Raw genomic sequence first — 225,972 nt, 5'->3', positions numbered from 1 at the left:
GGAGAAACCCTGATAGCGGATATAACGTCCCAGCGTAGCGGAAGTGCCGCCGGTACCGGCACTCATGATCAGCGTATGGGGAACCGGATAGGGCTCATGCTGCATCTGGCGAAAAATGCTTTCGGCAATGTTGTTGTTACCGCGCCAGTCGGTTGCCCGCTCGGCATAGGTAAACTGATCCATAAAGTGGCCGTTCAGCTCGCGCGCCAGCCGTTCAGATTCGACATAAAGCTGGCAGGGATCGTCAACGAAATGGCACTGCCCGCCATAAAAGGTGATCTGCTCAATTTTCCGTTTCGCCGTGCTGGCAGGCATTACCGCGATAAACGGCAGGCCGAGCAGCCGTGCGAAGTACGCCTCAGAAACGGCAGTGCTGCCTGACGAGGCTTCAATTATTGGCGTATCCTGTTTAATCCAGCCGTTCGCCAGGCCATACAGAAACAGTGATCGCGCCAGTCGGTGTTTGAGGCTGCCACTTGGATGGGTGCTCTCATCTTTCAGGTAAAACCAGATGCCGGGATAATCCGCCAGATCGAAACGGATCAGGTGGGTTTCAGCCGATCGTTGAAAATCGGCGTTAATTTCGTTGATAGCGTGGCGAATCCAGCAGCTGTGCATCTTACGCGTCCGGCAGAGAGAGTTGCGGCTATTTTAAGGCACGAGCAGGAAAAAGAGATTGCAATATTGACGCTAAAATAGCGCTAATGGAGAAAATCATTCTCTCGGAGTGGCGAATGTTAGATAAAACTGACCTGAAACTGCTGGCGTTGTTGCAACGCGATTGTACGCTGTCGCTGCAGGCATTAGCCGAGGCGGTCAACCTCACCACCACGCCCTGCTGGAAGCGCCTGAAAAAGCTCGAAGATGATGGCATTATTCGCGCTCGGGTGGCGTTGCTGGATGGCGAAAAAATCGGATTGTCACTGACGGCGTTTATGTTTGTGAAAACCCAGCAGCACAGTCGCGACTGGTATCAGGCGTTTGTCTCGGTGGTCAACAGCATGCCGGAAGTGATGGCCTTTTACCGGATGGCCGGCGAGTATGACTATCTGCTGCGCATCCAGGTGGCCGACATGAAAAGTTATGATGCTTTTTACAAGCGGTTAGTCAACGGCGTCCCAGGCCTGATTGATGTAACCTCCAGCTTCGCCATGGAAGAGATTAAATACACCACGGCCTTACCTGTCGCCCCATAAAGGCATGAGATTGAGAACAGCGTTGTGCGATTATTCAGTCAATTAAGTTGGTACTTTCTGCGTGAGTGGCGGCGCTATCTGGGCGCGGTCACCTTACTGATCATTATTGCCATTCTGCAACTGTTGCCGCCGCATGTGGTCGGGGTAATCGTCGATGGCGTGACGCAAAACAGCATGAGCATGAGCCGCATCATGCTGTGGATCGGCGTGATGCTGGCTACCGCGCTGGTAGTTTATCTGCTGCGCTACGTCTGGCGGGTATTGCTGTTTGGTGCCTCTTACCAGCTGGCGGTCGAGTTGCGCGAAGATTTTTATCGCCAGCTGAGCCGTCAGCAACCCGCATTTTACCTGCGCCACCGTACCGGTGACCTGATTGCGCGCGCCACTAATGATGTCGATCGGGTGGTGTTTGCCGCCGGGGAAGGGGTACTGACGCTGGTCGATTCGCTGGTGATGGGCTGCGTTGTGCTGCTGGTGATGAGCACCCAAATCAGCTGGCAGCTGACGCTGCTTTCGCTGGTGCCGATGCCGATCATGGCAATCGTCATTCATCGCTACGGTAATCAGCTGCACCATCGCTTTAAGGTGGCGCAGGCCGCCTTCTCCAGCCTCAACGATCAGACGCAGGAGAGCCTGACCAGCATCCGGATGATCAAGTCTTTTGGTCTGGAACAGCATCAGTCGCAGCAGTTCTCTGACATCGCCCGCGATACCGGTGAAAAGAACCTGCGGGTGGCGCGGGTGGATGCCCGTTTTGATCCCACCATCTATATCGCCATCGGTTTTTCAAATCTGCTGGCGATCGGTGGCGGCAGCTGGCTGGTCTGGCACGATCAGATGACGCTGGGTCAGCTCACCAGTTTTGTGATGTATCTGGGCCTGATGATCTGGCCGATGCTGGCGCTGGCGTGGATGTTTAACATCGTCGAGCGCGGCAGCGCCGCCTGGAGCCGTATCCGCGCGCTGCTGGCGGAAGCGCCAGCGGTCGAAGATGGCGATAAAACCCTGCCACCGGAACCAGGCAACCTGCAGGTAGCGATCCGTGAATTTCACTATCCGGCCAGTGCCGGTCCGGTGCTGAGTCAGGTCAGTTTCGAACTGAAACCTGGCGAAATGCTGGGGCTGTGCGGCCCGACCGGCAGCGGCAAGAGTACGCTGCTCAGCCTGATCCAGCGCCATTTTGATATCCAGCAGGGCGATATCCGCTATCACCAGATTCCGCTGCCACAGCTGCGGCTGGACAGCTGGCGCAGCCGGCTGGCGGTGGTCAGTCAGACCCCGTTTCTGTTTTCTGACAGCGTCGCCAACAACATCGCGCTGGGAAAACCGGGTGCGACCCAGCAGGAAATTGAGCGGGCCGCCACGCTGGCCTGCGTTCACGAGGATATTCTGCGGCTGCCGCAGGGCTATGAAACCGAAGTCGGGGAGCGTGGCGTGATGCTGTCGGGCGGGCAGAAGCAGCGTATCTCGATTGCGCGCGCGCTGCTGCTGAACGCGGAAATCCTGGTGCTTGATGATGCGCTGTCGGCGGTAGATGGCCGTACCGAGCATGAAATACTGCACAATCTGCGCCAGTGGGGACGAGGCCGGACCCTGATCATCAGCGCCCACCGTTTATCGGCGCTGACTGAAGCCAGTGAAATTCTGGTGCTACAGCACGGCACCATCGCGCAGCGTGGCGATCATGAAGCGCTGGCGGATCGCCCGGGCTGGTATCGCGACATGTACCGTTATCAGCAGCTGGAAGCCGCGCTGGATGACGATGAGAATGAGAAAGGAGTGCCGCATGGCTAAGTCTGCCCGCTTGTGGCCCACCCTGAAGCGCCTGTTAAGTTACGGCAAGCCGTGGCGGAAATCCCTGTCGCTGGCGGTGGGCATGTTATGGATTGCCGCCGCCGCCGAAGTGACCGGGCCGGTGCTGGTCAGTTACTTCATCGACAATCTGGTGGCGAAACATCAGATGCCGTGGGGGCTGGTTACCGGGCTGGTAGTGAGTTTTATCCTGCTGCAACTGCTGGCGGCCGCCCTGCATTACTGGCAGGCACTGCTGTTTAACCGCGCCGCCATTGGGGTGGTGCAGCGCTTGCGCAGTGACGTGATGAATGCCGCGCTGTGCCAGCCGCTCAGCGCCTTCGACACCCAGCCGGTCGGACAGATTATTTCGCGCGTCACCAATGACACCGAAGTAATCCGTGATCTCTATGTCACGGTGGTGGCGACGGTACTGCGCAGCGCGGCACTGGTAGGCGCCATGATGGTGGCGATGTTCAGCCTCGACTGGCGTATGGCGCTGGTAGCGATGATGATTTTCCCGCTGGTGCTGGTCGTGATGCTGATTTACCAGCGTTACAGCACGCCGATTGCCCGCCGGGTCCGCAGCTATCTGGCCGACATTAATAACGGCTTCAACGAAGTGATCAGCGGCATGAGCGTGATCCAGCAGTTTCGTCAGCAGGCGCGTTTTGGCGAGCGGATGGGCGAGGCGAGTCGTTCGCACTATCTGGCGCGGATGGAAACGCTGCGGCTTGACGGTTTCCTGCTGCGCCCGTTGTTAAGCCTGTTTTCAGCCATGGTGTTGTGCGGATTGCTGATGCTGTTCAGTTTCTCCGTGCCCGGCGTGTTTGAAGTCGGCGTACTGTATGCCTTTATTACCTATCTGGGACGGCTGAATGAGCCGCTGATTGAGCTCACCACCCAGCAATCGATGTTGCAGCAGGCGGTGGTCTCGGGCGAGCGGATCTTCGAGCTGATGGATGCGGCGCAGCAGCAGTATGGGCCCGACGCGCGGCCGCTGGCCACCGGTCGTCTGACCCTGAGAAACCTCAGCTTTGCCTATCGCGAAGATCGTGACGTGCTCAGCGAAATCAATCTTGAGGTGCCGTCACGCAGCTTTGTGGCGCTGGTCGGGCATACCGGCAGCGGCAAAAGTACCCTGGCAAATCTGTTAATGGGTTACTACCCGATTACCCGCGGTGAGATACGCATTGACGATCGTCCGATTGGCGAACTCAGCCATGCAGTACTGCGGCGGGGTATCGCGATGGTTCAGCAGGATCCGGTGGTGCTGGCGGATACGCTGCTGGCTAACGTCCGGCTTGGTCGCGAGATCAGCGAAGAGGCGGTCTGGACGGTGCTGGAGCAGGTGCAGCTGGCCCCTCTGGCGCGTGCATTGCCTGACGGCATTCACACCCGGCTGGGCGAGCAGGGCAACAATCTGTCTGTGGGTCAAAAGCAGCTGCTGGCGCTGGCGCGAGTCCTTGTCGATCTGCCGCAGGTGATGATCCTCGACGAGGCGACAGCCAATATCGACTCGGGCACCGAGCAGGCGATTCAGCAAACGCTGCGAACCCTTCGCCAGCACAGTACGCTGGTGGTGATCGCCCACCGGCTCTCAACAATTACCGAAGCGGATAACATCCTGGTGCTGCATCGTGGCAGGGTGGTCGAGCAGGGGAATCACGCGCAATTACTGGCGCTGCAAGGCCGTTACTGGCAGATGTATCAGCTGCAGCAGGTAGGTGATGATCTGGCGACGGGCATCCCCTTAACAACCGCAGGGTAAGTTGCACCTTTTTTGCGCGGTTTTATCAGAATAATCTGTATAAATGCACGCCTTTGATGCCTGATGCACCAAAGGAGTGCATTCGCTTTTCTGGCAGTGCGCCATTCTCTGCGCTGCTGACTGACCCCCGACAAAACACGCCTTGCCCCGTCTCGCCTCGGTGATTGATTCCACGGTTTTTTTATTTATGGCACAGGCTTTGCTTAGATCCCTGCGTGTCCGTGAGACTCACTCATTTAATCGCTGGAGGGGATCCAATGAAGCTGGTTACCGTCGTAATTAAGCCATTCAAGCTGGAGGATGTGCGTGAAGCGTTATCCTCTATCGGCATTCAGGGGCTGACCGTCTCCGAAGTAAAAGGTTTTGGTCGTCAGAAAGGCCACGCGGAGCTGTACCGTGGCGCAGAATACAGCGTGAACTTCCTGCCTAAAGTCAAAATTGACATCGCCATCGCTGACGATCAGTTAGACGAAGTGGTGGATGTCATCAGTAAAGCGGCTTACACCGGCAAAATTGGCGACGGTAAAATTTTCGTGGCTGAACTGCAGCGCGTCATTCGTATTCGTACCGGCGAGACCGACGAAGCCGCTCTGTAATTAAGACTCAGTACTGTGATGGGATGGAAAAAAATGAATAAAGTTTTCGCTAAGTTGGGCCTCACCAGCATGGCACTGTTACCATCGCTCGCGATGGCTGCACCTGCCGTTGCGGACAAGGCTGATAACGCATTTATGATGATTTGCACCGCGCTGGTGCTGTTTATGTCGATTCCAGGTATTGCGCTGTTTTACGGCGGATTGATTCGCGGCAAGAACGTCCTCTCCATGCTGACACAGGTTGCGGTCACCTTTTCTCTGGTCTGCGTATTGTGGATGGTTTACGGCTATTCACTGGCCTTTAGCGAAGGTAACGCCTTCTTTGGTGGCTTCGGCTGGGCGATGCTGAAAAACATCCAGCTGACCGCAGTAATGGGCAGCTTCTACCAGTATATCCACGTTGCCTTCCAGGCATCGTTTGCCTGTATCACCGTCGGCCTGATTGTCGGTGCCATTGCTGAACGTATCCGTTTCTCTGCCGTGCTGATTTTTGTTGGTGTCTGGCTGACCCTGGCCTATCTGCCTATCGCACATATGGTGTGGGCGGGCGGCTTCCTGGCTCAGGATGGCGCGCTGGACTTCGCTGGCGGCACCGTGGTGCACATCAATGCCGCAGTTGCCGGACTGGTTGGTGCTTATCTGGTTGGCAAACGTGCTGGCTTCGGCAAAGAAGCGTTCAAACCGCATAACCTGCCAATGGTCTTCACCGGTACCGCCATCCTCTATGTGGGCTGGTTCGGCTTCAACGCCGGTTCTGCCTCGGCGGCTAACGAAATTGCGGCGCTGGCCTTCCTGAATACCGTTGTCGCTACTGCGGGCGCGGTGCTGTCATGGACCTTTGGTGAGTGGGCCGTACGCGGTAAACCTTCACTGCTGGGCGCCTGTTCTGGCTTCATTGCCGGGCTGGTGGCTATTACTCCAGCCTGTGGTTACGTGGGTGTCGGCGGGGCGTTGATTATTGGTCTGGTTGGTGGACTGGCCGGACTGTGGGGCGTCACCACCCTGAAGAAATGGCTGCGGGTGGACGATCCCTGCGATGTGTTCGGCGTGCACGGCGTCTGCGGCATCGTGGGCTGTATCCTGACCGGCGTCTTCGCTTCTTCTTCACTGGGCGGTGTGGGCTACGCTGAGGGCGTGACCATGGGCCATCAGGTGTGGGTGCAGCTGTTCAGCGTCGGCCTGACCATCGTCTGGTCTGGAGTAGTAGCCTTCATCGGCTTCAAGCTGGCGGACATGATTGTCGGACTGCGCGTGCCGGAAGAGCATGAGCGTGAAGGTCTGGACGTCAACAGCCACGGCGAGAATGCTTATAACCAATAAGTTTTCCTCGACAGTTTGAAATCAGGGGCGAGAAATCGCCCCTTTTTTTATTCGCTGCGCTGCCGCATCACCCCTTCCTGCACCGTCGACGCCACCAGCACGCCTTGCTGATTATAGAACTCGCCACGGACAAAACCGCGCGCGCCAGAAGCGGAGGTGCTGACCACGCTATACAGCAGCCATTCGCTGAAGTCGAACGGGCGGTGGAACCACATCGAGTGATCGATGGTGGCGACCTGCATATCCGCCTCGAGAAAGCCTTTACCGTGCGGCTGCAGCGCCACCGGCAGGAAGTTAAGATCGGAAGCATAGCCCAGCAGATATTGATGGATGCGCAGATCGTCCGGCAGCGTGCCGTTGGCGCGGATCCATACCTGACGCTCAGGTTTATCGACGTGACCCTTGAGCGGATTGTGGAGCTGCACCGGGCGAATCTCCAGCGGCCGTTCAGCGATAAACTTCTCACGCAGTTTTTCCGGCAGCAGATGCGCCATTTTCTGCGCCATCACCTGCTCAGACAGCAGGTTGTCAGGGCCGGCAACCTCCGGCATGGCATTCTGGTGTTCAAAGCCGCTCTCCGGTGCCTGGAACGAGGCGGTCATATAAAAAATTGGCTGACCGTTCTGAATGGCGCTGACCCGGCGGGCGCTGAAGCTTTTGCCGTCACGCAGGGTTTCGACATCATAAATAATCGCTTTCTGACTGTCGCCGGGGCGCAGGAAGTAACTGTGAAACGAGTGGATAATGCGATCTTCCGGCACCGTCTGCTTGGCCGCATAGAGCGCCTGTCCCACCACCTGACCGCCAAACACCTGGCGCAGCCCAAGATCTTCACTCTGGCCGCGGTATAACCCTTCTTCCAGTTTTTCCAGATTTAATAAATTCAGCAGATTTTGCAGTGCCTGGCTCATGGCGCATTCCTCAATATAGTGACCGGCTCAGTGTGAAAGATCCGACCAGTTTACGTCAATCAGACTTTCCTCTTTGCTGCGGCCAGGCAAAATCCCGATTTTGTGCCAGTATTAAGCACATACGGCGAGTGAAGCGCTGTACGCAGGATTCGCTGCCGAAATCATTTTGATCAAAAGGAGACGACATCAATGAAACTCTGGCATGTGTTCAGTGGGGTAGTTATGGCGGTTGCTGTTGCAGGATGCGCCGACAAAGGTAAACCGGTGCCAACGCCGACGTTAGGATCGGCAGTGGCAGGACAGCAGGCGGCGATTGCGCAGCCTAACGTCAGCGGTTCGGTCTATATTCGTCAGCGTATTGCGCTGCCGCCGGATGCGGTATTAACCGTTACGCTGTCTGACGCTTCCGTGGCGGATGCGCCGTCGAAGGTGCTGTCACAGCGCGTAGTGCGTACTGAAGGCAAACAGGCGCCGTTCCAGTTCGTGCTGCCGTTTAACCCAGCCGACATTCAGCCGAATGCGCGTATTCTGCTGAGCGCCGCCATCTCGATTGATGGCAAACTGGCCTTTATTACTGAAGGCGTGAAGCCGGTGATCAACCAGGGCGGCACCAAAGCTGAACTGCTGCTGGTACCGGTACCGTCTATGGCGATGCCAACCCAGCCGGGTGCAGCCACCAGCGTCCCATCGACCTCACCGACTCAGGTGACGCCGTCGGCTGCGGTTCCTGCGCCTACCAGCCTGTAATACCTTGTGGGGCGACGCTGTCGCCCCGTTTCGCTGCGTTTAGTAGCGCCAGCGGTAAGCCTCAAGATCGATGTGACCGTCATCACTCACCTCTACGCCTTCTGCCTCCAGCGCATCACGCTGACGAAACAGTCCGTCCCCCTGCAAAGAGATCGCCCCATGACGGTTAACCACCCGATGCCAGGGCAGGGTGCTGCCTTGCGGTAACCGACTCAGCACGCCGCCAACCTGACGTGCGGCGCGGGGAGAACCGGCCAGCTGAGCGACGTCGCTATAGGTGGCTACGCGACCCGCCGGAATGGCAGCAACAATCTGCCAGATGCGTTGCTGAAAACTGTCAGGTTGATCCATCTGCTTATCCCGTCAGGAAAAAAGGCTTCAACTTTAGCACGCGCCGCGCCAGCCGGATGCGGCAAACCACCGGTTGTTCAAGAAACCAACGGTCGTCCCGACTGCGCTTGCAATTGCCAGGGCCTTCCCCGATAATGCCTGCGCTCTCGTAATGAGGGCTTGTCAATGGGGGCCCTGTTGGTTCTCCCGCAATGCTAGCTTGTGAACTCGGTCAGGTCCGGAAGGAAGCAGCCGCAGCAGGTGACGCGTGTGCCGGGATGTAGCTGGCAGGGCCCCCACCCATTTCCCCCGCGTAAAAAATCCCCACTCAGATTGCAGACAGGCGAAACTCGCCTGAGGCCGATCCATTGCCGGCAGGCGAGATGATAAAGCTAAGGATGAGACAGTCGAACGAAAGGGCTGCGCGAATTAACGCACAAATTTCCACACCGAACCTGGGACTTTATCGTAGAGCTTGTTCATCGTCAGTTCAGCCAGGCGATGATCGGCTGCAGAGTAAAATACCGCTAACTCATCTTCAGGTAATTCATACTTATTTTTTTCAATGACCCTTTCAAGGGTATCGATTGAGCGACAGCGGCGCAGTCGCATCAAATAATCCGTTTTAGTCAGGTTTTTGTTCATAAATAAACCGTTCTCACGTCAGTACTTATAATGAATGGCTCGGTTGCTGGAGAAAAGCGCACTCTTCAGTGAACAGGTTAAATAAGCGTTTTGCTGAACGTTGCCATCGTTGCAGATCCTGAGTGTTGACACCGTAGTTGCTGAACAACATAAAGGTATCATCAAGATATTCATCGATTTGCGAAATCAGCGCTTCATCTTCAACGTGCTTAATTTTGTAATTCATGGTGAAAGAGGCGATATGCTCGATCAAATCATTGAGCTGTAAATTGCTTTCAGAAGTGGGATCATTAACCCAGCCGTGATGGCTATCCGTTAATGTTGCCATGCTCTCGTCAAACAGACTCTCACACAGGTATTTAAGCTGGGCAATATCATGCCGTTTCGGTGAGTATTCGTCCATCTTTTTCCCCTCCATAGCTAGCACAGTTGCCGCAGGGCGGCGATATAGGGTAAAGCGGCCAGGAAGCGATTTATCAGGCAGTTATTAAACGGGATTCGTCAAATATAGTGTAAAACCATTAGTTCTGCTCACCTCCATTACTAAATATTACAATTCATCGCTGGGGGAGGGCCGCTGATTGGCGATCACATCAAACTCAAGCGCACCGGGCTCAATATGAAAGCTGACCCGGTCGGAATGGCTAACAGTTTCATTTAGATCCTGGCAGGGACTAAATACATTCCAGTCAAAATCATAAAGTAACTTAAAACTATTCGGACCCTGCTTTTCAACAGAAATAATTTTCAGACTGCCTGGAACTAACCGGGCATTTTGAGAATACCACTGTAAATCGCCTACCAGCGCGGGTGATATTTTGAGAATATTCCGCTGAATAATCGCTGCTATTTTTTCGCAGTCGGTTTCGTCCTGCGCAATATCACATTCAATACGTGACAGCATAACTGATCCACTAATAACAGTTGATAAACCTATCATTGGTTTTCTGCAACCGCTTTGCAAGCCAGCCGCGAATGAAATTGTCTATTTCTGTCATTTGCCGACCCCTGACGCCGCAAAATTTGCCTTGCTGGCGGGATTTGCCTCATCCGTTGCCCGGATGACCGTTATTTTTTGATACACATTGCCCTCTGTTCACCGCAGCAGCATTCGATAGAATAAGTGTTATGTTATAACATTATAGGTATGGCGATGCAGCAGAGTGGGCTTTTGATGTCTCTGGCAGGACGGCTGACGGTGGCGATGATCCTCATTGCGTTACTGGCGGCAGCAATGTGGTGGGGTGTCAGCGAATGATTGCGTTTAACGCGCTACAGGTGGGTTACCAGGGCAAGGAGGTGACGCCCGCAATAACCGGCCGGCTTGCGCCCGGCAGTATGACCGCTCTGGTGGGCGCAAACGGCAGCGGCAAATCAACGCTGCTGAAAACCATCGCTGGCTTATTACCGCCGGTGAAAGGCGAGTGCCGCTTGCAGGTGAGCCGCCGTGATACCGGCTGGCTGCCCCAGCGCAGCGAACTGGAAACCCGTTTTCCTCTGACGGTGTATGAACTGGTATCGATCGGCTGCTGGCCGCGCTGCGGCTGGTTTGGCGGCATCAACCGGGCGCTGCGTCAGGAGATCTGGCAGGCGCTGGACGCGGTGCAGATGCGTGATTATGCCGATGCGCAACCGGTCACCTTATCTGGCGGCCAGCTGCAGCGGGTGTTGTTTGCCCGACTGATGTTGCAGCGCAGCCGGTTGTGGTTGCTGGACGAACCCTTTAACGGCATTGACAGCCAGACCGTCAGCTTACTGATGTCGATACTTGAGCGGCAGCAGCAGGCGGGGACCACCTTGCTGGTGGTACTGCACGATCGCCCGCTGGTCGCGCGCTACTTCAGCGACCTGCTGTCACTGGATGACGGCACCTTCACGCATCGTCCCGTCAGCCCTTTCCCGTTACAGGAGGTCGCGCCGTGACGCTGATTCAGCCTTTTCTTGAATTTGGTTTCATGCGGCGTGCGCTGGTGGCCTGTATCGCGCTGGCAATCAGCGCCACCCCGCTGGGCGTGTTTCTCTCGCTACGTCGCATGAGTCTGATTGGTGATGCGCTATCGCATGCCGTGTTACCCGGGGCCGCCATCGGTTACCTGATCTCCGGGCTGTCGCTGGTGGCGATGGGCATGGGCGGATTAATTGCCGGGCTGGCGGTGGCGCTGCTCTCCGGCGCGGTCAGTCGCTATACGCCGCTAAAAGAGGATGCCAGCTTCGCCGGTTTTTATCTTGGTTCGCTGGCGCTTGGCGTCACGCTGGTCTCACTGCGCGGTTCAAGCGTGGATCTGCTGCACGTATTGTTCGGATCGCTGCTGGCGGTTGATAACGGCGCGCTGCTGCTGGTCGGAGGCATCGCCGCCTTCACTCTGATCCTGCTGGCGATACTCTACCGGCCGCTGGTAATTGATGCTTTTGACAGTGACTTCCTGCGGGCGCAGGGCAGGTGGAGTGCGCCGCTGGTACATGGCCTGTTTCTGATGTTGGTGGTGCTCAATCTGGTGGCGGGTTTCCAGGTGCTCGGCACCCTGATGTCGGTCGGCTTAATGATGCTGCCCGCCGCCAGCGCACGCTTCTGGAGTCGCCATCTCGCCGCCATGCTGGCGATTGCCATCCTGATGGCCGTGATCTCAGCTCTGGCTGGCCTGATATTCTCCTGGCACTTTTCACTGCCGGCCGGACCCGCCGTGGTGCTGAGTGCCGCGATGCTGTTTTTTGTTTCAATTCTGACAGGGCCGTGCGGTGGTATTTTGCGCCGCCATTAAACTTAAAGGGGTATTGATGAAGAAATTACCGGTTAGTCTGGCGCTGGCTGCGCTATTTGTCGCGCCATTAGCGATGGCAAAAACGGTGGATGTGGTCGCCAGTTTTACCGTGCTGGCGGACATCGTTAAACAGGTCGGCGGTGACCATGTGCGGGTTAAAAGCCTGGTCGGGCCGGATGGCGATCCGCATACCTTTGAACCGACGCCGCAGGACAGCCAGGCGCTGGCAAAAGCCGATCTGGTGTTTGTCAGCGGTTTAGGCCTGGAAGGGTGGATGGATCGGCTGGTCAGCGCGTCGGGTTATCGCGGCCAGCCGGTGGTGGCGTCAACCGGGATTACCACCCGTAGCATGGAAGAGGAGGGCAAAACCATCACTGACCCGCATGCCTGGAACAGTATGCAGAACGGCGTAATTTACGCCACTAACGTAATGAATGCGCTGGTAAAGGCGGACCCAGATGATGCTGCACAGATCCGTCAGCGCGGTGAAAACTATATTCAGCAGTTGCAGGCGCTGGACCGCTGGGCAAAAACGGCTTTCGACCAGGTGCCCGCCGAACGACGCAAGGTGCTGACCAGTCACGATGCGTTTGGCTATTTTGGCCAGCGATATGGCATTACGTTCCTCGCACCGGTCGGTTTCTCCACCGAAGCGGAGGCCAGCGCCAGTGAGGTGGGAAGCCTGATCACCCAACTGAAGCAGCAGCATATCCAGCGTTACTTCATTGAGAATCAGACCGATCCGCGGCTGGTGAAGCAGATTGCCAGCGCGACCGGCGCACAGCCCGGCGGGGAGCTTTACCCTGAAGCGCTGTCGCCGGCGGCGGGTCCGGCGCCCACCTATGAAGCGGCATTCAGACATAACGTCAACGCGATGCTGAAAAGCATGCAATAAACATAAAAAAGGCCGGGCATGCCCGGCCAGTCATCACGACACAAACTAGCGTTTTTTCTTTCTTCCCTGTACCGCTTTGAAGCGCGGATTGGTTTTGCAAATCACGTAAATACGGCCTTTGCGACGCACCACTTTGCAATCCCGGTGGCGCTTTTTTGCTGAACGCAGCGAGCTTAATACCTGCATCGTCCTCTCCCTCACTTATGACCCAGGAAGCGACCAAAACGCTGGTTAAAGCGTGCGGTACTGCCCTCTTTGGCGAAATCTTTCTGTTTACCGGTATAAAACACGTGCGAGGCTGACGAGACATCAAGCGTCACGTAAGGCAGGGTTTCGCCTTCGAATTCCACGGTACGGTCGGTGCGGATAGTCGAACCGATTTTGAACCAGACGTCAGCCGAAGTGTCGTGAAACACCACGTGGCGATACTCAGGATGAATAGCGGTTTTCATAATAATGCCTCTTTTGTAATGTTATAATATAACAATATTATGCGCCGACTCTGTTGAGATTGCAACCACCGGGAAGAGCGGAGCTAAAAGTGAGGGCAGGGGAGCGCAGCGCTGGCAGTCATACTCCGGGCAGAGTCAGCGCAATCCGTCAGTGAGGAAACGGCGGCAGAGAGCAGAAAAGCTAGCGCAACCCGTCAGTAAAGAACAGCAGCATCATCGCGCCCGCCAGCGAGCAGCGACAGCCGCCATAAAAAAAGGCCGCTTGCGCGGCCTCTTATACTGTCAGTCAGATCTTAGTGAGTCTGGTTGTGTTCAACCGGATGACCTTTTTCGATCTCCGCTTTGTTCTTACCGAAGCGGCGACGCACCACCACGAAGAACACCGGAACGAAGAAGATAGCCAGCGCGGTTGCGGTAACCATACCGCCCATTACGCCGGTACCAACGGCGTTCTGCGCACCAGAACCGGCACCGGTACTGATCGCCAGCGGCAGTACCCCGAGAATGAACGCCAGTGACGTCATCAGGATAGGACGCAAACGCATACGACAGGCTTCCAGCGTCGCTTCAACCAGCCCTTTGCCCTCTTTTTCCATCAAATCTTTAGCAAATTCGACGATCAGAATGGCGTTCTTCGCCGAGAGGCCAATGGTTGTCAGTAACCCCACCACGAAGTAGACGTCGTTACTTAAACCACGCAGCGTGGTGAAGATCAGCGCACCGACTACCCCGAGCGGTACCACCAGCATCACGGAGAACGGAATCGACCAGCTCTCATACAACGCGGCGAGACAGAGGAAGACCACAATCAGCGAGATTGCGTACAGCGCCGGCGCCTGGTTGCCTGACAGACGTTCCTGATAAGACATCCCGGTCCAGTCATAACCGATACCGGCAGGCAGTTTCGACGCCAGCTCTTCCATCAGATCCATTGCCGCACCGGAGCTCTTACCAGGCGCAGCCTGTCCGAGGATCTCCATCGCCGGCAGACCGTTGTAACGCTCAAGACGCGGTGAACCGTACTGCCATTTCGCGGACGAGAAGGCCGAGAAGGGCACCATGGTTCCGCTGCCGTTGCGGACATACCATTTACCAATGTCGTCCGGCAGCATACGCGAGTCTGCCTGACCCATAACGTACACCTTCTTCACACGACCGCGGTCGATGAAGTCGTTGACGTAAGAGCCGCCCCACGAGGCCGCCAGCGTGGTATTGATATCGCTTAACGATACTCCCAGCGCCTGTGCTTTCTCCTGATCGACAATCAGCTTGTACTGCGGCGTATCTTCCAATCCGTTCGGACGGACGCCTACCAGAGTATCCGGATGCTGAGCAATCATGCCGAACAGCTGATTACGTGCCTGGGTTAACTTTTCGTGACCCAGGTTAGCCTGATCGATCAGTTCAAAGTCGAAGCCGGTGGCATTACCCAGTTCGATAATCGCTGGCAGGTTAAATGGAATCACCATCGCATCTTTGATCGCGCCCAGCGCCTGCATGGCACGGCCCGCAATCGCCGGTACCTTCAGGTCGCTACTGCTACGTTCATCCCACGGCTTCAGGCTGACGAAGGCGATACCGGTGTTCTGTCCACGACCGGCAAAGCCAAAGCCGTTAACGGTAAACACCGACTTAACCGAGTCCTTCTCTTTGGTCAGGAAGTAGTCGGTAACCTGGTCCAGCACTTTCTGAGTACGTTCCTGGGTCGCGCCAGCAGGCAACTGCGCCTGTGCCAGCAGCAGGCCCTGGTCCTCTTCAGGTAAGAATGAAGAAGGTAAACGCAGGAACAGAAATGCCATGCCGACCACAATGACCAGATAGATCACCAGATAACGGCCAGTGCTGCGAATGATGTGGCCAACGCTGTCGACGTAATGGTTGGTGCTCTTGTCGAACAGACGGTTAAACCAGCCGAAGAAACCGGTGGTTTTACCGTGATCGCCTTTTTTCACCGGCTTCAGCAGGGTGGCACAGAGTGCTGGCGTCAGGATCAACGCCACCAGTACTGACAGCGCCATAGCCGAAACGATAGTGATGGAGAACTGACGGTAGATAACCCCGGTCGATCCGCCAAAGAAGGCCATCGGGATAAATACCGCCGACAGCACCAGGGCGATACCGACCAGCGCACCCTGAATCTGCTCCATCGAACGTCGGGTCGCTTCTTTTGGCGGTAATCCCTCTTCCGCCATCACACGCTCAACGTTCTCGACCACCACGATGGCGTCATCCACCAACAGACCGATGGCCAGCACCATCCCGAACATCGTCAGGGTGTTGATCGAATAACCAAAGGCGCTGATAACCGCAAAGGTCCCTAACAGTACCACCGGCACGGCAATCGTTGGGATCAGCGTGGCGCGGAAGTTCTGCAGGAACAGATACATCACCAGGAACACCAGCACGATCGCTTCTAACAGCGTTTTCACCACTTCGAAGATAGAGATCTTAACGAATGGCGTGGTGTCGTACGGATAAACCACTTTCAGGCCAGCCGGGAAGGAGGACTGCAGTTTTCCCAGCTCCGCTTTCACCGCATTTGCGGTATCCAGCGCATTGGCGCCGGTAGCCAGTTTAATACCGATACCGGAGGCCGGTTTGCCGTTATAACGGGCGATGATCTCGTAGTTTTCAGCACCGAGTTCAATTTTCGCCACGTCACGCAGACGCACCTGCGAGCCATCCTCATTCACTTTGAGCAGGATTTTGCCGAACTCATCGGTTGAGGTCAGACGGGTCTGCGCAATGATTGAGGCGTTCAGCTGCTGGCCCGGCACCGGCGGCGTACCGCCTAACTGACCGGCAGCAACCTGGGCGTTCTGGGTATTCAGCGCGCTGATGACGTCAACCGGCGTCAGGTTGTAGTTATTCAGCTTGTGCGGATCCATCCAGATACGCATCGCATACTGCGCACCAAACACCTGAGTATCACCGACGCCAGGCGTACGGCTCAGCGGGTCTTTGATGTTAGATGAAACAAAGTCAGAAATATCATTCTGAGTCATGTTGTCATCGTCACTGATGAAGCCGGCGACCATCAGGAAGCTGCTGGAGGATTTTTTAACCTGAATCCCCTGCTGTTGCACTTCCTGCGGCAGCAGCGGCATCGCCAGTTGCAGTTTGTTCTGCACCTGAACCTGCGCGATATCCGCATCGGTACCTGACTCAAACGAAATGGTCAGCGTCAGCGTACCGGATGAGTCACTGCTCGAGGACATATACATCAGTCCATCGATACCGTTCATGTTTTGTTCGATGACCTGGGTCACCGAATCCTGCAGTGTTTTCGCATCCGCACCTGGGTAGGTGGCCTGAATCTCAATCGCCGGCGGCGCAACATTGGGATATTGCTCGATCGGAAGTTTGAGAATCGATAGCGCACCAGCCAACATGATGATGATGGCGAGCACCCACGCAAAGATGGGGCGATCGATAAAGAACTTAGCCATGAATCAACGGCTCCTGTTATGACGATGACTTATCAGATGGCGACTTTGAATCGGGTGCAGCTTTAGCATCGTCTGAGACTTCTTGTGGGGTGACCTGCGCGCCAGGTTTAGCACGTTGCAGACCAGTACTGATCACACGTTCACCCGCTTTCACGCCGTCGGTCACTAACCACTTATCGCCAATCGCTTGTGCGGCCGTAACGGTACGCGCTTCCACTTTATTGTCTGCACCGACCACCATCACGGTCGCCTGACCGGTTGGGGTACGGGTTACCGCCTGTTGCGGAACCAGCAGCGCATTAGGGTTGGTGCCTTCATCCAGACGCGCACGCACGAACATGCCCGGTAACAGCGCATGGTTCGGGTTCGGGAAGATAGCGCGCAGGGTGATAGAGCCGGTGGTTTCATCGACGGTGACGTCAGAGAATTCCAGCGTACCTGGCTGAGAGTAAGTGCTGCCGTTTTGCATCAGCAGCGTCACATTGGCTTTACCGTCGTTCTGCTTCAGCTGACCGGATTCCAGTTCGGAACGTAAGCGCATGAAATCTTCGCTCGACTGGGTAACGTCAACGTACATCGGGTCAAGTTGCTGCACGGTGGCCAGCGCGGTGGTTTGCGCGCTCTGCACCAGGGCACCTTCGGTGACCGATGATTTGCCGATGCGACCACTGATCGGCGAGGTGACTTTGGTATAAGCCAGATTGATACGAGCGGTTTCGACGTTAGCCTTAGCCACCTGAACCGCAGCATCGTTCTGCGCGGCCGTAGCGACGGCGGTGTCATAGTCCTGCTGACTGATATATTTGGTGCCAAGCAGCGGCTTGTAACGTTTAACGGTCAGCTGAGCGATGCGGGCATTAGCTTCTGCCTGCACCAGATCGCCTTTCGCACTGTCATAAGCGGCCTGATAGGTAGCAGGATCGATCTGATAAAGCGACTGACCCGCTTTGACATCGCTGCCTTCAATAAAATTACGCTTCAGAATGATACCGGAAACCTGAGGACGCACTTCGGCCACGCGATATGCAGAGGTACGGCCAGGCAATTCGGTGGAAATTTTCAGTGGCTCGGTTTTTAACGTGACTACGCCCACTTCTGGCGCCTGTTGTTGGGCGGCTTGTTCGGATTTATTGTTATCACATCCTGTTAACAAAAAGCTGCCTGATAGCATCAGGACGGCCGCCAGAGGCGATAATCCTCTGATTTTATTCATAAATAAACCTCTAGTGTCCGATATCAATTGATCAATGGATCACAATCCGAAGAACCCATTGCTGCGTCAAATCGCGGGTCATGCTATGGTACATACATTCACAAATGTATGTAAACTTACCCGTTTGTAAAAAAAGTCCCTTATGGCACGAAAAACCAAAGCGCAAGCACTTGAAACGCGGCACCAAATTCTTGATGCCGCCATTGTCCTGTTCTCGCAACAGGGCGTTTCTGCCACTTCACTGGCGGATATTGCTTCGGCGGCCAGCGTCACGCGGGGGGCCATCTACTGGCATTTCAAAAATAAAGCCGATGTTCTGCATGAAATCTGGCTTCGTTGTGATGCCGGGCTGGATGACGTGGAACTTGAGTATCAAACAAAATACCCGGGCGATCCACTTTCTGTTTTACGCGCCATGTTGGTCTATATCTTTGACGCGACAGCAAACGATCCACAACGCCGCGCTCTGATGGAGATCATTTTCCATAAATGCGAATTTGTTGGCGAAATGGCGTCGCTGAAGAATATCCAGCAAAGCTTACTGCTCGAATGCTACGACAAAATTGAAGATATTCTGCGTCAGTGTATCGAAGCGGAACAGCTTCCCGGCAGCCTTAATACCCGTCAGGCCGCGCTGATTATGCGCGGTTACGTTAACGGCATGATGGAAAGTTGGTTATTTACGCCCGAAAGCTTTGATTTAGCCGGTGACGCGCCGGCGCTGGTCGACGCTTTTATCGATATGCTGCGTCTCAGCCCGACCCTGACCGCTCGCGCCTAAACCGGCGGCTGACGATCGCGTTTATTTTCGAAATCGCGCTGCACCATCGCCAGCGCGGATAATACCGTCTCCACCGGCAGCTGGTGCTCTTCCAGCAACTGAATTAAATCGACCGCCAGTTTAACGTCATCCGGGGCATTCTCCAGCGACATCTCTCCTCCTATATACGCAATTTTGCTGCCACCAGCAGCATTAATAGTGAACCGGCAATCGCCATAGCTAAAGCGCCCATATGCAGCGTCGCCAGGCTACCCAATTCAAAATAGCTGGCAATATAGCCGCCAATCAGTGCGCCAATCATCGACAGCGTCAGGGTCGCGAACAGGCCGCCGGGTCGGCCCGGCATCACAATGCGCTTAAGCAACCCTAACAGCAATCCGCTGAGTAGCCAGATGAATAAACCCATTATTCTCCTCCGTACCGAACCCTATCGAGTATAGAAGCGCTTTTTTACCGCTGCGCTTTATTCCTCTTGCTGGTCGCCGCGCAGCGATAATGCCCACTCTACCGAACGAATCGCCTGCCGGCAGCGTGCCAGACGGCCTTCTAACGTCTCAAGATCGTGTTTCAGCTGGTGCTGAACCGCCAGGGTTTCCGCCAGCGCCAGCCGCTGTTCGCGCTGATCGATCATCGCCAGCAGGCGCCGCTCATATTCACGATACTCCTGATACTTCGAGACACGTGGGTTGCTCAGCGGCTTTTCCCGGCGAGTGCGCAGCTGCTGCGTGCTGGCTTCCCGTTGCAGCGCGGCAATTTGATCGACCAGCCGCTCAGCCAGCCAGGCGCTGCGGTCCGGATCGCCGGCGCTGTCGCACAGCCGGGTAAAGTTCTGTTCCACCTCCGCCAGATAATCGGCGAGGCGGGTGCCTTTGCTGCGAAACAGCTGGCTGTCGAAGCGGGGAAGCCGGCACTGTCCGTCGGGATGGGTCGCAATATCCTGACGCAGCGTAATAAGGAGATGTTGCAGACGCTGTTGTGCGGTGATCAGGTTCATGGCGTCAGGCTCAGTTGTGCTAACGTAAGGGGATCAGGAAAGAGTTGGGCGGCATTCATGCAACGCATTGTGTTATTAACCCTCGGCTGGCTGGCAGTTGTGCTGGGAACCCTGGGCATTGTATTACCATTATTACCCACCACGCCATTTATGCTATTGGCCGCCTGGTGCTTTGCCCGCTCCTCGCCGCGCTTTCATCACTGGCTGCTGTGGCGCTCGCCGTTTGGCCGTTACCTGCGCCACTGGCAGCAGCATCGTGCTATGCCGCCTGGGGCGAAAGGGCGGGCTATCTGCCTGATTGTGGTGACCTTTGCGATTTCCATCGTGCTGGTCTCGCTCTGGTGGGTGCGGATTATGCTGCTGCTGATGCTGGCGGCACTGTTGCTGTTTATGTGGCGGATACCGGTGGTGGCAGAAACAGCGGACGCGCCGCCGCCGCCGCGATAAAGTTGCAATTATCCGGTCATTTGCTTAGATTTGGGCGTCTTCGTGCGTGGCTTCCCTTTGTGAATTGACTTCCGCTGAGCCTTTTACCAGGTATTGGCGCTATTGAAGCTGCGCGAAACAGAATTTTTTACCAGGCGTATCATTATGACCGACACTGCGCAGCAGCTTGAATTCATTAAAAACAGCATTAAAAGCATCCCTGATTATCCCAAGCCGGGCATCCTGTTCCGTGATGTCACCAGCCTGCTGGAAGATCCTAAAGCCTATGCCGCCGCTATCGCGCTGCTGGTGGAGCGCTACCGTGACAAAGGCATCACCAAAGTGGTGGGCACTGAAGCACGTGGTTTCCTGTTCGGCGCGCCGGTGGCGTTAGGCCTGGGCGTAGGTTTTGTTCCGGTGCGTAAGCCAGGCAAGCTGCCGCGTGAAACGTACAGCGAATCTTACGAGCTGGAGTACGGCACCGATCGGCTGGAACTGCATAAAGATGCGATTCAGCCTGGTGACGTGGTGCTGGTGGTGGACGATCTGCTGGCAACCGGCGGCACCATTGAAGCGACCGTTAAGCTGATTCGTCGCGCAGGCGGCGAAGTCCGGGATGCCGCGTTCATTATCAACCTGTTCGATCTGACCGGTGAAACGCGCCTGAAAGCCCTTGGCGTTGAGAGCTACAGCCTGGTCAATTTCCCCGGCCATTAAGCCATTTTTCGGCCTTGCCAGGCGGCAGGGTCGTCACGCCTTCTCGTTCAAGATAACGAGTGCCAGGCAAAAGCGTAGCTGTTAGACTACTGCAATCCTGTACAGGGGTTGCAGAGCGTCTGCGCTCACCTTTTCCATCCAACTTCGTCGAATCCACATGAGCTATCAGGTACTTGCGCGAAAATGGCGTCCCCAGGCTTTTGCTGATGTTGTCGGTCAGGAACACGTTCTGACGGCGCTGGCGAATGGATTGTCTCTGGGACGTATCCACCATGCTTATCTCTTCTCCGGCACACGCGGCGTAGGGAAAACCACCATTGCGCGTCTGCTGGCCAAGGGCCTTAACTGCGAAACCGGTATCACCGCCACGCCATGTGGTCAGTGTGATAATTGCCGGGAGATTGAGCAGGGCCGTTTTGTCGATCTGATTGAGATCGATGCCGCGTCGCGTACAAAAGTCGAAGACACCCGCGATCTGCTCGATAACGTGCAGTACGCACCGGCGCGCGGCCGCTTCAAAGTCTATCTGATTGATGAAGTGCACATGCTGTCGCGTCACAGCTTCAATGCGCTGTTGAAGACGCTGGAAGAACCACCATCACACGTTAAATTCCTGCTGGCGACCACCGATCCGCAGAAGCTGCCGGTGACCATCCTGTCTCGCTGCCTGCAGTTTCATCTCAAAGCGCTGGATGTCGATCAGATCCGACAGCAGCTTGAGCATGTTCTGCAGCAGGAGCACATCGACAGCGAAACGCGGGCGCTGCAATTGCTGGCGCGCGCGGCTGACGGCAGCATGCGTGATGCGCTGAGTCTGACCGACCAGGCGATTGCGATGGGGCAGGGCGCAGTGACCAGCACCACGGTCAGCGCCATGCTCGGCACGCTGGATGACGAACAGCCGCTCGGCCTGCTGGAAGCGCTGGTTGACGGCGATGGTCAGCAGGTGATGTCGCTGCTGAGTCAGGCCGCATCGCGCGGTGTGGAGTGGGAAGCGCTGCTGGTTGAAATGCTGCGCTTACTGCACCAGATTGCCATGGTGCAGCTGTTGCCAGCCTCGCTGAATGACGACGACGAAAGTAACGCGCTCAGGCTGCGTGAACTGGCACGCGTGGTGCCGCCAGCCGATCTGCAGCTCTACTATCAGACCTTGCTGATGGGCCGTAAAGATCTGCCGATTGCGCCAGATCGCCGGATGGGCGTTGAAATGACGCTGCTGCGGGCGCTGGCCTTCCACCCTAAAGCCGCAGTGGCTGAACCGATTGCCCGACCGACGTTAACGCAACAGTCGGCCCCGGTCGCGCCGGTGGAACACGCGCCGTCGCCGCAGGGAATGGCACCCTCGGCTCCGCCAGCTGGCCGGCCAGTAACCGCGCCGTCGTCTTACGCGCAGGCTCAGCCGCCAGCGCCAGCCCGGCCAGCCGCCTCCGCGCCGTCGCCGGTTACCTCGTCGTCCAGCCAGCAGCAGATTGCTGCGCAGCCGCAGATGGCCGCGCCCGATCCTGCGCCGCAGGCCGCGACGCCACCGCCTGCTGCTGCCGCGGATAATGCCCTTTCCAGTTCCACCAGTCAGCTCCTGCAGGCGCGCACCCAGTTGTTGCGTCAGGGAGCGAACAAGCCAAAAAAGAGTGAGCCGGCGGCGCCAGGTGCGCGGCCGGCCAACTCCGCGCTGGAGCGGCTGGCCTCGGTTACCGAGCGCAGCCAGCAGCGTATCCGCGAGCGTGAGCCTGCTGCGCCGGTAAAAGAAGAGGCGTATCGCTGGAAGGCGCAAACCCAGCCGGTGGTGGTGGCGGAACCGGTTGCCACGCCAAAGGCCTTGCGTTCTGCGCTGGAGCATGAGAAAACCCCTGAGCTGGCGGCGCGTCTGGCGGAAGAAGCGCAGCAGCGCGATCCGTGGGCGGCTGAAATTGCTTCGCTGCCGCTGCCTAAACTGGTGCAGCAGCTGGCGCTGAATGCCTGGAAAGAGACCACCGAAACCGGTGTCTGTCTGCATCTGCGTTCCAGCCAGCGCCACCTTAATTCGGCATCTGCTCAGCAGGTGTTAAGCGCCGCCCTGAGTGAGGCTGCCGGGCAGGCAGTTGAACTCTCGGTGGTTGAAGACGATAATTCATCGGTGTTGACACCACTTGAGTGGCGTCAGGCCATTTACGAAGAGAAACTGGCGCAGGCGCGTCAGTCGATCACTTGCGATACCCACATTCAGACGTTACAGCGGTTTTTCGATGCCGATCTGGATGAAGAGAGTATCCGACCTGTTTGAACACGCTGCCGCTATCTCAACGATAGCGTTGTGGCCTCAGCTGAGAGAGAAAAATATGTTTGGTAAAGGCGGATTGGGCAACCTGATGAAACAGGCCCAGCAGATGCAGGACAAAATGGCCAAGGTTCAGGAAGAGATCGCCGCGCTGGAAGTGACCGGTGAATCAGGCGCAGGCCTGGTGAAGGTCACCATCAACGGTGCTCACAACTGCCGCCGCGTCGAAGTCGATCCCAGCCTGCTGGAAGATGACAAAGATATGCTGGAAGATCTGATCGCTGCGGCGTTCAACGATGCTGCACGCCGCATTGATGAAACCCAGAAAGAGAAGATGGCGTCTGTCTCCTCCGGTATGCAGCTGCCACCAGGCTTCAAGATGCCGTTCTGATGCAAACCAGCCCACTGCTTGAATCATTGATGGAGTCGCTGCGCTGTCTGCCCGGCGTTGGGCCGAAATCGGCGCAGCGCATGGCTTTTCAGCTGCTGCAACGCGATCGCAGCGGCGGGATGCGCCTGGCGCAGGCACTGACCCGGGCGATGTCGGAAATCGGCCACTGTGCCGATTGCCGTACCTTTACCGAGCAGGAGATCTGCACCATTTGCGCCAATCCACGGCGTCAGCAGAATGGTCTGATCTGCGTGGTAGAGAGCCCGGCGGATATCCACGCCATTGAGCAAACGGGCCAGTTTGCCGGTCGTTACTTCGTGCTGATGGGGCACCTGTCACCGCTTGACGGCATTGGCCCGGCCGATATCGGTCTGGATCGCCTTGAGCAGCGACTGGAAAGCGAAACCATTCAGGAAGTCATTCTCGCCACCAACCCGACGGTGGAAGGGGAAGCGACCGCTAACTATATCGCCGAGCTGTGCGGTCAGTATGGCGTAGACGCCAGCCGCATCGCGCACGGAGTGCCGGTTGGCGGTGAGCTGGAAATGGTCGATGGCACCACGCTCTCCCATTCGCTGGCGGGCCGCCACAAGATTAAATTTTAACCACTTGCCGGTGTTGTGACAGACACCGGCTTGAAAACCTCGCCGTCATCCCCACATCAACCTCAACGTTTGTTCAACCTGTTTTGTTGAGGTAGCAATGACCATGAAAGGACAAGAGACCCGTGGCTTTCAGTCGGAAGTAAAACAACTTCTGCACCTGATGATCCATTCTCTCTATTCAAACAAAGAGATTTTCCTGCGTGAGCTGATTTCCAACGCCTCGGATGCGGCAGACAAACTGCGTTTCCGTGCGCTGTCGGATGCCAGCCTGTATGAAGGCGACGGTGAACTGCGCGTCCGTCTCTCTGTTGACAAGGACAACCGCACCCTGACCCTGAGCGACAACGGTATCGGTATGCGTCGTGACGAGGTGATTGAGAACCTCGGTACCATCGCAAAATCGGGTACTAAAGCGTTTCTTGAATCGCTGGGCTCCGATCAGGCGAAAGACAGCCAGCTGATTGGACAGTTCGGGGTGGGCTTCTACTCTGCCTTCATCGTGGCGGATAAGGTCACCGTGCGGACCCGTGCGGCCGGTGCCTCGGCTGACGAAGGCGTATTCTGGGAATCGGCGGGCGAGGGTGAATATACCCTCGCGGACATTGAGAAAGCCGATCGCGGTACCGAAATCACCCTGCATCTGCGCGAAGGCGAAGATGAATTCCTCGACGCGTGGCGCGTTCGCAACATCATCAGCAAATATTCCGATCACATTGCGCTGCCGGTTGAAATCGAAAGCAAAGATGAAGAGAGCGACAGCACCCACTGGGAAAAAATTAACAAAGCCCAGGCGCTGTGGACCCGCAACAAGTCAGAGATCAGCGACGAAGAGTACAACGAGTTTTACAAGCACATTGCCCATGACTTCAGCGATCCGGTCGCCTGGAGCCATAACCGGGTGGAAGGTAAGCAGGAATACACCAGCCTGCTCTACATTCCGGCGCGCGCACCGTTTGATATGTGGAACCGCGAGCACAAGCATGGCCTGAAACTTTACGTACAGCGCGTCTTCATCATGGACGACGCCGAACAGTTTATGCCGAACTACCTGCGCTTCGTCCGCGGTCTGATTGACTCGAATGACCTGCCGCTTAACGTCTCCCGTGAGATCCTGCAGGATAGCCGGGTCACCCAGAGCCTGCGCGGCGCGCTGACCAAACGCACCCTGCAGATGCTGGAAAAACTGGCGAAAGACGACAGCGAAAAATACCAGACATTCTGGAAAGAGTTCGGTCTGGTGCTGAAAGAGGGCCCGGCTGAAGATCACGCTAACCAGGAAGCGATTGCGAAACTGCTGCGTTTTGCCACCACCCAGAGCGAAGGCGCGGCGCAAACCGTTTCGCTGGAAGATTACGTCAGCCGGATGGTGGAAGGTCAGGAGAAGATTTACTACATCACCGCAGATAGCTATGCCGCTGCGAAGAGCAGCCCGCACCTCGAGCTGTTCCGTAAGAAAGGTATTGAAGTGCTGCTGCTCTCCGATCGCATCGATGAGTGGATGATGAGCTACCTGACTGAGTTCGACGGTAAAACTTTCCAGTCGGTGAGCAAAGCGGATGATTCGCTGAGCAAACTGGCGGATGAAGAGACCGAAGAGCAGAAAGAGGCGGAAAAAGCGCTGGAGCCGTTTGTTGAGCGGGTGAAAACCCTGCTGGGCGAGCGGGTGAAAGAGGTGCGTCTGACTCATCGTCTGACCGACACGCCAGCGATCGTCACCACCGATGCCAACGAAATGACTACCCAGATGGCGAAGCTGTTTGCTGCGGCCGGTCAGGAAGTGCCGGAAGTGAAGTACATCTTCGAGATCAACCCGGATCATTCGCTGGTGAAACGCGTGGCGGACACCCAGGATGAAGCGCGCTTCGGCGAGTGGATCGAACTGTTACTGGATCAGGCGCTGCTGGCAGAACGCGGCACGCTCGACGATCCAAACCAGTTTATCCGTCGCATGAATCAGCTGCTGACGGCATAACCAAAAAAGCCGGTGACCCTCACCGGCTTTTTTTATGGCTGCGCGGCCTCACGCAGCCAGTCCCGAAACAGACTAATTTCCGGCTCAGGAGAGCGGCTCTGTCGGGTCAACATCCAGGTCGCACGTTCAACGCGAACAAACCCCAACGGCGCGATCAGCGTGCCATCCTCCAGCTCCTGCCGCACCAGCAAATGGGGCGCCATTAACACGCCCAGTCCACTGCGCGCTGCCTGGATACCCAGAGTCAGGCTATCGAAATGCTGACCCCCGCTAAAGTTGCCGCTGATACCGGCTTTTTCCGCCCATTCTGACCAGGCGTGCAGCCGCGTATCGGCATGCAGCAGCGGCAGGGCGCGCAAATCGTTGCCGCTCTGTAACTGACGGGCAAACTGCGGTGCGCACAGCGGACCGATCTCATCTTCACTGATCAGCATGGCGTCAATGTCGCTTTCAGGGCGCGCGCTGTGGCTCAGAATCAGCACATCGACATGTTCACTGCGCAGCTGCGCCAGATCCGCCAGCGGCTGGAAGCGGATCTCAATCCCGGGGTAGCGCTGGTAAAAGCTGGCGATGCGTGGGATCAGCCACTGTGACAAAAAACTCGGGGCGCAGGAGACGCTGATATACTGGCGCAGGCCGGTGCGGATGGTTTCACAGCTGCTGCGCAGTTCACTGAACGCCTGCTGACAGCTCTGCAGCAGGCGTTCACCGTGTGAGGTTAACTTTACGCGGCCGTTGCTGCGAACAAACAGCGGTTTGCCCATCCAGCTTTCCAGCTGACGTATCTGATGGCTGATCGCACTGTGCGTGACGTGCAGACGGTCCGCCGCCACGCTAAAGCTGCTGTGTAATGCCGCCTGGTGAAAATAGTGCAGCGCCCTCAGCGGTGGCAGTCCGGTCATCCTCATCCCCTGTTTAAAAATCTAACAAGGATTGTTCATTTATATCATTTTAAAGTCCAGCCGCATTGACCTACTCTACAGGGCAGATTCTGGCGGGTTGACTCAGCATATTATCTATGTGTCCTCCTGATATTCCGCCGCATTTCACCTTCTCTTATGCTGCACTACAACGAAAACGAGACGCTCATGGCATATGCTCCATCTTCCTCTGCCACGCCGTCAGAGACGCGCGACCGTTTGCGGCTGGCACTCTCACGTTTTTACAAGCTGGAGCAGTTCGATCTCTTCTTCGCCCCTTCGCTGCATATAGCGCGGGTGCTACTGTCACAGCTGTTTTTGCGCCAGGAGCAGGCGCGCAATCAGACACGCTACGCCTCACACTATCCGGTGACTGAACTCAACATTTTGCCGGCGATCCCGCTGATGGCCGGTAACATCATGCTGGTGCCACACGTCGATTTGCCCAACGCGCGGGTTCGCCCGCTGCGCGATTGCCAGAATCAGGGCGTTACTGAGGCGAGCGAAAGCTTTGCCAGCGTGCTGCACCCTAATCTGATCGATGATGCGCATCTGTTTGTCACCCGGCTGGATCGTCACGCTGAGATTTGTGGCGATCTGGTGCTGGTGGCGCTGCGCACCTGTGATTTCAGTACGCTGGTGCGCAGCGAACTGCGCCTGTTTGAACAGGGGCTGAGTCTGACGGCCGTCGACGCGGCGCTGCGCCGTTTTGACGATCCGCAGTGGCGGCCGTATAACGCCGCGACCGTGGATGCGCTGTCGCTTCCCGGCCCGATGTCACTGCATTCCAGCCATCAGCCCGGCTTGCCTTTTGCCAGTTTTAATCTGCCGCCGGCGATCATCACCACCCTGTGTGACGCGGAGGATGTGGTGAAATGGCCACAGCAGGCGCGGCTGCAGCTTAATGCCAACGTGCGCGGCAGCGGCAAAAAGAGCATCAATATGACCCACCAGCTGGGCAAGCGATTGCAGACCTTATTGGGGTGCGGCGGTAAATCTGAAAAAGGCGCGGGCCGCTCGACAGGCGCTGCTATCGGGCCGGAAAGGCAGTAGAGTAGACGGGTGCGATCCGCGCCCTTCCTTGTGATGAGCGGGTCATAATGGTATGTTCTTCGCCTTCTCAGATAGATCAATGCGATTCGCAAGGGGATTTACGCAATGCGTATTATTCTGCTCGGAGCTCCGGGCGCAGGTAAGGGGACTCAGGCCCAATTCATCATGGAGAAATATGGCATTCCGCAAATCTCCACCGGCGACATGTTGCGTGCAGCGGTAAAAGCAGGCAGCGAGCTGGGCAACCAGGCGAAAGCCATTATGGATGCCGGCAAACTGGTAACCGATGAGCTGGTGATTGCGCTGGTTAAAGAGCGTATCACTCAGGAAGACTGCAAAAACGGTTTCCTGCTGGACGGTTTCCCACGCACCATTCCTCAGGCGGATGCGATGAAAGAAGCCGGGATCACCGTTGATCACGTGCTGGAGTTCGCCGTACCGGATGAACTGATCGTTGAGCGTATCGTCGGTCGTCGTGTTCATACGCCATCTGGCCGGGTTTACCATGTCACCTTCAATCCACCGAAAGTGGAAGGTAAAGATGACGTTACCGGTGAAGAGCTGACCACCCGTAAAGACGATCAGGAAGAGACCGTGCGTAAGCGCCTGGTGGAATACCATCAGATGACCGCACCGCTCATTGCCTATTACAGCAAAGAAGCGGAAGCCGGTCACACCGCCTATCACAAAATTGACGGCACCCGTAAAGTGACCGAAGTGAGTGCCGAGCTGGCGAAGATCCTCGGCTAAGCACCAGGGGGCCGGTATTACTGGCCCCTTTTGCAGTAATTGCTTTTACCTCCCACTAATTCCGCTACAATTTCCTCGTTTTCACGCATCCCCGTCGTCATCAAGGAATCACAATGAGGCAAGATAAGCCCGGCGTGTTACTGGTTAATTTAGGTACGCCAGACGCCCCAACCACACCTGCTGTTAAACGCTATCTGAAACAGTTTTTAAGCGATCCTCGCGTGGTCGATACGCCGCGCTGGCTCTGGTGGCCGATCCTCAATGGCGTGGTGCTGCCGTTTCGCTCGCCGCGCGTGTCGAAACTCTACGCCTCGGTCTGGATGGAAGGCGGCTCGCCGCTGCTGGTTTACAGCCAGCGTCAGCGTGATGCGCTGGCGGCACGTGTCGATATGCCGGTTGAGCTTGGCATGAGCTACGGAAATCCCAGCATGAAAAGTGCGGTAGATAAGCTGATGGCGCAGGGCGTAACGCGCCTGATCGTGCTGCCGCTCTATCCGCAGTTCTCCTGCTCGACGGTGGCGGCGGTGTGGGATGGTTTAACCGCAGTATTTAAAGATTACCGTTCGTTGCCTGAGGTGCAGTTCATTCGCGATTACGCCGAACATCCGGCCTATATCGCCGCGCTGAAAGCGTCAGTAGAGCGATCTTTCGCGCAGCATGGTCAGCCCGATCTGCTGGTGATGTCGTTCCACGGCATCCCGCAGCGTTTCGCGAATGAAGGCGATGACTATCCTCAGCGCTGTGCCGATACCACTGCGGCACTGACCAAAGCGCTGGGTCTGCGTGACGACCAGTTTATGCTGACCTTCCAGTCGCGTTTCGGCCGCGAACCCTGGCTGATGCCTTACACCGACGAAACCATGAAAAGCCTGCCGGCCAAAGGCATCAGGCATGTGCAGGTCATGAGCCCCGGCTTCTCTTCAGACTGTCTGGAGACGCTGGAGGAGATCAGCGGTGAAAACTGTGAAATCTTCATGCACGCCGGTGGCGAGAAGTTTGAGTACATTCCGGCGCTCAACGCCGACGAAGCCCACATCGAAATGATGGTGCAGCTGGTCAACGCACGCCGTTAAAGCGAAGGCAGAGAGTGTGATATCATTCTCTGCCTGTTTTTCCAGACGGCATTCCCGATGAAATTTCCCGGCAAACGCAAATCCAAACATTACTTCCCGGTCAGCGCACGCGATCCCCTGTTACAGCCTGCTCAACACGATGTTGACGCGGGAAGCTGGGTAGTCGGCATCGATCAGACGCTGGTCGATATCGAAGCGAAAGTCGACGAGGCTTTCCTGACCCGTTATGGCCTGAGTGCCGGTCATTCACTGGTGATCGACGATGCCGTCGCGGAAGCGCTCTACAACGAACTGATGCGCGATGCGCTGATCACTCACCAGTTTGCCGGTGGCACCATTGGCAACACGCTGCATAACTTCTCGGTGCTGGCCGATGACCGTTCAGTGCTGCTGGGCGTGATGTGCAACAACATCCAGATCGGCGGCTACGCCTATCGCTATCTGTGCAATACCTCCAGCCGGATGGATCTCAACTATCTGCAGGGGGTTGATGGTGCGATTGGCCGCTGCTTTACGCTGATTGGTGAGAATGGCGAGCGGACGTTTGCCATCAGCCCGGGCCAGATGAACCAGCTCAAGCCCGATAACGTGCCGGAGTCGGTGATTGCCGGCGCTTCAGCGCTGGTGCTGACCTCCTACCTGGTGCGCTGCGCTGAGGGTGAACCGATGCCGCAGGCCACCTTGCGGGCGATCGAGTACGCCAAACGTCACAATGTACCGGTGGTGCTGACGCTCGGCACCAAACACGTGATCGGCGATAACCCCCAGTTCTGGCGCGACTTCCTGCGCGAGCACGTCACTATCGTGGCAATGAATGAAGAGGAAGCACTGGCGCTGACCGGCGAAGCCGATCCGCTGCTGGCCTCGGATATGGCGCTGGAGTGGGTGGATCTGGTGTTGTGCACTGCCGGGCCGACCGGGCTCTACATGGCGGGTTATACCGAAGAAGAGTTCAAACGTAAAACCAACCATCCGCTGCTGCCGGGTGCCATCGCTGAGTTTAACCAGTATGAGTTCAGCCGGGTAATGCGCCAGCAGGATTGTCAGCAGCCGCTGCGGATTTTCTCGCACATTGCGCCCTACATGGGCGGACCGGAGAAGATCATGAACACCAACGGTGCCGGAGATGGCGCGCTGGCGGCGTTACTGCATGATATTACCGCCAACAACTACCATCGCCTCAACGTGCCCAATTCCAGCAAGCACGCCCGCCCTTATCTGACCTATTCATCGCTGGCGCAGGTGTGTAAATATGCCAACCGCGTAAGCTATCAGGTTCTGAATCAGCATTCGCCGCGCTTAACCCGCGGGTTACCGGAGCGGGAAGACAGTCTGGAAGAGTCTTACTGGGATCGTTAAGCTGCCAGCCACAGGGCGTCAGATAGCTGACAAACTCAAATAAGGCTGAATCTGGCAGCAATGGATTAGCTCAACGCACAGGGTACAAGGTCAGAAGAGGAAAGCGTTCCGTCGCCCGGATAAAACGCCGGGCGCGTTTTTAGACAACGCAATGCGTTGGCCCGGCTCTGGGCGCACTTCAGGGATGAGGTGCATAATCGCGCGGGCCGGGCGAGTCAGGGATGGGCTTTTGCGTCTTACCGATCTGGCCGTGTTCCCTGTGCCGGCTCGCTCTCACAACTATCCGGCCCTGGCTGAATCAACGCACCACGTCGCAGGCATGTAAATCTGTTCCCTGCTTCATCTCATCCTGCAGAATCTGCAGCATGCTGCTGGCAATTTCACGCTCGCCCATCACCACCCGGGTCGCGCCGCGCTCCATGATGTATTCCACCTCATCGTCGTAATGCGCCCGGGCGATGATCTCAATATTCTGGTGCTTCTCGCGCGCGGCGGTCACGACTTCACCCGCTTCATAGCCATTCGGGATGGTCAGCAACAGCCAGCGGGCGCAATCCAGCCGTGCCAGCTCCATGGTTTCAGCCCGGGCTGCATTGCCCAGCACCGCTTTAATGCCTCGCTCACGCAGCGCTTCGACGCGTGGACGGGAATTCTCAACCACCACCAGCGGCACGTTGGCCTCAATCAGCTTCTGGCCGATCAGGCTGCCGACCCGGCCATAGCCGACGATGACCGCGTGATTGCAGAACTCCACCGGGATCTGCTTCTCTTCCTCGATCGCCTCTTCCAGCGTCTGCTCTTCCATGGTTTCGGTTTTCGCCAGGAAACGCTCCAGCAGGGTAAACAGGATCGGGTTGATCATGATCGACAGGATAGCCGCTGCCAGCACCAGATTGCGGCCTTCATCGCTCAGCAGGCCGAGCGAGATGCCGAGTCCGGCCAGAATAAAGGCGAACTCGCCAATTTGCGCCAGGCTGACCGAGATAGTCAATGCGGTACGGCGGGAGTGGCCCAGCAGCGTCACCAGCAGCCAGGCGGCAACGGATTTGCCCACCACGATAATCACCAGCGCACCCAGCACCGCCAGCGGCTGCGTCACCAGAATCGACGGATCAAACAGCATGCCGACCGAGACGAAGAACAGCACGGCGAAAGCATCGCGCAACGGCAGGGTATCGCGGGCGGCGCGGTGGCTCAGTTCAGATTCGTTCAGCACCATGCCGGCAAAGAAGGCGCCGAGCGCGAATGAGACATCGAAGAATTCAACCGCGCCAAACGCAATCCCCAGCGCCAGCGCTAACACCGCCAGCGTAAACAGTTCGCGTGAGCCGGTGGCGGCGCTGCGGGCGAGGATCCACGGAACGGCACGCCGTCCGACCACCATCATCAGCACCATAAAGGCGGCCACTTTACCGATGGTCCACAGCAGGTCCCACGCCAGCAGTCCGGCGCTGGCGTTACCCTGTTCCATCATGCCAGCAATCGCCGGCAGCAATACCAGCGTCAGCACCATCACCAGGTCTTCAACAATCAGCCAGCCAATGGCGATCTGGCCGCGCTGGCTATCAATTAACTGACGCTCTTCTAACGCCCGCAGTAACACCACGGTACTGGCGGTGGAGAGACAGAGGCCAAACACCAGGCCGGTCATCCACGACCATCCCAGCGTCCATGACAGACCCATTCCCAGTAATGTCGCAACCGCTATCTGTGCGACCGCACCGGGAATGGCGATCGACTTTACCGACATCAGGTCTTTTAACGAGAAGTGCAGGCCAACGCCAAACATCAGCAGAATCACCCCCAGCTCCGCCAGTTCCGGCGCGAGGTTAGTATCGGCGACAAAACCTGGCGTAAAGGGACCGGCCAGCACGCCAGCCAGCAGGTAGCCGACCAGCGGTGAAATGCGCAGGCGGTTCGCCAGCATCCCAAGGAGAAATGCCAGAACCAGTGCTCCGACAATGGTGGTGATCAACGGTGTGGTGTGATGCATGCCTGTCTCCTTGTATGCAAATGTATCCGCTTGTAACAAAGAAGTTTAATGCAAAATGGACGCTTTCGCTGAGCAATTTGCGGGAAGAGCAGAAAAAATCGATTAAATGAGAGAAAAACGTAGCCGAAAGGCCATTTTGGTTGCTTATCGTTAATATCGGCCGTGCTGGCGCATTATTAAAGGCCGGATAAATAAAGATTACTTCGGATAAATGCCCTAAGCGTGACGCGAATCAATGGCTAATGACCCTATTAGTCAGCTAAACCGTCGCCCGGCACAGTTTTGACAGGCCGTCAGCCGTCAGGTCGGCGCAATCCACTTTCATCTGGCATTCACTATGCTGCCCGCCGGGGCGTAATTCATCATCACTGACGCCTGCCGCGTGCTTTAGCCTTGAGTTCATCAGAAGAATGTGCGAAACAGTGGGGCAGCCCGGTGAGCGAACCCGCAGAGATAAACGGGCCAGACAGAAATAAGGAGATTAACGGTGTTGTTATCACGATGGGCAGGATCGAGCGTTGCGCTAGTACTGGCGCTGATGCCGCTGTTTTCTCAGGCTGCAGAGCCTGACCGCACGTACCGCTTTACCCTGCTGCACACCAATGATGAACATGGTCACTTCTGGTTCAATCCGCAGGGTGAATATGGTCTGGCAGCACAAAAAACGCTGATGGATACGCTGCGCTATGAGGTGCAGGCCAAAGGCGGCGGCGCATTAATCCTCTCGGCGGGCGACGTCAACACCGGGGTGCCGGAATCGGATGAACTGGATGCTGAACCCGATTTTCGCGCCATGAACCTGATTGGTTACGATGCAATGGCGCTCGGCAATCATGAATTCGACAAGCCGATTGCGGTGCTGCGCAAGCAGGAGAAGTGGGCACGATTCCCGCTGCTGGCGGCTAATGTCTATCAGAAGAGCAGCGGCGAACGAATGTTTAAACCGTGGGCGGTGTTCAATCGTCTCGGCCTGAAAATTGCGGTACTGGGGCTGATTACGCCCGATACTGCCCGGCTGGCCAACCCGGCTGGCTTAACCGATGTCGAATTCCGCGATCCGATCGCCGAAACCATCAAAGCGGTGGCAGAGTTACGCGCCAGTGAGAAACCGGACGTGATTGTCGCGCTGACGCATCTGGGCCACTACGACGACGGCAAGCACGGCAGTAACGGCATCGGTGATGTCACGCTGGCACGCAGCCTGCCGGCCGGCACCCTCGACCTGATCGTCGGCGGTCACTCGCACGATGCAGTCTGCATGGAAAAAGAGAACGTCAGCGTGAAAAATTATCAGCCTGGCCAGCCGTGTCAGCCCGATAAACAGAACGGCATCTGGATCATGCAGGCGGATAAATGGGGCAAATATGTCGGGCGCGGCGATTTCACCTACCGTAATGGTCAGGTCACGCTGGAGGCGTACCAGCTGGTGCCGGTTAACCTTAAGCATCTGGTGAAGAATGCCGACGGCAGTGAAACCTGGCTCACCTGGCAGCAGGAGATCCCGAAAAACAGTGCGATGATGAAGCTGCTGATGCCGTTTCAGAAACGGGCTGAAGCAAAGCTGACCGTCAATGTCGGCAGCGCAGAGGGGGATTTCAGGGGCGAAAAAGAGCAGGTGCGCTTTGAGCAGACCAATCTCGGCCAGCTGATTTTACGGGCACAGATGGCGCATACCCAGGCTGACTTTGCGGTGATGAGCGGCGGCGGTATCCGCGCGTCCCTGAAAACCGGCAAACTGAGCTGGCGCGATCTGCTGCAGGTTCAGCCGTTCGGCAATCATGTGGTGTCGGTAAGCCTGACCGGTGCCGAGATCAAAAAATATCTGGCGGTGGTGGCCAATATCCAGCCTGACTCAGGCGGCTACGCCCAGTTTGCCGGGATCAGCCTGACGGCCGACGGCAAAGAGGTCAGCGATATCCGCATCAACGGTAAGCCGCTCGAGGAGACGCAGCACTATCGCATGGCGACCAACAGTTTTAATGCCGCGGGCGGCGATGGCTATCCACGGCTGGATAATCATGCTGGCTACGTTAACAGCGGCGTGCCAGATGCGCAGGTGCTGCGCGACTGGATCAAGGCGCATTCGCCGATCAAGGCCAGCGACTACCAGCCGCAGGGACAGGTAGTGCATCTCACCGACGAGCAGATCAGGCAGCGTGATGAGGCGGCGGAGAAAGCGCGTAAACGCAACTACCCTAAAATGATTCTGGCGTGGATCTGGCCGTGGGGGAACGAAACAGCCCGGGCGCATTGAACGCATCGGGAGGCGCATGCGCCTCCCGATTGTTTTTATGCCTGACAGGATTTGCGGCTGATCCAGCGCTCGCGCAGTTTGTCCCACACCCAGTTATAGGCCATGGTGTAGGGCAGGAAGAACAGGAAGAAGGCGACTTCCACCAGAAACGCCTGCCACAGCGAAATAGCCAGCATCCAGGCCGCAATCGGCAGGCCAATCAGGATAAATCCCCCTTCAAAACCCAGTGCGTGCATCACGCGCACGCCAGCACTGCGTTTCTGCCCTGGCGGGTGCAGCCGATCAAATCCGCTGTTGTAGATCATGTTCCACAGCATCGCGACGGTAGACAACATAATCGCCAGCGATCCCATCTGAAACAGTGGCTTATTCATCGCCCATGCGGCCAGCGGTGATACGGTCAGAATCGCCAGCGTTTCAAAACAGACGGCATGTAAAATACGTTCTTTTAGTGAGCGGGTACGCATGACTTAACTCTCCTCGGGTTATGCCAGGCATTCTCTCACCGCAGAATGCTAAAATGAAATGAACACCTATCGAAAAAAGCGATGGATAAGATGCGTTACTCCCCGGAATCCCTTGAGGCCTTTGTCCAGACCGTGACCAGCGGCTCGTTTTCTGCTGCCGCGCGGGCGCTGGGAAAAAGTCAGTCCACCATCAGTGCGGCGGTGGCGAATTTAGAAGACGACCTCGGCCTGGTGTTGTTTGATCGTGGCGGACGCCAGCCGGTATTAACCGAGCAGGGACGACGCGCACTGCCGCAGGTGCAGCAAATTCTCGCCGCCAGTGAGCGGCTGGATGCGCTGGCAATACGTTTATCGCAGGGCGTAGAGCCGCGGTTAAGTTTTGCCGTCTCTGATTTCTGGCAAACCGATCATCACGAGCATCTGCTAAAGCAGTTTGACGCACGCTTTCCGGAGATCGAGCTGGAGTGCATGATGGCGGAAGATGGCGATGTGCTGGATCTGTTGCAGGCCGGGCGGGTCCATCTCGGGGTGGTGCGGGCGCAGCCCGCGCTGCCAGCCGATATTGCGGTGGCACGCCTGCAGGTGGAGGCTCAGATGGCGGTTTATCTGCACCATCAGCATCCGCTGGCGATGCTTAAAACCCTCAGTGAGAGTCAGCTTGAAGAGGTGCGCCATCTGCGACTGAATACCTGGGTCGAGCAGCGCGAACCGACCTCAATGGGGCGCATCTGGTCAGCGCCCACCTATTTATTGCTGCTGGAGATGGCAGAGCAGGGCTTTGGCTGGACCATCCTGCCACGCTGGCTGGTAAAGCAGTTTGGCCATGGCGTGTTGCAGGAGCTGCCGCTGCCGGGCTGGCCGCAGCATATTGCGGTTGAGGTGATCTGGTCGCGCCGTAACCCACCGGGTCCGGCGGGACGCTGGATGATCGATCAGCTATGCGCCCAGCCGCGGGTTTAATCGTGGCGGGCGATATCCGCCAGAGGGGCGTCCAGCAGGCGGGCAAGTTCCTGCGGTGCCAGTTCAATATCCAGCCCGCGCTTGCCGCCGGAAATAAAGATAGTGGCAAAGTCGGCAGCAGAAATATCGATCACCGTCGGCAGCCGTTTCTTCTGCCCCAGCGGACTGATGCCGCCGACCAGGTAGCCGGTCACCCGCTGCGCCTGTAGCGGATCGGCCATATCGACTTTTTTAGCCCCCAGCGCTTTGGCGACTTTTTTCAAATCGAGCTGGGTTGATACCGGCGTGACCGCCACCGCCAGCAGTTTTGCCTCGCCATTCAGCGCCACCAGCAGCGTTTTATAGACCTGACGCGCGTCCAGATTCAGTTTACGCACTGCCTCATCACCAAAATGGGTTTCGCTGCTGTCGTGTTCATAGGGGTGCAGAGTGAAGCTGACTTTTTGTTTTTCCAGTAGTTTTACTGCAGGTGTCATACCGGTCCCTTCCTAAGAAAAATCTTATTGCGCCCGATCGTTGAATAAAGGTGGCGAAATTTTGTGCTTTGCGCGAGAATTGGCCGCGCGCCAGCAATCTGATTGCTGAGCGATAACCAAAATCATAAACAAATTCCTCTTTGACGGGCCGGTAGCATTATCGGCTCTCTTTTTTTTCAGCGCGTCTTCAGCATCCAGGGCAAATTATCCTCACCGTAGAGATGCAGCGCACCGACCGCCACCACGTAGTCTCCCGCCGCTAAGGCCTGCAGTTTATCCCGCCACTGCGCATTACGCTGACCGATCAACGTATCGTTGAGCGCCTGACTAAACGTGGCCGGCAGAGCAATCTGCGGCTGGCGGGGCGGCGTATCCAGCCACCAGCTGACCATCATTTGCAGCAGCCGCGCATTGGTATGCCAGTGGGTCAGCGTATCCTGCAGCAGCGCCATGCCGTCATCCGGCAGCGTATTCAGCAGCGCAATCTGCGCTTCAGCGCCCTCCAGCTCAATCACCGGCTTGTTCCAGCGCTTTGCCGCCTGCAACAGCTGATAATCAATGCCGTAGTCGGGCCGCAATCCCAGCCGTTGCGCCTGCTGCGCCTGCAACATCAGCGCAATCTGCCAGGCGGGCAGGGTATCAAATGAACCGATCGACAGGTTCATTTCGTGACACAGCGCGGTGAGCGTCTGCAAAGCCTCATCATCAAGCCGGGTCGCCAGCGGGGGACGATCCGCGCTGCCATCAAACGGCGAGCTGCCCTGGGTAATATCCGCTTCGACGATCAGCGCATCGGCCTTCTGCAGCTGACGCAGCAGCCGCGCCGGCAGCGGCTGCATATCCCGCGTTCCCATATGAATACTGCCCACCAGATGCAGATGACATTCGCCGAGCCGGACATCGATGGCAGGCCAGCGGTAGCTGGCGGGAAAAAGTTGGCTGATGAAGCCGCGCAGTGAGCGCCAAACGTTGCCTGTCATTCCCGGTCCTTCGCTATTTAAAACCCCATGCTAGCGGCTTCAGTCGCCGAAAAACAGCGCCGAAACGGCTATTGCTGGCGCGGCGGCTGATAGCGCAGCAGGCGATTGGCGTTGGCAACCACCGTAATCGAGGAGAGCGCCATCGCAGCGCCTGCCACAATCGGGCTGAGCAGGGTGCCGGTCAGCGGGTAGAGCACGCCAGCCGCTACCGGAATACCAATACTGTTATAAATAAAGGCCCCGAACAGGTTCTGGCGGATATTGCGCAGCGTGGCTGACGAGATAGCTAACGCATCGGCGACGCTGTTGAGATCGGCGCGCATTAACGTAATGCCGGCGGTTTCTACCGCCACGTCGCTGCCGCCGCCCATGGCAATCCCTACCTCAGCCTGGGCCAGTGCGGGCGCATCGTTAATGCCGTCACCGACCATGGCGACGCGCCGGCCCTGCTGCTGTAACTGCGCAATCGCCGCTGCCTTGCCTTCTGGCAGCACGCCGGCGATCACCTCATCAATTCCCACCTCAGCCGCAATCGCCTGCGCAGTATTCTGGTGGTCACCGGTGAGCATAATCAGGCGATAACCCGACTGATGCAGCCGTTTCAGGGCGGTGGCGCTTTCCGGCCGCAGCGCATCGCGCAGGGCGATCAGGCCAATCAGCTGGCCCTGTTCAGCCAGTAACACCGGCGTCGCACCCTGTTGCGTCAGACGTTCGATATCCGCCATCGCGGGCTGATAATCGACCCCATTCTCCTGCAGCAGGGCGGCATTACCCAGCAGTAACGCTCTGCCATCCAGTATGCCGCTGACCCCTTTGCCGCGTATTGTACGAAATTGTGCCAGTGACGGCGCACGGGTGAGGTCAGCCGCGGCAACAATCGCTTTAGCCAGCGGATGGCCGGAGGAGTATTCCAGCGCGGCGGCGGTCTGCAGTACCGACTCGCGGCTGGCATCACCCCAGACCCGAACCTCGCTGACCTGCGGCGTACCGGCCGTCAGGGTGCCGGTTTTATCGAACACCAGCGTGTCGATTTGACTGGCACGCTGCAACGCATCGGCATCCCGTACCAGCACGCCGAGTTCGGCGGCCCGACCCACGCCAGCGATAATCGACATCGGCGTCGCCAGTCCTAATGCGCAGGGACAGGCAATAATCAGCACGGTGGTGGCGATCACCAGCATATAGGCGATTTGCGGTTGTGGCCCGAACAGGTACCAGATGCCGCCGCTGATCAGCGCAATCGCCACCACCACCGGGACGAACACCGCAGAGATGCGATCGGCTAAGCGGCCGACGTCAGGTTTGCTGCTCTGGGCCTGGCGTACCAGCCGGATAATGCGCGACAGCGTAGTGTGACTGCCGGTTGCGCGGGCTTCAAACTGCACTGAACCATCCTGCACCAGCGTACCGGCAAACACCGCCTCACCCGGGCCTTTACTTTGCGGCACCGCTTCACCGGTCAGCATCGCCTCATCAAACCAGGCCTCACCAGCGGTAATCTCCCCATCAACCGGCACCCGATCGCCGGTCACCAGACGCAGCATCATGCCGGGCTGCACCGCGCTAAGGGGAATTAAGCTATCGCCCTGTTCATCGGCCAGTCGCGCCTGCGCCGGAGTCAGATCGAGCAGGCGTTCCAGCGCTTTTGACGATCGCTGACGCGCCCGCTGCTCCAGCGCATGCCCGAGGTTGATCAACCCGAGGATCATCACGCTGGCTTCAAAATAGAGATGCCGCGCCTGCGACGGGAAAAAGTCGGGCCACAGCACCACGCCGAACGAGTAGATCCAGGCCGCGGCGGTACCCAGCGCCACCAGCGTATCCATGGTGGCGCTGCCGTTGCGGGCACTGCGCCAGGCGCTGCGATAAAAATGTCCGCCGGTGATCACCATCACCAGCAGTGTCATCACCCCCAGCGTCAGCCAGAGGCTGTGGTTGCTGGCGGTCAGCATCATGTTGTCGCCCAGCATGCCCCAGATCATCAGCGGCACGCCAAAGGCTAAGGCCACTGCGGCCTGCCAGCTAAAACGGCGCATTGCGCTGCGGGCGCTCTGCTGCTGTTTTTCACGCCGTTCCTGCTCATCATCGACTACCTGCGCGCCATAACCGGCGGCATCCACCGCCGCGATCAGCTGCTGCGGATCGGCTTCGCCCAGCACCAGCGCGCTGCGTTCGCCCAGGTTAACCCGGGCCTGGCTAACGCCAGCCACCTGCTGCAACGCTTTTTCTACCCGACTTACGCAGCTGGCACAGGTCATGCCTTCAATCAGCAACATGTGAGCAGGAACGGTTTTTTCTGCCGGACGGGAAAGCGATTCCGTTGTCAGCGCCTCCGGCGGCGGCTCCGATGCTGTCAACGGCTCAGGCTTTGGGGAGCTGTCAGCCGTTTTCAGCGTGGCGTGATAACCGGCCTGTTCGACGGTCGCGATCAGGTCTGCCGCATCGGCCGCACCGGAAACCCGTGCTTCCTGCTGCGTGACCTCAGCCTGCTCAACATCGTCCCGCTGTTCCAGCGCTTCTTTTACCCGTTTAACGCAATGGCCGCAGGACAGACCGTCCAGGGCCAGAGAAATGGTATGTGACATGATGAACTCCTTGTGTGATCAGATTTGACCGGGTGGTCAGTTTCGATTCATGATTAAGCATAAACCTTCCATCAAGGGGAAGGTCAAGGGGAGCAAAATGAACATCAGCGATGTGGCGAAAAAGACCGGACTCACCAGCAAGGCGATTCGTTTTTATGAAGAGAAGGGGGTGGTGACGCCTCCGCTGCGCAGTGAAAATGGCTATCGCAGCTACAGCGTGCGTCATCTGGATGAACTCAATCTGTTACGCCAGGCGCGTCAGGTCGGCTTTACGCTGGATGAGTGTCGTGAACTGGTGGCGCTGTTTAATAATCCGGCGCGCCACAGTGCCGACGTTAAGGCGCGGACCCTGCAGAAAGCCGATGAGATTGCGGCGCATATTGAGGAGCTGCACGCGATGCGCGCACGTTTGCTGGCGCTGGCCGAGGCCTGTCCGGGCGACGACAGCGCAGAATGCCCAATCATCAACAATCTGGCCGGATGCTGTTCTCAGCCGGGCGGTAAGCGTGGCTGAATGCGCAGGGTAATGCCTTCAACCGCCACCACTTCGACCGGCGTTCCCGCCGGCAGATCCTGTTCAGCCTGAACTCGCCAGCTGCTGTCGCCAATCCGCACGTGCCCGGTGCGGTTCTGCAGCGCGCTATCGAGGGTTAACTGCAGGCCAATCATCTGGCTGCCGCGCTGATTGAGCGAGTTCGGAACCTGGCGTGCTTCACGGTAGCGCATCCAGCGATACCAGAAAAAGACGCAGACCAGCGTCAGGACGGCAAACATTGTGCCCTGAGCGGTCCAGCTGAACGGGATAAACCATTCGATAATGCCTACCATCACCGCGGCCAGGCCGCTCCACAGCAGATAACCGCTGGTGCCCAGCATTTCCGCCGCCAGCAGCAGGCCGCCGAGCGTCAGCCAGAACCAGTGCGGATGGGCAATGATATCGACCAGCATCAGCGTTTCGACTCGGTGCGGGATTCTTTCAGCAGTTCACCGATGCCGGCAATCGAGCCGAGTAAGCTGCTTGCCTCCAGCGGCATCATCACCACTTTGCTGTTATTGGCTTCGCCAATTTTTTGCAGTGCGTCGGTATATTTCTGCGCCACGAAGTAGTTGATCGCCTGGATATCACCGGCGGCAATCGCTTCAGACACCATTTTGGTGGCGTTGGCTTCCGCTTCCGCCTGACGTTCCCGCGCTTCGGCCTGCAAAAAGGCCGAGGTCCGTTCCCCTTCGGCTTTAAGGATCTGTGACTGTTTATCCCCTTCGGCGCGCAGGATCGCTGCCTGTCGTACTCCTTCCGCCGTCAGAATATCGGCGCGTTTGGTACGCTCCGCTTTCATCTGCGCATTCATCGCGCCGATCAGCTCCTGCGGCGGACGCACATCGCGGATCTCAATACGGGTGATTTTAACGCCCCACGGATTGGTGGCTTCGTCGACGATATGCAGCAGCCGGGTATTAATGCTGTCGCGCTGCGATAACATTTCGTCCAGCTCCATGCTGCCAAGCACGGTGCGCATATTGGTCATGGTGAGGTTCAGAATAGCCTGCTCAAGATTGCTGACTTCATACGCGGCGCGTGCCGGGTCAACGACCTGAATAAAGCAGACCGCATCAATGGTAACGTTGGCGTTATCTTTGGAGATGATCTCTTGCGAGGGAATATCCAGTACCTGTTCCATCATGTTGATCTTACGACCGACACGATCCATGAACGGCACCACCAGGCTCAAGCCGGGTTGCAGCGTGCGGGTATAACGTCCAAATCGTTCAACCGTCCATTGAAAACCCTGTGGCACAATCTTGACGGTCGCCCAGACAGCCACCAGCGCCAGCACGATCAGGGCAGGAATTACAGTTATCATACAACCTCCGCGTTGTCAGATGAACGGGCCGAGTCGCTTCGGCCCGTGGTCCCGCCGTTAGTAGAGCAGCGAGTAAAGCTGGCGGCGATAGCGCGCGGCGAGGGCATCGCCGGTGCCCAGCGCAGCCAGAATCTCCTGCAGCATTTTACGTGCCTGGCCATCGGCGGCGTTAAGATCGGTTTTGAGGAAGCTGAACAGCAGTTCCAGCGCCTCTTCATTACGGCCGACCTGATGCAGCTGTAACGACAGTTTAGCAGCCAGCCCGGCGTTCGACGGATCGGCCTCCAGCTGGGATTGCAGCTGCTGGATCTCCGGGGTATCGGCCGCCTGTTTCAGCAGATCGATCTGCGCCATCAGGCTCTGATAACGGGTATCCTGATCCTGTAACGGCACCGCTTTCAGCACTGCTTCCGCTTCATCGCTGCGGCTCAGGGTGATCAGCACTTCAGCCAGCAGGAAACCAATCTCGCTCGATTGATTGCTCAGCTGCCAGGCCTCCTTTAACAGCGGCAGCGCATCCAGCGGTTTGCCTTCTTCCATCAGCGCCATCGCCTGCTGTGCTTTCAGCTCTTCTTCACGCGGCAGAACTTTTTCCAGCAGAGCGCGGATCGCCTCTTCCGGTTGCGGTCCCTGGAAGCCATCGACTGGCTGCCCGTTCTGGAACAGATAAACCGTTGGAATAGAACGCAGACCAAACTGCGATGCCACCATTTGCTCTCTATCGCAATCCAGACGGGCGAGAATAAACTGGCCGGCATATTCCTGCGCCAGCCGCTCCAGCACCGGCGTCAGCTCCTGACAATGCTGGCTGCGCTCAGACCAGAAGTAAAACAGCACCGGCAGCTGCATCGACTGCTCAAGCGTCTGCTGCAGGTTAGATTCGTTGATGTCGATTATCGAAGCATGTGGTGACATTGATAAGTCTCTTTGCAAAAAGTGTTTAAAGAATATGGGGCCAACTGGCCGCGCTTCAAGTTCTAATCAGGCCGCAAGCTCAATGGCTGCGCAAAATGCGATCCAGCATCCAGCCTGGCAGCAGGCGTTTCAGCAGGCTCATGGCATGTGCGACCAGCGTCACCGGATAGCGTAAACGCGGATGTTTGCTCTCGAGTGCATGACGAAGTTTAGGCAGAATGGCCTCCGGTGGCAGCGTAAAGCGTGCGGCAATGCCCGGATTACGCACCGGCTTATCCTGCTCGCCCTGCGTCACATTATCGGTGAAACGGGTGTGAATCGGCCCCGGTTCGATCAGGCTGACGCGGATGTTACTGGTGCGCAGTTCCAGCCGCAGCGCGTCGCTCCAGGCTTCCAGCGCGTATTTACTGGCGGCGTAAGCGCCCCGGCCAGGGGTAGAGATCAGCCCGAGCACTGAACTGGTATTAATAATCCGGCCGTCGCCACTGGCCGCCAGCGCGGGGATCAGCCGCAGCGTCAGCTGATGAACGCCGAAAAAGTTACTGGAAAACTGCTGCTCCAGCTGCTGACGGGAAAGGGTTCGTAACGGTCCGTAGAGACCAAAACCGGCATTGTTAAACAGGCCTGCCAGACAGTTATCGCTGAGCGCAATGACCTTATCGGCCGCATTATCGACGCTCTGCGGATCGTCGAGATCCAGCTGAAGTCCGATAAAACCCAGCGTCTCCATGCGCGCCACATCATCCGCTTTGCGACAGGCGGCGATCACCCGATAGCCGCGCGCCTGAAGATCGTGCGCCGCGACCAGGCCAATACCGCTGGAACAACCTGTAATCAGGATGGTTTTTTGCATTTCTTTACCCTTTTTTGCGCGCCTGTTCGCGCTACGGCTGCTTAACTAAGGGAGCCAGCTCTTTTGCCATCAATCCGGCGATAAAGGGTTGGGCATCAGGATTGGGATGAATGCCGTCCTGCTGCATCCACTCCGGTTTCAGGTAAACCTGCTCCATGAAAAAGGGCACCAGCGGGATGCTGTACTGTTGCGCTAAGTCGGGATAGATGCCGCTGAACGCTTCGGTGTAGCGGCGTCCGTAATTGGCCGGCAGCCGAATCTGCATCAGCAGCGGCTTCGCATTAGCGGCTTTAACATCATCGATCACTTTACGCAGATTTTGTGCAATGTCGGCCGGCGGGAAACCGCGCAGGCCGTCGTTACCGCCCAATTCGATTAACACCCATTGCGGCTGATGCTGCTTTAATAGCGCGGGCAAACGCGCCAGGCCTTGTGCGGCAGTATCGCCGCTGATGCTGGCGTTGATCACTCTGGGCTGCTGTTGCCACTGTTTATCCAGCAGGCTCGGCCAGGCCGCGGTGGCGGACATGCGGTATCCCGCGCTGAGGCTGTCACCCAGCACCATCAGGGTATCAGCGGCGGCAAGACGCGACACCAGCAAAAGAATCAATAACAGGAAGGGATAATGCCAGCGGAAAACATTGTTGAAGTTCATCATCTTACTAAGTCCGTCGGTCAGGGAGAGCATCAGTTAACCATCCTTACCGGAGTTGAGTTAGTTGTCAAACCAGCCGAGACTCTGGCGCTGATCGGCGAATCGGGCTCCGGAAAGTCAACCCTGCTGGGGATTCTGGCCGGGCTGGATGATGGCAGCAGCGGTGAAGTCTATCTGCTGGGCCAGCCGTTACACCAGATGAATGAGGAGCAGCGTGCGGCGTTACGCGCCCGCCAGGTAGGGTTTGTGTTTCAGTCGTTTATGCTGGTGCCGACCCTGAATGCGCTGGAGAACGTGCAGCTGCCGTCACTGCTGCGCGGCGACAGCGATCGCCAGAGCCGTGAACAGGCGCGGGAGCTACTGACCCTGCTGGGACTGGGTGAACGCCTGCATCATCTGCCGGCGCAGCTTTCCGGTGGCGAACAGCAGCGCGTGGCGCTGGCACGCGCCTTCAGTGGCCGCCCGGGCCTGCTGTTTGCCGATGAGCCGACCGGTAATCTTGACCGCAAAACCGGCGATCGGATTGCTGACCTGCTGTTTTCACTGAACCGCGATTTTGCCACCACCCTGATTCTGGTCACCCACGATGAGCAGCTGGCCGCGCGCTGCGATCGTCGCCTGCGGCTGCGTGACGGTAAATTGCGGGAGGAGCAATGATCTGGCGCTGGTTCTGGCGCGAGTGGCGATCGCCCTCGCTGTTAATTGTCTGGCTGGCGTTGACGCTGGCGGTGGCCTGCGTGCTGGCGCTGGGTTCGATCAGCGATCGGATGGAGAAAGGTCTCAGTCAGCAGAGCCGTGATTTTATGGCGGGCGATCGAACGCTGCGCAGCAGTGATGCCGTCCCGGCGGCGTGGCTGGACAAGGCACAGGCAAACGGGCTGACGGTCAGCCGCCAGCTGACGTTCATGACCATGACTTTTGCCGATCAGTCGCCACAGCTGGCGTCGGTAAAGGCAGTAGATGACCGCTATCCGATGTTTGGCACCCTGCAAACCCAACCGGCGGGCCTGAAGCCGCAGGCGGGCACTGCGCTGGCGGCACCGCGGCTGATGGCGCTGCTCAACCTGAAGGTCGGCGATCTGCTTGAGGTCGGTGATACCCGGCTGCGGATTACTGGCGAAGTGATTCAGGAGCCGGATGGCGGTTTTAATCCGTTTGAGATGGCGCCTCGACTGCTGATCAACCTGGCCGATGCTGCCAGCACCGGTGCGATTCAGCCTGGTAGCCGCATCAGCTGGCGCTATAAGTTTTCCGGTAATCCGGAGCAGCTGGCGCGCTATGACCGCTGGATAGAACCGCAGCTCAAGGCTGACCAGCGCTGGATCAGCATTGAAAACTCAGAGGATGCGCTGGGGCGTTCGATGCAGCGCGCGCAGCAGTTCCTGCTGTTATCTGCGCTGCTGACGCTGATGCTGGCGATTGCTGCGGTGGCCGTTGCCATGAGCCACTACTGCCGCAGCCGTTACGATCTGGTGGCGGTGTTGAAGACGCTGGGAGCGACCCACGGCGCGTTGCAGAAGTTAATCATCGGTCAGTGGCTGGCGGTGCTGCTGCTGGCGGCGATGGCCGGTAGCCTGGTCGGGCAGGGGGTGGAAGCGGCGCTGATGGTGATGCTGAAGCCGGTGCTGCCAGCCAGCCTGCCGGCTGCCAGTTTCTGGCCGTGGATCTGGGCGGTCGGATCGCTGTTTATTATCTCGCTGCTGGTGGGACTGCGACCTTATCGTCTGCTGCTGGCGACCCAGCCGTTGCGCGTGCTGCGGCGTGATGCGGTGGCTAACCTGTGGCCGCTGAAATTCTATATTCCGCTGATGGCAGCGGTGGTGGTGGCGCTGTTAGCGCTGCTGGTGGGCGGCAGTAAAATGCTGTGGGCGCTGCTGGCAGGCGTGGTGGTGCTGGCCGGATTACTGGCGCTGCTGGGCTGGGGCACGCTGCTGCTGCTGCGTCGGCTGGTGGTGCGCAATCTGGCATTACGGCTGGCGATCAACCGTCTGCTGCGCCAGCCGGGCATCACGCTGAGTCAGCTCTCTGCTTTTTCGCTGTCGTTTATGCTGCTGGCCCTGCTGCTGGTGATGCGCGGCGATCTGCTCGATCGCTGGCAGCAGCAGTTACCGGCCGACAGCCCGAACTTCTTCCTGCTGAATATGACTGCCGATCAGGTGCCGCAGGTGCGCAACTTCCTGCAGTCTCATCAGATTAAGCCGGAAACCTTCTACCCGATTGCGCGGGTACGGCTCAGCGAACTCAACGGCAAACCGGCCGATCCGACGCTGGATAACGCCCTGAACCGTGAACTTAACCTGACCGCGCTGGCGGAGCGGCCGGACCACAATCCGCTGGTCGCCGGAAGCTGGCCGCCCAAAGCGGGCGAAGTCTCGATGGAGGCGGAGCTGGCTACCCGCTTAGGGGTGAAGCTCGGTGACACCCTGACCTTTGATGGCGATACGCAAAAGTTCAGCGCCAGAATCACCAGCCTGCGTAAAGTGGACTGGGAGAGCCTGAAGCCGAACTTTTTCTTCATCTTCCCGCCGGGCGCGCTGGATAGTCAGCCGCAGACCTGGCTCACCAGCTTCCGAATGGAGGCCGATCCGGCGCTGCTGGCGGCGCTGAACCGCAGTTTTCCGACGCTGAGTCTGCTAGATATCGGCAGTATTATGCGGCAGATCGGCCAGGTGCTGACGCAGGTCAGCCAGGCGCTGGAGGTGATGGTGATACTGGTCACCGCCTGCGGTGTGCTGCTGTTGCTGGCGCAGATTCAGGTGGGGATGCGTCAGCGTCGTCAGGAGCTGGTGGTTTACCGGACGCTGGGTGCCAGTAAACGGCTGCTGCGCACCACCTTATGGTGCGAGTTTGCGCTGCTCGGCGTGGTTTCGGGGGTGGCCGCCGCGATGGGCGCGGAAGCCGCACTGTGGGGATTGCAGCGTAAAATCTTTGATTTCCCGTGGCAGCCTGACTGGACCTTGTGGCTGGCGCTGCCGTTATCCGGCGCGCTGTTATTGTCGCTGTGCGGTGGCTGGCTCGGGGTGCGGTTACTGAAGGGCAAAGCGCTGTTCAGGAAGTTTGATGCGGCATAAGGGGAGGACTGGGTGCAGGGCGCTATTAAGCCTGCATCCGGTCGTCATCCAGAACGTACTAGCGCTCACAGCGCGCGACGATAAGGTGTTAGCTCAGGGAGCATACGCCCTTCGCAAAGACGCAAAAATGCCATCCCTGGCAGGCTCAGCGCGGGCGATTACGCTCCTCATCCCTGAGGTGGCCCGTAGCCGGGCCAACGCTTTGCGTGGTTCAAAAACGCTCCCGGCGTTTTTGTCACTGGCCCGCTATGCTGTGCTACCGACGTATCCTCCCCTCGCGTTGCGCTTCTCAGCCGCCTGACAATGCCATCAGCAGGCTTTGGTGCGGAGGATTACAGTTTTTCAATCGCCCAGGCGATGCCACTGGCGTACTCTGCCGGTAGCAGAGGGACCAGCGCGTTGAGGGCAGCCCTGAGTCGATCTGTATCGCTGTCGGTCAGATTGAGGTGCCCGACCTTACGGCCCGGGCGCACCTCTTTGTCATACCAGTGCAGGTGCACCAGCGGCTGCTGCAACCAGTCAGGGTTGACGGCAGTGCCAATCAGATTGACCATCGCCGACGGCGCAAACACCACCGGTTGCGGCAGGGGCAGCGCCAGAATCGCCCGCAGATGCAGCTCGAACTGGCTGATGGAGGCACCATTCTGCGTCCAGTGGCCGCTGTTATGCACCCGCGGGGCCAGTTCGTTAATCAGCAATCCGTCCGGCGTGACAAAACACTCCATCGCCATCACGCCGACGTAGTTCAGTTGCTGCATGATGGCACTCAGCATCGCTTCCGCCTGCTGCTGTTGCGCCTGATCCGCCTGGGGCAACGCCACGCTGGTGCGCAGAATGCCGTCCTGATGCAGATTGTGCGTCAGCGGATAGAACACCGTGCTGCCATCATGGCCGCGCGCGCCGACCAGCGACACTTCGCCGGAGAAATTAATGCCCTGTTCGACGATGCATTCGCCATAGCACTCTTCCGGCAGTGCATCGGTTTCGCCAGCACGCAAACGCCACTGACCACGACCGTCATAACCCCCGGTGCGGCGCTTCACAATCGCCAGTTCGCCGAGTGAGGCAAACACCGACGGCCATTCGGCTTTGTCGGCCAGCAACTGCCACGGCGCAGTGGCGAGATGGAGCTGATCCAGCAGCTGTTTCTGGGTCAGGCGATCGGCCAGCCGCGGAAATATATCGCGGTTCACAAACGCCGGATGACTCGCCAGTTCGCGGGTCAGCGCGGTTTCCGGCCAGCGCTCAATTTCGGCGGTGATCACGCTGTCGGCCATTGGCAGGGCAGCCGGATCGGCATCCAGACCTACCGGATAAACCGCGATCCCCAGCGGTTCACCCGCCTGGCGCAGCATACGGCCTAACTGACCGTTACCAAGGACGCAAACCGGCTTCATGCCTCCTCCCGTGGATCAGGATGATTCAGCACTTCATCGGTCTGGCTCTGACGCCAGTTCGCCAGTCGTGAACGCAGCGCGTCGTCATGAATCGCCAGAATCTGCGCAGCCAGCAGCCCGGCATTGGCGGCACCGGCTTTACCAATCGCCAGCGTACCGACCGGAATTCCGCGCGGCATCTGCACAATCGAATAGAGGCTATCGACGCCGCTCAGCGCCGCGCTCTGAACCGGCACGCCCAGTACCGGCAGCAGGGTTTTAGCCGCCAGCATACCTGGCAGATGTGCTGCGCCACCCGCGCCAGCAATGATGACCTGAAAACCCCGCTCAGCGGCGGTTTCGGCAAAGCTGAACAGTTTATCCGGCGTACGGTGTGCAGAAACCACTTCAACATGGAAGGGCACGTCGAGGCTGGTAAGAATTTCAGCAGTGAACTGCATGGTGGACCAGTCACTTTTGGAACCCATAACAATCGCGATGCGGGCCGGGGCGGCGTTGGATGACATGCGGTCAACTCCTGTGAATGAACAAACAGACCTGGCCGGGCGGACAGGTTTTGAAGGGCACAGAGAATAGCATGAGAAGAGAGCAAGGAAAACGGTTGCGTCGGGCTAAACACGCGGATTTACCCGACGATTAAAAGTCAAAATCGATCAGCTGAATCCCGCTGGCGTCGAGCTGAATCATCGATCCCCGACGGTGCCAGGCCCCCAGCACCGCCCGTTGCGCGGTTTCACCCTGCAGCGTCAGCTGATGAATGGCCGGACGGTGAGTATGACCGTGGATCAGCAAACGTACCTGCTGGCGCAGCAGGGTAGCGATCACCGCGTCGTGGTTCACATCCATGATGGTCTGGGACTTATGCTGATTGGCTTGTTTGCTGTCGGCGCGCATCCGGGCGGCGATGCGTTTGCGCAGCCGCAGCGGTAACGCCAGAAACAGTCGCTGGATCCACCGGTTATGGACTTTGGCACGAAAGCGCAGATAGCCGACGTCGTCGGTGCAGAGCGTATCGCCGTGCATGATCAGCAGACGGTGGCCGTAGAGCGTCAGCACCTGTTCTTCAGGCAGCAGCGTCATGCCGCTGGCGCGGGCGAAGCGCTGGCCAATCAGGAAATCGCGGTTGCCGTGAATAAAGTAGACCGGAACGGAGAGGGCGCGCAGGGCGCTGGCAACCTGCTGATGCAGTGGATTGGGATCGTCGTCACCAATCCAGGCTTCAAACAGATCGCCAAGAATATAGAGCGCGTCGCAGTGTGGCGCTTCGCGCTGTAAAAAATGCAGAAAACCGGCGGTGATCGCCGGTTCTTCCTGACACAGATGGAGATCTGCGATAAACAGGGTGCGCGACATTACTCGCTGACAGTGACTTTCTGGATGATAACGTCATCTTTTGGCACATCCTGGTGCATGCCACTGCGGCCAGTTGAAACACCTTTGATCTTCTCGACCACGTCCATGCCTTCAACCACTTCAGCGAACACACAGTAACCCCAGCCTTGTACGCTTTCGTCACGGAAGTTCAGGAAGTCGTTGTCAGCCACGTTGATGAAAAACTGTGCGGTCGCAGAGTGCGGTGCAGAGGTACGTGCCATTGCCAGCGTACCTTTGGTGTTTTTCAGGCCATTGTTGGCTTCGTTCTGGATTTCATCTTTGGTGGCTTTCTGCTTCATGCCCGGCTCAAAGCCGCCGCCCTGAATCATAAAGCCGTTGATCACCCGGTGGAAAATAGTGTTGTCGTAGAAACCTTCACGGCAGTAATCCAGGAAGTTCTTTACGGTTGCCGGCGCTTTATCATCGAAGGTTTTGATTACGATATCGCCATGGTTCGTCTGGAAAGTTACCATTTTTGTCGTCCTGTAAAGGTTGTCGTCAGTTGCTGAGGCCGCTTCATCGGTCGGCGTGCCCCTTTTTGTCGACCGTTCTTATATCATAATTTCTGATGACGCGTCAGCAGCGCGGCGCAGTTGGCTTGCTTTGCGTCGCGCGAGCGATAAAAATACGGCACAATGTCTGGATACTTAAAAGTGTCAACCACACGCCAATACGGAACCGTTCAATGCTTAAGATTTATAACACCCTGAGTCGACAGAAAGAGGAATTCAAACCCATTCATGCCGGTAAAATCGGGATGTATGTTTGCGGCATCACGGTGTATGACCTCTGTCACATTGGTCATGGGCGGACGTTCGTGGCGTTTGACGTGGTGGCACGCTACCTGCGTTACCTCGGCTACCAGCTGGACTACGTGCGTAACATCACCGACATCGACGATAAAATTATCAAGCGTGCCAATGAAAACGGCGAGAGCATCGAAACCCTGACCAACCGGATGATTGGTGAGATGCACAACGATTTCGCTGCGCTGGGCATTCTGCCGCCCGATCAGGAGCCGCGCGCCACGCGCCACATCGCCGAGATCATCGAGCTGGTGGAAACCCTGATCGCCCGCGGTCACGCTTATGTGGCGGACAATGGCGACGTGATGTTTGATGTGCTTAGCGATGCCGATTACGGCGCGCTGTCACGTCAGGATCTGGAGCAGCTGCAGGCGGGCGCGCGGGTTGAAGTGGCTGACGTGAAGCGTAATCCGATGGATTTCGTGCTGTGGAAGATGTCCAAAGCGGACGAACCCGCCTGGTCATCACCGTGGGGCAATGGTCGTCCCGGCTGGCACATCGAGTGTTCGGCGATGAACTGCCGGCAGTTGGGCACCCATTTTGATATTCACGGTGGCGGCTCAGACCTGATGTTCCCGCACCATGAAAACGAGATCGCCCAGTCGACCTGTGCGCATGACGGTCCGTACGTTAACTACTGGATGCACTCCGGCATGGTGATGGTCGACCGCGAGAAGATGTCGAAATCGCTTGGCAACTTCTTCACGGTGCGTGACGTGCTGCAACATTATGATGCTGAAACGGTGCGTTACTTCCTGATGTCCGGTCACTATCGCAGCCAGCTGAACTACGGCGAAGATAACCTGAATCAGGCGCGTGCGGCGCTGGAGCGTCTGTATACCGCGCTGCGTCACACTGACAGCAGCGTGCCAGCCCGCGGCGGCGAAGCGTTTGAAGCCCGTTTCCGCACCGCAATGGATGATGATTTCAATACCCCGGAAGCCTATTCGGTGCTGTTCGATATGGCGCGCGAAGTCAATCGACTGAAAAGCGAAGACCGTGATTCAGCGAACGGCCTGGCATCGAAGCTGCGTGAGATCGCCAACGTGCTGGGCATCCTGCAACAGGACCCGGAGCAGTTCCTGCAAAGCGGCGCTCAGGTGAATGATGAAGAAGTCGCTGAGATTGAACACTGGGTGAAAGCACGTGCTGATGCGCGTGCCGCCAAAGACTGGGCGCAGGCGGATATCGCCCGCGACAAGCTGAATGCGCTCGGCGTGATCGTTGAAGATGGGCCGCAGGGGTCCAGCTGGCGCCGCAAATAAACCGGAGAGGGCGAGCAATCGCCCTTTTTTATTATGGCGATTGAACAGATTCAGATACGTGGCTTTCGATCAATTCGTGATCTGACGTTGCCGCTGCAGCAGCTCAACGTGGTAAGCGGCCCTAACGGCTGCGGCAAATCCAACCTGTATAAAGCGGTCCGGCTGCTGCATGAGGCAGCCAGCGGTCGTCTGGCGCTGGCGCTGGCCGAAGAAGGCGGCATCCAGAAAGCGATGTGGGCGGGTGGCTTACGGCGTGGCGATCGCCGTCATGATCCGAAGCGACTGATGCTGGCGGTGGTGATGGAGGATATCGATTATCAACTGGAGATCGGTTTTCCCGAACCGCTGGTCACCAGCCTGTTTAATCTCGATCCGCTGGTCAAGCAGGAGCGGCTGTGGCTGAGCGGACAACAGCGCCGTCCTTCTTCATGCATCCTGCAGCGTGAAAATCAGACCGCCTTTCTGCACAACGTTGAGGGCGAACTTGTCGCCTATCCGGCGGTGCTGCATCCGGAAGAGTCGCTGTTTGGTCAGCTCGGCGAACCCCATCGTTATCCTGAACTTTCCCAGTTGCGTGAACGGCTGCGCCAGTGGCGCTTCTACCATGAGTTCGCCGTCTGGCCGGGCTCGCCGATTCGTGCACCGCAGATTGGGGTCCGCGCCCCGGTGCTGGCACATGACGGCAGTAATCTGGCGGCGGCGTGGGCGACGATCGTTGAACGCGGCCAGACGGAACTACTGTATGAGGTGATGGCGCAGGCTTTTCCCGACAGTCAGTTTGAGGTAGAGGTGCAGAATGGCCGCTTTCAGATGCTGATGTCGCGACGTGGCATTCTGCGCCCGCTGGAAAGCGCTGAGTTTTCTGATGGTACGCTGCGGTTTCTCTGTCTGGTGGTGGCGCTGCTCAGTCCACGTCCACCGGCTTTTATGGCGCTGAATGAACCGGAGAACAGCCTGCATGAAGATCTGCTGCCGGCGCTGGCACGCTTAATCGCAGAAGCCAGCCAGTTCAGCCAGCTCTGGATCACCAGCCATTCACCCCGGCTTGCAGCACTGATCGCGCAGCATACGGCGGTGAATCATATTGCGCTTGAACAGCGGGAAGGAGAGACGCGGGTGGTGGGGGAGGTAACGGAGTAACAGCGTCCCCGCAGGGACGCCGGAGGTTTACGCGACCACAGTAATGCGGAAGCCTGAAAACTCCACGGTCTGACCGGCAACGATTTTGCAGCGTTTACGCGTTTCCACCGCGCCATCGACCTTCACTTCACCCTCGGCAATCACGACTTTAGCCTGTGCGCCACTCTGAACCCAGCCTTCCAGTTTCAGCAGATCGCACAGATCGACGTGCGGGAATTTTCCCAGCGAAAAAGTTGCCATTTATTCTACCTCTCCATCGTGAAACTCTTCACACGCCTGCAGCGTGTTTTGAATCAGGGTTGCGACCGTCATCGGTCCGACACCGCCTGGTACCGGCGTGATATAGGCCGCGCGCTGTGATGCGGAATCAAAATCGACGTCGCCAACCACTTTGCCGCTTTCCAGCCGGTTAATGCCCACATCAATCACGATAGCGCCGGGTTTAATCCAGTCGCCCGGAATAAAGCCCGGTTTACCGACCGCCACCACCAGCAGATCGGCATGCTCAACGTGATGGCGCAGATCTTTGGTGAAACGGTGGGTGACGGTGGTGGTGCAGCCCGCCAGCAGCAGTTCCATACTCATTGGACGACCGACGATATTGGACGCGCCAACCACCACCGCATTCAGGCCATAGGTATCGATATTGTAGCGCTCCAGCAGCGTCACGATGCCGCGCGGGGTGCAGGGGCGCAGTTTTGGCGCACGCTGGCACAGGCGACCGACATTATACGGGTGGAAGCCATCGACATCTTTATCCGGCGTGATGCGCTCCAGCACTTTGACGTTGTCGATGCCGGCTGGCAGCGGTAACTGCACCAGAATGCCATCAATGTCGTTGTCCTGATTGAGCTGGTCGATCAGCTCCAGCAGCTCAGCTTCGCGAGTGGTCGCGGGCAGATCGTAGGAGCGGGAGAGAAAACCGACCTCTTCACAGGCGCGGCGTTTGCTGGCCACATAAATCTGCGATGCCGGGTTTTCACCTACCAGAACCACGGCCAGACCTGGCGCACGTTTGCCGGCTGCCAGACGCTGCTTTACTTTTTCCGCAACCTCAAGACGCACCTGCTGCGCAATCGTTTTACCGTCAATAATTTTTGCTGCCATCAGAGAGGAAATCCACTGTGTTGTGTTGAATCGGGGGAAGGGGGCTATTTTGTCAGAAGCGTGGCGCGCTGTCAGTTACAGTTTCAGACGCGTACGCGCTTTCCGGCTTTTTCGTCGCGACGAGTGCCGGTCTGCATGCGTATGATATCTGCAGGACAATCAGGGGACGATGTAATGATTTGGATAATGCTTGCTACTCTGGCGGTGGTGTTTGTCGCTGGATTTCAGCTGCTCACCGCTGGCTCACGTCACGCCGCTCAGCGGCTCAGCAAACGGCTGCAGCTGCCACCGGTACAGGTGGAATCAATGATCTCTATGATGGGGAAAGAGGCGGCGAAAGAGTTTACCGACTATCTCAGCAACGATAATGAAACGCATCTGCATAATGGCGCAGCGGTACTGCTGATCTGGCAGGTGTTGATTGTTGACGGCAGCGAGGAGAACAGTCAGCGCTGGCATGCGATTCTCAGTCGTGCTGGTTTTCCACCGCTTATTAGCCGCCAGCAGCTGCTGCTCGCGCTAGGCTTTCTGCGCCAGCTGGAGCCGGACATCCCGGCGCTACATGCACTTCGTGAGCAATACAATGCGCGTTTCACACCACAAGGGATTGAGCTGGAAGGAGAATTTACCGACAACAGTAAACTCGTGTCGCTCAGCGAATGGCGCAGGCGTCACTGACGCCAATTGGTCATTACCGCAGCACTTCGCTGCGGAGGAACGGCAAAAACGTTGACGTACCCGCTTCCCGACGTATAATCCACGCCATCTCCATGCGCCCTTAGCTCAGCTGGATAGAGCACCGGCCTTCTAAGCCGTAGGTCACAGGTTCGAATCCTGTAGGGCGTGCCAATACCTTTCAATGACTTACGCCAGCTTCAATCCTACCTGATTATCTCCTTGTGTCGTATTTGTGTCGCTCTCACCCAAAAGTGAGTCAATTTTGCGCGCATGCTAGGTTAGGTGCAAGGTGAGCATACCGGCGCACCATTTCGATACTTTCCCATCCACCCATTTCCTGCAGCGCGGAAAGCGGCACGCCAGACTGGATTAACCAGCTCGCCCAGGTGTGCCGCAAGTCGTGAAACCGGAAGTCTTCAATACCGGCTCGTTTGAGTGCTGCGCGCCACGCAGTGTTTGAATCGACCCGCATCTTCCTGACGCTTGCTGGAGTCGTTCCGTCATTCCGCTTCACCGATTCGGTGTGAACAAATACCCAGTTGTTGTGCCGGCCAATCTGTCGTCTCAGGACTGATTTGGCCATTTTTTTCTTTTGCTCACGTATTTCGATTTGTTCCGGTGTAACAGGAGAGGCGTTTGGCGTTTTACGCAGCTGTTTTACCCATTTCGTCATCGTAAAAAGGCCAACGTGCATGGCCTTAGCTGCCTGAGCGGCTATGTAATTTTGAACGACAACCAACTGGGCTGATACACGTCTGAATTCAGGACTAAAATTTCTTATTTTCATTGGTGCACCTGTGTTGTTCTGAGATGAGCATATCACCTCTGTTCAGGTGGCTAAATTCAGTAAACCACTTCACACACCCGGTTTACTGTAGCAACAGATATTCAGGTTTACGTCTGCGATCCTCAATCCTGCTGGCAACGCGGCTCCAATGAAAATATGAACAGATTGCTCAGGCAGTATTTTTCAAAAGAAACTGACTTATCGGTTCATAGCCAGCAAAGACTAAACAGTATTGTCAGGCAGCTCAACGAGAGGCCATGAAAACGCCAGGCAATGAATCACCCGCAGCGCGTTTCAACCAATGTGTTGCATCCATCGGTTGAACTCACAGCCAGAATCGGACGCTTTCTTGTTCAATAAATATTCAGCAGATTAGGCTTTTCTGAATAAGAATGTTTATTTGTTATTCACGGTTTCAATTTTACGCTATCAACCGCAGAACGTGCGACCACGACCTTACCTGTGATGCCGCCATTTTCAATAAGTTGATGCGCCTCACGCAGGTGAAATGCATTAAGCGGATGAATCATGTGGTTTACAGTTGAACGCAGCACGCCAGCATTAACCAGGGTGGCCACTTCGTCGAGAATATGATGTTGTTCAATCATGTCCGGCGTACCAAACAGTGGACGGGTAAACACCATTTCCCAGTGCAGAGAGACACTTTTGGCCTTAAATGGCACGGCATCCAGCGAATTATGGTCAGTAATAACGCCGATTTTCCCCTGTGGCGCAATTAATTCAGCAAGCTCCTTCCAGTGCTCAGTTGTATTCGACAATGCAGCAATATGGGTGACTGGCGGCACAGATAATGCGCTGATTTGAGCCTGCAAAGGTTGGCAATGATCAATGACGTGATGCGCGCCATGCGCCAGGCACCATGCCCGACTTTGAGCACGAGAAGCGGTGGCAATGACGGTCAGGCCCGTCAGCTGACTCGCGAGCTGGGTTAACATTGAGCCGACCCCACCTGCAGCACCGATAACCAGCAGGCTGCCTGGGACAGGCTGCTTATCTCGTCGCACGCTTAGCCGATCAAAAAGAAGTTGCCATGCGGTAAGAGAGGTTAATGGCAGTGCAGCCGCTTCAGCAAAGGTCAGGCTCTCTGGCATATGACCAACGATGCGTTCGTCAACAAGATGAAACTGGGCATTGCTGCCGTTCCGGTCGAAAGAGCCGGCGTAGTAAACCGCATCGCCAGGCCGGAATAGCGTAACGTTTTCACCTACCGCCTCAACAATACCGGCGGCATCCCACCCCAGGCTATCAACGCTATCAGGCGCAGCAACCTGCCCTCCTCGAATCTTCGTATCCAGTGGGTTGACGGAAACGGCGTTAACGTCGACACGTAAATCGTGCGGTCCAGGAATCGGACGTTCAACCTCCACATCAATAAGGCAGTCAGGATCGGCCAACGTTGAGCCTTTGCTGTATTTTATGGCGGTCATGTTTAAAGGATTTGTTGTCATCATGATCTCCAGTTAATGGCAAAATGACGACGGCTCAAATATATGAGGTGGCTGCGATTGAACGTGTTGAAATGCAGGCAAGATGCCTTGAAAAACGATGACACAGAAATATACATCGTGGTTTAACCTTTCCGGGAGAACAAGGTCAACATCCTACCTTTGCAGGTAAGCGGGAATAAGTAGGATACGGTTCCTTTCACTGCGGAACTTTCAGTCATTAATAAAGGGTTAAAATGGACAGCCTGAGTGGTTTAACGGTGTTCGTACAGGTTGCGGAGACACGTAGTTTTGTGGCGGCGGGTCGGTTGCTGGGTATATCTGCTTCTGCTGTGGGCAAAAGCATGACAAGACTGGAAAAAAAACTGGGTGTACGCCTTTTCCATCGCAGCACGCGTAGCATTACACTAAGTGCAGAAGGGGCGCTCTTTCTGGAACGAAGCCGACGCATACTGTCCGAAATCGAGGCTGCAGAAGTGGAGCTTTCTCAGGAAGCAGGCACTCCGCAAGGTCGCTTACGTATCAGTTTGCCAATGATGAGTGCACTGATGCTGCAAGTGCTGGTCGAATTTATGCGCGAATATCCCAGGGTTGAACTGGATTTAGATTTCACCGACAGGCTGGTCGATGTGATAGAGGAAGGCTTCGATATTGTGATCAGGGCAGGTGAGCCGACGGATTCACGTCTGGCGGCCAGAAAAGTTGGTACGTATAGTTCGGTGCTGGTGGCTTCTCCTCAATATCTGGCTCAGCGCGGTATCCCGAAGCATCCTGCTGACTTATCGGTGCACTCTTGTATACATTATCGTTTTCCCCACAGTGGCAAGTTGGAACCGTGGGAGTTATGCGGTGCAAAGGATAAAGCCGAACTCTCTATTCCAGCCTCTATGATCTGCAATAACATCGAGACACGGCTGCATTTTAGCTTGCAAGGGCTGGGAATAGCCTATCTGCCAGAATTCGCGGTCAGACAAGCCCTGTCAGAAGGGCGGCTTTGCACAATTCTGGACAGTTATTCAAAACGAACGGGTGTGTTTTATGTTCTCTGGCCTGCCAGTAAGTATCCTTCACCAAAAGTACGGGCCCTGGTAAACTTTCTCTGCGAGCATTTTCTGAAGGACACCACCTGAACATTTCGTCCATAATCTACAGTGCCCATGCGTTATCAGGGCGACCTCTGTACCTTTTGCCCGTTAAAAGCGGCCTTGTCTCAAATCGCAGCTTCTAAAAACTCAATAAATGCCCGAACTTTCGCATTAAGTGCCGAACGTTCGGTGACGCAGGCATAGATATTCATTGGCAGGGACTCAACGCTGCTCTCGCCATTGTGCCCTGACCAGTACAACGGTCTTAACTGACCACTGTCTATCAACGGCTGAGCAACGAAGCTCGCCAGACGAGCAATGCCGCCCCCGTTGACTGCTATTTTTGCAATAATATCAATATCATCACTGATGAAGCTGGGGTCAGGTTTTGCATTGACAGGTTGTCCGTTGACCATAAACGTCCATGGCAGAAACCGTCTGTCGGTTGGATAGCGGAAAACCAGGCAGGCGTGCTGGCTAAGTTCTGCGAGTGTCTGAGGCGTGCCAGCACGGTCAAGGTAAGCGGGAGCTGCGCAGAATATAAACGGCAATGACGCGATTTTCCTGGCGATCAGTTGATCATTCAGCTGCGCCTCAATGCGGATACTGACGTCGACGCCTTCCAGCCGATGGTCGACGTTGCGATCGGTAGCGATCAGTTCGATATCTATGTCGGGGAAGGACGCTTTGAAAGCGGGCATAAGTGGCGCCAGAACGTACCGACCAAACGCGGCTGTAGTAGCGATACAAAGTGGTCCCTGCGGTTTGGTTTCATTGGCCGCAGCCTGCGAGGCGAGCTCTATATCATGTGGAATGTGGCGTACTTTCTCGAAATAACGCTTACCGTTTTCAGTTAAGGTCATGCTACGGGTGGTGCGCGATAGCAGTCGCACGCCCAAATGCGCCTCAAGACGAGAAAGACTCTGGCTGACTGCTGCCGGGCTCATACCTTTAGCGCGTGCCGCCGCTGCAATACTGCCGTTCTCCACCACGCGGATAAACGTGCTGATCAGCCCTAAAACGTCCATCTTATCCTCAATGCTTCATTCGTCACTTTTGCTTAATAATGATTAAAGCATAACCACGCTACAACCGTCCTGATAAGCTTGTTAGGTTAGCAGCAGTTCCGTTCATCTTTATTAATCAGGATATCCCGATGACTGATGCTATCGCTAAAAATACCCGACGAAATCGCCTGCCAAAGCGCGCTGCACCGTACATATTTGCTTTTTATATGGCGACCATCATGGCATTCCTGATGAGTCTGGTCATCACGTTAGCCGAATTCGGAATGGGACCCCATTACCTGACAAATGTGATGAATGCTTACCAGGTCGCCATGCCAGCGGCTTTCTTTTGCATACTGGTTGTCCGTCCTGTCGTTATCCGTCTTGTTGGATTGACCGTTCACGGTCACTGAGACCTGAAGAACGGCCATGCGTTTTTCGTGCATTTAAAAACAACATTGCTGGCTTCTGTCAGCCGCGTTAAGAGGGCAATCCTGAATCATCCGAGATGAGATCCTCAGCAAAGCCGGCAGGGCAGGGCTGGACGGCTTTCAGCCACGCGAGGTGTTTATGGGGCAGGGAAACTGCCCGATATGATCACCCGTAAAGCGCCTGATTATCCCGCTGGGTCAGTGTTAAACGTAACGAAGGGTAACCAGGTTTTAGTTTTATCCATTCTGGCAAGGCGTCTGGTTTTAACTGGCTATGCTGGTAAGTAACTGGAACACGCCAGTCATTACATGGAGAAAAAAATATGAAGAAGTTAACGTTTGGCATCATGGCCGCTGGCCTGCTTTTCAGCATGAGCATGCAGGCTGAGGCGAAGGGATGCCTTAAAGGCGCTGCTGTTGGAGGTGTCGCTGGCCATGTTGCGAATCACGGCGTTGCAGGTGCCGCTGCCGGCTGCGCTGTAGGCCATCACATGGCTAAGAAAAAACAAAAAGAAGCAGATAATCAGCAACAAAGTCAGAAATAACATCCTTTAACCACTATCACCGGGCTGTTTGAATTAAACCTGTTTCAGTCACGACTGATTTCAGCCCATTTTCAGTCGCTGGCTGGCCAGGGTTGAAAACCACCGGATGGTGTCAATCAATGATGAAGAGATAACCGTTATCCGTGGCCGCAAAAGTGACGCATAAAGTGAGGAGAGGTGAGCAAGGGGAAGTGACAGCCTGCCCATGCTGCCCTGCGCTGGCAGATTGATAGAACCAACAATGCCAGTCCAGCGACATGCTGGTTCGCGTAATAAGAGAAATGAACTGTGGCTCTCTTCGTTTAAAAGAGAGCCACAGGTTAGCCTATCAATATCGCTCTGATGTCATTAACGTTGGTTAATGTCGGTCCGGTTATCAGCAGATCGTTAATCGCATGAAAATAGCTGTAGCTGTCATGCGCGTTCAGATAGCTAAGCGCATCAAGCCCACAGGTTTTGCCGCGCAACAGCGTATCAGGAAAAATCATCGCACCCGCCGCATCCTCGGTGCCATCAATACCGTCACTGTCTCCCGCGATGGCCCAGATTCCGCTTTCTCCCCGCAGTGCGCAGGCCAGCCCAAGTAAAAATTCGGTATTACGCCCGCCTTTACCTGCCTTTCCCTCGCTTACCGTCACCGTTGTTTCACCCCCTGACAGCAACACTGCTGGCCCCTTCAGCGGGTAGCCGTGCTGCTTCACTGATTTTGCGATGCCCGCCATGACGGTGGCGACCTCCCGGCTCTCACCTTCGATGGCGTCACCGAGTATCAGTGGCGTAATACCGTGACGACGTGCCGCACTGGCCGCGGCCTGTAAAGCCATCGCGGGTGTGGCAATCATCCTGACCTCACCGACCGGCAGCATGCCTGACAACGCCGGCGGCTGGTTCAGCAGATGGCGAACCGCGGCGGAAACTGGAATAGCGTAGCGTTCGAGCACCTTCAGCGCATCTTCTGGTGTGCTGCTGTCAGCCACCGTCGGACCGGATGCCACATCCGCCGGATTATCACCCGGAACATCGCTGATAATCAGCGAAACCACCTGAGCAGGCTGCGCCAGTGCCGCCAGCCTGCCACCTTTTACTGCCGACAGATGACGCCTGACCAGATTCATCTCTCTGATGCGGGCACCGCTGTGCAGCAGTGCCCGGGTAACTGACTGTTTATCGGCCAGCGTGATACCCGGCGCGGGTAAGGCCATCACGGCGGAGCCACCGCCAGATATCAGCGCCAGCACCAGATCGTCGGGTGTCAGGCCGCGCAGCGTTTCCAGAATCAGCATCGCCGCCGTTTCACTCATCGCATCTGAAACCGGATGTGAAGCCTCCAGAATGCGGATACGCCCGGCAGGCACGGCGTGACCGTAGCGCGTTACCACCACGCCACTGACATCCACGTCTGGCCAGGCGGCATCCACCGCCGCTGCCATCGCGGCCGACGCCTTGCCCGCCCCGACCACTACGCAGCGGCCGGCGGGCTTCTGCGGCAGCGCAGCCGGCACGACAGGCCCGGGACGGGCACTGTCAACCGCCTGCGTAAAGATTTCCTCCAGGATCGCTGCGGCCCGATCGTTTCTCATTGTCAGGCACTCTCGGCAACGGTTGAATGGGATTCGATGAACTGCACCACGGCACGCGTGACATCGGCCGTTGTTGCCGTGCCGCCCACATCGGGCGTCAGGATGCCGTGGGTGCAGACGTGTTCGATGCCTTCCATGATCAGCGCGGCGGCCTGATGCTCGCCCAGATGCTCCAGCATCTGCACCGCCGTCCAGAAGGTAGCGATCGGGTTAGCGATGCCTTTACCGGTGATATCAAAGGCCGAGCCGTGAATCGGCTCGAACATGGAAGGAAAGCGCCGCTCAGGATCGATATTTGCGGTAGGCGCTACCCCCAGGCTGCCCGCCAGCGCGCCCGCCAGGTCAGATAAAATATCGGCGTGCAGGTTGGTAGCGACGATGGTATCCAGGCTTTTCGGATGCAGCGTCATGCGGTGTGTCATGGCATCAACCAGCATTTTGTCCCACTGCACATCCGGAAACTCCTGCGCCACCTCAGCGGCAATTTCATCCCACATCACCATGCCATGACGCTGCGCATTGGATTTCGTTACTACCGTCAGCAGCTTACGCGGGCGGGATTGCGCCAGTTTAAAGGCATAACGCATGATGCGCGTGACACCGACGCGGGTGAAAATTGCCACTTCGGTGCCGACTTCTTCCGGCAGACCTTTATGGGTGCGGCCACCGTTACCCGAATATTCGCCTTCGGAGTTTTCGCGCACGATCACCCAGTCGAGATCGCCCGGCCCGCGGTTGCGCAGCGGCGACGTGACGCCGGGCAGAATTTTGGTCGGCCGCACATTGGCGTACTGATCGAATCCCTGGCAAATTGGCAGGCGCAGTCCCCAGAGGGTGATGTGATCAGGCACATCCGGTGCGCCCACCGCGCCGAAATAGATCGCATCGAATTTTTTCAGCGTCTGCAAGCCATCTTCCGGCATCATCACACCGTAGCGTTTGTAGTAGTCAGAACCCCAGTCGAAAGTCTGAATATCAAATTTCAGCTGCGGATCGCGCTGTGACAGCGCCCTGAGGACGTCAATGCCGGCTGAGATGACCTCAGGACCGATACCGTCAGCAGGAATAGCGGCAATAGAATAGTTACGCATGGTGTTTCTCCGTGTCGATTAATGAGTGTGAGGTTGATGAAGTTCTGTGGTCTGTGGCTTTTTCGCTTTTCCGGCCAGAATCAGTACCGTCAGGGCTGAAACCATCAGCAGTCCGGCCACGAAATAGAGGCCCCAGGTATAGCTGCCGGTTTGCTGGCGGATGATGCCAATCATCATCGGGCCGACAAATCCGCCGAGGTTGCCAATCGAGTTGATGGCAGCGATGCCCGCCGCCGCCGCCGGTCCGCTCAGAAACAGGGTAGGCATGCTCCAGAGCGGCGGCTTGGATGCGCTGATCCCGACCGTAACCAGCGTCAGGGCGATAATTACTGAGAAAAGGGTAGTGACGCTGCCGGCGTAAATCAGTCCGGCTGCCGCCAGCAGACAGGCAGCGATAACGTGCCAGCTGCGCTCACGGGTCCGGTCGGAGTGGCGGGCCCAGAGGATCATGCCGAGAACGCCAAGCACCGCCGGGAAGGCATTAAGAAAACCGATCTCTAACGATGAGGCACCGAAGCTGTGAATAATCTGCGGTGCCCAGATACCCAGGGTATAAAGACCGGCTGAGGTGCCAAAGTAGACCAGCGCCAGTGCCAGCACCCGCTTATCTGCCAGACCGCGCCATGCGCTGCTGTGGCTCTGGCCCACCGCCCGCGCCTGCTCTTCAGCCTGCATGGTATTTTGCAGCCAGGTCCGCTCTTCTTCGGTCAGCCATTTGGCTTTGGCCGGTCGGTCAGTGAGCCAGAACAGCACCACGATGCCCAACAGTAAGGCCGGGACTGCCTCCAGCACGAACATCCATTGCCAGCCGGCGAAGCCCATCAGCCCATGCATTTCCAGCAACGCCGCGGAGATAGGAGAGCCAAGCGCGGTGGAGAGCGGCGCTGCGGCCATGAAAATGGCGGTGACCTGCGCACGTTTTACCGCCGGGAACCAGTAGCTGAGATAAAGAATGATGCCAGGAAAGAAACCGGCCTCGGCCACGCCGAGCAGAAAGCGCAGGATATAGAAGCTGGTGGTGCCCTGCACAAACGCCATACAACCCGAGACCAGTCCCCAGGTGATCATGACGCGGGCGATCCAGATACGGGCACCCACTTTATGCAGAATCAGGTTAGACGGGACTTCAAACAGAAAGTAGCCGAGAAAAAAAATCCCGGCACCGAGCCCGAAGACCATCGGCGAAAAACCCAGGTCCTGATTCATGGTCAGGGCGGCAAAGCCAATGTTAACCCGGTCGAGAAATGCGATGAAATACAGCAGCATGATAAAAGGAATAATCCGCAGCGTTACTTTGCGCATCACCTTTTTTTCGAGGTCATTGTGCATAACAGGATGCTCCACAGTCAGGTAGGGTTGTTATCGTTTTGTTGTGAACTCAGTATGCTGTTTTAACTGGCGTTATCATCGGCAAGGGTTTATATAAATAATTTGCATAATCTGAATGCGGGCAATAAATGGATATAAATCAGCTGAGATGCTTCGTGGTGGTAGGTGATGAGCTTCACTTTGGCAGGGCTGCCCGCAAGCTTGAAATGATGCCTGCGTCACTGAGCCGTTTTATCCGGTTACTGGAAGAGGATCTGGGTATTCGCCTGCTGAATCGTTCGACCCGAAACGTCTCCCTGACCCGGGAAGGCGCGGAGTTTCTGATTGACGCTAAATCCGTTGTTGCAGATTTTGATGCGTTACGGCTTAAGTTTCGTAAAAATATGATATCGCAGAAAAAAACGCTGCGGATCGGTGCCATTGACAGTGCGGCGAGGGGATTACTGCCGAAACTGCTCAACCTGTTCGTTAGCGCTTTTCCTGATGCGGATATCCATATCAGCGAAGATAAATCGCACAGTCTGATCCCACGACTGACCTCCGGCTGGCTGGATCTGGTCTTTGTCCGGCCGCCAGAACAGACCGACGTCACCCTGACCACCCGCTTTATTGCCCATGAAACCTGTGTGCTGGCGGTGCCGGCACATCACCGGCTGGTGGATTACGACCGGGTGAGCATAGAGGATTTTTGCAATGACCCCGTCATCGTGCCGGAAAGACGCACCCGTCCTCACAGCCATGACCTGACGATGAACCTGTTCAGAGCGGCCGGCAGGTACCCGGTGATTGCGCAATATGCCGAGGAAAAACAGACTATCCTGAGCTTTGTTGCCGCCGGACTGGGCGTGGCGCTGGTTCCTTCCTCTTACCGCAACATGAACGCGGATGGCGTAAAGTATCTGCCGCTGGCTCCGGTCGATGATATGGAAATTGAAGGGCTGCCGCTGTGTGTGATGTGGCACCAGGGAAACAGGGATAGGTACGTTAATGCCATGCTGACTATCCTGGCGGACAATCGTGAGATTTTGACAAAAGACCTGTAGCGCCAGGCTTCAGCCCGCAGTTCGCCGACGCGAGCCGGGCACTAAAGTGGATAATTTATGACTGAGAAAACCTACTATCACAGCGATTCACTTGAGATGAATTCCCAGGTCATCAGCTGTACGCCCGGGCCGGATGGCCGTTTCCGCGTCATTCTTGCGGCAACCCTGTTCCATCCGCAGGGCGGGGGACAGCCTTCTGATCAGGGAACCCTTAACGGTGTGGCGGTGCTTCAGGCCGTGCAGGAAGGTGATGAAGTGATACATCTTACCGATGCGCCGGTTGCCGCCGGGCCGGTTCATCTCGCCGTCGCGCCTGAGCTTCGCGCTATCCACACCCGCTATCATTCCGCCGGGCATATCATCGGCGTGGCGGCCGAAAAGTATGGCTGGCATGGTATCAAAGGGAATCACCGCCCGGGCGAGGGCCGGGTTGTATTTGAAGCGATTGGGCTGACCACTACGGTAACGGCGGAAAACCTGGCGGCGGAGGTAGCAGAGATAGTGGCGCGCGATCTTCAGCGGATCCTGTCGGCCGAAGAGGGGCGCCGTAGCGTCACCTGGGGCGATCTGACGCCCTACGCCTGTGGTGGCACGCACGTGAACAAAACCACCGAAATCGGTAAGGTTCGCATCGTTAAGGTTAAAGAGAAGAAAGGTCAGTTATCGGTACAGTACGAACTCGATGACTGATCTGCTCCTGCTGCTGACACATCCTTAGCCATCCGCTAATCAGGGGATTATCCGCAGCATCTCCCGGCACCGCACAGAGCATCCTGAACATTGTGGGGAGGGTCACCGATCTGGCCGGAGCGATGGACAGCCTTTCCCTGGCCTCTTCCGGGCAGGTCCTGCCAAAAGGGAGTTGCCTGCACCCTGCCACAACTCAATCACTGAGCGGGCCTCATCCCGCAGCCGCTGTCATGGTTTTGTCATAACTCGCTCACCCTGATGTCAGAGTGGGTTTCATATCCTGTAGGCGAACCTTCCCAAACAGGAGCACGAAGATGAAACTGAACAGCATTACTCTGGCCGTGGGCATGTTGCTGGCTATCGCTGGCGCTGAGGCGCAGGCACAGTCGCAGCCGGTAAAAAATATTGTGCTGGTACACGGCGCTTTTGTTGGTGGCGCGGGCTGGCGTCCGGTCTATGACCGGCTGACCCAGGATGGATATCACGTGACGCTGGTGCAACAGCCGCTGACCAGCTTTGCAGAGGATGTGACGGCGACGCGACGGATTATCGATCAGCAGAATGGCCCGGTGATTCTGGTCGGTCACAGCTACGGCGGGGCGATCATCAGTGAAGCCGGTAACGACAGCAAAGTGGCGGGTCTGGTCTACATTGCCGCCCATGCGCCGGATAACGGTGAAACCGAGGCCAGCAACGGTAAAAAATATCCCAACAGCGCACATCCGTTTGCCCGCTCGGCCGATGGCTATCTGACCATTGCACCACAGTATTATCACAGCGATTTCGCTGCCGACCTGCCTGCTGTGCAGGCCGATTTTGAAGCGCATGCGCAGATGCCAACCAACGCTGCGGTGTTCACCGCTAAGATTGCCGATCCGGCGTGGAAAACCCACCCCAGCTGGTACATGGTGGCGAAAGCTGACAAAATTATCAGTCCCGATCTGGAGCGCATGTATGCCAGACGCGCGCACAGCCATACGGTAGAAATTGCCGGTGCCAGCCATTCGGTGTATCAGTCACATCCTGATGATGTCGTAAAATTGATCGAGCAAGCCGCGCAACAGGCGCAGCCCTGAAAATAACCAGCAGGAAGAGGCGCATGAAAATTCTGGTGATTGAAGACGAGGCCAAAGCTCGTGATTACATGCGCAAGGGATTGACCGAAGCCGGTTTTATCGTCGACGTGGCGGAAAATGGCGTTGATGGTCTGTTCTATGCCCGCGAGCATCATTACGATCTGATTTTACTCGACGTGATGATGCCCGGCCTTGATGGCTGGCAGGTGATGGCGGCGATGGATAAGCAGATCCACACGCCGGTCATCTTCCTGACGGCTAAAGGCACGCTGGAAGATCGCATCAAAGGGCTGGAGCTGGGCGCGGATGATTACCTGGTCAAACCTTTTTCCTTTGCCGAACTGCTGGCGCGCGTCCGTACTCAACTGCGGCGCGGCAGCCAGCAGAAGCTGCCGGATATTCTCACGCTGGCCGATTTACAGCTCGACGTTTTTAAACGGCGCGTCGAGCGTGGCGGGCAGCGTATCGATCTCACCAACAAAGAGTTCAACCTGCTGCATCTGTTCCTGATGCATCCTGGCGAAGTGCTGACCCGCACCGTGATCGCTTCCCGCGTCTGGGACATGAATTTTGATAGCGACACCAACGTGGTCGATGTGGCGGTTAAACGTCTGCGGCAGAAAATTGATGGCCCGTTTGCCTATCCGCTGATCCACACGGTACACGGTGTGGGTTATCGCTGCGAAGCAGAAGCGTGAAGCGACGCTCCCTGGCGCTGCGTCTGTCGCTGATGCTCAGCGTCACGGTGATCGCTATTTTTTCACTCTGCGGATTTGCGCTTTATCACTCACTGGCCCAGCAGATTGGCGTGCGGGACGATGCCGCACTGCTGACGCGCATCGATCAAATCCGTACGCTGCTGCGCGATGAAGATGCGATTACGCTGATTCAGCAGAAACCGCGACTGTTCGCCAATATGCTTGGCAATACCGAGTCGTTGCTGGTGCTGCGTTTTCCCGGTCAGCCACCGCTGATCGTGGTGAATCCCGGCCAGCGTCCTCTGCCGGCAATTACGCCGGTTGCCGCTGACCAGCCGCTGACGCTGTCGTCGGTGCATCATCTGGTCAGCGCCAACGGCACGCCGTTTATCTCGGCGGCGGCACTGACGCCGACCCGGGATGGCAGCGGGCAGATTGAGATCCTCACCGGCCGCCTGATGCGTGACCGGACACAAACCCTGAGCCATTATCGTCACCAGATCCTGCTGGCGACTGCGTTGGCGGCGTTGCTGGTGGCGGCGATCAGCGTCTGGCTGGTGCGGCGCGGTTTGTCACCGCTGCGCAGCCTGACGGCGGAAGCGGAAGCGATCGATGTGCGTCACTTGTCCCGCCGGATGCCGCAACAGTCGCAGGCTGAATTACAGCCGCTGGTGGCCGCCTTTAATCAGATGCTGAGCCGCCTCGACGTCGGTTATCAACAGTTGAGCCAGGTTTCTGCTGATATGGCACATGAACTGCGGACGCCGATCGGCACGCTGTTAGGCCAGACCGAAGTCGCGCTGAGCCAGACGCGCAGTCAGAGCGATTATCAGGCGTTGCTCGGCTCCAATTATGAAGAGCTGGAACGGCTGGCAAAGATGATCGACAACATGCTGTTTCTTGCCAAAGCCGAAGATGCCAGTCAGGCACTGAATGAACAACCTCTCGATCTGGCGCAGCTTGGCGGCAAACTGCAGAGCTATTTTGACGATATGGCAGAGGAAAAGGCGATGCGGCTGGAGATGCAACTGCAGGGCGAACTGCGGGCCGATCCGCAGTTAGTGCAACGCGCGCTGGCCAACCTGATGGCCAACGCGCTGCGCTACGGCGATGCGGGCACGCCGGTGAGCGTCTGCAGCAAGGTCCAGCCGACGGCTATCGAACTGGTGGTGGAAAATCACGGCCCGACGCTGAGCGCCGAACAGCAGGCGCGCGTTTTTGATCGTTTCTGGCGTGCTGAGGCGTCACGGCATCAGGGCAGCAGCGGGTTAGGGTTGTCTATTGTGCGCAGCATTATGCGCTTACACCACGGGAGCTGTGAGGTGAGCAGCGCGCACGGCATCACCCGGTTTACGCTACGCTTTCCGCGACGCGATTAACCGGGAGATTGCGGCCCTGCTGGCCCGGAAAATGTATCGATGCTGGATCAGCACAATGCAGCCCGTCAGGCGACATAACCCGCCGGTTAAACCCCCAAAGTGCGCGCATTAACCGGCTGTGCTCACCGGTTTGCTGCCCCATATTCCCTGACAAAGATCATAGATGCGTCAGCCAGGCTACCGTAGTCTGTGCTGAACGTCGCGACAGCGATAAGCCTTTATGACAACCGCCTGTTTACCGCGCAACTGCCTTCATGCAACACGTGGGACCAGCAATGAGAGCCATTAACGTCATGGATCGATCATGCTGATTACTGCCACAGCCCTCCGTTGTTACTGCGTAATCGGTCATGCCATCGCCTCAGGATGGATCAGGGAAGAGGGTTACCCTCAGCGCGCCCGCGCCCGCGTCAGCAACAGCCAGACCGGGAAAACGGCGTAAAGCGCAACCAGCCGGCGCGCTGAAGCTGCGCCACAGCATGCGGGATCGCAGAGCAACACATCACCGACTAGCCGGGAGGCATTGAATTGTAATGACCATGCAGAACGTAGAGACCCTGACCCCCTCGCGTCCGCGCTGGACGATTAAAGATACCGTCTGGATGATGGGCGTTTATGGCGCTACGGTGGGAGCAGGTACGCTATTTTTACCGGTTGAAATCGGCACGCTCGGCCCGATTGTCTTCATCATGATGTTACTGCTGGGATTGCCGCTGTCAGTGATCCCTCATGTGCTGATCTGCCGGGTTTTCATGCGGGACAACCAGACGGCGGATAAGTCCCTGCCGCTGTTTGGTGCTTACTTTGGTGCCAAAGGCAAACAGGCCATCAAGATGTTTTTCTGCACCGCGCACTTCCCGATTACGCTGGTATACGGAATCTCGCTGGTGAGCACCATCAACGACTATTACAGCAATCATCTGCATCTCGGCACGCTGAATCGCGGCGCGCTGGTGTTTGTGGTTCTGGGCCTGCTTTTCCTGATGCTGAGCAAAGGGCGTGAAAAGGTGGTAAATACCCTGAGTGTGTTAGCTATTCCGTTCGCCTTAACCATTCTGCTGATTGCCATTATCCAGATCCCGGCATGGGACATATCCAACTTTCTCCGGCAGCTGAGCGCCACCCGCCATGCGCCTGCCGGTGAGACGCTCAAAAATCTGTGGTTAACGCTGCCGCTGATTACCTTCGCTTTCTGCTCTACGCCGATGATTAGCCCGCTGGCGTCGTGGTATCGCCAGGCGGGCAACGGTGGTGAGAAGCAATCGGTGTTTGTGGTGCGGGCGGCCTACGGCCTGATTTTTGTTTCGATTGTCTTTTTCGTACTCAGCTGCGTTTTGAGCTATCCGCATGAAACCTTTGTCAGAGCCAAAGCGGATAATCTGAATATCATGTCAATTATGCAGGGCAAAGGCGGCTTTAGTTTGCTGGCGTTGATTGCGCCCTTCATCGCGCTAATCGGCATGACCAAATCTTTTCTCGGCATTTCGCTGCCGGTGGCAGAGACGTTAACCACCCTGACCGCCGACGCAATCAGGGCGACCGACGCGGCCGGTCAGCGTAAGGCCAGACGGATCGCTTTCGCGCTATTGTTCGGCTTGTCGTATGCGATTGTGTACCTTAATCCCAACGTTATCGGCCTGATTGAAACCGTATGCGGGCCGCTAATCGCTATTTTCCTGTTCGTGATACCGGCTTATCTGATTTATACCCGTGAAGCACTGCGTCCGTTGCGTGGCGCGAAGGCTATCATCGTCATTATGGGCGGGCTGCTGACCGTTTCCGCGCTGCTCTATTCAGCCATTTAACCGCGAATAAATAAGCCTGCGCCGGTGCGACCCGCGCCGTGATTATGTCGCACTCACTGGCGGTTCGGGCTGATGATTAACCCTGGCCGGATTGGCTGTTGCCCGGCCAGTTCCGACCCGATGACTGGCACGCCCTGAAACTGCGGGCGTGCCGGGCGAGCTGTTTCTCCGTCACCAGACCGTGACTTTTTAATCCATCACCATCCAGCGCAATATTTCCTGACGACCTCGCAGCTTCACGCCCACCGAAATGACTATTGCCATATTCCGGCAAAATATTCCTGTTTTAAGCATTTGTGATCGCTGCATATATTCACTGAGAATGAGTTCACACCATCACGAGGATGATAACACCCTTAAAGCGCGTGATTTATCTGGCTTTCTGAGGTTAACAAAACATCGCCACCTCAATACTTTTTTCCTCCGGGAAAGTTTTTAAATATCAGGAGAAAGATGCCAGTGAAATTTATAACCGGAATGACCTTTATTGCCCTTGCGCTGAGTGCGCACAGCGCGGTCGCTGCCGAACAATCGGTGCCGACTGACAGCTCAGTGCATGTGAAAGCCGATCCGGCGTTGAAAAGTCTGATACCGGCCGATATTGCGCAGCGAGGCTTTATTGTGGCCGGAACCAATCCCAACACGCCGCCAACCACCTTCTATAAAGACGATAATAAAACGCTGGCTGGCCGTGAAATCGACATCATGAATGCCGTCGGTGAACGTCTGGGGATTGCAGTACAGTGGCGCGACACCGGCGGCTTCGACAATATCATTCCGGGCCTGAAAACTGGCCGTTACGACGTGGCGCTGTCAAATATCAACGCCACGCCAACCCGCCTGAAACAGATCGATTTTGTCGGCTATTACAATGCCAGCCGGCTCGGCATCATTTCAAAGAAAGACGCGGCGATCGCCCCGTTCACCTCACTCAGCGACGTGTGTGGCAAAGAGGTGGGGGCCGGTTCGGGCACTACTCAGGTGACCCGGCTGGAGGAGGCCAGCAAAGCCTGTGAGGCGGCGGGCAAACAGCCGATCAAGGTTTCTGTCTTCCCGGATCGTCCGGCCGGCGTGCAGGCGGTGGTCAGCGGTCGGGTGCCAATGTTCCTCGGGCCGTATGAAGGGCTGCTGTGGCAGGTGAAGGTGATTAAACCGCTGACCATGAGCGGTGAGATCAGCGTTAATGATGCGCCGGTCTCGGTGGCTTTCCCGAAAGACTCTGCGCTGGAACCGGCAGTTCAGGCGGCGCTGAATTCACTGATCAAAGATGGCAGCTACCAGAAAATCCTCGATAACTGGGGAATTGGCTTTGGTGCGGTGACCGAAGCCAGACGTAATCAGGACATTTTCAAATGAGTGCGCCTGATGACCACACCGACGATCTGAGAATTGTCGGTAAACGCTACTATGGACGCTGGCTGAGTGCGCTGGTCGTGCTGTTGTGCGTGGTGGCGATGGCGAACTCGATGATTAACAATCCACGCTTTGAGTGGGACGTGATTGCGGCGAACTTTACCGCGCCCTCCATTCTGCAGGGTGTGTTAATGACGCTGCAACTGACGGCGATCTCGGTGGTGCTGGGGTTTGCTTTCGGCACGGTGCTGGCGCTGATGCGCCTCTCCGCCAACCCGGTGCTGGTCGCGGTAAGCTGGGCCTATACCTGGTTTTTCCGCGGCGTGCCGATGCTGGTGCAGCTGTTTCTCTGGTACAACATCGCGGCCCTTTATCCCAAAATCGCGCTGTCGATCCCCGGTTATGGCGAGATCTGGAGCGCCCAGTCCAATGCGCTGGTCAGCCCGTTCAGCGCCGCGGTGATCGCGCTGGTGATGCATCAGTCTGCTTATGCCGCAGAGATTGTGCGTGCCGGCATCCAGAGCGTGGGTAATGGGCAGGTTGAAGCCGCACGCGCCCTCGGTTATCGCCCGGCGCAGATTTTCCGCTATACCGTGTTACCGCAGGCAATGCGTGCCATTCTGCCGCCCGCCGGTAATGAAATTATCGGCCAGTTAAAAACCACCGCGGTGGTATCGGTGATCTCACTGCAGGACGTGCTGTTCTCGGCGCAGATTATTTATCAGCGCACCTATGAAGTGATCCCGCTGCTGCTGGTCGCGACGCTGTGGTATCTGCTGATGACCTCGGTGTTGTCGGTGGGACAATATTACGTCGAACGTTATTTTGGCCGCGGCGTCACCCGCCGTGAAACGCGCCGTTTATGGCCGTCACTGGCGCGCTTTTCTGGCTTGAAAACCGCAAGGAGCACCAGCAATGGCTGAAGCGATCGCACTGCGCAAGGTCACCAAGCGCTTCTCCGGCGTGACCATTCTCGATGAAGTTAACCTCGATATTCCCGCCGGCTCGGTGACCGTTATCCTCGGTCCGTCCGGTTCGGGTAAATCGACTCTGCTGCGCTGTATCAACCACCTCGAAAAGCTCGATGGCGGCACCATCCGCATTGGCGGAGAGAGGGTGGGATATCAGCAAAAGGGCCAGGCGCTGCATGAACTCAGCAGCCGGGCGATTGCCCGCCAGCGCGCTGAAATCGGCATGGTGTTCCAGCAGTTCAATCTGTTCCCGCACCGCACCGTCTTGCAAAACATCATTGATGCACCGATGCGGGTGAAAAAACAGAATCGCCAGCAGGCGACCAGCAAAGCGCTGGCGTTGCTGAAACAGGTGGGTCTGGACGGACGCGAGCAGGAGTGGCCGCAAAATCTTTCCGGCGGTCAGCAGCAGCGTGTGGCGATTGCCCGTGCGCTGGCGATGGACCCCGGCGTGCTGCTGTTTGATGAGCCGACGTCCGCGCTCGATCCTGAGCTGGTCGGCGAAGTGCTCCAGGTGATAAAGCAGCTGGCGCACTCCGGGATCACCATGGTGGTGGTGACCCACGAAATTGGCTTTGCTCGCGAAGTGGCGGACAACATTGTGTTTATGGAAAGCGGCAAAATTATCGCCGCGGGTCCGACACAACAGGTGCTCGACGATCCGGCCAACGGACGGGTCAGAAACTTTATTGCAACGGTGCTGTAAGCAGCGTTTTTTGTTGCCCGTAAGCCAGGAAACGTGATGACGCAGAAACCGGTAATGCACAGCGCGCATTGGGGGGCTTTTCATGCCCGGCGCGAAGGCGATCGCCTGATTATCGATCCGTTCGAGGGCGATCCTCATCCCAGTCCTTTATTGCAAAACTTCCAGCAGGCACTCAATCATCCGGCGCGGGTTGCCCGCCCGATGGTGCGGCGTGGCTGGCTGGAGAATGGGCCGGGTCCCGACTCGCGTCGCGGGGTCGATGACTATATCGCCATCGACTGGGACGACGCCCTGCAACGGGTGGCGCAGGAGCTCTCGCGGGTCGGGCAGACCTGGGGGCCGGCCGGAATTTTTGGCGGCTCATATGGCTGGTCCAGCGCCGGTCGCTTCCATCATGCACAAAGTCAGGTGCACCGCTTTCTTAACACCACGCTCGGCGGTTATGTCCGGTCAGTCAACAGTTACAGTTCCGGCGCGGCCTCGGTGCTGCTGCCGCACATCGTCGGTGAGATGAACGAAATTGCCCGCCGTGGCGTGAGCTGGGAAGAGATCGCCAGCCACAGCGATATCGTGCTGGCCTTTGGCGGACTGGCGCTGAAAAATTCTCAGGTCGCCAGTGGCGGTTTGAGTGAGCATACCGAACGTGATTTTATGCAGCAGGCGGCGCGGCGCGGAACCCGCTTTATCTCGGTCAGTCCGCTGAAAAGCGATCTGCCGGACGACGCGCGGGGCGAGTGGCTGGCACTGCGACCCGGCACCGATGCGGCGTTTATGCTCGGTCTGCTGGCAGTGCTGATCGAAGAGGCGTTAACCGATGAGGCGTTTCTGGCCCGTTATTGCGTCGGCTGGCCAGAGATGGTGGCTTATCTGCGCGGTGAAGAGGATGGCGTAGTGCGCGATGCGCACTGGGCGGCCAGCATCTGTGGCGTCAGCCACGACGTTATCAGACAGTTCGCCCGTCAGCTGCACGGCAAACGGGTGCTGGTGACGGTGGCGCATGCGTTACAGCGCGCCGAGCACGGCGAACAACCGGTGTGGCTCGGCCTGGTGCTGGCGGCGGCACTCGGCCAACCCGGCCTGCCCGGCGGCGGCTACACCTATGCGCTTGGCGCGTTGGGCCATTATGGCAAACATCATAATCTGGTCAGCTTTCCGGCCTTACCGCAGGGTAAAAATGGCATCGATCGCTTTATTCCGGTGGCGCGGATTGCCGATATGCTGCTGAATCCGGGCACCCGATTTGATTACAACGGCCGTCAGCTGCGCTATCCCCATATCCGTCTGGCTTACTGGGCGGGCGGCAATCCTTTTCATCATCATCAGGATCTGGCGCGCCTGCGTCAGGCTTTTTGTCAGCTCGATACTTTTATCGTGCATGAGAGCGCCTGGACCGCCACCGCTCGCCATGCCGATATTGTGTTGCCCGCCACCATGACGCTGGAGCGGGAAGATATCGGCGGTGCGCCAACCGATCGGCATTTAATCGCGATGCAGCCGGTGGCTGCGCCTTATGCTGAAGCGCGCGATGACTACACGATTTTCAGTGAACTGGCGCGGCGGCTCGGCAGGGAAGAGGCGTTTACCGAAGGGCGTGATGCGCGTGGCTGGCTGCAACATCATTACCATCAGCTACAGCAAAAACTGGCGGCACATCAGGTATCGATTCCGGATTTCGACACGTTCTGGCAGCAGGGCGTGCTGACGTTGCCGCAGTTAAAGGATGGTGGCCGGATGATCAACGCGTTTCGTGCCGATCCTGATGCCGCACCGCTGCCGACACCAAGCGGAAAAATTGAGATCTTCTCCGCCACCATCGCCAGCTTTAACTATCAAAACTGTCCGGGTCATCCGGTGTGGCGTGAGCCGCAGCAAAAGCCGACGGCTGATCATCCCTTCTGGTTGATTGCCAACCAGCCAGCGACGCGCCTGCATAGCCAGCTCGATTTTGGCGACTTTAGCCTGAGCGGTAAGCGCGACGGACGGGAAGTGTGCAGCCTCAATCCGCAGGATGCGGCCCGGCTGGCTATCGCCGAGAGCGATCTGATTGAGCTGTACAACGATCGCGGCCACGTGCTTGCCAGTGCCCGCGTCACCGACAGCATCATGGCTGGCGTGCTGCAGTTGCCTACCGGTGCCTGGTACGATCCGGTCGATCCTGCCGCCGCCCGCCCGTTATGCCGTCACGGTAATCCGAACGTGTTGACGCTGGACATCGGCACCTCCTCCCTGACCCAGGGCTGCAGCGGACAGATTACGGTGGTGCAGGTGCGGAAATTCAGGGGCGAACGGCCGCCGGTGCGGGCTTTTATTCCGCCACACTAAGCCGCTATGGCCGCAGACTTTGCAGCAGTGCGTCTGTCACTGCCTGCAAATCGGCGGTTGAGCGCAGCGCGCTGTGCGCCAGCAGTTCCGGTGAGCTGTCACCCAGTGCCAGTCGCAGTTTACGCCCGACATCAACGTCCTCCGCCAGCGATTCCTGCCGCGTGCGCTGCTGATGCCGTGTGCTGCCATCCGCCAGCGACAGCGTCACGCGGTGAAAGCGCTGTGCCGGATTGAGGGCATCCGGCGGCGCAGAAGGATCCGGCATACGGCGAACGCGGGCGGCCAGCGGCATAATCTCCGGATTAACATCGCCTTCGGCAAAATCTGACAACCGCAGATCGCCGTAAATCAACATCGCGGCAATCACATATTCGAGGCTAAAGCGCGCTTCGATACCGTTGACTGGTACCGTGACCGGGGCGGCAATGTCACCGCCGGGCGGAAAGGCGACGGTGATAGCCACGATCTGGCGCAGCAGTGCATCAAGCGGCTGGCCGCTGGACAGCCACTGCTGGCGTAGCAGACCCGCCGCTTCCGCCGCGCTGTGGGTACCGGCGCAGGTCGGGAACGGCTTAAACTCCAGCCCGGGGGCGCTGATACGCCAGGGCTGACCCCAGTTCTGCGTCAACTTTTCCGGCTGCGCCTGGCCATCACTGCTGGCGGCCAGAAAGGACTCAATCACATTTTCTGGTCGGCCCGTCATGCCAGCCAGCGTCAGCTGGGCCGAGGTCACCGCACGTTCCGCCGCCAGGCCGGCATGCAGCGGTTTTACCGCCGAGCCAAACTGAGCGCGTAAACCGCTGGCCTGGGTAGCCGCGATCCCCAGCAGGCTGGCGGTGGCGGCAGCGGACAGGCCGAGGAAACGAGCCAGCGCCGCGGCGGCGGCAAGGGTGCCCAGCGTCGCGGTGTTGTGATAGCCCAGCGCATAGTGCTGCTGGCTGGCCGCCAGTCCCAGCCGGCCGGCCGTTTCCACCCCCACCACATAGGCATCACAGAACTGTTCCACGCTGGCGGCGGGCTGGCCTGACAGCCAGGCAAACAGCGCCGGCAGGATCACCACGCTGGGGTGACCGCGGAAATCGGCATGGAAATCATCATAATCGAGCGCATGACCGGCGTAGCCGAGCAGCAATGCCTGCGAACGGATGCCGCCATCACCGTAGACGGTACGCAGCGCCGGTAAGCCGCTATCAGGCACCTGACCCTGTAACACCGGCCAGCTCACCGCCAGAAAATCGGCTATCCCTTGTCGCGCGTGGTCGCGTGCCCGCGCATCCGGTTGACTGTGGACGATGCGCTCAGCCAGCGCGGCGGTCCCGCTCATCAGGACGGCTCCAGTGTGAGAGCTGTCCGCGCCAGATCGGCCAGATAGCGTGCGGTGGGCAGCAGCACGGCATCATTAATACGAAATGCCGGATGATGCAGCGCATAGGGTTCTCCGGTACCGATCATCATAAAAGCGCCGGGCAGCTGTTGCTGGTAAAAGGCAAAGTCTTCGCCAATCGGGCTGGCTTCCACCACCCGGGCTTCAAATCCGCTGGCGCTGGCCTGTTGCAGAGCAACCTCTGTCCAGTAGGCATCATTCACCACGGACGGCGGTCCGGCCTGCCAGTTAAAGCTGATTTGCGCATCAAACGCCGCGCCGATGCCCGCCACCAGGGTTCGGAAGCGCTGCTCAAGCCGTTCGCGGGTAGGCTGCGAAAACGATCGCACCGTCCCCTCCAGCCAGGCGCCTTCCGGAATGACGTTCCAGGTGCTGCCACTGTGAATCTGCGTAATCGAGACCACCGCGTTATCGGCGGACGGGGCGTTACGGCTGATCAGCGTCTGGGCAGCGGCGACAATCTGCGCCGCAATAACAATCGGATCGTTACCCTGATGGGGTTTGGCCGCATGACTGCCGATGCCGGTAATGCTGATATCAAAGCGATCTACTGCGGCGGTAAGCGGACCCGCTTTACTGCCGATCACTCCCGCCGGCAGCGAGGGATCGTTATGGAGTCCAAAAATCACCCGCGCATCGGCGAGGGCACCGGTAGCGATCACCGCTGGCGCGCCCTGGCCCGTCTCTTCCGCCGGCTGGAACAAAATGCGTACCCGGCCGGACAGGCTGGCTTCCTGCTGCTTTAACAGGATTGCCGCGCCGAGCGCCGCGGTGCAGTGGAAATCATGGCCGCAGGCGTGCATGACTCCAGCACGTTCCGATCGAAAGCTGACGCCGGACTGCTCCTCAATCGGCAACGCATCAATATCAGATCGCAGCACCACCAGCGGTCCCGATGACGATCCTATCTCCGCCACCAGGCCGGTTTTCAGCGGTAGATCGAGGATGCGGATCTGATGCTGCTCCAGCTGCTGCCGCAAGCGGGCGGTGGTTTCAAATTCCTGGTTCGACAGTTCCGGAAAACGATGCAGTTCATGGCGCAACGCGATCAACCGTTCGCCCAGCGCCGCCTGATCTAAGGTGCTCATGCGATGTTCCCTTGTGGTGGTACCTGACGGCTCAGCCAGGCATGGTGTGCCGCTTCATCCAGCACTTTCTTCATATAGAGGGTGATGTGGCCTTTACCGAGGTCAGTGGTATGCATCGGCTGGAAGCCACGCTTGAGGTAGAGCTGTTGCAGCCACGGATGGCTGAGGGCGGTACCGAGAGAGACGGCCGGTGCGCGCAGCTGACCAATCAGGATCTCCTGCTCCAGCCGATGGAGAATCTGCCGGCCGAAATGCTGGCCAGCATAATCCGGATGCGCGCCAAACCAGCCGATGTGCGGCAGGCCAAACGGACCGGGCAGCGGCCCCCAGGGATAACGCAGGGTCACTGAGGAGACCATTACACCGTCGGCATACAGCGCATAAACTCCGTGACTTTGCAGATGGCGCAGCGCCTTATCCCGATCGGCCGTGGCGGCATCGAAATGGATGCCGAGTGCTTTTACCGGCGCATAAGCGGCGTGCATCAGCGCCAGATAGAGAGTGATTTCATCTGCTCTCACCTGACGAAAGTCGAGTTGCATAATATTTCCCGGAATAGCCACCCGGCGGGCGGATAATTAAGTCAGCGTTTAAGGTTAATGAGATTAACAGTTAAAACCCGGTGGCTATATCTGAAAAATAACTATCCTAATGCCTATTTGTGAAATTGAATTGGCCGGTTTTTGATTGCTTAAATTGGTGGTTGCCGTAGTATGAAAAAAACAAATGCCGCTATAACAAAACGCCATTAACTCCATGTAATAAATTAACTTTATCGGTTATAGCCTCCCTTATAAACCGGCGTTACCTGTAACCGGCCTTACCTATAAACAGGATAGAAACGTGTTAGCGATTAAATCTCCGCGCGCCTACGCGCATGAGGCTGGCCTGCGCGCCCGTGCCGGTGAATTTATTAAACCTTACGCCACGCATATTCGTATATTTACCTCGCCGCACGCCTGGCATGCGGTTAATCCGGAATTAAGCCAGAGTCTTGAGGCTAGCGGAATTAGCTGGCAGCTGGAGTATTTACCCGGTGAATGTACTGAACAGGCGATCGCCCACTTAAAACACAATACCGAACAGCAGGGGGCTGAGCTGCTGCTGGCGATTGGCGGTGGACGGGTACTGGATGCCGCTAAAGCCGCAGCCAGCCAGCTCCCGGCCGTCACGCTGGTTAACTTCGCCACCCTGGCCGCCACCTGCGCCGCCTGGTCGCCGCTTGCCATCATCTACAGCGATCGGGGAGAGCATCTACGCAGTCAGCCGCTGGGAAAAATGCCCGAGCTGGTGCTGGTAGACAGCGAAGTGATCGCGCGCAGCGACGTGCGTTACCTGAAAGCGGGCATTGTTGATGCGCTGGCAAAATATTACGAATTCCAGCCGTATCAGCGTCACAACCCGGACGACCTGGCGCTGGATCTTAAAGTGATGACCGCACGGCGGGCGCTGGAGACCTTTCAGCAGTGGGGTGACGCGGCGGTGGCAGCCAACCAGCAGCAGCAGGTCACGCCGGCACTGGTCAGGGTGATTGATGCCAGTATCGTGCTGGCCGGACTGGCGAACAGCGTGCGTGACGTGCTGCCTACGCCGGGCGTTGCCCATGCCATTCATAATCAACTGACCCACCAGCCGGAGCTGCACCACTGGCTGCACGGCGAGAAAGTCGGGTACAGCCTGCTGGTGCAGTCGCTGATTGAACATCACGGTGAGCCTGATGCCGGGCTGCTGGCACTGTTACGTCAATATGCGATGCCGCTAACGCTGCCGGCCCTGAGTGGCGATCGCGCTGCACGTCTGCACACTCTCGCGCAGCAGATTAAGTTTCCCCAAGCCAGTGCAGAACGCCTGCCGTTTACCCTGACCGCGGCGACGCTGGAGCAGGCACTGCTGGCGACTGACCACCTTGTTTAAGCCGGGCTGCGGCCCGACTTTTCACCTTTACCGACCAGGAATCTTTTATGCAACAGCCAACATCATCACGTCGCCTGCGACTCGGTCTTTTCGTTCAGCCGGTGGGACAACACGTCAGCGGCTGGCGTCTGACCCAGCAGCTCGGCGATCCCACGGACATCGACTGGCTGATCACCCTCGCCAAAAAAGCGGAAGCGGGTAAGTTCGACCTGTTTTTTGTCGGCGATGCGCTGGCAACCAGCATGTACCGACTGCCGTCGACCATGGCCCGACTGGAACCGCTGACGATGCTCTCCGCGCTGGCGGTCAATACCCGTCGCATTGGCCTGGCGGCGACCGCCTCTACCACCTTTAGCGATCCCTTTACCCTGGCGCGCAGCTTCTCATCGCTGGATCACATCAGCCGGGGGCGCGCAGCCTGGAACGTCGTGACCTCGTTTTCAGACGATGTTGCCCGTAACTTCAGCCGCAGCGATATGCCCGACCACGCCGCACGCTATGCCCGGGCGCGCGAGTTCCTCGAGGTCACCAACAAGTTATGGCAAGGCTGGGAAGAGGGTGCGGTTCAGCCCAACAAGCAGACCGGTGAATATTTTGTCGATGACAAAATCAAGCCGATCAACCATCAGGGCGAGCATTTCCAGGTACAGGGCCCGCTTAACATCACCCGTTCTCCGCAGGGGCGTCCGGTGATTATTGAGGCCGGTTCCTCTGCCGATGGTCAGAAGCTGGCGGCTGAGACCGCAGAGGTGATCTTCACCGCCGCCGCCAGCCTTGAGGAAGCGCAAACCTTCTACCGCAGCCAGAAAGAGCAGGTGGTTGCTGCCGGACGTAATCCGGATCATGTGGTGATCATGCCTGGCGTGATGCCGATTATCGGCCGCACGCGCGAAGAGGCGCAGGCGCTGTGGAAGGAGCTGAATACGCTGGTGGATATTGATAATGGGCTGCGTCAGCTTTCGCTGCGATTCAGCATGGATCTCAGCCAGTATCCGCTGGATGGCCCGGTGCCGGAGGTGCCGCCGGGTGAAGGGAATCAGAGTCGCGTTAAGCTGATGACCGAAATGGCAAAACGTGAAAACCTGACGCTGCGTGAGCTGGCAGCCATTGCGGCGGGTTCACGTGGGCACCGGGTGATTGTCGGTACCGCGCAGGATATTGCTGATGATTTCCAGCTGTGGCTGGAACAGGGCGGCGCGGATGGCTTTAACATCATGCCCGCCATCATGCCGGAACAGCTCGACCTGTTTGTCGAACGGGTGATCCCGGAACTGCGCCGCCGGGGGCTGTTCCGTGACGATTACCCGTTTGCCACGCTACGCGAGAACCTGGGTTTGCCCGTGGTGTAACGGCAAGGATCGATCGGTTACGCTGGCGAGGCGCTATCCACTCCGCCGGATCATCGGGAAAACAGTTAAACCCGGCGGCTCAGGTCGCCGGTCTATTGCGGAACCGGCCTTAACCTGCCGACAGCAATCCACCTGCCAGCAGCCTGAACGCCTCAATTGCTTTGGGCAGCGTTTGTCTGGGGTTATCGCTGGCTGCCACCCAGAGCGCAGCATTAAATGCGCTGCCGTTGAGCAGGCGTGCCGCAGCTTCCACATCGACCGGCCTGAGCGTGCCGCTCGCCGCCATTTGCGCTAAGGCGCTGCGGGTGGCTTCCAGGCAGGCATTCTGGCTGGGCCAGCGGGTGGGATCGCCAAGAAAGGCCGGCCCATCAAGCAATACGATACGCTGCACTTCCGGGTCGAGCGCCATTTCAATGTACGCGGCCCCCTCCAGCATCAGCTTTTCCCATGCGGTATCAGCGGCGGCGGCAACGTCTCTGGCACGCAGCGCTATCTCGCTGTCCACCTGCGCCACTACCGCAGCCAGTAAGCCTTTTTTATCGCCAAAATTGTGGTACAGCGCCCCCCGGGTAAGCCCGACGCTGGCCGTCAGGTCATCCATCGATGCCTCGGCGAATCCCCGCTCGGCAAAGGCCTTGCGGGCAGCAAAGATCAGTTTACTGCGATTCTCTTTCATTGTTTCAGCACGACGACCTGCAGCCATATTTCCTCCCTCGTTGATACGCTGCGTATATTAATTGACATACGAGGCGTATGCATGATTTATTCATATACGGTTCGTATCTGAATCGGGGCGTGGTTTTCCATGCGCCGTCACGTCAATCCACAATAAGGCGATTTTATGATGCAGCGTGAAGTGATTTTCCCGGCAGGGCGTCATGCGCTATACGAAAAGCATGGCTATTCTGCGGCGATTAAATCCGGTGATTTGCTGTTTGTTTCCGGACAGGTTGGCAGTCGCGCCGACGGTTCGGTTGAACCTGAACTGGCTGAGCAGGTCCGACTGGCGTTTCGTAACCTGCAAGCCACGCTGGCTGCAGCGGGCTGTACGCTGGATGATCTGATAGACGTCACCACATTTCATACCGATCCGGAAAACCAGTTCGCCACGGTGCTGGCGATTAAAAATGAAATATGGCGGCAGGCGCCTTACCCGAACTGGACGGCGGTCGGCGTCAACTGGCTGGCGGGCTTTGATTTTGAAATCAAAGTGATTGCGCGGGTACCTGAAGCGGCGGATAACCACTGAGTCAGCCGGCCGAACTGTTGTAAAAAGAGGCCGCTTCAGCGGGAGAGATAAAGCCGGCTACGACAAAGCCGGCAGTCTGATCGGTGCGATATCGGGGCTTATGACGCGCCGCGACGATCACCCTTACCGGCCTCTGCAGGCGGTAAAGGGCGCCGCTTAGTTCAGGATTGCCTGTTCCACGCTACAGCGCACCCGCAGGCCGGAGAGGGCGAGATCGCTCAGCGCACGGGTCGGTGCTGCGCAGCCCGCGGCGATAATGTGGACTTTCATTGGCTGGCTTTGGGGAGAAAGCGCCGTATGCGTGACACAGTGCTGCGTCATCATGCCGGTGAGATAGATATCGGTAATACCGTGCTCGCTGAGTAACGGTTCGAGATTCGTGTTAAAAAAGCTGTCCGCTTCAGCCTTAACCACCACCGGCGCATTGCCCAGCGCCGCAGCAATATCCGGATGAAACGCTGCGCCTTCGCTCTCCGGGCGGAAAAAAGGTGCCTCAGCGGTGGCGATATGCTGAACGCCGACAATCAGCCATCCTTTTTGCTGCGCGTCGTTAATCGCTTTAACGGCCGCCTTACACGCCTCATCTGCTGCTTCAAGCGGAAAGGCCCCGCCGGGGAAGTAGTCATTCTGAATATCAATCACGATCAGGGCATTTTTCATGGTGGATCCTTTATTAACAGGGAAGGAAGAGCGTGGTGTTATCGTCAGTCAGCCATATCACGATCATCTGCGTTATGAATATCCTTATCGGCGACCCGATCACATTACCTGCTCATTGATCGGGCAGGCGTAACGCGTTACTCGGTGGCCTCAGCCAGCCTGCGGGCTGCTGGTCGCTTACCCCTGCGGCCGGCTGAATGGCGCGTTCATCCATTGTCATATTATGACGTAGTTGCAGCCGTCAGCCGTTTCTGATGCCAGGCCAGCCACAGCAGCGGCAGCGCAAGCAGCAGCACCCACGGCAGTAACAGCAGGTTCATGGTTTTCCAGCCGTACAGACTGAGCAGCGATCCGGCACTCAGTGAACAAATAAGAGAGAAGATAAACACGCTCATGTCGTTGACCGCCTGCGCCACCCCTTTTTCACTGGTGGTATAGGTCGTCGCAAGCAGGGTGGTTCCGCCGATGTAGAGAAAGTTCCAGCCGGTGCCGACCAGGATTAACGCACCGGCAAATCCTCCCCAGCTGACCCCGGTACAGGCCAGCCCAATGTAACCCAGCATAAGCAGGACGCCGGTCAGCATGATGCTAATCACACCAAAGCGCGCAATCAGTTTGCCGGTAAAGAAGGAGGGCAGAAACATACCCAGCACGTGCAGCTGGATCACTTCAGCGCTCTGGCTAAGGTCAAACGCATGATGATGCATTGCAATTGGCGTCGCCGTCATCGCAAGTACCATAATGCCGAATCCGGAGGCGGCGGAGAAAAGTGCCACCAGATACGCGGGCTGGGACAGCACGGTTTTCCACGGCCGGGCTGCGACCGGATCCGGCACGGCGCTCTGCGGCGGCGGCATCTGCAGACCGGAAAGCACCACCACGCCGAGTAACGCCATAATCCCCATAAAAAGAAACGAGCCGAGGTAAGGGATCGCGAACAGGGCGCTGCCACTGCGCGCCAGCAGCGGCCCCAGCAGGGCGGCGACGACGCCACCGGCCAGCACCAGCGAAATCGCTTTCGCCCGTAACGCGGGTAGCGCCGCTTCGCTTGCCGCAAAGCGGTAAAACTGTGCGAAAGCCTGATAAACGCCGAGGAAAAACATGCCCAGACACAGCAGCAGAAAAGAGTGCAGTGCCATTGCTGTCATTGAAACGGCGGCGGCAACAATTCCGCTCAGCGCACCGCTGATAAAGCCGGTTTTTCTGCCGACTTTGCTCATCCACAATGACGCCGGAAACATGACAAGAGCGGTGCCGAGGCTGGCCATCGACAACGGCAAGGTGATCAGGGCGGGCGAAGGGGCCAGCAGGTCACCGGCCAGACCGCCAATCGTCATTGTCAGGATAGAAATGGTCTGAAATATCGCCTGGGAGCCAGCCAGTATCAGCACCGGGCGATGGATATTTTTCATTGTGATTAACGCTCCGCAACAGAAGATCAGGCAGGCTGACAGCCGGTCCGTGGGCAGAAAGCCGCATCCCGACGGATGAACCGAGCCGACCTGTCTGGTATAGCGAAGAGTGTAAAGCGTACCGTGCAGTGGCGTGAGTTGCCCGCCAGCCATTAAACGATGACATCAGGCCAACCTCATGCCTCGCGTTTTACCGTTGAGTTGAAGCAGGCGGCGGAGCAACAGGGGAAACTGACTTTTCAGGCTGAGGCGAGGCGGGGAGCTGTATTGCAACAGCGACAGCAGTGGCAACAACAGCAGCAGCGGCAACGGCAACCGCGGCAAAAGTGGCAACAACGACACCCGCGGCAAAAGTGGCAACAACGACACCCGCGGCAAAAGTGGCAACAACAACAGCAGCAGCAGTGGCAATGGCTGTGCCAGCGCGCCGTCATGGCAAGGTGCGCTGGCAGATACCGTAGTGAGAAAATTGCCGGCACTCAGCCGTCGTTATTGCTATTTCAGGCCCAGCTTGCGGGCCAGACGATGAAGGTTACCGGGATCAAGCTCCAGCTGGCGCGCCACTCTGGCCCAGACTTTGCCATTACTTTCATAGACATGGCGGATGTAGTCATACTGGAATTTACGGGTGGCATCGTTGAGACTCATCATTGGCATGCTGTTAACCGATTCGGTCAATCGTGACTCAGGCGGCGCCTGATTCTCGAAGCTGAAATGCTGGGGAAACAGGATCACTTCGCCGGTTGGCGATTCAGCCTGGGCGATAACCGCCGCCCGATAGATTGCATGCTCCAGTTCGCGAACGTTGCCTGGCCAGTCCGCCGCTTCAAGCAGGCTGCTGGCCGCCGGACTCAAGGCCACGCTCATCAGCCCGAACTTCATCCGGCATTGCTCGCAGAAGTAACCGGCCAGCAGCACGATATCGTCACGGCGCTCATTCAGCGACGGGACAAACAGCGGGAAAACGCTTAAGCGGTGGAACAGGTCCGCCCGGAATCGCCCCTCGGTGACCGCTTTACGCATATCCATGTTGGTCGCAGCGATAATCCGCACATCAACGGTCAGCGCTTTGTCCTCGCCGACCCGCTGCAGGTCGCCGTACTGAAGCACGCGTAGCAGCTTGGCCTGCAGCGAAAGCGACAGTTCGCCAATTTCATCCAGAAATAAGGTTCCTTTATCCGCCAGCTCAAACTTACCCGGACGATCGTGAATCGCGCCGGTAAAGGCCCCTTTTACGTGACCAAAAAGCTCACTTTCCGCTACGGTTTCCGGAAGCGCTGCGCAATTGAGATAGATCAGCGGCCGGGCCGCACGATGAGAATGGCGATGGATCGCCTGCGCGATGAGTTCCTTGCCGGTCCCGGTTTCGCCCATGATCAGCACGCTGAGGTCAGAGGGCGCAACCACGCCGATCTCTTTTTTCAGATGCAGCAGCGCGGCAGATTCACCGATGATCTGCATCTCCTGATCCTCTTCAGGCCGGAAGGGCAGCGGGGTAAAAGAGGAGGCCGGCTTTTCTAACTGTTCCATCAGCAGAGCATTATTTAACGCACCGGCGGTCAGGCTTGCCAGCACGCGCAGCTCTTCATCGCTAAAATTATCAAACTGGGTAGCGTTAATGCCGTCGAGGGTCAGCGCCCCGATCAGCCGCTGTCCCGAAAAGAGCGGCATCCCGACGCAGGCATGCACATGTAATTCACCCTGTTCGGGGATCAGGCCGTCATAGGGATCGGGCAGCGTGCTGTCGGCCGGGAAACGCACCACATCACCGGCGCGCGCAATCGCCTCAAGCCGGGGATGGGCGTCAAGTTTAAACCGGCGTCCCATCACATCAGGTGCCAGGCCAGCGGTGGCCAGCGGTCTGAACTGCTGTTTTTCATAGCGTAACAGCGCGGTAGCGTCGCAGTGCAGCGCGGCGTGGATACTCTTAATCATCTGGCTAAAGCGATCGCGGCCGCTTACGCCTTTTTGAATATCCACTGCCAGCCCAGCCAGCGTCTCAACAGATAAAGCCATATAGTCACCTGCACACGGGTTGTCTTAATAACAATGTATTACGTTGTTATAAACACAATATCACGTTGACCTGATGAGGAATATCAAGCACTTAAAAAATGGCACAAAGTTTGCTCTATCTCATACAGAGACTTTTTAAGGAGCAGAACCATGTCCGACCTGAAAACGACGCACGTGCTTACCACAGAACAGCTCGAAACCGCCGCCAATTCATTGCGCTGGGCGGCGTTCGGCGGTCCGCGTGGACCGGTGTTTACTTACCGACAGAGTGCCCCGGACCGGCTGCATTTCGAAACGGTGTATAACGGACGCAAAGCCTGGGTCGATTTAGATATTCCCTACACCCCGGTCTCCCTTATCGTCGCAGGCGCACTGCTGCTCCAACAGCTTAATACTTATATGGGGTAATGCCATGAACCATAGAGAAGAGGTGAACAGGGCGGTCGAGGCCGCCTTAGCGAACAATGTCATTCGCGAGATGAATACGCTGCTGTGTGCGCTGAGCGAAGATCCCGAACTGAGCCGGGAAGAGCGCTATAGCCAGCAACAGCGCCTGCGGATGGCGGTGTTTAAACACAGTACCGAAAAACAGGAACTCGCTGAACAACGCCGTAACTGGCTTACTCGCGGCGGAATCATTGGCTAACCGGAGATTGACGATGACCCAGAGCATCCCACAACATTTTGTTCATACCCGCTCCACGCCTTTCTGGAACCGGGAAAGTGTGCCAAAAGCACTGTTAACCCATCACAACACCCGCGCAGGCGTCTATGGCCGGCTATCGGTGATGCGCGGCGCGGTAAAATATTTTGGGTTTGCCAGTGAAAATGAGACAACCCACGAAATGGAAGTCACCATCAACGCCGGGCAGTTTGGTATCAGCCCGCCGCAATACTGGCATCGGATTGAGCTTTTAACTGACGACACTTACTTCAATATCGATTTTTTTGCCGATCCGGATGTCGCCTTAACCGGCAACGGATTTGAGCGTGAGGTACATATCCCGCCCAGGACAAAAAATTAATTTTCTTCAAACCCGCTGCGGCGGGTTTTTTATTGCCCGTAGCCTTGTCATTAAAACAATGCATTGTGAACAAAACAATTTACACCCATGTCTTTAAAACAATGTTTATAATTTAATTTTATATAAAACAATGAGTTAAAAGTTGGCACGGCAGATGCAAAGAGATACGGGACTATCACTTACACTGCGAGAATTTCTGATGAATATCCATGTTAAAAATAACATTTCCTGGGTGGGTAAACGTGACTGGGAAGTCGAGCATTTTCACGGTAAAGAGTACAAAATGCAGCGTGGCACCAGCTATAACAGCTACCTGATTCGTGAAGAAAAGACGGTGCTGATCGATACGGTCGATCTCAGATTCCGCTCCGATTTTGTCAAAAACCTGGCTGAAGAGATCGATCTGAAAAAAATCGACGCCATCGTCATTAACCACGCTGAAGAAGATCACTGTGGCGCGCTGGCCGAGTTACTGGCGCTGATCCCCGGCACCCCGATTTACTGTACGGCAAACGGCGTCGACTCCATCAACGGGCATCATCACCATCCAGAATGGAATTTCAACATTGTTAAAACCGGTGACTCACTGGATATCGGCAACGGTAAAAAGCTGATCTTCATTGAAACTCCGATGCTGCACTGGCCAGACAGCATGATGACCTACATGACGGAAGATGCGGTGTTATTCAGTAACGATGCCTTTGGTCAGCATTACTGCGATGAACATCTGTTCAACGATGAAGTTGATCAGAACGAATTATTCGACCAGTGCCAGCGTTACTTCTCTAACATCCTGACCCCGTTTGCTCGCCTGGTCACCGCGAAAATCACCGAGATTCTCAGCTTCGGCCTGCCGGTTAGCATGATCGCAACCTCGCACGGCGTGGTGTGGCGCGACAACCCGGTACAGATCGTTGAGCTGTATCTGAAATGGGCGGCCGATTATCAGGAAGATCGCATCACGTTGTTCTACGACGCGATGTCGAATAATACCCGCATGATGGCCGATGCGATTGCCGAAGGCATCCGCGAGACCGATCCGCGGGTGGCAGTGAAGGTTTATAACGTCTCCACCCACGACAAAAATGAAATCATCACCTCCTGCTTCCGCTCAAAAGGCATTCTGGTCGGTTCTTCCACCATGAATAACGTGATGATGCCGAAAATCGCCGGCATGCTGGAAGAGATGACTGGCCTGAAATTCCGCAATAAACGCGCCTCAGCGTTCGGTTCTTATGGCTGGACCGGCGGTGCCGTGGACCGGGTCGCCACCCGACTGCAGGATGCCGGTTTCGATATGACCATCGCGCTTAAAGCGAAGTGGCGTCCCGATCTCTCCGCGCTGGAAGCGTGTCGCGAACACGGCCGCAAAATCGCCCGTGAATGGGCGCTCTCTCCGCTGCCTGACTCAGCGCCAAAGCCCGCTGAGGAAGCAGTGCCTGCCGCGATTGCAGCCGCCGCAGCGGAAAAGCGTGATGGCGTGGCGATGGCAGAAACGGGCGAAGGCGCCGAACAGAAAATGATCTGTACCGTCTGCCAGTGGGTGTACGACCCGGCAGACGGTGAACCAAATCAGGGCGTTGAACCTGGCACCGCATGGCAAGAGGTACCTGACGATTTCTTATGTCCGGGATGCGCACTGGGTAAATCTGTGTTTGATCCTTTCGAGGGCTAAGCGAATGTCTGAAGATATTGTGATTATCGGCTCCGGGTTCGCCGCCCGGCAGCTGGTTAAGCACCTTCGTCAGCAGGATAAAACGGTACCGATTCGGGTTCTCGCGGCCGACAGCTGCGATGAGTACAACAAGCCTGAGCTGAGCCATGTGATCAGCCTGCGCTGCGCGGCCGATGACTTAACCCGTCAGACGGCAGCGGAGTGGGCCGAAAGCCAGAACATCATGCTGCATCCTTGCACTGTGGTTAGCGACATCGACACGCTGGCGCGCAGGGTGAACAGCAGCGCAGGCGATTTTGCTTACGGAAAGCTGGTGCTGGCCACCGGTGCCCGGCCTGTGATTCCGGCGATGCCGGGCAGTGAACTGATCTACACGCTCAACAGTCAGCAGGAATATCGCCAGTGCGCCACCGGGCTGATGAATGCGGCACGGGTGCTGATCATCGGAGCCGGACTGATCGGTACCGAACTGGCGATGGATCTTAATCGTGCCGGTAAACAGGTAACGATTATTGATCGCAGTGCAGGTCTGCTCGCCGCGCTGTTGCCGCCGGAAATCAGCGGTCGTCTGCAACACCGATTAATCAACAGCGGCGTGCAGATGATGTTCCAGACTGAAGTGACTGAACTTGCCCGCCAGGCAGATTCTGTTGCAGCTACCTTCAGCGACGGAGAGAAAAAGTGTTTTGACGCGGTGGTGTGCGCCATCGGCTTACGTCCCGATTCGGGGCTGGCAAAAAGAGCGGGTATCGAGGTGCGTCATGGCATTGTCGTTGATCGCACGCTCGCCACCTCGGTTCCCGATATTTATGCGCTGGGCGACTGCGCAGAGATAGAGGGAAAACTGATGCCTTACCTGCAGCCGGCGACGCTGGCGGCGATCACCCTGGCCAAAAATCTGACCGGACAGGCCGCTAACCTGACGCTGCCTCCGATGCTGATCAAGGTCAAAACACCGGATATGCCGCTTCAGCTGGCGGGCGATCCGGCTAATCCGGCCTACAACTGGCAGATGGCGTTCTCTTCAGACGGCGTGATCGCGAAAGGTTATGACCCGGACGGGGTGATGCGCGCTTTTGTGGTCAGTGAAGATCACATGAAGGTGGCGTTCAGCCTGCTGAAGGCGTTAAACACCCCAGCAGCCACTTAACCGCATCGGTAACGCCGGCACGATACACCAGACCGCTGCACGCTTCCCACGGTGCAGCGGATGTCAGACGCGATCCTGCCGGCTTCTGACCGCTATTTAACTTGCCAATAGGTCCTGTTATGAACACTTCTGAAGACGCAGTAGTTAGTCATATTACGCTGCACAATCCTCCCTCCTGTACCTGTGCCCGGATTATCTGGCTTTCGATGAACTGCGATGCCTTTGCGATGAATATCGGTACCGCTAACGGTGACGCACACATTGATGCCAGACTCGGTTCAGTTTATCGCAGCACCCGCTTTCACCCGGAAGCGCTTAAAGAAACGGTTAACGATTTATTCTGGGAAATCTGGGCGGTATGGGAGCCTGAAGAAGGGATTAAAGTGATGGAGCGCGGGTAAGCCGGTTTTACGGCCGGTCAGGAGGCCGCTGACGGACAGCCGGTATTAATGCCGTTCAGGCAAGAGTCTCGACCAACATCACGCCGCGCCGTGTCCGGCAGAGCAGGTGAGTGTTCTGCCGGAGCGGGCAAGGCGTCTGCCGTTCATCACGGGCGACGGCCGGGTGTCGCCCGTTCATCTGCGGGCAGCGTTCATCCTCTCTTTTCTCAACCGTCCGCATCACCGCTGCACAACCTGGCCGGCTCCCCGGTTTATCACTTCCCCGCCTGATCATATCCACGATCGACTGCACCCTATTTACTGCATTTTTATATTCCGCTTCGCACTCTTTACGCCTTTTTTATCTGCCATCCGGTTAACTGTCTGCTCAGTAACCTTCACGATTCAGTCACGCTGAAGACCGGCTGAGATCGGAGAAGGCGAGGGGGGATACCGTTTTTACGGTCGCCCTGTCAGCATTCAAATGCAGCGCCCGGATCAGCGGGCAATCGATACTCTCTCGCTTTGCCGGCGCGGCTGAACAGATGAAGGGGGCGATTATTGTTAATCCGTATGATTCTGATGAGATTGCGGCGGCTATTCATACCGCGCTGCGCCTGCCTTTATCCGTCAGGCAGGCGTATCACCAGCAGCTGATAAAGGAACTGCATATTCATGACAGCCACTGGTGGTCAGCGCGCTTCCTGAGCCAGCTGAGCGGGGCACCAGGTGATACCGGAGCGATGCCGGCAGCGGGTCTGATAGATTCCGCCGGGTTTGGTAACCGGCCGCGCTACTGACAGCCCGGCATGGGTGTCTGGCGGACAGAACGGGCGTGACAGGACCCGCTAGCCGTTAAACCTGACGGTACATTCAGCGGCATTCAGAATGCTGGACGCAATGAAGATATCCTGCTTTCCGCTTTGGTTGGTACAGGTATATTTTTCCGCAGGAATGACTGCTCTGAATGATGGTTTGTTGCGGTGCAGGTTTGATAAAAAATTAAACAGCATGGCTGTTTATTACTGAACACTTTCCATTAGCAAAAAATGGTTGAGTAAACTGTGTTTTATCCTGGCTAAATACCGTGAATCATGCTGGGTTTTCTAGAGGGTGGGATTATTTATCAAACTGGAACGTGAGCGACAATAAGCAGCAAGTTAACGGATAAAACAGAGCCGTGGCGTGCGCCACGGCCAGAAAATTATGCAGTCTGCCACTCGCTTTCAACATCTGCCTTCGCTTTAGAGAGAATGACTTTATTATCATCCACCTCTTTTACCCAGCTAAAGGGAATAATATGGTGTTGCCCGCCCGCTTCAGGATCGCTTTTTGCCAGCTTGATTTTATCGTCACCTTCAAAATGATCAACAACCCCTACGTGTTCACCATTAACATCAACGACCTGAGCGTGGTCTAAAATTTGTGATTTATCTACCATGGAAATTTCCTCCTTATTCATTTGTGAGGTCATTGCCTCAGACCGATTAATCCTGGTTGCTGAAGCTGAATTACGCCAGCATATTAACAAAATGAAATATTTTACGGGCTGCCGGAGAAAATAACGGCTTCGTCAGTTAGCTGAATAAATCAGTTAATTATGGTCCTGATCGGCGTAGCGCCAGAATATCGGTCGCTGCCCTTGCTGACTGCCGTGCCTCCCGGACTCACAGTTCGCTGAAAAGCAGGCCCGGTCAGCGTTCAGACGGATTTTGCGACCATGCCGATGGCCGCCAGCAACATAATGCTACCCGCCGAGCGGAACAATATGCGCTGGGCGCGGGGGCGGGTTAAAAAGTGCCGAATCCGCAGCGCAGCCAGAATAAAAATCGCGCCCACCAGCAGCAGGACCAGAATAGTCAACGGCACCCGCATCATCGCCGAGCTGTGCAGTGAAACCCTATCCACGGAGATCACCAGCGGCAAAATATCCAGATAAAAGGCAATGGTTTTGGGATTACCCAGCGTAATAGTCAGGCCTGAAAGCCATGCCGAAATCAGCGCTTTTCGACTCGCCCGCTGGCCAATATTGATGGCATGCGGAACATAATGCCAGAACTGCCAGGCGAGAATGCAAAGATAGAGCGCCGCCGCCCGGTTAAGTTGAGTGAAAATAACCTGTGGGCAGTGAACGACTTATTTAATCCGTTGTGGGGCGCGGCCTCGTTTACCGTAGTTATGACTTATGACGGTATGGTTTTTATTAAAGTCTGGATGTCTTGTTATCCAAAAATAGCGTTAATAAACCGATTATATTGCCGGGCGCGCCGCCTGTTTCCCGGCCTGAATAGCTGTGTATCGGCACGGGTTTAAATTATTGCCAGAAGGCGTTTCGCTATTAAATACGCTGCCTGTCGTCGCCGCATCTCCAGTAAGCGCGCTATGCTGGTCAAATCAGGCCGCACCCGACGGCAACAAGTGCAACGTCTACAGGAGAAGGTATGTCAGCGATCAATTCAATTTCCACCGACGGCGGCATCTGGATCAATCCGCCGCCGGTACATCATCTTGAGCAGGGTGAATTACGCTTTGAGACGGCGTTTAACAGCGATTTCTGGCAGCGCACCTGGTACGGTTTTGCCCGGCACAGCGGACACGCTTATGGATTCTGGATCGATGAGGACTTTACGGTACAGGTGCAGGTCAGGGCGGATTTCAGCCAGCTGTACGATCAGGCCGGGCTGTTTATTCAGGATGATGAGAGGCACTGGGTTAAGGCGGGCATTGAATTTAATGATGACCAGCCGGCGTTAGGCTGCGTGGTTACGCGCGAGAGATCAGACTGGTCAACCGGCCTGTTTCCCGGCGATCCGCGCAGCTTCTGGCTGCGGGCTACGCTGGTTAATGAGGCGCTGCGCATTCAGTACTCAACCGACGGCGAGCAGTGGCCGCTGTTACGCCTCTGTCCGTGGCCCGGCCGTGGGCGGCGCTTTGTCGGGGTGATGGGCTGCTCACCCGAACGTGCCGGGCTGGCGATTCGCATCGCACACTTCACGCTCAGCCCGCCACTCGGCAAAGAGCTGCACGATTTGTCCTGAACATCTGCCATAAACGGCGCCTGGCCGTGAAAGGTGATCGATTGGCTGAGATCACCTGCCACCGCTGAGTATTGCCGTCCGACGGCGCGCGCCGGGCCTGTTCCGGCACCGATCGCAGCGTCTGCTGAGGCACCGGCGCTGGCAGGGATCGACGGTAACAGCGACCTTGCCGCACCGTCTGCCTGAAACTCAACTCACCGGCGTCGGACGGTGTGCAGGAGTCTGCTTCTTAGCACTTTTTCAGACGGTGACGGCACGGTTGCGCGCCACGATCGCCGCATGCGTCAGCTCTCCGGCTGACATGAACTCGTTGATCAGCGCATCGCGGTTGTGCGGTGCGCGGTCGCGGTCGGCCGCCTGTAGCGCGCTAATCAGCGCGGGCTGGGACAGTTCAGTGCAGTAGGCGGGCGTACCCGGCTGCTGACGCCATGAGTCGCTCAGCGAACCCGCGTCAACCGCATCAAAACCGGTCACGTCGACCAGCGTCATTGCCACGGCTTTCGCCTGCGCATCGTCACCGGCAACCGGTATCGCCAGGCGATCGGGCTGACCCGCCGGCTGGCCTTTTTCGGCCAGCGTCGCCGCCAGTACCGCATTCCACGCTTTAATCACCGGACGGTGCAGCTGTTCGCTGGCCCACTGGCTTTCTGTCTGCCCCTGCTGCAGTGCCGCAATATCGCCGTCGCGGAACGGATAGTAGTTGCTGGTATCAATGATGATGGCGTCCGCAGGTGCAGCGTTTAACAGGCTGGCCAGCGCCGGGTGCTTATCGAAAGGTATCGCCAGGATGATCACTTCGGCGTCCTGAACGGCGTCTTCGCGGGTTACCGCCGTGGCACCCACTTCTCTGGCCAGCGTCTGAATCGAGTCAGGACCACGTGAGTTTGCCAGTCGGATGGTGTGACCGGCGGCGGCCAGTTTGCGTGCCAGGGTTGCGCCGATATTGCCTGCGCCAATGATGCTGATATTCATCTGTTACCTCTTTGTCGATGGGCGTTATTGTTGCGCCGGATGGGCGAAGTCGAGCAGGGTGTCGCGTAGCGCGGCCAGCTCCTGATCCGACAGGTTGCAGGCGGATTTAATGCTGTCGGTAATCGTCCACAAGGTTTGCTGCAGGGCGGCACCCTGCGCGGTCAGGGTGATCAACACCCGTCGTTCATCATTACGGTCGCGGGTGCGGACAATCCGTCCGGCCGCTTCCAGCCGCTTGAGAACCGGCGTAATGGTGCCGGTATCCATGCCCAGCCGGTTCCCCAGATCGCCGACGCTGCGTGGCGTCTCGCTGAACAGCTCCAGCATTACCAGATATTGCGGGAAGGTCAGGCCCAGCGGATCCAGAAAAGGTTTGTGCATCCGGTTCATCCGGCTGGCGGCGCCATACAGGGCGAACGACAGTTGTTTGCCGATGTCGGCACGTGACTCGCAACTCATGATTTACCTTGTGTTTGATTATCTAGTGCAACAGATAAAAGTGTAGGACAAGCGACGCCGCGATTAAAGCGCTGTCAGCAGGTAATTTGTGCGGTTTCGCCTTTGCGGGAACGGGCAGGGATTTTCGCCCCCGGCTGGCGGGCTCCGGGGGCGATGTCGGGGCTGTCAGGCGGCCATGCGGCGGCACGCTTCAGCACAGTGATGACAGGCCTTAGCGCACTGCTGGCAGTGGTCGTGCTGGTGCTGACCGCACTCGTCGCCGCACTGCTGACACAGGTCGGCGCACAGCTGGCAAAGCGGGCGGGCTGATTCGCTCTGCAGCGCCATAAACTGCGCTGCCAGCCGACAGAGACTGGCACACTGCATGTCCAGCCGGATACAGTTGCGCATCATCTCAAGGTTCTCTTCCTGCAGGCAGGATGCCGCACAGTGATCGCAGGCTGCGGCACACAGATAACAGGCCTCAATGCACTTTTTAAATTCGTCGTTCATGTTGCCTCCTTATGTGGGTTTGCCTGTTTAAGCCTGGAAAAGAACGCTGATTATGCAAACAGCGAATAAGTTAATCATCTTTTCCGCACTTCGCTTATTCCAGCGCGCGGGCAGCATTCTGAGCCGGTGTGCGCTGACCGGCATTGCATATCTGCCCGTTATAGTCTTAATTATTAAGCCTCAATCAGCGGTGCCTTATTGCCCGTGGAAGACGACCGACGCCTTAACAGGGAACGCTATGCATCGCACCATCGGCCCGATACGACACCTGATCAGTCCGCTACTGACGGTGGGCCTCGCTCTCGGATGGGCAGACCAGGCCGCTGCTGATACCGTCTGGCTGAACAATGGCGACCGGCTGACCGGCACGGTGCGCTACCTGAGCGATGGCAAACTGGCGATAGAAACTGCCTATGCCGGAACGGTCACCCTCGACTGGAACGTGGTCAGTACCCTGGCGAGCGAAAATCCGGTCAATGTCGAAAACAAGAAAACCGGCGAGCGCTATCAGGTCCGGCTCTCCGCCTCCGATCCCGGCTATATCTGGGTGGAGCGCAATGAGCGTGAAGAGAAGATCTCGGTAAAGCGTATCGACGAGTTTATGAAAGCCAAAGTCCGCACCGATCAGCTGTCGTGGACCGGCAACATCGACGCCGGCATGAAGGTCAAAAAAGCCTCGACCAAAACCGACGATTACAATTTCTCCCTCAATACCAAACTGGCGCAGGGCAAATGGCGTCACGATATCGGCGCGACCTATAACCGCGAGCAGGAGAATGAAGACGTCAATACCGACAACTACAGCCTGCGTTATGCTTTTGATTACCTGTTCCGGGAGCAATTTTTCTGGCAAACCCGCGCTACCTACAAACGCGACTGGGTCGAAGATCTGTCGCGTCAGGCGCTGATAGGCACCGGACCGGGCTACCAGCTGTGGGATACCGAACTCAGTTCCTTCTCGGTATCGATACTGGGCGGGGCGTTTGGTTATGGCTACAGCGACGGGCGGGAAGAGAAACACTTTGGTGCCTCGGTACGCTGGAGCTATCAGCGTTATCTGTTGGGCAAATCGGTCACGCTCTACAGCAACGGTGACGTTGGCCATTCGCTGGATGACGATGGCGTCTTTACCCTGGATGCCGAAGTCGGCCTGCGTTACACCCTGACCTCGTGGTCAACCCTGCATCTCGGCTATCACCGCAACCTGGTGAACGGCACGCCGGATACCCTCAACGAAGGGACTTTCTCAACCGGCCTGGGCGTGAAGTGGTAAGGCATCGGGCAGGGGAGATTGCAGCAAAGTTTTACCGTTTTTCTTACGATCCCGGCACGGCTTTGACTAAGCTGCTGATACCGACAAAGGGAGAGTGCAGAAGATGATCGTAAGCAGCAGGGTCTATCGTCCGGGATGTGCGGGCGAAGAGGTGGATGTCGAGAAAATCAGTGAGGTGATTAAGCAGCCGGATGCGTTTATCTGGCTTGGCCTGTGGCAGCCCGATCCGGCGTTCATGGAGAAAATCAAAGAGGAGTTCGGGCTGCACGAACTGGCAGTCGAGGATGCTCTCTATGCCCATCAGCGGCCCAAGATTGAGCATTACGGCGAATCGCTGTTTATTGTGGTTAAGACGGTGCGGGCAAAAGATGACAGCTGCGAACTCGGCGAAACCCATTTCTTTGTCGGGAAAAATTTCCTGATCAGCATCCGTCACGGCGCGTCAGAAAGCTATTCACCGGTGCGTGAGCGGGCAGCAGAAAACCCGGCGCTGCTTAAGCTCGGACCGGGTTATCCGCTCTATTGCCTGCTCGACTTTATTGTCGATCGCTATGCGGAACTCTCGACCTCACTGAATGAACGGGTCGGCCAGATGGAGAACGATCTGTTCAAAAGCGAATTTGATCGTCAGTCGGTGCAGGCGGTCTACACTCTGCGCCGTCATCTGCTGACGCTGCGCAATGCCGCGCTGCCGCTGGAGGAGATCTGTAATCAGCTGATTCACCTGCATGAAGATCTGATCCCGCGCCCGCTGCGGGCCTATATCCGTGACGTGCAGGATCACGCCCGTCATGTGGTGACCGACGCCGAGGATATGCGCGAGATGCTGACCAGCGCCATGCAGGTCAATCTGGCGCTGGTGACGGTACAGCAGAATGAGGTGGTGAAAAAGCTGGCGGGCTGGGGGGCGATACTGGTGATCCCGACCGTGATATTCAGCATGTACGGCATGAACTTCGAACATATGCCCGAGCTTAAGTCGCTGTATGGCTATCCGCTGGCGGTCGGCATAACCCTGCTGGCCTGCGGCGGACTGTGGGCGAAATTACGCCGTTCAGGCTGGCTGTAACGTTGCGGACAATTACCCGGTAGTTTATTTACGCGCTGCGCTTATCCTTATTTAAGCGCAGCGACAACCACGGCGAATAATAACTATTTTTTCAGTAAGGCCAGATTATTCTGCAGTGGAAATAAGCCTGGCCTGGTCCTGTTTCTATATCCGGCGCACGGCTTAACTGGCCGCTTTTTTATTTGTTCGCTACGCTGATAATACAATCGTATAACACCGCCGCCCTGGCGAAATAGAGTTTGCACTGCTGATTTGCAGCGCTGATATGCGGCGACGCATTTACATCCGGAGAAATTCAGATGACAGAACGGATTAACCCTCCGCGCTTATTAACGTCTGACGCTCATCCACCGCGTCCTGTGCGGGGCGCTAAGGGTAAGCCCGATCGTGACTGACGCCGACTGGGTTTTAATCATAGCCCGGACGCAGTTCGCGCTAACCATGGGCATGCACATTACCCTCGCGGCGCTGACGCTGGGGCTGGCCCCTTTTCTGGTGTGGTTTGAAGCGCGCTGGCTGTGGGGCAAACAGCAGGCCGCCCGCGATGCGCTGCACTTCTGGCTGACAATCTTTTCCCTGACGGTGGCAATCGGCGCGGTCTCTGGCGTGGTGATGGAGTTTCAGTTCGGCACTCACTGGGCGCGCTTTTCACATCAGGTCGGCGGCGTTATCGGGCCGTTGATGTTTTATGAGGTGCTGATCGCCTTTTTTCTCGAATCGGCGCTGACCGGCGTAATGCTGTTTGGCTTCAATAAAATTCGTCCGGCGGTGCATTTCGCGGTGACTTGTCTGGTGGCGGCCGGGGCGTTTCTTAGCGCCTTCTGGATTCTGGCCGCTAATTCGTGGATGCATACGCCGGTCGGTTTCAGCCGTGATGAGAACGGCGTGTTTCTGGCCGAAAGCTGGCGATCGATCTTACTATCCCCCTCCTTTCCGTGGCGCTTCAGCCATATGGTGATGGCATCACTGATTGCCGTGGCGGTGCTGGTGATGGGCGTGGCGGCCTGGCGGCTGCGCCATTTTAAAGCTGAGGCTGCTTCACGCCTGATGCTCAACAGTGCGCTGACCTTTCTGCTGTTTGCCGTGCCGCTGCAGATCGTTCTGGGCGATCTGCACGGTGAAAATACCCGCGACTATCAGCCAGCCAAACTGGCAGCCATCGAAGGCGGCTGGCATCCGCCGGCACCCGGCGAGGGCGAACCGCTGCGGCTGTTTGCGCTGCCGGATCAGCAGGCGCAGCGCAACCATCTGGAGATCAGCCTGCCCAATCTCGGCTCGCTCTATCTGCGGCACAATCTTACCGGCCACATCAAAAGTCTCAGCGAATTTCCCGCCGATGCGATCCCGCCGGTGCTGCCGGTCTTTTTCGCCTTTCGCCTGATGGTGGGCTTAGGCGGGGTGATCCTGCTGACCACGCTAGTGGCCAATGTGCAGCGCTGGCGCGGGCGATTACCGGTCTCAGCGCGCTTGCTGCGCTGGCTGACCTGGCTCTCGCCAGCCGGCTTTGTCGCGCTGCTGTCAGGCTGGGTCGTAACCGAAGTCGGGCGTCAGCCGTGGACGGTCTATGGCATGGTGCGCACCGCACAGAGCGTGTCGCCGCTGGCGCTCAGCACCACGCTCGGTATTTTCCTCGCGGTACTGCTGATCTACGGGCTGGTGTTCGCCCTCGGCTTACACTATCTGCTGCGCCGGATTAAGGGTGAACTGCCGTCGGGAAAACCGGTGGTTATTCAGCTGAAAACGCCCAATTAGGAGTCCGCCATGGCCGATCTTTCTGCGCTGATCATCTGTCTTTCGCTGCTGCTCTATCTGCTGCTGGATGGCACCGACCTCGGCGTGGGGATGCTGTTTTTCTGGTTTCACGACGACCAGCAGCGTGAACTGATGACCCACAGCATTTTGCCGGTGTGGGATGCCAATGAAACCTGGCTGGTGCTGGCCGCGGGCGGCTTGCTGGCGCTGTTTCCGCCGGTCTACAGCCTGCTGCTCAGCGAGCTGAGCGCGCCGCTGTTCGCCATGTTACTGGCGCTGGTGGTGCGGGCGATGGCGCTGGAGTATCGCGCCCAGAGCAGCACCCGCTTACGTCACTGGCTGGACCGCATTATGGCCAGCAGTTCGGCGCTGGCGACCTTTATTCAGGGCTGGTGCGCCGGAATGATCATCAGCGCCCAGCCGCACACCGGCCTGCCCGATGGACTGAGCATGGTTCCGCTGATCAGCGGCGTGGGCTTAATGGCGATCAATTCGCTGCTGGCCTGCTGCTGGATCGGCTGGCGGATTGGCGACAAGGTGCAGCCGCTGGCCGAAGCACAGAGCTGGCTGTGGTGGCTGCTGGCGCTGCTGGTGTTTCTGATCGAACTCTATCTTAACGCCGACCTCTGGCAGCAAAGCTGGCAGCGCCCGCTGGGGAAAGTGGCCGGTGCGGCGATCGTCATCCTGTGGATCGCCTTGCCGCTGGCGCTGTGGCGCGCCCGGCCGCTGGTGCAGCTTCTGGTGACGCTGATGCTGATCGGCGCAGTGTTTATCGGCCTGCTGTGTGGTCTTTATCCGTGGTTAGTGCCGCACCAATTTACCCTCAGTGAGAGCGCGTCATCACCGGTCACCCAGGGGTTTGTGCTGGTGGGCGCGGCCATCGCCATGCCGCTGACGCTGCTTTATCACAGCTGGTCGTTCTGGATTGAACGACGCGGTAAATAAACCGACGCCCGCTATGCTTTAGGCAGGATGCAGTTTGGCGGGTGGTACTGACAGGAGGCGAGGCAACGGTGAAAAAAGAGCAAATCAGCAGTCGGGATTACCCGATAAAAGAAGATGTCCGCTGGATACGCCGTGAATGGCTGATTCAGCGCGTCGGCGAGTATCTCCTGATCCTTCTGGTGATTCTCGGCGCGTGCGGGCTGTTTTCAAAAGGGGTGCTGAGTAACGGCAGCGCCGTGTCGCCGGATGGCGCGATTCGGGTGGAGTATGAACGTTTTGGCCGGGTCCAGAGCAATATGGACATGACGATCCGCATCAAATCACCGACGGCGGAGCGGTTCAGCGTCACCCTCGGCCACGGGGCGCTGGATAATCTGCAAATTCAGACGCTGCAGCCGCAGCCGCTGGAGGCGATTACCCTCGGCAGCGATCTGCGGCTGACCTTCTCGTCGCGCGATACCGGCCCGGATCACGCCATCTGGCTCGGCCTGCAGCCACGCAGTCCAGGCCGCATTGCCGTCAGCGTCAGCAGCGGCGAGCATCCGCCGGCCCGTTTCACCCAATGGATTTATCCCTGACAGGAGCGCTTTATGGAAACGGTATTACGTGCGGCGGGTATCTATCTGGTGCTGATGGTGGTGATCAAAATCGCCGGCAGACGCACGCTGTTGCAGATGACCTCGTTTGATTTAATCCTGCTGCTGATCATCAGTGAAGCGACCCAGCAGGCGCTGCTGGGCGACGACTTTTCGGTTACCGGTGCCGCCCTGACCATCATTACGCTGGTGACCATCGATATCGTGCTGGGAAAACTGAAAAACCGTTTCCCGGTGGTCGAGCAGGCGATTGATGGCGGTCCGGTGATCCTGGTTGAGAATGGCAATTTACTGACTGAACGGATGAAAATGACCGGCATCAGCCCTGATGATGTGCTGGAAGCGGCGCGATCGAGTCAGGGACTGGAACGGTTTGACCAGATTAAATATGCGGTGCTGGAGGTAAACGGCCACATTTCAATTATTCCGCTGCCGCAAAAATAATTGGCAGCGCGCTGTCAGGCCCTGCAGGCGTTGCGGTCCGGCGTCTGCAGGGGCTTTTTCCTGTCCGGTCAGCGCGTTAGCGTATACCTGCCCGGCGAGCGTCACGCTTCGCTTATTCTGCCGTTCCCCTTGTGATTTTGCGGATTTAGTTCAGACTCAGCTCTCCACTCACGTTTTTATAACCAGAGCTGGCCTGACTCCCAATCAGCGTTATGCTTTCACGGTCAGGTTCAAAGTGAATAAATTTAACAGTTTTACCTTCTATCCGGTCACCGGCTGGCACATCGGGCCGCTTACCGGTCATCAGGCGCTGGTGCTGCAGTTTGGTTACCACGATCCCAAAGCCCCGTTCACCAAACGCCAGCAGGAGTCTCTCTATTTCGGCATGACCCTGGAGATGGCGAAAAAGCTGGTGGTTAATCTGTCAGAACACATTGATTATGCTGAGCAACACGCAACAGAGTCCTGATTCGGACGGTGGCTGCAGGCGATTAAGTGTGACTCCCTATTTCCCCGCTCCAGCGGATGGCGCATAAACCCGCAGTGCCTGCGCAATCAGGCGAAAATGCGCTGGCGTCTGCCCGATAATCTCGCCGTCCGCATTGATGTAATGAGGACGACGCGTCTCAATGATCAATTCAGTGGTGCTGAACGCCCGCACGTTACGCCAGCGCCCGTGGGTGCCGCGTCGCAGCGCAGGCAGCAGGGCGATCAGCTGCCAGCTTCGCTGCAACTCCAGACTGTAAACATCCAGCAGGCCGTCATCCGGAGTCGCGCGCTGTTCCACCGTCATACCACCACCATAAAACCGACCATTGCCGACCGAAACCTGCACGGTTTTGACTGGCGTCCGCTCACCCTGATGGATCAGCGTGGCGCTGAACGGGCGACTCTGGCGTAACAGCCGCAGGGCGGCCAGCGCATAGCCGCCGATACCCCAGCGTTTTTTCGATTCCGCCGTCAGATTCCGTGCCAGTTCCGCTGAAAAGCCGATGCTGCAGACGTTGAGGAACAGGTGCTGATTCACTTCGCCGAGATCGACCGGGCGCAGGTTACCGTCAGCAATAACCTTCACCGCCTGCTCCAGACTGGCACCGATGCCCAGGGTGCGGGCAAAATCGTTGGCGGTACCGAGCGGTAAAATACCGAGCGGCAGACCGGTCTGCATCAGACCGGGCGCGGCAGCATTGAGCGTACCGTCGCCGCCTCCGACGATGACCGCATCAACGCGATCGGCGTAAGCGTTAATCAGCTCAGGGTAGCTGCGCGCATCCTCGTCGGGCGGCTGCAGCAGGGCGATGCCGCTATCGGTAAGCAGCGTTCTCGCCCGGCTGGCGTCGGTCCGCCCTTTACGCGAGCGCTGATTGATCAGTAGTAGGGCGGTATTAAGCGGTGCAGGCATACCTGTGGTCTCTCCTGGTGGTGACGGAGCGGCAAGTACAGCACTGGCACCACCGGCTCACAACCGGCCTTGCGCTACTTTACGCAGCGCGACAGGCATACCGACAGATAATAAAGATCGTCTACACTGCTAATGTTCAGGTCCACACGCAGGAGGAACAATGACGGAACACGAATTCAGAACGTTGTTAGCCGAACAGGGTTTTGATGAACCGGTACTGGTCGAGCGCGCAGCCGCCACCCAGCTCGATAATCATGTCCATCCCTTTGAGGCGCTGGCCCTGATTCTCAGTGGCGACATCACCATCAGCACCGAGCAGAGTGACATCACCTATCACCCCGGAGAGACGTTCCATCTTCAATCCAACGAACTGCACCGTGAGGCGTTTGGCCCGCAGGGCGTGCGTTATCTGGCGGGGCGCAAATACGATTAAGGCCCGATCTGAGACTTTATGACCTCTTCTGACGATCTTTTTACCCGTCTGGCACAGTCGCCGTTTCGCCAGCGTTTCCGGCTGGGACGGGCAGAATATGACTACGCCAGCAGCAAAGGCGAAGCGGTACTGCGCCAGCATGCGGCGGAGTTTATTGCCCAGCGGCTGGCCCCGGCCCGGCCGGCCAATGACGGTAAACAGACGCCGATGCGCGGGCATCCGGTGTTTATCGCCCAGCATGCGACCGCCATCTGTTGCCGCGGCTGCCTGAGTAAATGGCACCACATTGCGCCGGACCAGCCGCTGAACGCCGGGCAGCAGGCGTATCTGGTGGCGGTGTTGTTGCAGTGGATTGACCAGCAGATGCAGCGACCGGCACCGCCTGCCCGGCCGCAAAAAGCGAAGGCAAAACCGGATGACGATCCGCAGCTGGCGTTATGGTGAGGGCGTGAATATCGGGCGGATAGCGATTTTTCTGGCGCAAACTGGCCCTTTTTCATTCCTGGTTTATTCTTAAATCTTTCCTGGCCGTGCTATGCCAGGATTAAAACCTGACACGGCAACTATTCAATACAGAGGGAATTATGAAGAAAACAATTATTGCACTGTCTGCTATTTTACTGGCTTCGCCAGTCTTTGCCGCGACCACCACAGACAACACCGTTGCAGAAGCGCATAAAGGCGCGGATACCGCGAAAGAAAAACTGCATCAGACGCAGCATCAGGGCGAAGAGTTAAAGCTCAAGTCTCAGCATGCGGCTGAAGGCAAAAGCGATGCCACCAGCAGCAAAGTGACTGAAGGCGCGCAGAAAGGCTGGAATAAGACCAAAGAAGGCACCGAGAAAGGCTGGGATAAAACCAAGCAGGGTGCTGAAGATCTGAAAAACAAAGCGACTAACTAAGCCGCCTGTTGCCAGATTAAACAGTCTGTCAGATTAAAAAAGAAACCCACCGTCAGGTGGGTTTTTTTATTTACTTTTTGCTGGCGCTGGCCGTTTTTTCCGCCTCGGCGGCGGCTAATGCCGAGACTTTGATTTCGGCTTCAGCTGCCGCATCCGCAGCCGCAGCGGCGGCTTCAGCCGCGGCTTCGGCTGCGGTGTCTGACTGTTTCTTGCCTTCCTCGATCACCTCTTCATCAATCTCTTCGATGTTTTCGCGGTTATCGCGGCCTGACAGCAGATTCCAGCAGGCGATAAACAGCGCGGCAATCACCGGACCGATCACAAAGCCATTAATGCCGTAGATTTCCATACCGCCCAGCGTGGCGATCAGGATCAGGTAGTCAGGCATTTTGGTATCTTTGCCGACCAGCAACGGACGCAGAATATTATCCACCAGGCCCACAATCACCACAAAGAAGCCCACCAGGAACAGACCTTTCCACAGCGCGCCGGTGGCAAAGAAGAATACCGCTGCCGGCACCCAGATGATGGCGGAACCGACCGCCGGTATCAGTGACAGGAACGCCATCAGCGCACCCCACAGCAGGCTGCCGTCAATGCCGGTAAACCAGAACGCCAGACCGCCGAGTATCCCCTGAACCACCCCGACCACCACGGTGCCTTTCACCGTGGCACGCGCGACCGCAGCAAATTTCACCAGCAGGTGATGCTTAACGTAGGTCGACAGCGGCAACGCTTCCAGGATCAGATGCACCAGGTAAGAGCCATCTTTCAGCAGGAAAAACAGCAGATAGAGCATCACGCCAAAGCCCACGGTAAAGCTAAAGGTGCCTTTACCGATGATGAAGGCGCTGCCTGCTACGTACTGGCCTCCCTTCAGGGCGAATGAGGAGAGTTTCTCCTGAATCTGCGTGGCGTTATCCAGATTATTTTCGGCGAGGAAATGTTTCGCCCAGCGCGGCAAATGCTGCAACAGGTCAGCAAACACCACCGGGAACTGCGCCGAGTTTGTCTGGAGCTTGTGGTAAACCGCGTTAGTTTCGACCACCAGCGAGGAGGCGATTATCGCCAGCGGCGTGAAGACGATCAGGCAGATACAGAGCAGGGTCAGCAACGCCGCCAGACCATTGCGCTCGCCCATTCGGGTCCGCAGGTAGGTTTTTAGCGGATGGAAAATCACCGCCAGAATCGCCGCCCATAAAATCGGCGAAAAATAGGGTGACAGCACCTCAAAAAAGGCGAGGGTAGCAATCGCCAGAATCAGAATGAAAAAACCGATGTTCAATCCTTTAAAACGCATGGAAAAACCTCATGGTAAACGTCCCCTGATAACCCTGATTGCCGCATATGCTGCGCGTAGCCTCGTTCAGACGAGCGCTATCGGGCAGCTTTCGCGTCAGGCTTTTACTCTGTTAAGGGTGCCAGCTACAGCACAATTCTGGCTAACAAATTGAAAGATAAGGCGCAAATAATTAACCCGCCGATGCCGCCCGCAGCCTGACCTGGGCTGCAGGCAGGGCCTGGCTTTATTGCGGCGCGCTAAATCCTACCTTAGCGTAGCGGTTTCGCCCATTATTGGTAGCAAACAGATTCACGATCGCTGGCTGCGCTGCCGATATATCCCTGAGCGCAATGAAACGATGGCGGTGAATAATGAACAGAATAGTGATGTCAGGCGTGCTGGTGATGCTGTTAAGCGGCTGCGCCACCAAACAGTATCCGCAGGCGTCCGCGGTAACGCCTGAAGAGACGGCGGTGCTGGATTGCAGACTGCTGGATCAGGAGATCGTCAAAGCCCACAGCGTGCAGAGTGAGATTGATCAAACCGGCCGCTTCGATGCGCTGACCGTGATGGGCTTCATCGGGGATTTTGGTATCGGTAACGGCATTGCGAAGCTCAACGCCAGCCATAAGGCGGATTCGCGACTGCAGCAGTTGCAGTCGCTGAAAGTGGCGAAGTGCAGCCAGCGCGTGGCCTGAGCCGCTGGCTGCCTGACCGGGGTTAACCGCGCGTGCGCTGGCTGAGATGCTGCATCCTGACATTTTCAGCCGCGCGTTTACCGGCGAGAAAGGCGTGGTCAGAGTTGTAATACTCCCACTCGCTGTATCGGCCGGATAAGTGAATATCCTGCGTCAGCAGCCACTGCCGGATCAGCGCCACGTTACGGCTGCGTGCATGGTCATACACTACATAGGCGTAGGGCATATCAACCTGCGACGCGCACAGCAGCCGATCGTCATCGCGAATCATCCCGACCCGGATGCAGTCCTGACGGCAGCGCTCAATCAGCGCCTCGCCCTCCAGCGGCAGCGGGTTAGCGGCATTGTAGGTGATCTCGCAGGTTAAGCCGAAACCGCCGGGCGGATTACAGTGCGGACTGGCATTGCCCTGCACGAAGATGCGATGAAACAGGGTATCGCCGGGATAGTAAATCCAGTGTTTATCCGTCAGCCCGGCGCGACCGATCCCCAGATTGACGCAGCGGACTGAGACAAACTGCAGCTGCACCGCCGCCTGCTGCACCGTGTCCGGTACCTCATCACCCATCAGTTTAATCAGCTCCGGCAGCGGCATAGTGCTGATCAGCTGTTGATAGCGATAGTGGCGTCCGTCGGCCAGCAGCGCGACGTGCGCCTGCGGATGAAGCCGGATTAAGCGCGCCCCGGTCTCGAGCTGGCACTTCAGATGTGGCAGAAAACCGGACATCAATGCCTGGAAGCCGCCCCGCAGCGGATAGCCAAAGCGGGCATTCGGACCAACCGGTTTCGCCAGCGGCTGTAGCGCGCCATCAATAATCTGCGCCAGATCCGGTAACGGCACCCGTCCGCCCAGCCACGAGGTTTCCATATCGGTCAGCGGCACTTTCCACAGCTTCTGGTTGTAGGGCAGGGCGAAGTGTCGTGCGATGCCTTTGCCCCAGGTGCGCAGGATAAAGTGATGGAAATCTTCCTGATCCTGCACCTCGCCAACGCCGTTGCCCTCATCAGGCAGCGCACCGTCGGCGCAGCAGTCACGCCGCTGACGTGCCCGTTCCAGCGGTACGGCTACGGGCGCGCTTTCGCCATAACGTGCTTCAATCGCCCCCAGCACGCACTCCTTCACCACCTCAACCGGCAGACCATGCAGCGCAGACTGGAATGGATAGCGGGTAAAGACGCCGTCGGTATAGACCCAGGCTTCACGCGCCTGCCAGTGCAGGTTGTCGCCCAGCAGCATCTGATACAGCTGCAGGACGTAAGGGTCCTGCGAAAACATAATGTGGCCGGCGTAATCGAAGGTGAATCCCTGATCCTCAACCGACCGGCACCAGCCGCCAGGTGTGGCATTTTTTTCCAGCAGCACCGCGCCTTTACCGTAGTGATAACCGGCGCTCAGGCCGGTCGGCCCGGCACCGATAATCAGGCACTCCACCGCGGCACTCTCCAGCATCGCCGGGGTTAACGCGCTGACGTTAGCCTGCTGCGGTTCGGTCAGCGGCGGGCTGGCCGTGGTCAGTGTCTGTTTGCGGGTCAGCGCCTGCTGGATCAGCGCGTGTACCTGTTCCACCGTGCTGTCCCACGAGGTGGCAGCGACTTTTGCCTGCATGTTTCCCGCCAGCGCCAGCCGGTCGGCCGCGCTGAGGGCGATTGCCCGTTCACAGGCGGCGATAAACTGCTGATGATCACCGGCGACGGCGACCTCATCGGCATAGTGGCGGGCGACGTCGGTAATGGCGGTACTGACAATCGGCAGTTGCGCCGCCATATACTCCAGCACTTTGGTCGGCGAAATGTAGCGGGTCGAGGCGTTGAGCGCGAACGGCATCAGGCAGACATCCCAGCCCGCGAGGAACTGCGGCAGCGCCTGATAAGGCTGCTGGCCGAGCCAGTGAATATTGACACGCTGCGGCAGGCTGGCCGGATCTATTTTCACCACCGGGCCGACCATAATAATCTGCCAGTCGGGATGACTGTCAGCCAGCGCGGCGATCAGCGGCAGATCGATGCGCTCATCCAGCACGCCATAGTAGCCAAGACGCCGGGCGGGAATCGAATCCTGCAACGGATGGCGGTTGCTGCGATCGCGCGCCTGCTCAAAATGGACGGCATCCACGCTGCTCGGGAAGCAGTACACCTGCGGATGTTTATCACGTTTGGCTTCATACAGGCTGGAGCCGCCGGTAAACACCAGATCGGCGCGGGTCATCAGCGCTGACTCGCGCTGCTGAAGCTGGCGCGGAGCATTGTGAAAGGCAGAAAGCTCATCCATGCAGTCGTAAATTACCAGCGCCGGATTAAACGGCGTCAGCAACGGCAGCGCCATCGGCGTATAAAACCACACCAGCGGTTGTTGATCTTCGTCCATCAGCGGAGCCAGCAGCAGTTGCAGCGGGGCGATCTGGCTGTCGTGAAACCCGGCAGCCTGAATATCGGTATGCGGCTGGATCACCGTAATATTGGCGGCCGGCTGACTCTGATGCAGTCCTGGCGGCCCGGCCTGCCAGACCGGCTCTTCGACAAACAGCACCCGATAGTGCTGCGCCAGGCGCGTCAGCAACTGCTGCGGACGCTGAAAAACAAAGCCCCAACGTAAATGGCTGAAAACAATGAGTACTGGTGGGTTGTTCATAGCGGACTCCTGACAATGCCGTTGTGATAGTTGGATGTGTTGCAAGGATTGCTGCGCCTGGCGCAAAGCGTCAGCGTAAGGGTGCTGTAACTGGCGGGCGTAAGGATCGGGTCCCAGCCAATCGAGATCCCACAGGCCGCTGCGGGTCCAGAAGGTGGGTTGCTCCCATAAAGGCCGATCAAGGATGGGATAGAGGCAGATGCCGAGCAGGTCGACGCCCGCCAGCAGCGCCTGTGCGACCTGGGCGCCAATCTGGCCGATCCAGGCACCGCGTCCGCTGCCGACGTGGCTGGTTTCCGCCAGCAGCAGCGGGCGCTGATAGCGCTGATACACCTGCCGGAGCAGCTGATGTAACGGCGCTCGACGGGGATCGCCAAGGTGCCAATAGAGGCGCTGATTCGATCCCTGCTCCCACTGATTATCGTGGTAGTAATTCACGCCGATCAGGTCGAGATAACGTTCTGCACCTCCGAGTTCGGGATGCAGCCTGCCGCTCAGCATGTCCCACGCCTGATACTGGGTTTCACGCATCAGCGCGGCGGTCTGAACGCTGTCGGGATCGGCCGGATCGGGCACGATATGGATCAGCGGATCGCAATGCAGCAGACGCGCCCGCGGATCGGCCTGCCAGATCGCATCGCAGGCCGCCAGCGTGGCCCGCACCAGCTGCTGTTTAGCGGCATCGGCGCAATCCGGTTGTGGGCAACTGGCGCAGGCAAATACGCCAACCGAGATACCCCAGCTGAGAAAAGAGATTTCATTCATCGGCGAATAGACCGGCGCGCTGTGATACCAGGGAGCCAGAAAGCGCGCCAGCGCGCCGCAAAAGGCGGCGAAACGGCTGACAAAGTCGTGGTCAAACAGGCTCAGGTCGTCGGGCCAGCCGTAATGGCAGAAGGTCCAGCTTAGCTGGATGCCCTGTTGTTGGGCCGCCTGCATCCGGGCGGCGACGGTTGAAAAGTCATAGCGGCCATCCCGTTCGCACAGTCGCCAGCCGACGCTTTCGCGCACGGTTCGGATAGCGAACGGTGCCAGCGCGGCATAATCCTCTGCCGCACGCGCCTGATGCTGGTTCAGGTCGTTCATCGACAGCGCGACGCCCGCAGGATTGATGTGATCGGCACCTTCATAGCCGGCCTGCCAGAAACTGGTAAAGGGGGTCATGGCATCTCCCGTAAAACAGCAACACTTATCCCGCTGACAAGCCGTAGCAGAACGGGTCAGGTGAGGGGGGCAGTATGTAAAACAGACTGGCCGGTGTGGCCACTCTGCACTGGCGGGCGCTCCTTGCCAGAATCAGCCGACGCAGCGTTGCAGGCAGCAGGGCCTGACGCATTGACGACGAGTGAGGGATAGCGGGTAACAACACGCAGCGCTATCGGCGGGAAAACTGCTGGCTTCTCGTCGTGTTACTGAGGGTTATGGAAGCCTTACTGGAAAGTATAGGTAAGGCGAGGTTCTTCGCAATGTATTGATGTAAAAAGAAAAAGCACAGCGGCAGAATATAGCCATTATAAATCAGGAAAATTTAAGCTTTGAAATTTAGCGTAAGACGATAAGCGAAACGTCACCGGTAACGGGCGATTTTAAGCTTTGTGAACCTTTTCCATGAGATGCAAAGCGGGCAGACTCAGCGGCCGGGGAAGGTGCTGCTTCGCTTGCCTTTTCATCTTCCACCAGCAAGATTAATTTATCACTGGCCTCGATCGGCAGGCGGTTAACCGACCGGCCACGGCATCGCGGCTCCTTTTGACTGACAGGATGTTTCACAGCTTATGTTCTCATTCGACTGGCACCGTTTCTTACTCAACGATCAACCCGCCACTTTTCTGTTTGAGGTGGTAGCGCGGGTGCTGATCGCTTATCTGGTGGTGTTCACCTTTTTGAAAGTCTCGGGTCGCCGCGGAGTGCGTCAGCTGTCGCTGTTCGAACTGGTGGTCATTCTGACGCTCGGGTCCGCCTCAGGTGATGTCACCTTCTATGACGATGTGCCGGTGTTGCCGGTGATCATGGTGTTTGTGGTGTTGCTGACGCTCTACCGGCTGACCACCATGCTGACTGCGCGCAGCCCGCGCTTTTCACGTCTGATTCAGGGCGATGTGATTACGCTGATCAAACAGGGGCTGTACGTGCTGGAGAGTCTCGATCATCTGAACATTTCGGAAGATGAGTTCTACATGGAGTTGCGACAGAGTGGGGTAGAGCATCTGGGGCAGATCCGGCTGGCGCTGGTGGAAGTAGATGGTCAGCTGAGCATCTACTTTTACAACGACGATGAGATGCGTGCCGGTTTAAGCGTATTACCGCCCGAACACCGCCAGGATTTCGATACCGTGCCGCACAGCGGACTCTATGCCTGTACCCACTGCGGCCAGACGCAGCAGATCGCCGGTCAGCAGCAAGCGGTCTGCCCGCGTTGCCAGCGCCAGCGCTGGTCGGTTGCGCTGCAAACCCGCCGCCTGCACTGACGGCGGGTGTCAGGTCAGATCAGGGCTGCGGGTGAACTGGAGTGATAACCCGTTGTGCGATCTGACCGGGATTGCATACGCCGGACAATTTTCTGAAATTTCGGGCATAGCAGGTGATCGCTGGCAGGACAGTGCGCGACGTGTCTCAAACCATCACGGACCTTTTTCAACTGACGAATCGTGTTATCGATCTCGTCGGCTTTAGCGATGAGCAAGAGTCGATCCAGCGAGAGTTTACCCTGTGCATCAAACAGACTGGCAATCTCATCCAGAGTAAAACCGGCGCTGCGGCCCAGTGTGATCAGCGCCAGTTTTTCAAGCACGCTGGCGCAGTATTGCCGACGTAATCCTTTGCGGCCAATCGATTTGATCAGCCCCTTCTTTTCATAAAAACGCAGCGCTGAAGGCGCAAGCCCGCTGCGATCGGCGACATCAGCAATATCGAGTTCTTTTATCATTGACTTAAACCTCACTTCACGTTGCATCCTTTGAATCAGCATACCATCTGACGATTATCACAGGAGAATTCACGTGACTGAGATACTGCTTACCGGGCTGCTGGCGACCCTGATTATGGATGGCTGGAGCCTGGCCCGACGCTACCTGTTCGCGGTACCTTCCCTTAATTACGCCCTCGTTGGCCGCTGGATACTGTGGATGAGTAAAGGACGATACTTTCACCACACCATTCACGATACGCCTGCAGTCAAAGGCGAAACCTTTACAGGATGGGCCGTCCACTACCTCACAGGAATGGCCTTTGCCTTTATTCCACTGTTATGGCGAGGCCAGCAGTGGCCAGAACATCCCGATCTATTAAGCGCAGTGATAAGCGGTCTTCTTAGCCTGATGGCTCCCTTTTTCATCATGCAACCCGCCCTCGGGTGGGGGATTGCCGCATCGAAGACGCCCGTGCCTGGCAAAGCCAGGCTGAATAGCGCTGTGACTCATCTGGTTTATGGGCTGGGACTTTATTTAGCCGCTGTCGGGCTACAGCCACTGATCTGAACCGCAGCGAAACAGGTGCTGAGGGTACGTTTTTGCTGGATCTACTGTGGTTGAACGGCGGTTAAACCGGTCGCGAGGTGTTTCCGGTTACCACATAACTTTGCCTGCCACTGACAGAAAATCAAACAGATTCGGGCAGCATAGCGACCTCCATCCCTCTGCAGGAGTCACCGATGCGCATCAGGCTGGCCAGTGCGTTACTGTTTTTGCTGTTATCGTTTGGCGCGTTTTCACAGCAGCTGATGAGCGAGAGTCATCCTCACTCACACAGCGCACGGTTACTGGAGCAGGGGAGCCTGGCGGATACCGCCGATACCCCGGATGAACATCTGCAGGAGCGGCCGGAGCGGCGGGTCAGCCTGCAATGCAAGCCGTGGCGGATGTAGCGTCCGGCGCAACCGGCGGAGAAAGCAGCCGGTGCGCCGAGGCGTACAGATTACAGTGTGGCCTGGGTGGCCGTCATGCCGGGCACCAGAATCACTTTGCGGCACTCTTCCTGTCGCTTCTCAAAAATCTCATAACCCCGGGCGGCGTCTTCCAGCGGCAGATGATGGGTAACAATCTCTTCCGGCTTAAGGTGACCCTGTTCGATCAGTTTAAGCAGGTCCGGCAGGTAGGCGTGAACGTGGGTCTGGCCCATCTTAAAGGTCAGTCCTTTATCAAACGCATCGCCGAACAGGAAGCCGTGAATAAAGCCAGCGTAGACACCCGGCACGCTGACGATCCCGCCACGACGCACCGCCGCAATACACTGACGCAGTGCCTTTCCGCTGCTGCCTTCCAGCTTGAGATTGCTGAGCACGGTTTCCGTCAGGCTGCCTTTGGCCTCAAACCCGACCGCATCAATCACCGCATCAACGCCACGGTGGCCTTCGCTGTGCTCGATGATCCAGCCGGCCGGGTCGTTGATCTGATCGAAGTTGATCGGAATCACCCCGTAGCGATCGCGGGCAAAGTTCAGGCGATAGTCGTTATGGTCGATCATGTAGATCTGTTCGGCACCTTCCAGGCGGGCACAGGCGGCGCTGAGTAATCCCACCGGACCGGCACCAAAAATCGCCACGCTGGAGCCCGGTTTAACTTCGGCATTTTTAACCGCCTGCCACGCGGTAGGCAGGATATCGGAGAGGAACAGCACTTTCTCATCCGACAACAGTGTCGGCACTTTGAACGGGCCGGTATTGGCTTTCGGCACCCGGACATATTCCGCCTGTCCGCCCGGCACGCCGCCATACAGTTTGCTGAAACCAAACAGCGCTGCGGGCGGGGTGATGTTTTTACGATTGAGAATGGCGCCCCGACCGCTGTTGGTGGTTTCGCAGGCAGCGTACTGATGCAGATGGCAGAAGAAACAGTCGCCACAGGCGATAACAAACGGGATCACCACCCGATCGCCTTTGGCGACGGCCGTGACGGCGCTGCCTGTTTCCACCACTTCACCCATAAACTCATGACCGAAAATATCGCCATGGCCGGTACCGGGGATCTTGCCGCGATAGAGGTGCAGGTCGGAGCCACAAATGGCGGTGGCGGTGACGCGCAAAATGATGTCATCGGCGGCTTCAAGTCCCGGATCGGGCACGTTATCAACGCTGACTTTATGCGGACCGTGATAGGTTAATGCTTTCATCTGTTGCACTCCTGCGGATTAGTGGACTGTGGCCATGTGCTGGCACGCGGCGACAAAGCGGAGAGATTCAGGAAACCTGAAACCTGAAACCTGAAACCTGAAACCGAAACCTGCCTGAAGTGTAGCCAGCCTGCAGGCAGTAAGCAGAGCGGCAGGCTCAGATGAAACGGACCAGCCTGGTTGATAAGGTGACAGATTGCGCCGCGAGATGGCCGATCAGTCCGGAATGATACGCTGCCAGCCGGGCAGGGCGGCAAATGCCCGTCGGTAAGCGGTGTCGATTTGGGCCGGCACCTGTTCAATGTAGCGACGCGCATGTTCACGCGTGTCACCCTCCAGCCGCTGCAGGTATGCCACTGCCTCATCAAGGGCAGGAATACGGCCTTCAACGCCCGCCATGCAGGCGGGTAATGCGGTCCAGATCAGGCCTTCAATGCCTCTGGCACGCGCCCAGTCCGCCAGCGGTCCCGCCGACGTGTCGGTGACCGTCAGAATGCCCAGCCCATCCTCCCGGCTGTCCGGAATGCCTTCCCGCTCACGCAGCGCGCGACAGGCGGTCTCCAGTGAGGCGGTATTCAGCCAGGCCCACAACACCGGTACCGGTGTGGCATTGAGGCAGATGGCCGTTGCCAGTTCACCGCCTTCACTGATGCGGACAAATTCAATCGGCACCCGCGGGCCATCACAATGCCAGGGGCTGGCCACCGGCAACGCACCCGATTTCCAAATCAGCGATCCCCATCCAAGGCAGGCAATTTTCATTCTGTTCTCCTGTGTCGTGTGTCAGCCGATGCCTCAAGCATAGCCAAAGCGTAGCCCGGCAGGCTCACTCATCGCGCCGCCCGGCGACGTCAGTGCGGTAAAAGCGGCGTAAAAGTGGCATTATCGGGCAGTGACGTGGCGCACAACCTGACGGTTTTTTCAGCGATTTATGCGCATTAATCAGCATAACTTGAACTTTTATCGTCAGGTAGTGTAAAAAGAGGCGCACGCAATCGATTACCTGTGCGTCAGCGGGTCAGGAAGCCATCCTGGCAAACAAGCTGACGCAGTGATGTCTGGCCCGGAGCGGACGCGGCAAGCTGGCGCTTTCTGCTCTGGCAGTTAGATGACTGGCGGCTTTTAAACGGGAAGGGCAGATGAAAACCACGCAAACAGGCACGCTGGGCGCGCTTGAAAGTGACGTCGATACGGCATGGCGTAAAACCGATACCCTATGGATGCTGGGCTTATACGGCACCGCGATTGGTGCCGGCGTACTGTTTCTGCCGATTAATGCCGGCGTGGGTGGACTGATCCCGCTGATCATTATGGCGATACTGGCTTTTCCGCTGACCTTCTTTGCGCACCGCGCCCTGACGCGCTTTGTGCTCTCCGGAAAAAATCCGGCGGGCGACATCACCGACGTGGTCGAAGAGCATTTTGGCACCGGCGCCGGTAAGCTGATTACGCTGCTCTACTTCTTTGCCATCTACCCGATTCTGCTGATGTACAGCGTTGCCATTACCAACACGGTTGAGAGCCTGATGGTCAATCAGCTGGGACTGGTGCCGCCACCGCGCATCCTGCTGTCGCTGTTGCTGATTGTCGGCCTGATGATGATTGTGCGTTTTGGTGAGCAGATGATCGTCAAAGCGATGAGCGTGCTGGTTTATCCTTTTGTGGCGGTATTGATGCTGATGGCCTGCTATCTGATCCCGCACTGGCACGGCGCCGCGCTGACCACGCTGAACAGCGCTGCGCCTGGCGGCAACGGTTTATGGATGACGCTGTGGCTGGCGATCCCGGTGATGGTCTTCTCCTTCAATCACTCGCCGATCATCTCGTCGTTTGCCGTGGCGAAGCGTGAAGAGTATGGCGAGGCGGCAGAGAAAAAGTGTTCCCGTATTCTGGCCTGTGCCCATCTGCTGATGGTGGTGACGGTGATGTTTTTTGTCTTCAGCTGCGTGCTGAGCCTGTCGCCCGCCGACCTGCACGCGGCCAAGGCGCAGAACATCACCATTCTTTCCTATCTGGCTAACCACTTTCAGGTGCCGGTCATCGCCTGGCTTGGCCCGATAATTGCGATTGTGGCGATCACCAAATCGTTCCTCGGGCACTATCTTGGCGCGCGTGAAGGCTTTAACGGCATGGTAAATAAGGCGCTGCGCAGCCGCGGCAAACAGATCGCGCCCGCCCGGCTGAACCGCCTGACCTCACTGTTTATGTTGCTGACTACCTGGCTGGTGGCGACCCTCGATCCCAATATTCTCGAGATGATTGAGACGCTCGGTGGCCCGGTGATTGCGATGATCCTGTTCCTGATGCCGATGTACGCGATTCAGAAAGTCCCGGCGATGCGTCAGTACAGTGGCAAAATCAGTAACCTGTTTGTGGTGCTGACCGGCCTGATCGCCATCTCTGCCATCTTCTACTCACTGGCGCACTGAGCGGTTTAACCGGGTAGCCGCGGCGCAATCCGGTTGAGGTGGGCCAGCAGTTCGCCCGCCTGCTGTTCAGCGTACACCGCAATGTTGTGCTGGCGTAACAGGGCGGCGGCGACACCCGCACCGGGTTGACGCTGGCCGCTGAAGCTGCCGTCGTATATGGCCTGACTGCCACAGGTCGGGCTGCCATCGCTGAGCAGGGCAAAGCGGCATCCTTGCTGCTGCGCGGTCTCGAGTGCCAGCCACGCGGCGAGCAGATAAGTCTGCGTCATATCCCGTCCGTCTGATTCCACTACCCTGGCCCGTCCCGCCAGCACATCGGCACCGCTGCCGCCGACAGTCTCAGCCGGCAGGCGCGGAGTGGGTAAACCGGCAGCAAGCTCAGGGCAGTGCAGCACCAGCCGCTGCTCGCGCTGCCACTGCGTCAGCGCGGCCAGCACCTGCTTTTTGTCACTGCCGTTGTAGCGCACCCGAAAGCCCATCAGGCAGGCGCTAATCAATATCTTCTCACCGCGCTTCTGCATGCTCAGCGGCCTCCGGGCTGACGTATCTATTCAGCAATGGTTTACTTTTGTTACTTATTAGCATGTTAGAGTTAACGCGAATAATTATTATTCCTTAACCGGGTGCTGAAAAATGAAAACCAGGCTGCTTGCTGCCACCACAATTTTGTTGTCAACCGCCTGCGCGGCCACTACGTATCCGGTCACGGTGACCGATCTTGATGGGCAAACCATTACGCTGCAAAAAGAGCCGCAGCATGTGATTTTGCAGGATGGACGCGACATTCTGGCGCTGGCCTTGCTGGACCGACAAAATCCGTTCCAGCGGGTGGTGGCGTGGAATAACCTGCCCAAAAAGCAGGATACCCAGACCTGGGATCTGCTGAAGCAGCGCTGGCCGCAGGCTTCTTCCATCGTTGACATGGGCTTTAACGATCAGGGGCAGGTTGATCTGGAGAGCGTGCTGGCGAAACAGCCCGATCTGATGATTGCTCAGCTGCGTGCTAAACCGGCGCTGACCCAATCGGGCGTGCTGGCAACGTTAAAAAATCTGCATATTCCGGTGCTGTTCCTCGACGATGAGCTGCAGCCGAAGCAGAACACGGTGCCGGGCATCACCCTGCTCGGTAAAGTGCTGAACCGCGAAGCCGAGGCCAAAGCCTATACCGATTTTTATCAGCAGCGCTGGCAGCGGATTCAGCAGGGCGTGGCGCAGGTGCAGCACAAGCCGACGGTGTTTATCGAGCCGATAGCCGGTAACAGCGATAACTGTTGCTTCACTCACGGTCATAACGGCTGGGGTGCACTGGTGGAAGCGGTGGGCGGCAAAAATATCGGCTCAGCGCTGCTGCCAGGCAGTTCCGGTTTCGTCTCACTGGAAAAAATCATCGCCATGAAGCCGGATGTCTACATCATGACCGGCTCAAAACGGCCCAACAGCAACGTACTGCCGTTTGGTTACGCGGCCAGCCAGCCAGAGATTAATACCACCTTCAGCCGGTTGCTGTCCCGTACCGGGCTGGCGCAGATCGCCCCGGTGAAACAACAGCGGGTTTACGGTGTGTATCATCATTTTTATAACCATCCGTATAACATTATTGGCATGGAGATCCTGGCGAAAGATCTCTATCCGCAGACCTTCAGCGATCTCGATCCGACCGCGGATTATCATCATATCGTGAGCCACTTTACCCGCTTACCCGACGCGCCGATCGTGCTGAGTACTCCCTGACGCTGCACGCTGCAGGGCACCGGTGAGTGCCCTGCTTATCAGTGGGCCTGAACCGGTCAGCATTGCGATCTATTTCCACCATCCTCTCTGCCAGACGTTTGTCCTTATTCCAGACTTTTTCGCCTGCCGAAAGATTAATTTAAAAAGTAGCGAGGAATGTAAATAATATTCTGCAAAACAGGATTTATCATCACGATAAAAATAGCCAGACAATGCTATGTTTGACGGGCAGCACTGGTGATGTGGTGTTGCGTGCTCTGGTTTTTGCTTGATTTTATTAAGGGTTTCACCTCATCTGCTGGTGTGGCGTGTTAATTACCGATCGCTTTCGATCGGTTTTTTTTATATATGGCGTTAGCCAGCTGGCCTGATTCCCGCTTCAGTTTGATCGCGCGCGTTAAATAACGATCCAATTTGTCACAGGGCGATGAATTAAGAATATTCTCAAGGAAGCCCGAGCCGCGCCGGATATCCGCTGTTTGCCAGTTAATACAGCGTTAGCCAGCTCAGAGCCAGAATATGGAGAGAAATCGGGCCAGTGTTAAGAAAGCGCTAAGCAAGCGTAATAGTATGTAAGTTACCGGTTTTTAAGACTTTTACTGATGCTGACCCGCCAGATTATTGCCACTATGATGCTCAACGGTGCCTGAATAACCGTTATCTTCGGAGGCAGTACCATGAAAAAAACAACCTTAACCGTTATCGCTTCACTTTTTGCATGCAGCACGCTTTTTTCTTACACCGCACTGGCGGATGGTCCGGGCGACGGGCACGGTCAGCGATGGCAGCAAGGCGATCAATCGCACGCTGACAATCGCGGCCACGACCGCGACAAGGGACACGACCGCGATAAAGGACACGACAACCGCGGCAATAATGGCCGGCATAACGATGGCCCGCGTGCCGATCGCGATCATTTCGCCTGGAACGGCCACGATTTCCGTCGCGGCCATCCGATTCCGGCAGAATATCGTGGCGATCGTTACCGCATCAACGACTGGCATGACCGGGGTTTACGTGAACCGCCGCGTGGCGAACACTGGGCCTACATCGACGGCAACTATGTGCTGATCGCTGCTGCCACGGGCGTGATTACCTCGCTGATTCTGAGCAGCGCGCTGAACTAATTACGTAACGAAAAGCGCGTAGCAAAAGTCACGCAACGACACCCGTCCATCGAACATGCTGCACCCCACTTCGCCCAGGGAAGGGCGTCCAGCGGTTGGCCCTGGCCTTCCGTTACACTTTCCGTTTTGCCGCGTCAGCGGCTATTCTGACAGTCCACTCACAGAACCCCGGCATGTAAGGAGTCATGATGACGACGGTTAAGATGGTTGCGGTAGATATGGATGGCACCTTTCTGGATGACCAGAAGCAGTACAATCGATCCCGCTTTCTCGACTGCTATCAGCAGCTCACCGCCCGTGAGATTAAATTTGTCGTTGCCAGCGGCAACCAGTACTACCAGCTCAAATCCTTCTTCCCGCAGATCGCCAGCGACATCGCCTTTGTGGCGGAGAACGGCGCGTGGATTATCGATCGGGATGAAGAGCTGTTTTGCGGCGCTTTTGACCGTCACGATGTCGGGGCGGTGATCGACACGCTGCAAAACGGTCACTATCCCGGCCTGCGTTATCTGTTGTGTGGGCGTAACAGCGCTTATTACTTTGAGGGCATGGAAGAGACGTGGCTGGTTAAGATGCGGCACTACTGTCACCGGCTCAGGCCGATTCGCAGCCTGGAGGAGACCCAGGATGACCGGCTGTTTAAGTTCGCGCTTAATCTGTCGGATGACTACATCGAACCGCTGATGGCCGATATCGAACGGCTGCATCAGGGCAAAGTCGCAGCGACCTCCAGCGGACATGGTTCTGTTGATCTGATTGTGCCGGGCAACCATAAAGCTCATGGCCTGGACTTACTGGCACAGCGTTGGGGCATCGGCCACCACCAGGTGCTGGCGTTTGGCGATGGCGGTAACGATCTGGAGATGCTGAAACAGTCAGGCTTCAGCTTTGCCATGGGCAATGCGCCGGAGCGGGTAAAGCAGGCTGCCCGCTATCTGGCCCCGACCAATAATCAGCAGGGGGTACTGCAGGTGATTGAGCAGATGCTGGCAGGCGAGGGACCGTTCGCCGCTCCGGCGGATTAAGGTCGCGACCCGGCGCGGTCGGATATGCCCGGCGCGGCCGGGCAAGGCCAGCGACGTCGCGTGGATCAGTGGGTCAGGGTCCACGCCTGTGTAAGCATGGCGTGCATCTGTTCGCGACTGTAGTTCACCAGCGAATTTTTGCTATTAGCACGTGCCAGTATCCACTCCACCTCGTCGGCGGTCAGGCCGGGCCCACCGCGCCAGAACGGGGTAATCGCCTGCTGCTGCAGCCACTGCTTGAGGAAGCTGGCCGGCGAATCGGTCGGTTCGCTGAAAAGCTGCGGATGCAGCTCATCCATCAACGCACGCTGCTGCGGATGCGTGCTGTCAGCCAGCTGGTCGAGGAACGGAAACAGCAGGCGTCCGCACACTTCGCCATGGTGAAACGGTTTTATTGCTCCCAGCTCGCCGGCAATACCGTGGATCACTCCCAGTCCGGCGCTGCTGAGACTGACGCCGCCCAGCCATGACGCCATCATCATCGCTTCACGCGCCCGGTCGCCGTCGGCATCCTGTCGGTTGAGGTTGGGCCAGGCCTGAACAAACTGGCGTAAGCCGGTCAGCGCCAGCTGGCGGGTAAACAGATTGCCCTTGCTGGAGAGCCAGGCTTCAAACAGATGGGTAAAGGCATCAATGCCACAGGTCGCCAGTACCGGGTCGGGCGCCCCCTTCAGCAGGTCCGGGTCGAGAATTGCCACCTGCGGCACAAACACCACATGGCGCAGCGAGGCTTTCACCTGGATATCGTGCTGGTCGGTGACCACCGCATTTTGCGTTACTTCACTGCCGGTACCGGCGGTGGTCGGGATGGCGATCAGCGGCAGCGTCACCGGCTGGACCGGCGTGTCGCCGACTTTTTCCAGATAACGCGCGGTCGGCAGCGGATGTTGCATCATGGCACTGAAAGCTTTGGCCGCATCCAGTACGCTGCCGCCGCCAATTGCCACCACCCGGTCCACATGGCCGCGCCAGCGCGCGACCCAGCCGTCAATGTCAGCAGGCGAAGCTTCATGGCTGACAATCTCATAGCCAATAATCTGACGGTTAAGCTCCGCTTTCAGGCGGTCATAGGCCGCGCTCTGTAAAAACGATTGTCCACAAAACAGCAGGGTAGGCTGAGACTGCGCAGCCAGCAGCGGCACCAGCTTATCAAGACTGCCGCGTCCGAACAGGGTTCGTTGATTACTGTACAGCTCACTCAGATTCTCACTCACCAGCGCATCCTTTTACATTTTCGCTAAAATCAGAGTGTAACGAAAAGCGCGCCGCCAGCGCTGGCAAACTTTCTGATAACGCCGCGGCAAAAAGTTGATCACCTTCGCAAAACAGAAATTCACTGGCGGCGGGGTGGTGCTTTCCTGCGGATGTTACCCTTAACATGTTATCGGTAACAGCGGTTGTCGGAATGTTAAAAACTCTTACAAGCGCACTGTTTTGTAGCCCTCAGGGGATGATGATAACAAACCGGCACTGAACGCCGTTCAGTGCGCAAGGTGGAGAAAACCTATGCCATTACTCTATGTGGCGATCGGCGTCGCGTTACTGCTGCTGCTGATGATTCGCTTTAAGCTTAATGGATTTATCGCGCTCATTCTGGTGGCGCTGGCGGTCGGTGTGATGCAGGGCATGCCGGTCAATAAAGTGATTACCTCGATTAAAACCGGTGTGGGCGGCACGCTCGGCAGCCTGGCGCTGATCATGGGCTTTGGTGCCATGCTCGGTAAGATGCTGGCCGATTGCGGGGGCGCGCAGCGGATTGCCACCACCTTAATCGAAAAGTTTGGCACAAAGCATATTCAGTGGGCGCTGGTGCTGACCGGCTTTATCGTCGGCTTTGCGCTGTTCTATGAAGTGGGCTTTGTACTGATGCTGCCGCTGGTGTTCAGCGTGGCCGCATCGGCGCGCGTCCCGCTGCTCTATGTCGGGGTGCCGATGGCCGCCGCGCTCTCAGTGACGCACGGCTTTTTACCGCCGCATCCGGGTCCGACCGCCATTGCCACGCTGTTCAATGCGGATATGGGAAAAACGCTGCTGTTCGGTACGCTGCTCGGCATTCCTACCGTAATTCTGGCCGGTCCGGTCTATGCCCGCTTCCTGAAAGGCATTGATAAACCGATCCCGCAGGGGCTTTACAACCCGAAAACCTTTACCGAAGCAGAGATGCCGGGCTTTGGCGTCAGCGTCTGGACCTCACTGGTTCCGGTGGTGCTGATGGCGTTGCGTGCGGTGGCCGAGATGCTGTTGCCGAAAGGCCATGTGCTGCTGCCTTACGCCGAGTTCTTCGGCGATCCGGTGATGGCTACGCTGATTGCGGTACTGATTGCGATCTTTACTTTCGGTCTGAACCGGGGCCGCAGCATGGATCAGGTGATGGAGACCCTGAGCGATTCGATCAAAATCATCGCCATGATGCTGTTAATTATCGGTGGTGGCGGTGCCTTTAAGCAGGTGCTGGTCGACAGCGGCGTGGATAAATATATCGCTAACATGATGCACTCTACCCAGCTCTCGCCGATCTTTATGGCGTGGTCGATTGCGGCAGTACTGCGCATTGCGCTGGGGTCGGCAACGGTTGCGGCGATCACCGCCGGTGGTATTGTTGCGCCGCTGATTGTCACCAGCGGTGCCAGCCCGGAACTGATGGTGATTGCGGTTGGTTCAGGCAGCGTGATTTTCTCTCACGTCAACGATCCTGGCTTCTGGCTGTTTAAGGAGTATTTCAACCTGACGATCGGTGAAACCATTCGGTCGTGGTCAGCGCTGGAAACCATCATTTCCGTCTGCGGCCTGATTGGCTGCTTACTGCTGTCGATGGTGATTTAACCCGCAGCCGCTGGCAGACAATCTGCCAGCGGCGTGCTGTTCCCGCCTGCGTTACACCGCCAGCGCGCGGAAAGCCGCCAGTTCCTCCGCCGACATCCCCGCCTCTGTTGCTGCCTGACAGATCTGCTGCCAGCTGGTGCTATCCAGCGGAATGCCCTCACGATCGCGGGCAATACGATTGGCCTCTTCCCATTCACCCGGTACCTGAATCGGCGCATCACCACTGGGTGGCGACGCTTTAACCCAGTCAAGAAAAGCTTCCGCCTCATCCTGCATCGCGGGCGCATCAAACGCCGCCGGATTGAGGATAACGGTGGTCATGCAGTTAAAAATGGCGTCATTGCCGCTCTGCAAGGTGGCCTGATGCGTGGTGCGTCCACCCGACAACGCTCCGCCGAGAATTTCACACAGCGTCGCCAGCGCATAGCCCTTGTGCAGACCAAAGGGCAGCAGCGAACCATGCGGTGACTGGTGCATCACGCCCGGGTCGGTCGTCGGCTGACCCTGCGCATCGATCAGGTAACCCGGTGCGACTTCGACACCCTTGTTCCATGCCACCCGGGTTTTGCCATAGGCAATGCCGCTGGTGGCGAAATCGAGCAGCAGCGGCCGGGCATGCGGGCGCGGGAAAATGGCGCAGAATGGATTGGTGCCAAAGCGCCGATCGCTGCCGCCGAATGGCGCGACCATCGGGTCGCCCATCACGTTAACGAAATGGAAGGAGACGAAACCCGCCGCCGCGCATTGCTCGGCCCAGTGACCGATACGGCCGATGTGGTGCGAATGGTGCAGACCGACTGCGGCGATGCCCAGTTTCTCCGCCCGTTCGATACCGAGCTTCATCGCTTCCCAGGCGGCGACCTGACCAAAGCCCTGATGGGCATTCAGCGTCAGCACCGCACCGTTGTCTTTATCCAGCGTGGGACGCTGATTGAGTTGCAGATGTCCCTGTTTCAGTGACGCCATGTAGCTGGGGATCATGCCGACGCCGTGCGAATCGTGTCCGGCCAGGTTGGCGGCCACCAGATGATCGGCCACCAGACGCGCCTCTTCCTGCTGACTACCGGCAGCAAGCCAGATCGCTTCGGTGAACTGATGCAGGCGTGTGGCATTAATGTGAAGTAGGGTGCTCACGTTGTACTCCTTTTCAGTGGGATAGGTCATCCTGCGGCGAAAAAGGGACAACGGCAAGTCAGTTTTTAAGCCGGAAAAGGGCCGCAGTGTGCGGCCCGGAATTTCGCTCAGAATGCGGCAGAACAGCTTAATGTGGCTGTTCAAAACCGGCTTTAATCATTTGTTCCCGCAGCGCACGCGCAATCTCGCGGTTGCCGCCAGTGACCGGATAAATCACGTTGTTCACCACATCATCAAGGTAATGCTCCTCAAACTCCTGCATCGTGAGTTGAGTGCCGCCTTCATCATTGATGGCGAAAGAGCCTTTGATGTGATCGCCGCTGTTTTTTGCCTTTAGGCTGTAGCGGCCCATGCTGGTATTAATGGTGGTCATAAGATCTCCTTGCTAAGCATATTCAGGTGATAACCAAAGAGGCCTGCCTTGCCGGTTAAATTTTAGCCAGGATTTATCTGCAAATCGAAAAACAGCCGCCGCAAAAATTTCGCGTTGCGATCCGCTCCGCAGAATTTCGATTAAAGCAGCGATAAGCCGCCGTCAGAATGAAGGCCGGGCAAGGGAAGCGGCAAAGGTCATTTTTTTGGCTATACTGTTTACGGGAAAGGTTTTTTATTGGTGAGGGAGAAGGAAATGAAAATTATTCTGTGGATTATTGCCATCATTTTTATCGTGGGTCTGCTCACCCTGACAGGGGTCTTCAAACTGATTTTCTGATCGCGCTTTTCGGTTTCAGCTTCAGCGGGCACCTTACTCAGGTGCCCGAGGCATTTTTATGCTGATCAATCAGGCAATGGGCGATCGGGTCCATCGGCGTTTCAGGCAGCAGATCTTTCGCCTCCAGTCGCTTCTTACAGTGTGCACAACAGGCACCGTGGAAAGTGAAAGCTTCACCATCGCGTTCAGTAAAAATAAACCGGGCACTTCCGCATTGGTTACAACGAATTTTCATTACCATCCTGATGCTGTTCTCCCTGTTAGTCACAAAGGTGGATTTAGCCGCTGATCAATCCGACAGGTAAACATTCCTTATTTATTCCCTGCCAATATTATCCTGCCGGGTGCAGAAAAAAATAGTGTCTTATGACCGCTATTGTTTGTTGCCAAATGCGTATTGAATAGCAGAAAGGCATTTCTTTGATTTGAATCAATGTTTTTAATCTTTAGCCTGGAATATGAGCAGGCAGGCGGTCTGTGGGGTCTCCTGCGGCACCACAGCCTGATCTGGAACAGGTAAAAAGCAGATTTAACTGACAGTGACGCCAGCGCTTAAGTCGCATCTCTGGCAGGTGATTGCTGCCGCAGGCGGGCCGGAAGAGGAAAATGGGCTGAAAAGCGGATAAAAATGACAAAAACGGCCTGACCGGCAGCGATGTCATCGGCTGAAATGGCGGCGACAATGCGATGTTTATCGCCGGATGGTCTGCTTATCAGCAAAATGGATTTTAATGCTTAACCTGAGCTAAGCCTGAACTCAACCTGGATCACTGAGCGGAAAATCATCCAGTTTCCAGCAGGTTACCGCCGGCTTGATGACTATTCCCCTGCAACAAAAAGGGTTTTTTTGGCAAGGTAAAAAGTAGGAAAGTGTGATGGGTAAGCAGAAAGTCGAAATTTATCACTTTTTCATCAAATCGCACTGGACAAATCCCTCCGCAATTGCTGTACTAGATGGCGACACAGTTTAGTGTCCATTTTTCATGTAAAGGTAATATAGATGTCTAAGATCAAAGGTAACGTTAAGTGGTTTAATGAATCTAAAGGATTCGGTTTCATTACTCCTGAAGATGGCAGCAAAGATGTATTCGTACATTTCTCTGCAATCCAGAGCAACGGCTTCAAAACTCTGGCTGAAGGTCAGCGCGTTGAGTTTGAAATCACCGACGGCGCGAAAGGCCCATCTGCTGCTAACGTTATCAGTCTGTAAGTTAACAGTCAGAATTCTAAAAACCCGCCTTATGGCGGGTTTTTTTATGGCTGCCATCCGCGACACCTCCGCATCAAAAGCCCCTGCAGCGGCGTGCTGGCCGCACAAACTGCGCGGCGCTTCACAATAAATCCTCGTAACATAATCCTAACAACCTTACTTGCAGCTTTTTATTGTCCAACGCTATATAACAAGGTGACGGCAGCGGGCGACTGAGGAAACAGGATGAATATACGTCAGGCGGATTTAAAAGACAGTTTTGCGCTCAGTGCACTGCTGAGTGAGTTAGGTTATGGCGGCACCGAAAATTTCATTGAGCAGCGTCTGGCGCAGTTGAGCAGCGATCCCAGTGAAGCATTGCTGGTGGCCGAGTTCGGCAATCAGGTGCTCGGCTTTTTATCGATGCACTTTATCCCGCAACTGGCGCTGGCCGGGGATTTTGCCCGCATCAGCTACTTCTGCATTGCGGAAGGTGAGCGCAGCAAAGGGGTCGGCCAGCAGCTGCTACAGCACGCCGAATCACTGGCAACTCAGCGCGGATGCGATCGGATGGAAGTGCATTGTCATCAATCCCGCCTCAAGGCGAATCAGTTTTATGCCCGTGAGGGTTATGTTGAATCGCCGCGCTACCACGTTAAAGATCTGCCCGCGCGCTAGCTTCACGGCCGGACGCGATGACCAGCGCTTCAGCGATCATCTCACGCTGTTCATCTTTCAGGCTGGCAATACTGACCCGGATAAACTGCGTCGCTCCCAGCCGGCAACGCTCACCGGGTAGCACGGCGATACCGCGCGCGGCCAGCGTAATCATGGCGAATTGCTCTGAGGCCACCGGAATATAGAGACTCAGTCCATCCTGTGGCGGCAGCATCAGTCCACGCTGCGCCAGCGCCTGCCGCAGTTGCTCGCGACGCTGATGATAAACCTGTCGTGACGTGGCTATCTGCTGCTGGGTCACCTCATCCTCCAGCAACCATGCTACCGCATCCTGCAAAATACGGCTGGTCCAGCTGACGCCAAAGTTTCGCCATGCCTGAATACGCTTTACCATCTCCGCCGTGGCGGATAATACCGCCAGCCGCAAATCGGGTCCGTAGGCTTTGGAAAAGGAGCGGACGTGCAGGGTACGCTCGGGAAACTGCGTCCCCAGACTCCAGCTCTCCGCGGCCGAAAGATCACCAATGCCATCATCTTCCACGATCAGCGTGCTGCTGTTCGCCAGCACCTGTGCCAGCGCCTGACGCCGCGCCACACTGATTGTCCGTCCGGTGGCGGAATGGGTGCGCGGCTGATAAATCAGCATCACCGGCGCGCGTGTCAGCAGGGTGCTTAATACCTCTGGCAACGGCCCCTCATCATCACAGGCCAGCGGCAAAATCTCAGCGCCGACATTATCCAGCATATCAAGCAGGCGGGTGGCGGTGGGATCTTCAATGATCACCCGATCGCCAGGGGAAACCAGCGTCTGCACCAGCAAATTCATCGCATCGAAGCCGCCGTCGGTTGCCAGGAAGGCTTCCGCCGGATAAGGCCAGCGCGGCGTTATCGCCTGAAGCAGCGGCGCTGAAATGGCTTCACGGGTGTAGCTGTTCAGCTGTGGCGATCGCAACGCCGCCTGCAGTGCGTTTTGCAGCTCAGGTAACAAAGCAGGATCGGGGGAGGCCATCGCCAGATCGGCGCGAATGTGTTCGCCATAATTGCCGATCTTTTCAAAGCGGATCGGTCGCGGCATGACGCTATTGCCGCTGACCCAGACACCGCTGCGTCCTTTACCCGCCAGCACTTTATGCTTCCTTAGCTGCGACCAGGCAGCAGAAACGGTTGCCGGGCTGATCCCCAGCCGCTCCGCGATCTCCCGTACCGCCGGCATCTGCATCCCGACAGCAATCTGCCCGTCACGAATCAGGCCTGATGCTGCCTGAGCAATCCCTTTTACTGATGGAGTAGTTATCTGGTTACAAAACCAGTTCAGATCGACCATTTGCGTCATAAGAAAATACTTTGTTCAGTAACAAATTAATGATTGTTCAGGTCAGTATTCCGGATCTAGTATCAAATTCAAGCACTATTTGATGCATTAACCCGCCCGTCCTCGCGGCACGGCGTAAACGGAGAGATCATGGCAAGGCTGAGTATCAGACTGGCAGTGCGCGACTGGGACTACTTTACTCCCCTGGCGCTGGGCGATATCACACCGGACGACTTCGATCTGCAGATCGATCGGGTCGGAACGCTGGTTAATGACCTTGCCAGCAGCCCCGATTATGACGCCGGCGAAGTGTCATTCAGCCGTTACGCCCAGGCGCGGGCCAGAGACGATGCGTCACTGCTGGGCTTACCGCACTTCCTGATGCGCGGTTTTCGTCAGCGCTGCATCATTACCACGGCGGAGAGTCCCATCACGACGCCTGCAGAGCTGAAGGGCAAAAGAATCGGTGTTACCGGCTGGCAGGATTCGGGCAATACCTGGACGCGTACGGTGCTGCGCGAAGCGGGAGTCGGGATTGATGACGTCCGCTGGTTTGCCGGGCGGCTGACAGCCGATCATCCGATTGTCGACCGGCTGGCGGGGTTTGGCCGACCGGGCCGGATTGAGCCTGCGCCAGGCGAGCGCCCCCTGATTGAGCTGCTGAAAGCGGGTGAGCTGGATGCGGTGTTTACCCCGTTTATGCCGGAAGGCTTTTTTCTGCCGGCGTCCGGTCTGCGTCAGCTCCAGCCTGACTTCTATCAGGCTGAGCGGGCCTACTTCAACCGCGTCGGCTATGTGCCCGGCATTCATATTCTGGCGATAAAACCGGCGCTGGCGGCGCAGCATCCGTGGCTGCCTGCCGCACTCAGTGAGGTGATCGATCGCTCCTATGCTTTGTGGATGCAGAAAAGGGAGAAATATGCCGACACCACGCCGTGGCTGCTGGACGATTTGCGACGGACCGCGCAGGAATTACCGGCCAGCTGGAATGAGAATGGTTTTGCCGCTAATAGAAAGATGATTGCGGATTTTGGCCGTGAACTGTTCCAGCAGGGATTAACCCACAGATTACTGACGCCGGAAGCGATATTTCCGCTGGCAGGAGGAGAGAAATGATGAAAGTTGCGATGGGACAATTTGCCGTCAGCCGTGAATGGCAGGAGAACGCCACCCTCTGCCTGACGTTAATGCAGCGGGCCGCTGCGGGCGGTGCCGATCTGCTGGTGCTGCCGGAAGGGGTACTGGCGCGTGATATTACCGATCCCGATTTAGTGTTAAAGGCGGCGCAACCGCTGGACGGCCCGTTTGTCAGCCAGCTGCTGGCGGCCAGCCAGCATAACGCCCTCACCACCATGATGAGCGTGCATGTTCCCGCCGCAGAGCAAAAAGCCCTCAACGTGTTGATCGCTATTCGCAACGGCAAAATCATTGCGGCCTATGAAAAACTGCATCTTTACGATGCCTTCGCCATGCAGGAGTCGCAGCGGGTGAATCCGGGCCATGTCATTCCGCCGCTGGTCGAGGTGGCGGGGTTAAAAGTCGGTCTGATGACCTGTTATGACGTGCGCTTCCCGGAGCTGGCGCGCCGGCTGGTGCTGGATGGCGCAGACCTGCTGGTGCTGCCTGCCGCGTGGGTAAAAGGACCGCTGAAAGAGATGCACTGGGAGCTGCTGAACCGCGCCCGGGCGCTGGAAAATACCTGCTACGTGGTGGCTGTCGGGGAATGTGGTCCGCGCAATATCGGCAACAGTCTGGTGGTCGATCCGCTGGGCGTGGTGATCGCTAATGCGGCAGAATCGCCGACGCTGATGTTTGCCGATATTGATCCTGACCGCATCGCCTACGCCCGCCGCGTGCTGCCGGTGCTGGAGAATCGTCGTTTCGCCCGTCCCGAGCTGAACTGACACCCCTGACCCTGGAGGACGAACCATGATTAACCGCGTAACCGCCTTAACGCTGGCGCTGAGTCTGACCGCCAGCCTGGCGCAGGCTGCTGACACCCTGCCGACCCAGACGGTCGATCAGGCTTTACATGACCGCCTGCCGGATCAGATCAAAAAAGCGGGCCGGATGATTTCGGTCAACAATGGATCTTTCCCGCCGTATGAGATCGTCAATGGCCCGCATTCGATGGAGGGTGCCTCGGCGGATCTCACTACTGCACTGTCGCAGCTGCTGGGCGTGAAGATCGATCACGCCACGGTGAGTGGCCTGTCCGGCGTGCTGACCGGCATTAACGCTGGCCGCTATCAGCTGGCGATTGGCCCGATTGGCGACTATCCGGATCGTCAGCAGAAGGTGGACTTCATCGATTTTGTGCAGGAATTCGTGGTGTTTGGCGTCCAGAAGGGCAACCCGGCGCAGATCAACCAGCTTGATGATACCTGTGGCAAACGGATCGCGGTGATGGCAGCAGGCTCTGCGGAACAGGTAATCCGTCAACAATCGGCGCGCTGTACCGCCGCCGGCAAACCGGCAGTCACGGTGCAGGCCTTTACCGATCAGCCTTCGTCAATCCTCGCGGTGCGCTCGAAACGCTCGGATGCTTTTTTCTCCTCCCAGGCGCCGCTGACCTGGTTTGTCAATCAGGCCAAAGGCCAGCTCGAGCTGGCGGGCAAAGGACATAAGAACGGCTTCGGTGACATTTTCCAGGGCACCGTGGTGCCGAAAGGATCGCCGTTAGGCGGCGTGGTTCTTGATGCTTACAAGGTGCTCTATCAGAACGGGACCTATGCCGCCATCATGAAAAAATGGCAGCTGGAGGACAACATGACCGCTGCGCCAGGGCTGAACCTGGCAAAACAGGAGGCTAAATGAGCCTGAGCCGCCACGATTCGCCGATCAGGGAACAGCAGCGTGATGAGGCACAGTTGCGCGACGTGGCTTTCGCCCGCAGCGCGCCGGCCTATGGACGCTGGGTCAGCTGGATTGTGGTGCTGGTGGTTGGCTCTAACCTGCTGTGGCTGGTGATGACCAACCCCAATTTTGAATGGCAGGTGGTGCTGAAGTGGTTCACCGAAGGCTCGGTGCTGAAAGGGCTACAGGTTACGCTGGGGCTGACGCTGGTTTCGATGGTGCTGGGTACGCTGCTGGGGCTGCTGTTAGGCGTCTGGCGGCTGTCGGACAACCGACTGTTGCGCGGCATTGCCGGGCTCTATATCTGGTTCTTTCGCGGAACGCCGCTGCTGGTGCAGCTGATTTTCTGGTACAACCTCTCGACCCTGTTTCCTGCGTTATCCCTGACGTTACCGTGGACCGACATCACGCTGGCGCGCTGGAATACCAACGATCTGATCACCCCACTGACCGCCGCTATCGCCGGGCTGGCGCTTAACGAAGCGGCCTATATGGCTGAAATTATCCGCGCCGGACTGCTGTCAGTGGATAATGGTCAGATTGAAACCACCCAGGCGTTTGGTATGAGCCGGGCGCGGGCCCTGCGGCGGATCATTATTCCGCAGGCGATGCGTTCGATTATCCCGCCCACCGGTAATCAGCTGATCAGCATGATCAAGGCGACGTCGCTGGTGAGCGTGATTGCTATGGGCGATCTGCTCTATTCGGTGCAGGCGATCTACAACCGCACTTTTGAAATTATTCCAATGCTGATGGTCGCGGTAATCTGGTATCTGCTGATTACCTCGATCCTCAACCTGGGTCAGTCCGCCATTGAGCGCTATTACGCGCGTGGCACCCGACGGGTGACCAGCGTGGCGAAGCGCCCAGGCGCGCTGGCGGCCACCGCACAGCAACAGAAGGAGGAGCAATGAGCCAGGCTGAGCCGTTAGTCTGCGCCCGTAACGTGCAGAAGCGTTATGGCGACAATCAGGTGTTGAAAGGGATCGATCTTGATGTCTGGCCCGGTGAGGTGGTGGTGATCCTCGGACCTTCAGGCTCGGGTAAATCGACCTTTCTGCGCTGCATCAACCATCTCGAAGAGATGAATGGCGGATCGATACGGGTCGGCGATCAGCAGATCGGCTACGTGCTGAAACGCAATCTGCTGCATCGCCTGTCCTCACGTCAGATCGCCCGTCAGCGCCAGAAGATTGGCATGGTGTTTCAGCAGTTCAACCTTTATCCCCACATGACGGTACTGCAAAATATTATTGAGGCACCTATCGGCGTGCATAAATTTCCGCGTCAGCAGGCGCTGGCGCATGCCCGGTCACTGCTGGCAACGGTGGGATTGAGCGATAAGGCGGATGCCTGGCCGCGTCATCTGTCGGGCGGCCAGCAACAGCGCGTGGCGATTGCGCGCGCCTTAGCCATTAAGCCGCAGTTAATGTTGTTTGATGAGCCTACTTCGGCGCTGGACCCTGAACTGGTGGGTGAAGTGCTGGCGACCATGCGAACCCTGGCCGATCAGGGACTGACGATGATTGTGGTAACCCATGAGATCAGCTTCGCCCGTGAGGCGGCCGACCGGGTGGTGTTTATGGATGGCGGCGTAGTGGTGGAGCAGGGGACGCCGGAACAGGTGATTGCTAATCCGCAGCATCCGCGTACTCAGGCTTTCCTCAGCCGTTTTATCTGATAAGATCGCCGCTCCGATCTTACTCTGTTACAGATTGCAGTTGTGGCAGCACGCAAACTGCGCGTAAATAACAGTCACCGTTATTCGCTGAAGTTGAAAGGTTAAATATGGAAGGTATCAGTATTGCCAAACTGCTGATCATCGGTGCGCTTATCGTACTGCTTTTTGGCACCAACAAGTTACGCTCTCTGGGTGGCGATCTGGGCTCCGCAATCAAGGGCTTCAAGAAAGCCATGAAAGATGAAGACACCAGCGCAGCCCGAACTCCGGCTGAAGAAGTCCCGGCTGAACGCGTCGTCCATAAAGATTAATCAGTTATTTACTGAAAATAATTGTTACTTGTTATGTCAGACCGACATTAAAAAAACCAGGCTGTTTCCAGTCTGGTTTTTTTGTTTTCAGGCGAGCGCCTGACGTTACGCCACAGGCAGCCGGCTTATTTAACTTCGAGCCCTTTGGCCTGCATGTCCGCATGATAAGAAGAGCGGACAAACGGACCGCACGCCGCGTGGGTAAAGCCCATCGCCATGGCTTCTTCTTTCATCTCATCAAATTCCGCCGGACTGACGTAGCGCTGAACCGGCAGGTGGTGACGGCTGGGCTGCAGATACTGGCCGAGGGTCAGCATCGTGACGCCGTGACGACGCAGATCGCGCATCACTTCGACGATTTCCGCATTGGTTTCACCCAGACCTACCATCAGGCCAGATTTGGTCGGAATGTGCGGGTGCGCTTCTTTGAAACGCTCCAGCAGCTTCAGTGACCACTCGTAGTTAGCACCCGGACGAACCTGACGATAAACGCGTGGCACGTTCTCCAGGTTATGGTTAAACACATCCGGCGGGGTAGCGGTCAGAATATCCAGGGCGCGATCCATCCGGCCGCGGAAGTCAGGCACCAGAGTTTCGATTTTGATGGTCGGGTTCTTTTCACGAATCGCACTGATGCAGTCGGCAAAGTGCTGAGCACCGCCATCACGCAGATCGTCACGGTCAACCGAGGTGATCACCACATAACGCAGGCCCATGTCAGCGATGGTTTGCGCCAGCTTGCCGGGCTCATTCGCATCGGGTGCATTAGGGCGGCCATGCGCGACATCGCAGAAGGGGCAACGGCGGGTACAGATAGCGCCGAGGATCATAAAGGTGGCGGTACCGTGGTTGAAGCATTCGGCCAGGTTTGGACAGGAGGCCTCTTCACAGACCGAGTGAAGTCCATTTTTTCGCATCGCGGCTTTAATGCCCTGAATACGACTGGAGTCAGCAGGCAGCTTGATTTTCATCCATTCCGGCTTACGCAACATCTCTTGCCGTTCAACGGCCACGGTTTTCACCGGGATCAGCGCCATTTTGTCTGCGTCACGATATTTGACGCCGCGTTCCATCTGAATTGGTTTACTCATAAATCAGCAGGTTCCGGTCGGATTGCGATTTGAAAGCGTTCTCACTCAACCCGAGAAGGGTGCTTTCAACTTTATTTGAAAAAAGTGCAAAAATTATATCATCTCATCGCCCGGGAAGCAGCCACCGTTAGCGTGGATAAGTTACATATTTGTAAATTCGCATTCAGCGTTAAGGCTGAATCGGCAAATCTTCGTCTGACCATTCAACATTTTCATAACCTGTCAGGCGGGCAAACGCCGTCACCAGCGGGGCCTGCACCTGATCCAGCCGTACGTCCGGTTGAAAATGCTGCAACTGGGTCATGCTCATACCGGCATAGCCACAGGGATTAATGCGCGAAAAGGGCGCCAGGTCCATGGCGACATTCAGCGCCAGGCCGTGAAACGAGCAGCCTTTGCGGATGCGCAGCCCGAGTGAGCAGATTTTTTGCTCGCCGACATAAACGCCTGGCGCGTCGGGACGCGCGCGGGCGCTGACTCCAAAACCGGCCAGCGTGGTAATCACCGTCTCTTCCAGCGCCGTCACCAACTGGCGTACGCCAATCTTGCGTCGCTTGATATCAATCAGCACGTACATAACCTGCTGGCCCGGTCCATGATAGGTGACCTGGCCGCCGCGGTCGCTCTGCACCACCGGGATATCGCCGGGCATCAGCAGATGTTCCGCTTTTCCCGCCTGGCCCTGGGTAAAAACCGGAGGATGCTCCACCAGCCAGATCTCATCCCGGCTCAGGCTGTCGCGCTGATCGGTGTAGTGATGCATGGCGTCGGAGACGGATTGCCAGTCGCGTAATCCTGACCGGCGGACGAGAAGGGTATCAACTGACAAAACGATGGCCCGCTTTAACAAAGTAAGCTGAAAATAACGTCGGCAAACCGTCAGGAAAGGGCGCTTCGCCGACCCGGCAAATCAGAGCACCATGCGTACGATTTCGATTTTACCCAGCTCTTCATACAGGCGTTCAACCTGCTCTATATGGGTCGCGGTAATGGTGATATTTACGGAGTGATAGTTGCCCTTGCTGCTCGGCTTAACTTCAGGACTGTAGTCGCCGGGCGCATGGCGTTGCACCACTTCAACCACTTGATCAACCAGCTCCGGTTGCGCCAGACCCATTACCTTGTAGGTAAACGGGGTAGGAAATTCGAGCAGTTCATTCAGTTTGGTTTTCATATTAACTCCGGTGCATAAAAAACAGACTCCCGCCTGAGCGGGAGCATCATAATAACCTGTAATGGGGGCGATGGGGTGACTTTTCAATCACCCGCCACGCTTAGCCGAACCAGTGATGGAACATCAGTTTGATGTAATCAACGATGCGGCTGAAGAATCCGCCTTCCTGGATCTCATTCAACACCACCAGCGGACGCTGTTCGATGGTTTTGCCATCCAGCTGGAAGTTGATGCTGCCGACCACCTGATTTTTCTTCAGCGGCGCATGCAGTTCGGTGTTGTTCAGCACATAGCTGGCTTTCAGATCCTTCATCCGGCCACGTGGAATGGTCAGGTACGCATCTTTTTCAACCCCAAGCTGAACGCGATCGTTGTCACCAAACCATACCGGCTCAGAGGCAAACTCTTTGCCCGCTTTCAGCGGTGCCACGGTTTCAAAGAAACGGAAGCCCCAGGTCAGCAGTTTTTTGCTTTCGGTCTCGCGGCCTTTGTAGGTGTGACCTCCCATTACCGCGGAGATCAGACGCATCTGGCCTTCGGTAGCCGAAGCCACCAGGTTGTAACCTGCTGCATTGGTATGGCCGGTTTTAATGCCATCCACGTTCAGGTTGGTATCCCACAGCAGACCGTTACGGTTCATCTGACGGATATTGTTGAAGGTGAACTCTTTCTCTTTATAAACGGCGTACTCTTCCGGTACGTCGCGGATCAGCGCCTGGCCAATCAGCGCCATATCGCGCGCCGAGCTGTACTGACCTTCAGCATCCAGGCCGTGTACCGTCTGGAAATGGGTGTTCTGCAGGCCAATCGCTTTAACGTAGTTGTTCATCAGGTTGACGAACGCATCCTGGCTGCCGGCGACATAGTCCGCCATGGCGACACAGGCGTCGTTACCCGATTGCAGCACAATCCCACGCGTCAGCTGCGAAACCGGAACCCGATCGCCTGGCTTGAGGAACATCAGCGATGAACCTTTAAACACCGGGTTGCCGGTAGCCCAGGCATCGGGACCGACGGTGACCAGATCGTCCTGATGGATTTTGCCGGCTTTAACCGCCTGACCAATCACGTAGCTGGTCATCATTTTGGTCAGACTGGCGGGATCGCGGCGTGCATCAGCATTTTTCTCTGCCAGCACTTTGCCCGAGTTGTAGTCGATAAGGACATACGCTTCGGCATCAATGTCCGGTACGCCCGGAATCATGGTCTTGAGATTGACGTCATCAGCAATAGCGGCATGGCTGAGAGAGAAGGCGATCAGTGATCCCACTGTCAGGCGTTTCAGCAAACGAGATGATTTCAGCGTGTTCATGTGTAGGACTACAACATCCGTGGTTTTGAGGTTAAAAAAGTCACTCATCATACCCAATGGCTGGCTTTCCGGCATCGGGCATGATGATTGGGTTGTTAGCAGACGTAACGGTAACCGTTCAATCAGCGACGCGTATTGGTAATAAATGAGGCGTTCTGGCCGTCACTGCTCAGGCGCTGTTGCAGCGCAGCCGCTTCGGCACGGGTCGGATAACCGCCGAGCTGGACACGATACACATTGCCCGCCGTTTCTACCGTGCCGGGCACGCCATAACGCTGGCTCAGGCTTTTCATCAACTGCTGCGCGCGCGCCGGATCGTTCAGCGCGCCGACCTGCACCACATAGCCGGCAGCAGTCTGCGTCGGGCTGGCCGCAGCGGGTGCGGCGCTGGCTGGCGCTGCCGTTACGGCTGGCGCGCTGGCTGGCGGTTGATTGCTTTCCAGTACGCCGCTGGCTAACGGCTGGGGTGCGCCGAGAAAACCACTGCTCTGGACCGGCGCGCCCATGTTGTCACTGCTCTGCAAAGTGCTGTTGCTGATCGCCTCAACATTTTGTTGTGGTACCGGCTGAGAAGCGGCTGCGCTGCCGCCGCTCATCACCGAGCCGCCGCTGAGATCCGGGCGAGCCGGCAGCGAATAACTCTGTTTCGCCACTACTGTCCCGATGGTGCCGGGACCTGAGAGCGTACCATCCGGCGCGACCTTAATGTAATCGACGCGAACCCGTGAATTGTTGGAAATGTTCAGGCGATCGCCGGCGGCGCGCGACAGGTCGATGATGCGGCCAGGCGTATACGGGCCACGATCGTTAACCCGTACCACAATCTGGCGGCCATTGGCGATATTGGTCACGCGCACATAGCTCGGCAGCGGCAGAGTAGGGTGCGCGGCGGTCAGGGCGTCAGGATCGTAAGCTTCGCCGGTGGCGGTGCGGTTGCCCTGCGCTTCTTCGCCGTACCAGGTGGCGAGGCCGACTTCGCTGTAGTTCGACGGATCTTTAATGATGCGATAATTTTTGCCGTTGACGCTGTAATCCTGGCTGGTGCCGGGATTAATCGGCTCATAGCGTGGCTCAACGCCGGGTATTTCTACCACCGGACCATTATAGGCCGGTTGCGGCGGCGCGGTATTTTGGGGTTCGGGCGTGGTACAGGCCGCCAGAACCAGTGATGCCAGTGCAACGCCAAGCCATTCCTTACGCATCTGCTGCCTCTTAAACACTTTTAGATAACATTTTTCGGTGAGTATGGATCGACATCACAATGCCAAATCCCGCCATGAGCACGATAAGCGCGGAGCCGCCATAACTGACCAGCGGCAACGGCACGCCAACTACCGGTAAGATACCACTAACCATGCCAATGTTAACGAAAACATAAACGAATAAAATCAGCATTAAACCGCCCGCCATTACCCGGCCAAACGTGGTCTGGGCGCGGGCTGCCACAATCAATCCCCGCATGATCAGCAGCAGATAAAGCGCCAGCAGCACCAGTACCCCAACCAGTCCTAACTCCTCCGCCAGTACCGCGAAGATAAAGTCAGTGTGGCGTTCCGGCAAAAACTCCAGCTGTGACTGGGTGCCCTGCAGCCAGCCTTTGCCGCGTAGTCCGCCAGATCCGATGGCAATTTTTGACTGAATGATGTGGTAACCGGCACCCAGTGGATCGCTTTCCGGATCGAGCAGCATCATCACGCGGTCACGCTGATAGTCGTGCATCAGGAAGAACCACAGAATCGGGATAAACGCCGCCACCAGCAGCACCGCAACGCCAATCAGCTTCCAGCTCATACCGGACAGGAACAGCACAAACAGTCCGGAGGCGGCAATCAGAATCGAGGTACCGAGATCGGGCTGAGCCGCCACCAGCAGGGTGGGCACAAAAATCAGGATCAGTGCGATGCCGGTATTTTTCAGCGTCGGCGGACAGACATCGCGGTTGATAAAGCGTGCCACCATCAGCGGCACGGCAATTTTTGCGATCTCCGACGGCTGAAAGCGGACGATACCGAGGTCAAGCCAGCGCTGAGCACCTTTACTGATCTGCCCAAACGCATCTACCGCAATCAGCAGAATGACGCAGATGATATAGAGATAGGGCGCCCAGCCTTCGTAGACGCGCGGCGGCACCTGCGCCAGCACAATCATGATCACCAGGCCCATGGCGATCTGGCCGATTTTACGCTCCATCATGCCCGGGTCCTGGCCACTGGCGCTCCAGATCACCACGGCGCTGTAAATCAGCAGGCCGAGAATCACCAGCATAAACAGCGGATCGATATGGATGCGCATCCAGATCGATCGTTTCTGCGGACTATCGTTCATCGACATGTTTATTCACCTTCGTAGCCGGGCGGCACAGGGGCTGCGTCCGGCAGAACTGTATTGTTATCACCTAACATGATGTGATCCAGAATCTGGCGCATGACGGTACCGACAGCCGGTCCGGCGCCACCGTTTTCCAGGATAATGGTCACCGCGACCCGAGGTTTGTCATAAGGGGCAAACGCGGTCATCAGCTTATGGTCGCGTAATCGTTCGGCAATTTTATGCGCGTTATAGGTTTCATTCTCTTTCAGGCCAAACACCTGAGCCGTCCCTGATTTGGCGGCGATTTTATAAGGCGCGTCAGCAAAGCTCTTGTGCGCGGTTCCGTTAGGGCGATTTGCCACGCCATACATTCCGTCTTTGGCAATTTCCCAGTAGCCGGAATGGATGTCGCCAATCGGTGCCGCAGGCGGCTGGCGATAGGGCACCAGAGTGCGCCCTTCGCGGGTGGCGCGCAGCATATGCGGTACCCGGATGACGCCATCGTTAATCAGGATCATCATCGCTTTGTTCATCTGCAGCGGCGTCGCGGTCCAGTAACCCTGGCCGATGCCCACCGGGATGGTGTCGCCCTGATACCACGGCTTTTTAAAGCGTCTGAGCTTCCAGTCACGGGTCGGCATGTTGCCCGCGCTCTCCTGTGGCAGATCGATGCCGGTGCGGCTGCCGTAACCAAACTTGTTCATCCACTCCGACAATCGGTCAATGCCCATGTCATAGGCGACCTGGTAGAAGAAGGTATCGGCGGACTCTTCCAGCGCTTTGGTGACGTTCAGGCGGCCGTGGCCCCATTTTTTCCAGTCGCGAAAGCGCTTCTCAGAGCCGGGCAGCTGCCACCAGCCTGGATCGAACAGGCTGGTATTGCGGTTGATCACGCCGGCACTCAGGGCTGAGACCGCGACGTACGGTTTGACCGTTGAGGCCGGTGGATAAGCGGCCTGGATGGCGCGATTATACAGCGGACGGTTTTCATCGTTGAGCAGGCCGCGATAATCCTTACTGGAGATACCGTCGACAAACAGATTCGGGTCGTAGCTCGGCGTTGAAACCATCGCCAGAATTTCGCCGGTACGCGGATCGCTGACCACCACCGCGGCGCGACTGCCGGTCAGCAGCGTTTCGATATACTGTTGCAGCTTAAGATCGATGGTCAGATAGATATCACGGCCAGCCTGCGGTGACTCTTCATGCAGCTGACGGATCACCCGGCCGCGGTTGTTCACTTCAACCTCTTCAAAGCCGGTTTTGCCATGCAGCAGATCTTCGTAATAGGCTTCAATGCCGAGCTTACCAATATCGTGGGTCGCGGCGTAGTTAGGCCATTTTCCCTCTTTATCGAGGCGGGCAACGTCACGATCGTTAATTTTGGACACGTAACCGACCACGTGCGTCAGGGTCTGACCAAACGGATAGTAACGGCGCTGATACCCTTTGACTTCTACGCCGGGGAAGCGGTACTGATTCACCGCAAAGCGCGCGACCTGCACCTCATTCAGGCCGGTTTTTACCGGAATAGAGGTAAAGCGGCGCGAGCGTTTACGCTCTTTTTGAAAGTTTTCGAGGTCGTCGTCGGTCAGTTCGAGAATCGGACGCAGGTTATCCAGCGTCTGTTGCAGATTATCGACTTTTTCCGGCACCAGTTCGGCCTGATAGATGGTGCGGTTGAGGGCCAGCGGCGTGCCGGTGCGGTCATAGATGATGCCCCGGCTGGGCGCGACCGGAACCAGCTTAATGCGGTTTTCGTTTGAGCGGGTGCTGTAATCGTCGAAGCGTAAAATTTGCAGGTGGTAAAGGTTAACCACCAGCACCGAGGAGAGCAGTAAGATACCGACGAAAGCGATAAACGCCCGACGGACAAAAAGTTTTTGTTCGGCGCTGTAATCGCGAAAGGCGTTGCTTTGTAATTTCATCCGCTACTTGTCATGTCTGATGTGGGCTGATCGGTCATTCACGATGATAAGGATGATTTGTCGTTATGCTCCATGCACGATACAGGCTTTCGGCCACCAGCACGCGCACCAGCGGATGGGGCAACGTCAATGCTGACAGTGACCAGCTCTGTTCTGCCGCCGCTTTACAGGCTGGCGCCAGCCCTTCAGGACCGCCAATCAACAGGCTGACATCGCGACCATCCAGCTTCCAGCGCTCAAGCTGCTGCGCCAGCTGTGGGGTTTCCCACGGATGGCCGGGAATATCCAGCGTGACGATGCGATTGCCTTTGCCGACCGCCGCTAACATCGCCTCACCCTCTTTTTCAAGGATGCGTTTGATATCAGCATTTTTGCCGCGTTTACCCGCGGTCACTTCGGTCAGCTCCAACGGCATATCTTTCGGGAAGCGGCGCAGATATTCCATGAAACCGGTCTGCACCCAGTCAGGCATTTTGGTGCCGACGGCAACAAGTTGCAGTTTCACCGGTTAGCCCCAGAGTTTTTCCAGCTCGTACAGCTGGCGACTCTCTTCCTGCATCACATGCACGATGACATCACCGAGATCGACAACCACCCAATCTGCTGCGCTCTTGCCTTCAATGCCTAACGGCATCAGGCCGGCCGCACGGGACTCCTGCTCAACGTGCTCGGCGATCGAGGTGACGTGACGCGTGGAGGTGCCGGTGCAGATGATCATGAAATCGGTGATGCTGGATTTGCCCTGAACGTCGATGGTGACAATGTCCTGGCCTTTGAGATCATCAATCTTATCAATAACGAACTCTTGGAGTGCTTTACCTTGCAAAAGGTTCCCCTCTAAAACTGGTGGTGACGAGCCGGCTGTAAGCCCGGATTATGCAGCCAAAAAATTAAGCGGCGCAGTATAGCATGCCCGGATCAGTCGCGATATAAGCCTGCGCGGTCGATATAATCGATAACCGCAGCGGGCAGCAGGGCGTCGCAGGACTGGTTGTGATGGCGACGGCGACGGATCTCGGTAGCGGAGATGTCATACAGCGGCGTTTCTGCCAGCCAGATATGGCCAGCAGGCTGAAGATGAAGCTGTTTTACGTCATGCGCAAGATGCTGATCGAGCCAGCGCTGCATTTCGGGCGACGACATCCGGGTCGGATAGCCCGGCCGCTGACACACCAGCAGGTGGCAGAGTGACAGCAGATCCTGCCAGCGATGCCACTTTGGCAGGTTCAGCAGCGAATCCTGACCGATGATGAAGCCCAGCGGTTGCTGAGCGCCGCGTTCGGCACGCAGATTTTCCAGCGTGGTCACGGTCCAGGAAGGCGTGTCGCGTTCCAGTTCACGGGTATCAATGTCAAACAGCGGCAATCCGGCGATGGCGCAGCGCAGCATCGCAACCCGCTGGGTCGCGCTGGCTTCCGGCTGAGGACGGTGCGGCGGCACATTGTTCGGCAGCAGGGTGACTTTTTGCAGCCCGGTCTGCTGCGCCAGCGCTTCAACCGGACGCAGATGCCCGAAATGGATCGGATCGAAAGTGCCGCCAAACAGCGCGTGTAACTCAGACATGAGCGAAACTCGCGGGAAACGCGCGGCTGCTGAGCAGCAGCGTCAGGGTTTGCAACTGCGGCCATACCGGCTGGCCATAATCCTGCTTCAGGGTGATCTCAATCTGGCTCAGCAGATGGATTGCCCGCTGCAAACGCGCCGCATCCAGCCGTTGTAACGCATCGGTAAACAGGGCGCGACGGTTCTGCCAGATGCGCTGTTGATCCATCAGATTACGCAGCGGCTGTTGCGCCTGGTGACGTTGCAGATGCAGCAGCGTCAGCAGATCGCGTTGCAGGGTACGCAGCAGGATCACCACTTCGCTCTCTTCCCGCTCCAGCTGATGCAGGATATGCAGAGCGCGGCGGCTTTTGCCCGCCAGCACCGCGTCGACCCAGTGGAAAGGGGTGAAGTGCGCCGCATCGCTGACCGCTTCTTCAACCCGCGGCAGCGTCAGTTTGCCGTCGGGCCACTGCAGCGACAGTCGCTCCAGCGCCTGCGCCAGCGCCAGCAGGTTGCCCTCATAGCAGTAGCACAATAGCTGCACCGCCGCGTCATCAACCGCCAGCTTCAGCGCTTTGGCGCGGTTCGCTACCCAGCGCGGCAGCTGCGCCTGCTCTGGAGTCTGACAGGGCACTAATACGGCGGAGGCCGAAAGCGCTTTAAACCAGGCGCTGTTTTCCTGCGCTTTGGTCAGCTTCGGCATCCGGCAAATCAGCAGAATATCCGCATGCAGCAGTTGCGACAGCTTAACCAGCTGCTCAGCCATCGCGGCATTCGGACCATTGTCGGGGAAGTGCAGGGTGAGCGTCTGACGCTGGGCAAACAGGCTCAGTGACTGACAGCTGACAAACAGGCTTTCCCAGTCGGTCTGGGCATCGAGGGTGACGCTGAAGTGTTCTTCGAATCCCTGAGTTGTCGCTGCCGCGCGGATCGCGTCTGCGCTCTCCTGCAGCAGCAGGGGTTCGTTACCGGCCAACAAATAACAGGCGCGCAGCCCCTCACGGAGCTGCGCGCTGAGTTGCTCAGGATAAATCCTGATCATTGCAGACTGGTGGCAGAGGAAGAAGGGACTTCCTCTGAGTCCTGACCCGGCACCGGAATCGCTGACTGGCGCAGGGTATCTTTATTGTTGAGCTGTGCCGCATGGACCGTCAGCAGTTTACGCACCAGCTGCTCGGCAGCACGCTGACGCATCTCCTGCACAATCATGTCCTGCTCAGCATCTTTCGCCAGCGCCGCATTCGGGTTATCGAAGAACGAACGATAAACCGTGGTGCTGATCGGATAGATGCCTTTGCCCGGCAGCAGCACCTGGGCGGTCAGGGTCATTACCAGCTGGTACTCAGCGGTTCCGCCATTGATAAAGACCGATGCGGTATCGCGGCCCTGCGCTTCGCTACCCAGACGCAGCGTCGGGATATCGGTGCGGTTCTGCTTGCTGTCCTCAACAATACGCACATTGTTGATACGCAGCTGCTGCCGCACGGTACGCGCCAGTGGACCGTAAGGATCGCCGGTTGAAACAATCAGGGTTTTCAGTTCACTCGGCACCTGAGTGGTGCCGCGCGGATGAAAACCACAGCCAGCGGTGATCACCACCGCCAGCATGACAAACAGCCTGATAATCGGATGTCGCACAGTTCCTCCTGAACTTAACCTACGACCAGGTTAAGCAGTTTGCCCGGTACATAAATGACTTTACGAATCGTCACGCCGTCCAGGTACTTCGCCACCAGATGCTCCTGGGCGGCGCGTGCCTGAACCTGTTCCTGCGTGGCATCGGCCGGTACGGTAATTTTACCGCGTACTTTACCGTTTACCTGCACCACCACCAGCAGTGAATCTTCCACCATTGCGGCTTCATCAGCAACCGGCCAGCTGGCTTCATCAATCGTCCCTTCGCCGCCCAGCGTCTGCCACAAAACATAGCTGGCATGCGGAGTGAACGGATAGAGCAGACGGACAATCGCCAGCAGCGCTTCCTGCATCAGTGCGCGATCCTGCTCGCTCTCCTGCGGCGCACGTGCCAGCTTGTTCATCAGTTCCATAATTGCGGCGATGGCGGTGTTGAAGGTCTGACGACGGCCAATGTCATCCGCCACTTTGGCGATGGTTTTGTGCAGATCGCGACGCAGTGACTTCTGCTCATCATTAAGGCTGGCGACATCAAGCGCTACGGTTGTGCCTTTCTGGGTGTGGTCGAAGACCAGCTTCCAGACGCGTTTCAGGAAGCGGTTAGCGCCTTCCACGCCCGATTCCTGCCACTCCAGCGTCATATCGGCCGGGGAAGCAAACATCATGAACAGACGCACGGTATCCGCGCCGTAACGCTCGACCATCAGCTGAGGATCGATGCCGTTGTTCTTCGACTTCGACATTTTGCTCATGCCAGCGTAGATCACTTCGCGGCCCTGGGTGTCAACCGCCTTGACGATGCGGCCTTTCTCATCGCGTTCCACGTTCACGTCGACCGGCGATACCCAGTTACGCTCACCGTTAGCACCGAGGTAATAGAAGGCGTCTGCCAGTACCATCCCCTGACACAGCAGGCGCTTAGCCGGTTCATTGGAGTTAACCAGACCGGCATCACGCAGCAGCTTGTGGAAGAAGCGGAAATACATCAGGTGCATGATGGCGTGTTCAATACCGCCCACATACTGATCGACCGGCAGCCAGTAGTTCGCCGCCGCCGGATCCAGCATGCCTTCCTTGTAGCTGGCGCAGGTGTAGCGCGCGTAGTACCAGGAAGACTCCATAAAGGTGTCGAAGGTGTCGGTTTCACGCAGCGCTGGCTGACCGTTGACGGTAGTTTTTGCCCACTCCGGGTCGGCTTTAATCGGGCTGGTAATGCCGTCCATCACCACATCTTCCGGCAGGATCACCGGCAGCTGATCTTCTGGTGTTGGCATAACCGTGCCATCTTCCAGCGTGACCATCGGGATTGGCGCACCCCAGTAACGCTGACGTGAAACACCCCAGTCGCGCAGGCGGTAGTTCACTTTACGCACACCCACGCCTTTGGCGGCCAGCGCGTCAGCAATCGCATTGAAGCCTGCGGCGTGATCCAGACCGTTAAACTCACCTGAGTTAAACAGCGCGCCTTTCTCGGTCATCGCCGCGGCGCTGACGTCTGGCTCGCTGCCGTCAAGGTTCAGCACCACCGGCTTAATCGGCAGATCGTATTTGGTGGCAAATTCCCAGTCACGCTGATCGTGTGCCGGAACCGCCATCACCGCACCGGTGCCATATTCCATCAGCACGAAGTTAGCGACCCACACCGGGATTGGCTCGCCGGTCAGCGGATGGATAGCGGACAGGCCGGTGGCCATGCCTTTTTTCTCCATGGTCGCCATTTCCGCTTCGGCCACTTTGGTGTTGCGGCATTCAGCGATAAAGTCAGCCAGCGCCGGATTATTCACCGACGCCTGAGTGGCCAGCGGATGACCAGCAGCGACCGCGACATAGGTCGCGCCGATAAAGGTGTCCGGACGGGTGGTGTAGACGGTAACTTTCTCTTCGCTGTCCGCGACGTCAAAAGTGATCTCAACCCCTTCAGAGCGGCCAATCCAGTTACGCTGCATGGTCTTGACCTGCTCAGGCCACTCTTCCAGCGTATCGAGATCGTTCAGTAACTCTTCCGCGTAATCGGTGATTTTAATGAACCACTGCGGGATCTCTTTGCGTTCAACTTTGGTATCGCAGCGCCAGCAGCAGCCGTCAATCACCTGCTCGTTAGCCAGTACTGTCTGATCGTTCGGGCACCAGTTAACCGCTGAGGTTTTCTTATACACCAGACCTTTTTCATACAGTTTGGTGAAGAACCACTGTTCCCAGCGATAATATTCCGGCTGACAGGTCGCCAGTTCACGGCTCCAGTCATAACCAAAACCCAGCAGCTTAAGCTGGTTTTTCATGTAGGCGATGTTGTCGTAGGTCCAGGGCGCCGGTGCGGTATTGTTTTTGACCGCCGCGCCTTCCGCAGGCAGACCGAAAGCATCCCAGCCAATCGGCTGTAGCACGTTTTTGCCGAGCATACGCTGATAACGCGCGATTACGTCGCCGATGGTGTAGTTACGAACGTGGCCCATATGCAGGCGGCCAGAAGGATAGGGCAACATGGAGAGGCAATAGTATTTTTCTTTACCTTCCTGCTCAGTCACTTTAAACGTTTCGTTTTCATCCCAGTGCTGCTGCACGCGGGATTCAATCTCTTCCGGGCGGTATTGCTCTTGCATGGCTGCCTGTGGTCCTTAATGAATAACACTTTGCTGACGTTAAGATCCGCATAGCATACCCATAAGGCCGCGCATCAACAACATTTCCCACTTTCGCTGGCGCGATTTGTGTCGAAAGCGTCAAAGCCTTCACCCTTTTGTAATTCAACTGACAGACGACACGGCAAACACCACAAAGCGACTAAACTTAATCCAGCGATGACCTACATAAAGGAGAACAAAATGAATAAAGTGGCTCAGGAATATCGCGAGTCGTTAGCGGTGCTGACCGAGCGTCTGCGTCAGGGCGATCGGAATATTGATAGCCTGATTAGCGAGCGACGCAGCCAGCTGCTGGCACGTCCGGATCTGACGCCTGTTGAGGTCGATCAGGCGCTCAGCTCGGTGCGCCGCGATTTAGAAGAGTTTGCACGCAGCTATACCGATGTTGAAGAGCCGCTGGCCGATTCGCTGTTTATGCGCATCATTCGTGAAAGCGTCTGGAAAGAGCTGGCGGATATCACCGATAAAAGCCAGCTTGAGTGGCGTGAGGTGTTTCAGGATCTGCATCACCATGGCGTCTATCAGAGCGGCGAAGTGGTGGGGCTGGGTAATCTGGTGTGTGAGAAATGTCAGTTCACCCGGGCGATCTACACGCCGGAAACGCTGTCACGCTGCCCGGAGTGTGGTCACGATCAGTTCCAGCGTCAGCCTTTCGAACCCTGAAAATCTGGCGGGCACCGGGCCTGATGCTGGGCAGTTAAGCGATGGGTGATAACGCAGTCTGGTGCCGCTCAGGGGCTGGCGGTCCTCGCGCCGCTGCGCGGTTCCTTCACTTCATTCCTCTGCCTGACGGACCGCCGGGGATGGCACATCCTGTGGTGCCCCGCCTTTCGCCCGCGTCCTGCCGGCTCTCCTGCAGACTCATTCTGCTCAGCACTGCGGATTGCCTGTCCCTGATCGACCCCTGCCTGCTCTGAAACTTCAGTGTGTATGGTTAAAAAGGGCACAATAGTGGAGGCCTGAGCGCCTCTGCTGCTGAAAGGGCTATCCGCAGCGCTGAGGCGTGACGTTGGGCCAGAACTCCACGCCGGGAAGCGTGGAGAGTTCGGGGCCGGCCAGGGAGGGCCGATCCGCGAACGGTTCGTCGGCATGACGTCAAAGCCGAAGGCACTGCGTCAGCGGCGGGAGGACGGCCCGGCAGCAGCAGAGGTGCTCAGGCCCGCACCCCGGCCCGCTCGCGCAGAAAAAACGGCTGCCACGTTTGACCGTGGCAGCCTTTGCAAATTTATCCTTAACTGACCAGCATCAGGGCAACCGGGCCCGCCTTTCTCTGGTGCAAAAGATCCCGTTCAGAAAATCAGTGCAGAATTTTTGCGAGGAAGTCTTTGGCGCGGTCAGACTGCGGGTTATTAAAGAAGTCATCTTTGTTGGTGTCTTCGATAATTTTGCCTTCATCCATGAAGATCACGCGATTGGCGACTTTACGGGCGAAGCCCATTTCATGCGTCACCACCATCATCGTCATCCCTTCATGCGCCAGTTCAACCATCACATCCAGCACTTCGTTAATCATCTCGGGATCAAGAGCGGAGGTCGGTTCATCAAACAGCATCGCAATCGGGTCCATGCAGAGCGCGCGGGCAATCGCCACACGCTGCTGCTGGCCGCCCGACAGCTGACCGGGAAACTTATCGGCATGCGCCGATAACCCCACCCGATTGAGCAGCTTCAGCCCTTTATCCCGCGCCGCGGCTTTATCGCGCTTCAGCACTTTCACCTGCGCCAGCACCAGATTATTGATAATGCTGAGGTGCGGGAACAGTTCGAAGTGCTGGAACACCATGCCGACCTTGCTGCGTAGCTGGGCGAGATTGGTTTTTTTGTTGTTCACTTCGGTGCCGTTCACCGTGATAACCCCTTGCTGAATCGGCTCCAGGCCGTTCACTGTTTTAATCAGGGTCGATTTACCGGAGCCGGACGGTCCGCATACCACCACCACTTCACCTTTTTTAACCTCGGTAGAGCAGTCGGTCAGCACCTGAAAGTGACCATACCACTTAGAAACGTTTTTCAGGCTAATCATTTAAACCGTCCTTTTTCTTTTTAGATAACTGACCAGCAGTGACGCGCTCAGGCTGATAACGAAGTAGACCAGACCGGCAAACAGAACCATTTCAACCTGGGTACCGTCGCGTTCACCAATGGTGGACGCTGTCCGGAAGAAGTCCGCCAGGCTTAAGACATAGACCAGCGAGGTATCCTGAAACAGTACGATCCCCTGAGTCAGCAGCAGTGGCACCATGGCACGAAACGCCTGCGGCAGGATGATCAGTTTCATCGACTGCCACTGGGTCATGCCCAGCGCCAGAGCCGCGTTACCCTGACCGCGCGAAATACTGATGATGCCGGCGCGAATAATTTCGGAGTAATAGGCCGCTTCAAACAGTGAGAAGGCCACCATGGCGGAGATCAGGCGGATATCAGTTTTCGGCGATAATCCCAGCACCTGCTGCAGAAAACTCGGCACCACCAGATAGAACCACAGCAGCACCATCACCAGCGGCACCGAGCGGAACAGGTTAACGTACAGTCTGGCGAACCAGCTGACTGGCTTGAGGGTCGACAGGCGCATCACCGCCAGCAGCGTGCCCCAGATAATCCCGAATACCACTGCGGTAATGGTGATCTTGAAGGTGATCACCAGGCCGTTAAGCAGATAGGGCAGGCTGGGAGTAATTGAACTCCAGTCAAACTCGTACATTACTTGCCTCCCCCGTTGCCAGGCAGACGCACTTTGCGTTCCACCAGGCTCATTAACAACATGATCACCAGGTTAATCGCGATGTAGGCCAGCGTAATGGCGGTGAACGATTCATAGGCGTGTGCGGAGTAGTCCAGCAGTTTGCCCGCCTGCGCCGCCATATCGACCAGCCCGATGGTCGAAGCGATGGCGGAGTTCTTGACCAGGTTGAGCATCTCTGAGGTCATTGGCGGCACAATCACCCGATAGGCGTTTGGCAGCAGCACATAGCGGTAGGTCTGTGGCAGGGTTAAACCCATCGCCAGACCGGCATTCTTCTGACCGCGCGGCAGTGACTGAATGGCGGCACGCACCTGCTCGCAGACGCGGGCGGCGGTAAACAGACCAAGGCAGATCATTGATGAGATGAAGAACTGAATGTTGGGGTCCAGCTCAGATTTAAACCACATGCCCAGCTTTTCGCCTACCAGTTCCGGGGCCACCAGATACCAGAAGAAGAACTGCACAATCAGTGGAATGTTGCGAAACAGTTCGACATAGCAGGTGCCAATGGTCGCCAGCAGGCGATTAGGCACGGTACGCAGAATGCCAAAAAGTGAACCTACGCAGAAGGCAATAATCCAGGCGCAACAGGAGACGGCAATTGTCACCTGAAAACCGGACCACAGCCAGCCGAGATAGGTCGTGTTACCGAACGGGGCCTGTTCGAGAAATATGCCCCAGTTCCAATCGATACCCATAACGAGCTCCGGTAAAAAAGGGTAGCTAAGCTACCCTGAAGATTGATGAACGGCGTTTTCTCTCCTGGACCAGGGGAACGACCCGGTTCAGTCTGTCTGTCCGCGCCGCGGTTTCAGCAATCGAGAGGGCAGCCAGGCCGCCCTTGTTATACCCGTCGTCATTCAGGCTGCATTTTTGTTGGCCACGTTTACTCACCCGAGTCACTTACCTGAGTAAGCTTATCGGGATTCATTCTCTTGCCGCCTCAATGCAAGCTGAAATCCATTGGGTATTTTCTTGTTAGTTCAGTGCTTTATCATTCGGCGTTTTGAACAGCGCTTTCATGTCATCCGACAGTTCAAAGTTCATGTTCAGGTTCTTCGGTGGGATTGGCTGTTTGAACCAGGTGTCGAACCATTTTTCAGCCTGGCCTGAGGTCTGGGCTTTGGCGATGGTTTCATCCACTAAGGTTTTGAACTGCGGATCGTCTTTACGCAGCATACAACCGTAAGCCTCTTTGGACTGCGGCGTACCTAAGATTTCCCAGTTGTCGGGTTTTTTCGCTTTGGCGCGTTCACCGGCCAGCAGAGCATCATCCATCATAAAGGCCACGGCACGGCCGGTTTCCAGCGTACGGAACGAGTCGCCATGATCCTTCGCGCTGATAATGCGCATTTCCATTTTCTGCTCGTCGTTCAGTTTGTGTAACAGCACTTCAGAAGTGGTCCCGGAGGTCACCACCACGGTTTTGCCTTTCAGGTCGGTGAAATCTTTGATAGGACCGCCTTTTTTCACCAGCAGACGGGTACCAATGACGAAGATGGTGTCAGAGAAGGCTGCCTGTTTCTGGCGCTCAAGGTTGTTGGTGGTAGATCCACACTCAAAATCGTAGGTGCCGTTTTGCAGCAGCGGGATACGGTTTTGCGAGGTAATCGGGATCATTTTGATCTGCAGATCAGGCTTGTTCAGCTTCGCTTTAATGGCGTCCACAATGGCAGCGGAATAGGCTTGTGAGTAGCCGACGACTTTTTGCTGGTTGTCATAATAAGAAAAGGGAACTGATGATTCGCGGTGCCCGACCACAATGACGCCGTTGTCATTGATCTTCTTCAGGGTGCCGCTGAGATCTTCCGCCTGGGCCGCTCCCGCTGCTGCGCTGATCAGCAGAAGAGATAATGCCACTTTGCGTAGTTGCATGTTCCAACTCCTTCGTATGGAAAATGCACAGGATATAACCTGTGCTGATTATGATGTTGTGTGTATTTCCTGCTGCTTTTCTGGCTATCCCGTAGCGCAGCTGCGCGCAGAATAGTCACTAACATAGCGGATTGTTAACGCGATGAAACAAAAAAGTTTCTTTTTTGCGAGGTGATCCGCACCAAAAAAAGGCAATTTTTCCTGCCTGCGCGTTAACGGTGCAAGCGAAGCGATTATTTTGGTGCAACCGGCCTGCTATCAGCGTATGCAGTGCGCCTGTTTGCGAAAAACACTGAAATAATTAGCAATCATCGTGCCAGAAACGGGTTCCGGCGCGCTGACGCAGCAGAGTCTGCGGCGAGGGAAGGGGAAAATAGCAGGCAAAAGCGATAAAAAAAGGCGAAGCAGCCGCTTCGCCTTTTAGCAGGGTGAATCAGCGTCGGCGACGCAGCACCGCCGCCAGGGCGGCCAGCGCCGTCAGAATCCACACCGGCCAGACGCCAGCGTGCGCATAAGGAGTTTCACCGGTGGTCGGTACCACTTTGTCGGTTAACACTGCGCGGCTGAACTGCGGCAGCATCTTTTCAACCTCGCCGCTGGCATTCACCACTGCTGTCACGCCGTTGTTGGTGCTGCGTAACAGCGGACGGCCCAGCTCCAGCGCCCGCATCCGGGCCATCTGGAAATGCTGCCATGGGCCGATCGAGTGACCAAACCAGGCATCGTTAGAGACCGTCAGCAGGAAATTGGTGTCGGGATGGAAGTTGGCGCGCACCTGTTCACCCAGCACAATCTCATAGCAGATGGCGCTGGTCAGGTTGTAACCGGCCACCCTGAGCTGCGGCTGAAGGTAAGCGCCACGACTGAAAGCAGACATTGGCAGATCGAAGAACGGTGCCAGTGGACGTAGCAGATCGGCCAGCGGTACAAACTCCCCAAACGGCACCAGGTGATTTTTCTGGTAGCGATTGCCGCTGAAGTAGTTATAAGGCGCGTTGCCGCCTAACACGATCACCGTGTTGTAATCGTGATAGCGGTTCTGCTCGAGGCGCGAGTCTACGATGCCGGTCACCAGAGCACTGCCGCGCGCGCGTAGCTCATCATCCAGCGAGCGCAGGAACGGCTGCTGATTACTTTCCAGATCGGTAATTGCTGATTCCGGCCAGATGATAATCGGGGTTTTGCCGATCAACGGCTGGCTGAGTCCGCTGTAAATGCGCAGCGTGTTCAGCAACTGTTGCGGGTCCCACTTCATCGACTGCGGAATATCGCCCTGTACCAGGGCCACATCGACTGCACGGGCCGGTAACGGCTGAACCCACTGGACGTAGCGCAGCGGCCAGGGTAAGGCCAGCAGCAGCAGGGCCGCGACCAGGCTTTTTACATTGCGCTGTTGCAGGGCATACACCAGCAGACCGGCGACCACCATCAGCAGAAAGGTAATGGTTTCCACGCCGCCCAGCGGCGCTACGCCTTTCAGCGGGCCATTGATCTGGCTGTAACCAAACTGCAGCCACGGAAAGCCGGTGAGGATCCAGCCGCGCAGAAACTCGGTGATCTGCCATAACGCCGGGGCCGCCAGCGCCAGACGCCATAACGTCGTGCGCGGCCACAGGCGATTGAGCAGCCCGGCAAACAGCGCCGGATAGATCGCCAGATAGGCCGCCAGCAGCACCACCAAAAAGACGTTCACCGGACCAGGCATCCCACCAAAGGTCGCAATGCTGACGTAGACCCAGTTGATGCCGCTGCCGAACAGGCCAAACCCCCAGACGAAGCCAATCGCACTGGCCTGAGGGCTGGTGCGATTAAGGGTCAGAAGCTGTAAGCCGCACAGCGACAGCAGTGCGGCGGGCCAGAAATCGTAAGGAGAGAAGGCGAGGGTGCCAGACGCACCCGTTAATAAAGCCAGCAGCAGGCGAACCCGCTGACGCGGGTAAAGTGAGGCTAAAGCCATAAACTTATTCGTCATCCAGTTGAGGTTGTGGCGAATTATCCGGAATAGTGACATGAACCTGGATGATACGGCGGCTGTCGGCCATCGCAACTTTGAACTGATAACCTTCGATGTCGATGCTCTCACCGCGCGCGGGCAGATGGCCGAAGCCCTGCATCACCAGGCCACCAATGGTGTCGACTTCGTCATCGCTGAACTGCGTGCCGAACACCTCATTGAAATCTTCAATCGCGGTTAACGCCCGCACCGTAAAGGTGTGGCGGTTAAGCTGACGGATATCACGATCCTCTTCGTCGTCATACTCATCCTCAATCTCACCGACGATCAGCTCCAGAATGTCTTCGATGGTGACCAGGCCGGAGACGCCGCCGAACTCATCGATCACAATCGCCATGTGGTAACGCTGAGAACGGAACTCTTTCAGCATCCGGTCTACGCGTTTGCTTTCAGGCACCACTACCGCCGGGCGCAGCACTTTCTCAATGCTGAACGGTTCAGATTCGCTGCTCATAAACGGCAGTAAATCTTTCGCCATCAGGATCCCTTCAACGTGATCTTTGTCTTCGCTGATCACCGGGAAGCGCGAATGCGCCGACTCGATAATCACGTCCAGACACTCTTCGAGGTTCTGATTGCGTTTCAGGGTAATCATTTGCGAGCGCGGGATCATAATGTCACGCACGCGCTGCTCCGCAATATCCAGCACCCCTTCGAGCATGTCACGGGTATCCTGGTCAATCAGGTCTTTATGATTTGAGTCGCGGATCAGCTCCAGTAGCTCATCACGGTTTTTCGGTTCACCGTGAAAAAGTTGGTTGATCAACAGGGAAAAGAATCCCTTTTTACTACTGGGTGCATCGCTGTTTTGAGAATGGTCGTCGCTCATGGCGGTTTTTAAAGATCTCTCTGGTGAGGAATTAACGCTGCCAGCGCAGCGCTGGCAGCAGGATAGCCGGAACCCGGAGGTCAGGCGTCTTCTTTCTCCGAAATGTACGGATCAGGATAACCAAGAGCAAGCATTATCTCGGTCTCCAGTGACTCCATCTCTTCGGCTTCGTCGTCTTCAATATGGTCGTAGCCCAGCAGATGAAGCGTGCCGTGTACCACCATGTGTGCCCAGTGGGCCTCAGTGCTTTTGTGCTGCTCAGCCGCCTCCTGCTCGACCACCTGACGACAAATAATCAGGTCACCGAGCAGCGGTAGTTCGATGCCAGGCGGCGCTTCAAACGGGAAAGAGAGCACGTTGGTCGGTTTATCTTTACCGCGATAAGTCAGATTAAGCTCATGACTTTCCGCTTCATCAACCAGACGCACCGTTACTTCGCTTTCCGGCTGGAAAGGGGTGACCGCCGCTGAAAGCCAGCGGTGAAACTGGCTTTCAGTGGGCAGATCGGCGCTGTTTTCACAGGCGATCTGCAGGTCAAGAATCACCTCGCTCATTTGCTCTCCTGCGTTACGCTCTGGGCGGCCAGCGCCTCGCGTTTACGCTCTTCAGCCTGCTGGTCGCGACGTTTCTGATCGGCCGCTTCCCAGGCTTCATAGGCGGTGACGATACGGGCTACAACCGGGTGGCGCACCACATCTTCACTGTGGAAGAAGTTGAAGCTGATCTCTTCCACTTCCGACAGCACTTCAATCGCATGACGCAGGCCCGATTTAACGTGGCGCGGCAGGTCGATCTGAGTGACGTCACCGGTAATGACCGCTTTAGAGTTGAAACCGATACGCGTCAGGAACATCTTCATCTGTTCGATGGTGGTGTTCTGGCTCTCATCGAGAATGATAAACGCGTCATTCAGCGTACGGCCACGCATATAGGCAAGCGGAGCCACTTCAATCACGTTGCGCTCCATCAGCTTCTCAACCCGCTCAAAGCCGAGCATCTCGAACAGTGCGTCATACAGCGGACGCAGATAAGGGTCCACCTTCTGACTCAGATCGCCGGGCAGAAAGCCGAGCTTCTCGCCCGCTTCAACTGCCGGGCGGGTCAGCAGGATTCGGCGTATCTCCTGACGTTCCAGCGCATCGACCGCCGCCGCGACGGCCAGGTAGGTTTTACCGGTCCCGGCCGGGCCAACACCAAAGGTGATGTCATGGTCGAGCACGTTCGCGATGTACTGTGCCTGGTTTGGCGTGCGTGGCTTGATGACGCCGCGCTTGGTCTTGATATTGACCGCTTTGCCATATTCCGGCACGCTTTCGGCGGTCTGCTCCAGTACCCGGCTCTCTTTGATCGCCAGATGGATCTGGTCCGGCTCAATATCCGGAATGTCGCCGCGTACCGGTGCGGTATCCACATAGAGTGTTTTCAGAATGTCAGCCGCCGCATTCACGCAGAGTGCGCGCCCCACCAGCTTAAAGACGTTGTCCCGACGGTTGATCTCAATGCCCAGACGACGTTCAAGCTGTTTCACATTATCGTCAAATGGACCGCACAGGCTCATCAGACGACGGTTATCGGCCGGTTCAAGGGCGATTTCACGAGTTTCGATATTCAAACGAATCCTTTGGGTCACTCAGGGCCAGTTATGAGGTGTGTCTGACGCACCGTTGGGCTTAACCGGATGCACCATAACGAAATTATTTATGCCGTAACGCCTGGGCGCAAGCTTAAGAAAAGATATTTGGGCGGCACTTTCAGAAACCAAGTGCAACAAAGTGAAATTGGCGGCAATGCTGCGCGCATTACCGCAATTATGGCAGGCATCAAGGCTGGAACAGACCTACGCCGATCTCGTTCTCTTTACGGGTACGGGCGATAACGGAAGCCGGGCTTTCTGCCATACGCAGTCCCATCTCTTCTTCGGTACGCACCAGTTTGCCGCGCAGCGAGTTGGTGTAGACGTCGACGATTTCGACATCAACGAACTTACCGATCATCTCAGGCGATCCCTCAAAGTTTACTACCCGGTTATTTTCGGTGCGGCCAGAAACTTCCATGACGTTCTTACGGGAGATCCCTTCCACCAGGATACGCTGCACCGTGCCGAGCATCCGCCGGCTGATAGCCATCGCCTGCTGATTGATGCGATCCTGCAGGATCCACAGACGCTGCTTTTTCTCTTCTTCGCTGACGTCATCCGGCAGGTCAGCCGCCGGGGTGCCCGGACGTGCAGAGTAGATAAAGCTAAAGCTGATGTCGAAATTGACATCGGCAATCAGCTTCATGGTCTGTTCGAAATCCTGCTGAGTTTCACCCGGGAAGCCGATGATGAAGTCAGAACTGATCTCAATATCCGGGCGCGCCGCGCGCAGCTTACGGATAATCGCCTTATACTCCAGCGCCGTGTGCGCCCGTTTCATTAGCGTCAGGATGCGGTCGGCACCGCTCTGGACCGGCAGGTGCAGGAAGCTCACCAGCTCCGGCGTATCGCGGTAAACCTCGATAATGTCATCGGTGAACTCAATCGGGTGGCTGGTGGTGAAGCGAATACGATCGATGCCGTCGATGGCCGCCACCAGGCGCAGCAGTTCAGCGAAGGTGCAGATGCCGCCATCAAAAGTGGCACCGCGATAGGCGTTAACGTTCTGGCCGAGCAGGTTAACTTCACGCACGCCCTGGGCCGCCAGTTGGGCGATCTCCAGCAGAATGTCGTCGCTCGGACGGCTGACTTCTTCACCGCGGGTATAAGGCACCACGCAGAAGGTACAGTACTTGTTGCAGCCTTCCATGATGGAGACGAAGGCGGTCGGACCTTCTGCACGCGGCTCGGGCAGACGGTCAAATTTCTCGATTTCCGGGAAGCTGATATCTACCACCGGGCTTTTGCTGCCGCGCACGGTGTTAATCATTTCCGGCAGACGGTGCAGAGTCTGCGGGCCAAAGACGATATCGACGCAGGGCGCACGCTGGCGAATGTGATCCCCTTCCTGCGACGCCACGCAACCGCCGACGCCGATGATCAAATCCGGGTTACGCTCTTTTAACTTTTTCCAGCGCCCCAACTGGTGGAAAACCTTCTCCTGCGCTTTCTCGCGAATAGAACAGGTGTTGAGCAGCAGAATATCCGCCTCTTCAGCGACCTCGGTCAGCGTGTAGCCGTGCGTACTGTTCAGCAGGTCAGACATCTTAGATGAATCATACTCATTCATCTGACATCCCCAGGTTTTGATATGCAGTTTTTTTGTCATCGAACTAGCCATTGATTCAGTGCAGTGGAGTGCAGGGCGCGTATTGTAATGCTTTGATGCTGTTGTGACCAGCCTAAGGGCTTTTCTGATCGTGCCAGAATTTTCCGGTACACTTTGCTTCAATCAGACCCGTGTTGCGCAGGCTGGCGGGAAAAGAAGAAGGATATAAGCAATGCAGGATAACCAGTTTGATGTGGTGATCGTTGGCGGCGGCATGGTGGGAGCCGCGCTGGCGTGTGGGCTGACGCAGCAGCAGTTCCGCGTGGCGGTGATTGAGCGCGCTGAGCCGGCCCCGTTTGCGGCAGAGAGCGATCCCGATCTGCGGATCTCGGCCATCGGCTCATCGTCGGTAGCGTTACTGAAGCAGCTTAACGTCTGGTCGCGGGTTGAGGCGATGCGATGCGCCCCGTATCGCAAGCTGGAGACCTGGGAGTGGCAAACCGCGCAGGTCAGCTTCGATGCCGCCTCGCTCGGCCTGCCGGAACTGGGTTTTATGGTGGAAAACAGCGTGCTGCAACGGGCGCTGTGGGAAGAGATGCAGGCGCTTGGTGTTACGCTCTGCTGTCCGGCCACGCTGGAGAATTTGCAGCAGGAGAATGGCGGCTGGCGCGTCGACCTGAGCGGCGGCGAGACGTTGCATGCCCGGCTGGTGGTGGGCGCAGATGGCGCTAACTCACAGGTGCGGCAGATGGCGGGGATTGGCATCCACGGCTGGAGCTATGCGCAGTCTTGCCTGCTGATCAGCGTCACCTGTGAACATCCGGCCGGCGATGCCACCTGGCAACATTTTACTCCGCAGGGGCCACGCGCCTTTCTGCCGCTGTATGACAACCGCGCCTCGCTGGTGTGGTATGACGCGCCAGCGCGGATACGCCAGCTCCAGGCGATGGCGCTGCCTCAGCTGGAGAAAGAGATTGCCAGCCACTTCCCGGCGCGTCTGGGGCGGTTTAAAGCCCATGCTGCGGGCGGGTTCCCGCTGGTGCGGCGTCATGCGGCGCGTTACGTGCTGCCAGGACTGGCGCTGGTGGGCGATGCGGCACACACCATCAACCCACTGGCGGGGCAGGGCGTTAACCTGGGTTACCGCGATATTGATGCGTTAATTGAGGTGCTGGTGACCGCGCGCGGTGCGGCGGAAGACTGGGCGGCTGAGCGGATATTGCAGCGCTATCAGCGTCAGCGTCGCACCGACAATATGCTGATGCAGGGCGGGATGGATCTGTTCTATTTCGCCTTCAGCAATCAGCTGGCACCGCTGCGCTTTGCACGTAACCTTGGGTTGATCGCCGCCGAGCATTCCGGGGTGCTGAAGCGTCAGGTGTTGCGCTATGCGCTGGGATTGTAAATCAGCCTGAAAGCGTTGTACGGCTCGTTATAAGGCGGGCCGCTACAATCGACCGTCATTGGACAGGGAAGCACAAAAACAACAAAGCCCGCAAAAGCGGGCTTTGTTGTGCAATTTGGCTGGGGTGCAGGGATTCGAACCCCGGAATGCTGGTATCAGAAACCAGTGCCTTACCGCTTGGCGACACCCCAATAGGTGTTAATTCAAATTGTCTTTTGTGTGGCTGGGGTGCAGGGATTCGAACCCCGGAATGCTGGTATCAGAAACCAGTGCCTTACCGCTTGGCGACACCCCAATAATATGGTGGCTACGACGGGAATCGAACCTGTGACCCCAGCATTATGAGTGCTGTGCTCTAACCAGCTGAGCTACGTAGCCAAATTGTACTGCATTTCGATGATGGCTGGGATACCTGGATTCGAACCAGGGAATGCCGGTATCAAAAACCGGTGCCTTACCGCTTGGCGATATCCCATTCGTCCACTCGCAGCCACGAGATTCATCGAAATTGGCTGGGGTACCTGGATTCGAACCAGGGAATGCCGGTATCAAAAACCGGTGCCTTACCGCTTGGCGATACCCCATCCATGCTGCCGAATAATGAAATGGTGCGGGAGGCGAGACTTGAACTCGCACACCTTGCGGCGCCAGAACCTAAATCTGGTGCGTCTACCAATTTCGCCACTCCCGCAAAAAAAGATGGTGGCTACGACGGGAATCGAACCTGTGACCCCAGCATTATGAGTGCTGTGCTCTAACCAGCTGAGCTACGTAGCCATCTTTTTTTCGCGTTACCTTCATCGGCGTTGCGGGGCGCATTATGCGGAGTTGACTTAACAGCGTCAACAAGTTTTTTGCCGTTTTTTTGCTGATAACCGCTGTTTGACCGGCTTATAACCAGGCTGGCGGTTTATTCAACAATTTTTCAGTGAATACAACGCAGATGATAAAAAAAATGGGCCATAAACGGCCCATTTTTCATCAGTTCAGACGCGGTTATTTATAGGCTGACTGATGCACACCCACGGCGCGACCTGATGGATCGTCCATGTTTTTGAATGCTTCGTCCCACTCAATCGCTTTGGCTGACGAGCAGGCCACTGATGGGCCGCCAGGCACGCACTCTGCCGCGCTCGGTAACGGGAACAGCTCTTCAAAGATTTCACGATACAGATAAGCCTCTTTCGAACCCGGCGTGTTGAACGGGAAACGGAAGTGCGCAGTGGCCAGTTGCTGATCGCTGATCTGCTGCGCGGCAACCTCTTTCAGGGAGTCGATCCAGCTATAGCCAACGCCGTCTGAGAACTGCTCTTTCTGCCGCCATGCCACGCTTTCCGGCAGATATGAAGAGAAACATTCACGCAGGATGTGCTTCTCCATTTTGCCGTTGCTGCCACACATTTTGTCGGCCGGGTTGATGCGCATCGCCACATCGAGGAATTTTTTATCCAGGAAGGGGACACGCGCTTCCACGCCCCAGGCTGACATCGCCTTGTTGGCACGGGCGCAGTCGAACATGTGCAGCGCCTGCAGTTTACGCACGTTTTCTTCGTGGAACTCTTTGGCGTTCGGCGCTTTATGGAAGTAGAGGTAGCCGCCGAAGACTTCATCTGCGCCTTCACCCGACAGCACCATCTTAATGCCCATCGCTTTAATCTTACGTGACATCAGGTACATCGGCGTGGAGGCGCGGATGGTGGTGACGTCGTAGGTTTCAATGTGATAAATCACATCGCGAATTGCATCCAGACCTTCCTGCACGGTGAAATGAATTTCGTGGTGCACGGTGCCGAGATGTTCCGCCACGGATTTAGCCGCTTTCAGATCGGGCGATCCCTCCAGGCCCACTGCGAACGAGTGCAGCTGCGGCCACCAGGCATCACTTTTATCCTGATCTTCGACCCGCTTAGCGGCAAAGCGCTTGGTGACGGCAGAAATGATTGACGAATCGAGTCCGCCCGACAGCAGCACACCGTAAGGAACATCTGACATCAGATGGCTTTTTACTGACTCTTCCAGCGCATGCTTCAGGCCCGCAGCGTCGGTGGTGTTGTGCTCTACGTTTTTGTATTCCATCCAGTCACGCTGCCAGTAACGACGGATTTCGCCATCGGTGCTGGAGAGGTAGCTGCCCGGCGGGAACTCTTTGATTGAACGGCAGACCGGCACCAGCGCTTTCATCTCTGACGCGACATACAGGTTGCCATGCTCATCGTTACCCATATAGAGCGGGATGATACCGATGTGATCGCGGCCGATCAGGTAAGTGTTTTTTACACTGTCATACAGGATAAAAGCGAACATGCCTTCCAGATCGTCGAGGAAATCGACCCCTTTTTCCTGATACAGCGCCAGGATGACTTCACAGTCAGATCCGGTCTGGAACTGATAGCGATCGCTCAATTCTGCGCGCAGTGCCTGATGGTTATAGATTTCGCCGTTAACCGCCAGAACATGAGTGTGGTCGGCGTTGTACAGCGGCTGTGCGCCGTTGTTGACGTCAACGATTGAGAGACGTTCATGCGCCAGGATTGCATGGTCATCAGCATAGACACCAGACCAGTCCGGGCCGCGATGACGCATTAAGCGTGAACATTCCAGCGCTTTTTTGCGCAGCTCAACAGGATCGGTTTTCAGATCCAGCACACCAAAAATTGAACACATAACTGACTCCTGAGCTCACCTTACGGCGATGTTATCTTTTGCGTTTGTCCGGCAGCCTGACGCTGCGTGATGTATAAGAAAATGCGCTATTTGGTGCATTCAATGCAAGAGGAATCGCGATTTACTGATAAAAAGATTGTTGTCATGGCGATAAAATTGAATAAACGACAATTTAACAACGTTTTTATTGTTGAATCGATAATGAAATGCATTTTCTGGCTGAATTTTAGCCGAAAGAGAGGGCGGGTAATCGGTCGAAAAGAGGGGACGCATCACGCTTTAGCCCGATGCGTCATAAGAAAAAGGCATCAGAACAGGTCAATATCCGCGACTGAAGGGTAGATCCAGTCCGGCCGGAACGGCATGGCATCAATATCGCTTAAGGTTGATACGCCCGATAGCACCAGCACCGTTTCCAGCCCGGCCTGAAAACCGGCCAGAATATCGGTGCGCAGATTGTCACCGACTATCACTGTCTCTTCCGAATGCGCCTGCATCTTGTTCAGGGCTGCACGCATAATGTAGGGACTCGGTTTGCCGACGTAGAACGGGCGGCGACCGGAAATCTTCTCGATACCGGCACACAGCGCGCCACAGGCCGGAACAAAGCCGCGCGCATGGGTATCGGGGTTGGTGGCGATGAACCGCGCGCCATTGGCGACAAAAAAAGCCGCCTTATGCATCATGTCCCAGTTAAACGAGCGCGTTTCCCCGACGATGACAAAATCAGGGTTGATATCGGTGATGGTAAAGCCGGCTTTGTAGAGTTCGTGGATCAGCGCACCTTCACCTATCACATAGGCTTTTTTGCCTTCCTGACGGCGAAGAAAGTCTGCCGTGGCCATCGCCGAGGTGTAGAACACCGAGTCCGGCACTTCTACGCCCGCCGAGGCGAAACGGTTGGCCAGATCCTGCGCGGTTTGCGAAGGGTAGTTAGTCAGCACCACCAGCGGCATCTCTTTCGCCAGAATGCGCTGCAAAAACTCCTGTGCGCCGGGAACCGCCGTGTTGTCGTGCATCAGCACGCCATCAATATCACAAATTACGCTTTTAATGGTCATAGTCAGATCCGATGTGGCCCGCCAGAGTGGCAGGCTGAGCTTATTCTTCGAGAAGATGTTGCAGCAGAATGCCGTTAAGCATGGCACGTTTTGCCAGCGCAAAGGCGCCGATTGCCGAACGATGATCTAAGGTCGAACGTACCACCGGTAGATTTTTGCGGAAGGCGGCGAGCGCCTGAGTGTTAATGCAGCCTTCAATCGCGGGCAGTAGCACTTTCTCTGCGTCGGTGATTTCACCGGCCAGCACCACTTTTTGCGGATTAAACAGGTTGATGGCAATCGCGATAGCTTTACCGAGGTAGCGGCCGACATATTCGATCACTTCGCAGGCCAGCGCATCACCCTGATTAGCCGCTTTACAGATTTGCGGCATCTGGCACGCCTCCAGCGTCAGCACGCTGGGATAGCCCTGATTCAGCAGATGACGTACCCGACTTTCAATCGCGCCGTTGGCGGCGATGGTTTCGAGGCAGCCAAAGTTACCGCAGTGGCAGCGTTCGCCCAGCGGATCGACCTGAATGTGGCCAATCTCACCGACGTTACCGTTGCTGCCGAGAAAAATATGCCCGTTGGCGATGATACCGGCCCCGGTGCCGCGATGTAAGCGCACCAGAATGGAGTCGGCACAGTCGCGGCTTGCCCCAAAGTAGTGCTCAGCCAGCGCCAGGCTGCGGATGTCGTGACCGACAAAACTGGTAACATTAAAGCGTTCTTTCAGGCTGGCGACCAGCGGCCAGTGACTGACGGCGATGTGCGGCATATAGCGGATCACCCCGTTAATCGGGTCAACCAGCCCTGGCAGGATCACCGAAATCGCGATCAGCTCGCGTATCTTGCGCTGGTGCTGCTCAATGAAGGCGCTGATGGCGTTGAACAACGCGTGCTGCAACGTCTCCTGAGTGCGTTCCGGCAGCGCATAATCCTCTTGCGCCAGCGATTTTCCGCTCAGATCAAACAGCGTCAGGGTCGCGTCGTTGCGTCCGAGTCGGACGCCGATGGTATGGAAGTTGCGGGTTTCAGTGATGATGGAGATGGCGCGGCGACCGCCGGTGGAGGCTTGCTGGTCCACCTCTTTGATCAATCCGCGCTCTATCAATTGACGGGTAATTTTGGTGACGCTGGCGGGCGCAAGCTGGCTGAGTTCGGCAATCTGAATGCGCGATATCGGCCCCTGTTGATCAATCAGCCGGTAAACGGCCGCACTATTGAGTTGCTTAACAAGATCGACATTTCCTATTTGTGACTGGCCGCCAGTGGTCATTCAGTGCTTACTCGCTCAGGACGTCGTCTCCGTTGACAAACGTCTTAATGATTTTAAAGTCGCGCGTAAACACAGTCAGGTTCGCGATTTTTCCTGCTTCGATCGAGCCTAACTGCTTTTCCACGCCCATCGCCCGTGCCGGGTAAAGTGACGCCATGCGCAACGCTTCATCCAGTGCAATGCCAACATGTTCCACACTGTTCTGTACTGCTTCAATCATGGTGAGGGCAGAACCGCTCAGCGTTCCGTTTTCATCAACGCACAGCCCGTCACGATAATAGATTGTTTTACCAGCAAAAATAAACTCGCTAATCGCCGCGCCAGCCGGTGCTGTGGCATCCGTTACCAGGATCAGCTTGTCGCCTTTAATGCGCTTCGCATTGCGAACGTTAGCGTAATGGACATGTAAACCATCCGCAATAATGCCGCAGTATACATCAGGCGAATCAAACAGCGCACCGATAAGACCGGGTTCACGACCGGCAAAGGTCGGCATGGCGTTATACAGGTGTGTGGCGAAGCTGATGCCCGCAGAAAAGCCCGCTTTGGCTTCTTCGTAAGTGGCGTTGGAATGCCCGGCGGAGACGATGATACCCGCTTCAGTCAGCTGACGAATCACGTCGCTGCCGGCATTTTCCGGGGCCAGCGTCACTTTTGTGATCACATCCGCATTTTCACACAGGTATTGCACCAGGGCGGCGTCGGGCAGGCGGATCAGCGCCGGATTATGGGTGCCTTTCTTCGCTTTGCTCAGCCACGGACCTTCCAGATGCAGCCCGAGCGCCTGATGCTGATGTTTTTGCAGGTAAGCGCGCATGGTTTCGATCGCCCGCTGCATTAATTCGTCACTGCTGGTGATCAGCGTCGGTAAAAAGCTGGTGCAGCCTGACTTTTCGTTGGCGCGCTGCATGATTTCCAGCGTCTCTACGCTGAGCGCGTCGATGTCGTCATTAAACTGAACGCCGCCACAGCCATTAAGCTGCAGATCGATAAAGCCGGGCGCAATGATGGCACCTGATACATCACGCTGCTCCACGTCTGCAGGCAGCGACTCACGTGGGATCACGCGGTCAATGCGCCCGTTGGCAATCACCACCGCGTGATTGTCCAGAATCTGGTGGCCGCTATAAATCCGGCCATTAACTAATGCGAACATCTCTTCTCTCCCGTCCTGACCTGCCGCTGCCCGGGGCAACAGCAGGTACGACAAATTTTTAGTTACACGCCTTTCATATTTTCCGCTTCCATCTCGCGGAAATATTTCACGGTTTTCACTTTCAGTTCCATGGTGGCTGGCTCGTCACACACCACCACCGATTTCGGGTGCAGCTGCAGACAGCTGATGGTCCACATGTGATTAACGTTGCCTTCGACCGCCGCCTGTAGCGCCTGAGCTTTAACGTGGCCGGTAACCAGAATCATCACTTCTTCCGCGTCCAGCAGGGTGCCGACACCCACCGTCAGCGCATATTTTGGTACCTGATCGACATCGCCGTTAAAGAAGCGAGAGTTTGCCACGCGGGTGTCATGCGTCAGGGTTTTAATCCGGGTACGTGAAGCCAGCGAAGAGGCCGGTTCGTTAAAGGCGATGTGACCATCGTTGCCAACGCCACCCATAAACAGGTGAATTTTGCCCAGCGCGCGGATTCTCTCTTCATACTGGCGACATTCTGCGTCAATATCCGGCGCATTACCATTCAGAAGATTGATGTTTTCTGGTTGAATATCAACGTGATCAAAGAAGTTGCGATACATGAAACTGTGGTAGCTTTCCGGGTGCTCTTTTGGCAGGCCAACATACTCATCCATATTGAAAGTGATAACATGCCTGAAACTAACCTGGCCCGCTTTATGCATCTCAATCAGGTGCTTGTAAGCTTCAAGCGGCGTACCGCCGGTGGGTAAGCCCAGCACAAAGGGTTTGTCTGCCGTTGGGTTAAAGGCATTAATCCGGTTCACAATATGGCGTGCTGCCCATTTGCCGACCTGGGTTGGTGTAGCTAAAGGAATCAGTCTCATGTTTCACCTCAATTAGGAAAATGGAAAAGGGGGCGCGCGAATCCAATGCGTTACTCATCAGCCTAAACGGATTCTGTCATCCCGCCACGGCCTGAGTGCGCCTTAATATTTCGGATCATAAAATAAGTTTGCGGGTATAGCCAGATGTTGCCGCAGTAATCGATGTTTTTTGGTGATAAAAGTCACAGTTATGGTGGTTTTAATTTGCGAGGCGAATTAATTTATCATTACACTTCGCTGCGTGATATGAAGTGTCATAAGGTCTTTGCAGCCGACATAACAATATTAAGCGGCGCAGAGCGACAAGCCAGGCTCATAGGGGGAAAGGGTAAATGTTAGGTTACTTACAACGCGTTGGCCGTGCACTGATGGTGCCGGTAGCAACCCTGCCAGCGGCAGCGATATTAATGGGGGTCGGTTACTGGATTGATCCAGTCAGCTGGGGCGCAGGCAATGCGCTGGCAGCGCTGTTTATCAAATCCGGTGCCGCCATCATCGAACACATGTCAGTGCTGTTCGCTATCGGTATCGCTTACGGGATGTCCAAAGATAAAGATGGCGCAGCAGCGCTGACCGGCTTCGTCGGGTTCCTGGTAGTGACCACACTCTGTTCGCCAGCTGCGGTGGCGATGATTCAGAAAATACCGCTGGAGCAGGTACCTGCTGCCTTTGGCAAAATTGAAAACCAGTTTGTTGGTATCCTGGTCGGTATTTTATCGGCGGAAGTCTATAACCGCTTCAGCCACGTCGAGCTGCCTAAAGCGCTCTCATTCTTCAGCGGACGCCGACTGGTACCGATTCTGGTGTCGTTCCTGATGATCTTAGTCGCCTTTATCCTGATGTATATCTGGCCGGTGGTATTCAACGGTCTGGTCAGTTTTGGCGAGCATATCCAGAAACTGGGTTCAGTCGGCGCCGGTATCTACGCCTTCTTTAACCGTCTGCTGATTCCGGTAGGTTTACATCACGCGCTGAACTCCGTGTTCTGGTTTGATGTGGCCGGGATTAACGATATTCCTAAATTCCTCGGCGGCGCACAGTCACTGGCTGATGGATCGGCAACTGTCGGCATCACCGGTCGCTATCAGGCGGGCTTCTTCCCCATCATGATGTTCGGTCTGCCGGGTGCGGCGCTGGCAATTTACCAGTGCGCACGGCCGGAAAACCGCGCCAAAGTTGGCGGTATCATGCTGGCGGCAGCGGTGGCAGCCTTCTTCACCGGCATCACTGAGCCGCTGGAGTTCTCCTTCATGTTCGTGGCACCGGTGCTGTATCTGATCCACGCCGTGCTGACCGGTATTTCCGTCTTCATCGCGGCCAGCATGCATTGGATTGCCGGCTTCGGCTTCAGCGCCGGGCTGGTGGATATGGTGCTGTCGACCCGTAACCCGCTGGCGACGCACTGGTACATGCTGATCCCGCAGGGGCTGGTGTTCTTCGTCATCTACTACGTGGTGTTCCGTTTCACCATCAAAAAATTCAACCTGATGACGCCGGGCCGTGAGCTGGCAGTCGCTGGTGATGAGAGTGATGGTTATGACGTCAACGTCGATAAAACCGATAACGGTGAAAGTGCAACTGAAACGCTGGCGCGTCGCTATATTGGCGCGGTCGGTGGCTCAGACAACTTAACCAGCATTGATGCCTGTATTACCCGTCTGCGTCTTAACGTTAATGATTCAGCGCAGGTCAATGAGGGCGTGGCTAAACGTCTCGGCGCGTCCGGGGTGATTCGCCTCAACAAGCAGAGCGTACAGATTATTGTCGGTACTCAGGCAGAAGGCATTGCGTTGGCGATGAAAAAAGTGCTGACCAAAGGGCCGGTAGCCGCCACCAGCAGCAATGCAGCTGCAGCTGCACCGGAAGCCGTTAAGCCGCAGGCGGTACTGAACAGTGAATCACGGGTTATCGCCACGCTGCTGGCACCGGTGAGTGGTGACGTCGTTGCGCTGGATGCGGTACCGGACGAAGCCTTTGCCAGCAAAGCGGTGGGTGACGGTCTGGCGATCAAGCCGAGCGACAAATGGGTGGTTGCACCGATTGCCGGTACGCTGGTGAAAATCTTCAATACCAATCACGCTTTCTGTCTGGAAACCGACAACGGGGTTGAGATTGTGGTGCACATGGGGCTGGACACCGTGGCGCTGGAGGGTAAAGGCTTTACCCGTCTGGTGGAAGAGGGCGCCAGCGTGGCGGCCGGTCAGCCGGTACTGGAGATGGACCTGGATTTCCTGAACGCCAATGCCCGCTCGATGGTCAGTCCGGTGGTGGTCAGCAACAGCGATGATTTTGCCGGCCTGACGTTACTGGCCAGCGGTAAGGTCGTGGCGGGTGAAACCCCGCTGTACCAAGTGAAAGGCTAATCCCCGCAACAGAAGCCACAAGGCAGGAAGCGATTCCTGCCTTTTTTGTTTTAAAGGCTGAACAAACGGTTGTTTCCCTCTGGCGCTTTGTGGATCATACTCCGTTACTTCGTGGTACATATCACCCGCTATTCGTATTGAGGATTTTTGAGATGAGTGAGGCTGAAGCCCGCCCAACTAACTTTATTCGTCAGATCATCGACGAAGATTTGGCGAGCGGTAAGCACAGCAGCGTGCATACCCGTTTTCCGCCGGAGCCCAATGGCTATCTGCACATTGGTCATGCGAAATCGATCTGTCTGAATTTTGGCATTGCCCAGGATTACCAGGGGCAATGCAATCTGCGTTTCGACGATACCAATCCGGTCAAAGAGGATATGGAGTTCGTTGAATCCATCAAGCGTGACGTCAAATGGCTGGGCTTTGAGTGGAGCGGTGAGGTTTGTTACTCATCAAACTATTTTGATCAGCTCTACAACTATGCCATCGAACTGATCAATAAAGGGCTGGCTTATGTTGATGAGCTGAGTCCGGAAGCGATCCGCGAATACCGTGGCACCCTGACTGCGCCGGGTAAAAACAGCCCGTATCGCGATCGCAGCGTGGAAGAGAACCTGGCGCTGTTCGAGAAAATGCGTAGCGGTGAGTTTGCCGAAGGCACTGCCTGCCTGCGCGCCAAAATCGATATGGCTTCTAACTTTATCGTGATGCGCGATCCGGTGCTCTATCGAATTAAATTCGCTGAACACCACCAGACCGGTAACAAGTGGTGCATCTATCCGATGTATGACTTTACCCACTGCATCTCTGATGCGCTGGAAGGGATTACCCATTCACTCTGTACGCTGGAGTTCCAGGACAACCGTCGTCTGTATGACTGGGTGCTGGATAACATCACCATTCCGGTGCACCCGCGTCAGTATGAGTTCTCGCGCCTGAATCTTGAGTATGCGGTGATGTCAAAACGTAAACTGACGCAGCTGGTGACAGAGAAGCACGTTGAGGGCTGGGATGATCCGCGCATGCTGACCGTTTCTGGCTTACGCCGTCGCGGTTACACTGCCGCGTCAATCCGCGAGTTCTGCCGCCGTATTGGCGTCACCAAGCAGGACAATATTGTGGAAATGGCGTCGCTGGAATCGTGCATCCGTGACGATCTTAATGAGAATGCGCCACGTGCTATGGCGGTGCTCGATCCACTGAAAGTCGTAATCGAAAATCTGCCGGCTGGCCATCACGAAAGCATCACCATGCCTAACCATCCGTCTAAACCGGAGATGGGCACGCGTGAAGTGCCTTTCAGCCGTGAGATCTGGATCGACCGGGCGGATTTCCGTGAAGAGGCCAACAAGCAGTATAAGCGTCTGGTGCTGGGCAAAGAAGTTCGCCTGCGCAACGCCTACGTGATCCGTGCTGAGCGGGTGGCAAAAGATGAAGACGGCAACATCACCTGCATCTACTGCACTAGCGATGTTGATACCCTGAGTAAAGATCCTGCTGATGGCCGCAAGGTCAAAGGCGTGATCCATTGGGTGTCGGCAGAACACGCGCAGCCAGCCGAGTTCCGCCTGTATGATCGCCTGTTCAGCGTGCCAAATCCGGGTGCAGCCGACGATTTTCTGTCGGTGATCAATCCAGACTCGCTGACCATCAAACAGGGCTTTGTTGAGCCAGGCCTGCGCGATGTGGAAGCCACCACGCCGTACCAGTTTGAGCGTGAAGGTTACTTCTGCGCGGACAGCGTCTATTCGAAGCCGTCACAGCTGGTGTTTAACCGCACCGTTGGCTTACGCGATACCTGGACTAAAGCCGGCGAATAATCGTTGGTGCTGACCTGATAAAATGACAAAAGGGCGACTTATCGCCCTTTTTTATTGTCCTGATTTTTGCCATCACCGAGGTTTATTCTGCAAGCCTTTTTCAGCGATTGTTACGAAGTTGTGAGAGAAATCTGAGTTTAAAAAAATTAATCAATTACCAGATGTGAATTATCCGCTTTCAGGTAGGCTATGCCCTCACAGACATAGCTCAGCGAGTGATATAAGGAAAAAAAATGACCGTTCTCGCCCAGGAAGCCAAACACAGTGTCGTCGTTTTACATCAACTTATTGAACGTATTTTCAATCAACCTGCCGGCTCTGATGACAGTTTCGAGCTGATGATGTCCTATTTTCATCCCGATTTTCGCATGGTTACCCCGCGCGGAACTCAGCTGAACCTGAATGAAGTGGAAGATCTTTTCCGTCAGCTACAGGGCCAGCGGGAAGGGATGCGTATCGCAACCTGCGAGCACGTGGTCATTTCCCATCAGGAGAAAGAGGTCACCGTACAGTACCGGGAGATGCAGATGCTGAACGGCAATAATCAGAGCCGCATCGCACTGGCGATTCTGGATTACAGTACCTCGATTCCGCGCTGGCGTTATCTGCAGGAAACGCTGGTTGCCTGAGCCGACAGCGAAAAAAGAACAAAAAAAAACCGGTGAATTCACCGGTTTTTTTATTTCAGCCTGCGTCAGACTTACTGATCGTGCAGCGTCTCATCTTCACGGCAGTCGCCCAGTGCACAGTGACCATACAGATAGAGACTGTGGTTGGTCAGCTTGATGCCGTGGCGGGTGGCGATTTCGCGCTGACGGGTTTCAATCGACTCGTCGCTGAACTCAATCACTTTACCGCAGTCCAGGCAGATCAGGTGATCGTGATGATGCTGCTGGGTCAGCTCAAACACCGACTTGCCGCCTTCAAAATTGTGACGGGTCACGATACCGGCATCATCGAACTGGTTCAGCACGCGGTAAACGGTGGCCAGACCAATCTCTTCGCCGATGTCGATCAGGCGTTTGTACAAATCTTCCGCGCTGACGTGATGGCACTCAGGTTCCTGAAGCACTTCCAGAATTTTCAGTCTGGGCAGCGTGACTTTCAGGCCAGCCTTCTTTAATGCGGTATTGTTGTCAGTCATGCGGATTTTGTCCTGTTACTTATATTCACTTTTGTGGCGCTTGGCCTTGAATGTCGATCTATACCCATTCTCATTTGCGTCTCATTATAGAACTGATGCAGTGAAATGAAAACCGAGGGGAGTGCCTAAATCACCATGGGCTGTATGGGATACGTCACCGAGCCGGGGAGGATTTCTGCAGGAGTCTGTTAACATTTCGCTTAGTCCTATCTGCTGCCAGAGAAAATAAGCGGAAGATCGATGCGGGTATTCTACAGATTAAACGAAGAAAGTTAAAAAAATGTGGCTATTATTTCTATAGGAATTTCCGTTGCCTCAATGTGAGCTGGCGCTCACATTGAGTCGGCTACCCTCAGGCTTCGAGGATCTCTTTGAGCTGCAGTTCATCAAAAATCTGCTTAACCCATTTCTCGACGCGCGCATTGGTCAGCTCTGGCTGACGATCTTCGTCAATCGCCAGGCCGAGGAAGTGGGTATCGTCAGCCAGGCCTTTTGACGCTTCGAAGTGATAGCCTTCGGTCGGCCAGTGGCCCACGATCACTGCGCCGTGCGGCTCAATGATGTCGCGGATGGTGCCCATCGCATCACAGAAATACTCGGCATAATCTTCCTGATCGCCGCAGCCGAACAGGGCAACCAGCTTGCCGTTAAAATCGATCTCTTCCAGCGTCGGGAAAAAGTCATCCCAGTCGCACTGCGCTTCACCGTAATACCAGGTCGGAATACCCAGCAGCAGGATGTCAAACGCTTCCAGATCTTCTTTAGTGCTTTTCGCGATGTCGTGGACTTCTGCAACGTCTTTACCCAGCTGTTTCTGGATCATTTTTGCAATGTTTTCGGTGTTGCCGGTATCGCTGCCAAAGAAGATGCCTACGAGTGCCATGAGTAAAATAACCTCTTAAATCCTGATGATGAGATGTGTGCCGCAGCACATTTCAGCGAATAATAGCAGACGAGACAAACCCGCGGAACGGTTAAAGCCTCGACATTTGCCTCTGCGTGCGTTTTGCCCGCATTAATCCAGTTTGAGTTGCGCCAGCAGCATTTGTTCAATCAATTCGCTACGGCTGAGATTGCGCTGTTCTGCCAGCATATTGAGCGCTTCGACGGCTTCACTGTTCATTTTCAGTTCGACACGACGAAGCCCGCGCCCTTTGTCACGTTTCAGTTGATTGCGCTTATTGATGCGCAGCTGTTCATCACGCGAAAGCGGACTGGTTTTGGGTCGACCAGGGCGGCGCTCATCAGCAAACAGATCGAGCGTCGTGCGGTCAGTGTGTTCTTTTGCCATGGCTTAGTGAAACTGAATGTGCGGGCGCCAGACGCTCGCCGCGCAGATTATAAATTATTGGCCGTTACCGCGGCAAAATGACCGGCGGCAAAATTTTAGCGCGCCATCATACTCCACGCTAACTCCGGACGCCAATCCTAAACATTTGCCGCCAGGTATTTGCTTTTAAAGCGCAAAAAAGCGACGGACGCTGCGTAATACGGCATCAGGTTTTTCGGCGTGCACCCAGTGTCCCGCGCCGCTGATCACATGCGCATGAGCCGCCGGGAACTGCGTAATCAACGCCTCGCGGTACTGATTATCCAGGTAGCTGGAGTCACCGCCGCGAATAAACAGCGCCGGATGCGGCCAGGCGGGAACCGGCTGCCAGCCAGAAATGGTGGTGTAGTTGTCCCACAATACCGGCACGTTGAAGCGCCATTCACCCTGCTGGAAAGATTTCAGCAGGAACTGAATCACACCCTCTTCATCAAGCAGGCCACGCATCACCTGCGCGGCTTCACTGCGGGAAGTCACGCCCGCTTCCGTTACCGCGCGGATCGCCGCGAAAATGGTGTCGTGGCGGCGGGTCTGATAATCCACCGGCGCAATATCGATCATCACCAGACGTTCGATACGATCTGCCGCCAGCGCACTCATGGTCATGGCAATTTTGCCGCCCATCGAATGACCGATTACCGCCACCCGATCGATGCCGTGCGCATCCAGCGTCTCTAACATATCCTGTGCCATCACAGCGTAGTTCATCTGATCGGATCGCGGTGATAATCCATGGTTGCGGACATCAACCTGCAGTACCGGCGCGGCATCTTTTAACCCGCGAGCCAGCACGCCAAGGTTATCCAGCGTTCCGAACAGGCCGTGGATCAGCAGGATGGGCAGGGAATCAGTCGGGGATTGTTCAGTTTGCAGACGGGCGTTCAAAATCATGGCAAAGTTCTTAAGTTTGAGACCTAAGCTTAGGTTATCATGGATTCACCTTTTCAGGCGCGCCGGTTCCGGCGGCATTAGGACATATTCTGACTTTTGCCCGTAAACCGTTTGATTGCTAACAACCCGCCTGAATTTAACTTTATAATCCTCATGTTAGAACCCGCTCACCCTTCGAATCGCCAAACTTTGCTTAGGGCTTTTCAGGAAACAAGTGGTTCTGTCATGAGAAAGAACCGTACGGAATAAGATGAAAACGATCGAAGTTGACGAAGAGCTCTACCGTTATATTGCCAGCCACACGCAACACATTGGTGAAAGCGCATCCGACATTCTGCGTCGTATGCTGAAGTTCACGGCCGGTCAGACAGCACCTGCTGCGCCGGCACAAAATGCAGCGTCCGGTGCGGCGAAAGAGACTCAGCCTGCCGTGGCTGGCTCACGTCCGCAGGATCGGGTACGCGCGATGCGTGAACTGATGCTTTCTGATGAATATGCGGAGCAGAAGCGGGCGGTTAATCGCTTTATGCTAATCTTGTCAACGCTCTATCGTCTTGATACCGCAGCCTTTGCTGAGGCAACTGCATCACTGCAGGGCCGTACCCGCGTCTATTTTGCGGGTGATGAGCATACGCTGTTGCAAAATGGCACCCATACTAAGCCGAAGCACGTACCCGGCACACCGTACTGGGTGATCACCAATACCAATACCGGTCGCAAATGCAGCATGATCGAACACATCATGCTCTCAATGCAGTTCCCGCAGGAACTGACTGAGAAAGTTTGCGGCACCATTTAAACTGAAGCGTCAGGGAGAAGCGCCAATGGCCAATCACCCCCGTGCCGGGCAACCCGCCCAGCAGAGCGATTTGATTAACGTTGCACAATTAACCTCACAGTATTATGTCCTGCAGCCCGACGTGGCGAACCCGGAACATGCGGTGAAGTTTGGCACCTCTGGCCATCGCGGTAGCGCAGGGCGTCAAAGCTTCAACGAGATGCACATTCTGGCGATTGCGCAGGCGATTGCAGAAGAGCGTAAAAAGAACGGCATCACCGGTCCGTGCTACGTGGGTAAAGATACCCACGCGCTGTCCGAGCCGGCGATCCTGTCGGTGCTGGAAGTGCTGGCGGCGAACGGCGTGGATGTGATTGTGCAGCAGGATAATGGCTATACGCCGACCCCTGCCATCTCTAACGCCATTCTTGAGCACAACAAAGCCGGTGGCGCACTGGCCGACGGCATTGTGATCACGCCTTCACACAACCCACCGGAAGATGGCGGCATCAAGTACAATCCACCTAATGGCGGACCGGCTGATACCAACGTCACCAAAGTGGTTGAAGATCGCGCGAATCAGCTGATCAAAGATGGCCTGAAAGAAGTTAAACGTCTGCCGATCGATCAGGCACTGGCCAGCGGCCACGTGGTCGAGAAAGATCTGATCCAGCCTTACGTTGAAGGTCTGGCGCAGGTCATCGACTTCCCGGCGATTCAGAAAGCCGGTCTGAAAATTGGTGTTGATCCGCTGGGTGGTTCTGGTATTGCTTACTGGCAGCGTATCGCCGAGCACTACAAGCTGGATCTGACGCTGGTAAATGACGCTGTCGATCAGACTTTCCGCTTTATGCATCTGGATAAAGATGGCGTGGTCCGCATGGACTGCTCCTCTGAGTGCGCCATGGCCGGTCTGCTGGCTTACCGCGACAAGTTCGATCTGGCGTTCGGTAACGACCCGGATTATGACCGTCACGGTATTGTCACTCCGGCAGGCCTGATGAATCCAAACCACTATCTGGCAGTGGCAATCAACTACCTGTTCCAGCACCGTCCACAGTGGGGCCAGGATGTCGCCGTTGGTAAAACGCTGGTGTCCAGCGCGATGATCGACCGCGTGGTTAACGACATCGGCCGTAAGCTGGTGGAAGTGCCGGTTGGCTTTAAGTGGTTTGTTGATGGTCTGTATGACGGCAGCTTTGGTTTCGGCGGCGAAGAGAGCGCCGGTGCCTCTTTCCTGCGTTTCGATGGCACGCCATGGTCAACCGATAAAGACGGCATCATCATGTGTCTGCTGGCGGCAGAGATCACTGCTGTCACCGGTAAAAACCCGCAGCAGCATTACGATGAACTGGCCGGGCGCTTTGGTGCGCCAAGCTATAACCGTCTGCAGGCGTCCGCAACGTCTGCCCAGAAAGCCGCGCTGTCGAAGCTGTCACCTGAGATGGTGAGCGCCGATACGCTGGCGGGCGACCCGATTACCGCGCGTCTGACCGCTGCGCCAGGTAATGGCGCGTCGATTGGTGGCCTGAAAGTGATGACCGACAACGGCTGGTTCGCCGCGCGTCCGTCAGGCACCGAAGACGCCTACAAAATCTACTGTGAAAGCTTCCTGGGTGCGGAACACCGCGCGCAGATTGAGAAAGAAGCGGTAGAGATTGTCAGCGAAGTACTGAAAAACGCCTGAGAAATCGGGCAATGAAAAAGGCGCCTCTGGCGCCTTTTTTTATGGCATAAAGCGATAGCCAATACCGGTTTCCGTCAGCAGATGCACCGGCTGGGTCGGGTTGGCTTCCAGCTTCTGCCGCAGATGCCCCATATAGATGCGCAGATAGTGGCTGTGCTCCACCGCATTCGGTCCCCACACCTGGCTCAGGAGCTGGCGCTGGGTCAGCACTTTGCCCGCGTTATTCAGCAGAATACTCAACAGGCGAAACTCAATCGGGGTGAGATGAATCTCCTCGCCGCCGCGCTGTACCCGGCGCGCAGCAAAATCAACACTCACATCCGCAAAGGTGACGCGGGCGTCGGGTTGCTGGCTGCTGTGCCGCCGCAGTGCAACCCGGACGCGAGCCAGCAGTTCACCGATACCAAACGGCTTGGTCAGATAGTCATCAGCACCGGCATCCAGCGCGGCGATTTTATCCTGCTCGTCGCTGCGTGCTGACAGCACAATCACCGGCATCGCGCTCCACTGGCGCAGGTCGCGGATAAAGTCGGTACCATCGCCATCCGGCAGGCCTAAATCGAGGATCACCAGATCGGGTTTACGGGTGGCGGCTTCAATCAAGCCGCGCTGCAGCGTATCGGCATCAAAGACTTTCAGTGCCTCATTTTCCAGCGCCAGCCGCACAAAACGGCGGATCTCTTTTTCATCTTCAACGATCAAAACCGTGGTCACGCAAACCTGCCTTGAATAAACAGTGATGCGCTACTTTACCAACAAATTTTTCTGCCGTCCGTGCCGGTTACGCCGGGTTCATTTCAACCTGAGCATAACCAAGAAATAACATCTGTGTAACTTAATTACAGGTTAATTCTTAAACGACACATTTTCGGGTAAATAAGTGGTCTGATGAGTAGTAAAATTACACAATCAGGCGTAATCTTAGACACAGATCACATTCGAACCTTATAACTCTCCGGGAGGCGATAACCATGTATCAGGCTTATCCACGTTCCAAAATCATTTTGCGTCGCACGCTGGTGGTCCTTCTCGGCGTTGTTGCGTTACCCGTGATGCTGTTCCGTCGCGACCGCGCTCGCTTCTACAGCTATCTGCATCGGATGTGGTGCAAAACCAGCGCCAAGCCGGTATGGCTGGCGCAAGCCGAAGCCGCTGGCGGCGCTTTCTGGTAAGACGGATATCTGCTGAATCGGCCTGGTCACTGGACCAGGCTTTTTTTTGCGTTTTTTCTTAAAACCACCGCGCTTTTCCCTGGCTTAACGCTGTCTTCCTGGCTGATTTACGCTACACTTAAACCTCTACAAGATTTCGGAGGTTGTACAAGTATGAGCGAAAAAATCCCGGTCGGAATCAGTGCCTGCTTGCTTGGTGAAAGCGTCAGATTTGACGGTGGACACAAGCGCCTTACTTTCGCTACCGAAGACCTCACGCCTTTTGTGCGTTTCGAGCCGATCTGCCCTGAAATGGCGATTGGTCTGCCGACGCCGCGCCCAGCCTTACGCCTGGTTAATCAGGGTGATGAGGAACTGCATCTGTGCTTCAGCAAAGATGGCGGGGAAGAGGTGACTGACCGGATGCGTGACTGGTCGGCCGAGCGCGTGAAATCGTTGCATCATCTGTCAGGCTATATCCTGTGCGCCAAATCCCCCAGCTGCGGCATGGAGCGGGTGCGGGTTTACGAGCCAGACACCAACAACAATCGCAAAGCCGGTACCGGCATTTTTGCTGAATTCCTGCAGCGTGAAATGCCGTGGTTACCGCTGGAAGAGGATGGACGACTGCACGATCCTGCGCTGCGCGAAAATTTCATTGGTCGTATCTGCGCTCTGCATGAGTTCAATCAGATGTGGCAAAGCGGCCTGACCCGTCACCGTCTGATTGCCTTCCACAGCCGCTATAAATTACTGATGCTGGCCCATTCGCAGGAGAAATACCGCGAGCTGGGGCCGTTTGTCGCCTCAATGAACCAGTGGGACTCACTGGAAGCATTCGCCTTCGAATACCGTAATCGCATGATGGCGCTGATGTCACGACCCGCCTCGCGTCGTAATCACACCAACGTTCTGATGCACGTTCAGGGTTATTTCCGCCGCCAGCTCAGTTCACCGCAGCGGCAGGAACTGGCGACGCTGATTGATCGTTACCGCCAGGGCACCCAACCATTGCTGGTGCCGATTACCATTCTGAAGCACTACATGGCGGAGTTCCCGCATCCATGGCTGGCTGAGCAACGCTATTTCGATCCCTATCCGGAAGCGTTGTGTTTACGTTACGGACAATAATTCAGGAGTGTTATGACCACCCATCTGGTCTGGCTGCGTAACGACTTACGCCTCAACGACAATCTGGCGCTGCATGCTGCCTGCCGCGACAGCGAGGCAAAGGTGATTGCGCTCTATCTCGCCACGCCGAAACAGTGGCAGCAGCACGACATGGCGCCGCGACAGGCGGCCTTTATTCATGCCAGTCTGCAACTGCTGGCGGCGTCGCTGGCCGAGCGGGGTATCGCTCTGCATTATCAGTCGTGTGAGACCTTCGGCGACGCGGTCGATTACCTGGTCAGCTTTTGCCAGCAGCAGCAGGTCGACCAGCTTTTCTACAACTATCAGTATGAAGTCAACGAACGCCAGCGCGATGCGGACGCCGAGAAGCGTCTCGATCAGGCGGGCGTGATCTGTCAGGGTTTTGATGACAGCCTGCTGTTGCCGCCTGGCAGCGTACAGAGCGGTGACCGCTCGATGTACAAAGTCTTTACCCCGTTCAGCAAAGCGTTTGTCCGCCGCTTGCAGCAAACCCTGCCGGAGTGTGTGCCCGCGCCGAAAGCGCGTCCCGGCGCGCCGCTGGAAAACCCGGCGATTCCACCGTTTGATTATCCGACCGACAGCGTTGACCAGACGCTGTTTCCGCCCGGCGAAGCCGCAGCCCTGAAACGCCTGCGGCAGTTCGCAACCCAGCCGGTGCTGGATTATCCCGCCGAGCGCGATCTGCCGGCGCGGGACGGCACCAGCCGGTTATCGGTATATCTGGCGACCGGGCTGTTATCGCCGCGACAGTGCCTACACCGCGTGCTGCATGAACATCCTGACGCGCTGGACAACAGCCGGGCGTTTAGCTGGCTGAATGAGCTGATCTGGCGCGAGTTTTATCGTCATCTGCTGGTGGCGTATCCGACGCTGTGCAAGCACCAGCCCTTTGTTAGCTGGACGCGACACGTGGAATGGCAGACTGACGCAGCCCATTTCGACGCCTGGAAAGCAGGGAAAACCGGCTATCCGATTGTGGATGCGGCGATGCGGCAGCTCAACGCGCTTGGCTGGATGCATAACCGGCTACGAATGATTACCGCCAGTTTTCTGGTCAAGGATCTGCTGATTGACTGGCGCGACGGTGAACGCTACTTCATGCAGCAGCTGATTGATGGGGATCTGGCGGCGAACAATGGCGGCTGGCAGTGGGCAGCCTCGACCGGCACCGATGCCGCGCCCTATTTTCGCATCTTCAATCCGACCACGCAGGGTGAACGCTTTGATCCGCAGGGCGCATTTATCCGCCACTATCTGCCGGAGCTGGCAGACGTGCCGGACAGCGATATTCATCAGCCGCTGCTGTGGGCCGCGAAAAATCATAAGAAACTCGATTATCCGCCACCGATCGTGGAACATAAGAGCGCCCGTAAAAAGACATTAGACGCCTTTGAGCGCGCGAAAAGCGCGGCCTGAGGCGATCAAGGAGCCACGATGAATCATTACCAACTCGAGACGCTGATCAATCAGCAGCTGGAGAGCCACAACTTCAGTGATTACGCCCCAAACGGTTTGCAGGTTGAAGGGCGCAGCGAAGTGAAAACGGTGATTACCGGCGTTACCGCCTGTCAGGCCCTGCTGGATGAAGCCGTAGCACGTCAGGCAGATGCGATAGTGGTGCACCATGGTTATTTCTGGAAAAACGAACCGGCCGCGATAAAAGGCATGAAGCGTCGTCGTTTGCGTACGCTGCTGGCCAACGACATTAATCTCTATGGCTGGCATCTGCCGCTCGACGCCCATCCGCAGTTAGGCAACAACGCGCAGCTGGCGAAGCTGCTGGATATCGAGGTACGTGGCGAAGTGATGCCGCTGGTGTTGTGGGGTGAACTGGCCGAGCCACTCACCGGCCAGCAACTGGCCGATCGCATTGCCGATAAGCTGGGACGTGAGCCACTGCACTGTGGCGACAACGCACCAGAACTGATTCGCCGCATCGCCTGGTGCAGCGGTGGCGGGCAGGGCTTTATCGATCAGGCTGCTGCTTTTGGTGTGGATGCTTACCTGACCGGTGAAGTGTCGGAGCAGACCATTCACAGCGCTCGTGAACAGGGACTGCACTTCTTCGCTGCCGGACACCATGCGACCGAGCGCGGTGGCGTCAAAGCGCTGGGCGACTGGCTGGCGCAACACCACGGTCTGGATGTGACCTTCATCGATATTCCGAATCCTGCCTGATCCCACTCCCGGTCCTGCGCCCCGCCGCAGGACCTAAATCTGTTGACACATCTCCGTCACTTTCGCATAACTGTTTGCTTTGAGTAGATAAGCAAACGGCTGAGCCGTGCGCCAGAACCGGTCTGGCACGCGAGATTTCAGCTCAACGGGAGGTCGCTGTTGCAACGAGCACGTTGTTATTTACTGGGTGAACGCGCGGTGGTGCTGGAACTGGAACCACCCATCTCGCTGGCCAGCCAGCAACGAATCTGGGGTCTGAACCAGCGCCTGCAGGCGGTCGCGAGCGTTCAGGAGGTGATCCCCGGCATGAACAACATCACCCTGATACTGCGTGATCCACAGCAGAGCGCGCTGGACGCCATTGAGCGGCTGCAGCGCTGGTGGGAAGAGAGTGAAGTGCAGATACCGGAATCACGTCAGGTGGCGATCCCGGTCATTTATGGCGGCGAGGCCGGCCCCGATCTGACGGTAGTGGCCGAACACGCCGGACTCTCCATCCATCAGGTGGTGGAGTTGCACAGCAGTACCGACTACGTGGTCTATTTCATCGGTTTTCAGCCCGGCTTTCCCTATCTGGGTGGGCTGGATCCGCGTCTGCATATTCCTCGTCGGGCAGAACCGCGCGTCGCCGTGCCCGCCGGATCGGTCGGTATCGGCGGCAGCCAGACCGGTGTCTATCCGCTGGCGTCACCGGGCGGCTGGCAGCTCATCGGCCAGACGCCTGTCGCGCTGTTTGATCCGCTGCAGCAACCGCCGACGCTGCTCCGACCCGGTGATACCGTGCGCTTCGTGCCACAGAAGGAGGGCGTATGTTGAGGATCCTGCGAGCCGGACTGGCCGCCACGATACAGGATGCGGGTCGTCACGGCTGGCGGCAGTACGGTATCAGCCTCGGTGGGGTGCTGGATCAGCCCGCGATGACCACCGCTAATTTGCTGGTGGGAAATGCGCCAGACAGCGCGGTGCTGGAGATGGTGCTCGGCCAGTTTAAGGCGGAGTTCACCCGCGACGGCTGGTTTGCGCTGACCGGCGCTGGCTGTAACGCAGAACTGGACGGTAATCCGGTATGGACCGGCTGGCGCACCCCGGTTAAAAAAGGACAGGTGCTGTCGCTGGCGATGCCGGTACACGGCATGCGCAGCTATCTGGCGGTGCAGGGCGGGTTCGATCTGCCGGCGATGCTCGGTTCTGTCAGCACCGATCTGAAAGCCGGATTTGGCGGATTCCACGGGCGCACGCTGCAGGATGGCGACTGCCTTCCGCTGGGCAAACCGACCCGTCAGTTTGCTCGCAAAGCTGGCGTCCGGCAGCTGCTGTGGGGCAACCGTATTCGCGCGCTGCCGGGGCCGGAATACCATGAGTTCAGCCGCGAGGCGCAGCAGGCGTTCTGGCGCACAGCGTGGAAGCTCAGTCCGCAAAGTAACCGGATGGGATACCGACTGGAGGGACGTCAGCTCAACCGGGAAAACCCGCGGGAACTGCTGTCGCACGGGCTGGTACCGGGCGTGGTGCAGGTGCCGCCTAACGGTCAGCCGATTGTGCTGATGGCGGATGCCCAGACCACCGGCGGCTATCCGCGTATCGCCTGTATTATCGAGGCTGACCTCTATCACCTGGCGCAAATCCGGCTGGGTGAACCGATTCACTTTATTCATTGCACTCTGCCGGAGGCGATGCAGGCGCGTCAGCATCAGCAGCGTGCGCTGGACCAGATGGTATGGGGACTCGCTGATGAAAATTGATTTAAACGCCGATCTCGGTGAAGGCTGCGACAGCGATCGCGCGCTGCTGCAACTGGTCAGCTCGGCCAACATCGCCTGTGGCTTTCACGCCGGCGATGCCCAGACCATGCTGCAATCGATCCGCTGGGCGAAAGAAGCCGGAGTAGCGATTGGCGCACATCCGGCTTTTCCCGACCGCGAAAACTTTGGCCGCAGCGCGATGCAGCTGCCGCCGGAAACGGTCTATGCCCAGATGATCTACCAGATTGGGGCGTTGAAAAGCCTGGCAGAAAGCGAAGGCGTGCGGCTGGTTCATGTTAAGCCGCACGGCATGCTCTACAACCAGGCGGCGGCCGATGCGGTGCTGGCCGACGCCATTGCCCGGGCGATTAAGGCGGTGTACAGCCAGCTGATTGTGGTCGGGCTGGCGGGCAGCGAATCGATTCGGGCGGCGGCTCACTATGGTCTCCGTACCCGTGAAGAGGTGTTTGCCGATCGCGGTTACCTCAGCAGCGGTGCGCTGGTGCCGCGCAGCCAGCCCGGAGCGCTGATTGAGGATGAACAGCAGGCGATCGATCAGACGCTGAGCATGGTGCAGCAGGGCAAGGTAAAAAGCATCAGCGGGGAATGGGTCGCGGTTAAAGCGCAAACCGTCTGCTTACATGGCGACGGGGCGCATGCGTTGCAGTTTGCCCGGCGGCTGCGTGATGCCTTTGCCGCCCAGCAAATCAGCGTCACCAGTGCCTGAATAATAATGCTTAGCCCGGCTGTGCCCGGGCTTTTTCATACTCTAAGGGGAAAAGATGGATAGCGTGGTAAATCTCTGGCCGCTGCTTGGCATTGCAGCCATCATTATCGGCTTCGTATTACGGTTTAATCCGGTGCTGGTGGTTATTGTCGCCGGTTTCGTCACCGGCTTCGCGGCCATGATGCCGTTGGCCGACATTCTGGAAAAGCTCGGTTCGGGCTTTCTCAACACCCGTAACCTGCCGCTGATTCTGTTGCTGCCGCTGGCGGTGATCGGCCTGCTGGAACGTCACGGGCTGAAAGAGCGGGCGCAGGCGTGGATCGCCCAGATTAAAACCGCCACCGCCGGACGTTTACTGATCGTCTATCTGCTGGTGCGCGAACTGACCGCAGCGCTCGGCCTGACCAGCCTCGGTGGTCATCCGCAGATGGTGCGCCCACTGCTGGCACCGATGGCGGAAGGGGCGACGGAAAACCGTTATGCTGACGTCTCGCCAGAGGTGCGCCATCGTCTGCGCGCCATGTCGGCGGCAACTGATAACGTCGGGCTGTTTTTTGGCGAGGACATTTTCGTCGCCTTTGGCGCGATTATCTTCATGCACAACTTTATGCAGGAGTCGGCCGGGATTCAGACTGAACCGCTACACATTGCCCTGTGGGGTATCCCGACCGCAGTGGCGGCCTTCCTGATCCACTCGGCCCGCCTGGTACGGCTCGATCGTCAGTTAGCCCGTGAATTACAGGCGCTGAACGGCCAGGCACTGAAAGCCAAAGGAGGGCAGTAATGTTTCAGCAACAATATCTGATGTGGCTGGCAGGGGTGATCCTGCTGGTGGTGGCGCTCCTCTCCTGGGGCGATCGCGCCAACCCGCGCCGTTTAACCACCGGACTGTTCTGGGCGCTGTATGGCCTGATTTTCCTGGTTGGCGACTGGACCACGCAACTGATGACGCAGTGGATGGGTTCGGCAGCCGCCGGCACCCGGATGCTGAATATTAGCGTCGGGGTCGCAGTGGTGGTGATGGCGCTGATTGCTGGCTTAGGCGGGGTAAAGCTGGGCCGCTATCATCAGCGCAGTGAGGAGGAGAAACAGGCCAGTGCGCTGCGCCTGCGCAATAAACTGTTCCTGCCTGCGCTGGCGATCCCGGTGGTGACGGTCGCGGGCGTGCTGGCGTTCAACCATATCCCGGGCTTGCAGGATACGGTGTTTGGTCCTGGTAACCACGCGACGCTGGTGACGCTGTTTTCGATGATGATCGGCTGCCTGATCGGCTGGCTGGTGGCGCTGAAACTGACGCATGAGAAACCGGTGCAGTCGATGCAGGAGACCCGACGGCTGCTGGATGCTATTGGCTGGGCATTTATCCTGCCGCAGATCCTCGCCACCCTGGGTCTGCTGTTTACCAGTGCCGGCGTCGGCAGTGCGATTTCCCATCTGACCGAAAGCTATCTGGCGGTCGACAGTCGCTTTATCGCGGTGGCGGTTTATGCCGGTGGCATGGCGCTGCTGACCATGGTGATGGGCAACGCCTTTGCTGCGTTTCCGATTATCACAGCTGGCGTCGGTATTCCGATTCTGGTGCTGCAGCACGGCGGCAATCCGGCGGTGATGGCAGCCATCGGCATGTTCTCCGGCTACTGCGGAACGCTGATGACGCCGATGGCGGCTAACTTTAACATCGTGCCGGCGGCGCTGCTGGAGCTGCCGGATCGTAACGCGGTGATCAAAGCTCAGGTCCCGACCGGTGTGCTACTGTTAATCGTTAACATTTTCCTGCTCTATTTCCTGATGTTCCTGTGAGGCTGAATGAAAACTGTCCTGATGACCGCCTTTGAACCGTTTGGCGGTGAAAGCATTAACCCATCATGGGAAGCGGTCAGTGCGCTGGAAGGCAAAGAGATTGCTGGTGCACGGATCGTCATCCGTCAGTTGCCGGTGGTGTTTGCGGATGTGCTGGATGTGCTCTACCAGGCGCTGGAGGAGGTGAAACCGGATGCGATTCTGTCGGTAGGACAAGCGGGCGGGCGCAGCGATATTACCGTTGAACGCATCGGCATCAACGTTGATGATGCGCGTATTGCCGACAACGCCGGCCATCAGCCGGTTGATGAAGCAATTGTGGCTGACGGTCCGGCGGCCTATTTCTCGCGTCTGCCGATCAAGGCGATTGTGGCCGCGCTGCGTCAGGCGGGGATTCCCGCCTCGGTGTCACAGACCGCCGGGACCTTTACCTGTAACCGGGTGATGTATGGTCTGCTGCACTGGCTGGCCCAGCAGCAGACGCCGGTGCGCGGTGGCTTTATCCACATCCCTTACCTGCCGGAGCAGGCGGCGTTGCACCCTGGTGCGCCAAGCATGTCGGTCGCCAGTGTGATTCAGGCGCTGGAAATTGCGGTCCGGGTGACGCTGGAGACCGGTGAAGATCTGAAAATAGCTGGCGGTGCCACACACTAAGAGGATCCACGATGCCTGAAGGACCAGAGATCCGCCGGGTGGCGGATCAGCTCGAGACCGCGATTGTCGGCCAGCCGTTAACCGAAGCGTGGTTTGCCTTTCCGGCGCTGAAAACTTACGAACCGGCGCTGATTGGCGAACAGGTGCAGGCGATTGAGACACGCGGCAAGGCGTTGCTGACACATTTCAGCAATGGCCTGACGCTCTACAGCCACAATCAGCTGTATGGCGTCTGGCGCATCGTCACGCCCGAAACGGAATTACAGACCACCCGACAGTTACGGGTACGGCTGGCGACGGCCGATCGGGCTATTCTGCTGTATAGCGCGTCGGATATTGAGTTACTGAACGCCGATACGCTGGCAGCACACCCGTTTCTTAACCGCATCGGCCCCGATGTGCTGAGCAGTGCGCTGACGGTGGATGAGGTGAAAGAGCGGCTGCTGTCACCCCGTTTCCGGCGGCGGCAGTTCAGTGGTCTGCTGCTGGATCAGGCTTTTCTGGCCGGGCTGGGCAATTACCTGCGTGCCGAAATTCTCTGGCTGGCACAGTTGCTGCCGCAGCATCGGGCGCAGGATCTCAGTAACCATCAGCTGACTGCTTTCAGCGAGGCGCTGCTTTCAGTGCCGCGCCATGCCTATCGGATGCGTGGCACCATGAAGAAATATCATGAGGAAGCGGCGTTTCAGTTTGAGGTGTTTCATCGGCAGGGCAAAAAATGCCGGCGCTGCGGCACGGTGATTGAGAAGGGCACGCTCTCATCACGGCCTTTTTACTGGTGTCCGGGGTGTCAGCACTGAGTGCCTGACGGCAGCTATAAAAAAAACGGGGCCAGATGGCCCCGCTTTTGCGTTGAAATATAACGCTTATTTTTCCAGCTGCGAGTTGAATTCGCGCTCGGTATAACCGGTATAGAGCTGACGCGGACGGGCGATTTTCATCCCTTCGTCGTGCATCTCTTTCCAGTGCGCAATCCAGCCAACGGTACGCGCCATCGCGAAGATCACGGTAAACATTGAGGAAGGAATTCCCATCGCTTTCAGAATAATACCGGAGTAGAAATCGACGTTTGGATAGAGTTTGCGCTCGATGAAGTAAGGGTCGTTCAGCGCAATGTGTTCCAGTTCCATCGCCACTTCCAGCAGATCATCCTTCATACCCAGCTCATTCAGGACTTCATGGCAGGTATCGCGCATCACGGTGGCACGTGGATCGTAGTTTTTGTAAACGCGGTGACCAAAGCCCATCAGACGGAAGGAGTCATTTTTGTCTTTGGCACGTTTAACAAATTCCGGAATGTGCTCAACGGTGCTGATCTCTTCCAGCATGCGCAGTGTCGCTTCGTTGGCACCGCCGTGCGCCGGTCCCCACAGGGAGGCGATCCCGGCGGCGATACAGGCAAACGGGTTAGCACCAGAAGAACCGGCGGTACGCACGGTTGACGTCGAGGCGTTCTGCTCATGGTCAGCATGCAGGATCAGGATACGGTCCATGGCGCGTTCCAGTACCGGATTTACCTTGTACTCTTCGCACGGTGTCGCGAACATCATGTGCAGGAAGTTACCGGCATAAGAGAGGTCATTACGCGGGTAAACAAACGGCTGACCGATAGAGTATTTGTAGCACATTGCGGCCATGGTCGGCATTTTGGACAGCAGGCGGAACGCGGCGATTTCGCGGTGACGCTCATTGTTAACGTCCAGCGAATCGTGATAAAACGCCGCCAGTGCGCCGGTCACGCCACACATCACCGCCATCGGGTGTGAATCACGACGGAAGCCGTGGAACAGACGGGTAATCTGCTCATGAATCATGGTATGACGGGTAACGGTGGTACGGAATTCTTCAAACTGCTTTTGATTTGGCGCTTCGCCATTCAGCAGGATGTAGCACACTTCCAGATAGTTGGAGTGGGTCGCCAACTGGGAGATCGGGAAGCCGCGGTGCAACAGGATACCTTCATCACCATCAATAAAGGTGATTTTTGACTCGCAGGATGCGGTGGACGTGAAACCCGGATCGAAGGTAAACAGTCCACTGGAGCCGAGGGCGCGGACATCAACCACATCCTGGCCCAGCGTGCCTTGCAGCACATCCAGTTCAACGGACGTTTCATCTTGTAGGGTTAGCGTCACTTTTTTATCTGTCATTTTCGTCTCCATAGCGCCTTAGGCAGGTAAAGATCTTTAGACACCTGAAACGCGTTCATGTTGCGGTTGGCAAAACTTCACAGCATCACTCTGCTGTCTTATGGCTGGTGCAGGGTACAGAGTGAGAGGCGCGTTCCCAGCAGGAACCGTAGAGCCATGGACATGCTGCATATCGCGGTTGTTAAAGATCCGGTCAGGACATAACTTCTTGGTAACCAATAACCTGATGCTTTTTAATGCTTACGTTCGCAATGTTACATAACTTGCGCTTAGGGGAAAGTGTATCCCCATAACTTTTGTGCATCATAGGAATTTGTAGCGTTAGTTTGTAACTGAATTGTTGAACTATTGTCAAATCAGATAATTAAAATTGTATCAATTGTGAAAATCGTGAGTAGGATCACTGTTCCATCTAAAATTTACCAAAGAGTTTGTAGGGGAATTGTAATCAGAATGTGATCCTCCTATACTCCTGCCAGGTCTCCGGAACACCCTGACACCAGGAGCCACCCAGCGTTTCTACCGCGTCAATTAACACTGGATGTTGCTTTTTTGGTGACGGTTAAAGTCTGCCACGCGTTGTGATTAGACTCCGCCTCAGGTCCGGAGGAAGCAAAATAAAAAAGAGCTGTGTGGGCAAAACCGTGAAAAAACAAAGACCTGTCAACTTGGATCTCTCGACGATCCGGTTTCCCGTTACTGCAATATCGTCCATTCTTCACCGCGTCTCCGGCGTAATCACATTGGTTGCTCTTGGCATCCTGCTGTGGCTACTCGGTCTCTCACTCTCCTCTCCGGAAGGTTTCCAGCACGCTGCAACCATCATGGATGGCTTCTTCGCGAAGTTTATCATGTGGGGCATTTTAACGGCGCTGGCCTATCACGCGGTGAGCGGGATTCGTCATATGTTGATGGATTTTGGTTATCTGGCTGAAACCCTGCAGGTGGGTAAGCGTTCAGCTTATATGACTTTTGTAATCACTGTCGTGCTGGCAATTCTGGCGGGAGTCCTCGTATGGTAAGCAATGCATCCGCGTTGGGTCGCAACGGTATCCAGGACTGGCTGCTGCTGCGGGCAACCGCAATTCTGATTACGCTCTACATCGTCTACATCCTCGGTTTTGTGGTGATGACTGACACGCTGACCTATGAGTTGTGGCGTGGCTTCTTCGCTTCCGCATTCACTAAAGTGTTCACCCTGCTGACGCTGTTCTCGATTCTGATCCACGGCTGGATTGGCATGTGGCAGGTGTTAACAGACTACGTCAAATCGCTGCCAACCCGTCTGGTGTTGCAGTTTGTGATTGTGGTGGCGCTGTTGTGGTATGCGATTTATGGATTTGTTGTGGTGTGGGGTGTGTAAATGAGTTTGCCAATCAGAGAGTTCGATGCCGTGGTGATCGGCGCAGGTGGCGCAGGAATGCGAGCCGCACTGCAAATCTCCCAGGCCGGCCAGAGCTGCGCCCTGTTATCTAAAGTTTTCCCGACCCGTTCCCACACCGTATCTGCGCAGGGCGGTATTACCGTTGCGCTGGGTAATACCCATGAAGATAACTGGGAATGGCACATGTACGACACCGTCAAAGGCTCCGACTATATCGGTGACCAGGACGCGATTGAATATATGTGTAAAACCGGACCGGAAGCGATTCTGGAGCTGGAACACATGGGCCTGCCGTTCTCGCGTCTGGATGATGGTCGTGTCTATCAGCGTCCGTTCGGCGGCCAGTCGAAGAATTTTGGTGGCGAGCAGGCGGCACGTACCGCGGCGGCAGCCGACCGTACCGGTCACGCCCTGCTGCATACGCTGTACCAACAGAACCTGAAAAATAAGACCACTATCTTTTCTGAGTGGTACGCGCTGGATTTGGTGAAAAATGCCGACGGCGCAATTGTCGGCTGTACCGCGATTTGTATCGAAACCGGTGAGACCGTCTACTTTAAAGCCAAAGCCACCGTACTGGCGACCGGCGGGGCAGGCCGTATTTACCAGTCCACCACCAATGCACACATCAACACCGGTGACGGCGTGGGTATGGCGCTGCGCGCAGGCGTACCGGTGCAGGACATGGAGATGTGGCAATTCCACCCAACCGGCATCGCCGGCGCGGGCGTGCTGGTGACCGAAGGCTGCCGTGGTGAAGGCGGTTATCTGCTGAATAAACATGGCGAGCGCTTCATGGAACGCTACGCGCCGAATGCGAAAGATCTGGCGGGCCGTGACGTGGTTGCGCGCTCGATGATGATCGAAATTCGCGAAGGTCGCGGCTGCGATGGCCCGTGGGGCCCGCACATTAAACTGAAACTCGATCACCTCGGTAAAGAGGTGCTTGAGTCACGTCTGCCTGGCATTCTTGAGCTGTCACGCACCTTTGCCCATGCCGACCCGATTAAAGAACCGATTCCGGTGATTCCAACCTGTCACTACATGATGGGCGGCATTCCGACCAAAGTGACCGGTCAGGCGCTGCGGGTGAATGAGCAGGGCGAAGACGTGGTGATTCCTGGGCTGTTTGCAGTGGGCGAAATCGCCTGCGTATCGGTTCACGGTGCCAACCGTCTGGGCGGCAACTCGCTGCTCGACCTGGTGGTGTTTGGCCGCGCTGCGGGTCTGCATCTGCTGGAAAGCATTCAGGAGCAGGGCGAACTGCGTGATGCTTCTGAAGATGAGATTGATGCGGCGATGGCGCGCTTTAACCGTTGGGAAAATAACACCACCGGTGAAGACCCGGTTGAGATTCGCAAAGCGCTGCAACGTTGCATGCAGAATAACTTCTCGGTATTCCGTGAAGGCGATGCAATGGCGCAGGGCCTGGAAGAGCTGAAAGTGATCCGCGAACGCCTGAAATCGGCGCGTCTGGATGACCGCTCGCCGGACTTCAACACGCAGCGTATTGAATGTCTGGAACTGGACAACCTGATGGAGACGGCGTTTGCCACGGCGGTGGCGGCTAACTATCGCACCGAGAGCCGCGGTGCACATAGTCGCTTCGACTTCCCGGATCGTGATGATGAGAACTGGCTGTGCCACAGTCTTTATGTCCCGGAAACCGAGAGCATGACGCGCCGTGAGGTGAACATGCAGCCGAAACTGCGCGCGGCCTTCCCGCCGAAAGTGCGTACCTACTAATTTCGGAGACGATCATGAGACTCGAGTTTTCAATTTATCGCTACAATCCAGAGGTCGACGACAAACCGCGGATGCAGGATTACAGCCTGGAAGCGGAAGATGGTCGCGACATGATGTTGCTGGACGCGCTGATTCGTCTGAAAGAGAAAGATCCGACGCTGGCGTTTCGTCGCTCGTGCCGTGAAGGCGTCTGTGGCTCCGACGGCCTCAACATGAACGGTAAAAACGGACTGGCCTGCATCACGCCGGTCTCTGCGCTGGGCAACGGTAAACAGAAAATCGTTATCCGTCCGCTGCCGGGTTTACCGGTGGTGCGTGACCTGGTAGTAGACATGAGCCAGTTTTATGCACAATATGAGAAAATTAAGCCTTTCCTGTTGAATAATGGGGAAAATCCGCCGGCACGTGAGCATCTGCAGTCGCCGGATGAGCGCGAACATCTGGATGGATTATACGAATGTATTCTCTGTGCCTGCTGTTCAACCTCATGCCCGTCATTCTGGTGGAACCCGGAGAAGTTTATCGGGCCTGCCGGCCTGCTGGCCGCGTACCGCTTCCTGATCGACAGCCGCGACACCGAAACCGATGCGCGTCTCGACAATCTGAACGACGCTTTCAGTGTATTCCGCTGTCACAGCATCATGAACTGTGTGAGCGTATGCCCGAAAGGGCTAAACCCGACGCGCGCCATCGGCCATATTAAGTCGATGCTGCTGCAACGCGGGGCATAAGCACCACACCATCCGGGAACCTCAGGTTCCCGGTGGTTTACGGAAGCCTCTGTAAGCGCGGTCTGGTACCACGTTTACAAAGGTTCCCTTACGGGCCACGCGCGCTGCGCACAGTGCTCGTATCGCTGAACTCACTACGGCAAACCGCGAAAGCGGCAACAAATGAAACCTCAAAAAAGCATAGCAATGCTTAAGGGATCACAATGCAGAACAGCGCGATGAAGCCCTGGCTGGACTCCTCCTGGCTGGCCGGCGCGAACCAGTCTTACATAGAGCAACTCTATGAGGATTTCCTGACCGATCCTGACTCTGTCGATGCAGTGTGGCGCTCGATGTTCCAACAGTTACCGGGCACCGGAATGAAACCTGAGCAGTTTCACTCCACCACACGTGAGTACTTCCGTCGCCTGGCGAAAGATGCATCTCGTTACACCTCATCCGTCTCCGATCCAGAAACCAACTCGAAGCAAGTGAAAGTGCTGCAGCTGATTAACGCGTTTCGTTTCCGCGGCCATCAGCACGCCAATCTCGATCCGCTCGGCCTGTGGAAGCAGGATCGGGTTGCCGATCTGGACCCGGCTTTTCACGATCTGACCGACGCCGATTTTCAGGAAAGCTTTAACGTCGGCTCTTTTGCCATCGGCAAAGAGACCATGAAGCTGGCCGATCTGTTCGAGGCGCTGACCCAGACTTACTGTGGCTCAATTGGTGCAGAATATATGCACATCAATAACACCGACGAGAAACGCTGGATTCAGCAGCGTCTGGAATCGGTGGTGGGCCATGCGTCATTCAGCCGCGAAGAGAAAAAAGGTTTCCTGAAAGAGCTGACCGCGGCAGAAGGGCTGGAAAAATATCTCGGGGCTAAATTCCCGGGCGCCAAACGCTTCTCCCTCGAAGGGGGCGATGCGCTGGTTCCGATGCTGCGCGAAATGATCCGTCATGCCGGTAAAAGCGGCACCCGCGAAGTCGTGCTCGGCATGGCGCACCGTGGCCGTCTCAACGTGCTGATCAACGTGCTGGGTAAAAAGCCGCAGGATCTGTTCGACGAGTTCGCCGGTAAGCATAAAGAGCACCTCGGCACCGGTGACGTGAAGTACCACATGGGCTTCTCGTCTGACGTTGAAACCGAAGGCGGCCTGGTTCACCTGGCGCTGGCGTTTAACCCGTCGCATCTGGAGATCGTCAGCCCGGTGGTGATGGGATCGGTACGCGCCCGTCTTGACCGTCTGGAAGAGCCAAGCAGCAACAAAGTTTTACCGATCACCATTCATGGTGATGCCGCGGTAATCGGCCAGGGCGTGGTGCAGGAAACCCTGAACATGTCTCAGGCACGCGGTTACGAAGTGGGCGGTACCGTTCGCATCGTGATCAACAACCAGGTAGGTTTCACCACCTCCAACCCGAAAGATGCGCGTTCAACGCCGTACTGCACCGACATCGGCAAAATGGTGCTGGCCCCTATTTTCCACGTCAATGCAGATGACCCGGAAGCGGTGGCGTTTGTTACCCGTCTGGCGCTCGATTATCGCAACACCTTCAAACGTGATGTGTTTATCGATCTGGTCTGCTATCGCCGTCATGGTCACAACGAAGCCGATGAGCCGAGTGCGACCCAGCCGCTGATGTACCAGAAAATCAAAAAGCACCCGACGCCGCGTAAAATCTATGCTGACCGTCTGGAAAGTGAAGGGGTAGCGACCCAGGAAGATGCGACCGAAATGGTCAATCTCTACCGCGATGCGCTGGATGCCGGCGAATGCGTGGTGCCAGAGTGGCGGCCGATGAGCCTGCACTCCTTTACCTGGTCGCCTTACCTCAATCACGAGTGGGACGAGCCGTATCCGGCCCAGGTCGACATGAAACGTCTGAAGGAACTGGCGCTGCGTATCAGCCAGGTCCCGGAAGAGGTAGAAGTTCAGTCACGCGTCGCCAAGATCTACAACGATCGCCGTCTGATGGCCGAAGGCGAGAAAGCCTTTGACTGGGGCGGTGCTGAAAACCTGGCGTACGCCACGCTGGTTGATGAAGGCATTCCGGTTCGCCTGTCGGGCGAAGATACCGGTCGCGGTACCTTCTTCCACCGTCATGCGGTAATCCATAACCAGGCGAACGGCTCGACCTATACTCCGCTGCATCACGTGCACAGCGGCCAGGGCCAGTTCAAAGTCTGGGATTCCGTGCTATCAGAAGAGGCGGTACTGGCGTTTGAATATGGTTATGCCACCGCAGAGCCACGCATTCTGACCATCTGGGAAGCGCAGTTCGGTGACTTCGCCAACGGTGCTCAGGTGGTGATCGACCAGTTCATCAGCTCCGGCGAGCAGAAATGGGGCCGGATGTGTGGCCTGGTCATGCTGCTGCCGCACGGCTACGAAGGTCAGGGTCCTGAGCACTCCTCAGCGCGCCTTGAGCGCTATCTGCAACTCTGCGCTGAGCAGAACATGCAGGTCTGCGTGCCGTCTACGCCGGCGCAGGTTTATCACATGCTGCGTCGTCAGGCGCTGCGCGGAATGCGGCGTCCACTGATTGTGATGTCGCCGAAATCGCTGCTGCGTCATCCGCTGGCGATCTCCACGCTGGATGAGCTGGCTAACGGCAGCTTCAAACCGGCGATTGGCGAAGTCGACGATCTCGATCCGCAGGGCGTTAAACGCGTCGTGCTTTGCTCCGGTAAAGTCTATTACGACCTGCTGGAACAGCGCCGTAAAAACGAGCAGACCGATGTCGCTATCGTGCGTATCGAGCAGCTCTATCCGTTCCCGCATCAAGCGGTACAGGAAGCTTTAAAAGCGTATTCCCATGTGCAGGATTTTGTCTGGTGTCAGGAAGAACCCCTGAATCAGGGTGCCTGGTACTGCAGCCAGCATCATTTCCGTGAAGTTGTGCCATTTGGTGCCACCTTACGTTATGCAGGCCGCCCGGCATCCGCTTCACCGGCCGTGGGTTACATGTCCGTACACCAAAAACAGCAGCAAGACCTGGTTAATGACGCGCTGAACGTTGATTAATTAAAAGGAAAGATAATGAGTAGCGTAGATATTCTCGTTCCCGACCTGCCTGAATCGGTTGCCGATGCCTCCGTGGCAACCTGGCACAAAAAACCAGGCGATGCAGTCACTCGCGATGAAGTGCTGGTCGAAATTGAAACTGACAAAGTGGTGCTGGAAGTGCCTGCATCCGCTGACGGCATTTTAGAAGCCGTGCTGGAAGATGAGGGCGCAACCGTCACTTCACGCCAGGTCCTCGGTCGTCTGAAAGAGGGCAACAGCGGCGGTAAAGAGAGCAGCGCGAAGTCTGAAAGCAAAGAGTCGACTCCGGCTCAGCGTCAGACTGCCTCACTGGAAGAAGAGAGCAACGATGCGCTCAGCCCGGCAATTCGCCGCCTGATTGCGGAACATAACCTCGATGCCTCGCAGATCAAAGGCAGCGGTGTGGGTGGTCGTCTGACCCGTGAAGATGTTGAAAAACATCTGGCCAACAAGCCTGCTGCGCCGAAAGCCGCCGCTGCGCCAGCCGCTGACAGTGCGCCACAGCCTGCGGTCGCTAACCGCAGCGAAAAACGCGTGCCGATGACCCGTCTGCGTAAACGTGTTGCCGAACGTCTGCTGGAAGCGAAGAACAGCACCGCGATGCTGACCACCTTCAACGAAATCAACATGAAGCCGATCATGGATCTGCGTAAGCAGTACGGCGAGGCTTTCGAGAAGCGTCACGGCGTGCGTCTGGGCTTCATGTCCTTCTACATCAAAGCGGTAGTTGAAGCGCTGAAACGCTATCCGGAAGTGAATGCTTCTATCGATGGCGAAGATGTGGTTTATCACAACTACTTTGACGTCAGCATTGCGGTCTCCACGCCACGCGGCCTGGTGACGCCGGTGCTGCGCGACGTCGATGCGCTGAGCATGGCTGATATCGAGAAGAAAATTAAAGAACTGGCGGTGAAAGGTCGTGACGGCAAGCTGACGGTTGACGATCTGACCGGCGGTAACTTCACCATCACCAACGGTGGCGTCTTCGGTTCGCTGATGTCGACCCCGATCATCAACCCGCCACAGAGTGCCATCCTCGGCATGCACGCCATCAAAGATCGTCCTATGGCGGTCAATGGTCAGGTCGTGGTGCTGCCAATGATGTATCTGGCGCTCTCCTACGATCACCGTCTGATCGATGGCCGTGAATCTGTCGGCTACCTGGTTGCGGTGAAAGAGATGCTGGAAGACCCGGCGCGCCTGCTGCTGGATGTCTGATTTTCATCGGGCGCGCCTCGCCGCGCGCCCAACCTCTTTACTCTTTTCAGACCTGAATGGATAGAACATCATGAACTTACACGAATACCAGGCGAAACAACTGTTTGCACGGTATGGCATGCCGGCACCAACCGGTTACGCCTGTACTACACCACGTGAAGCGGAAGAAGCTGCCTCGAAAATTGGCGCAGGCCCGTGGGTAGTAAAATGTCAGGTTCATGCCGGTGGCCGCGGTAAAGCGGGCGGTGTGAAAGTGGTTAACAGCAAAGAAGAGATTCGCGCCTTTGCTGAAAACTGGCTGGGCAAACGCCTGGTAACCTATCAGACAGATGCGAACGGCCAGCCGGTAAACCAGATTCTGGTTGAAGCCGCAACCGACATCGACCAGGAGCTTTACCTGGGCGCGGTGGTCGATCGTGCAACGCGTCGCGTGATCTTCATGGCATCAACTGAAGGCGGCGTAGAAATCGAAAAAGTGGCGGAAGAAACCCCGCACCTGATTCATAAAATGGCGCTCGATCCGCTGACCGGTCCACAGCCTTATCAGGGCCGTGAGCTGGCATTCAAACTGGGCCTGTCCGGCAAGCTGGTCGGTCAGTTCACTAAGATCTTCATGGGTCTGGCGACACTGTTCCTCGAGCGCGATCTGGCGATGGTTGAGATCAACCCGCTGGTGATCACTAAGCAGGGCGATCTGATCTGCCTGGATGGCAAACTGGGTGCCGATGGCAATGCGCTGTTCCGTCAGCCAGAGCTGCGCGAAATGCGCGATCCAAGCCAGGAAGATCCACGTGAAGCCCATGCTACACAGTGGGAACTGAACTATGTCGCCCTGGAAGGCAACATCGGCTGTATGGTGAACGGCGCAGGTCTGGCGATGGGTACCATGGACATCGTTAAGCACCACGGCGGTCAACCGGCGAACTTCCTTGATGTTGGCGGCGGCGCAACCAAAGAGCGCGTCACAGAAGCCTTCAAAATCATCCTGTCTGACGATGCAGTGAAAGCGGTATTCGTTAACATCTTCGGCGGTATCGTACGCTGTGACCTGATTGCCGACGGCATCATCGGCGCAGTGGCTGAAGTGGGTGTGAACGTGCCAGTGGTGGTACGTCTGGAAGGTAACAACGCCGAGCTGGGCGCCCAGAAACTGGCGGACAGCGGTCTGAACATCATTGCAGCAACCAGCCTGACAGACGCCGCACAGCGTGTTGTTGCTGCCGCGGAGGGTAAATAATGTCCATTCTGATCGACAAAAACACCAAAGTCATTTGCCAGGGTTTCACCGGTGGCCAGGGGACTTTCCATTCTGAGCAGGCGCTGGCCTACGGCACCCAACTGGTTGGCGGCGTCACGCCAGGCAAAGGCGGCACCACCCATCTGGGCCTGCCGGTGTTCAACACCGTGCGTGAAGCCGTAGAAGCGACCGGCGCAACCGCCACCGTGATCTACGTGCCGGCTCCGTTCTGTAAAGATGGCATCCTTGAAGCGATCGATGCAGGCATCAAACTGATCATCACCATCACCGAAGGCATCCCGACGCTGGATATGCTGACCGTGAAAGTGAAGCTGGATGAAGCGGGCGTGCGGATGATTGGTCCAAACTGCCCAGGCGTGATCACCCCAGGCGAATGCAAAATCGGCATCATGCCGGGTCACATTCACCAGCCGGGCCGCGTCGGCATCGTCTCACGTTCAGGTACGCTGACCTATGAAGCCGTTAAGCAGACCACCGACATCGGCTACGGCCAGTCGACCTGTGTCGGCATCGGCGGTGACCCGATCCCAGGTTCTAACTTCATCGACATCCTGAAAATGTTCCAGGACGATCCACAGACCGAAGCGATCGTGATGATCGGTGAGATCGGTGGCAGCGCGGAAGAAGAAGCTGCGGCGTTCATCAAAGAGCATGTCACCAAGCCTGTGGTGGGTTATATCGCGGGTGTGACGGCGCCAAAAGGCAAGCGTATGGGCCATGCGGGCGCCATCATTGCCGGTGGTAAAGGCACAGCAGACGAGAAGTTTGCGGCACTGGAAGCGGCCGGCGTGAAAACCGTTCGCAGCCTGGCTGACATCGGTGATGCGGTGAAAGCTGTCCTGCCGGCGAAATAAGCCAAACAGATCGAACATCAAAGCCACCTGCGGGTGGCTTTTTTTATGCCTTCTATTGCTGGTACCCGGCCGCGCTGTTGAATCGACGGCGCAGCAGAATAACCGCCAGAAAAATGCCTGGAGTTAATTAAAAGCAGCAAAGGTAATATTTTTTAAATAATATTCAGCCCGACGATGACATCCTGATAACAAGAAACCTACCTGACCCTATCTGGAAATTTATTACGTTATTCCAGATCAATTATTCGCGAGTTATAACCAACTATTCCGCTGGCAAAGCGTAACGCTAAAGGCGTAAATTGCGCTACATCAATTCAGCCTTTCACACAAACTTTCAAACGTTTGCTCTACCCGGGGTGATACCCGCTTTTCTGTTGTTTTTGCATACGTTGAGATTAGCGCTGCATTGACAGTCAGGGCTGCTTTACCCGTTATTCACCAGCTACGGGCAGCTCATCACTCTGTTCTGCTGGGTATAAAAAACTGGAATTAATAAACAGTCGTTCCTGACTCAGATTACGCGCGCCTCTGTGATGCGCGTAACGGGATAATGCGAGGAGCAAGGAGTCATTATGTTAGATATCGTCGAGCTGTCGCGGTTACAGTTTGCCTTAACGGCGATGTACCATTTTCTGTTCGTGCCTTTAACGCTGGGTATGGCGTTTTTGCTGGCGATCATGGAGACGGTATACGTCCTGAGCGGCAAACAGATTTATAAAGATATGACGAAATTCTGGGGCAAGTTATTCGGTATTAACTTCGCGCTCGGCGTGGCTACCGGCCTGACCATGGAATTTCAGTTCGGGACCAACTGGTCATATTACTCTCACTACGTCGGCGATATCTTTGGTGCGCCGCTCGCCATTGAAGGGCTGATGGCGTTCTTCCTCGAATCCACCTTTGTCGGCCTGTTCTTTTTTGGCTGGGATCGGCTGGGTAAAGTGCAGCATCTGGCCGTCACCTGGCTGGTGGCGCTGGGCTCAAACATGTCGGCGCTGTGGATCCTGGTGGCGAATGGCTGGATGCAAAATCCGATCGCCTCTGAGTTCAACTTCGAAACCATGCGCATGGAGATGGTCAGCTTCTCCGAGCTGGTACTCAACCCGGTTGCCCAGGTCAAATTCGTCCATACCGTGGCGGCAGGCTACACCACCGGTGCGATGTTTATTCTCGGCATCAGCGCCTGGTATCTGCTGAAAGGACGCGATATCGCCTTTGCTAAACGCTCGTTCGCCATTGCGGCCAGCTTCGGCATGGCGGCGGTGCTGTCGGTGATCGTACTGGGCGATGAGTCCGGTTACGAAATGGGTGACGTGCAGAAAACCAAGCTGGCAGCGATTGAAGCTGAATGGGAAACCCAGCCCGCTCCGGCGTCGTTTACTCTGTTTGGCCTGCCGGATCAGGAGACCCGCGAAAACAAATATGCCATTCAAATTCCGTGGCTGCTTGGTCTGATCGCTACCCGATCCACCGACACACCGGTTACCGGGCTGAAAGATCTGATGGCGCAGCATGAAGTCCGCATCCGCAACGGCATGAAAGCCTACGCCTTGCTGAATGAACTGCGTGGCGGCAGCCAGGACCCGGCGGTACGCGAAGCCTTCAACAGCCACAAGCAGGATCTCGGCTATGGTCTGCTGCTGAAACGCTATACCGCTAACGTCTCTGACGCCACCGAAGCGCAAATCCAGCAGGCGACACAGGATTCAATTCCGCGCGTGGCACCGCTCTATTTCGCGTTCCGCATCATGGTGCTGTGTGGCGTGCTGCTGCTGGGCGTGATTACGCTGTCCTTCTGGAGTGTTATTCGTAACCGCATTGGCAAGAACCGCTGGTTACTGAAAGCGGCCCTGTTCGGTATTCCACTGCCGTGGATTGCCATCGAGTCAGGCTGGTTTGTGGCGGAATACGGTCGCCAGCCGTGGGCCATCGGTGAAGTGTTGCCGACTGCAGTCGCTAACTCGTCGCTGACGGTGGGCGATCTGCTGTTCTCAATGATCCTGATCTGCGGTCTCTACACCCTGTTCCTGGTGGCTGAGATGTACCTGATGTTCAAATTTGCCCGCCTTGGGCCGAGCAGCCTGAAAACCGGGCGTTACCATCATGAACAGATCACGGCGATGACTCAGCCGGTACAGGGATAAGGAGAGCGACCATGTTTGATTATGAAGTTCTGCGCTTTATCTGGTGGTTGCTGATAGGCGTACTGCTGATCGGTTTCGCCGTGGCAGATGGTTTTGATATGGGCGTCGGCATGCTGACGCGCATTCTGGGCCGCAACGATACCGAACGCCGCATCATGATTAACACCATCGCCCCGCACTGGGATGGCAATCAGGTATGGCTGATCACCGCCGGCGGCGCGCTGTTTGCCGCCTGGCCGATGGTCTATGCTGCGGCCTTTTCAGGCTTCTATGTGGGGATGATTCTGGTGCTGGCCTCGCTGTTCTTCCGGCCGGTTGGCTTTGATTACCGCTCCAAGATTGAAGATAACCGCTGGCGCGGTGCCTGGGACTGGGGCATTTTCATTGGCAGCTTTGTGCCACCACTGGTGATTGGCGTGGCGTTCGGCAACCTGTTGCAGGGCGTTCCCTTCCATGCCGATGAATATCTGCGCCTGTTCTATACCGGTAACTTCTTCCAGCTGCTGAATCCGTTTGGCCTGCTGGCGGGCGTAGTCAGCGTGGCGATGATTCTGGCGCAGAGCGCGACCTATCTGCAGATGCGCACCAGCGGCGAACTGCATCTGCGTTCACGCGCGGTCGCACAGATTGCCGCGCTGGTGATGATGGTCTGCTTCGTGCTGGCGGGCGTCTGGGTGAAATATGGTATTGATGGCTACGTCGTCACCAGCACCCTCGATCACTTCGCCGCCTCGAATCCGCTGGGTAAAACCGTGGTGCGGGAAGCGGGTGCCTGGTTGGTGAACTTCCAGAACCAGCCGGTGCTGTGGCTGTTCCCGCTGCTCGGCGTGCTGCTGCCACTGCTGACGGTGATCTGCTCCCGGCTTGAGAAGGGCGCCTGGGCGTTCCTGTTCTCCTCACTGACTCTGGCCTGCGTCATCATGACGGCGGGTATCGCAATGTTCCCGTTCATCATGCCTTCCAGCACGGTGCCGGGCATCAGCCTGACGATGTGGGATGCCACCTCCAGCCTGCTGACGCTGAAAATTATGACCGTCGCTGCGGTGATCTTCGTGCCGATCATTCTGGCTTACACCAGTTGGTGTTACTGGAAGATGTTTGGCCGTATCACCAAAGAGCACATCGAAAGCAACAGTCACTCACTCTACTGATTAAGGAGACGACGCATGTGGTATTTTGCCTGGATTCTTGGCACCTTGCTGGCCTGTGCCTTTGGTATCGTTACCGCGCTGGCGATTGAGCATATCGATGCGCAGGATGAGTCGCACTGATGCGCACACCGATTCAGATGCTGTATCGTCTGATGGACAAGGGCCCGTTACGGGCCCTTTCACTGCTGCTGGCGCTGGTCACGGCCGGCGGCGTGCTGTGGGACCCGACGCGCTTTGCCGATCACACCGGCAGACTGCCGGCTCTGCAGGCGCTGCTGCTCATCTGGGCCATCTGTAGTGCGGTGATCCACGGCGTGGGTTTCCGGCCACAGCAAACCCGATGGCAGGCGCTGTTTTCGCCCTTACCGGCAATGGGGGTGCTGTTTATCGCGCTTTACCGCTTTTACGCTTAACCTCCCGCCATATCGACGCTGTGAGTGAGTTTTTGTCAGCGTCCGGTCAAGAAATCTCCCTGAAATCGTTCCGTTTGTTACGGAGCGATAATTATTTTCGCCTGGCTCTGGCGACCCATTCCAAACCCGATTTGTCTTGCGTATAGTAGCAACGTTTAAAACGAGGCCGGGATGTAGAGTGAGTACAACGCTGTTTCGCTGGCCGGTTCGGGTCTACTACGAAGACACTGATGCCGGTGGCGTGGTTTATCACGCCAGCTATATCGCTTTTTATGAACGAGCACGTACCGAAATGTTGCGTCAGCACCATTTCAATCAGCAGACGCTGTTAGAACAGCAGGTCGCTTTTGTGGTGCGGCGTATGACGGTGGACTATCTGGCGGCGGCGCGTCTTGATGACCTTCTGGAGATCCAGAGTGAAGTGACATCAATGACCCGGGCTACCATGACGTTTACCCAGCGTATCGTGAATGCTGAAGGCAAAGTGCTCAATGAGGCAGAAGTCCTGATTGCCTGCATTAACCCACATCTGATGAAGCCGATTGCGCTTCCCAAGTCTATTGTCGCGGAGTTCAAGCAGTGACTGACATGAACATTCTTGATTTGTTCCTGAAGGCGAGCCTTCTGGTCAAACTTATCATGTTGATTTTGATCGGCTTTTCGATTGCCTCCTGGGCGATCATTATTCAGCGTACGCGTATCCTTAACGCGGCGGGGCGCGAAGCGGAGGCGTTTGAAGACAAATTCTGGTCCGGTATCGAACTCTCCCGTCTCTATCAGGAAAGCCAGGGTCGTCGTGACGAACTCGCTGGATCGGAGCAGATTTTCTACTCGGGTTTCAAAGAGTTTGCCCGTCTGCACCGGGCCAATAACCACGCACCAGAAGCGGTGATCGAGGGCGCGAGCCGGGCGATGCGTATCTCGATGAACCGTGAACTGGAGGCGCTGGAAAACCACATTCCTTTCCTCGGCACCGTCGGCTCCATCAGTCCATATATCGGTCTGTTCGGTACCGTCTGGGGGATTATGCACGCCTTTATCGCGCTGGGCGCGGTGAAGCAGGCGACCCTGCAGATGGTTGCACCGGGTATTGCGGAAGCGTTGATTGCCACGGCAATCGGCCTGTTTGCAGCGATCCCGGCGGTTATGGCGTACAACCGTCTGAACCAGCGCGTGAATAAACTGGAGCAGGGCTACGACAACTTCATGGAAGAGTTCACCGCCATTCTGCATCGCCAGGCTTTCTCCAGCGATAGCGCTAAGTAAATAGAGGTTAATGATGGCCAGAGTACGTGGTCGCAAACGCCGCGACCTGAAGTCGGAAATCAACATCGTTCCGCTACTGGACGTCCTGTTGGTGCTGTTGCTGATCTTCATGGCGACGGCACCCATTATTACCCAGAGTGTGGAAGTGGACCTGCCTGATGCGACCGATTCAAAAACCGTCGCCAGTGACGATAACCCGCCGGTGATTGTCGAAGTGGCGGGCGTGGGTCAGTACAGTCTGGTGGTGGATCACGATCGTATGGATCAGCTGCCTCCTGAGCAGGTGATCAGCGAAGCGCAGCGTCGACTGGAAGCCAATCCAAAGACCGTCTTTTTGATCGGAGGCGCGAAAGAAGTGCCTTACGACGAAATTATTAAAGCGCTCAACCTGCTGCACCAGGCGGGTGTTAAATCTGTCGGTTTGATGACGCAGCCGATTTAAAATCGAACCGTTTTTTGGGAACCGAGTGTGTCGAAGGCAACCGAGCAAAACGAGAAGTTAAAGCGCGCGATAATCATTTCGGTGATTCTGCACATTGTGCTGATCGCGCTGCTGATATGGAGCTCGTTTAATGAGCACATTGATGCCAGCAGTGCCGGCGGCGGCGGCAGCGATATAGATGCTGTGATGGTCGATCCCGGTGCGGTAGTGAGTCAATACAACCGTCAGCAGAACCAGCAGAGCGACAGCCAGCGCGCCGAGCAGCAGCGTAAAAAGCAGGCGCAACAGCAGGCTGAAGAGCTGCAACAAAAACAGGCGGCCGAACAACAGCGACTGAAAGCGCTGGAGAAAGAGCGTCTCGAAGCGCAGGAAACCGCTAAACAGCAGGTGAAGCAGCAAGCTGAGCAGCAGAAAGCGGCAGAAGAGGCCGCTAAGCAAGCGCAGGAGCAGCAAAAAACTGCCGAAGCTGCCGCCGCTAAAGCGAAAGCAGATGCCAAAGCCGAAGCCGATGCGCAGGCCAAAGCCGCCGCCGAACAGGCGAAGCAGGCGGCCGCTGAGGCGAAGAAACAGGCCGATCAGCAGGCCAAAGCTGCGGCGGCCGCGGCAGCAAAAGAGAAAGCCGTAGCCGAAGCCAAAGCGAAATCTGACGCCGAGGCGAAAGCCGCAGCAGAAGCCAAAGCCGCGGCCGATGCGAAAGCTAAAGCAGCTGAAGAAGCCAAAGAGAAAGCGGCAGAAGCAGCCAAAGCCAAAGCAGAAGCCGCCAAAGAGAAGGCTGAAGCCGCCGCCAAAGCCAAAGCAGAAGCGGCCAAAGAGAAAGCTGAAGCCGCTGCGAAAGCCAAAGCCGATGCGGCAGCCAAAGCGAAAGCCGACGCCGCCGCGAAAGCTAAAGCCGATGCAAAGGCCAAAGCCGCCGCTGATGCAGCCAATGACAGCGATGTTGATGACCTGTTAGGCGGACTGGCTTCCGGCAAAAATGCGCCGAAAAGCGGCACCTCGGGTGGCGCGGCAGGGCAGGGTAATCAGAAGAAAGCCGGTGCGTCCGGTGCGGAGATCAACTCCTATCTTGGTCAGATTACCAGTGCGATTCAAAGCCGATTCTATGATGCGGATCTGTATCGCGGAAAAAGTTGTGATTTACGGATTAAACTTGCGCCTGACGGATTGTTGATTGATGTTAAGTCAGAAGGCGGCGACCCCGCACTCTGTCAGGCAGCGATCGCCGCTGCCAAACAGGCACGTATTCCGAAGCCGCCTTCACAGGCTGTGTATGAAGTGTTTAAAAACGCACCAATGCGTTTCAGACCGCAATAATGCAGTAACTGACGGCAAGTTGATCTAAGGTTAGCTTGCCGTATTTAAGTCGTACTCGTGGTTTCCAGGAACAGTGCCAATTATCGTGGACTGAGGTTCAGATAAGGGAGATAAAATGAAGCAAGCTCTTCGCGTTACGTTAGGCTTTTTTATCCTGCTGTGGGCAGCCGTGCTGCATGCAGAAGTTCGAATTGAGATCACCCAGGGCGTGAATACTGCACGTCCGATTGGCGTGGTGCCGTTTAAATGGGCCGGTGCTGGCGCTGCGCCAGAAGATATCGGCGGCATCGTGGCGGCTGACCTGCGCAACAGCGGTAAATTCAACCCGCTGGATCGCTCACGTCTGCCACAGCAGCCAACCAGCGCGCAGGAAGTACAGCCTGCTGCCTGGAGCGCGCTCGGCATTGATGCCGTGGTGGTGGGTCAGGTGCAGTCCAACCCGGACGGCAGTTACCAGGTTTCTTACCAGTTAGTCGATACCGGCGCTGCGCCAGGCACAGTACTGGCACAGAACTCCTATAAGGTGACTAAACAGTGGCTGCGCTATGCTGCGCACACCGCCAGTGATGAAACCTTTGAGAAACTGACCGGCATTAAAGGGGCGTTCCGCACCCGCATCGCCTATGTGGTGCAGACCAACGGCGGTCAGTTCCCGTATGAACTGCGCGTCGCGGATTACGATGGCTACAACCAGTTTGTGGTTCACCGTTCACCGCAGCCGCTGATGTCACCGGCCTGGTCGCCAGACGGCAGCAAAGTGGCCTACGTCACCTTTGAAAGCGGCAAGTCAGCGCTGGTGGTACAGACGCTGTCTAACGGTGCTATCCGTCAGGTTGCTTCTTATCCACGTCACAACGGTGCTCCGGCCTTCTCGCCGGATGGTTCGAAGCTGGCTTTTGCCCTGTCTAAAACCGGCAGCCTTAACCTCTACGTGATGGATCTGGCGTCAGGTCAGACCCGTCAGGTCACCGATGGCCGCTATAACAGCACTGAACCGACCTGGTTCCCGGACAGCCAGACGCTGGCTTACACCTCGGATCAGGCCGGTGCGCCTCAGATTTATAAAGTAGGTATCAACGGCGGCGCGCCACAACGCATTACCTGGGAAGGCGGTCAGAACCAGGATGCGGACGTTGCCACCGATGGAAAATCAATGGTGATGATTAGCACCAGTGGCGGTGCGCAACACGTCGCCAAACAGGATCTGGAAACGGGAGCCGTTCAAACGTTAACGGACACGTTCCTGGATGAAACGCCGAGCCTGGCACCGAACGGCACAATGGTAATCTATAGCTCTACTCAGGGGATGGGTTCCGTGCTGCAGCTGGTTTCAACCGACGGCCGTTTCAAAGCGCGTCTTCCGGCAACTGATGGACAGGTAAAATTTCCTGCCTGGTCGCCGTATCTGTAATGTCTGACTTAACAGACATCACAAACAATAAACAATAATGGGATTTTTGAAATGCAACTGAACAAAGTGCTGAAGGGTTTGATGCTGGCTCTGCCGGTTCTGGCAGTAGCGGCTTGTAGCTCACACAAAAACAACAACAATGACCAGACTGGCATGGGTGCTGATGGCGCTTACGGTGCAAATTCTGGCATGAACGGCAACGGCGGCAACATGTCTTCTGACGAGCAGGCGCGTCTGCAGATGCAACAGCTGCAGCAGAACAACATCGTCTACTTCGGTCTGGACAAATATGACGTTCAGTCTGATTACGCTCAGATGCTGGATCAGCATGCTGCTTTCCTGCGTAGCAACCCATCTTACAAAGTGACTATCGAAGGTCACGCGGATGAGCGCGGTACGCCGGAATACAACATCGCCCTGGGCGAACGTCGCGCCAGCGCGGTTAAAATGTATCTGCAAGGCAAAGGTGTTTCGGCCGATCAGATGTCTATCGTTTCTTACGGTAAAGAGAAGCCAGCCGTTCTGGGTCATGACGAAGCAGCGTATTCTAAAAACCGTCGTGCCGTACTGGTCTACTAAGAGAATCACATGGTTAGTAACTTCAGACATCACCTGTTGAGTCTGTCGTTACTGATTGGCGTAGCGGCCCCCTGGGCCGCTAATGCCCAAGCGTCAATCAGTAGCGTTGGCTCCGGCTCGGTCGAAGACCGTGTCACCACTCTTGAACGAATCTCTAATGCCCAGGCACAGCTGCTGCAACAACTGCAACAGCAGATGAGCGATAACCAACGTGATATCGACTCGCTGCGTGGGCAAATCCAGCAAAACTCGTATCAGCTGAATCAGGTGGTTGAGCGTCAGAAGCAGCTCTACCAGCAGATTGACAGCCTGAGCAGCAGCAACAGCGGCGGTCAGCAGGCGGCCAGCGGCGATGCTTCAGCCGATGCAGGCGCAGCAGCAGGCGCGGGTGCGGCGGCAGCGACGGGCAGCGCACCGGCCCAGACCGGCGATGCGAACAGCGACTACAATGCGGCTGTTGCGCTGATTCTGGAGAAGAAACAGTACGACCAGGCGATCAGTGCGCTTCAGGCATGGGTAAAACGTTACCCTGATTCGACCTATCAGCCGAACGCCAATTACTGGCTGGGACAGCTGAATTACAACAAAGGCAAAAAGGACGACGCGGCCTATTATTATGCCACGGTGGTGAAAAACTATCCGAAGTCGCCGAAAGCCGCAGAGGCGTTATTGAAAGTGGGCGTCATCATGCAGGAGAAAAACGACACGGCGAAAGCCAAAGCGGTTTACCAGCAGGTGATTAAACTTTATCCCAATACCGATTCTGCCAAACAGGCGCAAAAACGTCTGGCAAGTATGTAATCTGTACGGTTCAGACCGGATATCGTGTGATTTCTGGTCTTGCCGTATGAAAGGTAAGCAATTGAAGCTTTTAGCAGAAATAAGGGTTGCGCTACCTCAGTAAATCAGTAATATATGCCGCCGTTGCCGGGACACATTGCAAACGTGTCTGGCAAGCCTGAAGATGGGTCGTTAGCTCAGTTGGTAGAGCAGTTGACTTTTAATCAATTGGTCGCAGGTTCGAATCCTGCACGACCCACCATCTCCGGTCAGACGCGCGTTTTGTTTGCGTGCCCTTTCAGGATACCGCTTCAGCATTGCTTCACAACCTAAGATGGGTCGTTAGCTCAGTTGGTAGAGCAGTTGACTTTTAATCAATTGGTCGCAGGTTCGAATCCTGCACGACCCACCATCTTACTTCGGGCGCCTGGCGCAGTGAAGGGTTGTAAGCCCCCAGCGGGTCGTTAGCTCAGTTGGTAGAGCAGTTGACTTTTAATCAATTGGTCGCAGGTTCGAATCCTGCACGACCCACCAATTAAGAAGAAAGCGCCTTTAAGGCGCTTTTTTCGTTTCTGCGGCACAGAGTTAAACCTGCCGGATGAGAACCTGCCGCAGCATCGACTGAATCGCCGGGAGCGATTCAGGCTGATGCGCCAGCATCGCCCGCAGGGCGTGGCCCCGGATGGGCACGGCTTATCCTGCACGACCCACCGATTAAGAAGAAAGCGCCTTCAAGGCGCTTTTTTCGTTTCTGCGGCACAGAGTTAAACCTGCCGGATGAGAACCTGCCGCAGCATCAGCCGCAGGGCGGGCGTGCGTTGCCGGGCCAACGCTTCGCGTTTTTATCCGGACTGCCCGCGCCATCCTCTTCTGACCGTATTCCCTGCGCGTTGAACTAATTGGTTGCGAGCAGATTTATCCCCCATCCTGTCCGTCACGGTTTTTTCTGCGCTTTCGCCACCGACAGACTCTTCCAGATATGCATTACCGCGTAGCTGCGCCACGGCCGCCACGACTGCGATCGCGCCTCCGCTTCGGCGGCCGTCAGGCCACCCAGATTATTGCGTACCGCAATGTCTTCTTTAGGAAAGGCATCCGGCCAGCGCAGGGCGCGCATCGCAATATAGTGAGCGGTCCATGGTCCGATGCCCGGTAAGCTCATCAGCCGCGCCATCATCGCCTCAGGCGACAGGGTGGCATTGAACCGTAGCTCACCCGCAGCACAGGCGCTGGCAAAGGCCTTAATCGCCCTGGCGCGGGCGCTGACTATCCCGAGGCGGGCAATCTCATCCAGTGAGGTCTGCGCGATCGTCGCCGGGCGGGCTGAGTAGCGTGACAGATCGGCGAACGGTGTCACGCAGGCTTCACCAAACGCCTGGGCAAAACGGCTGCTCAGCGTGGTCGCGGCTTTCACCGTAATCTGCTGACCGAGTATCGCCCGCACGCCCATCTCAAACCCGTCAAAGGCACCGGGTACCCGCAGGCCGGGATAATCAGCCAGACTCTGCGCCAGCAGCGGGTCCTGCTGCAGATGCGCCGCAATTCGCTGTGGCTGCGCATTGAGATCGAACAGATCGCGCAGCCGACGCAGCAGGGCCGGCAACACCGGCGTTAAGCTGCTGGTGAACTCAACCTGCAACGCCTGTTTTGCCGGCAGATGCGACACGCTGACCCAGCCGCGGTAGTCGCCCAGCGCCACGGTGCGCCGGTAGCAGCCATCTTCAACCGCCTCAATCTCTTTCATCAGGCGGAGCTGCAAAAAGCTGAGCATCGCCTGCCAGTCATAAGGGGGACGATAACTGAGCCGCAGCCGCATGGTATCGCCAGGCTGCAGCTGCGCCGCCGGCAGCGTCTCCTTACGCAAGGCACCGGGCGTCATGCGGTAACGGGCCTGGAATACATCATTAAAGCGCCGCAGACTGCCAAAGCCGCTGGCATAGGCCACGTCAATAATCGGCAGCCGGGTCTCGGTCAGCAGCTGCTTTGCCAGCAACATCCGACGCGTCTGCTTCAGCTCGAGCGGCGAGACGCCCAGCTCCTGCTGCACAATCCGCCGCAGCTGACGTGCGCTGATACCGAACTCTGCCGCAATCTCATCCAGCCCTTCATGCTGCTCCAGCACACCTTCCTCAATGCGCTGCACCAGCCGATCGGCGATGCGATGGGCATGATCAACCGGCGCATTTCCGGGTGCCAGCTCCGGGCGGCAGCGCAGGCAGGGCCGGAATCGGGCTTTTTCAGCGGCTTCGGCGCTGCCGAAGAACAGACAGTTTTTCTGCATCGGCGCTTTCACCGGGCAGATCGGGCGGCAATAGATACCGGTTGAGGTCACGCCGACGAAGAACACCCCATCAAAACGGGTATCACGTGAGGTCAGCGCCTGGTAGGCAATTTCGGGATCGAGCATGGCGTTTCTCCGGCAAATAATGCGCAGCCTACGCCGGAATGAACCTGCAGACTGGCTGTTTTCGGACAGCACAACAGTTTATCGCCATGACCGAAAACAGCCAGCGCGGCCGATAAAAAGTGCGATAATCGCTGCTTAATATGTGAGCGGAGAATCAGCATGTATTACTTCAAACCTATCGTCACCGTTGTCGGTGAACTCAAGCTGGTCGCCAGCGATCGCGGTCTGGTCGGTATTTTGTGGGAAAACGACGATCCGAAACGTACCCGGTTTTTGCCGCAAACCCGTCACGATGAACACCCGGTGTTACAGGAAACGGCCAGACAGTTGATGGAATATTTTGCCGGCGAACGGCGCTTTTTCGAATTGCCGCTCGACTTTGTCGGTACCGATTTTCAGAAAAAAGTCTGGCAGGCGCTGGTGACGATTCCGTTTGGCGAAACCCGCAGCTACAGCCAGATTGCTCGCGAGATCGGTCATCCGCTGGCGGTGCGTGCAGTTGGGGCTGCCAATGGCCGTAATCCGCTTTCGATTATCGCACCGTGCCATCGGGTAATCGGTGCCAACGGTAAACTGACCGGCTTCGCGGGAGGGCTGGAGATTAAAGCCTTTTTGCTGGCGCTGGAAGCACCTCAGGCCGCGCTGACGCTGGCAGAGGAAAAGCAGCCGGGCTGAAGCGCAATAGCGTGCGGTTGCAGACAAAAACTCCACGACACACCGACACATTTCCGCTATCGTGTTTAGCATATAAAACACGATGGCGGGAACAACGCCATATGTCGCCTTAACAGGCCATTTTCGTTAATTAGATAAAACGAGAGCTGTGTCATGAGTGTGATGTTCGATCCCGAGAGCGCCGTTTACCCTTTCCCGCCCAAGCCTGCCCGACTGACTGATGATGAAAAGGCGGCTTATCGTGAGAAAATCAAAGCGTTACTGAAAGCACGCAATGCCGTGATGGTGGCGCACTACTACACCGACCCGGAAATTCAGGCGCTGGCGGAAGAGACCGGCGGCTGTGTCTCCGACTCGCTGGAGATGGCGCGCTTCGGCAGTAACCATCCGGCGACGACCCTGCTGGTGGCAGGCGTACGCTTCATGGGAGAAACCGCCAAAATCCTCAGCCCGGAGAAAACCGTGCTGATGCCGACGCTGCAGGCCGAATGTTCCCTCGATCTGGGCTGCCCGATTGAGGAGTTCAACGCCTTCTGCGATGCCCATCCCGATCGTACCGTGGTGGTCTACGCCAATACTTCTGCGGCGGTGAAAGCGCGCGCCGACTGGGTGGTGACCTCCAGCATCGCGGTTGAACTGATTGAACATCTCGACAGCCTCGGCCAGAAAATCATCTGGGCACCGGATCGCCATCTTGGCCGCTACGTGACGCAAAAATCGGGCGCGGATGTGCTGTGCTGGCAGGGTGCCTGCATCGTACATGACGAGTTTAAAACCCAGGCGTTGCAGCGGATGAAAGCGCTCTATCCTGAGGCGGCGGTGCTGGTGCATCCCGAGTCGCCGCAGGCGATTGTCGATCTGGCCGACGCGGTGGGGTCTACCAGCCAGCTGATTCAGGCGGCGAAATCGCTGCCGCATCCGCAAATGATCGTCGCGACCGATCGCGGCATCTTTTATAAAATGCAGCAGGCGGTTCCGGAAAAAGAGCTGCTGGAAGCGCCGACCGCCGGAGAAGGAGCAACCTGTCGCAGCTGCGCACATTGCCCGTGGATGGCGATGAACGGCCTCAGGGCGATTGCAGAGGCGCTGGAGTCGGGTGGGGCAGATCATCAGGTTCAGGTTGCCGATGACCTGCGAGAGGCCGCATTGCTGCCGCTTAATCGCATGCTATCCTTTGCAGCAGATCTTAAACTCAACGTGAAAGGAAACGCCTGAGGCGTTTCTTTGACAGGTGCCAGCCATGGATTTCTTCAGCACGCACAATATTCTGGTGCATATTCCGCTCGGTGCGGGCGGTTACGACCTCTCGTGGATTGAAGCGATTGGCACCCTGGCGGGTTTGCTCTGTATCTGGCTCGCCAGCCTTGAAAAGATCGTCAATTATCCGTTTGGCCTGATTAACGTCACGCTGTTTGCGGTGATCTTCTTTCAAATCCAGCTTTATGCCAGCCTGCTGTTGCAGCTGTTCTTTTTCGTCGCCAATCTCTATGGCTGGTACGCCTGGAGTCGGCAGACGGATGACCATCAGGCGGCGCTGAAGATTCGCTGGCTGCCGTTACCCAAAGCACTGGCCTGGGCAGCCGGCTGCATCATCGCGATTGCGCTGATGACGCGCTATATCGATCCGGTGTTTGCGCTGCTGACGCGGGCGGCGGTAACGCTGATGAACGGTCTCGGACTGGCGGTGGCGATGCCAGCGCTGCAACCGGATGCGTTCCCGTTCTGGGATTCCTGCATGATGGTGCTGTCGATTGCGGCGATGATCCTGATGACGCGCAAATATGTTGAGAACTGGCTGCTGTGGGTAATCATCAACGTGGTTAGCGTAATGATTTTTGCGCGTCAGGGCGTGTATGCGATGTCGCTGGAATATGTGATTCTGACGCTGATTGCGCTGAACGGTTCGCGGATGTGGATTCGCAGCGCGCGGCAACAGGGTTCCCGCGCGCTATCGTCTTAGTGAGCGTGATGCTCACCCGGCGCGTGACTGTGGTCATGATGGACGTGACTGGCCGCTGAGCCACTGTTCATGCCGAGTTCGCACTCGGCACCGGCACACGGCTGGTACTCCATCTGCACGGTGGCGTGCGCAATCTGATAGTGCTGCTGCAGATAATCATGAATACGGTGCAGCAGCGCGTCATGATCGTAAGGCGGGATCACCTGCACGTGCAGCGTCAGCAGCGGTTTCTCGCCGACCTGCCACAGATGTACATGATGCACGTTACGCACTTCGGCAATATTGAGCGTCAGATCGCGGATCAGTCGGGTGACATCCAGCGAACGCGGCGCACCTTCCAGTAACTCCTGCAGGCTTTCGCGCAACAACGCCCAGGCGCTGCGCAGCACCAACAGCGATACCAGCAGCGACAGGATTGGGTCAATCGGCGTCCAGCCGGTCAGCATAATAATCACCGCCGCCACGATAGCACCCACCGATCCCAGCAGATCGCCCATCACATGCAGCGCCGCGGCGCGCACGTTCAGATTCTTCTCTCCGCTGCCGTGATGCAGCAACCAGAACGACAGGATATTGGCCAGCAGACCCGCGATCGCGATACCCAGCATCAGTCCGCCGGTCACCGGTTGCGGATCGGCAAAGCGACGCAGCGCCTCCCAGACGATCAACGCGGTAATCGCCAGCAGGGCCAGCGCATTGACAAACGCGGCCAGCGTGGTCAGGCGAAGCAGGCCAAAGGTATGGCGGGCATTGGGTTTGCGGCGAGCAAACTGCACTGCCAGCAGCGCCATCAGCAGCGCGGCGGCATCGGTCAGCATATGACCGGCGTCGGCCAGCAGCGCCAGCGAGCCAGACAACCAGCCGCCAATCACTTCGGCGACCATAAACAGGGTGGTGACGCCAAACGCGGCCGCCAGACGGGTGCGATTACTATCCTGCCCGCTATGAGTGTGGGTGTGTGCCATAAGAATCCAGTTTTTTCAGTAACCTGTTAGTCAATAATATCAGTAATCGCCACGTTTCAGACGTGTCCTGATGCTGTTTTGCCTGTTCCGCCAGCTGCTGGCTGAGCTGCGCGCCTTTCTCCAGTCCCACCAGTAACCAGCTGCCTTTCAGCCGGTGAGCGGCTTCCGCTAATCCGTGCGGGTCCGACTGCTCGCGCGCCGTGGTGAGCCGCGCCAGATCCTGGCTCACCGTGTCGCGCAGCGTCTGGCTCAGGCGGCCGAGAAACTTGTCGTTGTGCTGCGCCAGCCGCAACAGATTGTCATCCAGCGCCGCCAGCGGATCGGCCTGCCACTCGGCCAGCAGCGCACTGAGGTCGGATAACTGCACCGGTTTGATCAGCACCCGCTCGCCCGCCGCCAGCGGCTGTGCCAGCAGTTGGGCGTCGGCTGAACAGAGCACCCGCATCGCCTGACGGCCACGCTGGCGGTCACGACGGCGCAACAGCCGCAGCAGCAGCGTACCGTCAGGGCGCGGCATCATCTGATCGATAAATAACAGGTCATACGGCTGTTGCGCATCGGCCCGCAACAGATCGCGTCCCTGTTCGAAGATGTCAGCCTGGATAGCAAAGCGCGCCAGCTGCTGCTGCATCACCAGCAGATTGGTGGGATGATCATCCACAATCGCCACGCGCAGCTGAGGATAACCGGGCAGGGTGGACTCGCTGCTGTGGCTGACCGGCTCGCAGGGTTGCAGCGGCAGTGTGACGGTGACCTGAGTACCGTGGCCGGGCTGAGAGCTGAGCCGGATATCGCCTCCCATGCGCAGCACCATTTCACGGCAGATAAATAGCCCAAGACCGCTGCCCTGCACCGAAACCGATCGACCGGACGGCGCCTGATACCAGGGATCGAACAGCTTCTGCTGCTCATCGGCTGGAATACCGCTGCCGCTGTCGCTGACCGTCAGCTCCAGCTGCTGCCGGGCCGCCAGGGTCAGGCGGATCTCACCGTGGCGGGTAAACTTCAGCGCATTGGTCATCAGATTATTCACTACCTGCTGCAACCGATCGGCATCGATCAGGATCGCCTCAGGCAATGGCGTCAGTGCGTCAACCAGCAGCCGCGGTCCGTCAGCGCGCATTAACGGATGGTAAAAATGCTGCTGCTGTTCGAGCCACTGCGGCAGAGCCAGCGGACGCGGTGACAGGGTGAAGCTGTTGCTCTCAATTCGCGCGTGATCCTGCAGGTCATTAAGCAGGGTCAGCAACGACTGCGCGCTGCTGTGCAGCAGCGTCAGATTCTGGCTACTGTGCTGCTGCTTTTCCAGTTCCAGCAGCCCGAGGATCGCCTGCATCGGGGTGCGCAGCTCATGGCTGACGGTCGCCAGAAACTGACTTTTCATCGCATTGGCGCGCTCCGCCTGCTCACGCTGCTGGCGTTCACGGCGCTGCTGCCAGTAACGGCGGGCCAGTAACAGCAACAGCAAGGCGATCGCCGCCCCGGCAATCGCCAGCACCATCATCGGTAAGGAGCGCATCACCATCACGCTGCCCGGCTGCGGTGGCGTCGACCAGCTGTCCCGCATCTGGCTCTGGGTTTCTGCCGGGATCTGCTGTAGTGCCCGATCCAGCAGCGCGCGCAGCACCGGCTGGTCGGACGTGACGCCCAGCGCGATCGGCCAGGCGATGTCGCTGGCGGCAAAGGCAAGATGGATACGGACGTCGTTGCGGCTGGCGATGCGCCAGCGGGCCGACAGCACATTATCGACCAGCGCATCGATTTGTCCTTTAGCCAGCGCATCGTACAGGCTGTTGCGATCGGTAAAGCGTTGCGGCTGCAGATCGTCAGGCAGCAGCCGCTGCGCCAGATCGTCCTGCAACACTCCGACGCGTTTACCGCGCAGATCGCGCCAGTGCGTCAGGGTGTCGGGCTGGATGCTGTAGATGCCCCACAGCGCGCGCCATACCGGCAGCGAGGTGCTCTGCATGGCATCACCGTTAAGCGGTTGCATCAGCTGCAGCATCGCCTGCTGCTGACCGAGCAGCGTGGCGGCCTGGCGGGGATTGCTGACCCACACCGGCTCAAATTGCAGCCCGGTACTCTGGGCAATCACTTTCAGCAGTTCCACCCCATAGCCGCGCGCCGTACCGGTGCTGTCGCGATAGCTCCACGGATAGTTATCCGGCTCGGCGGTGTAACGCACGCGCGGATGGGCAGCAATCCACGCCCGCTCATCCGGGCTGAGCATCAGGGTCTGGGTATCCTGATAGCGCGGCAGAATGCTGCTCCAGCGCGCCTGAAGAGTATTCATCAGTTCGGCAGGCAGCTGACGCAGGCTCTGATTAATCCAGCCAATCAGTTGCGGATCGCGGCTGACCGCACGCAGATTGACCTGTCCGGCTTCTATCCGCGAGGCGATCTGATAAATCTGACCCTGCTGCAGCTGGCTCAACAGAAAGCCGGCGCTGGTCTCATCCGCCACCACATAATCGTTCTGCTGATTAAGCAGGGTGTAAAGGGCCTGCAAATCGCTGCTGTATCGCCGCCAGTGATGACGCGCCGCCAGCGCCGGCGGCAGCTGTGCCAGCGTTGTGTCACTGATCGCCAGTTGGGCATTCTGGCTGTTAAACATCACCGCACGCTGATTTTGCTGATTACGGTAGATGCGCAGCGGGCTGCTGAACCAGTTATCACTGCTGAGGATGCCGTCCGGCAAAGGGGCGGCCAGCATACCGAGGGCAAAATCGATCTGGCCGTCGTTCAGCGCCTGTAACAGATGCGCCTGATCGGCATACAGCGTCAGGCTGAACTGGGCACCGGTCAGCTGGCGCAGCGCCGAGAGATAATCGGCATTGATACCGTACAGATCGTTGCCGATGCGCATCGCCCACGGCGCGTTATTCTCTTCCAGCAGGCCGACGCGCAGCATCCGGCCCTGCATGGTTTCGGCGCGATTCACCGGCAGCATCATTGGCAGGTTAACGCTGCTGACCGGACGAACGTCTGCCCGGGCTCCGCCCCACAGCAGCAGCAAAATCAGCAACGCGTATCTCACTGCTGCGCCTTCCACAGGTCGGCCAGTTCCACCACCGAACGGGCGCCGGTTTTTTCCAGAATATTCTTTTTATGGGTGCTGACGGTTTTGTTGCTGATGTGCAGTTGTTCGGCGATTTGCAGGTTCGATAAGCCGCTGGCCAGCAAGGCCAGCACCTGACGCTCTTTTTGCGTCAGCGGCAGCTCCGGGCCATCTTCAATGACGGGAAAGGCGGTATGGCCGCCCAGCACCGCCAGAATGGCGCTGAGTAACTGCTCCATCCGCTGACTTTTCACTACGTAACCTGCTGCACCCAGCGCCTGCGCACGTCGCATGGTGTGCTGGGTTTGCTGGGCCGAGTAGATCAGCACCGGACAATCCGGCAGATGAATTTTCAGGCGACGCAGAATTTCCAGCCCGTCACCATCCGGCAGGCCAATATCCAGCACGATAATATCCAGCGGCAAGGACAGAAAGGGGCGCGCCGCTTTTTCGCTGCTGGCCGGGTAGAGCGTAATCGGAATCGGCGATTGGGTCAGTGCAGCCTCAAGGGCGACCTCGACCAGTGGATGATCATCAATCAGAAGCAATGCGGCCATGAACGTTTCCCTGTTAATTTCACCGGCTCAGCATAGCGGAAGAGAAGAGAGGAGGGGAGAAAAAGACAGGAGAGCAGGCGCTCTCCTGATCGGACGGAATTACTGCGACGTGCCGTCGGTTTTGGTATTAACGTCACCGCCACCTTCTTTAGTCTGCACTTTCTTATTAATGTTCGGGCATTTGCCGTCTTTACACTGACTATTCTGGTCAATTTCATTTGCAGACATATTACCGCTGCTGGTGTTACTGCCCGCGGCGGCCGGATTGGTGTTGGTGCCGGTATTATTAATATTGCTGTTATCCACTTTATTTGGCGGCAGGTTCTCTTTTGCACCGCCCGCCGCTGCGCCCGCATCGGCAGCCTGGTTAGCCGTACCGTTGTTGCCGCTCGCCGCCATTGCCGCGCCGCTGCTCAGTGTCATCGCTGCTGTTAAAAAGAGTAAGGCAAACTTTTTCATCATTATGCTCCCGTTAATTAATGAAGTTGCTGCTTCAAGCCCAGAGGTGCAGTTTGGATAAAAGAATCCCTGACGAAATAAAATTCGCCGGTTGGCTTAAACAGGGTGATTTAATCGGGTAAGCAGTCCATTCCTCAGTGCTTACCATTAAAAAGTCTAGACGCTTACCCGATTAATGCAAATATCACCCGCACATTTAACCCGCAGCGGGAATTTACACCCCTGACGCTTCGGGCTACATTGGTCGGGTTGTGCCCGGCGCGCGCTGGGCCAGAAATAATATGGAATCAGTATGAATTACCAGAACGATGATTTACGCATTAAAGAGATCAAAGAGCTGTTACCGCCGGTAGCACTGCTTGAAAAATTCCCGGCGACCGATCGCGCGGCAGAAACCGTTTCTCAGGCGCGTCAGGCGATTCATCAGATTTTACAGGGACAGGACGATCGTCTGCTGGTGGTGATCGGGCCGTGCTCGATTCATGACACCGAAGCAGCAAAAGAGTACGCCGCTCGCCTGCTGACGCTGCGCAACGAACTGAAAGGCGAGCTGGAAATCGTGATGCGGGTCTATTTTGAAAAGCCGCGTACCACGGTGGGCTGGAAAGGGCTGATCAACGATCCCTACATGGACGGCAGCTTCCAGCTGAACGACGGACTGCGTCTGGCGCGTAAACTGCTGCTGGATATCAACGACAGCGGCTTACCGGCGGCGGGCGAGTTCCTGGATATGATCACCCCACAGTACGTGGCCGATCTGATGAGCTGGGGGGCGATTGGTGCCCGCACCACCGAGTCACAGGTTCACCGTGAGCTGGCGTCAGGCCTCTCCTGTCCGGTGGGCTTTAAAAATGGCACTGACGGCACCATCAAGGTGGCTATCGACGCCATCAACGCCGCCGGTTCACCGCACTGCTTCCTGTCGGTGACCAAATATGGCCATTCGGCGATTGTCGAAACCAGCGGTAATGCCGATTGCCACATCATTCTGCGCGGCGGCAAAGAGCCAAACTACAGTGCGCAGCACGTCAGCGAGGTCAAAACCGGTCTGGCGAAAGCCGGTCTGCCGCAGCAGGTGATGATCGACTTCAGCCACGCTAACAGCAGCAAGCAGTTCCAGAAGCAGATGCTGGTGGCGGACGATGTGGCGCAGCAGATAATCAACGGCGAGCGGGCAATTGTCGGCGTGATGATTGAGAGTCATCTGGTGGAAGGCAATCAGAGCCTTGAGAGCGGTGAGCCGCTGGTCTACGGCCAGAGCGTCACTGACGCCTGCATCGGTTGGGATGACACCGATAAAGTGTTACGCCAGTTAGCGGCAGCGGTAAAACAGCGTCGCGGCTGAAGGCAGCGCGCATAAAAAAGGCCAGACTCACGTCTGGCCTTTTTGCGTTTTAGCGCAGAATTATTTGGCTTTACCCTGGTTAGCGACGGCCGCGGCTTTCGCTGCGATCTCGTCGGCATCACCCAGGTAGTAACGTTTCAGCGGTTTGAAGTTTTCATCGAACTCATACACCAACGGCACGCCGGTTGGGATGTTCAGTTCGAGGATCTCATCTTCGCTCAGGTTATCCAGATATTTTACCAGCGCACGCAGTGAGTTACCGTGGGCGGCGATAATCACTTTGTCACCGCTTTTGATGCGCGGCAGAATGGTGTCATTCCAGTAAGGGATCACGCGATCGATGGTCAGCGCCAGGCTCTCAGTGGTCGGCAGCTGCTCAGGGGTCAGTGACGCATAGCGTGGATCGTGACCAGGGAAACGCTCATCAGCACGGTCCAGTTCTGGTGGAGTAACGGCAAAGCCGCGACGCCACTGCTTAACCTGCTCATCACCATACTTGGCGGCGGTTTCTGCTTTATCCAGACCCTGCAGCGCACCGTAGTGACGCTCGTTCAGACGCCAGGTTTTTTCGACCGGCAGCCAGGCCTGATCCAGCTCATCCAGCACGTTCCACAGGGTGTGGATAGCACGTTTCAGTACTGAGGTGTAAGCAAAATCAAAAACAAAGCCTTCTTTCTTCAGCAGTTGACCTGCTGATTTGGCTTCGCCACGACCTTTTTCAGAAAGGTCAACATCATACCAACCGGTAAAGCGGTTTTCGTTGTTCCACTGGCTTTCGCCGTGTCGCACCAGAACCAGCTTAGTTACAGCCATAGCTTAACTCCTTAATACTGTGATGTTTCTGTGAGAATGGAAACCTGCTGCTGCCAGCCCGTTCAACGAGCCAATTGCGCCATACCATAACGGAAAAGCGGGCAGCGCGTAAGCCTGTCGGTAACGCACTGCGCGTTTTTCAGCCGGTGACTCAGCGCGGCGTGAAGCGATAACGCGTCACCGATTCCCAGCGATCTCCCGGCTGCAGCCAGCAATCGGCCTGCGGCCATTCAGCATGATTGGGCGAGTCCGGCAAAAACTCGCTCTCCAGCGCAATGCCCTGAAAAGCAGTATAGCTCTCCTGCTCACGAGCACGGGTGCCTGCCAGATAGTTAGCCGAATAGAACTGCAACGCCGGTGCCGAGGTGGTGACACTGAGCTGCAGTTTGCCATCTTCTGACCAGAGTTCTGCCGCGGGCTGACTGGCGTCCCCGGCGCTGTTCAGCAGGAACGCGTGGTCATAACCCTTCACCGCACGCTGATCGTCGTCGGCGAGGAAATCCTGCGCCACCGGTTTGGCCTGACGAAAATCGAAACTGGTGCCCGCCACCGCTTTCAGCGGCGCATTCGGAATACCCTCGCTGTCGACCGGCAGATAACTGTCGGCGTGCAGTTGTAAGCGATGCTGACGTGCGTCGCCATGATGCGCATCAAGGTTAAAGTAAGCATGGTTGGTCAGGTTGACCGGACAGGCCTGATCGCAGCGCGCTTCATACTGAATGCTCAGGCAGTTATCGTCATCCAGCTGATAGCGTAGATCGGCAATCAGGTTGCCCGGATAGCCCTGATCGCCATCGGGCGAATCCAGCCGATAGTGCACTTCGGTTTCCGACTGACTGACGATCTGCCAGCGGCGCTTATCAAAACCTTGCGGGCCACCGTGCAGCTGATGCGGGCCCTGATTAGCCGCCAGCTGCCGGTTAAGTTTATTCAGCTTCGCACCGGCGATACGGTTGGCGTAGCGTCCGACCGTGGCACCCAGATAGGCATCCTGATGCAGGTAATCTGACGGCGTGGCGCAGCCGAGCAGCGCCTCACGCACCGTGCCATCCTGCATCGGAACACGGGCCGACAGCCAGGTTGCGCCCCAGTCCATAAATGTCACCAGCATGCCGTTCGCATTACGCAACACGGTGATGCGCCACGGCTGGCCGTCCGGCGCGTGAGAATTGACGTCGTTTAACATGGGCCGGCTCCCGCTGAGGCTTTACAGACGTAGAAGGTTTCTTTGATGCCGGTCTGCGCTTCATACTGCTCCGCCACCGCAGCTTTCACCTGATCGACCAGATCGAGCGGCATCAGCGCCACGATACAGCCGCCAAAGCCGCCGCCGGTCATGCGCACGCCGCCGCGCTCGCCGATTTGGGCTTTAACAATCTCCACCAGCGTATCGATCGGTGGAACGGTGATCTCAAAATCATCACGCATTGAGGCGTGAGATTCCGCCATCAGCTGGCCCATACGCGTCAGGTCACCGCGGGTCAGCGCTTCTGCTGCTTCCAGCGTGCGGGCATTTTCCGTCAGCACGTGACGAACGCGCTTCGCTACCTGCGGATCGAGTTGCGACTGCGCCGCCTCAAATTCAGCCAGTTCAACGTCACGCAGCGCAGGCTTGTTGAAGAAGCGCGCGCCGGTTTCACACTGCTGGCGGCGGGTGTTGTACTCGCTGCCGACCAGGGTACGGCGGAAGTTAGAGTTGATGATCACTACCGCAATGTCTTCCGGCATCGAGACCGGACGGGTACCCAGCGTGCGGCAATCGAGCAGCATGGCGTGATCTTTCTGACCGAGCGCCGAAATCAGCTGGTCCATGATGCCGCAGTTACAGCCGACGAACTGGTTCTCAGCTTCCTGACCGTTGACCGCAATTGCCGCGCCGTCCAGCGGCAGATGGTAGAGCTGCTGCACCACGGTGCCGACCGCCACTTCCAGCGAGGCAGAGGAACTCAGGCCTGCGCCCTGCGGCACATTGCCACTGATCACCATATCGATACCGCCGAAATCGGCGTGGCGCTGTTGCAGGTGTTTCACCACGCCGCGCACATAGTTGGCCCACATCGGCTGCTCAAGGCTGACGATCTCTTCATCCAGCGAGAAGCTGTCTTCGGCATTGTCGTAATCGACCGCGACGACCCGAATCTGACGATCGTCACGACGGGCGCAGGCGATTACGGTCTGATAGTCGATGGCGCACGGCAGCACAAAGCCATCGTTGTAGTCGGTATGTTCGCCAATCAGATTAACGCGACCCGGAGCCTGAATGGTGTGGGTAGGCGCATAGCCGAAGGTCTCAGAGAAGACCTGCTGCGTGATGGTTTTTAAGCTCATTATTGTGCCTCACGGAAGTGAACGTCGCTGACAGAACGCAGACGTTCCGCCGCCTGTTCCGCCGTTAAATCGCGTTGGGTTTCGGCCAGCATTTCATAGCCAACCATGAATTTACGCACCGTTGCTGAACGCAGCAGCGGCGGATAGAAGTGTGCATGCAACTGCCAGTGATCGTTGGCTTCACCGTTGAACGGCGCGCCGTGCCAGCCCATCGAGTAGGGGAAAGAGCACTGGAACAGATTGTCGTAGCGGCTGGTCAGCAGCTTGATCGCTTTCGCCAGATCGCTGCGCTGCGCCTGATTAAGATCGGTCAGGCGTTTAATATGCGCTTTGGGCAGCAGCAGGGTTTCGAACGGCCACGCCGCCCACCACGGCACCACGGCCAGCCAGTGATCGGTCTCGACCACGGTGCGACTGCCATCCTGCTGTTCACGCGCGAGATAATCGACCAGCATCGGCGAACCGTGTCGGTCAAAGTAAGCACGCTGATGGTCGTCTTCGCGCTGTGCTTCATTGGGCAGGAAGCTGTTGGCCCAAATCTGACCGTGCGGATGTGGGTTAGAACAGCCCATCGCCGCGCCTTTGTTTTCAAACACCTGCACCCACGGGTAGTGCTGACCCAGATCGGCCGTCTGCTGCTGCCAGGTGCGAACCACTTCTTCCAGCGCGCTCAGCGACATCTCCGGCAGGGTTTTACTGTGATCCGGTGAAAAGCAGATCACCCGACTGGTGCCGCGTGCGCTTTCACAGCGCATCAGCAGATCGTCGCTCTCTGGCGCGTCTGGCGTGTCGGTCATCAGCGCAGCAAAGTCATTGGTAAAGACATAAGTGCCGGTATAGTCAGGGTTTTTGTCGCCGGTAATGCGGGTATTGCCGGCACACAGGAAGCAGTCAGGATCGTGCGCCGGTAAGGTATTAACCGCCGGCGTCTCCTGCGCGCCTTGCCATGGGCGTTTGGCACGATGAGGTGAAACTAAAATCCATTGATCAATCAGTGGATTGTAACGGCGATGCGGGTGATCGACCGGGTTAAATTTTTCCATGTTGAATCCTGGTAAGCGTCAAAAGCCAGAAAGGCATCGGTAAAAAGTAGCACATCAGCGCGCCCGAAAGCGTGATCAAGTCTGGATAAATGGTATCGTTTACACAAGCTGAATATTCTCATTTAGTGGCATTGTGTCGGCAGGGCTGGCAGAAAAGGGCGAAGGGAATGGTAGCGGTTACACCTGAAGGCAAAGCAGACGCCGGCTGACCGGCGTCTGGCGGGATTACCCGAGCTGTTGCTGCTGGTAGTGGTAACGGCCGTCGCTGGCAACAAAGCTCAGACGGTGCGTGATGCACTGCGGCGCATCCTCGGCGTGGTGCGAAACAAACAGCAGCTGAGTACGGCCTTCGCCGATCAGCACATCGACAAAGCGCCGCACCAGCTGGCGGTTGATCGGATCAAGTCCCTGCAGCGGCTCATCAAGAATCAGCAGCGTCGGGTGTTTCACCAGCGCGCGGGCAATTAACACCAGCCGCTGCTGTCCCCAGGAGAGGCTGTGGAAGGGGGCATCGGCCTGCGCAGGGGTCATGCCGAGCAGCGCCAGCCACTGCCGGGCCAGCGACTTCTGTCGGTCAGACGCTGGCTGATAGAGACCAATCGAATCGAAGAAGCCTGACAGGATCACCGTAAGCACATTGACGCTGACGCGATAGTCGAGATGCAGGCTGCTGCTGACATAGCCGATATGCTGCTTGATCTCCCAGATGGTTTCACCGCTGCCGCGCCGGCGGCCAAACAGCGTCAGATCGTTGCTGTAGCCTTGCGGATGGTCACCGGTCACCAGGCTGAGCAGGGTTGATTTACCCGCCCCGTTCGGACCGATAATCTGCCAGTGCTCGCCGGCATTCACCTGCCAGCTAAGACCGTCGATCACCGGCCGATCGTGATAAGAGACGACGCCGTTGCGCAGTATCACGCGCGGCGCATCATCGGCCAGCGACGGCAGCTGGTCCGGCGCATCGGCTTCCGGCAGCGCCATGCCCAGCAGTTGTTCACTGTGCGCCAG

Annotated in this window: 225 protein-coding genes, 11 tRNA genes, 1 other RNA gene, 4 pseudogenes and 1 other annotated feature (2 of these 242 running past the window's edge); of the genes and pseudogenes, 128 read left to right on the top strand and 113 right to left on the bottom strand. The window is 56.8% G+C overall.

The features are described 5' to 3' along the window. Positions 1-618, bottom strand: the 5' portion of a protein-coding gene (locus AABB92_RS10085) for a PLP-dependent cysteine synthase family protein (RefSeq protein ID WP_031374667.1). Its footprint begins 417 nt before the window's first position; the window shows 618 of its 1,035 coding nt (coding positions 1-618); it begins with the start codon at positions 616-618; the stop codon falls past the left edge of the window. Between the two features lie 116 nt (positions 619-734). On the opposite strand from AABB92_RS10085, the gene AABB92_RS10080 reads away from it, so the two are divergent. The 5 genes from AABB92_RS10080 (at position 735) to amtB (ending at position 6,674) form a co-directional block, all read left to right on the top strand. Then, positions 735-1,196: an Lrp/AsnC family transcriptional regulator gene (locus tag AABB92_RS10080; protein WP_031374666.1), complete on the top strand. Its 462-nt coding sequence runs from the start codon at positions 735-737 to the stop codon at positions 1,194-1,196. Between the two features lie 24 nt (positions 1,197-1,220). Beyond that, positions 1,221-2,990 (top strand): SmdA family multidrug ABC transporter permease/ATP-binding protein, encoded by a 1,770-nt coding sequence (locus AABB92_RS10075; protein ID WP_031374665.1) that lies wholly within the window; start codon positions 1,221-1,223, stop codon positions 2,988-2,990. Next, positions 2,983-4,758 (top strand): SmdB family multidrug efflux ABC transporter permease/ATP-binding protein, encoded by a 1,776-nt coding sequence (locus tag AABB92_RS10070; RefSeq protein ID WP_031374664.1) that lies wholly within the window; start codon positions 2,983-2,985, stop codon positions 4,756-4,758. Before AABB92_RS10075 ends, AABB92_RS10070 begins: the two co-directional genes overlap by 8 nt. Positions 4,759-5,015: 257 nt before the next feature. Further along, positions 5,016-5,354, top strand: coding sequence for a P-II family nitrogen regulator (glnK, locus tag AABB92_RS10065; RefSeq protein WP_003850469.1), 339 nt, complete (start codon positions 5,016-5,018; stop codon positions 5,352-5,354). A 33-nt stretch (positions 5,355-5,387) separates the two neighbouring features. Beyond that, positions 5,388-6,674: an ammonium transporter AmtB gene (gene amtB / locus AABB92_RS10060; protein WP_031374663.1), complete on the top strand. Its 1,287-nt coding sequence runs from the start codon at positions 5,388-5,390 to the stop codon at positions 6,672-6,674. Between the two features lie 47 nt (positions 6,675-6,721). Here amtB and tesB read toward each other — a convergent pair whose 3' ends face one another. Then, complete coding sequence (tesB, locus tag AABB92_RS10055; RefSeq protein WP_031374662.1) at positions 6,722-7,585, bottom strand: acyl-CoA thioesterase II; 864 nt, start codon at positions 7,583-7,585, stop codon at positions 6,722-6,724. 189 nt (positions 7,586-7,774) lie between these two features. Here tesB and AABB92_RS10050 point away from each other — a divergent pair, with 189 nt between their 5' ends. Continuing rightward, on the top strand, positions 7,775-8,332 hold the full coding sequence (locus tag AABB92_RS10050; RefSeq protein WP_046288482.1) for a YbaY family lipoprotein: 558 nt from the start codon (positions 7,775-7,777) through the stop codon (positions 8,330-8,332). A 39-nt stretch (positions 8,333-8,371) separates the two neighbouring features. Here the strand turns inward: AABB92_RS10050 and AABB92_RS10045 are convergent, their stop codons facing one another. Next, entirely contained in the window at positions 8,372-8,683 is a 312-nt protein-coding gene (locus AABB92_RS10045) for an MGMT family protein (RefSeq protein ID WP_031374660.1), read from the bottom strand. Between the two features lie 175 nt (positions 8,684-8,858). On the opposite strand from AABB92_RS10045, the gene ffs reads away from it, so the two are divergent. Beyond that, positions 8,859-8,955, top strand: an RNA gene (gene ffs / locus AABB92_RS10040) — signal recognition particle sRNA small type. A 136-nt stretch (positions 8,956-9,091) separates the two neighbouring features. On the opposite strand, the gene AABB92_RS10035 is transcribed toward ffs, so the two are convergent. The 3 genes from AABB92_RS10035 to AABB92_RS10025 all read right to left on the bottom strand — a co-directional run bounded on the left by AABB92_RS10035 (position 9,092) and on the right by AABB92_RS10025 (position 10,211). Continuing rightward, a complete protein-coding gene (locus AABB92_RS10035; RefSeq protein WP_031374659.1) occupies positions 9,092-9,307 on the bottom strand; it encodes an HHA domain-containing protein in 216 nt (71 codons plus the stop codon). Between the two features lie 25 nt (positions 9,308-9,332). Next, positions 9,333-9,710 (bottom strand): Hha toxicity modulator TomB, encoded by a 378-nt coding sequence (gene tomB, locus AABB92_RS10030; RefSeq protein WP_031374658.1) that lies wholly within the window; start codon positions 9,708-9,710, stop codon positions 9,333-9,335. A gap of 147 nt (positions 9,711-9,857) precedes the next feature. After that, positions 9,858-10,211: a hypothetical protein gene (locus tag AABB92_RS10025; RefSeq protein ID WP_031374657.1), complete on the bottom strand. Its 354-nt coding sequence runs from the start codon at positions 10,209-10,211 to the stop codon at positions 9,858-9,860. A gap of 350 nt (positions 10,212-10,561) precedes the next feature. Between AABB92_RS10025 and AABB92_RS10020 the strand changes: the two genes are divergently transcribed. Genes AABB92_RS10020 through AABB92_RS10010 form a run of 3 tightly spaced genes read left to right on the top strand, consistent with a single transcriptional unit; the run spans position 10,562 to position 12,961 of the window. Then, positions 10,562-11,230 carry a metal ABC transporter ATP-binding protein gene (locus AABB92_RS10020; protein WP_031374656.1) on the top strand — a complete coding sequence of 223 codons (669 nt, stop codon included), beginning with the start codon at positions 10,562-10,564 and terminating at the stop codon, positions 11,228-11,230. Continuing rightward, on the top strand, positions 11,227-12,066 hold the full coding sequence (locus AABB92_RS10015; RefSeq protein ID WP_031374655.1) for a metal ABC transporter permease: 840 nt from the start codon (positions 11,227-11,229) through the stop codon (positions 12,064-12,066). The genes AABB92_RS10020 and AABB92_RS10015 overlap by 4 nt, the downstream gene beginning before the upstream one ends. A 16-nt stretch (positions 12,067-12,082) precedes the next feature. After that, positions 12,083-12,961, top strand: a complete 879-nt coding sequence (locus AABB92_RS10010) for a metal ABC transporter substrate-binding protein (protein WP_031374654.1) — start codon at positions 12,083-12,085, stop codon at positions 12,959-12,961. A 45-nt stretch (positions 12,962-13,006) separates the two neighbouring features. Here the strand turns inward: AABB92_RS10010 and ykgO are convergent, their stop codons facing one another. From ykgO to AABB92_RS09990, 4 genes are all read right to left on the bottom strand, one after another. Next, positions 13,007-13,147: a type B 50S ribosomal protein L36 gene (gene ykgO / locus AABB92_RS10005; RefSeq protein WP_031374653.1), complete on the bottom strand. Its 141-nt coding sequence runs from the start codon at positions 13,145-13,147 to the stop codon at positions 13,007-13,009. A gap of 11 nt (positions 13,148-13,158) precedes the next feature. Further along, the gene (locus tag AABB92_RS10000; protein WP_031374652.1) at positions 13,159-13,413 is read right to left on the bottom strand and encodes a type B 50S ribosomal protein L31; all 255 of its coding nucleotides are present in this window, start codon (positions 13,411-13,413) and stop codon (positions 13,159-13,161) included. 293 nt (positions 13,414-13,706) lie between these two features. Continuing rightward, positions 13,707-16,862 (bottom strand): multidrug efflux RND transporter permease subunit AcrB, encoded by a 3,156-nt coding sequence (locus tag AABB92_RS09995; RefSeq protein ID WP_046288481.1) that lies wholly within the window; start codon positions 16,860-16,862, stop codon positions 13,707-13,709. 16 nt (positions 16,863-16,878) lie between these two features. Then, positions 16,879-18,075, bottom strand: a complete 1,197-nt coding sequence (locus AABB92_RS09990) for an efflux RND transporter periplasmic adaptor subunit (protein ID WP_031374651.1) — start codon at positions 18,073-18,075, stop codon at positions 16,879-16,881. Positions 18,076-18,217: 142 nt separating this feature from the next. Here AABB92_RS09990 and acrR point away from each other — a divergent pair, with 142 nt between their 5' ends. Next, on the top strand, positions 18,218-18,856 hold the full coding sequence (acrR, locus tag AABB92_RS09985; RefSeq protein WP_031374650.1) for a multidrug efflux transporter transcriptional repressor AcrR: 639 nt from the start codon (positions 18,218-18,220) through the stop codon (positions 18,854-18,856). Here acrR and rsmS read toward each other — a convergent pair. From rsmS to priC, 3 genes are read right to left on the bottom strand one after another with little or no spacing between them, the layout of a single operon-like run. Continuing rightward, positions 18,853-19,008 carry a pleiotropic regulatory protein RsmS gene (rsmS, locus tag AABB92_RS09980; protein WP_069727952.1) on the bottom strand — a complete coding sequence of 52 codons (156 nt, stop codon included), beginning with the start codon at positions 19,006-19,008 and terminating at the stop codon, positions 18,853-18,855. The genes acrR and rsmS overlap by 4 nt on opposite strands. A gap of 8 nt (positions 19,009-19,016) precedes the next feature. Beyond that, positions 19,017-19,262, bottom strand: coding sequence for a GlsB/YeaQ/YmgE family stress response membrane protein (locus tag AABB92_RS09975; RefSeq protein ID WP_031374649.1), 246 nt, complete (start codon positions 19,260-19,262; stop codon positions 19,017-19,019). Between the two features lie 57 nt (positions 19,263-19,319). Then, positions 19,320-19,850 carry a primosomal replication protein PriC gene (gene priC / locus AABB92_RS09970; RefSeq protein ID WP_031374648.1) on the bottom strand — a complete coding sequence of 177 codons (531 nt, stop codon included), beginning with the start codon at positions 19,848-19,850 and terminating at the stop codon, positions 19,320-19,322. Positions 19,851-19,907: 57 nt separating this feature from the next. On the opposite strand from priC, the gene AABB92_RS09965 reads away from it, so the two are divergent. The 6 genes from AABB92_RS09965 to htpG all read left to right on the top strand — a co-directional run bounded on the left by AABB92_RS09965 (position 19,908) and on the right by htpG (position 26,215). After that, positions 19,908-20,297, top strand: a complete 390-nt coding sequence (locus AABB92_RS09965) for a DUF454 family protein (RefSeq protein ID WP_031374647.1) — start codon at positions 19,908-19,910, stop codon at positions 20,295-20,297. Positions 20,298-20,441: 144 nt separating this feature from the next. Further along, the gene (gene apt / locus AABB92_RS09960) at positions 20,442-20,993 is read left to right on the top strand and encodes an adenine phosphoribosyltransferase (RefSeq protein ID WP_031374646.1); all 552 of its coding nucleotides are present in this window, start codon (positions 20,442-20,444) and stop codon (positions 20,991-20,993) included. A gap of 157 nt (positions 20,994-21,150) precedes the next feature. Then, the gene (gene dnaX / locus AABB92_RS09955) at positions 21,151-23,253 is read left to right on the top strand and encodes a DNA polymerase III subunit gamma/tau (RefSeq protein ID WP_046288480.1); all 2,103 of its coding nucleotides are present in this window, start codon (positions 21,151-21,153) and stop codon (positions 23,251-23,253) included. Then, positions 22,595-22,656 (top strand) — a sequence feature (DnaX frameshifting element). It overlaps the preceding gene by 62 nt. A 55-nt stretch (positions 23,254-23,308) precedes the next feature. Continuing rightward, positions 23,309-23,638, top strand: a complete 330-nt coding sequence (locus AABB92_RS09950; RefSeq protein ID WP_031377860.1) for a YbaB/EbfC family nucleoid-associated protein — start codon at positions 23,309-23,311, stop codon at positions 23,636-23,638. After that, on the top strand, positions 23,638-24,243 hold the full coding sequence (gene recR, locus AABB92_RS09945; protein ID WP_031377861.1) for a recombination mediator RecR: 606 nt from the start codon (positions 23,638-23,640) through the stop codon (positions 24,241-24,243). Before AABB92_RS09950 ends, recR begins: the two co-directional genes overlap by 1 nt. 97 nt (positions 24,244-24,340) lie before the next feature. Next, the gene (htpG, locus tag AABB92_RS09940) at positions 24,341-26,215 is read left to right on the top strand and encodes a molecular chaperone HtpG (protein WP_046288479.1); all 1,875 of its coding nucleotides are present in this window, start codon (positions 24,341-24,343) and stop codon (positions 26,213-26,215) included. A gap of 32 nt (positions 26,216-26,247) precedes the next feature. On the opposite strand, the gene AABB92_RS09935 is transcribed toward htpG, so the two are convergent. Next, positions 26,248-27,117, bottom strand: coding sequence for a LysR substrate-binding domain-containing protein (locus AABB92_RS09935; protein WP_031377862.1), 870 nt, complete (start codon positions 27,115-27,117; stop codon positions 26,248-26,250). Between the two features lie 186 nt (positions 27,118-27,303). Here AABB92_RS09935 and AABB92_RS09930 point away from each other — a divergent pair, with 186 nt between their 5' ends. The 4 genes from AABB92_RS09930 to AABB92_RS09915 all read left to right on the top strand — a co-directional run bounded on the left by AABB92_RS09930 (position 27,304) and on the right by AABB92_RS09915 (position 31,370). Beyond that, a complete protein-coding gene (locus tag AABB92_RS09930; protein ID WP_031376053.1) occupies positions 27,304-28,188 on the top strand; it encodes a DUF6024 family protein in 885 nt (294 codons plus the stop codon). Positions 28,189-28,293: 105 nt separating this feature from the next. Further along, on the top strand, positions 28,294-28,938 hold the full coding sequence (adk, locus tag AABB92_RS09925) for an adenylate kinase (protein WP_031376054.1): 645 nt from the start codon (positions 28,294-28,296) through the stop codon (positions 28,936-28,938). A gap of 113 nt (positions 28,939-29,051) precedes the next feature. Further along, positions 29,052-30,011, top strand: coding sequence for a ferrochelatase (hemH, locus tag AABB92_RS09920; RefSeq protein WP_031376055.1), 960 nt, complete (start codon positions 29,052-29,054; stop codon positions 30,009-30,011). A 57-nt stretch (positions 30,012-30,068) separates the two neighbouring features. After that, the gene (locus AABB92_RS09915) at positions 30,069-31,370 is read left to right on the top strand and encodes an inosine/guanosine kinase (protein ID WP_046288478.1); all 1,302 of its coding nucleotides are present in this window, start codon (positions 30,069-30,071) and stop codon (positions 31,368-31,370) included. Positions 31,371-31,668: 298 nt separating this feature from the next. On the opposite strand, the gene ybaL is transcribed toward AABB92_RS09915, so the two are convergent. Then, the gene (ybaL, locus tag AABB92_RS09910; protein ID WP_031376056.1) at positions 31,669-33,363 is read right to left on the bottom strand and encodes a YbaL family putative K(+) efflux transporter; all 1,695 of its coding nucleotides are present in this window, start codon (positions 33,361-33,363) and stop codon (positions 31,669-31,671) included. Positions 33,364-33,850: 487 nt separating this feature from the next. Here ybaL and ushA point away from each other — a divergent pair, with 487 nt between their 5' ends. Next, entirely contained in the window at positions 33,851-35,617 is a 1,767-nt protein-coding gene (gene ushA / locus AABB92_RS09905) for a bifunctional UDP-sugar hydrolase/5'-nucleotidase UshA (RefSeq protein WP_031376057.1), read from the top strand. 35 nt (positions 35,618-35,652) lie between these two features. On the opposite strand, the gene AABB92_RS09900 is transcribed toward ushA, so the two are convergent. Further along, the gene (locus tag AABB92_RS09900) at positions 35,653-36,084 is read right to left on the bottom strand and encodes a multidrug/biocide efflux PACE transporter (RefSeq protein ID WP_046288477.1); all 432 of its coding nucleotides are present in this window, start codon (positions 36,082-36,084) and stop codon (positions 35,653-35,655) included. Between the two features lie 90 nt (positions 36,085-36,174). Here AABB92_RS09900 and AABB92_RS09895 point away from each other — a divergent pair, with 90 nt between their 5' ends. After that, positions 36,175-37,044: a LysR family transcriptional regulator gene (locus AABB92_RS09895; protein ID WP_031376058.1), complete on the top strand. Its 870-nt coding sequence runs from the start codon at positions 36,175-36,177 to the stop codon at positions 37,042-37,044. Here AABB92_RS09895 and ybaK read toward each other — a convergent pair. The 3 genes from ybaK to copA all read right to left on the bottom strand — a co-directional run bounded on the left by ybaK (position 37,041) and on the right by copA (position 41,085). Continuing rightward, complete coding sequence (gene ybaK / locus AABB92_RS09890) at positions 37,041-37,520, bottom strand: Cys-tRNA(Pro)/Cys-tRNA(Cys) deacylase YbaK (protein ID WP_031376059.1); 480 nt, start codon at positions 37,518-37,520, stop codon at positions 37,041-37,043. The two genes, AABB92_RS09895 and ybaK, sit on opposite strands and share 4 nt — an antisense overlap. A 176-nt stretch (positions 37,521-37,696) precedes the next feature. After that, a complete protein-coding gene (locus tag AABB92_RS09885; RefSeq protein ID WP_031376060.1) occupies positions 37,697-38,500 on the bottom strand; it encodes a TraB/GumN family protein in 804 nt (267 codons plus the stop codon). A 68-nt stretch (positions 38,501-38,568) separates the two neighbouring features. Then, positions 38,569-41,085 carry a copper-exporting P-type ATPase CopA gene (gene copA, locus AABB92_RS09880; protein ID WP_046288476.1) on the bottom strand — a complete coding sequence of 839 codons (2,517 nt, stop codon included), beginning with the start codon at positions 41,083-41,085 and terminating at the stop codon, positions 38,569-38,571. A gap of 97 nt (positions 41,086-41,182) precedes the next feature. Here copA and cueR point away from each other — a divergent pair, with 97 nt between their 5' ends. Beyond that, the gene (gene cueR / locus AABB92_RS09875; RefSeq protein WP_031376061.1) at positions 41,183-41,599 is read left to right on the top strand and encodes a Cu(I)-responsive transcriptional regulator; all 417 of its coding nucleotides are present in this window, start codon (positions 41,183-41,185) and stop codon (positions 41,597-41,599) included. On the opposite strand, the gene AABB92_RS09870 is transcribed toward cueR, so the two are convergent. The 5 genes from AABB92_RS09870 to tesA form a co-directional block, all read right to left on the bottom strand. Then, positions 41,575-42,033, bottom strand: coding sequence for an NfeD family protein (locus AABB92_RS09870; RefSeq protein WP_031376062.1), 459 nt, complete (start codon positions 42,031-42,033; stop codon positions 41,575-41,577). The two genes, cueR and AABB92_RS09870, sit on opposite strands and share 25 nt — an antisense overlap. Then, on the bottom strand, positions 42,033-42,947 hold the full coding sequence (locus tag AABB92_RS09865) for an SPFH domain-containing protein (RefSeq protein ID WP_031376063.1): 915 nt from the start codon (positions 42,945-42,947) through the stop codon (positions 42,033-42,035). Before AABB92_RS09865 ends, AABB92_RS09870 begins: the two co-directional genes overlap by 1 nt. 57 nt (positions 42,948-43,004) lie before the next feature. Further along, complete coding sequence (locus AABB92_RS09860) at positions 43,005-43,862, bottom strand: co-chaperone YbbN (protein WP_031376064.1); 858 nt, start codon at positions 43,860-43,862, stop codon at positions 43,005-43,007. 79 nt (positions 43,863-43,941) lie between these two features. Next, positions 43,942-44,715, bottom strand: coding sequence for an SDR family oxidoreductase (locus tag AABB92_RS09855; RefSeq protein WP_031376065.1), 774 nt, complete (start codon positions 44,713-44,715; stop codon positions 43,942-43,944). 31 nt (positions 44,716-44,746) lie between these two features. Next, on the bottom strand, positions 44,747-45,373 hold the full coding sequence (tesA, locus tag AABB92_RS09850; protein ID WP_152659097.1) for a multifunctional acyl-CoA thioesterase I/protease I/lysophospholipase L1: 627 nt from the start codon (positions 45,371-45,373) through the stop codon (positions 44,747-44,749). Between tesA and ybbA the strand changes: the two genes are divergently transcribed. Both ybbA and ybbP read left to right on the top strand, forming a co-directional pair. After that, complete coding sequence (gene ybbA, locus AABB92_RS09845) at positions 45,341-46,027, top strand: putative ABC transporter ATP-binding protein YbbA (RefSeq protein WP_031376067.1); 687 nt, start codon at positions 45,341-45,343, stop codon at positions 46,025-46,027. The genes tesA and ybbA overlap by 33 nt on opposite strands. Further along, positions 46,024-48,441 carry a putative ABC transporter permease subunit YbbP gene (gene ybbP, locus AABB92_RS09840; protein WP_046288475.1) on the top strand — a complete coding sequence of 806 codons (2,418 nt, stop codon included), beginning with the start codon at positions 46,024-46,026 and terminating at the stop codon, positions 48,439-48,441. The genes ybbA and ybbP overlap by 4 nt, the downstream gene beginning before the upstream one ends. Before the next feature lie 332 nt (positions 48,442-48,773). Here ybbP and purK read toward each other — a convergent pair whose 3' ends face one another. The 4 genes from purK to ppiB all read right to left on the bottom strand — a co-directional run bounded on the left by purK (position 48,774) and on the right by ppiB (position 51,685). Beyond that, the gene (purK, locus tag AABB92_RS09835; protein WP_031376069.1) at positions 48,774-49,838 is read right to left on the bottom strand and encodes a 5-(carboxyamino)imidazole ribonucleotide synthase; all 1,065 of its coding nucleotides are present in this window, start codon (positions 49,836-49,838) and stop codon (positions 48,774-48,776) included. Beyond that, complete coding sequence (gene purE / locus AABB92_RS09830) at positions 49,835-50,344, bottom strand: 5-(carboxyamino)imidazole ribonucleotide mutase (RefSeq protein ID WP_031376070.1); 510 nt, start codon at positions 50,342-50,344, stop codon at positions 49,835-49,837. Before purE ends, purK begins: the two co-directional genes overlap by 4 nt. A 130-nt stretch (positions 50,345-50,474) precedes the next feature. Then, positions 50,475-51,191, bottom strand: a complete 717-nt coding sequence (gene lpxH / locus AABB92_RS09825; RefSeq protein WP_031376071.1) for a UDP-2,3-diacylglucosamine diphosphatase — start codon at positions 51,189-51,191, stop codon at positions 50,475-50,477. Further along, the gene (gene ppiB, locus AABB92_RS09820; RefSeq protein ID WP_031376072.1) at positions 51,191-51,685 is read right to left on the bottom strand and encodes a peptidylprolyl isomerase B; all 495 of its coding nucleotides are present in this window, start codon (positions 51,683-51,685) and stop codon (positions 51,191-51,193) included. Before ppiB ends, lpxH begins: the two co-directional genes overlap by 1 nt. A 212-nt stretch (positions 51,686-51,897) precedes the next feature. Between ppiB and cysS the strand changes: the two genes are divergently transcribed. After that, positions 51,898-53,283, top strand: coding sequence for a cysteine--tRNA ligase (gene cysS, locus AABB92_RS09815; protein ID WP_031376073.1), 1,386 nt, complete (start codon positions 51,898-51,900; stop codon positions 53,281-53,283). 33 nt (positions 53,284-53,316) lie between these two features. Continuing rightward, positions 53,317-54,423 carry an AAA family ATPase gene (locus tag AABB92_RS09810; RefSeq protein ID WP_031376074.1) on the top strand — a complete coding sequence of 369 codons (1,107 nt, stop codon included), beginning with the start codon at positions 53,317-53,319 and terminating at the stop codon, positions 54,421-54,423. Between the two features lie 27 nt (positions 54,424-54,450). Here the strand turns inward: AABB92_RS09810 and ybcJ are convergent, their stop codons facing one another. Continuing rightward, complete coding sequence (gene ybcJ, locus AABB92_RS09805; RefSeq protein ID WP_031376075.1) at positions 54,451-54,663, bottom strand: ribosome-associated protein YbcJ; 213 nt, start codon at positions 54,661-54,663, stop codon at positions 54,451-54,453. Beyond that, positions 54,664-55,530, bottom strand: a complete 867-nt coding sequence (gene folD / locus AABB92_RS09800; protein ID WP_031376076.1) for a bifunctional methylenetetrahydrofolate dehydrogenase/methenyltetrahydrofolate cyclohydrolase FolD — start codon at positions 55,528-55,530, stop codon at positions 54,664-54,666. It lies immediately after the preceding gene. A gap of 174 nt (positions 55,531-55,704) precedes the next feature. Here folD and AABB92_RS09795 point away from each other — a divergent pair, with 174 nt between their 5' ends. Then, a complete protein-coding gene (locus AABB92_RS09795; RefSeq protein ID WP_031376077.1) occupies positions 55,705-56,208 on the top strand; it encodes a DUF1198 family protein in 504 nt (167 codons plus the stop codon). Positions 56,209-56,302: 94 nt separating this feature from the next. Then, positions 56,303-56,379: transfer RNA gene (locus AABB92_RS09790), tRNA-Arg, on the top strand. 15 nt (positions 56,380-56,394) lie between these two features. Here the strand turns inward: AABB92_RS09790 and AABB92_RS09785 are convergent. Both AABB92_RS09785 and AABB92_RS09780 read right to left on the bottom strand, forming a co-directional pair. Continuing rightward, positions 56,395-56,779: pseudogene (locus AABB92_RS09785) on the bottom strand (site-specific integrase); the annotation flags it as partial. Next, positions 56,762-56,995: pseudogene (locus tag AABB92_RS09780) on the bottom strand (transposase); the annotation flags it as partial. The pseudogenes AABB92_RS09785 and AABB92_RS09780, both read right to left, overlap by 18 nt. A 108-nt stretch (positions 56,996-57,103) precedes the next feature. Between AABB92_RS09780 and AABB92_RS09775 the strand changes: the two are divergent. After that, positions 57,104-57,318, top strand: a pseudogene (locus AABB92_RS09775) (transposase); the annotation flags it as partial. Positions 57,319-57,402: 84 nt separating this feature from the next. On the opposite strand, the gene AABB92_RS09770 reads toward AABB92_RS09775, so the two are convergent. Then, a complete protein-coding gene (locus AABB92_RS09770; RefSeq protein ID WP_238585838.1) occupies positions 57,403-58,464 on the bottom strand; it encodes a zinc-binding alcohol dehydrogenase family protein in 1,062 nt (353 codons plus the stop codon). A 233-nt stretch (positions 58,465-58,697) separates the two neighbouring features. Here AABB92_RS09770 and AABB92_RS09765 point away from each other — a divergent pair, with 233 nt between their 5' ends. Further along, a complete protein-coding gene (locus AABB92_RS09765) occupies positions 58,698-59,591 on the top strand; it encodes a LysR family transcriptional regulator (protein ID WP_046288474.1) in 894 nt (297 codons plus the stop codon). 80 nt (positions 59,592-59,671) lie between these two features. On the opposite strand, the gene AABB92_RS09760 is transcribed toward AABB92_RS09765, so the two are convergent. Further along, positions 59,672-60,574 carry a LysR family transcriptional regulator gene (locus tag AABB92_RS09760; RefSeq protein ID WP_031376079.1) on the bottom strand — a complete coding sequence of 301 codons (903 nt, stop codon included), beginning with the start codon at positions 60,572-60,574 and terminating at the stop codon, positions 59,672-59,674. Positions 60,575-60,702: 128 nt separating this feature from the next. On the opposite strand from AABB92_RS09760, the gene AABB92_RS09755 reads away from it, so the two are divergent. Further along, complete coding sequence (locus AABB92_RS09755; protein WP_031376080.1) at positions 60,703-60,966, top strand: DUF2798 domain-containing protein; 264 nt, start codon at positions 60,703-60,705, stop codon at positions 60,964-60,966. Between the two features lie 341 nt (positions 60,967-61,307). Beyond that, the gene (locus AABB92_RS09750; RefSeq protein ID WP_072050994.1) at positions 61,308-61,529 is read left to right on the top strand and encodes a hypothetical protein; all 222 of its coding nucleotides are present in this window, start codon (positions 61,308-61,310) and stop codon (positions 61,527-61,529) included. 320 nt (positions 61,530-61,849) lie between these two features. Here AABB92_RS09750 and AABB92_RS09745 read toward each other — a convergent pair whose 3' ends face one another. Genes AABB92_RS09745 through AABB92_RS09735 form a run of 3 tightly spaced genes read right to left on the bottom strand, consistent with a single transcriptional unit; the run spans position 61,850 to position 65,529 of the window. Continuing rightward, positions 61,850-63,109: a glycerate kinase type-2 family protein gene (locus AABB92_RS09745; RefSeq protein ID WP_046288473.1), complete on the bottom strand. Its 1,260-nt coding sequence runs from the start codon at positions 63,107-63,109 to the stop codon at positions 61,850-61,852. A gap of 2 nt (positions 63,110-63,111) precedes the next feature. Further along, positions 63,112-64,200 carry a tartrate dehydrogenase gene (locus AABB92_RS09740; protein ID WP_031376973.1) on the bottom strand — a complete coding sequence of 363 codons (1,089 nt, stop codon included), beginning with the start codon at positions 64,198-64,200 and terminating at the stop codon, positions 63,112-63,114. Between the two features lie 18 nt (positions 64,201-64,218). Further along, positions 64,219-65,529, bottom strand: a complete 1,311-nt coding sequence (locus AABB92_RS09735; protein ID WP_031376972.1) for an MFS transporter — start codon at positions 65,527-65,529, stop codon at positions 64,219-64,221. A gap of 128 nt (positions 65,530-65,657) precedes the next feature. On the opposite strand from AABB92_RS09735, the gene AABB92_RS09730 reads away from it, so the two are divergent. The 10 genes from AABB92_RS09730 (at position 65,658) to AABB92_RS09685 (ending at position 77,572) form a co-directional block, all read left to right on the top strand. Continuing rightward, on the top strand, positions 65,658-66,572 hold the full coding sequence (locus tag AABB92_RS09730; protein WP_031376971.1) for a LysR family transcriptional regulator: 915 nt from the start codon (positions 65,658-65,660) through the stop codon (positions 66,570-66,572). 57 nt (positions 66,573-66,629) lie between these two features. Next, positions 66,630-67,262 (top strand): serine-tRNA(Ala) deacylase AlaX, encoded by a 633-nt coding sequence (locus AABB92_RS09725; RefSeq protein WP_031376970.1) that lies wholly within the window; start codon positions 66,630-66,632, stop codon positions 67,260-67,262. Between the two features lie 314 nt (positions 67,263-67,576). Continuing rightward, positions 67,577-68,338, top strand: coding sequence for an alpha/beta fold hydrolase (locus tag AABB92_RS09720; RefSeq protein ID WP_031376969.1), 762 nt, complete (start codon positions 67,577-67,579; stop codon positions 68,336-68,338). A 23-nt stretch (positions 68,339-68,361) separates the two neighbouring features. Next, entirely contained in the window at positions 68,362-69,036 is a 675-nt protein-coding gene (locus AABB92_RS09715; protein WP_031376968.1) for a heavy metal response regulator transcription factor, read from the top strand. Next, positions 69,033-70,415, top strand: a complete 1,383-nt coding sequence (locus AABB92_RS09710) for a heavy metal sensor histidine kinase (RefSeq protein WP_031376967.1) — start codon at positions 69,033-69,035, stop codon at positions 70,413-70,415. The genes AABB92_RS09715 and AABB92_RS09710 overlap by 4 nt, the downstream gene beginning before the upstream one ends. A gap of 602 nt (positions 70,416-71,017) precedes the next feature. Then, positions 71,018-72,220, top strand: coding sequence for an amino acid permease (locus AABB92_RS09705; RefSeq protein WP_031376966.1), 1,203 nt, complete (start codon positions 71,018-71,020; stop codon positions 72,218-72,220). 453 nt (positions 72,221-72,673) lie between these two features. After that, positions 72,674-73,576: an ABC transporter substrate-binding protein gene (locus tag AABB92_RS09700; RefSeq protein WP_374043807.1), complete on the top strand. Its 903-nt coding sequence runs from the start codon at positions 72,674-72,676 to the stop codon at positions 73,574-73,576. Then, entirely contained in the window at positions 73,573-74,496 is a 924-nt protein-coding gene (locus AABB92_RS09695; RefSeq protein ID WP_031376964.1) for an amino acid ABC transporter permease, read from the top strand. Before AABB92_RS09700 ends, AABB92_RS09695 begins: the two co-directional genes overlap by 4 nt. Beyond that, entirely contained in the window at positions 74,489-75,250 is a 762-nt protein-coding gene (locus AABB92_RS09690) for an amino acid ABC transporter ATP-binding protein (protein ID WP_031376963.1), read from the top strand. The genes AABB92_RS09695 and AABB92_RS09690 overlap by 8 nt, the downstream gene beginning before the upstream one ends. Before the next feature lie 36 nt (positions 75,251-75,286). Next, on the top strand, positions 75,287-77,572 hold the full coding sequence (locus tag AABB92_RS09685; RefSeq protein WP_046288472.1) for a molybdopterin-dependent oxidoreductase: 2,286 nt from the start codon (positions 75,287-75,289) through the stop codon (positions 77,570-77,572). Positions 77,573-77,576: 4 nt separating this feature from the next. Here the strand turns inward: AABB92_RS09685 and AABB92_RS09680 are convergent, their stop codons facing one another. From AABB92_RS09680 to AABB92_RS09670, 3 genes are read right to left on the bottom strand one after another with little or no spacing between them, the layout of a single operon-like run. Then, on the bottom strand, positions 77,577-78,896 hold the full coding sequence (locus AABB92_RS09680; protein ID WP_046288471.1) for an MmgE/PrpD family protein: 1,320 nt from the start codon (positions 78,894-78,896) through the stop codon (positions 77,577-77,579). Further along, the gene (locus AABB92_RS09675; protein WP_031377990.1) at positions 78,896-80,044 is read right to left on the bottom strand and encodes an amidohydrolase; all 1,149 of its coding nucleotides are present in this window, start codon (positions 80,042-80,044) and stop codon (positions 78,896-78,898) included. The genes AABB92_RS09680 and AABB92_RS09675 overlap by 1 nt, the downstream gene beginning before the upstream one ends. Beyond that, positions 80,041-80,586 (bottom strand): GNAT family N-acetyltransferase, encoded by a 546-nt coding sequence (locus AABB92_RS09670; protein WP_031377989.1) that lies wholly within the window; start codon positions 80,584-80,586, stop codon positions 80,041-80,043. Before AABB92_RS09670 ends, AABB92_RS09675 begins: the two co-directional genes overlap by 4 nt. A 301-nt stretch (positions 80,587-80,887) precedes the next feature. Between AABB92_RS09670 and AABB92_RS09665 the strand changes: the two genes are divergently transcribed. Both AABB92_RS09665 and AABB92_RS09660 read left to right on the top strand, forming a co-directional pair. Continuing rightward, positions 80,888-81,958 (top strand): iron-containing alcohol dehydrogenase family protein, encoded by a 1,071-nt coding sequence (locus AABB92_RS09665; RefSeq protein WP_031377988.1) that lies wholly within the window; start codon positions 80,888-80,890, stop codon positions 81,956-81,958. 47 nt (positions 81,959-82,005) lie between these two features. Continuing rightward, positions 82,006-83,307: an LLM class flavin-dependent oxidoreductase gene (locus AABB92_RS09660; protein ID WP_031377987.1), complete on the top strand. Its 1,302-nt coding sequence runs from the start codon at positions 82,006-82,008 to the stop codon at positions 83,305-83,307. A 109-nt stretch (positions 83,308-83,416) separates the two neighbouring features. Here the strand turns inward: AABB92_RS09660 and AABB92_RS09655 are convergent, their stop codons facing one another. Then, on the bottom strand, positions 83,417-84,010 hold the full coding sequence (locus tag AABB92_RS09655) for a TetR/AcrR family transcriptional regulator (RefSeq protein ID WP_031377986.1): 594 nt from the start codon (positions 84,008-84,010) through the stop codon (positions 83,417-83,419). A 138-nt stretch (positions 84,011-84,148) separates the two neighbouring features. Here AABB92_RS09655 and AABB92_RS09650 point away from each other — a divergent pair, with 138 nt between their 5' ends. Continuing rightward, complete coding sequence (locus tag AABB92_RS09650; protein ID WP_031377985.1) at positions 84,149-84,556, top strand: RidA family protein; 408 nt, start codon at positions 84,149-84,151, stop codon at positions 84,554-84,556. Between the two features lie 156 nt (positions 84,557-84,712). Here the strand turns inward: AABB92_RS09650 and AABB92_RS09645 are convergent, their stop codons facing one another. From AABB92_RS09645 to norR, 4 genes are all read right to left on the bottom strand, one after another. Then, positions 84,713-85,216, bottom strand: coding sequence for an isochorismatase family protein (locus AABB92_RS09645; protein ID WP_031377984.1), 504 nt, complete (start codon positions 85,214-85,216; stop codon positions 84,713-84,715). Between the two features lie 221 nt (positions 85,217-85,437). Further along, positions 85,438-86,628: an MFS transporter gene (locus AABB92_RS09640; protein WP_046288470.1), complete on the bottom strand. Its 1,191-nt coding sequence runs from the start codon at positions 86,626-86,628 to the stop codon at positions 85,438-85,440. A 165-nt stretch (positions 86,629-86,793) separates the two neighbouring features. Further along, on the bottom strand, positions 86,794-87,039 hold the full coding sequence (locus AABB92_RS09635) for a hypothetical protein (protein ID WP_152659096.1): 246 nt from the start codon (positions 87,037-87,039) through the stop codon (positions 86,794-86,796). Positions 87,040-87,123: 84 nt separating this feature from the next. Then, entirely contained in the window at positions 87,124-88,644 is a 1,521-nt protein-coding gene (gene norR / locus AABB92_RS09630; RefSeq protein WP_031377310.1) for a nitric oxide reductase transcriptional regulator NorR, read from the bottom strand. A 150-nt stretch (positions 88,645-88,794) separates the two neighbouring features. Here norR and AABB92_RS09625 point away from each other — a divergent pair, with 150 nt between their 5' ends. The 7 genes from AABB92_RS09625 (at position 88,795) to AABB92_RS09595 (ending at position 93,674) form a co-directional block, all read left to right on the top strand. Next, the gene (locus AABB92_RS09625) at positions 88,795-89,052 is read left to right on the top strand and encodes a hypothetical protein (RefSeq protein WP_031377309.1); all 258 of its coding nucleotides are present in this window, start codon (positions 88,795-88,797) and stop codon (positions 89,050-89,052) included. Positions 89,053-89,056: 4 nt separating this feature from the next. Continuing rightward, the gene (locus AABB92_RS09620) at positions 89,057-89,290 is read left to right on the top strand and encodes a DUF2526 family protein (protein WP_031377308.1); all 234 of its coding nucleotides are present in this window, start codon (positions 89,057-89,059) and stop codon (positions 89,288-89,290) included. A 13-nt stretch (positions 89,291-89,303) separates the two neighbouring features. Next, entirely contained in the window at positions 89,304-89,669 is a 366-nt protein-coding gene (locus tag AABB92_RS09615) for a TehB family protein (protein ID WP_031377307.1), read from the top strand. Between the two features lie 199 nt (positions 89,670-89,868). Beyond that, on the top strand, positions 89,869-91,344 hold the full coding sequence (norV, locus tag AABB92_RS09610; RefSeq protein ID WP_031377306.1) for an anaerobic nitric oxide reductase flavorubredoxin: 1,476 nt from the start codon (positions 89,869-89,871) through the stop codon (positions 91,342-91,344). Between the two features lie 4 nt (positions 91,345-91,348). Beyond that, the gene (norW, locus tag AABB92_RS09605) at positions 91,349-92,494 is read left to right on the top strand and encodes an NADH:flavorubredoxin reductase NorW (RefSeq protein WP_031377305.1); all 1,146 of its coding nucleotides are present in this window, start codon (positions 91,349-91,351) and stop codon (positions 92,492-92,494) included. Positions 92,495-92,613: 119 nt separating this feature from the next. Next, the gene (locus AABB92_RS09600; protein ID WP_128088281.1) at positions 92,614-92,895 is read left to right on the top strand and encodes a hypothetical protein; all 282 of its coding nucleotides are present in this window, start codon (positions 92,614-92,616) and stop codon (positions 92,893-92,895) included. Positions 92,896-93,299: 404 nt separating this feature from the next. Further along, the gene (locus tag AABB92_RS09595) at positions 93,300-93,674 is read left to right on the top strand and encodes a trehalose-6-phosphate synthase (RefSeq protein WP_082097591.1); all 375 of its coding nucleotides are present in this window, start codon (positions 93,300-93,302) and stop codon (positions 93,672-93,674) included. 404 nt (positions 93,675-94,078) lie between these two features. Here AABB92_RS09595 and AABB92_RS09590 read toward each other — a convergent pair whose 3' ends face one another. Together AABB92_RS09590 and AABB92_RS09585 are read right to left on the bottom strand one after the other, a co-directional pair. Further along, a complete protein-coding gene (locus AABB92_RS09590; protein ID WP_031377302.1) occupies positions 94,079-94,315 on the bottom strand; it encodes a DUF2171 domain-containing protein in 237 nt (78 codons plus the stop codon). A 260-nt stretch (positions 94,316-94,575) separates the two neighbouring features. Further along, positions 94,576-94,995, bottom strand: a pseudogene (locus AABB92_RS09585) (LysE family translocator); the annotation flags it as partial. On the opposite strand from AABB92_RS09585, the gene AABB92_RS09580 reads away from it, so the two are divergent. Together AABB92_RS09580 and AABB92_RS09575 are read left to right on the top strand one after the other, a co-directional pair. Continuing rightward, the gene (locus tag AABB92_RS09580; protein WP_152659095.1) at positions 94,924-95,187 is read left to right on the top strand and encodes a hypothetical protein; all 264 of its coding nucleotides are present in this window, start codon (positions 94,924-94,926) and stop codon (positions 95,185-95,187) included. The pseudogene AABB92_RS09585 and the gene AABB92_RS09580 sit on opposite strands and share 72 nt — an antisense overlap. Before the next feature lie 128 nt (positions 95,188-95,315). Beyond that, complete coding sequence (locus AABB92_RS09575) at positions 95,316-95,912, top strand: DUF1349 domain-containing protein (RefSeq protein ID WP_031377300.1); 597 nt, start codon at positions 95,316-95,318, stop codon at positions 95,910-95,912. Here the strand turns inward: AABB92_RS09575 and AABB92_RS23450 are convergent. The 4 genes from AABB92_RS23450 to AABB92_RS09560 form a co-directional block, all read right to left on the bottom strand. Beyond that, positions 95,872-96,087 (bottom strand): nitroreductase family protein, encoded by a 216-nt coding sequence (locus AABB92_RS23450; RefSeq protein WP_425343568.1) that lies wholly within the window; start codon positions 96,085-96,087, stop codon positions 95,872-95,874. The genes AABB92_RS09575 and AABB92_RS23450 overlap by 41 nt on opposite strands. Positions 96,088-96,152: 65 nt before the next feature. Then, the gene (locus AABB92_RS09570; protein WP_031377299.1) at positions 96,153-96,884 is read right to left on the bottom strand and encodes an NADPH-dependent F420 reductase; all 732 of its coding nucleotides are present in this window, start codon (positions 96,882-96,884) and stop codon (positions 96,153-96,155) included. Positions 96,885-96,908: 24 nt separating this feature from the next. Then, positions 96,909-97,343 (bottom strand): MarR family winged helix-turn-helix transcriptional regulator, encoded by a 435-nt coding sequence (locus tag AABB92_RS09565; RefSeq protein WP_031377298.1) that lies wholly within the window; start codon positions 97,341-97,343, stop codon positions 96,909-96,911. Between the two features lie 165 nt (positions 97,344-97,508). Continuing rightward, positions 97,509-97,835, bottom strand: coding sequence for a four-helix bundle copper-binding protein (locus AABB92_RS09560; protein WP_031377297.1), 327 nt, complete (start codon positions 97,833-97,835; stop codon positions 97,509-97,511). A 238-nt stretch (positions 97,836-98,073) separates the two neighbouring features. Here AABB92_RS09560 and AABB92_RS09555 point away from each other — a divergent pair, with 238 nt between their 5' ends. The 7 genes from AABB92_RS09555 to AABB92_RS09525 all read left to right on the top strand — a co-directional run bounded on the left by AABB92_RS09555 (position 98,074) and on the right by AABB92_RS09525 (position 104,383). Beyond that, the gene (locus AABB92_RS09555) at positions 98,074-99,108 is read left to right on the top strand and encodes a DUF481 domain-containing protein (protein ID WP_046288469.1); all 1,035 of its coding nucleotides are present in this window, start codon (positions 98,074-98,076) and stop codon (positions 99,106-99,108) included. Between the two features lie 103 nt (positions 99,109-99,211). Next, complete coding sequence (locus AABB92_RS09550) at positions 99,212-100,177, top strand: magnesium and cobalt transport protein CorA (RefSeq protein WP_031377295.1); 966 nt, start codon at positions 99,212-99,214, stop codon at positions 100,175-100,177. 387 nt (positions 100,178-100,564) lie between these two features. Continuing rightward, positions 100,565-101,929 (top strand): cytochrome ubiquinol oxidase subunit I, encoded by a 1,365-nt coding sequence (locus AABB92_RS09545; RefSeq protein WP_031377294.1) that lies wholly within the window; start codon positions 100,565-100,567, stop codon positions 101,927-101,929. A gap of 9 nt (positions 101,930-101,938) precedes the next feature. Next, positions 101,939-102,874 carry a cytochrome d ubiquinol oxidase subunit II gene (locus AABB92_RS09540; protein ID WP_046288467.1) on the top strand — a complete coding sequence of 312 codons (936 nt, stop codon included), beginning with the start codon at positions 101,939-101,941 and terminating at the stop codon, positions 102,872-102,874. A gap of 68 nt (positions 102,875-102,942) precedes the next feature. After that, on the top strand, positions 102,943-103,452 hold the full coding sequence (locus AABB92_RS09535; protein ID WP_031377291.1) for a hypothetical protein: 510 nt from the start codon (positions 102,943-102,945) through the stop codon (positions 103,450-103,452). A gap of 12 nt (positions 103,453-103,464) precedes the next feature. Continuing rightward, on the top strand, positions 103,465-103,914 hold the full coding sequence (locus AABB92_RS09530; protein ID WP_046288466.1) for a DUF421 domain-containing protein: 450 nt from the start codon (positions 103,465-103,467) through the stop codon (positions 103,912-103,914). Positions 103,915-104,149: 235 nt separating this feature from the next. After that, entirely contained in the window at positions 104,150-104,383 is a 234-nt protein-coding gene (locus tag AABB92_RS09525) for a hypothetical protein (protein ID WP_031377290.1), read from the top strand. A 36-nt stretch (positions 104,384-104,419) separates the two neighbouring features. Here AABB92_RS09525 and AABB92_RS09520 read toward each other — a convergent pair whose 3' ends face one another. Continuing rightward, complete coding sequence (locus AABB92_RS09520) at positions 104,420-105,316, bottom strand: lipid kinase (RefSeq protein ID WP_031377289.1); 897 nt, start codon at positions 105,314-105,316, stop codon at positions 104,420-104,422. 160 nt (positions 105,317-105,476) lie between these two features. On the opposite strand from AABB92_RS09520, the gene AABB92_RS09515 reads away from it, so the two are divergent. The 3 genes from AABB92_RS09515 to AABB92_RS09505 all read left to right on the top strand — a co-directional run bounded on the left by AABB92_RS09515 (position 105,477) and on the right by AABB92_RS09505 (position 106,651). After that, on the top strand, positions 105,477-105,749 hold the full coding sequence (locus AABB92_RS09515; RefSeq protein WP_031377288.1) for a cupin domain-containing protein: 273 nt from the start codon (positions 105,477-105,479) through the stop codon (positions 105,747-105,749). A gap of 18 nt (positions 105,750-105,767) precedes the next feature. Beyond that, positions 105,768-106,193, top strand: coding sequence for a DUF4186 domain-containing protein (locus AABB92_RS09510; RefSeq protein WP_031377287.1), 426 nt, complete (start codon positions 105,768-105,770; stop codon positions 106,191-106,193). A gap of 140 nt (positions 106,194-106,333) precedes the next feature. Beyond that, positions 106,334-106,651 (top strand): hypothetical protein, encoded by a 318-nt coding sequence (locus AABB92_RS09505; protein ID WP_031377286.1) that lies wholly within the window; start codon positions 106,334-106,336, stop codon positions 106,649-106,651. A gap of 70 nt (positions 106,652-106,721) precedes the next feature. Here the strand turns inward: AABB92_RS09505 and AABB92_RS09500 are convergent, their stop codons facing one another. Further along, complete coding sequence (locus AABB92_RS09500; RefSeq protein ID WP_031377285.1) at positions 106,722-107,951, bottom strand: AI-2E family transporter; 1,230 nt, start codon at positions 107,949-107,951, stop codon at positions 106,722-106,724. Between the two features lie 353 nt (positions 107,952-108,304). On the opposite strand from AABB92_RS09500, the gene AABB92_RS09495 reads away from it, so the two are divergent. Then, positions 108,305-108,631 (top strand): hypothetical protein, encoded by a 327-nt coding sequence (locus AABB92_RS09495; RefSeq protein ID WP_031377284.1) that lies wholly within the window; start codon positions 108,305-108,307, stop codon positions 108,629-108,631. Between the two features lie 22 nt (positions 108,632-108,653). Here AABB92_RS09495 and AABB92_RS09490 read toward each other — a convergent pair whose 3' ends face one another. After that, positions 108,654-112,424 carry an NAD(P)-binding protein gene (locus AABB92_RS09490; RefSeq protein ID WP_046288465.1) on the bottom strand — a complete coding sequence of 1,257 codons (3,771 nt, stop codon included), beginning with the start codon at positions 112,422-112,424 and terminating at the stop codon, positions 108,654-108,656. 611 nt (positions 112,425-113,035) lie between these two features. Between AABB92_RS09490 and AABB92_RS09485 the strand changes: the two genes are divergently transcribed. Continuing rightward, a complete protein-coding gene (locus AABB92_RS09485; RefSeq protein WP_031377734.1) occupies positions 113,036-113,728 on the top strand; it encodes a DUF421 domain-containing protein in 693 nt (230 codons plus the stop codon). Between the two features lie 14 nt (positions 113,729-113,742). On the opposite strand, the gene AABB92_RS09480 is transcribed toward AABB92_RS09485, so the two are convergent. After that, positions 113,743-114,186: a helix-turn-helix domain-containing protein gene (locus AABB92_RS09480; protein ID WP_046288464.1), complete on the bottom strand. Its 444-nt coding sequence runs from the start codon at positions 114,184-114,186 to the stop codon at positions 113,743-113,745. 73 nt (positions 114,187-114,259) lie between these two features. Here AABB92_RS09480 and AABB92_RS09475 point away from each other — a divergent pair, with 73 nt between their 5' ends. Further along, positions 114,260-114,736: a DUF2938 domain-containing protein gene (locus tag AABB92_RS09475; RefSeq protein ID WP_031377736.1), complete on the top strand. Its 477-nt coding sequence runs from the start codon at positions 114,260-114,262 to the stop codon at positions 114,734-114,736. Positions 114,737-114,909: 173 nt separating this feature from the next. Continuing rightward, positions 114,910-115,122 (top strand): hypothetical protein, encoded by a 213-nt coding sequence (locus AABB92_RS09470; protein WP_031377737.1) that lies wholly within the window; start codon positions 114,910-114,912, stop codon positions 115,120-115,122. Positions 115,123-115,172: 50 nt separating this feature from the next. Here the strand turns inward: AABB92_RS09470 and AABB92_RS09465 are convergent, their stop codons facing one another. Next, entirely contained in the window at positions 115,173-116,366 is a 1,194-nt protein-coding gene (locus tag AABB92_RS09465) for a zinc-dependent alcohol dehydrogenase (RefSeq protein WP_031377738.1), read from the bottom strand. 216 nt (positions 116,367-116,582) lie between these two features. Next, positions 116,583-117,128 (bottom strand): hypothetical protein, encoded by a 546-nt coding sequence (locus AABB92_RS09460; protein ID WP_031377739.1) that lies wholly within the window; start codon positions 117,126-117,128, stop codon positions 116,583-116,585. A gap of 377 nt (positions 117,129-117,505) precedes the next feature. On the opposite strand from AABB92_RS09460, the gene AABB92_RS09455 reads away from it, so the two are divergent. Next, a complete protein-coding gene (locus AABB92_RS09455) occupies positions 117,506-118,795 on the top strand; it encodes an HAAAP family serine/threonine permease (RefSeq protein ID WP_031377740.1) in 1,290 nt (429 codons plus the stop codon). A 5-nt stretch (positions 118,796-118,800) separates the two neighbouring features. Here the strand turns inward: AABB92_RS09455 and AABB92_RS09450 are convergent, their stop codons facing one another. Further along, positions 118,801-119,316, bottom strand: a complete 516-nt coding sequence (locus tag AABB92_RS09450; RefSeq protein WP_031377741.1) for a 2-thiouracil desulfurase family protein — start codon at positions 119,314-119,316, stop codon at positions 118,801-118,803. A 112-nt stretch (positions 119,317-119,428) separates the two neighbouring features. On the opposite strand from AABB92_RS09450, the gene AABB92_RS09445 reads away from it, so the two are divergent. The 3 genes from AABB92_RS09445 to AABB92_RS09435 all read left to right on the top strand — a co-directional run bounded on the left by AABB92_RS09445 (position 119,429) and on the right by AABB92_RS09435 (position 122,678). Beyond that, entirely contained in the window at positions 119,429-120,526 is a 1,098-nt protein-coding gene (locus AABB92_RS09445) for an ABC transporter substrate-binding protein (RefSeq protein WP_031377742.1), read from the top strand. A 677-nt stretch (positions 120,527-121,203) separates the two neighbouring features. Beyond that, positions 121,204-121,653 carry an RcnB family protein gene (locus AABB92_RS09440; RefSeq protein WP_031377743.1) on the top strand — a complete coding sequence of 150 codons (450 nt, stop codon included), beginning with the start codon at positions 121,204-121,206 and terminating at the stop codon, positions 121,651-121,653. 188 nt (positions 121,654-121,841) lie between these two features. Continuing rightward, the gene (locus AABB92_RS09435; RefSeq protein WP_031377744.1) at positions 121,842-122,678 is read left to right on the top strand and encodes a Cof-type HAD-IIB family hydrolase; all 837 of its coding nucleotides are present in this window, start codon (positions 121,842-121,844) and stop codon (positions 122,676-122,678) included. Between the two features lie 65 nt (positions 122,679-122,743). Here the strand turns inward: AABB92_RS09435 and AABB92_RS09430 are convergent, their stop codons facing one another. Continuing rightward, complete coding sequence (locus tag AABB92_RS09430) at positions 122,744-123,892, bottom strand: iron-containing alcohol dehydrogenase (protein WP_031377745.1); 1,149 nt, start codon at positions 123,890-123,892, stop codon at positions 122,744-122,746. Positions 123,893-124,184: 292 nt separating this feature from the next. On the opposite strand from AABB92_RS09430, the gene gntT reads away from it, so the two are divergent. Further along, on the top strand, positions 124,185-125,501 hold the full coding sequence (gntT, locus tag AABB92_RS09425; RefSeq protein WP_031377746.1) for a gluconate transporter: 1,317 nt from the start codon (positions 124,185-124,187) through the stop codon (positions 125,499-125,501). Positions 125,502-125,552: 51 nt separating this feature from the next. Here gntT and AABB92_RS09420 read toward each other — a convergent pair whose 3' ends face one another. Further along, positions 125,553-126,635 carry a malate/lactate/ureidoglycolate dehydrogenase gene (locus tag AABB92_RS09420; protein ID WP_031377747.1) on the bottom strand — a complete coding sequence of 361 codons (1,083 nt, stop codon included), beginning with the start codon at positions 126,633-126,635 and terminating at the stop codon, positions 125,553-125,555. 127 nt (positions 126,636-126,762) lie between these two features. Further along, entirely contained in the window at positions 126,763-127,008 is a 246-nt protein-coding gene (locus tag AABB92_RS09415; protein ID WP_031377748.1) for a hypothetical protein, read from the bottom strand. 255 nt (positions 127,009-127,263) lie between these two features. Between AABB92_RS09415 and AABB92_RS23525 the strand changes: the two genes are divergently transcribed. Then, entirely contained in the window at positions 127,264-127,347 is an 84-nt protein-coding gene (locus tag AABB92_RS23525) for a small membrane protein YohP (protein ID WP_019105993.1), read from the top strand. Between the two features lie 37 nt (positions 127,348-127,384). Here AABB92_RS23525 and AABB92_RS09410 read toward each other — a convergent pair whose 3' ends face one another. Beyond that, entirely contained in the window at positions 127,385-127,582 is a 198-nt protein-coding gene (locus AABB92_RS09410) for a hypothetical protein (RefSeq protein ID WP_227021875.1), read from the bottom strand. 765 nt (positions 127,583-128,347) lie between these two features. Between AABB92_RS09410 and cspE the strand changes: the two genes are divergently transcribed. Both cspE and AABB92_RS09400 read left to right on the top strand, forming a co-directional pair. Then, a complete protein-coding gene (gene cspE / locus AABB92_RS09405; RefSeq protein WP_006118399.1) occupies positions 128,348-128,557 on the top strand; it encodes a transcription antiterminator/RNA stability regulator CspE in 210 nt (69 codons plus the stop codon). A gap of 225 nt (positions 128,558-128,782) precedes the next feature. After that, on the top strand, positions 128,783-129,214 hold the full coding sequence (locus tag AABB92_RS09400) for a GNAT family N-acetyltransferase (RefSeq protein ID WP_031377750.1): 432 nt from the start codon (positions 128,783-128,785) through the stop codon (positions 129,212-129,214). On the opposite strand, the gene AABB92_RS09395 is transcribed toward AABB92_RS09400, so the two are convergent. Further along, positions 129,192-130,547: an aminotransferase-like domain-containing protein gene (locus tag AABB92_RS09395; protein ID WP_031377751.1), complete on the bottom strand. Its 1,356-nt coding sequence runs from the start codon at positions 130,545-130,547 to the stop codon at positions 129,192-129,194. The two genes, AABB92_RS09400 and AABB92_RS09395, sit on opposite strands and share 23 nt — an antisense overlap. A gap of 129 nt (positions 130,548-130,676) precedes the next feature. On the opposite strand from AABB92_RS09395, the gene AABB92_RS09390 reads away from it, so the two are divergent. From AABB92_RS09390 to tatE, 6 genes are all read left to right on the top strand, one after another. Beyond that, positions 130,677-131,642 (top strand): ABC transporter substrate-binding protein, encoded by a 966-nt coding sequence (locus tag AABB92_RS09390; RefSeq protein WP_031377752.1) that lies wholly within the window; start codon positions 130,677-130,679, stop codon positions 131,640-131,642. Further along, a complete protein-coding gene (locus tag AABB92_RS09385; protein WP_031377753.1) occupies positions 131,642-132,430 on the top strand; it encodes a deaminated glutathione amidase in 789 nt (262 codons plus the stop codon). The genes AABB92_RS09390 and AABB92_RS09385 overlap by 1 nt, the downstream gene beginning before the upstream one ends. 25 nt (positions 132,431-132,455) lie before the next feature. Continuing rightward, entirely contained in the window at positions 132,456-133,343 is an 888-nt protein-coding gene (locus AABB92_RS09380) for an ABC transporter substrate-binding protein (protein WP_046288463.1), read from the top strand. After that, positions 133,340-134,296 (top strand): amino acid ABC transporter permease, encoded by a 957-nt coding sequence (locus AABB92_RS09375; RefSeq protein ID WP_031377754.1) that lies wholly within the window; start codon positions 133,340-133,342, stop codon positions 134,294-134,296. The genes AABB92_RS09380 and AABB92_RS09375 overlap by 4 nt, the downstream gene beginning before the upstream one ends. Then, entirely contained in the window at positions 134,293-135,063 is a 771-nt protein-coding gene (locus AABB92_RS09370) for an amino acid ABC transporter ATP-binding protein (RefSeq protein WP_031377755.1), read from the top strand. Before AABB92_RS09375 ends, AABB92_RS09370 begins: the two co-directional genes overlap by 4 nt. A gap of 107 nt (positions 135,064-135,170) precedes the next feature. After that, positions 135,171-135,374, top strand: coding sequence for a twin-arginine translocase subunit TatE (gene tatE / locus AABB92_RS09365; RefSeq protein ID WP_031377756.1), 204 nt, complete (start codon positions 135,171-135,173; stop codon positions 135,372-135,374). A gap of 125 nt (positions 135,375-135,499) precedes the next feature. On the opposite strand, the gene lipA is transcribed toward tatE, so the two are convergent. The 13 genes from lipA to leuS all read right to left on the bottom strand — a co-directional run bounded on the left by lipA (position 135,500) and on the right by leuS (position 148,969). After that, positions 135,500-136,465 carry a lipoyl synthase gene (lipA, locus tag AABB92_RS09360; RefSeq protein WP_046288462.1) on the bottom strand — a complete coding sequence of 322 codons (966 nt, stop codon included), beginning with the start codon at positions 136,463-136,465 and terminating at the stop codon, positions 135,500-135,502. 169 nt (positions 136,466-136,634) lie between these two features. Continuing rightward, on the bottom strand, positions 136,635-137,294 hold the full coding sequence (gene lipB, locus AABB92_RS09355) for a lipoyl(octanoyl) transferase LipB (protein WP_031377757.1): 660 nt from the start codon (positions 137,292-137,294) through the stop codon (positions 136,635-136,637). 81 nt (positions 137,295-137,375) lie between these two features. Then, the gene (gene ybeD / locus AABB92_RS09350) at positions 137,376-137,639 is read right to left on the bottom strand and encodes a DUF493 family protein YbeD (RefSeq protein WP_031377758.1); all 264 of its coding nucleotides are present in this window, start codon (positions 137,637-137,639) and stop codon (positions 137,376-137,378) included. Between the two features lie 100 nt (positions 137,640-137,739). Continuing rightward, positions 137,740-138,951, bottom strand: a complete 1,212-nt coding sequence (gene dacA, locus AABB92_RS09345; protein ID WP_031377759.1) for a D-alanyl-D-alanine carboxypeptidase DacA — start codon at positions 138,949-138,951, stop codon at positions 137,740-137,742. A gap of 122 nt (positions 138,952-139,073) precedes the next feature. After that, on the bottom strand, positions 139,074-140,153 hold the full coding sequence (gene rlpA, locus AABB92_RS09340) for an endolytic peptidoglycan transglycosylase RlpA (RefSeq protein ID WP_046288461.1): 1,080 nt from the start codon (positions 140,151-140,153) through the stop codon (positions 139,074-139,076). 10 nt (positions 140,154-140,163) lie between these two features. After that, positions 140,164-141,276, bottom strand: a complete 1,113-nt coding sequence (gene mrdB / locus AABB92_RS09335) for a peptidoglycan glycosyltransferase MrdB (RefSeq protein WP_046288546.1) — start codon at positions 141,274-141,276, stop codon at positions 140,164-140,166. A gap of 8 nt (positions 141,277-141,284) precedes the next feature. Next, positions 141,285-143,189, bottom strand: a complete 1,905-nt coding sequence (gene mrdA / locus AABB92_RS09330; RefSeq protein WP_046288460.1) for a peptidoglycan DD-transpeptidase MrdA — start codon at positions 143,187-143,189, stop codon at positions 141,285-141,287. Positions 143,190-143,223: 34 nt separating this feature from the next. Continuing rightward, positions 143,224-143,694 carry a 23S rRNA (pseudouridine(1915)-N(3))-methyltransferase RlmH gene (gene rlmH, locus AABB92_RS09325; RefSeq protein WP_031377197.1) on the bottom strand — a complete coding sequence of 157 codons (471 nt, stop codon included), beginning with the start codon at positions 143,692-143,694 and terminating at the stop codon, positions 143,224-143,226. A 3-nt stretch (positions 143,695-143,697) separates the two neighbouring features. Further along, entirely contained in the window at positions 143,698-144,015 is a 318-nt protein-coding gene (gene rsfS / locus AABB92_RS09320; protein ID WP_031377198.1) for a ribosome silencing factor, read from the bottom strand. 92 nt (positions 144,016-144,107) lie between these two features. Continuing rightward, a complete protein-coding gene (nadD, locus tag AABB92_RS09315) occupies positions 144,108-144,752 on the bottom strand; it encodes a nicotinate-nucleotide adenylyltransferase (RefSeq protein WP_031377199.1) in 645 nt (214 codons plus the stop codon). Then, positions 144,745-145,776, bottom strand: coding sequence for a DNA polymerase III subunit delta (gene holA / locus AABB92_RS09310; protein ID WP_031377200.1), 1,032 nt, complete (start codon positions 145,774-145,776; stop codon positions 144,745-144,747). The genes nadD and holA overlap by 8 nt, the downstream gene beginning before the upstream one ends. After that, positions 145,773-146,372: an LPS assembly lipoprotein LptE gene (gene lptE, locus AABB92_RS09305; protein WP_031377201.1), complete on the bottom strand. Its 600-nt coding sequence runs from the start codon at positions 146,370-146,372 to the stop codon at positions 145,773-145,775. Before lptE ends, holA begins: the two co-directional genes overlap by 4 nt. Before the next feature lie 14 nt (positions 146,373-146,386). Beyond that, a complete protein-coding gene (gene leuS / locus AABB92_RS09300) occupies positions 146,387-148,969 on the bottom strand; it encodes a leucine--tRNA ligase (protein WP_031377202.1) in 2,583 nt (860 codons plus the stop codon). Between the two features lie 222 nt (positions 148,970-149,191). Here leuS and AABB92_RS09295 point away from each other — a divergent pair, with 222 nt between their 5' ends. After that, positions 149,192-149,674 carry a zinc ribbon-containing protein gene (locus AABB92_RS09295; RefSeq protein ID WP_031377203.1) on the top strand — a complete coding sequence of 161 codons (483 nt, stop codon included), beginning with the start codon at positions 149,192-149,194 and terminating at the stop codon, positions 149,672-149,674. 634 nt (positions 149,675-150,308) lie between these two features. Here the strand turns inward: AABB92_RS09295 and AABB92_RS09290 are convergent. The 9 genes from AABB92_RS09290 to miaB all read right to left on the bottom strand — a co-directional run bounded on the left by AABB92_RS09290 (position 150,309) and on the right by miaB (position 159,717). Continuing rightward, on the bottom strand, positions 150,309-151,034 hold the full coding sequence (locus tag AABB92_RS09290) for an amino acid ABC transporter ATP-binding protein (RefSeq protein ID WP_031374788.1): 726 nt from the start codon (positions 151,032-151,034) through the stop codon (positions 150,309-150,311). Further along, the gene (gene gltK, locus AABB92_RS09285) at positions 151,035-151,712 is read right to left on the bottom strand and encodes a glutamate/aspartate ABC transporter permease GltK (RefSeq protein ID WP_031374789.1); all 678 of its coding nucleotides are present in this window, start codon (positions 151,710-151,712) and stop codon (positions 151,035-151,037) included. Next, positions 151,712-152,452 carry an amino acid ABC transporter permease gene (locus AABB92_RS09280; RefSeq protein WP_031374790.1) on the bottom strand — a complete coding sequence of 247 codons (741 nt, stop codon included), beginning with the start codon at positions 152,450-152,452 and terminating at the stop codon, positions 151,712-151,714. The genes gltK and AABB92_RS09280 overlap by 1 nt, the downstream gene beginning before the upstream one ends. A gap of 280 nt (positions 152,453-152,732) precedes the next feature. Next, positions 152,733-153,629, bottom strand: a complete 897-nt coding sequence (locus AABB92_RS09275; RefSeq protein ID WP_031374791.1) for an amino acid ABC transporter substrate-binding protein — start codon at positions 153,627-153,629, stop codon at positions 152,733-152,735. 433 nt (positions 153,630-154,062) lie between these two features. Continuing rightward, entirely contained in the window at positions 154,063-155,586 is a 1,524-nt protein-coding gene (lnt, locus tag AABB92_RS09270) for an apolipoprotein N-acyltransferase (protein ID WP_046288545.1), read from the bottom strand. Positions 155,587-155,590: 4 nt separating this feature from the next. Beyond that, positions 155,591-156,472, bottom strand: coding sequence for a CNNM family magnesium/cobalt transport protein CorC (gene corC / locus AABB92_RS09265; protein ID WP_031374792.1), 882 nt, complete (start codon positions 156,470-156,472; stop codon positions 155,591-155,593). A gap of 80 nt (positions 156,473-156,552) precedes the next feature. Next, entirely contained in the window at positions 156,553-157,026 is a 474-nt protein-coding gene (gene ybeY / locus AABB92_RS09260) for an rRNA maturation RNase YbeY (RefSeq protein WP_031374793.1), read from the bottom strand. Beyond that, on the bottom strand, positions 157,023-158,084 hold the full coding sequence (locus AABB92_RS09255; RefSeq protein ID WP_031374794.1) for a PhoH family protein: 1,062 nt from the start codon (positions 158,082-158,084) through the stop codon (positions 157,023-157,025). The genes ybeY and AABB92_RS09255 overlap by 4 nt, the downstream gene beginning before the upstream one ends. 208 nt (positions 158,085-158,292) lie before the next feature. Further along, positions 158,293-159,717, bottom strand: coding sequence for a tRNA (N6-isopentenyl adenosine(37)-C2)-methylthiotransferase MiaB (gene miaB / locus AABB92_RS09250; protein WP_046288459.1), 1,425 nt, complete (start codon positions 159,715-159,717; stop codon positions 158,293-158,295). 172 nt (positions 159,718-159,889) lie between these two features. On the opposite strand from miaB, the gene ubiF reads away from it, so the two are divergent. After that, a complete protein-coding gene (gene ubiF, locus AABB92_RS09245) occupies positions 159,890-161,062 on the top strand; it encodes a 3-demethoxyubiquinol 3-hydroxylase (RefSeq protein WP_031374796.1) in 1,173 nt (390 codons plus the stop codon). A 116-nt stretch (positions 161,063-161,178) separates the two neighbouring features. On the opposite strand, the gene AABB92_RS09240 is transcribed toward ubiF, so the two are convergent. The 12 genes from AABB92_RS09240 to nagB all read right to left on the bottom strand — a co-directional run bounded on the left by AABB92_RS09240 (position 161,179) and on the right by nagB (position 168,067). After that, a tRNA-Gln gene (locus AABB92_RS09240) sits at positions 161,179-161,253 on the bottom strand. 29 nt (positions 161,254-161,282) lie between these two features. Then, positions 161,283-161,357: transfer RNA gene (locus AABB92_RS09235), tRNA-Gln, on the bottom strand. 6 nt (positions 161,358-161,363) lie between these two features. Then, positions 161,364-161,440, bottom strand: a tRNA-Met gene (locus AABB92_RS09230). A 22-nt stretch (positions 161,441-161,462) separates the two neighbouring features. Further along, positions 161,463-161,537, bottom strand: a tRNA-Gln gene (locus tag AABB92_RS09225). Positions 161,538-161,571: 34 nt separating this feature from the next. Continuing rightward, positions 161,572-161,646, bottom strand: a tRNA-Gln gene (locus tag AABB92_RS09220). Between the two features lie 22 nt (positions 161,647-161,668). Continuing rightward, positions 161,669-161,753, bottom strand: a tRNA-Leu gene (locus AABB92_RS09215). A 9-nt stretch (positions 161,754-161,762) separates the two neighbouring features. Continuing rightward, a tRNA-Met gene (locus AABB92_RS09210) sits at positions 161,763-161,839 on the bottom strand. 219 nt (positions 161,840-162,058) lie between these two features. Next, positions 162,059-163,726 carry an asparagine synthase B gene (asnB, locus tag AABB92_RS09205; RefSeq protein WP_031374797.1) on the bottom strand — a complete coding sequence of 556 codons (1,668 nt, stop codon included), beginning with the start codon at positions 163,724-163,726 and terminating at the stop codon, positions 162,059-162,061. 308 nt (positions 163,727-164,034) lie between these two features. Further along, positions 164,035-164,787, bottom strand: coding sequence for an HAD-IIA family hydrolase (locus tag AABB92_RS09200; RefSeq protein WP_031374799.1), 753 nt, complete (start codon positions 164,785-164,787; stop codon positions 164,035-164,037). 40 nt (positions 164,788-164,827) lie between these two features. Further along, on the bottom strand, positions 164,828-166,048 hold the full coding sequence (gene nagC, locus AABB92_RS09195; RefSeq protein WP_031374800.1) for a DNA-binding transcriptional regulator NagC: 1,221 nt from the start codon (positions 166,046-166,048) through the stop codon (positions 164,828-164,830). Positions 166,049-166,055: 7 nt separating this feature from the next. Next, on the bottom strand, positions 166,056-167,204 hold the full coding sequence (gene nagA, locus AABB92_RS09190) for an N-acetylglucosamine-6-phosphate deacetylase (protein WP_031374801.1): 1,149 nt from the start codon (positions 167,202-167,204) through the stop codon (positions 166,056-166,058). Between the two features lie 62 nt (positions 167,205-167,266). Continuing rightward, the gene (gene nagB, locus AABB92_RS09185) at positions 167,267-168,067 is read right to left on the bottom strand and encodes a glucosamine-6-phosphate deaminase (protein WP_031374802.1); all 801 of its coding nucleotides are present in this window, start codon (positions 168,065-168,067) and stop codon (positions 167,267-167,269) included. Positions 168,068-168,399: 332 nt separating this feature from the next. Here nagB and nagE point away from each other — a divergent pair, with 332 nt between their 5' ends. The 3 genes from nagE to AABB92_RS09170 all read left to right on the top strand — a co-directional run bounded on the left by nagE (position 168,400) and on the right by AABB92_RS09170 (position 172,879). Continuing rightward, complete coding sequence (gene nagE / locus AABB92_RS09180) at positions 168,400-170,430, top strand: N-acetylglucosamine-specific PTS transporter subunit IIBC (protein ID WP_031374803.1); 2,031 nt, start codon at positions 168,400-168,402, stop codon at positions 170,428-170,430. A gap of 152 nt (positions 170,431-170,582) precedes the next feature. After that, positions 170,583-172,250, top strand: coding sequence for a glutamine--tRNA ligase (glnS, locus tag AABB92_RS09175; RefSeq protein WP_046288458.1), 1,668 nt, complete (start codon positions 170,583-170,585; stop codon positions 172,248-172,250). A 233-nt stretch (positions 172,251-172,483) separates the two neighbouring features. Continuing rightward, positions 172,484-172,879, top strand: coding sequence for a hypothetical protein (locus AABB92_RS09170; protein WP_031374804.1), 396 nt, complete (start codon positions 172,484-172,486; stop codon positions 172,877-172,879). A gap of 71 nt (positions 172,880-172,950) precedes the next feature. On the opposite strand, the gene fur is transcribed toward AABB92_RS09170, so the two are convergent. The 4 genes from fur to ybfF all read right to left on the bottom strand — a co-directional run bounded on the left by fur (position 172,951) and on the right by ybfF (position 175,615). Further along, entirely contained in the window at positions 172,951-173,394 is a 444-nt protein-coding gene (gene fur / locus AABB92_RS09165; RefSeq protein ID WP_031374805.1) for a ferric iron uptake transcriptional regulator, read from the bottom strand. A 352-nt stretch (positions 173,395-173,746) separates the two neighbouring features. Further along, positions 173,747-174,277, bottom strand: coding sequence for a flavodoxin FldA (gene fldA / locus AABB92_RS09160; protein WP_031374806.1), 531 nt, complete (start codon positions 174,275-174,277; stop codon positions 173,747-173,749). A 132-nt stretch (positions 174,278-174,409) separates the two neighbouring features. Continuing rightward, positions 174,410-174,685 (bottom strand): LexA regulated protein, encoded by a 276-nt coding sequence (ybfE, locus tag AABB92_RS09155; protein WP_031374807.1) that lies wholly within the window; start codon positions 174,683-174,685, stop codon positions 174,410-174,412. A 165-nt stretch (positions 174,686-174,850) separates the two neighbouring features. Next, positions 174,851-175,615: an esterase gene (gene ybfF / locus AABB92_RS09150; RefSeq protein WP_031374808.1), complete on the bottom strand. Its 765-nt coding sequence runs from the start codon at positions 175,613-175,615 to the stop codon at positions 174,851-174,853. 250 nt (positions 175,616-175,865) lie between these two features. On the opposite strand from ybfF, the gene seqA reads away from it, so the two are divergent. Both seqA and pgm read left to right on the top strand, forming a co-directional pair. Then, positions 175,866-176,414, top strand: a complete 549-nt coding sequence (gene seqA, locus AABB92_RS09145; RefSeq protein WP_031374809.1) for a replication initiation negative regulator SeqA — start codon at positions 175,866-175,868, stop codon at positions 176,412-176,414. A gap of 25 nt (positions 176,415-176,439) precedes the next feature. Beyond that, the gene (pgm, locus tag AABB92_RS09140) at positions 176,440-178,080 is read left to right on the top strand and encodes a phosphoglucomutase (alpha-D-glucose-1,6-bisphosphate-dependent) (RefSeq protein WP_031374810.1); all 1,641 of its coding nucleotides are present in this window, start codon (positions 176,440-176,442) and stop codon (positions 178,078-178,080) included. 39 nt (positions 178,081-178,119) lie between these two features. On the opposite strand, the gene kdpE is transcribed toward pgm, so the two are convergent. Next, positions 178,120-178,794 (bottom strand): two-component system response regulator KdpE, encoded by a 675-nt coding sequence (gene kdpE, locus AABB92_RS09135; protein WP_031374811.1) that lies wholly within the window; start codon positions 178,792-178,794, stop codon positions 178,120-178,122. Positions 178,795-179,051: 257 nt separating this feature from the next. Between kdpE and AABB92_RS09130 the strand changes: the two genes are divergently transcribed. From AABB92_RS09130 to nei, 11 genes are all read left to right on the top strand, one after another. Then, positions 179,052-179,252, top strand: a complete 201-nt coding sequence (locus AABB92_RS09130) for a DUF2517 family protein (RefSeq protein ID WP_031374812.1) — start codon at positions 179,052-179,054, stop codon at positions 179,250-179,252. A 153-nt stretch (positions 179,253-179,405) separates the two neighbouring features. Next, entirely contained in the window at positions 179,406-180,362 is a 957-nt protein-coding gene (locus AABB92_RS09125) for a YbgA family protein (RefSeq protein ID WP_031374813.1), read from the top strand. Between the two features lie 12 nt (positions 180,363-180,374). Next, positions 180,375-181,799, top strand: coding sequence for a deoxyribodipyrimidine photo-lyase (phrB, locus tag AABB92_RS09120; protein WP_031374814.1), 1,425 nt, complete (start codon positions 180,375-180,377; stop codon positions 181,797-181,799). Between the two features lie 18 nt (positions 181,800-181,817). Beyond that, complete coding sequence (locus AABB92_RS09115) at positions 181,818-182,561, top strand: type 2 GTP cyclohydrolase I (RefSeq protein WP_031374815.1); 744 nt, start codon at positions 181,818-181,820, stop codon at positions 182,559-182,561. Positions 182,562-182,720: 159 nt separating this feature from the next. Further along, positions 182,721-183,377, top strand: a complete 657-nt coding sequence (pxpB, locus tag AABB92_RS09110; RefSeq protein WP_031374816.1) for a 5-oxoprolinase subunit PxpB — start codon at positions 182,721-182,723, stop codon at positions 183,375-183,377. Further along, positions 183,371-184,303, top strand: a complete 933-nt coding sequence (pxpC, locus tag AABB92_RS09105; protein ID WP_031374817.1) for a 5-oxoprolinase subunit PxpC — start codon at positions 183,371-183,373, stop codon at positions 184,301-184,303. Before pxpB ends, pxpC begins: the two co-directional genes overlap by 7 nt. Next, the gene (gene pxpA / locus AABB92_RS09100; protein ID WP_046288457.1) at positions 184,293-185,030 is read left to right on the top strand and encodes a 5-oxoprolinase subunit PxpA; all 738 of its coding nucleotides are present in this window, start codon (positions 184,293-184,295) and stop codon (positions 185,028-185,030) included. Before pxpC ends, pxpA begins: the two co-directional genes overlap by 11 nt. 55 nt (positions 185,031-185,085) lie before the next feature. Then, positions 185,086-185,814 carry a DUF969 domain-containing protein gene (locus tag AABB92_RS09095; protein ID WP_031374818.1) on the top strand — a complete coding sequence of 243 codons (729 nt, stop codon included), beginning with the start codon at positions 185,086-185,088 and terminating at the stop codon, positions 185,812-185,814. Beyond that, positions 185,814-186,830 carry a DUF979 domain-containing protein gene (locus AABB92_RS09090; RefSeq protein WP_046288456.1) on the top strand — a complete coding sequence of 339 codons (1,017 nt, stop codon included), beginning with the start codon at positions 185,814-185,816 and terminating at the stop codon, positions 186,828-186,830. The genes AABB92_RS09095 and AABB92_RS09090 overlap by 1 nt, the downstream gene beginning before the upstream one ends. Positions 186,831-186,836: 6 nt before the next feature. Next, entirely contained in the window at positions 186,837-187,484 is a 648-nt protein-coding gene (gene pcp / locus AABB92_RS09085) for a pyroglutamyl-peptidase I (protein ID WP_046288455.1), read from the top strand. Between the two features lie 11 nt (positions 187,485-187,495). Then, the gene (gene nei / locus AABB92_RS09080; protein ID WP_031374819.1) at positions 187,496-188,284 is read left to right on the top strand and encodes an endonuclease VIII; all 789 of its coding nucleotides are present in this window, start codon (positions 187,496-187,498) and stop codon (positions 188,282-188,284) included. A 66-nt stretch (positions 188,285-188,350) separates the two neighbouring features. Here nei and AABB92_RS09075 read toward each other — a convergent pair whose 3' ends face one another. Further along, positions 188,351-189,634 carry a citrate synthase gene (locus AABB92_RS09075; protein ID WP_031374820.1) on the bottom strand — a complete coding sequence of 428 codons (1,284 nt, stop codon included), beginning with the start codon at positions 189,632-189,634 and terminating at the stop codon, positions 188,351-188,353. A gap of 632 nt (positions 189,635-190,266) precedes the next feature. Between AABB92_RS09075 and sdhC the strand changes: the two genes are divergently transcribed. From sdhC to AABB92_RS08965, 22 genes are all read left to right on the top strand, one after another. Continuing rightward, positions 190,267-190,656: a succinate dehydrogenase cytochrome b556 subunit gene (gene sdhC, locus AABB92_RS09070; RefSeq protein ID WP_046288454.1), complete on the top strand. Its 390-nt coding sequence runs from the start codon at positions 190,267-190,269 to the stop codon at positions 190,654-190,656. Then, positions 190,650-190,997 (top strand): succinate dehydrogenase membrane anchor subunit, encoded by a 348-nt coding sequence (gene sdhD / locus AABB92_RS09065; protein WP_031374822.1) that lies wholly within the window; start codon positions 190,650-190,652, stop codon positions 190,995-190,997. The genes sdhC and sdhD overlap by 7 nt, the downstream gene beginning before the upstream one ends. After that, a complete protein-coding gene (sdhA, locus tag AABB92_RS09060; protein ID WP_031374823.1) occupies positions 190,998-192,764 on the top strand; it encodes a succinate dehydrogenase flavoprotein subunit in 1,767 nt (588 codons plus the stop codon). Positions 192,765-192,778: 14 nt separating this feature from the next. Continuing rightward, positions 192,779-193,495 (top strand): succinate dehydrogenase iron-sulfur subunit, encoded by a 717-nt coding sequence (locus AABB92_RS09055; protein WP_031374824.1) that lies wholly within the window; start codon positions 192,779-192,781, stop codon positions 193,493-193,495. A 203-nt stretch (positions 193,496-193,698) separates the two neighbouring features. After that, positions 193,699-196,506, top strand: coding sequence for a 2-oxoglutarate dehydrogenase E1 component (gene sucA / locus AABB92_RS09050; protein WP_031374825.1), 2,808 nt, complete (start codon positions 193,699-193,701; stop codon positions 196,504-196,506). Positions 196,507-196,521: 15 nt separating this feature from the next. Then, positions 196,522-197,745, top strand: a complete 1,224-nt coding sequence (gene odhB / locus AABB92_RS09045) for a 2-oxoglutarate dehydrogenase complex dihydrolipoyllysine-residue succinyltransferase (RefSeq protein ID WP_031374826.1) — start codon at positions 196,522-196,524, stop codon at positions 197,743-197,745. A 70-nt stretch (positions 197,746-197,815) separates the two neighbouring features. After that, positions 197,816-198,982, top strand: a complete 1,167-nt coding sequence (sucC, locus tag AABB92_RS09040; protein WP_046288453.1) for an ADP-forming succinate--CoA ligase subunit beta — start codon at positions 197,816-197,818, stop codon at positions 198,980-198,982. Beyond that, complete coding sequence (gene sucD / locus AABB92_RS09035) at positions 198,982-199,857, top strand: succinate--CoA ligase subunit alpha (RefSeq protein WP_021508535.1); 876 nt, start codon at positions 198,982-198,984, stop codon at positions 199,855-199,857. Before sucC ends, sucD begins: the two co-directional genes overlap by 1 nt. A 572-nt stretch (positions 199,858-200,429) precedes the next feature. Continuing rightward, on the top strand, positions 200,430-202,001 hold the full coding sequence (gene cydA / locus AABB92_RS09030) for a cytochrome ubiquinol oxidase subunit I (protein WP_031374827.1): 1,572 nt from the start codon (positions 200,430-200,432) through the stop codon (positions 201,999-202,001). An 11-nt stretch (positions 202,002-202,012) separates the two neighbouring features. Further along, positions 202,013-203,152 (top strand): cytochrome d ubiquinol oxidase subunit II, encoded by a 1,140-nt coding sequence (gene cydB / locus AABB92_RS09025; RefSeq protein WP_031374828.1) that lies wholly within the window; start codon positions 202,013-202,015, stop codon positions 203,150-203,152. A gap of 15 nt (positions 203,153-203,167) precedes the next feature. Further along, positions 203,168-203,272: a cytochrome bd-I oxidase subunit CydX gene (gene cydX / locus AABB92_RS09020; protein ID WP_069728038.1), complete on the top strand. Its 105-nt coding sequence runs from the start codon at positions 203,168-203,170 to the stop codon at positions 203,270-203,272. After that, positions 203,272-203,565 (top strand): cyd operon protein YbgE, encoded by a 294-nt coding sequence (ybgE, locus tag AABB92_RS09015; protein WP_031374829.1) that lies wholly within the window; start codon positions 203,272-203,274, stop codon positions 203,563-203,565. The genes cydX and ybgE overlap by 1 nt, the downstream gene beginning before the upstream one ends. A gap of 178 nt (positions 203,566-203,743) precedes the next feature. Further along, complete coding sequence (gene ybgC / locus AABB92_RS09010; protein ID WP_031374830.1) at positions 203,744-204,148, top strand: tol-pal system-associated acyl-CoA thioesterase; 405 nt, start codon at positions 203,744-203,746, stop codon at positions 204,146-204,148. Then, a complete protein-coding gene (gene tolQ / locus AABB92_RS09005) occupies positions 204,145-204,831 on the top strand; it encodes a Tol-Pal system protein TolQ (protein ID WP_031374831.1) in 687 nt (228 codons plus the stop codon). The genes ybgC and tolQ overlap by 4 nt, the downstream gene beginning before the upstream one ends. 13 nt (positions 204,832-204,844) lie before the next feature. After that, positions 204,845-205,273 carry a colicin uptake protein TolR gene (gene tolR / locus AABB92_RS09000; RefSeq protein WP_010260764.1) on the top strand — a complete coding sequence of 143 codons (429 nt, stop codon included), beginning with the start codon at positions 204,845-204,847 and terminating at the stop codon, positions 205,271-205,273. Positions 205,274-205,300: 27 nt separating this feature from the next. Beyond that, complete coding sequence (gene tolA, locus AABB92_RS08995; protein ID WP_031374832.1) at positions 205,301-206,584, top strand: cell envelope integrity protein TolA; 1,284 nt, start codon at positions 205,301-205,303, stop codon at positions 206,582-206,584. A 115-nt stretch (positions 206,585-206,699) separates the two neighbouring features. After that, complete coding sequence (tolB, locus tag AABB92_RS08990; RefSeq protein ID WP_031374833.1) at positions 206,700-207,995, top strand: Tol-Pal system beta propeller repeat protein TolB; 1,296 nt, start codon at positions 206,700-206,702, stop codon at positions 207,993-207,995. A 51-nt stretch (positions 207,996-208,046) separates the two neighbouring features. Next, positions 208,047-208,574 carry a peptidoglycan-associated lipoprotein Pal gene (gene pal / locus AABB92_RS08985; RefSeq protein ID WP_031374834.1) on the top strand — a complete coding sequence of 176 codons (528 nt, stop codon included), beginning with the start codon at positions 208,047-208,049 and terminating at the stop codon, positions 208,572-208,574. Positions 208,575-208,583: 9 nt separating this feature from the next. Continuing rightward, positions 208,584-209,375 (top strand): cell division protein CpoB, encoded by a 792-nt coding sequence (cpoB, locus tag AABB92_RS08980; RefSeq protein WP_046288452.1) that lies wholly within the window; start codon positions 208,584-208,586, stop codon positions 209,373-209,375. Positions 209,376-209,540: 165 nt separating this feature from the next. Next, positions 209,541-209,616: transfer RNA gene (locus tag AABB92_RS08975), tRNA-Lys, on the top strand. A 74-nt stretch (positions 209,617-209,690) separates the two neighbouring features. Continuing rightward, positions 209,691-209,766 (top strand) — tRNA-Lys (locus tag AABB92_RS08970). A gap of 46 nt (positions 209,767-209,812) precedes the next feature. Next, positions 209,813-209,888 (top strand) — tRNA-Lys (locus AABB92_RS08965). A 400-nt stretch (positions 209,889-210,288) separates the two neighbouring features. Here AABB92_RS08965 and AABB92_RS08960 read toward each other — a convergent pair. Beyond that, positions 210,289-211,761, bottom strand: a complete 1,473-nt coding sequence (locus AABB92_RS08960) for an AlkA N-terminal domain-containing protein (protein WP_031376825.1) — start codon at positions 211,759-211,761, stop codon at positions 210,289-210,291. 159 nt (positions 211,762-211,920) lie between these two features. Between AABB92_RS08960 and AABB92_RS08955 the strand changes: the two genes are divergently transcribed. The 3 genes from AABB92_RS08955 (at position 211,921) to pnuC (ending at position 214,396) form a co-directional block, all read left to right on the top strand. Continuing rightward, positions 211,921-212,436 (top strand): methylated-DNA--[protein]-cysteine S-methyltransferase, encoded by a 516-nt coding sequence (locus tag AABB92_RS08955; protein WP_031376826.1) that lies wholly within the window; start codon positions 211,921-211,923, stop codon positions 212,434-212,436. Between the two features lie 153 nt (positions 212,437-212,589). Continuing rightward, positions 212,590-213,651 carry a quinolinate synthase NadA gene (nadA, locus tag AABB92_RS08950; RefSeq protein WP_031376827.1) on the top strand — a complete coding sequence of 354 codons (1,062 nt, stop codon included), beginning with the start codon at positions 212,590-212,592 and terminating at the stop codon, positions 213,649-213,651. 25 nt (positions 213,652-213,676) lie between these two features. Continuing rightward, complete coding sequence (gene pnuC, locus AABB92_RS08945; protein ID WP_031376828.1) at positions 213,677-214,396, top strand: nicotinamide riboside transporter PnuC; 720 nt, start codon at positions 213,677-213,679, stop codon at positions 214,394-214,396. Here pnuC and zitB read toward each other — a convergent pair. From zitB to AABB92_RS08925, 4 genes are all read right to left on the bottom strand, one after another. Next, complete coding sequence (gene zitB, locus AABB92_RS08940) at positions 214,393-215,361, bottom strand: CDF family zinc transporter ZitB (protein ID WP_031376829.1); 969 nt, start codon at positions 215,359-215,361, stop codon at positions 214,393-214,395. The two genes, pnuC and zitB, sit on opposite strands and share 4 nt — an antisense overlap. Beyond that, positions 215,339-218,413, bottom strand: coding sequence for a hybrid sensor histidine kinase/response regulator (locus AABB92_RS08935; protein WP_031376830.1), 3,075 nt, complete (start codon positions 218,411-218,413; stop codon positions 215,339-215,341). Before AABB92_RS08935 ends, zitB begins: the two co-directional genes overlap by 23 nt. Next, positions 218,395-218,976, bottom strand: coding sequence for a response regulator transcription factor (locus AABB92_RS08930; RefSeq protein ID WP_031376831.1), 582 nt, complete (start codon positions 218,974-218,976; stop codon positions 218,395-218,397). The genes AABB92_RS08935 and AABB92_RS08930 overlap by 19 nt, the downstream gene beginning before the upstream one ends. A 99-nt stretch (positions 218,977-219,075) precedes the next feature. After that, positions 219,076-219,438, bottom strand: a complete 363-nt coding sequence (locus AABB92_RS08925) for a YbgS-like family protein (RefSeq protein WP_031376832.1) — start codon at positions 219,436-219,438, stop codon at positions 219,076-219,078. A 289-nt stretch (positions 219,439-219,727) separates the two neighbouring features. On the opposite strand from AABB92_RS08925, the gene aroG reads away from it, so the two are divergent. Continuing rightward, the gene (gene aroG, locus AABB92_RS08920) at positions 219,728-220,780 is read left to right on the top strand and encodes a 3-deoxy-7-phosphoheptulonate synthase AroG (RefSeq protein ID WP_031376833.1); all 1,053 of its coding nucleotides are present in this window, start codon (positions 219,728-219,730) and stop codon (positions 220,778-220,780) included. 60 nt (positions 220,781-220,840) lie between these two features. Here the strand turns inward: aroG and gpmA are convergent, their stop codons facing one another. From gpmA to modF, 5 genes are all read right to left on the bottom strand, one after another. Continuing rightward, a complete protein-coding gene (gene gpmA, locus AABB92_RS08915) occupies positions 220,841-221,593 on the bottom strand; it encodes a 2,3-diphosphoglycerate-dependent phosphoglycerate mutase (protein ID WP_031376834.1) in 753 nt (250 codons plus the stop codon). Between the two features lie 151 nt (positions 221,594-221,744). Next, positions 221,745-222,779: a galactose-1-epimerase gene (galM, locus tag AABB92_RS08910; RefSeq protein WP_031376835.1), complete on the bottom strand. Its 1,035-nt coding sequence runs from the start codon at positions 222,777-222,779 to the stop codon at positions 221,745-221,747. Further along, positions 222,773-223,921: a galactokinase gene (gene galK, locus AABB92_RS08905; protein ID WP_031376836.1), complete on the bottom strand. Its 1,149-nt coding sequence runs from the start codon at positions 223,919-223,921 to the stop codon at positions 222,773-222,775. The genes galM and galK overlap by 7 nt, the downstream gene beginning before the upstream one ends. Next, positions 223,921-224,964 (bottom strand): galactose-1-phosphate uridylyltransferase, encoded by a 1,044-nt coding sequence (gene galT / locus AABB92_RS08900; RefSeq protein ID WP_031376837.1) that lies wholly within the window; start codon positions 224,962-224,964, stop codon positions 223,921-223,923. Before galT ends, galK begins: the two co-directional genes overlap by 1 nt. 225 nt (positions 224,965-225,189) lie before the next feature. Beyond that, positions 225,190-225,972, bottom strand: partial view of a molybdate ABC transporter ATP-binding protein ModF gene (gene modF, locus AABB92_RS08895; RefSeq protein WP_031376838.1) — the 3' portion only. 690 nt of this gene lie beyond the right edge of the window; only the last 783 of its 1,473 coding nucleotides appear in the window; its start codon lies off the right edge, out of view; its stop codon occupies positions 225,190-225,192.

The sequence above is a fragment of the Pantoea brenneri genome (genome assembly GCF_038594305.1).
GTDB classification, from domain to species: domain Bacteria; phylum Pseudomonadota; class Gammaproteobacteria; order Enterobacterales; family Enterobacteriaceae; genus Pantoea; species Pantoea brenneri.
The sequence above is the reverse complement of the archived record's forward strand: the minus strand, read 5'-3'. Positions and strand labels throughout refer to the sequence as shown.

Coding starts and splice junctions, on each gene's coding strand:
- AABB92_RS10080 (WP_031374666.1), top strand. CDS start 735: ATGTTAGATAAAACTGACCTGAAACTGCTGGCGTTGTTGCAACGCGAT.
- AABB92_RS10070 (WP_031374664.1), top strand. CDS start 2,983: ATGGCTAAGTCTGCCCGCTTGTGGCCCACCCTGAAGCGCCTGTTAAGT.
- glnK (WP_003850469.1), top strand. CDS start 5,016: ATGAAGCTGGTTACCGTCGTAATTAAGCCATTCAAGCTGGAGGATGTG.
- amtB (WP_031374663.1), top strand. CDS start 5,388: ATGAATAAAGTTTTCGCTAAGTTGGGCCTCACCAGCATGGCACTGTTA.
- tesB (WP_031374662.1), bottom strand. CDS start 7,585: ATGAGCCAGGCACTGCAAAATCTGCTGAATTTATTAAATCTGGAAAAA.
- AABB92_RS10050 (WP_046288482.1), top strand. CDS start 7,775: ATGAAACTCTGGCATGTGTTCAGTGGGGTAGTTATGGCGGTTGCTGTT.
- AABB92_RS10045 (WP_031374660.1), bottom strand. CDS start 8,683: ATGGATCAACCTGACAGTTTTCAGCAACGCATCTGGCAGATTGTTGCT.
- AABB92_RS10035 (WP_031374659.1), bottom strand. CDS start 9,307: ATGAACAAAAACCTGACTAAAACGGATTATTTGATGCGACTGCGCCGC.
- tomB (WP_031374658.1), bottom strand. CDS start 9,710: ATGGACGAATACTCACCGAAACGGCATGATATTGCCCAGCTTAAATAC.
- AABB92_RS10025 (WP_031374657.1), bottom strand. CDS start 10,211: ATGCTGTCACGTATTGAATGTGATATTGCGCAGGACGAAACCGACTGC.
- AABB92_RS10020 (WP_031374656.1), top strand. CDS start 10,562: ATGATTGCGTTTAACGCGCTACAGGTGGGTTACCAGGGCAAGGAGGTG.
- AABB92_RS10010 (WP_031374654.1), top strand. CDS start 12,083: ATGAAGAAATTACCGGTTAGTCTGGCGCTGGCTGCGCTATTTGTCGCG.
- ykgO (WP_031374653.1), bottom strand. CDS start 13,147: ATGCAGGTATTAAGCTCGCTGCGTTCAGCAAAAAAGCGCCACCGGGAT.
- AABB92_RS10000 (WP_031374652.1), bottom strand. CDS start 13,413: ATGAAAACCGCTATTCATCCTGAGTATCGCCACGTGGTGTTTCACGAC.
- AABB92_RS09995 (WP_046288481.1), bottom strand. CDS start 16,862: ATGGCTAAGTTCTTTATCGATCGCCCCATCTTTGCGTGGGTGCTCGCC.
- AABB92_RS09990 (WP_031374651.1), bottom strand. CDS start 18,075: ATGAATAAAATCAGAGGATTATCGCCTCTGGCGGCCGTCCTGATGCTA.
- acrR (WP_031374650.1), top strand. CDS start 18,218: ATGGCACGAAAAACCAAAGCGCAAGCACTTGAAACGCGGCACCAAATT.
- rsmS (WP_069727952.1), bottom strand. CDS start 19,008: ATGTCGCTGGAGAATGCCCCGGATGACGTTAAACTGGCGGTCGATTTA.
- AABB92_RS09975 (WP_031374649.1), bottom strand. CDS start 19,262: ATGGGTTTATTCATCTGGCTACTCAGCGGATTGCTGTTAGGGTTGCTT.
- priC (WP_031374648.1), bottom strand. CDS start 19,850: ATGAACCTGATCACCGCACAACAGCGTCTGCAACATCTCCTTATTACG.
- AABB92_RS09965 (WP_031374647.1), top strand. CDS start 19,908: ATGCAACGCATTGTGTTATTAACCCTCGGCTGGCTGGCAGTTGTGCTG.
- apt (WP_031374646.1), top strand. CDS start 20,442: ATGACCGACACTGCGCAGCAGCTTGAATTCATTAAAAACAGCATTAAA.
- dnaX (WP_046288480.1), top strand. CDS start 21,151: ATGAGCTATCAGGTACTTGCGCGAAAATGGCGTCCCCAGGCTTTTGCT.
- AABB92_RS09950 (WP_031377860.1), top strand. CDS start 23,309: ATGTTTGGTAAAGGCGGATTGGGCAACCTGATGAAACAGGCCCAGCAG.
- recR (WP_031377861.1), top strand. CDS start 23,638: ATGCAAACCAGCCCACTGCTTGAATCATTGATGGAGTCGCTGCGCTGT.
- htpG (WP_046288479.1), top strand. CDS start 24,341: ATGACCATGAAAGGACAAGAGACCCGTGGCTTTCAGTCGGAAGTAAAA.
- AABB92_RS09935 (WP_031377862.1), bottom strand. CDS start 27,117: ATGACCGGACTGCCACCGCTGAGGGCGCTGCACTATTTTCACCAGGCG.
- AABB92_RS09930 (WP_031376053.1), top strand. CDS start 27,304: ATGGCATATGCTCCATCTTCCTCTGCCACGCCGTCAGAGACGCGCGAC.
- adk (WP_031376054.1), top strand. CDS start 28,294: ATGCGTATTATTCTGCTCGGAGCTCCGGGCGCAGGTAAGGGGACTCAG.
- hemH (WP_031376055.1), top strand. CDS start 29,052: ATGAGGCAAGATAAGCCCGGCGTGTTACTGGTTAATTTAGGTACGCCA.
- AABB92_RS09915 (WP_046288478.1), top strand. CDS start 30,069: ATGAAATTTCCCGGCAAACGCAAATCCAAACATTACTTCCCGGTCAGC.
- ybaL (WP_031376056.1), bottom strand. CDS start 33,363: ATGCATCACACCACACCGTTGATCACCACCATTGTCGGAGCACTGGTT.
- AABB92_RS09900 (WP_046288477.1), bottom strand. CDS start 36,084: ATGCGTACCCGCTCACTAAAAGAACGTATTTTACATGCCGTCTGTTTT.
- AABB92_RS09895 (WP_031376058.1), top strand. CDS start 36,175: ATGCGTTACTCCCCGGAATCCCTTGAGGCCTTTGTCCAGACCGTGACC.
- ybaK (WP_031376059.1), bottom strand. CDS start 37,520: ATGACACCTGCAGTAAAACTACTGGAAAAACAAAAAGTCAGCTTCACT.
- AABB92_RS09885 (WP_031376060.1), bottom strand. CDS start 38,500: ATGACAGGCAACGTTTGGCGCTCACTGCGCGGCTTCATCAGCCAACTT.
- copA (WP_046288476.1), bottom strand. CDS start 41,085: ATGTCACATACCATTTCTCTGGCCCTGGACGGTCTGTCCTGCGGCCAT.
- cueR (WP_031376061.1), top strand. CDS start 41,183: ATGAACATCAGCGATGTGGCGAAAAAGACCGGACTCACCAGCAAGGCG.
- AABB92_RS09870 (WP_031376062.1), bottom strand. CDS start 42,033: ATGCTGGTCGATATCATTGCCCATCCGCACTGGTTCTGGCTGACGCTC.
- AABB92_RS09865 (WP_031376063.1), bottom strand. CDS start 42,947: ATGATAACTGTAATTCCTGCCCTGATCGTGCTGGCGCTGGTGGCTGTC.
- AABB92_RS09860 (WP_031376064.1), bottom strand. CDS start 43,862: ATGTCACCACATGCTTCGATAATCGACATCAACGAATCTAACCTGCAG.
- AABB92_RS09855 (WP_031376065.1), bottom strand. CDS start 44,715: ATGCAAAAAACCATCCTGATTACAGGTTGTTCCAGCGGTATTGGCCTG.
- ybbA (WP_031376067.1), top strand. CDS start 45,341: ATGCCAGCGGAAAACATTGTTGAAGTTCATCATCTTACTAAGTCCGTC.
- tesA (WP_152659097.1), bottom strand. CDS start 45,373: ATGATGAACTTCAACAATGTTTTCCGCTGGCATTATCCCTTCCTGTTA.
- ybbP (WP_046288475.1), top strand. CDS start 46,024: ATGATCTGGCGCTGGTTCTGGCGCGAGTGGCGATCGCCCTCGCTGTTA.
- purK (WP_031376069.1), bottom strand. CDS start 49,838: ATGAAGCCGGTTTGCGTCCTTGGTAACGGTCAGTTAGGCCGTATGCTG.
- purE (WP_031376070.1), bottom strand. CDS start 50,344: ATGTCATCCAACGCCGCCCCGGCCCGCATCGCGATTGTTATGGGTTCC.
- lpxH (WP_031376071.1), bottom strand. CDS start 51,191: ATGTCGCGCACCCTGTTTATCGCAGATCTCCATCTGTGTCAGGAAGAA.
- ppiB (WP_031376072.1), bottom strand. CDS start 51,685: ATGGTAACTTTCCAGACGAACCATGGCGATATCGTAATCAAAACCTTC.
- cysS (WP_031376073.1), top strand. CDS start 51,898: ATGCTTAAGATTTATAACACCCTGAGTCGACAGAAAGAGGAATTCAAA.
- AABB92_RS09810 (WP_031376074.1), top strand. CDS start 53,317: ATGGCGATTGAACAGATTCAGATACGTGGCTTTCGATCAATTCGTGAT.
- ybcJ (WP_031376075.1), bottom strand. CDS start 54,663: ATGGCAACTTTTTCGCTGGGAAAATTCCCGCACGTCGATCTGTGCGAT.
- folD (WP_031376076.1), bottom strand. CDS start 55,530: ATGGCAGCAAAAATTATTGACGGTAAAACGATTGCGCAGCAGGTGCGT.
- AABB92_RS09795 (WP_031376077.1), top strand. CDS start 55,705: ATGATTTGGATAATGCTTGCTACTCTGGCGGTGGTGTTTGTCGCTGGA.
- AABB92_RS09770 (WP_238585838.1), bottom strand. CDS start 58,464: ATGACAACAAATCCTTTAAACATGACCGCCATAAAATACAGCAAAGGC.
- AABB92_RS09765 (WP_046288474.1), top strand. CDS start 58,698: ATGGACAGCCTGAGTGGTTTAACGGTGTTCGTACAGGTTGCGGAGACA.
- AABB92_RS09760 (WP_031376079.1), bottom strand. CDS start 60,574: ATGGACGTTTTAGGGCTGATCAGCACGTTTATCCGCGTGGTGGAGAAC.
- AABB92_RS09755 (WP_031376080.1), top strand. CDS start 60,703: ATGACTGATGCTATCGCTAAAAATACCCGACGAAATCGCCTGCCAAAG.
- AABB92_RS09750 (WP_072050994.1), top strand. CDS start 61,308: ATGAAGAAGTTAACGTTTGGCATCATGGCCGCTGGCCTGCTTTTCAGC.
- AABB92_RS09745 (WP_046288473.1), bottom strand. CDS start 63,109: ATGAGAAACGATCGGGCCGCAGCGATCCTGGAGGAAATCTTTACGCAG.
- AABB92_RS09740 (WP_031376973.1), bottom strand. CDS start 64,200: ATGCGTAACTATTCTATTGCCGCTATTCCTGCTGACGGTATCGGTCCT.
- AABB92_RS09735 (WP_031376972.1), bottom strand. CDS start 65,529: ATGCACAATGACCTCGAAAAAAAGGTGATGCGCAAAGTAACGCTGCGG.
- AABB92_RS09730 (WP_031376971.1), top strand. CDS start 65,658: ATGGATATAAATCAGCTGAGATGCTTCGTGGTGGTAGGTGATGAGCTT.
- AABB92_RS09725 (WP_031376970.1), top strand. CDS start 66,630: ATGACTGAGAAAACCTACTATCACAGCGATTCACTTGAGATGAATTCC.
- AABB92_RS09720 (WP_031376969.1), top strand. CDS start 67,577: ATGAAACTGAACAGCATTACTCTGGCCGTGGGCATGTTGCTGGCTATC.
- AABB92_RS09715 (WP_031376968.1), top strand. CDS start 68,362: ATGAAAATTCTGGTGATTGAAGACGAGGCCAAAGCTCGTGATTACATG.
- AABB92_RS09705 (WP_031376966.1), top strand. CDS start 71,018: ATGATGGGCGTTTATGGCGCTACGGTGGGAGCAGGTACGCTATTTTTA.
- AABB92_RS09700 (WP_374043807.1), top strand. CDS start 72,674: ATGCCAGTGAAATTTATAACCGGAATGACCTTTATTGCCCTTGCGCTG.
- AABB92_RS09695 (WP_031376964.1), top strand. CDS start 73,573: ATGAGTGCGCCTGATGACCACACCGACGATCTGAGAATTGTCGGTAAA.
- AABB92_RS09690 (WP_031376963.1), top strand. CDS start 74,489: ATGGCTGAAGCGATCGCACTGCGCAAGGTCACCAAGCGCTTCTCCGGC.
- AABB92_RS09685 (WP_046288472.1), top strand. CDS start 75,287: ATGACGCAGAAACCGGTAATGCACAGCGCGCATTGGGGGGCTTTTCAT.
- AABB92_RS09680 (WP_046288471.1), bottom strand. CDS start 78,896: ATGAGCGGGACCGCCGCGCTGGCTGAGCGCATCGTCCACAGTCAACCG.
- AABB92_RS09675 (WP_031377990.1), bottom strand. CDS start 80,044: ATGAGCACCTTAGATCAGGCGGCGCTGGGCGAACGGTTGATCGCGTTG.
- AABB92_RS09670 (WP_031377989.1), bottom strand. CDS start 80,586: ATGCAACTCGACTTTCGTCAGGTGAGAGCAGATGAAATCACTCTCTAT.
- AABB92_RS09660 (WP_031377987.1), top strand. CDS start 82,006: ATGCAACAGCCAACATCATCACGTCGCCTGCGACTCGGTCTTTTCGTT.
- AABB92_RS09655 (WP_031377986.1), bottom strand. CDS start 84,010: ATGGCTGCAGGTCGTCGTGCTGAAACAATGAAAGAGAATCGCAGTAAA.
- AABB92_RS09650 (WP_031377985.1), top strand. CDS start 84,149: ATGATGCAGCGTGAAGTGATTTTCCCGGCAGGGCGTCATGCGCTATAC.
- AABB92_RS09645 (WP_031377984.1), bottom strand. CDS start 85,216: ATGAAAAATGCCCTGATCGTGATTGATATTCAGAATGACTACTTCCCC.
- AABB92_RS09640 (WP_046288470.1), bottom strand. CDS start 86,628: ATGAAAAATATCCATCGCCCGGTGCTGATACTGGCTGGCTCCCAGGCG.
- norR (WP_031377310.1), bottom strand. CDS start 88,644: ATGGCTTTATCTGTTGAGACGCTGGCTGGGCTGGCAGTGGATATTCAA.
- AABB92_RS09625 (WP_031377309.1), top strand. CDS start 88,795: ATGTCCGACCTGAAAACGACGCACGTGCTTACCACAGAACAGCTCGAA.
- AABB92_RS09620 (WP_031377308.1), top strand. CDS start 89,057: ATGAACCATAGAGAAGAGGTGAACAGGGCGGTCGAGGCCGCCTTAGCG.
- AABB92_RS09615 (WP_031377307.1), top strand. CDS start 89,304: ATGACCCAGAGCATCCCACAACATTTTGTTCATACCCGCTCCACGCCT.
- norV (WP_031377306.1), top strand. CDS start 89,869: ATGAATATCCATGTTAAAAATAACATTTCCTGGGTGGGTAAACGTGAC.
- norW (WP_031377305.1), top strand. CDS start 91,349: ATGTCTGAAGATATTGTGATTATCGGCTCCGGGTTCGCCGCCCGGCAG.
- AABB92_RS09600 (WP_128088281.1), top strand. CDS start 92,614: ATGAACACTTCTGAAGACGCAGTAGTTAGTCATATTACGCTGCACAAT.
- AABB92_RS09590 (WP_031377302.1), bottom strand. CDS start 94,315: ATGGTAGATAAATCACAAATTTTAGACCACGCTCAGGTCGTTGATGTT.
- AABB92_RS09580 (WP_152659095.1), top strand. CDS start 94,924: ATGCCAGAACTGCCAGGCGAGAATGCAAAGATAGAGCGCCGCCGCCCG.
- AABB92_RS09575 (WP_031377300.1), top strand. CDS start 95,316: ATGTCAGCGATCAATTCAATTTCCACCGACGGCGGCATCTGGATCAAT.
- AABB92_RS09570 (WP_031377299.1), bottom strand. CDS start 96,884: ATGAATATCAGCATCATTGGCGCAGGCAATATCGGCGCAACCCTGGCA.
- AABB92_RS09565 (WP_031377298.1), bottom strand. CDS start 97,343: ATGAGTTGCGAGTCACGTGCCGACATCGGCAAACAACTGTCGTTCGCC.
- AABB92_RS09560 (WP_031377297.1), bottom strand. CDS start 97,835: ATGAACGACGAATTTAAAAAGTGCATTGAGGCCTGTTATCTGTGTGCC.
- AABB92_RS09555 (WP_046288469.1), top strand. CDS start 98,074: ATGCATCGCACCATCGGCCCGATACGACACCTGATCAGTCCGCTACTG.
- AABB92_RS09550 (WP_031377295.1), top strand. CDS start 99,212: ATGATCGTAAGCAGCAGGGTCTATCGTCCGGGATGTGCGGGCGAAGAG.
- AABB92_RS09540 (WP_046288467.1), top strand. CDS start 101,939: ATGGCCGATCTTTCTGCGCTGATCATCTGTCTTTCGCTGCTGCTCTAT.
- AABB92_RS09530 (WP_046288466.1), top strand. CDS start 103,465: ATGGAAACGGTATTACGTGCGGCGGGTATCTATCTGGTGCTGATGGTG.
- AABB92_RS09520 (WP_031377289.1), bottom strand. CDS start 105,316: ATGCCTGCACCGCTTAATACCGCCCTACTACTGATCAATCAGCGCTCG.
- AABB92_RS09515 (WP_031377288.1), top strand. CDS start 105,477: ATGACGGAACACGAATTCAGAACGTTGTTAGCCGAACAGGGTTTTGAT.
- AABB92_RS09510 (WP_031377287.1), top strand. CDS start 105,768: ATGACCTCTTCTGACGATCTTTTTACCCGTCTGGCACAGTCGCCGTTT.
- AABB92_RS09505 (WP_031377286.1), top strand. CDS start 106,334: ATGAAGAAAACAATTATTGCACTGTCTGCTATTTTACTGGCTTCGCCA.
- AABB92_RS09500 (WP_031377285.1), bottom strand. CDS start 107,951: ATGCGTTTTAAAGGATTGAACATCGGTTTTTTCATTCTGATTCTGGCG.
- AABB92_RS09495 (WP_031377284.1), top strand. CDS start 108,305: ATGAACAGAATAGTGATGTCAGGCGTGCTGGTGATGCTGTTAAGCGGC.
- AABB92_RS09490 (WP_046288465.1), bottom strand. CDS start 112,424: ATGACCCCCTTTACCAGTTTCTGGCAGGCCGGCTATGAAGGTGCCGAT.
- AABB92_RS09485 (WP_031377734.1), top strand. CDS start 113,036: ATGTTCTCATTCGACTGGCACCGTTTCTTACTCAACGATCAACCCGCC.
- AABB92_RS09480 (WP_046288464.1), bottom strand. CDS start 114,186: ATGATAAAAGAACTCGATATTGCTGATGTCGCCGATCGCAGCGGGCTT.
- AABB92_RS09470 (WP_031377737.1), top strand. CDS start 114,910: ATGCGCATCAGGCTGGCCAGTGCGTTACTGTTTTTGCTGTTATCGTTT.
- AABB92_RS09465 (WP_031377738.1), bottom strand. CDS start 116,366: ATGAAAGCATTAACCTATCACGGTCCGCATAAAGTCAGCGTTGATAAC.
- AABB92_RS09460 (WP_031377739.1), bottom strand. CDS start 117,128: ATGAAAATTGCCTGCCTTGGATGGGGATCGCTGATTTGGAAATCGGGT.
- AABB92_RS09455 (WP_031377740.1), top strand. CDS start 117,506: ATGAAAACCACGCAAACAGGCACGCTGGGCGCGCTTGAAAGTGACGTC.
- AABB92_RS09450 (WP_031377741.1), bottom strand. CDS start 119,316: ATGCAGAAGCGCGGTGAGAAGATATTGATTAGCGCCTGCCTGATGGGC.
- AABB92_RS09445 (WP_031377742.1), top strand. CDS start 119,429: ATGAAAACCAGGCTGCTTGCTGCCACCACAATTTTGTTGTCAACCGCC.
- AABB92_RS09440 (WP_031377743.1), top strand. CDS start 121,204: ATGAAAAAAACAACCTTAACCGTTATCGCTTCACTTTTTGCATGCAGC.
- AABB92_RS09435 (WP_031377744.1), top strand. CDS start 121,842: ATGACGACGGTTAAGATGGTTGCGGTAGATATGGATGGCACCTTTCTG.
- gntT (WP_031377746.1), top strand. CDS start 124,185: ATGCCATTACTCTATGTGGCGATCGGCGTCGCGTTACTGCTGCTGCTG.
- AABB92_RS09415 (WP_031377748.1), bottom strand. CDS start 127,008: ATGACCACCATTAATACCAGCATGGGCCGCTACAGCCTAAAGGCAAAA.
- AABB92_RS23525 (WP_019105993.1), top strand. CDS start 127,264: ATGAAAATTATTCTGTGGATTATTGCCATCATTTTTATCGTGGGTCTG.
- AABB92_RS09410 (WP_227021875.1), bottom strand. CDS start 127,582: ATGAAAATTCGTTGTAACCAATGCGGAAGTGCCCGGTTTATTTTTACT.
- cspE (WP_006118399.1), top strand. CDS start 128,348: ATGTCTAAGATCAAAGGTAACGTTAAGTGGTTTAATGAATCTAAAGGA.
- AABB92_RS09400 (WP_031377750.1), top strand. CDS start 128,783: ATGAATATACGTCAGGCGGATTTAAAAGACAGTTTTGCGCTCAGTGCA.
- AABB92_RS09395 (WP_031377751.1), bottom strand. CDS start 130,547: ATGACGCAAATGGTCGATCTGAACTGGTTTTGTAACCAGATAACTACT.
- AABB92_RS09390 (WP_031377752.1), top strand. CDS start 130,677: ATGGCAAGGCTGAGTATCAGACTGGCAGTGCGCGACTGGGACTACTTT.
- AABB92_RS09385 (WP_031377753.1), top strand. CDS start 131,642: ATGAAAGTTGCGATGGGACAATTTGCCGTCAGCCGTGAATGGCAGGAG.
- AABB92_RS09380 (WP_046288463.1), top strand. CDS start 132,456: ATGATTAACCGCGTAACCGCCTTAACGCTGGCGCTGAGTCTGACCGCC.
- AABB92_RS09375 (WP_031377754.1), top strand. CDS start 133,340: ATGAGCCTGAGCCGCCACGATTCGCCGATCAGGGAACAGCAGCGTGAT.
- AABB92_RS09370 (WP_031377755.1), top strand. CDS start 134,293: ATGAGCCAGGCTGAGCCGTTAGTCTGCGCCCGTAACGTGCAGAAGCGT.
- tatE (WP_031377756.1), top strand. CDS start 135,171: ATGGAAGGTATCAGTATTGCCAAACTGCTGATCATCGGTGCGCTTATC.
- lipA (WP_046288462.1), bottom strand. CDS start 136,465: ATGAGTAAACCAATTCAGATGGAACGCGGCGTCAAATATCGTGACGCA.
- ybeD (WP_031377758.1), bottom strand. CDS start 137,639: ATGAAAACCAAACTGAATGAACTGCTCGAATTTCCTACCCCGTTTACC.
- dacA (WP_031377759.1), bottom strand. CDS start 138,951: ATGAACACGCTGAAATCATCTCGTTTGCTGAAACGCCTGACAGTGGGA.
- rlpA (WP_046288461.1), bottom strand. CDS start 140,153: ATGCGTAAGGAATGGCTTGGCGTTGCACTGGCATCACTGGTTCTGGCG.
- mrdB (WP_046288546.1), bottom strand. CDS start 141,276: ATGAACGATAGTCCGCAGAAACGATCGATCTGGATGCGCATCCATATC.
- mrdA (WP_046288460.1), bottom strand. CDS start 143,189: ATGAAATTACAAAGCAACGCCTTTCGCGATTACAGCGCCGAACAAAAA.
- nadD (WP_031377199.1), bottom strand. CDS start 144,752: ATGTCTGAGTTACACGCGCTGTTTGGCGGCACTTTCGATCCGATCCAT.
- holA (WP_031377200.1), bottom strand. CDS start 145,776: ATGATCAGGATTTATCCTGAGCAACTCAGCGCGCAGCTCCGTGAGGGG.
- leuS (WP_031377202.1), bottom strand. CDS start 148,969: ATGCAAGAGCAATACCGCCCGGAAGAGATTGAATCCCGCGTGCAGCAG.
- AABB92_RS09295 (WP_031377203.1), top strand. CDS start 149,192: ATGAATAAAGTGGCTCAGGAATATCGCGAGTCGTTAGCGGTGCTGACC.
- AABB92_RS09290 (WP_031374788.1), bottom strand. CDS start 151,034: ATGATTAGCCTGAAAAACGTTTCTAAGTGGTATGGTCACTTTCAGGTG.
- gltK (WP_031374789.1), bottom strand. CDS start 151,712: ATGTACGAGTTTGACTGGAGTTCAATTACTCCCAGCCTGCCCTATCTG.
- AABB92_RS09280 (WP_031374790.1), bottom strand. CDS start 152,452: ATGGGTATCGATTGGAACTGGGGCATATTTCTCGAACAGGCCCCGTTC.
- AABB92_RS09275 (WP_031374791.1), bottom strand. CDS start 153,629: ATGCAACTACGCAAAGTGGCATTATCTCTTCTGCTGATCAGCGCAGCA.
- lnt (WP_046288545.1), bottom strand. CDS start 155,586: ATGGCTTTAGCCTCACTTTACCCGCGTCAGCGGGTTCGCCTGCTGCTG.
- corC (WP_031374792.1), bottom strand. CDS start 156,472: ATGAGCGACGACCATTCTCAAAACAGCGATGCACCCAGTAGTAAAAAG.
- ybeY (WP_031374793.1), bottom strand. CDS start 157,026: ATGAGCGAGGTGATTCTTGACCTGCAGATCGCCTGTGAAAACAGCGCC.
- miaB (WP_046288459.1), bottom strand. CDS start 159,717: ATGACAAAAAAACTGCATATCAAAACCTGGGGATGTCAGATGAATGAG.
- ubiF (WP_031374796.1), top strand. CDS start 159,890: ATGCAGGATAACCAGTTTGATGTGGTGATCGTTGGCGGCGGCATGGTG.
- asnB (WP_031374797.1), bottom strand. CDS start 163,726: ATGTGTTCAATTTTTGGTGTGCTGGATCTGAAAACCGATCCTGTTGAG.
- AABB92_RS09200 (WP_031374799.1), bottom strand. CDS start 164,787: ATGACCATTAAAAGCGTAATTTGTGATATTGATGGCGTGCTGATGCAC.
- nagC (WP_031374800.1), bottom strand. CDS start 166,048: ATGACCACTGGCGGCCAGTCACAAATAGGAAATGTCGATCTTGTTAAG.
- nagA (WP_031374801.1), bottom strand. CDS start 167,204: ATGTTCGCATTAGTTAATGGCCGGATTTATAGCGGCCACCAGATTCTG.
- nagB (WP_031374802.1), bottom strand. CDS start 168,067: ATGAGACTGATTCCTTTAGCTACACCAACCCAGGTCGGCAAATGGGCA.
- nagE (WP_031374803.1), top strand. CDS start 168,400: ATGTTAGGTTACTTACAACGCGTTGGCCGTGCACTGATGGTGCCGGTA.
- glnS (WP_046288458.1), top strand. CDS start 170,583: ATGAGTGAGGCTGAAGCCCGCCCAACTAACTTTATTCGTCAGATCATC.
- AABB92_RS09170 (WP_031374804.1), top strand. CDS start 172,484: ATGACCGTTCTCGCCCAGGAAGCCAAACACAGTGTCGTCGTTTTACAT.
- fur (WP_031374805.1), bottom strand. CDS start 173,394: ATGACTGACAACAATACCGCATTAAAGAAGGCTGGCCTGAAAGTCACG.
- fldA (WP_031374806.1), bottom strand. CDS start 174,277: ATGGCACTCGTAGGCATCTTCTTTGGCAGCGATACCGGCAACACCGAA.
- ybfE (WP_031374807.1), bottom strand. CDS start 174,685: ATGGCAAAAGAACACACTGACCGCACGACGCTCGATCTGTTTGCTGAT.
- ybfF (WP_031374808.1), bottom strand. CDS start 175,615: ATGATTTTGAACGCCCGTCTGCAAACTGAACAATCCCCGACTGATTCC.
- seqA (WP_031374809.1), top strand. CDS start 175,866: ATGAAAACGATCGAAGTTGACGAAGAGCTCTACCGTTATATTGCCAGC.
- pgm (WP_031374810.1), top strand. CDS start 176,440: ATGGCCAATCACCCCCGTGCCGGGCAACCCGCCCAGCAGAGCGATTTG.
- AABB92_RS09130 (WP_031374812.1), top strand. CDS start 179,052: ATGTATCAGGCTTATCCACGTTCCAAAATCATTTTGCGTCGCACGCTG.
- AABB92_RS09125 (WP_031374813.1), top strand. CDS start 179,406: ATGAGCGAAAAAATCCCGGTCGGAATCAGTGCCTGCTTGCTTGGTGAA.
- phrB (WP_031374814.1), top strand. CDS start 180,375: ATGACCACCCATCTGGTCTGGCTGCGTAACGACTTACGCCTCAACGAC.
- AABB92_RS09115 (WP_031374815.1), top strand. CDS start 181,818: ATGAATCATTACCAACTCGAGACGCTGATCAATCAGCAGCTGGAGAGC.
- pxpC (WP_031374817.1), top strand. CDS start 183,371: ATGTTGAGGATCCTGCGAGCCGGACTGGCCGCCACGATACAGGATGCG.
- pxpA (WP_046288457.1), top strand. CDS start 184,293: ATGAAAATTGATTTAAACGCCGATCTCGGTGAAGGCTGCGACAGCGAT.
- AABB92_RS09095 (WP_031374818.1), top strand. CDS start 185,086: ATGGATAGCGTGGTAAATCTCTGGCCGCTGCTTGGCATTGCAGCCATC.
- AABB92_RS09090 (WP_046288456.1), top strand. CDS start 185,814: ATGTTTCAGCAACAATATCTGATGTGGCTGGCAGGGGTGATCCTGCTG.
- pcp (WP_046288455.1), top strand. CDS start 186,837: ATGAAAACTGTCCTGATGACCGCCTTTGAACCGTTTGGCGGTGAAAGC.
- nei (WP_031374819.1), top strand. CDS start 187,496: ATGCCTGAAGGACCAGAGATCCGCCGGGTGGCGGATCAGCTCGAGACC.
- AABB92_RS09075 (WP_031374820.1), bottom strand. CDS start 189,634: ATGACAGATAAAAAAGTGACGCTAACCCTACAAGATGAAACGTCCGTT.
- sdhD (WP_031374822.1), top strand. CDS start 190,650: ATGGTAAGCAATGCATCCGCGTTGGGTCGCAACGGTATCCAGGACTGG.
- sdhA (WP_031374823.1), top strand. CDS start 190,998: ATGAGTTTGCCAATCAGAGAGTTCGATGCCGTGGTGATCGGCGCAGGT.
- AABB92_RS09055 (WP_031374824.1), top strand. CDS start 192,779: ATGAGACTCGAGTTTTCAATTTATCGCTACAATCCAGAGGTCGACGAC.
- sucA (WP_031374825.1), top strand. CDS start 193,699: ATGCAGAACAGCGCGATGAAGCCCTGGCTGGACTCCTCCTGGCTGGCC.
- odhB (WP_031374826.1), top strand. CDS start 196,522: ATGAGTAGCGTAGATATTCTCGTTCCCGACCTGCCTGAATCGGTTGCC.
- sucC (WP_046288453.1), top strand. CDS start 197,816: ATGAACTTACACGAATACCAGGCGAAACAACTGTTTGCACGGTATGGC.
- sucD (WP_021508535.1), top strand. CDS start 198,982: ATGTCCATTCTGATCGACAAAAACACCAAAGTCATTTGCCAGGGTTTC.
- cydA (WP_031374827.1), top strand. CDS start 200,430: ATGTTAGATATCGTCGAGCTGTCGCGGTTACAGTTTGCCTTAACGGCG.
- cydB (WP_031374828.1), top strand. CDS start 202,013: ATGTTTGATTATGAAGTTCTGCGCTTTATCTGGTGGTTGCTGATAGGC.
- cydX (WP_069728038.1), top strand. CDS start 203,168: ATGTGGTATTTTGCCTGGATTCTTGGCACCTTGCTGGCCTGTGCCTTT.
- ybgE (WP_031374829.1), top strand. CDS start 203,272: ATGCGCACACCGATTCAGATGCTGTATCGTCTGATGGACAAGGGCCCG.
- tolR (WP_010260764.1), top strand. CDS start 204,845: ATGGCCAGAGTACGTGGTCGCAAACGCCGCGACCTGAAGTCGGAAATC.
- tolB (WP_031374833.1), top strand. CDS start 206,700: ATGAAGCAAGCTCTTCGCGTTACGTTAGGCTTTTTTATCCTGCTGTGG.
- pal (WP_031374834.1), top strand. CDS start 208,047: ATGCAACTGAACAAAGTGCTGAAGGGTTTGATGCTGGCTCTGCCGGTT.
- cpoB (WP_046288452.1), top strand. CDS start 208,584: ATGGTTAGTAACTTCAGACATCACCTGTTGAGTCTGTCGTTACTGATT.
- AABB92_RS08960 (WP_031376825.1), bottom strand. CDS start 211,761: ATGCTCGATCCCGAAATTGCCTACCAGGCGCTGACCTCACGTGATACC.
- AABB92_RS08955 (WP_031376826.1), top strand. CDS start 211,921: ATGTATTACTTCAAACCTATCGTCACCGTTGTCGGTGAACTCAAGCTG.
- nadA (WP_031376827.1), top strand. CDS start 212,590: ATGAGTGTGATGTTCGATCCCGAGAGCGCCGTTTACCCTTTCCCGCCC.
- pnuC (WP_031376828.1), top strand. CDS start 213,677: ATGGATTTCTTCAGCACGCACAATATTCTGGTGCATATTCCGCTCGGT.
- zitB (WP_031376829.1), bottom strand. CDS start 215,361: ATGGCACACACCCACACTCATAGCGGGCAGGATAGTAATCGCACCCGT.
- AABB92_RS08930 (WP_031376831.1), bottom strand. CDS start 218,976: ATGGCCGCATTGCTTCTGATTGATGATCATCCACTGGTCGAGGTCGCC.
- AABB92_RS08925 (WP_031376832.1), bottom strand. CDS start 219,438: ATGATGAAAAAGTTTGCCTTACTCTTTTTAACAGCAGCGATGACACTG.
- aroG (WP_031376833.1), top strand. CDS start 219,728: ATGAATTACCAGAACGATGATTTACGCATTAAAGAGATCAAAGAGCTG.
- gpmA (WP_031376834.1), bottom strand. CDS start 221,593: ATGGCTGTAACTAAGCTGGTTCTGGTGCGACACGGCGAAAGCCAGTGG.
- galM (WP_031376835.1), bottom strand. CDS start 222,779: ATGTTAAACGACGTCAATTCTCACGCGCCGGACGGCCAGCCGTGGCGC.
- galK (WP_031376836.1), bottom strand. CDS start 223,921: ATGAGCTTAAAAACCATCACGCAGCAGGTCTTCTCTGAGACCTTCGGC.
- galT (WP_031376837.1), bottom strand. CDS start 224,964: ATGGAAAAATTTAACCCGGTCGATCACCCGCATCGCCGTTACAATCCA.